The organism is Kitasatospora gansuensis, from assembly GCF_014203705.1.
In the GTDB taxonomy this organism is placed as follows: Bacteria; Actinomycetota; Actinomycetes; order Streptomycetales; family Streptomycetaceae; genus Kitasatospora; species Kitasatospora gansuensis.
Genome location: NZ_JACHJR010000001.1, coordinates 2,339,139 through 2,569,824 on the forward strand (window position 1 = coordinate 2,339,139; position 230,686 = coordinate 2,569,824).

A 230,686-nucleotide genomic window follows, 5' to 3' on the forward strand; every position below is an offset into this window, starting at 1 on the left:
GTCGGCTCCGCCGCGTCCCGGCAGAGGTAGAGCAGGACCTGCTCGGGCGGCCTGTCCCGCTGCCCGGAGAGTGTGACGAGCAGCCGGGCGGTGTCGACCGCGACCGACGGCCACTCGGCCGGGTCGGTGGGGATGTCGAGCCGGATGACCCCGCCCTGCTGGAGCATCGGCCCCTGCAGGCCAACCGCGACAACGCTGTCGTCGGGGAAGAAGCCGAGCAGGTAGGGCAGCATCTCGGCCATGTCGGCCGGGCCGCGCATCTGGAGCGGGACCTGCCCGGAGAGCGGGCCGGTGACGGACTGGATCAGGTGTTCCTCGTTGCCGTTCATGTCGAGAAGAGTCCCGCCTGATCGCCCGCCCGCCCGGAGCTCACCCCGCGCCTGTGGACAACCGAGGGGGGTCAGCATCAGTACACCCGTTCGGAGCAGCGGAAATATCGCCAAAGACCATGACAAATGACACCCATTCAGATGATCTAATGACCAACCGGCCGCACGGCTCCTCGGGGCGGAGTTCGCCGTCTGTCGCTCCCAGCCTGTATCCATGAGCCATGACCCAGCCGCTGCAGCACCCCGCCGCCCCCACTCCCGACCGCGCCGCCGTCCGGGCGCAGGCCGAGGCCGTGCTCCGTGAGCTGGCCGGCCCGGCCGCCGTCCTGCGGGAGGATCAGTGGCTGGCCATCGAGGCCCTGGTGATCGACCACCGCCGGGCCCTGGTGGTGCAGCGCACGGGGTGGGGCAAGTCCGCCGTCTACTTCATCTCCACCTCGCTGCTCCGGGCCCGGGGCGCGGGCCCCACGGTGATCGTCTCCCCGCTGCTCGCCCTGATGCGCAATCAGGTGGACTCCGCCGCCAAGGCGGGCATCCACGCCCGCACCATCAACTCGGCCAACCCCGAGGAGTGGGAGGAGATCCAGGCCGAGGTGGCGGCCGGCCGGGTGGACGTGCTGCTGGTCAGCCCGGAGCGGCTGAACAACCCCGACTTCCGCGACCAGGTGCTGCCCAAGCTGGCCGCCTCCACCGGCCTGCTGGTGGTCGACGAGGCGCACTGCATCTCCGACTGGGGCCACGACTTCCGCCCCGACTACCGCCGTCTGCGCACCATGCTGGCCGAGCTCTCCCCCGGCGTCCCGGTGCTGGCCACCACCGCGACCGCCAACGCCCGGGTCACCGCCGACGTCGCCGACCAGCTGGGCACCGGCTCGGGCGACCGCTCGGAGGGCGACGCACTGGTCCTGCGCGGCCCGCTGGACCGCGAGAGCCTGAGCCTCAGCGTGCTCCAACTGCCCGACCCGGCGCAGCGGCTGGCCTGGCTGGCCGACCACCTCGCCGAGCTGCCCGGCTCCGGCATCGTCTACACCCTCACGGTGGCCGCGGCCGACGAGGTGACCGCCTTCCTCCGCGAGCGCGGCTACCCGGTCGCCTCCTACTCGGGCCGCACCGAGGACGCCGAGCGCCGCACCGCCGAGGCCGACCTGCTGGCGAATCGGGTGAAGGCCCTGGTCGCCACCTCCGCGCTCGGCATGGGCTTCGACAAGCCCGACCTCGGTTTCGTGGTGCACCTCGGCTCGCCCGGCTCCCCGATCGCGTACTACCAGCAGGTCGGCCGCGCGGGCCGTGGGGTGGACCGGGCGGAGGTGCTGCTGCTGCCCGGCCGCGAGGACGAGGCGATCTGGCGGTACTTCGCCTCGCTCGGCTTCCCCGCCGAGGAGCAGGTCAGGCGGACTCTCGCGGCCCTCGCCGAGGCCGGCCGACCGCTCTCCACCGCCGCGCTGGAGCCGCGGGTCGACCTCCGCCGGGCCCGGCTGGAGACCATGCTCAAGGTGCTCGACGTGGACGGCGCGGTCCGCCGGGTGCGCGGCGGCTGGACGGCGACGGGGCAGCCCTGGGCGTACGACGCGGCGCGCTACGCCAAGGTGGCCGAGTCCCGGGAGGCGGAGCAGCGGGCGATGCGCGAGTACGCCGCCACCACCGGCTGCCGGATGGAGTTCCTCCGCCGCCAGCTGGACGACGAGCAGGCCGCCCCGTGCGGGCGGTGCGACAACTGCGCCGGCACCCGGCCGACCGCCGAGATCTCGGCGGAGGCCGACTCGGCGGCCCGGGCCGCACTCGGCCGACCCGGCGTCAGTTTCGAGCCGCGGCGGCTCTGGCCGACCGGCATGGAGGCGATCGGCGTCCCGCTCAAGGGCCGGATCCCTGCGGGCGAGCAGGCCGAGACCGGCCGGGCGCTCGGGCGGCTCTCCGACATCGGCTGGGGCACCCGGCTGCGTACCCTGCTCGCCGACGACGCGCCGGACACCCCGGTCCCGGCCGAGGTGCTGGACGCGATGGTCACCGTGCTGGCCGACTGGGCGCGCGGCCCGGGCGGCTGGGCCGGTCCGGAGGACGCCGACGGCAAGCGGGCGGCCCGCCCGGTCGGTGTGGTGACGATGGCCTCGGCCCGCCGCCCGCAGCTGGTCGGCAGCCTCGGCGCCCGGCTCGCCGAGGTCGGCAGGCTCCCGCTGCTCGGCCGGCTGGAGTACGTGGGCGGCCAGCCCCCGCGCGGTGCCCGGAGCAACAGCGCCCAGCGGCTGCACTCGCTGGCCGGCGCCCTGCTGGTGCCACCCGCGCTGCAGGAGGCGATCGCGGCCGCGCCCGGCCCGGTCCTGCTGGTCGACGACCTGGTCGACTCGGGCTGGACGGTCACGGTGGCGGCCCGGCTGCTCCGCCAAGCCGGCGCCGGTCCGGTGCTCCCGCTCACCCTCGCCGTCCAGGCCTGACAACCTGCACGACCCACGCCCCGGCCCCCACCTCGACCACCCCGCCGGGCGGTCCTGGCCGGCCGACCTGACACATCCGACCCTCCGTCAGCCGAATGGCAGTCCGCTCGCGGTGGAATATATCCGGCAGACCATCGGCATTCGGGCGGCGTTCGTCATTTCATCGTTGCCGCTCGCCCCCATCTGACCCGAGAATTGGGAGGTACCCAGAGCCCGGTCCGACGGACCCGGCCTTCGGCGTACGCAGACACCCGCGCGCCCTCGCACACCAAGGGCGGCGGGCCGGGAAGGAGGATCGTGATCAACGGCAGCGACCGACACCGGTTCTCCGGAAGACGCGTTCTCGACCTGGAGAGCTGGAGCGGCTCCGACATCCCCCTGCTGCGCGACCCGCGCGAGTTCGTCGCCGAGCTGCACCAACGGCACCTCCCGCAGCCGGGCACCACGGTGGTCGCGGTGCTGGACGCGCTGCACCAGGTCACCGCCTCCGCCTCGTTCGCCGCCCGCCAGCACAGTGAGGACGGCTGGCAGCACCGGCACGAGATCCTCACCCATCTGCGCCAGGTCACCCCGCACGACCTGCGGCTGGCGCAGCCCAGGCGGACGGCCGTGCTGCTGCGCTGCCGGGACGGTGCCGCGGGCTGGACCCGGCAGGACGGCGCCTGGATGTGGGCCCTGCGGGACGCGGCCGCGCTGCACGGGCTGCGCTGCGGCTCGTACATCGCGCTGACGCCCAGCGGCTGGCAGTCGCTCGGGGACGGCCGCAGCGGGCGCAACCCGCACTCGGGTTCCTGGGCCGACAGCCCGGTGCACACCGTCACCGAGCTGGCCCCGCGTCCGCCGCGCCCGCAGTCCGGGCAGCCGAGCCGGCCCGGCCAGGTGGCACCGGTCCGCCCCCTGCACCGGTTCGCCACCGGCTGACCAGGCGTCACCAGCTGACCGACCGCCACCCAAGGGGTGACGGCCGGAGCCGACCGCTGAGCCGAGCCAAGCCGGGCCGAATCAAGGCCCCGCCCGCCGCGCCGAGTTGACCCAGCCACACCAATCGGAAACTTTCCTAACCAAAGCCCTTGACCCCCTCGCACTCGCGGCTCGATTCTGAACGGTGCCCTCAAGTCCGGCGTCCCGTCCGGCACTTCCCCCGCACCAGACCCGAGAAGCGAGCAGACATGCCCAGTTCCGCTCCCCGTCGCACCGCCAGCGTGCTGCTGGCCGCCACCCTTGGCTCCACCGCCCTGCTGCTGGCCCCCACCGCTACCGCCAACTCCACGGCTGCCATCACCGCCGGTCCGGGCTCGATGGCCGCCGCCCCGTACGAGTACCTGGGCTGGGGCAACCCGCAGAAGCCCACCGACGTGATGGCGGCCACCGGGGTGAAGTGGTTCACGCTGGCGTTCATCCTCTCCGACGGCACCTGCAACCCGAAGTGGGACGGCAGCCGCCCGCTGACCGGCGGCTCCGACGAGGCGGCGATCAAGTCGATCCGGGCGGCGGGCGGGGACATCGTCATCTCGGTCGGCGGCTGGAGCGGCAACAAGCTCGGCGAGAAGTGCGGCAGCGCCACCGCGCTGGCCGGCGCGTACCAGAAGGTGATCAACGCCTACGGCCTGAAGGCACTGGACATCGACATCGAGGACACCGAGTTCGCCAACGCGACGGTCCGTCAGCGGGTGGTCGACGCACTGAAGATCGTCAAGACCAAGAACCCCGGCATCGTCACCTACGTGACCATGGGCACCACGCCGAGCGGCCCGGACGCCACCGGCAAGGACCTGATCAAGCGGGGCGCGGCGGCCGGGCTGGCGAACGACGGCTGGATCATCATGCCGTTCGACTTCGGCGGGCACAGCGGCACGATGGGCCAGGCGACCGTCAGCGCCCTGCAGGGCCTGAAGGCGGCGGTGAAGAGCGCGTACGGCTACAGCGACGACGCTGCCTACCGCCACATCGGGGTCTCCTCGATGAACGGGATCACCGACGAGCCGGGCGAGACCGTCACCACCGGCGACTTCAAGACCATCCTGGCGTACGCCCAGCAGCACCACCTCGCCCGGTTCGCCTTCTGGTCCGTCAACCGCGACCGCCCCTGCGGCAGCGGCACGGACGCCGACTCGTGCAGCGGCATCGCGCAGTCGCCGTACGCGTTCACCAAGATCGTCGTCCAGTACCAGGGCTGAGGAGAGCAACCATGCGTCCTCTCAAGGCAGTCGGCGGCCTGGCCGTCGTCGCGGCCCTGCTCCTCGGACTGGTCACCGGGCCGGCCGCCTCGGCCGCCCCGACCCGGTACGAGGCCGAGAACGCGGCCCGCTCGCTCGGCGTGGTGGAGGCCAACCACACCGGGTACTCGGGCACCGGATTCGTCAACGGCGACAACGTGGTGGGCAGTTGGGTCGAGTTCACGGTGAACGCCGCGTCGGCGGGCACCGCGGCGATCGCGATCCGGTACGCCAACGGCACCACACTGGACCGGCCGGGCGATCTGACCGTGAACGGCACGGTGGTCTCCGCCGCCCGTTCCTTCCCGTCCACCGGGACGTGGGACGACTGGGCCGTCTCCACCGTCACCGCCCCGGTCAACGCGGGGGCCAACAGGATCCGGCTGACGTCGACCAGCGCGGCCGGCCTGCCCAACCTCGACGCCCTCGACCTCGACATCACCGCGCCGACCGCCGACTACCAGGCCGAGGACGCGGCGACCGGCCAGGCCGCGGTGGCCACCAACCACACCGGCTACACCGGCACCGGCTTCGTCGACTACACCAACATCGCGGGCAGCTACGTCGAGTTCACGGTCAGCGCCGGCACGGCCGGCAGCGCCGCGCTCGCCTTCCGGTACGCCAACGCCGGGACGGCCGACCGGCCGATGGACATCGCGGTGAACGGCACCGTGGTCGCCGCCGGGGTCAGCTTCCCGCCCGGCGCCAACTGGGACACCTGGGCCACCAGGACCGTCAACGCCAACCTCACCGCCGGGACCAACCGGATCCGGGCCACCGCCACCACCGCCAACGGCGGCCCCAACCTGGACCGGCTCCAGGTCGGCACCGGCGCCGACACCAGCGCGCCCAGCAGGCCCGGGGCGCCCAGCTGTTCGGCCGTCGCGGCGAACAGCCTCACCCTGTCCTGGGGCGCCTCGACCGACAACGTCGGGGTCAGCGCCTACGACCTCTACGAGCACGGCAACAAGATCGGCGAGGCCCCCGGCGACAGCACCGCCACCCAGCTCACCGGCCTCACCCCGAACACCACCTACAACCTCACGGTGATCGCCCGGGACGCCTCCGGCAACGCCTCGGCGGCCAGCACCCCGGTCGACTGCACCACTCTGGCCAGCAGCGACCCGCTGCCCAGCAGCCCCGGCACGCCGACCGTCTCGGGCGTCAACTCCACCGGCGCGACGCTGAGCTGGGCCGCCTCGACCGACGACAAGGGCGTCGTGGCGTACGAGATCCGCAGCGGCAACGCCGTGGTGAAGACCGTGACCGGTACGCCGCCGGGCACATCGACGGCCGTGACCGGCCTGGCCTGTGACGCCCCGTTCACCCTCACCGTGGTGGCCCAGGACACCGCGGGCGGCTACTCGGCGCCGTCCGCTCCGGTGTCGTTCACCACCGGCGCCTGCTCCGCCGACGGCGGGGTGCCCGGCTCGCCCACCGCGCTCTCCTCCGGCTGGACCGTCCCCTGGGGCGTGTACTGGATGCCGGACGGCAAGACCGCGCTGGTGACCGAGCGGGACAGCTTCAAGGTCTTCAGGACCAGCACCGCCGGGGCCCGCACCCAGGTCGGCACCGTCCCCAACGCCGTCACCACCGACGGCGAGGGCGGACTGCTCGGGGTCGCCGTCGACCCCAACTGGTCCACCAACCACCGGGTCTACTTCATGCACACCGCCGCCGAGGGCAACCGGATCGTCCGGATGACCTACGACGGCACCGCGCTCAGCGGCTACACCGTGCTGCTCCAGGGCATCCAGAAGAACCGCTACCACAACGGCGGGCGGCTGGCGTTCGGTCCCGACGGCTTCCTGTACGCCACCACCGGGGACGCCCAGACCCAGGCCAACGCCCAGAACAAGAACTCGCTGAACGGCAAGATCCTGCGGCTCACCACCGACGGCAAGCCGGCCCCCGGCAACCCGTTCGGCAACTACGTCTACAGCTACGGGCACCGCAACCCGCAGGGGCTGGCCTTCGACCGCAACGGGCGGCTCTGGGAGGCGGAGTTCGGCGACTCCAAGTTCGACGAGCTCAACCTGATCAAGCCCGGCGCCAACTACGGCTGGCCGACCTGCGAAGGCGCCTGCAGCACCGCGGGGATGACCAATCCGAAGGCCAGCTGGGCGGTCAACGTCGCCTCCCCCAGCGGGATCGCGATCGTCCGCAACGTGGTCTACATGGCGGCGCTGCGCGGCGAACGGATGTGGCGGATCCCGATCAACGGCGACACCGAGACCGTCGGTACGCCGACCTCCTACTACGTCGGCAGCTACGGCCGGCTCCGCACGGTCAGCAAGGTGCCCGGCGCGGACCAGCTCTGGCTGACCACCACCAACGCCGACAACAAGGGCGGCGCGGCCGACGGGGCGGACAAGCTGTTCCGGATCACCATCGGGTAACGCACTGAGGCCTCAGCGCCCGCTCACCGCACAGCAGTTGACTGTGGCGACCCCCATCCGGGGGTCGCCACAGCGCGTTCGGTCAGGCCGGGACCGGCGTGCCGGCGCCCGGGAACAGCGGCGCCACCGTGTCGACGTCGCCGCAGACCATCAGCAGCTCCCCCGCCAGCGCGTGCGCGACCCGGGCGGCCTCGGCCAACCGGTCGGCGGACACCGGGGAGTTGACCACCAGGACGACCACCTCGCGGCCGACCGTCCGGGTCGCGGCGGCGTCCGCGTAGAAGACGTCACCACCGTCGGCGAGCTGCGCCCAGTAGCGCTCCTCGCCGAAGCCGATCTCGTGCTGCTGCCAGGGGTGCGGCTCACCGACCGTCAGGACCAGGACGGTGCCCGGACGTCGGCCGGACTCCAGCAGCCGGTCGATGGTGTCGTCGGCCCGGTCGACCGCGCCGCGCGTGGTCGACGGCACCAACTGGACCGGGGTACCGGGTCGTCGGGCCGGCGGCGGACCGGGGCGCGGCCCCGGCCGTGGTGCGGCCGGACGCGGGCCCGGCACCGGGCGGGCGGCTCCGGCGGGGACAGGTGTGCGGGGGGCTCGTGCGTCCGACTCTCGCGGGAAGGGAACGCCGGGGCCCGGGATACTCTCGTGAATCTCCGGCTCCTCGGGGAAGACAGGCATGCCCGATGTCTATCAAATGCCGGTCGAATGCGCACGGGCGCCCCACCAGTTGGAACCGACCGGCAATCATTTGCCCCCGAACGGTCACCGCACGTCCCAACACCGGGCGAACCCCGGGCCAACAGCCGACGACCGGGTCAGAAGCCCAACGAGAGCTGCTCGTCCGCCGGTTCGGTGAACCGGCTGCGCTTCAGATGGCGCCACTGCGGCAGCGCGTCCAGATAGGACCAGGAGAGCCGGTGCTGCCCGGTCGGGCCGTACTCCTCCAGCGCCGCGCGGTGCACCGGCGAGGGGTAGCCCGCGTTGTCGGCGAAGCCGAACTCCGGGTGCTCCAGGCCGATCTCGGCCATCATCGCGTCGCGCTTCACCTTGGCCAGCACCGAGGCGGCCGAGACGCAGACGCAGGACTGGTCGCCCTTGATCACGGTCCGGACCCGCCAGGGACCGCCGAGGTAGTCGTGCTTGCCATCCAGGATCACCGCGTCCGGGCGGACCGGCAGGGCCTCCAGGGCCCGGATCGCGGCCAGCCGCAGCGCGGCGGTCATGCCGAGTTCGTCGCACTCCTCCGGCGAGGCGTGGCCGAGCGCGTACGCGGTGACCCAGTCGGCCAGTACGGGGGCCAGCTCGGTCCGGCGCTTCTCGGTCAGCAGCTTGGAGTCGGTCAGCCCCTCCGGCGGCTTGCGCAGCCCGGTCACCGCGGCTCCGACCGTGACCGGACCGGCCCAGGCACCCCGGCCGACCTCGTCGAGGCCGGCCACCAGCTGGGCTCCCGCCCGGCGCAGCGAGCGCTCTACCGAGTGGGTGGGCGGCTCGTACGGCATCGGGGGTCCATTCCGGCAACGAAGGTCTGACGCCTTCAGCCTACGGCACCCCCGTGGTTGTCCCGACGGTCGCGGACGTGCCCCCCGGCACGCCCGCGACCGCCAAGTCCTTTGCGTGGCCCGATCCCTACCGGTCCCTGACCCGGGCGCAGGTCTCGCCCCGGTCGATGAAGACCGGCCGGTCCCGCAGGATCTCGGCCGCCCGGGCCTCGGCCAGGCTGGTCGCGTACCAGGGCCGGTCGGCGGAGGCCAGCGACGTGGAGATCGCCTGCAGGGCGCAGGTGCGCCGGTCGCCCTCCAGCCGGTCCAGGGCGGGCACCGCGTCGGCGGAGAGCCCGCTCAGGTAGTCGACGTCGATGGTGCCGCCGTGCTCGTAGCGGGCGACGTTCTGCTCGGCGATCAGCGCGTCCGGGCGGATCAGACCGAAGACCGCGACCCCGACCACCGCGCTGAGTACGACCGCGCGGGGCAGCCAGCGCCGGGCGCCGGCCAGGACGCCGACCAGCACCAGCAGCAGCACGACGCCGAGCCAGAGTTCGACGGCGGTGACCGAAATCCGCAGCCGGGTCAGGCCGAAGACGTCCACGTAGCGCTGCATCCGGTAGTACGCCGAGGCGACCACCACCAGGGTCAGCGCGCAGAGCAGGCCGATCAGGCTCTTGGCCAGCAGCCGGTCCTCGGCGGTCCGCCGGGGTGCCCAGTGCCGGGCGAGCGCGACCACGGCCAGGGTGAGCACGGTGACCCAGAGCAGCTGCCAGAAGCCCTGCCGGGCGTACTCTGCGGGCACCAGGCCCGGCTTGCTCATCACCGTCTCGTAGCCGCCGAAGAACACCACCGCCTGGATCGCCACGAAGCCGCCGAACAGCAGGTTGAGCGCGACCATCGGGACGGCCCACTCCAGCCGGCTGCGCTCCCGGCCCGGCTTGACGGGCAGTCGGTCCCAGCGCCGCGGGGCGGCGGCGGTGTGGGCGGCGCCGAGCGCGACCACCAGGCCGCCCCAGAAGAAGATCAGCCGGGCCGGCAGGTGGTCCACCCCCACGCTGGGGGTCAGCCCGTCGAGCAGGTCGGCGACCGCCGCGTCCGCGCTGGCGAACAGGGCTCCGAAGACCACCAGCAGCACCGCGGCGACCAGCGCCGCCTTGAGTACCGGCAGCACCTTCTCCTTGGCGGGGTACTGCCGGCCCCGGGCCGATTCGGCGGCCCAGAACAGCGAGGGCAGCAGGTGCGCCCACAGGCCGATCGGCCCGAGCAGCACCCCGGCCCACCTGGCCCCGCCGTGCAGGGCCAGCGAGGCGACGCCGAGCGCGGCCGCGACGGCCAGGAAGGTCGGCCAGCCCGCGTCGGTCCACCAAGGGACGGCGGCCAGCACCAGCGCGACCACGATCCACACCACGGTCCACGGCCGGGCCCGCCGTCCGCCGGCCCGGGCGGCGAGCGCCGCGGCGACGCCGGCCGCCAGCGCGAACAGCAGCAGGTTGACGCCGAGGCCGTGGCTCATCAGCGCCGCGGAGAACAGTCCGGCGCCCACCGCCGCGCCCACCACCCGCAGCCGGGGCGCCGCCGGCACCCGGGGCTCGGTCGCGGTGACCCAGGCGGGCTTGGGCGGCGCCACCGGCGGCCGCCAGGGACCGGCCGAGGCACCGGCACCGGCGGAGCTCCCGGGTATCGGTGGACCGGGCACGGAAGGACTGGACATGACGCCCCCTCAGAGTTCGACGAGCAGCGCGGATCCGGACGGGGATGCCGCGCCGCTCGTGACCCTAGGGGCCGGACGACTCTTCTGAACAGGTTCAAAACATCCCTGCGACCGCCTTGTCGCAGAGCTGTGACAGAACCTGACGGATCAGTAGGACCCGAACAACGAGTACGACAGCACCGTCTTGGTCGCCGTGCCGAAGCTGCTCGGCCAGGTCCCGAACGGCACCGCCGCGCCCTGGTACGCCCCATCCCCGAACACGCCGGTGCTGAAGTGCATGTTGTTCACCGTCGCGCCGGTCCCGTTGGTGTTGTAGACCAGCCAGTACGTGGTGTTGGCGGCGAGCGTCACGTTGGCCGGCAGCGCGTTCCAGGCGTTGGCGGTCAACGTGCCCGCCACCGTGCTGGTCACCAGGGTGCCCGGTGCACCGGCCACGTCGCTGTAGACCGCCAGCTGGTACTGGTTGTTCGGCGCCGGGCTGACCGCGCCGACGTGCACGCTCAGCTGATTGAGCGTCACCGCGGTGGCGCCGGTGACGATCCGACTGCCGTTCAGGTGGTTGGCGTCGTTGTCGTCGATCTGGGTGCCGATCTCGCTGTTGCCGATGGTCAGCGGCGGCGGACCGGCCGTCGTGAAGGTGAGGACGTACGGCGCGGCCAGCTGGTTGCCCGTCACGTCCCGGACCCCCTGCACGGTCGCCGTGTACCCGGTGGTCAGGGCCAGCGCCGCCGCCGGGGTGAACACCACCCCGCTGGTGGTGGAGTCGTACGAGACCGTGCCCGCCACCGCGGCGCCCCCGGCGGTGGGCCGCAGGGTGACGGCCGCGCCGTTCACGGTGGCCCCGTCCAGCGGCTCGCTGAACGAGAACCGGACCGGGTTCCCGGCCGGCGCGGCGGTCGCGCCGGCCAGCGGCGAAGTCCCGGTCACCGTGGGCGCGGTGGTGTCCTGGCCGTAGCTCGCGGTGTAGGCGCCGACCGCGCCGTCGAAGAACGCGTAGGCGACGCCCTTGACGGTCTCCACCCGGTACGGCAGCGACTGGCCGCCCCGGCTGATCCCGGTCAGCGTCCCGGTGGCGGACTGCACCGGGAGCATCGCGCGCAGCCCGTTCGTACCACCGGTGATCTTGAAGGTGAGCGAACTGCCGCTCCAGGCCAGCTCGGTGAAGGCCGAGCCGTTCCGCCCGTCCAGCCAGGTCAGCAGCTGCCGGCCCGACACCACCGGCACACCCTTGGCCTTGGCCGCCGCGATCACCTGGTCGGAGGTCTGGGAGTTGGCGAAGTCGGTGTGGATGTTGGCGGTCAGCGCGGCGTAGTAACCCTGCGGGCCGTAGGCCGCGTTCAGCAGGGTGTTGACCGTGCCCGGGTAGGACTGGCCCGACTCGTCGGTCAGCTGGGTGGTCGCCTGGTAGACGTCGATCAGGCTGCCGTCGGTGTCGGCGAACTTCATCGGCATGCCGGTGCCGTTGAAGTAGCCGGGCCGGTTCTGCACGAAGGAGGACGGGTAGAAGTAGTAGTCATGGTCCAGCCGGATGCCGTTGGCCAGCTTGGTCTTGGCCTGGGTGGCCCAGTCGTCCCACTCCACACAGTGCGTCCGGCTGCCCGAAGGCGTGGGCAGCGCCGGGTACTTGGCCTTCCAGGCGCCCAACTGGGCGGCGTACATGGACTGCAGGTCCGCCGGGGTGCCCCAGGGGCGGCAGTCGGTGGTGATGTGCACGCCCACCTCGAAGCCCTCGTCCGAGTAGGCCTGCGCCTGCGCGGGGGTCATCGGGCCACCGGTGTACAGGTACGAGGAGCCGCGCACGCACTGCCAGTCGGCGGCCACGCAGCCGGGCGGGCTCTGCGAGATGTAGTAGTCCCAGCGGCCCGAGGTGCCGCCGACGCCGTGGTCGTCACCGGTCATCACCACCACCGCCTTGACGTCCCGGGGGAAGTACCAGAACCGCGGCAGCGGGGTCTTCGCCAGGTTCATCCCGGTGACCAGGTTGGCCAGCAGCCGCTGCTGCTCGTCGGCGATCGGGATCAGCGCCTTGTCCAGGTTGTTCCAGTCCGACTGCCCGCTCAGGCCGAAGAACATCTCGCTGGCCTCGTAGCCGTCGGTGCCGTCACGCTGCTGCCCGGCCCAGGCCGCGTTGCCCTGCCGGGTCTGCACCACCGACCTGGCCAGGTCGAAGGTGAAGGCGGCGGCCTGTCCCGAACCGGCCGCGCGGACCGAGACCGCCGGGTTGGCGGTCGCGGTGGAGGCGTCGCTGTACAGGGTGGCGACCGCGGTCGCGCCGTTCAGCGTGTACCGGTCGGCGGTGCCGTGGTAGCCGATGGTCTCCCCGGTCAGCCCCGCCCCGGGCGCCGCCGAGGTGTCGATCCGCAGGTAGGCGTCGGCCTGGGTGCCCGCCGTGGCGGTCAGGCCGAGCAGCGGCGCGAGCTTCTTGTCGGGCCGCATCGCGATCAGCCGCCCGCCGCCGTTGGTCCAGTCGGTCAGCACGGTGACCTGACTGTCAGTCAGCGCGGTCTCGCCGAGCAGCACCAGGTCGTGCTGGGCCAGCAGCGCGGGGGTGACCTGCGAGAGGTCGACCGTCTGGTAGTGGTTCAGGCCCTCGGCCTTGAGGATCTCCGTGTAGTACCTGCTGTACGGGTTGCCCGCGGTGGTGACCAGCAGCACCGGACCCGAACCGCCGGGCCCGGCCCCCGGGGTGACGACGGCGCCGCCGGTCGGGGTGTACGTCGCGTAGATCGAGAACTCCAGCGAGGTGGTGGTCGAGGCACCGAAGCTCGCGGGCCAGCTGCCGTACGGCGTACCGGCGTTGCTGTACACGCCCTTGCCGCCGCCGTTGTACTTCAGGTTGTTGACCGCCGTGCTCGCGCCGTTGCTGTTGTAGGCCAGCCAGTACGCGGTGTTGGGGGCCAGGGTGGCCGCGACGGGCAGCGTGTTCCAGCTGTTCGCGGCCAGCGTGCCGGCCGCGCTGTTGGCCAGCAGGGCGCCGGGCTTGCCGCTGGCGTCCTGGTAGACCGCCAGCTGGTACTGGTTGTTGGGCGCCGCCCCGACCGGGCCGACGTACGCGCTGATGCTGCTGACCTGGCCCCCCTTGGCGCCGGTGACGAACCGGGAGGCGTTGAGGTGGTTGGAGTCGCCGGAGTCGGTGGCGGTGCCGATCGTGCTGTTGCCCAGCTTGGCCGTCTCGGCCGCGCTCGCGGGACCGGCCGAGAGCGCCGTCGCCGCGAGCAGGGCCACCATCAGCCCCGAGAGTCGTTCTCTGTACCCCACACCCATCCCCAAGTGTCTGATAACAACATCTTTGGCGGAATGCCGTTACCGGTGTACAGGTTGGGGATCGCCGCCGTACGCAGAATCCACACATTCCCAGGGCATGACACCCCGTCAGGGCGCTACCCCTTGACGGATCCCGCCAGCAGCCCCCGGACGAAGTAGCGCTGGAGCGCGAAGAAGACGATCAGCGGGATGATCAGCGACAGGAAGGCCCCGGCCGTCAGCAACTCCCAACGGCCGCCGAACGATCCGGAGAGCTGGGCCAGCCGGACGGTCATCGGCGCCACCTCGGGGGTGCCGCCCGCGAAGGTCAGCGCGACCAGCAGGTCGTTCCAGACCCAGAGGAACTCGAAGATCGCGAACGAGGCCAGCGCCGGGGTGCAGAGCGGCAGCACGATGGACCGGAAGATCTTGAAGTGCGAGGCCCCGTCCATGATCGCCGCCTCCATCAGGTCGCGCGGCAGCTGCGAGATGAAGTTGTGCAGCAGGAAGGTGGCCAGCGGCAGCGCGAACATCGTGTGCGCCAGCCAGACCGGCGCGTACGTCCCGCTCAGGTTCACCGCCGGGATGACGGTCAGCCCGCCCAGGTGGGCCCCGCCGGAGAACAGCTGGAGCAGCGGGATCAGCGCCATCTGCAGCGGCACCACCTGCAGCGCGAAGATCACGAAGAAGACCGTGTCGCTCCCCCTGAACCGCACCCAGGCCAGCGCGTACGCCGCCATCGCCGCGATCACCAGCGGGAAGACGGTGGCCGGCACGCTGATCGCCAGCGAGTTGACCAGGAACGGCATCATCCCGGCGCTGACGCCGAAGCCGCCCTCGAACAGCACCGTGTGGTAGTTGGAGAGGATCAGCTCGGGGTGGGTGAACACCTCCCACCAACCGGTGGTCGCCACCTCCTGCTTGGGCCGCAGCGAGGTGGCCAGCAGACCGAAGGTGGGGATGGTCCAGAGCACCGTCACCACGATGACGAACAGTGAGCCGAGCGGTCCGCTGAAGGACCGTCGGACGGCTTTCGCAGCGGTCATCGGGTTTCACGCTCCTTGCGCAGCTGGACGATGTTGTAGGCCACCAGCGGCAGCACCGCGAGGAAGAGGATCACCGCGAGGGTGCTCCCCCGGCCCACGTCGAACTGGGTGAAGGACTGCGCGTACATCTCGTTGGCCAGCACCTGGGTGCCGAAGTTGCCGCCGGTCATGGTGCGGACGATGTCGAAGGCCTTCAGCGTGGTGATCATGACGGTGGTCAGCACCACCACCAGCGTGGTGCGGATCATCGGCACCGTGATGAACCAGAACAGCCGCAGGCCGCGCGCGCCGTCCAGCCGGGCCGCCTCGGTCACCTCGTCCGGGATCGCCTTGATCGCGGCCGAGAGCACCACCATGGCGAAGCCGGTCTGCACCCAGACCATCACCGCGATCAGCAGGAAGTTGTTCAGCGGCTGGGTGAGGATCCAGTTCGGCGGGTCCTCCCAGCCCAGGCTGACGGCCAGTTGGCTGAGCAGGCCGATCTGCGGCTGGCCCGCGCCGCGGGACTCGTAGACGAACTTCCAGATGATGCCCGCGCCGACCAGCGAGACCGCCATCGGCAGGAAGATCAGCGACTTGTACAGCCCCTGCCAGCGCATCCGCTCCACCAGCAGCGCCAGCGCCAGGCCGAGGCCGGTCGCGGTGAGCGGCGCCACCACCAGCCAGAGCGCGGTGTTCAGCAGCACGGTGTGGATCGAGTCGGTGGTGAAGGCCCAGTCGTAGTTGCGCAGGCCCACCGAGCGGTCACTGTCGGCGTTGTAGAAGCTCAGGAAGACCGTCCGGACCAGCGGCGCGACCAGGCCGACCACCAGCAGCAGGACGGCCGGGCCGAGCATCACCAGCACCGCGAGCGGCTTGGCGAACCGGCCGGTGGCCCGGCCGGCCGCGAAGAAGATCAGCAGCAGGATGCCCAGGAAACCGGCGATCGCGCCCAGGCTGTTGCCGAACTTGATCCCGGCGTCGCTCCAGGCGGACGCGGCCACGTGAAGGGTGGCGGGCATTCGGATGTCCTTCCCGGAAGGGGAGTTGGGGCGGCGCGGGCGGGTGGACCCGCGCCGCCCGTGGCGGGCCGACTACTGCTGCGGCCAGGCCGCGTCGATGTCGGCCGCCACCTTCGGGATGGCCTGTCCCTCGGCGAACCAGGCGGTCAGCGCCTTCCACTCGGCACCCGCGCCGACGGCGGCGGGCATCAGGTCGGAGGCGTCGAACCGGAAGGTCGCGGCCGGGTCGGTCAACGCGGCGGCCGAGAGCTTGTCGATCGGGTCGGTGTAGAGGCTCTTGTCCACGCCCTGGTTGGCGGAGACCCAGCCGCTGGAGACCTTGACCCGGCTGCTCGCCCACTCCGAGCTGGACAGGTAGTTCTGCACCGCCTGCACCTCCGGGCGGCTCGCGAAGGCCGCCACGAACTCGCCGCCGCCCTCGACCGGGTTGCCCACCGAGGGGTTCACCGCCGGGAACTGGAACGCGAAGATGTCGCCGTCCGCGCCGATCTTGGTGCCCTTGGGCCACTGCGCCGCGTAGAACGAAGCCTGCTGGAGCATCGCGCACTTGTTGGTCAGGATCGGCGCCCCGGCGTCCTGGAAGGTGGTGGTGGCGATCGACTTCACGTCACCGATGCCGCCGTTCACCCAGGCCGGGTTCTGCATCCAGTCGGCCACCGTCTGCATCGCGGTGGCGATCTTCGGGTCGCCGAACTTCACCTGGTGGCTCACCCACTGGTCGTAGACCTCGCCACCGTGGGTGCCGAGCACGACCTCCTCCAGCCAGTCGGTGGCGGGCCAGCCGGTGGCGGTACCGGAGCCGATGCCGCCGCACCAGGGCTTGGTGGAGCCCGAGGCGGCGATCTTCCCGCTCAGCGTCATCAGCTCGGCCCAGGTCTTCGGCACCTCGTAGCCGGCCGCCTTGAAGGCCTTCGGCGAGTACCAGACCAGCGACTTCATGTTGGCGCTCATCGGTGCCGCGTAGAAGGTGCCGTTCACCGATCCGTAGGTCTTCCAGATCGGGCTCCACTTGGCCTGGTTGGCCTCGGTCTGGGCCGGCGGCTTCACCACCTTGCCGGTCTTCACCATCTGGGCCAGCACCCCGGGCTGCGGGATGATCGCCAGATCAGGGGCGTTGCCGCCGGTCACCCGGACCTGGATCTGGGACTCGAAGTCCGGCGAGCCCTCGTAGGAGATCTTGATCCCCGTACAAGAACTGAACTCGGCCCAGGACTTCTCCAGCGAATCCGACTCGGGGCTGCGGATCGAGGCGAACATCGTCACCGTCTTGCCGGAGTTTCCCGCGTAGGCCTGGTACTTGACGCAGTCGCCGGTCAGCGGGGCGGCCGAGCCGCCACCACCGCCGTTGCTGGACGAGGAGTTGGAACAGGCCGCCGTGAGGGCCAGAGCGAGGACGGCGGGGACGGCCAGCAGCCGGGGGCGGAGGGTCATCGGCGGCCTTCGATCACGAGCAGGACGGTGGTCAACGAGGTCCTCCTTGCCAGGGCATGACATGCCAGCAGTAAGACGGAACAACAGGCGCTGAACCAGAGAAGTGGGTTGTCCCAACCCGTCGGGCTGGCTCGAAGACGTTAACCCAGTCGTCATCCGCCGCCAAGGTGTGCGTTCGACCTTCATCCGCAAGTGCCGCAGTCGTGACCTGGCCGTGCTGCGCGGCCAGGTCACCTCCGCGACGGGTCAGAGCACGACCGGCAGCGCCTTCAGGCTGTTGACCACCATCGACGGGCTCGGGCGCAGCTCGGCGTCCGGCACCGCGAGCCGAAGCCCGGGGAAGCGCTCGAACAGCGCGGGCAGCGCGATCTGCGCCTCCATCCGCGCCAGCGACGCCCCCGGGCAGATGTGCGGGCCGTGGCCGAAGGAGAGCAGCCTGGCCGGCTCCCGGGTGACGTCGAACACCTCGGCGGTGATCCCGTGCTGAGCCGGGTCGCGGCCGATCGCGTTGTAGGAGACCAGCACCGCGTCGCCGGCCGGGATCACGGTGTCGCCGTACGGGATGGACTCGGTGGCGAACCGGAACAGGAAGTTGCTGGTCGGCGGGGTCCAGCGGAGCGACTCCTCGACCACCGCCGACCACGGCACCTCACCCTTGCGCACCAACTCCAGTTGGTCCGGGTGGGTGAGCAGGGCCCGGACGGCGTTGGTGATCAGGTTGACCGTGGTCTCGTGCCCGGCCGCGATGATCACCCGGACGGTGGCCGCCGCCTCGGCGTCGGTCAGCGCGCCGCCCTCCACGTCGGCCGCGAGCAGAGCGCTGATCAGGTCCTCGCCCGGCGCGGCCCGGCGCTTGGCGACCAGGTCGTTCACGAAGGCGTTCAAGGCCGCGATGATCGCCGGGACCTCGGCCGGGTCCTTCACGCTGCTGAAGAAGCGCTCGTACAGGTCGCGGATCCGGGCGTGGTCCTCCTCGGGCAGGCCGAGCAGGCTGCCGATCACCGTCATCGGCAGCGGGAAGGCGAAGACCGTCTTGAGGTCCACCTCGGGCCCGGCCGCCGCCACCTTGTCCAGCAGCTCGGCGGTCATCGCCTCGATCCCGGGCCGCATCGCCTCCACCCGGCGCGGGGTGAAGGCCTGCGTCACGATCGAGCGCAGCCGACGGTGCTCCGAGCCGTCCGTGGTGACCATGCTCGGCCCCGGCACCGCGAGGCCGATCAGCGGCCAGGTCTTCGGTATCTCGCCGCGCTGGAAGGCCGCCCAGTGCTGAGCGTTCTTCACCAGCCGCTCGTCGTTGAGCAGCGCCCTGGCCGCGGCGTGCCGGGTGATCGCCCAGGCCCGGACACCCCCCATCAGCTCGACCTCGACCACCGGCCCGGCCGCGCGCAGCAGCGCGCCCTCGGCGGCGTTGTCGGTGGCCAGCGGGTCCATCAGGATCGGGGCGGTCATGCGTACTCCTTCGGTCGGCTTCGGTTGACGGACCGTCAGCCCGCCAGGTAGCCAGGGGTGAAGGCCACCGGCAGCGCCATCAGCGCGCGCACCCAGGCCGAGGGGCGCCAGACCAGCGCGTGCTCGGCCACCGCGAGCCGCAGGTCGGGCAGCCGGTCCAGCAGCACCTCGATCGCCGTCGCGGCGATCACCTCGGCGGTCTCCTGGGCCGGGAACGGGCAGCTGTGCGGGCCGTACGAGTAGGACAGGTGGGCCCGGTTGCCCTCGGCCGGGGTGCCGTCCGCCTGCCGGACCGAGGGGTCGGTGTTGGCCCCGGCCAGGCCGAGCAGCAGCAGGTCCCCCGCCGCGATCCGCTGACCGCCGAGCTGGGTGTCCCTGGTCGCCCAGCGGCCCGCGAAGATCTGGGTCGGGGTGTCCTCCCAGAGCGCCTCGGAGAGCGCCTGGCCGACGCTCCGGCGGCCGCCGGAGAGCGAGGCGGCGAACCGGTCGTCGGTGAGCATCAGGCGCAGCGCGTTGGAGATCCAGTACGCACAGGGCTGGTGACCCGCGATCAGGATCACCCGCAGGTCGCGCATCACCTCCTCGTCGGTCAGCCCGGCCTGGTGGCCCAGCAGTCTGGAGGTGACGTCCGGGCCCGGCTCGGCGCGCTTGCGGTGCACCAGCCCGAGCATCACGTCCAGCAGCCGCTGCGCCCCGGCCTGGGCGTCCGGGCCACCGTCCAGCATCGCCACCAGCCCGCCGATCAGCACCGGCGCCTCGTCCTCGTCCAGACCGAACAGTCGGCACAGCACCAGCAGCGGCAGCCGGTGCGCGTAGTCGGCGACCAGCTCCGCCTCGCCCTTGCCCGCGAACTCGTCGATCAGCCGGTCGGCGACCTCCTCGCAGTGCTGCTTCAGCTCGTACTGGTCCACCCCGGCCAGCGCGTCGGTGACCGCCGCCTTGCGGCGCTGGTGCTCGGCGCCCTCGGCGTACAGGATCGACGGGACGGGGGCCATCATCGGCTTGAGCGGCCAGTCCGCCGGGATGTTCGGCCACTGGTTCCACCGGGTCGAGTCCCGGCCGAACAGCTTGGTCTGACCGGTCATCAGCTGGAGCTCGCGGTAGCCGATCACCAGCCAGGCCGGCACTCCGCCAGCCAGTTCGACCGGCGCCACCGGGCCGTGGGTGCGGCGCAGCTCCTGGTAGAGCTGGCCAGGATCGGTCTGGAACCGGGGCCCGTACAGCGGAGTGGCACCGGCGTGCGCCGGGCAGCCCGGCGGCGGGGTCATCGCGGGCTCGGTCACGGGGTCTCCTCAAGCTCTCTGACGGCCAACTGCTGGATGTGGCGGACCAGTCCGATCAGCACCTGCTTGCCGGAGTCCCGGTCCCGGGCGTCGCAGTCGATCAGCGGCACGTGCTCGGGCAGGTCCAGCGCGGCGCGCACCTCGGCCAGGCTGTGCTCGGGCTCGCCGAAGTTGTTCCTGGCCACGACGAACGGCGTGCCGTGGTGCTCCAGCCGGTCGATCGCGTACCAGGACTCGGCCAGCCGCCGGGTGTCCACCAGCACCACCGCGCCGAGCGCCCCGGCGAACAGCCGTTCCCAGAGGAACCAGAACCGCTCCTGCCCGGGCGCGCCGAACAGGTAGAGGACGTGCCGGTCGTCCAGGGTGATCCGGCCGAAGTCGAAGGCCACCGTGGTGGAGCGCTTCCCGGCGACGCCGGTCAGGTCGTCGACGCCCTCGCCCGCCTTGGTCATGGTCTCCTCGGTGTTGAGCGGACGGATCTCGCTCACCGAACCGACCAGGGTGGTCTTGCCGACCCCGAAGCCGCCCACCACCACGATCTTCAGCCCGTCCGAGGCGGTGCTGCGCAGCGGGGCGGCCGACCGCGCCAGCAGGGCGGTGTCAGAGCCGTTGGAGTCCATTCAGCACCTGCTTCAACGTGTCGAGGTCGGGCAGCCGGGCCTTGCTGGGCGCGAACCGCGGGTGCCGGGCGGTGATCCGGCCGGCCTCCAGCAGATCGCCCAGCAGGATCTTCACCACGCTGACCGGCAGGGCCAGTTCGGCCGCCAGCTCGACCACGGCGGTGGGGTCGGCGCAGATCTCCAGGATCCGGACGTGCTCGGACTGCATGCCGGGCGTCGGTTCCCGCTCGGCGACGATCAGGGTCACCAGGTCGAAGGCCTGCTCCGGCGGGCGGCTGCGGCCCTTGGTGACGGTGTAGAGCCGGTCCGGCGAATCGTCGGGCCCCGGCAAACCCCGGCCGGTGCTCATGCCGACTCGCGCGCCGGAGCGGTCAGGTACGTGCCGATCTGCTCGACCAGCCCGTACATGTTGTGGCCCACCACACCGACGTCGGCGCTCTCGTCGGTGACCACCGCGAGGTGCGCGCCCTCGCCCGCGGCGACGATGCACAGGATGCCGCCGTGGAACTCGGTCATCGACTGCCTGACCCCGCCGGTGCGGTCGCCGAACTCGATCGAGGCGCCGTGCGCCAGGCTCTGCATCCCGGAGGCGATCGCGGCCAGCTGGTCGGCCTGATCGGTGCTCAGATCGGCGGTGTGGCAGAGCTTGAGGCCGTCGGCCGACAGCACCAGGGCGTGCCGGGCGCCGGGGGTGGCGGCCAGCAGGTTCTCCAACAGCCAGTCGAGATCGCGGTCGGTGCTGCTCATCGGGAGTCGTCCTTCTGGGAAGCGTCGTCGGGGGTGGCGCCGGGCCCGGCCTGGAGCGCGCGGCGGAACGCGCCGAACCGGGCGGCGGCCACCGCCGCGTCGGTCCGGACGGGCTGCGCGGCGGGCGTGGCCTCGGGAGCGGTGCTCAGGGCCGTGCTCAGGGTCTGGCCGCGGCGGCGCTGCGGCAGGCCGTTCTCGGTGCTCTCGGTGATCTCGACCGCCGGCTGGGACACCGGCTGGGGCGCCGGCCGCTCGTGCACCGGGGCGGGCTCCTGCGGTTCGGCCCTGACCGGTGCCGGGTGGGTGATCAGCTGCTCGGGGATCAGCACCACCACGCCGGTGCCGCCCCGGGCGGACGGGCGGAACGAGATCTGCAGGCCGTGCTTGCGGGCCAGTACGCCGACCACGGCCAGGCCGAGCCGGGTACCGGCGGAGAGCGCGGTGAGGTCCAGCGGTTCGGCGGAGACGGCGGCCTCGGCTCGCTTCAGCCAGCTCTCGCCGAGGCCGAGTCCACCGTCCTCGACCGTGATCACCAGCCCGGAGTGCGCCTCTTCGACGTAGACGTGCACCTCGGCCGGCGGGGCGGAGAAGTTGGCGGCGTTGTCCAGCAGTTCGGCCAGCGCGTGCATCACGCCCTCGGCGGCGTACCCGGCCACCGCGGCCGTGCTGGCCGAGTGCAGCCGGACCCGCTGGTACGCGCCGATCCGGCCGAGCGCGCCGCGCAGGATCGACTCCACGCCGATCGGCCTGGTCCACCGACGGCCGGAGCGGGCGCCGGTGAGCACCGCGATCGAGTCCGCCATCCTGCCCGCCTGGGCGGTGGCGTGATCGAGCGTCAGCAGGTCGCCGAGTACCTCCTCGCCGTGCCGGTGCTGCATCTCGCGCAGCTCCGCGTGCATGCTGGTGGCGAGCGCCTGGACCCGGCCCGCGGCGGTCGCGCAGACCGCCAGCGCGGCGGCCCGCTGCCGCTCGCCGCGGCCGATCTCGGTGGCCACGGTGCGCAACAGCGCGGCGTGCGGCAGTGCGCGGTGCGGGGCCAGCACGGTCTCCACCGAGCTGCCGGACCGCAGTCGGCCGACCACCTCGGGCAGCACCTCGGCGGACAGCCGGTCGAGGGCCGCCCGCTCCCGGCGGTCCCGTTCGACCGACTCGCGCAGTTCCTCGGCCTCGGCCCGGGCGGCGGCCAGTCCGGCTTCGGCGGAGCGGAGGTCGGCGTGCGCCGCGTCGGCCTCGGCCCGGGTGGCGGCCAGCGCCGCGCGCAGTTCGGCGGCGGCGTAGTGCGCCGCGCTCAACTCGGCGTGCAGGGTGGCGGCGTGGCCGGTGGTGACGGTCAGTTCGGCGCGGGTGGCGTCGAGTTCCTCGGTGCTCCGGTGGGCCCGGCCGAGCTGGCGGCAGGCCAGCGCGAGCAGCCCGCACCAGAGCAGCAGCGCTCCGCCGACGGTGCCGGCCACGGCCGACTGGTGCGCGGCGGGCGCCAGCGCGACCGCGGCCGCGCCGCCACCGGCGCCGACCAGCAGGCCGACCGCGGCCCACCAGGCGGTGCTGCCGTTCGAACGGCGGACTGACGCGCCTCGGTCGGGGCGCGTGCGAGCTCTCATCAGTCTGATCCTCGGGGGCGGACGGCTGCGGGAGGGCGGACGACAGCGCACCACCCGTCACGCTCTGGGCGGTTGATCAGTACACGCGGTCAGCAGATCATATCTATTCACCTCTTGTACTCAACCCCGCATCTGACGCCCTGTCCGACTTTCGGACACCGTCCGTGACGATCCGGCAGACGGTGTCCGAACGACAGCGTCACCGTCCCGACAGCGCCTCCAGCTCCCGCCGCAGACCGTCCGGATCGATCCCCCGCTCCGTGACCAGCGTCACGGCCGGCCCCTCGCCCGCCCGGAGCAGGCCGAGCAGCAGGTGCCGGACCCCGATCTCCTTCTCCTTCAGCCGCAGCGCCTCCCGCAGCGAGAGCTCCAGCACCTTCTTGGCCTCCGCCGTGAACGGCCGGTGGTCACCCTTGAACCAGCCCCGCCGGCGCGGCTCCTCGCGCGCCCCGCTCAGCGCCCCCTCGCCGAACTCGGCCTCCACCGCCGCCCGGACGGCGTCCAGGTCCACCCCGATCGAGGCCAGCGCCTCCGCGTCACTCCCGGGATCGGGCCTCCGGGCCAGTTCGGCCCGGGCGGCCGCGTGATCCAGCCCCTTCGCCACCAGCAGCGCCGCCGCCGGATCGGACGGATCGGCCAGCACCGCGAGCAGCAGGTGCTCGGCGCCGATCCGGTCGTGCCTCAACTCCCGCGCCTCGGCCTGGGCCTGCACGACCACCTGCCGCGCCGCCGCCGTGAACCGCTCGAACATCCCTCAGCCTCCGTCCCGCTTGGCGTGCTTCTTGTGTACGGCCTGCCTGCTGACGCCCAGACAGACCGCGATCTCCTGCCAGGACCAGCCCTGGCCACGTGCGTTCCCGACCTGGAGGTCCTCCAGCCGGTCCGCCAACTCCCGCAGGGCGCGGACGGCGCGCAGGCCGACCGCCGGGTCACGACTGCTCGCGGCTGCCGCGAGCTGCTTGGTGTCGCTCATGGTGTCAACATAGGTTGACAGCTCGCGCTTGTCAACCAAAGTTGACGCCCGGCGGCACCCGCTACGGTCGTGCCATGACCACCACGTCCACCGAGACCGGCGCCGGGGCCCTGCTGCGCGACTGGCGGGAACGGCGCGGCCTCAGCCAGCTCCAGCTCGCCCTCGGCGCGGACTCCTCCGCCCGGCACATCAGCTTCATCGAGACCGGCCGTTCCCGCCCCGGCCAGGACCTGCTGCTCCGACTCGCCGAACACCTCGACATCCCGGTCCGCGAACGCAACTCCCTGCTGCTCGCCGCCGGTTACGCCCCGCACTACGCCGAGACCCCGCTCGACGACCCCGCCCTGGACGCCCTGCGCTCCGGCATGGAACAGCTGCTCGCCGCCCACGAGCCCTACCCCGCCCTGATCGTCGACGGCACCTACCGGGTGCTCGCCGCCAACCGCGGCATCGCCCTGCTGCTCGACGGCGTCGACCCCGCGCTGCTCGCCCCGCCGATGAACGCCATGCGGATCACCCTGCACCCCCAGGGCCTCGCTCCCCGGATCCGCAACCTGCGCCAGTGGCGGGCCCACCTGCTGGAGCAGATGGAGCGTCAGATCGCCCTGGTCCGCTCCGAACCGCTGCGCGCCCTCTACGAGGAGGTCCACGGCTACCCCGTACCCGCCGAGGACGAGTCGCAGGACGCCTCCGCGCTCTTCCCGTTCGCCCTCCCGCTCCGGTTCGAGCACGGCGGGCGGGTGCTGTCCTTCCTCTCCACCATCTCGACCTTCAACACCCCCATGGACGTGACCGTCTCCGAGCTGGCCATGGAGACCTTCCTCCCGGCCGACCCGGAGACCGCGTCCTACCTGCGCGAGGTGCTGCCGTGACCGTCGCCGCCGGCCTGCTAGCGCTCTGACCGCGCCACCGAGCGCAGCGCCCGCCACTGCAGCGCCGCGAACCCCGCGACGGTGGCGGCCTGCATCGGGATCCACACCAGCCCGACGGTGCTCGGCTCGAACCAGACCACCATCGCCACGACGCTCAGCACCGACCACAGCAGATTCGCGTCCACCAACACCTTCACCACCGCCGCCGACGGCACCCGCCGACTCGCCAGGAACCCCACCCCGGCACCGAACAGCAGCAGGAACGCCCCGATGTCCAGCAGCACCATCCGGTCGATCCCGAGCAACTCCCCGAGCGGCCCCGAGAACGCCAGGTAGGCGAGCCCGTTCCCGCCGGTCACCACGGCGTCCAGCGCCAGCACCTTGCGCAGCCAGCCCTGCCCTGCGTCGGTCGAACGAGCAGTACCGGCAAGCGAGTTCACAGCCATGACGAACAACCTCCGAGTGGTCGGTAGGCCCTCCCGGGGTCCTCCCCGGCGGCCTGAGACCAGCCTGCCGGGCGGGCGCGTCAGGGTCGATTACCCGTCAGGTAATGCGGGCCGAGGCGTCAGCCACGCTGGATTCCGGTGGTGTCCAGCAGCAGCCCCCTGCGCCCGTCCTGGGTCCGCACCAGGAACGCCTCTCCCCGCCGCTCGACCGCCAAGTGCCAGACCCCGACCTCCAGTTGCGCCACCTGCGCCAAGGAGCCGTCCTGCCCCAGCAGCGGACGCACCTCGGGCACCGCGAACCAGAACGGCTCGAAGTCGGGCTCGGGCTGGGCCAGCACCGCACCGGCGAGCCGCTGGACTCTGCGCAGGGTGCGCTCGACCATCTCCTCCGCCACCGTGCTGCCGGCGCGCTCGAGCTCCTCTGTGTCGCGCAGCAACCCGATGCGCCCGTCCTGGGTCCGCACCAGCAAGCCCTCCTTCCGCTGCTCGACCGCCAGATGCCAGACGCCTGGCGCGAGCACCGCCGCCGTGGTCAGCTCCCCGTTCAGTGCCAGCAGCGCACGCCGCCGGGGCACCGCGAACCAGAACGCGTCGAACACCGGCAGCGCGTCCACCGGGGCTTCCGGCGCGCTGTCCCCGCGCTGGATCCACCCGGTGTCCAACAGCAGCCCCCTGCGACCGTCCGGGATCTGGGCGAGGAAGGCCCCACCTCGCTGCTCAAGCGCCAAGTACCAGACGCCCGGTACGAGTTCCGCCAACGGCGTCAGCGATCCGTCCTGCCCCAGCAGTGGACGTTTCTCCGGCACCGCGAACCAGACCGGCTTGAAGTCCGGATCGGGCTCGGCCGCCATCGCGTTCGCGATGCCCTGCGCAGTCTGCACCATCTCCCGGACCCGGGTTTCGGTCTCCAAACGGACCTGCTCCGCCTCCTGGCGGACCTGCTCCGCGTGCTTCTCCAGCTCGGCCAGCCAGACCGCGGGCTCGCTCTGCGGTGAGAGCGGTGAGGCCAGGTCGAGCGTGGGCGACGGCCGGACCACCGGCGTCCTGGCCCGGTTGCGGGCTATCACGATCAGCCCACCGGCGTTGCGGTTGCGCTGCTGCGGCAGCGGCCGGGACTTGGCGGCCAGCACGCTGTGCAGGTGCCGGTAGAGGAAGCCCATGTCGAGCAGATCGGGACCGCCCGGCACCCCTTCGGCCAGCGTGGTGATCAACTCGCCGGTGAACGCCGTGTACTGCTCGTCGGGTGGGGACAGCGCCGGGCGGGTCTCGGCGGACGCCGTCAGCAGGCAGGTCCCCTCGACGACGGCCCGGTCCGCGATCTGCGCGCCCGCGCCCATCTTCCCGACCAGGGCCCGTCCGCTGTAGCAGCAGTCCAGGATCACCACGGTCCGCTGGGCCCGGGCCTGCGGGTCTAGCACCGCCCTGCGCAGGTACTCGTACCGCAGCGAGGTGTACTCGCGCTCGCGGTCCGAATCCGGCAACGCCAGGTACAGCTCGTCGGTGTGAGGATCCGTCAGCCCGTGCCCCGCGTAGTAGATCAACAGGGTGTCCCGGGCCTCCCGGGCCCTCTCCCGCACCGTGTCGAGCACCTGCCCGGCACTGGTCGGCTGCGAGATCACGGTGCACGCCTCGCCGGGGAGCCCCCACACCGCGGGATCGGTCAGCACTCCCTTCAGCCCCGCCAGGTTGTACGCGACCGCCGGCAGGTTCTCCAGGTTCCGGTAGCCGTGAACCCCGACGAGCACCGCCTGCGAGCGGGCCGGGTCCGACAGCTCGGTCACCGCTGCTCGGTCTCCCCACCCGCTACGGCGCCGTCGTTCCAGACCCGCAGGATCCGCTCGACCTCCTCGGGCGAGGCGTCCTGCAGGGTGACCACCACCCCGTTCCGCTCCAACCGCACCTGCGGCGGCCGCGACCGCGAGCCCCGCCAGGCAGCCACCGCAGTGACCAGACTGCCGAGGGCGATCCCGTTGGCGATCACCACATTGACGATCTCCAGCGCACCCTCGCCCATCTGACCCGGCGTCATCCCCCCGCCCCGCAGAGCCACTTCGGCCCCACCCCGCAGTTCGGACTCCGCCACCAGCCACCGGTAGAGCGACGCCGCGAAATCGGCCCGCTCGTCTTCCGAGCCGCCCTCGCCGAACGTGAGGCTGACCTCCACCCCGGTTCCCTTCCCCCGAATGCTCCCGGCCCTCATGCTAGGGGACGACAGAGACCCACGGGCCAGGAGCGAGCGCCTCGGCCTCCCCGTGCGGGCCACCGGCACGCCGAAGGGGACCGGCCGACGGCCGGTCCCCTTCGTGAGCTACTGCTCAGCTATGCCTGACGTACCGTCAGCTGCAGCCGCTGGTCGAGCCGCAGCCCTCGCAGAGGTAGCAGCTGCCCGCGCGGCGCATCTTGGTGCCGCAGGAGAAGCAGAGCGGAGCGTCGGCGTTGAGGCCGAGCTGGATCTCCATCAGTTCGGTGGAGTTGTGCGCCTGGGCCGGGGCGGCCTTCGGGGCCTCCACCGGGACGGGCTTGGGGGTGGCGATCGGGGCGGACTGCGCGAACGACTGCACGTCCACATCCGCGTCCTCGGCCTCGATCGGCTCGTAGGAGCCGGTGTCGAGGTGACGCTGACGCTCCTCGACCGAGTGGATGCCGAGCGCCGAGCGGGTCTCGAAGGGCAGGAAGTCCAGCGCGAGGCGGCGGAAGATGTAGTCCACGATCGACTGCGCCATCCGCACGTCCGGGTCGTCCGTCAGACCGGCCGGCTCGAAGCGCATGTTGGTGAACTTCGAGACGTACGTCTCCAGCGGGACGCCGTACTGCATACCCACGGACACCGCGATCGAGAAGGCGTCCATCATGCCCGCGAGGGTCGAACCCTGCTTGGACATCTTCAGGAAGACCTCGCCGAGACCGTCGTCCGGGTAGGAGTTCGCGGTCATGTAGCCCTCGGCGCCGCCCACCGTGAAGGAGGTGGTGATGCCGGGACGGCCCTTCGGGAGGCGCTTGCGGACCGGGCGGTACTCGACCACGGGGGCGGGGACGGCCACGGCCTTCTCCTCCTCCTTGGTCTTCTTCGCCGAGAGCGGCTGGCCGACCTTCGAGTTCTCGCGGTAGATGGCGAGCGCCTTCACGCCGAGCTTCCACGCCTCGAAGTAGATCTCCTCGACCTCTTCGATGGTGGCCACGGACGGCATGTTGACCGTCTTGGAGATGGCCCCGGAGATCCACGGCTGGATCGCCGCCATCATCCGCACGTGCCCCATCGCGGAGATGACCCGCTCACCCATCGCGCAGTCGAAGACCGAGTAGTGCGCGGGCTTCAGACCGGGCGCGTCCACCACGTTGCCGTGCTCGGCGATGTGGGCGACGACCGCCTCGATCTGCTCCTGCTGGTAGCCGAGGCGCTTGAGGGCGCGCGGCACGGTGTTGTTGACGATCTGCATCGAGCCGCCGCCGACCAGCTTCTTGAACTTGACCAGGGCGAGGTCGGGCTCGACGCCGGTGGTGTCGCAGTCCATCATCAGGCCGATGGTGCCGGTCGGGGCGAGCACCGAGGCCTGCGCGTTGCGGAAACCGTTCTGCGCACCGAGGGTCAGCACCTCGGCCCAGGTGGCGGTGGCCGCGGCCCAGACCGGGGCGTCCAGGTCGTCGTACGAGACGGCGGCGGCGTTGGCGTCCGCGTGCTGCCGCATGACCCGCTGGTGCGGGGCGGCGTTGCGGGCGTAGCCGTCGTACGGGCCGACCACGCCGGCGAGTTCGGCGCCGCGGCGGTAGGCGGTGCCGGTCATCAGCGAGGTGATGGAACCGGCCAGCGCGCGGCCGCCCTCGGAGTCGTACGCGTGGCCGGTGGCCATCAGCAGGGCGCCGAGGTTGGCGTAGCCGATGCCGAGCTGGCGGTACGCGCGCGTCGTCTCGCCGATCTTTTCGGTCGGGAAGTCGGCGAAGCAGATCGAGATGTCCATCGCGGTGATGACCAGCTCGACCACGGCCGCGAAGCGCCCGGCGTCGAAGGAGTCGTCGTCGCGGAGGAACTTCATCAGGTTGAGCGAGGCGAGGTTGCAGCTGGAGTTGTCCAGGTGCATGTACTCGGAGCAGGGGTTGGACGCGTTGATCCGGCCGGACTCCGGGCAGGTGTGCCAGTGGTTGATGGTGTCGTCGTACTGGATGCCCGGGTCGGCGCAGGCCCAGGCCGCCTCGGCCATCTTGCGGAACAGCTTCTTGGCGTCGACGGTCTCGATGACCTCGCCGGTCATCCGGGCCCGCAGGCCGAACTCGGTGCCGTTCTCGACCGCCGTCATGAACTCGTCGGAGACCCGGACCGAGTTGTTGGCGTTCTGGTACTGGACCGAGGTGATGTCGTCGCCACCGAGGTCCATGTCGAAGCCCGCGTCACGGAGGGCGCGGATCTTCTCCTCCTCCTTGACCTTGGTCTCGATGAAGGCCTCGACGTCCGGGTGGTCCACGTCCAGGACGACCATCTTGGCCGCGCGGCGGGTGGCGCCACCGGACTTGATGGTGCCGGCCGAGGCGTCGGCGCCGCGCATGAAGGAGACCGGGCCGCTGGCGTTGCCGCCGGAGGAGAGCAGCTCCTTGGAGGAGCGGATCCGGGAGAGGTTCAGGCCGGCGCCGGAGCCGCCCTTGAAGATCATCCCCTCTTCCTTGTACCAGTCCAGGATCGAGTCCATCGAGTCGTCGACGGCCAGGATGAAGCAGGCGGAGACCTGCTGGGGCTGCTTGGTGCCGACGTTGAACCAGACCGGCGAGTTGAAGCTGAACACCTGGTGGAGCAGGGCGTAGGTGAGCTCGTGCTCGAAGATCTCGGCGTCGTCCGCGGTGGCGAAGTAGCCGTTCTTCTCACCGGCGGCGCGGTAGGTGAGCACCACCCGGTCGATGATCTGCTTGAGGCTCCACTCGCGCTGCGGGGTGCCCACCGCGCCGCGGAAGTACTTCGAGGTGACGATGTTGACCGCGTTCACCGACCAGGAGTCGGGGAATTCGACGCCGCGCTGCTCGAAGTTGATCGAGCCGTCACGCCAGTTGGTCATCACCACATCGCGGCGTTCCCAGCTGACCTGGTCGTAGGGGTGCACGCCCGGAGTGGTGTGGATGCGTTCGATCCGCAGACCGCCCTTGGGTGCCTTGCCGGCCCCCTTGGCAGCCTTCGACCCGCGTGCAGACCCGCTCGTGGTGTCGGTCACTTCTCGCTTCTCCTCTTGGGCAAATCCCCCGATATCCCAGTATGCGTGGGAACTGAGGGCGGACGACGGTGTTCAGCGGGCCGTTTTCGGGCACGCCGGACCGCCCCGGACGACTGGCACAGGTCAGTCGGTCAGGGTGCGGTGGAGAGGACGGCGACGTCCTCGGTGGGGAGAGGACGCTCACCGCGGAGTTCCGCGATGGCGGCCTCGAAGTCTTCGAGATCGTCGAAGGCGCGGTACACCGAGGCGAACCTCAGGTACGCGACCAGATCCAGTTCCTTGAGTGGGCCGAGTATGGCCAGACCCACGTCGTGTGTCGAGAGCTCCGCGCTGCCGGAGGCCCGCACGCACTCCTCGACCCGCTGGCCGAGCTGGGCGAGGGCGTCCTCGGTGACCGGGCGGCCCTGACAGGCCTTGCGGACACCGCTGATCACCTTGGACCGGGAGAACGGCTCGGTCACCCCGCTGCGCTTGATGACCATCAGGGTGGCGGTCTCGACCGTGGTGAAACGACGGCCGCAGTCGGGGCACTGGCGGCGGCGACGGATCGAACTTCCGTCGTCGCTGGCCCGGGAGTCGACCACTCGGCTGTCCGGGTGTCGGCAGAAGGGGCAGTGCACCGGGGGACTCCCTCTCTGAACGACATCGCAACGGACTCGCACACTCTACACGGACCACTAGGGGTGGGCCCAACGGAGAACCTAGGCCCCTACATGTAGTGGTGCGCCGCCGACGCGCCGCGACGGGGTGAAATTTCTCCGACCCGTGAAATAGACTGCGCAAGTCGAACACTTAAGCGATGTACACCCAGAGTCTTGATCGAGTCAGCCGACTTCGAATAAATTCACTCGAACGTGTGTTTGGCGCAACCTTTCGATAGGGGCACCAGTTGAGCTGGGCAAAGGGAGACCTGTCGGAAGGAAGCAGCCGTGAACACCGTCGAAGCCAAGACCTCCATCCCGGTGCAGGAGCGCCCCGCGCGCACCGCTGAGCAGGAGAGCGTGGACCCCACCATGAGCCGGAGCCAGCCCATCGAGCACTCCGCCGCCCAGGACGACGTCCTCGGCCAGCCGACCCCGACGCGCTCCATGCCGGGCCGCCCGCCGGGCATCCGCACCGACGAAGCCGGCCTGACGGAGCGCCAGCGCCGGGTCATCGAGGTCATCAGGGACTCGGTGCAGCGCCGGGGTTACCCGCCGTCGATGCGGGAGATCGGCCAGGCCGTCGGCCTCAGCTCGACCTCCTCGGTCGCGCACCAGCTGATGGCGCTGGAGCGCAAGGGCTTCCTCCGGCGCGACCCGCACCGCCCGCGCGCCTACGAGGTGCGCGGCGTCGAGGTGGCCAGGCCGAACACCGCCGAGGCGGCCGGGCGTCCTTCCACCTCGTACGTGCCGCTGGTCGGCCGGATCGCCGCCGGTGGCCCGATCCTGGCCGAGCAGACGGTCGAGGACGTCTTCCCGCTGCCCCGTCAACTGGTCGGCGAGGGCGAGCTGTTCGCGCTCACCGTGCGCGGTGACTCGATGATCGAGGCCGCCATCTGCGACGGCGACTGGGTCACCGTCCGCCGCCAGCCGGTGGCCGAGAACGGCGACATCGTGGCCGCGATGATCGAGGGCGAGGCCACCGTCAAGCGTCTCAAGCGCGAGGACGGCAAGATCTGGCTGATGCCGCACAACCCGGCCTACGACCCGATCCCGGGGGACAACGCGACCATCCTGGGCAAGGTCGTCGCGGTGCTCCGCCGTCTCTGACACACCGTTCGTCGCACCACTGGGAAAGGGCCACCCCGAGGGGTGGCCCTTTCCCGTGCGGTCACGGACCGTGCGTGACGACGGCTCAGCCGCGCTTGGCCACCGGGCGCACCGGCGGCGCCGAGGCGTCGATCGCGGCCAGCGAACGGCGCACCTGGTTGCGGTCGTCGGTGTACCAGAAGTCCGGCATCGAGGAGCGGAAGAAGCTGCCGTACCGCTTGGTCGCCACCCGGGGGTCGAGCACCGCGACCACGCCCCGGTCGTCGGCCGCGCGGACCAGCCGGCCCGCGCCCTGGGCCATCAGCAGCGCGGCGTGGGTGGCCGCGACCGCCATGAAGCCGTTGCCGCCGCGCTCCTCGACGTCCTTCTGACGGGCGCTCATCAGCGGGTCGTCCGGGCGCGGGAACGGGATCCGGTCCATCACCACCAGCTGGCAGGCCGAGCCCGGCACGTCCACGCCCTGCCAGAGCGACAGGGTGCCGAACAGGCAGGTGGTGGCGTCCGAGGCGAACTCCCGGATCAGCTCGCCGAGGGTGTCCTCGCCCTGGAGCAGGATCTTGTGGTCCAGCCGCTCGCGCAGCGCCTCGGCGGCCGCCTTCGCCCCGCGCATCGAGGAGAACAGGCCGAGGGTGCGGCCGCCGGCCGCACCGATCAGCTCGGTGAGCTCGTCCAGCATCTCCGGGCGCTCCGGGTCGCGGCCCGGGTCCGGCAGGTGCCTGGCGACGTAGAGGATGCCCTGCTTGGGGTACGAGAACGGCGAGCCGACGTCGATCCCGCGCCAGTACGGCGGGGTGTCCTCGCCGTGCACCAGCTCGGGCTCCTCGGGCGAGCGCGCGTCCGGCAGCCGGCCCTCCCCCGGCAGGCCGACCGAGGCGGCCACGCCGTTGAAGTCGCCGCCGAGCTTGAGGGTGGCCGAGGTGAGCACCACCGAGCGCTCCTTGTAGAGCTTCTCCCGCAGCAGGCCCGAGACGCTCAGCGGGGCGACCCGGAGCGAGGCGGTGCCGGGGCCGAAGCGGTCGCTGCGCTCGATCCAGATCACGTCGTACGCGGAGTCGGAGAGCAGCCGGTCGGCGGTCTCGTGCAGCGACTCGGCCGAGGCCATCGCCTGCTTGCGGACCGCGTCCTCGTCGGTGAGCGCCTTGTCCCTGGTCTCGCCGAGCGAGGTGATGACCAGTCGGGCGGCGTCCCGGATCGCGGTGACCGCGTAGGCCAGGTACTCGGGCAGCTCGCCCTCGACCCGGCCGGGCTGGGCGGTCTCCATCAGGCCGTGGTAGTTCTCCGCGGCGGCCTGGAGCGAGTCCACCGCCTTCTCGTTGGCCAGCCGGGCGGCTCGCTTGACCGCCCGGTTGACCGCGCCGACGGTGAGCTCGCCGGTGGCGGCGCCGGTCACCCGGTTCACCAGCTCGTGCGCCTCGTCGACGATCAGCAGGCCGTGGTCGGGCAGCACCGGGGCGCCCTCGATCGCGTCGATCGCCAGCATCGCGTGGTTGGTCACCACCACGTCGGCGAGCTTGGCGCGCTCGCGGGCCGCCTCGGCGAAGCACTCCTGCCCGTACGTGCACTTGCTGGCACCCAGGCACTCCCGGGAGGTGACCGAGAGCTGGGCCCAGGCCTTGTCGGAGACACCGGGCGAGAGGTCGTCGCGGTCGCCGGTCTCGGTCTCGTCGGCCCACTCGCGCAGCCGGATGACGTCCTGGCCGAGCTTGCCGGTCGGGCCGCCGAGCGCGTCCACCGGGTCGAACAGGCCCTCGCCCTCCTCGCTCGGGGTGCCCTCGTGGGCGCGGTGCAGGCAGAGGTAGTTGGACCGGCCCTTGAGCATCGCGAACTGCGGGCGGCGGCGCAGCACCGGGTGCAGCGCGTCCACCGTCCGGGGCAAGTCCCGCTCCACCAGCTGGCGTTGCAGCGCCAGGGTGGCGGTGGCCACCACCACCCGGTCCCCGTGCGCGAGCGCGGGGACCAGGTAGGCGAGGGACTTGCCGGTGCCGGTGCCGGCCTGGACGAGCAGGTGCTCGCCGCTGCCGACCGCGTCGGCGACGGCCTCGGCCATCGCGACCTGCCCGGGGCGCTCGACGCCCCCGACGGCCGTCACGGCGGCGTGCAGCAGCTCGGGGAGCGCGGCGCGGGAGACGGGGGCCGGGGCCTCGGCGGCGCCGGGCAGGGCCTGGGGTTCGGAGTCGTTCGTCATGGCCCGCCCAGCCTACGACGTGGGGGTGACAATCCGGCTCTGCTGCGGGGGCAGCCCGGTCGCCCCGCCGTAGTGCAGCGGGTTGTCCACCTCGCCGTGCACGGCGGCGTGCGGGCGGTGGGGGCGGTCCCGGTAGCCGTCCAGCAGCAGCCGGTTGCGGTTCAGGCAGAGCCGGTCGATCCGGGGGGTGAAGAGGTCGAAGAGCTTGAAGCGTTCGCCGAGTTCCGGGAAGCGCCGCTGGTAGGCGGTGATCCGCTCGCGCAGCAGCTCCCAGAACTCGGCCTCGGAGACGCCGAGCTGGGCGTCGAAGAGCGGCGCCAGGTAGCGGAACACCCCGATGAACAGGCCGGAGTGCAGGAACTGACAGAGGTACTCGGGCGGCTCGCGCAGCAGCACCTCGCCCACCTCGGCCGGGAGGCCGCCGAGTTCGGGCAGGTCGCGGTCGCTGATGTTGACGTCGTCGACGAAGTCCTTGACCGCGAGCCGGGCGGGCGCGTCGTGCTGGTCGAAGACCACGATGGCGTTCTCGCCGTGCGGGGAGAAGACCGTGCCGTACCGGTAGAGGAAGTGCAGCAGCGGCGGCAGCATCACCGCGAACAGCCGGCGCAGCCAGTCCCGGGCCGGCAGGCCGGAGCGGGCGACCAGCTCGGCGACCAGCGCACGGCCGTCCGAGCCGACCTGGAGCAGCGCGGCCAGGGTACGGCCCCGCTCGTGCGGGGCGAGGTACCGGCCGAGCGGCTCGCGCCAGATCGCGCCGAGCAACTCCTTGTACTGGTACGGGACTTCCGGCAGCTCCCGGTAGACCGGGTGATCGACGGTGACCGAGGCGATCTCGCCGAGCAGGATCACCCGGCACTCGTCCCGCAGGAACGGGTCGCCGTCCCGCAGGCCGTGGATCCAGGCGGTGACGGCGGGGGCGGCCAGCGTGCGTTCGGTCGGCAGGCCGCGCCAGACCAGGGTGTTGAGCACCGAGAGCGGCAGTTTGACGGTGCAGCGCTCGGGCCGGCTGAGGTTGAAGAAGCTGCGGACGGACTGCTGCGGCAGCCGCAGGTCACCGTCGCTGGGCAGCGGGACGATCTCGCCGGAGGCGATCCAGGGGGCGAACAGCGGCAGGATCACCTCGTCCCACTGCCAGGGGTGCACCGGCAGCAGCAGGTACTCCGGGCCGACGCCGGACCGGAACTCCGGGCTCAACTCCTGCTCGTACAGGTCCGGTTGTCCCCGGAACTCGGCCAGCCGCCGGTGCACCGCCAGCCACGGCAGCCGCTGCGGGCTGCGCGCCTCGGGGGCCCAGGCGGCCAGGTCGCGGGCCGACAGGCCGAGCCGGCCCTTGTTCGGGACGATCCACGGGTGCCCGGTCTGCCGCCCCTCGAGCCCGACGTGGTCCAGCTCGGCCAGCTCGGCGGCGGTCAGCTCGGTGGCCAGCTGGCGGGCGTCGGCGAGCAGCGTGGCGGTCAGCTCGCGGATCAGGTGGCCGAGGGTGTCCCCGGGCAGCCCGAGCTCCGCCCTGGCCAGCTGGAGCAGCCGCAGCGGGTCCCCTTCGGGGTCGGCCCGGCACTCCACCGAGGCCGGGTCGACCTGCCAACTGCCGTACGCGCCACGGCGGGCGGTGAACCGGTAGACCGCCTCGGGGAGGTCGAGCCGGTAGCCGGCGCCGTCCGGTACCGGGGTGAGCAGCTGCTCGTAGGCGAACTCGCCGAGCATCTTGGCGAGCATCGCCCGGCGGGCCCGCCGCCAGTGCGCGGCCGTCAGCTGGGGTGGCAGGTGGAGCTCGGCGGGAGGCTGCTGCGGCACGGTGGCCCTCCGGAGGAGTTCAGCGGGTGACTGGGGCGGCACGGTTGCCCTCCTGCGGGCGCGGGAGGGCGGGAGCGGGAACGGGAGCGGGAACGAAAGGCGTGGGCGGGGCGAAGCTGGTCCAGGCGGTCCGGGTGGGGAGCCGGTGGACGGTCCGGCCGGTCACCGCGTTCAGGATCACGGCGGCCCGGTGCGCGCCGAGCCCGAGGTCGGGGGTGCCGACGCCGTGGGTGTGCAGTTCGGCGTTCTGCACGTACAGGCCGCCGGTCAGCTCGGGCCTGGTGGCCACCCGGTGGTCCAGGCCGACCCGGAACCGGCCCTGCTCGTCCCAGTCCACCAGCTCGGCGACCGGGTCGAGCAGGGCCGGGCGGACCGCCCGGTAGCCGGTGGCCAGCACCACCGCGTCGGTGCGGATCACCTGCTCGGCGCCCGAGTCGACCTGACGGCAGATCAGTTCGAAGCCGCCGCAGGGTCCGGCCAGCGCCTCGGTGACGGCGGTGCCGGGCCGGATCTCCACCGGGTCGGCGTCCAGCGGGCGGCCGATGGTCCGCTCGTACAGCAGGTCGTGGATCTCGGCCAGCGTCTCGGCGCTGGCCGCCTTGTGCAGCTGCCACTGCTCCCGCACCAGCCGGTCCCGGACGGTGGGGGCCAGGCCGTGGAAGTGGCGGGTGTAATCAGGGGTGAAGTGCTCCAGGCCGAGCTTGGAGTACTCCATCGGGGCCAGCGCCCTGGTCCTGGTCAGCCAGCGCAGCCGGGTGCCGTCGTCGCCCCGGGTGCGCAGCAGGTCGAGGAAGACCTCGGCGCCGGACTGCCCGGAGCCGACCACGGTGATGTCCCTGGCCCGGTCCAGGCTCGCCCGGCGGTCCAGGTACTCGGCGGAGTGCCAGACCTGCGGGTGGCCGCGCAGGCCGGCGAACGCCTCCGGGTGCACCGGGGTCGTCCCGACACCGAGCACCACGTTGCGGGCCCAGACCTCGGTGCCGCCGGCCAGCGCGCGGAACAGCCGGTGCCCCGGGTGCCAGTGCAGCTCGGTGACGGCCGCGCCGAACCGGCAGTTGACCAGCCGTTCGGCCGCCCAGCGGCAGTAGTGGTCGTACTCCCGGCGGGCCAGCTGGAAGCGCTCGGCGAAGTAGAACGGGAACAGCCGGTCCTGGTCCCGCAGATAGTTGAGGAACGACCACGGGTTGGTCGGGTCGACCAGCGAGACCAGGTCGGCCAGGAACGGCACCTGCATCCGGGCCCCGTCCACCAGCATCCCCGGGTGCCAGCGGAACTCCGGCTTCGCCTCGCAGAACAGCGCGTCGAGCCCGCCGACCCGGTCGGCCAGCGCGGCCAGCGAGAGGTTGAACGGGCCCAGGCCGACGCCCAGCAGGTCGTACGCCACGGGCTGTTCGTCGGACGCCTCGGGCTGCGGGTTGTCCATGTCGTCCTAGGGGGTGTGTTGACGGGTCATTGTTGACGCAACATCAGGGCGGCCCGCTTCTCGGGCAGCTCCAGCTCGGCCACCGGGTCGAACCCGGCCCGCCGGAAGGCCCGCAGCGACGGGGTGTTGCGCAGGTCCGGCTCGGCGACCAGCCGGTCGCAGCCGGGCTCGGCCAGCAGCCGGTCGGCCAGCGCGGTCAGCAGCAGGGCGCCGATCCCCCGGCCGCGGTGGCCGGGCGGGCCGAGCAGCAGGTGCAGCCCGAGGTCGCCCTGCCCGGCGGGGTAGTACCCGGCGAGCCGGTCCACGTCGGCCCGGTAGAGCTCCCAGTAGCTCATCGGGGTGCCGTCCAGCAGCCCGAGCAGCGGGCAGCTGTGGCTGTCGGGCCCGAGCTGCGGGGCGATGTGCCGCTCGGTGGTCTCCGGCGGCCCGGCCAGGTCCCAGTACGCCGCCACCGCCGGATCGTTCATCCACTCGGCCAGCAGCGGCAGGTCGGTGGCGAGTTCGACCTCCCGGAGCTCGAACTCGCCCACGGCGGTCCTCATCCGGCCACCACCGGGTTCGGGATGTCCACGTAGACGGACTGGGTGGCGACCGGGCCGACCAGTTCGTCCATCCCGTTCAGCCGGGTCAACAGGTTGGCCTTGCAGTGCAGTTCGGGGCTGTCCAGCAGCAGCGCGGGCAGCCCCGAGCCGGTGGCGGCGGCCGGCCGGCTGCCGAGGAAGCCGCGCAGGGCGGCCAGCAGGACGGTCTCGTCGGCCAGCCGCTGCGAGCCGAAGGCGCCGATCAGGCCGAGCACGTGGTTGATGCCGAGGTAGTAGGCGAAGTGCTTGTCGATCACCCGGTCCTCGACGAAGGTGTCACTGGCCCGGCCGACCCCCGGCAGCCGGGCGTCCAGCCGGTCGGCGAACGAACTGCGGAAGTAGTAGCCCTGGTTGTCCCGGTACCGGCCGCCGGCCGGCCAGCCCGCCTCGTCCAGCAGCACCAGGCTGTTCTGCTGGTGCGCCTCCAGGGCGATCCCGGCCCGGCCGTCCAGCCACAGCACCGGGAGCACCACCGCGTCCAGGTAGCGCAGGAACCACTCGGTGGCGACGGTGTGCACGGGGCGCCCGCACCGCTCGGCGAGCGTCCGGACGGTCCGGCCGAGCAGCGAGTCGACCCGCTCGCCGAACGGCTGCTCGGCGACCAGGCCCGCCACGCAGAACGCGCGTTCGCGCAGGCCGAACGGCTGCTGCCGGAGCACGGTGTCCAGACCGTTCGGGTCGGCGCCGCCGGGCAGGTCGACGCCGATCCAAGCCGGGTCGCGGACGATGTCGAAGCCGGGGTGGGCGGCCCGCCACTCGGCGCTCAGCCCGGCCTCCAGCAGCCGGTGCACCTCCAGGCCCCGGTGCAGCTCCTTGCGCAGGTTCTCCCGGCGGGAGTTGGTGATCCGCAGACCCAGCGAGAGCTTGAGCATCCACGGCGTACCGGGGCGGCAGACGGTACGCACCGAGGAGGTCGGGTGCCACTCCTCACCGTGCTCGCCCAGGTCGTGCAGCGCGCCGTCCGCCAGCAGCCCGGCCACCTCGGGGCGGAGCGCCAGCTCGCGGGCCTGCCAGGGGTGCAGCGGCAGTGCGGCGGTGCCGGGCGGCAGCACGAGCCGGTCGCCGAGCAGCCGGGCGGTGATCTGCTCGGCCGGGACGCCGACCGCCGAGCCCGAGGCCAGCAGCTCCCGGTCGACGGCGTACCAGTGCAGCCGGAACGAGCCGTGCAGCTCGGGCGAGTACGCGGCGCTCTGCGCCGGTCCGAGGCCGTCCCGGCTCTTCGGGGTCGGGTGCAGCGGGTGGCCCAGCAGCAGGGCCTGTTCGGCGGCCAGGAACGGCCAGTCGGGGCCAGTGCCGGTCCGGCGGCGCTCCAACACCTCGGCGGTGCGCAGCACCGAGTCGGCCACCCGGGCGGCCAGGTCGGTCAGTTGACCCGCCTCCGGCCGTTCGGCGGTGGCACCCGCGACCAGGGTGGCCACCGTCACCACGTCCACCGGCAGCCCGGCCAGGGTGACCTCGCCGAACCGGTGCCAGCCGGTCGGCGACCAGTACCGGACCACCGCGGTCAGCTCGACCGCACCGCCGAGCACCGGCACCCGGAGCGTCCCGTCCGGCCCTGGCCTGGCCCCGGTCTCCCGGGCCCAGCACCGCAACAAGCTCTCCACCCCGGCCTGTTCGGCGGCCACCGCCGGGTCGGCGTCGAGCAGTCTGTCCTGGGGCCGTGGATGGACGACGGGCGGGACTCCAGCGAGGGCGACGGTGCTCAAGGCTGCTCCTTGGGGCGAGCGTGGGTGCGGGCGCCGGGAGTTGGGGGGACGGCCGAGGCTCGCGAGACCGAGGGCGCCGACAGGCCCTAGAGAACTGGCCGCCGGCGGGTGATCACAAGATCAGCTCACTCGTTGTGGTGAATCCCCACCGATCACTCACTCGTTGGAGTGGTCCGCTCCGGAACGACACGGCCACCGTGATCGGGCCCGACCGCCCGGCGATGGGACAATCGGCCTTCGACACAGGGGGAGCTGGGAGTCATGCGGTCGATATCCAGAGGCACCACGGCGGTACTGCTCGGGCTGGCGCTGCTCACGGGGTGCAGCGGCACACCGTCCGAGGACTGGCGGCTGCCGACCGCCGTACCGACCCAGTGGCGGGGCGAACTGGCCCAGCGCTGGCAGGAGTTGAAGACCTGGCGGGACGAGGACTGGGACCGCTGGGCCCGCCAGCACCTGTTCGAGAACCCGGTGGTCCGGGACCTCTGGGGACCGGAGCGGATGGTCGACGCCCCACCCCAGCAACCGGCGCCGCCGGTCGCACCGACCGCCTCACCCTCCCCCGCCGACCCCGAGCCGGGCCCGGTACCGGCCGTCCCGGTGCCCCGCCCGTACACCCGCTACCCGGCCTCCGGGAAGGTGTTCTCCACCGCACCGGGCGGCGGCACCGGGCAGTGCTCCGCCACGGTGGTGGCCGACCCGGCCCACCCCGGGCGGAGCAACCTGGTCTGGACGGCCGGCCACTGCGTGCACGAGGGCAGCGGCGGCGGCTGGTTCAAGAACCTGATCTTCGTCCCCGCCTACAACAGCTCCGGCGCGGCCGCCGAGAAGAAGAAGGCCACCCTGGCCGAGGTCGCCCCGCTCGGCCAGTGGTGGGCCGACAACGTGATCAGCTCACCGCAGTGGATCGCCGAGGGCGGCCACAGCGGCAACGCCGCCAACCAGTACGACTTCGCCGTCCTCAAGGTGCACAACCCGGACGGCGACGGCCGCTCCCTGGAGGAGACCGTGGGCACCGCCGTCCCGGTCTGGTTCGACGCCCCGCGCGAGCAACTCGCCATCTCGGTCTGGGGCTACCCCGCCGTCAAGCCGTTCGACGGCCGCGAACTGTACCGCTGCGACAGCGGCCACCCGGCCCGGCTGTCCTTCGACGCGGCCCGGCCCCCGATGCACACGGTCGGCTGCACCATGACCGCCGGCTCCAGCGGCGGCGGCTGGTTCGCCACCATGCCGGACGGCCGCCAGGCCCTGGTCAGCAACACCTCGATCGGCAACCTGGCCCACACCGCCCTGAACGGCCCGTACCTGGAGGACGTGGCCCGGCAGACCTTCGACCACCTCTCCCGGAAAAACTAGCGCAACCACAACAGGGGCTCGGGGAACTGCGACGCCGACCTCGTACAAGGTCGCATCCCGCGTGCATGGTCAGGCACTTTCGCCTTTTGACCCGCACGCCAGATCTCGTCGCCGTTCCCCGAGCCCCTGCGGAGCTCGGGTCTCAGCCCTGCGTGACCACCGCGTACTTCTCCAGCTCAGCCGCCAGCTCCGCCGCCACCTTGGCGTGCAGCAGCGTGCCCTCACCCGTGTGCTCGGTGGAGATCGGCTCACCCTCCGCGTGCACCCGGGAGACCAGGTCACCGCGGGTGTACGGGATCAGCGCCTGCACCTCGATGGCCGGCCGCGGCAGCTCACTGTCGATCAGCTGCAGCAGCTCTTCCATGCCCTGCCCGGAACGGGCCGACACCACGATGGCGTGCGGCTCGCGCCGCAGCAGCCGCTGGAGCACCAGCGGGTCAGCTGCGTCGGCCTTGTTGATCACCACGATCTCCGGCACGTTCTGTGCCTCGACCGAGACGATCACCTCCCGGACGGCGGCCAGCTGGGTCTCCGGCTCGGGGTGCGAACCGTCCACCACGTGCAGGATGAGGTCCGCCTCGGCGACCTCCTCCATGGTCGAACGGAACGCCTCGACCAGGTGGTGCGGCAGGTGCCGGACGAAGCCGACCGTGTCGGCCAGGGTGTAGACCCGGCCGCTCGGGGTCTGCGCCCGGCGGACCGTCGGGTCCAGGGTGGCGAACAGCGAGTTCTCCACCAGGACACCGGCGCCGGTCAGGCGGTTGAGCAGCGAGGACTTGCCCGCGTTGGTGTAACCCGCGATGGCGACCGAGGGGACCTGGTTGCGACGGCGCTCCTGGCGCTTGGTGTCGCGGCCCTTCTTCATGTCGGCGATCTCCCGGCGGAGCTTCGCCATCTTCTCGCGGATCCGCCGACGGTCGGTCTCGATCTTGGTCTCACCGGGACCACGGGTGGCCATGCCACCACCGGAGGAGCCGGAGCCACCACCACCCATCTGCCGGGACAGCGACGCACCCCAGCCACGCAGTCGCGGCAGCATGTACTGCATCTGCGCGAGCGAGACCTGCGCCTTGCCCTCCCGGGACTTGGCGTGCTGGGCGAAGATGTCCAGGATCAGGGCAGTCCGGTCGACCACCTTGACCTTGACCACGTCCTCCAGCTGGATCAGCTGACCCGGGGTCAGCTCACCGTCGCAGACCACGGTGTCGGCGCCGGTGGCGGCGACGATGTCGCGCAGCTCCCGTGCCTTGCCGGAGCCGATGTAGGTCGCCGGGTCGGGCTTGTCACGGCGCTGGATCACACCGTCGAGCACCTCGGAGCCCGCGGTCTCGGCCAGGGCGGCGAGCTCGGCCATGGAGTTCTCCGCCTCCTCGACCGTGCCGTCGGTCCAGACGCCCACGAGCACCACGCGCTCCAGGCGGAGCTGGCGGTACTCGACCTCGGTGACGTCCTGCAGTTCGGTGGAGAGACCGGCGACGCGGCGCAGCGCGGCGCGCTCGCTCCGGTCGTACTGCTCCCCGTCGTATCGGTCGAAGCCCTCGTCGTTCGCCGCGAGGTCCTCGTCCATCAGGGCTTCCGCCCGGAGGTCCGACAGTCGGTTGCCTTGGCTGTCGGAATTGCTGCGGCTCTCGAACGTGGAGGTCAATCTCATCCTTAGGTAGATCGGGAAGGGCCGGTGCGCCGAGCGCACCTGGGAGTCTGCCCCGTCTGACGCCCCGATACCAGGTGGCGAGCCGAGCTACCCCTGCAGGCCGTGGCCGGCACCGGAACCACTACGTCCGGTGAACGCCACGGACCGGCCGTGAATTCCCCACGATGGTCGCACGCCCGCCGCGACCGGGTCATCCCGATTTCCCCGCTCGGGACCGGGCCGGTAGACGTCGTACACGCCGGAGACCCGGAGCATCGCCCGCATCAGCAGCGGCAGGGTGGCCGCGGCCGGCAGCTCGACGGTGTAGCTGTGCCGGACCCGCAGCTGCTGCGGCGGCTCCACCTCGGCCGCGATGATGCCGACGCCCTCGGCCGAGATCGTCGCCGTCAGGTCGGCCAGCAGCCGGGGGCGGTTCAGCGCCTCGGCCCGCAGGGTCACCCGGAAGCCGTCGGCGGGGGCCGCGCCCGGCACCCAGCGCGGGCCGACCGGCTCCCGGCCGGCCGCCCGCAGCTCCTCGCCCACGGGGCAGTCGGTCCGGTGCACGGCCACCGCCCCGCCCCGGATCAGGTAGCCGGTCAGCTCGTCCGGCGGCACCGGCGTACAGCACCGGGACAGCCGTACCACCCCGCCCGAGCGGCCCGGCACGGTCACCGGCGCCTGCCGCCGCCCGGCGGACGGGACGGCGGCGGGCGCCGGTTTGGCCGCCCCCGTGTCCGACTGCGGCTCCGGCACCCCGGCCGGGCGGTCGGCCAGCCAGCGTTCGATGGCCAGCCTGGCCCCCGGCGTACGGACGTACTCCAGCCACTCGACGGCCGGGCCCGACGCCTCGGCGGCCTGCTCGGTCAGCACCGCCAGCACGTCGCCGTCCCGGAGCGGGGTGGAGAGCGCGACCAGCCGCCCGTTCACCCGGGCCCCCAGACAGCGGTGGCCGGTCTCCTCCCCCAACAGGTACGCGGCGTCCACGCAGCTCGCCCCGGCCGGCAGGTGCAGCGTCTCGCCCTGCTCGGTGACGGCGGTGATCTCCCGGTCGTCGGACAGGTCCGAGGTGAGCGCGGACCAGAAGGTGTCCGGGTCCGGGGTCTCCTGCTGCCACTCCAGCAGCCGGCTCAGCCAGCCGGGACGGGCCGGGTCGGTCCGCTCCGGGTCCTCCGGGCCGTCCTGGTGCGGATCGCCCAGGGCGACCACGCCGAACTCGGCCACCCGGTGCATCTCCCTGGTCCTGACCAGGACTTCGACCACCTCGCCACCGGTCAGGGCGACCGCCGTGTGCAGCGACTGGTACAGGTTGAACTTGGGCGCCGCCACGAAGTCCTTGAACTCCCCCGGCAACGGCGTCCAGCAGGTGTGCAGCTCGCCGAGCACCGCGTAGCAGTCGGCGTTCTCCTCCACCACCACCAACAGCCGTCCGAAGTCGGCGGGTTGGAGATCCTGCGGCAGCCCGTCGGGCCCGGCGGCGGCGGTCCGCTTGAGCAGCACCCGGTGGACGGACACGCAGTGCCGGGGCCGCACGGTGACCGTCGCCGTCACCCCGGACTCGGCCAGCTGCCGGGTCAGCGCATCGGCGAACGGCTGCAGCAGCTCCTCCGGACGCTCGTCGTACGCGGCGATCAGCGCACCGGTGCGGGCGTACTCCTCCGGGTGCAGAGTGGCGAACACGATGTCCTCCAACTCGGCCTTCAGCACCTGGATCCCGAGCCGCTCGGCCAGCGGGATCAGCACGTCCCTGGTCACCTTGGCGATCCGGATCCGGCTGGCGGGCTTCATGTGCCGGATGGTCCGCATGTTGTGCAGCCGGTCGGCGAGCTTGATCACCATCACCCGGACGTCGTCGCCGGTGGCCACCAGCATCTTCCGGAAGGTCTCCGCCTCGGCCGCGGCGCCGAAGTCCACCTTCTCCAACTTGGTGACGCCGTCCACCAGATAGGCCACCTCGGGCCCGAACTCCTCGGCCACCTGAGCCAGCGTCACCTCGGTGTCCTCGACCGTGTCGTGCAGCAGCGACGCCACCAAGGTCGTGGTCCCGGCCCCGAGTTGAGCCAGGATCATGGTCACCGCGAGCGGATGCGTGATGAACGGCTCGCCACTCTTCCGGGTCTGCCCCCGGTGACTGGCCTCCGCCGTCCGGTACGCCCGGCCGAGCAGCGCGAGGTCCGCCTGCGGGTGGTGGCGCCGGTGCGCCTCGACGATCGGCTCGATCGCGTCCGGCAGCGGGACACGGCCGGTGGCCAGCAGGGCGGCACGGCCGGCCCGACCCAGGGAGGCTCGGTTGAGTCTGCCCCGGGAGCGCTTTCCAGCCTCGGCTTCGATGGTCATCTGCACCTCCGGCAGCGATGGTCCATGCTACCGAGCAGAGCACGTTCCGCGAGCGCGTGCTCCCACACCGTCACCAACACCACCCGAACGGGGGGATTCACTCCGCCCCCGCCAGGGAAGTGCACACGGCTCGGAAGATAGGGGCTCGGGGAACTGCGACGCCGACCTCGGAAAACGTGATCCGTACGTAAGTGGTCAGGCACCTTCGCAGTGATACCCGCCAGCCACGAACCGTCGCCGTTCCCCGAGCCCCTGGATAGTGCAACCGAGCGCCCTGCAAAAAAGCTCAGCTTCAGATGTGCAGCGTCCCCGTGGCGACGATCTCCGCCGGTCCCGCCATCTCGATCCGGGCGTCCGGGTGTTCGGTGATCAGCAGGGTGCCACCGGGCAGGTCGACGGTGTAGGTGACCGCCTGGCCGGTGACCGAGGGGTCGAGGTGGTGGCGGCGGGCGGCCGCGACCGCCACCGCGCAGGCGCCGGTCCCGCAGGAGCGGGTCTCGCCGGAACCCCGCTCGTGCACCCGCATCGCGACGTGCTGTGGTCCGCGCTCCACCACGAACTCGACGTTGACCCCCTCGGGGTACACCCCGTCGGTGACGCCGGGTGCGGTGTAGAGGTCACCGGCCTGGGCCAGGTCGTCGACGAAGGCGACCGCGTGCGGGTTGCCCATGTTGACGTTGAGCGCGGGCCAGACGAGATCGCCGACCGTGACCTCGACGCCCTCGGAACCGGGCAGCCGGACCCGGCCCATGTCGACGGTGATCAGGCCGGGGCCGTCCGCGGTGTCCTCCGCGACCCGGACGTCCAGCACGCCGGCCCGGGTGGCCACCGGGATCAGACCCGGCTTGGCCAGCCCGGCCTCGATCAGGTAGCGGGCGAAGACCCGGATCCCGTTGCCGCACATCTCGGCGATCGAGCCGTCGGAGTTGCGGTAGTCCATGAACCACTCGGCCCGGTCGGCCAGGCCGACCGCCGCCGGGTCGGCCGCCGCGCGGACCACCCGGATCAGGCCGTCGCCGCCGATGCCGGCCCGGCGGTCGCACAGGGCGGCGACCTCGGCCGGGCCGAGGTCGAGCCGGCCGTCGCCGTCCGGGATGATCACGAAGTCGTTCTGGGTGCCGTGGCCCTTGAGGAAGGGGAGGCCGAAGGTCTTGGATGCGCTCACAGAGCCGATGGTACTGAGACCGGTCGGTCAGGAGGCGAGGTGGACCACTCGCCAGACGGCGAGGCCGACCGCGACCGCCGCGGCCAGGGTGTAGAGCGCGATCGCCTTGCGGCTCGCCCGCAGGCCACTGCCCCGGCGCGGGACGCCGGGCCACTTGTACCCGGCCATCCGGGCGGCCATCGCGCCCCAGCCGACCGAGGCGGCGGTGAGCAGCAGGCCGAGCATCCCGATCATCGCGGAGGCGCCGCCGCCGGAGCCGAAGGCGAGCGGGAAGGCGAACATCAGCGCACCGGCGGCACCGACCAGCACGATCGGCAGGGTCTGCCACCAGCGCAGCCGGCGGCGGGGCCGGATCTCCCGCTCGTGCACCACACCGGGCGCGGCCAGGTCGGCGAGGACGGGCAGGGCCAGGGCGTACGAGGTGGTCATCTGAGCTTCGGCCAACACCAGTTCGGCGCTGACGCTGCTCGGCAGTTCCTCGGTTTCGGGGCCGGTACCCGTGGACACGCGGCCTCCCCTGACGGTTCGCCACGAGCCAACTGACTCGCGGGCGGTAGGGGCGGCCCTCACGGCCGACCCCTGGTTGTTTTCGATAATGGCATGTCCGGTGCCGTCGACGCGGGTCCCATCGGGCCATCGGGTGATCCGTGGCCAGGACGTGATGTGCCCGTAACCCTCAGTTGGTCGTGCACCTGCAGCTGCACCGGCCGGATGGCCGGAAACCGCTCAGATCTGACGGTCGATCAGCTCCAGGGCCCGTCCCAGCAGCTCCGTCGGGTCCGCACCGGCCGGGCGGGCCAGCCAGTGGATCCGGTCGTCCCGGCGGAACCAGGACTCCTGGCGGCGGGCGAACCGCCTGGTCGCCCGTACGGTTTCGGCCTTCGCCTCCGGCTCGGTGCAGTCGCCCGCGAAGTGGGCCAGCACCTGCTGGTAGCCGAGCGCCCGGGAGGCGGTCAGCCCGTCCCGCAGCCCCTGTGCCTCCAGCGCGCGGACCTCGGCGAGCAGACCGTCCTCCCACATCCGGTCCACCCGGAGCTCGATCCGGCGGTCCAGCTCCGGGCGCTCCACCTGGACGCCGATCTGCACGGTGTCGTACACGGCGGTGTTGGTCGGCAGGCTGGCGGTGAACGGGCGGCCGGTGATCTCGATGACCTCCAGCGCCCGGACCACCCGCCGGCCGTTGCTCGGCAGGATCGCCGCGGCGGCGGCCGGGTCGAGCTCCGCCAGCCGCCGGTGCAGCGCGCCGCTGCCGAGCTGCTCGCACTCGGCCTCCAGCCGGGCCCGGACCGCCGGGTCGGTGCCCGGGAACTCCATCTCGTCGATCGCCGCCCGGACGTACAGCCCGGAGCCGCCGACCAGCACGGGCGTCCGGCCCTCGGCGAGCAGCCGGTCCATCTCGGCCCGGGCCAGCCGCTGGTACTCGGCGACGCTGGCGGCCTCGGTGACGTCCCAGATGTCCATCAGGTGGTGCGGGATGCCGCCGCGCTCGGCCGGGGTGAGCTTCGCGGTGCCGATGTCCATGCCCCGGTAGAGCTGCATCGAGTCGGTGTTGATCACCTCGCCGCCGAGCGTGCGGGCGAGGGCGACCGCCAGGTCGGACTTGCCCGCGGCGGTCGCGCCGACCACGGAGACGACGCGGGGCTGGGTGACGGAAGAGCTGCTCACGGGCCAAGTCTCGCAAAGATCGGGAGTGGCGCCGTGTCTCAGGCCGTCACTCTGGGGAAGATATGAACGGAATGACCTATTTTCTCCGTCCGCCGGGCGGACCCAGCAGAAGGAGAGCGACGGACATGGGCCTGATGGACAACCTCAAGGGCAAGGCCGAGGAGCTCAAGGACAAGGCCAGCGAGCTCGCGGGCAAGCACAACGAGAAGATCGACCACATGGTCGAGAAGACCGGCAGCGCGGTGGACAAGGCCACCAAGGGGAAGTACAGCGACAAGATCGAGTCCGGCACCAGCAAGGCCAAGGGCGCGGTGGACCACTTCGCCGCCAAGCCCAAGGACGAGGGACAGAGCTGACCGGCAGTCAGCTCCAGGAGGCCACGAAGTAGCCCACCCCGTAGGGGGCCTCGTCGTACCGCAGCCTCCCGTTCAGCCCGGCGCCCTGTGCAGCTCCCGCGAGGACCTGCCAGGGCGCCCGTCCGTCCGCCTGCAGCTCCGCCGACACCCGGGGGTCGAGCGCAGCCAGCGCGGCCAGATCCGCCGCACCCAGCGCCCGGGCCGCCTCGGCGTCGTAGCCCTCGGCCCGGTCGTCCAGGTAGCCCGGCGCCTTGACCGAACGGCAGGCGCTGCCGCCGCCGAGCACCAGCAGGCCGACCTTGTCGGCCAGTTCGGCCAGCCCGCCGCCCAGGCCCAGCAGCCGCTCGGCCGACGCGTCGGCCGGGACAGCACACGCGTGGGTGGGGGTGGTCGCCCCCGCCTGCTCCAGCAGCCACGCCCCGACCGCCAGCGACGGCGCCAGCTCCGGGCCTTCCACCCCGCCCGACGGCAGCCGCACCACCCGGGACACGCCGTACCGGTGGAACGAACCCACCCCGCCCTCGGTCCACACCCCGGCCTCCGGGCCGCCGCCGACCAGCACGATCAGCTCCGCCCCCGAGGCGAGCAACTCCCGCACCGCCGCCAGGCAGGCGGCCCGCAGCGGCTCCAGCTCGGGCGCCGCACCCGAGGCGACCTCGGGCACCAGCAGCGGCGGACAGGGGACTACGGCAGCGGCAACGAGCATGACGATCACCTTATGCAGATGCGGAGGTTGCACTATCCAGGGGCTCGGGGAACTGCGAGGAGATCTGGCGTGCGGGTCAAACTGCAAAGTGCCTGACCACGTACGGACGGATCGCCTTGTACGAGGTCGGCGTCGCAGTTCCCCGAGCCCCTGTCTTCCGAACGTCAGTCGCCGCAGCCGGTGACTACCGGCAAAGCCGCCGGGACGCCGATGGTGGGCAGGCCGAGCATGACGCCGGCCGGCTTCGGGGCCGGGAGGCCCTGCCGCTTCTCCCAGGCGTCGCCCGCGCGGGTGCGGCGGACGGCCAGGGTGGGGCCCTCGGCGAGCAGGTGGTGCGGGGCGGCGTAGGTGATCTCGACGGTCACCGTGTCGCCGGGGCGGACGGGCTCGGTGGGGCGGGTGAAGTGCACGAGGCGGTTGTCGGGGGCACGGCCGGAGAGCCGGTCGGTCCGGTCGTCCTTCTTGCCCTCGCCCTCGGCCACCAGGATCTCCAGCACCCGGCCGACCTGCTTCTTGTTCTCCTCCCAGGAGATCTCCTCCTGAAGGGCGATCAGCCGGTTGTAGCGGTCCTGGACCACGGCCTTGGGGATCTGCCCGTCCATCTCGGCGGCGGGGGTGCCGGGCCGCTTGGAGTACTGGAAGGTGAAGGCGTTGGTGAAGCGGGCCTCGCGGACCGCGTGCATGGTCTGCTCGAAGTCCTCCTCGGTCTCACCGGGGAAGCCGACGATGATGTCGGTGGAGATCGCCGCGTCCGGCATCGCCTCGCGGACCTTGCGGATGATGCCGAGGAAGCGTTCCTGCCGGTACGAGCGCTTCATCGCCCGCAGCACGGTGTCCGAACCGGACTGCATCGGCATGTGCAGCTGGTGCATCACGTTCGGGGTCTCGGCCATCGCGGCGATCACGTCGTCGGTGAAGTCGCGCGGGTGCGGCGAGGTGAACCGGATCCGCTCCAGGCCCTCGATCTGCCCGGCCGCCCGGAGCAGCTTGGAGAACGCCTCCCGGTCGCCCAGGTCGGAGCCGTACGCGTTGACGTTCTGGCCGAGCAGGGTGACCTCGATGACACCCTCGCCGACCAGCGCCTCGATCTCGGCCAGGACGTCGCCGGGACGGCGGTCCTCCTCCTTGCCGCGCAGCGCGGGGACGATGCAGAAGGTGCAGGTGTTGTTGCAGCCGACCGAGATGGCCACCCAGGCCGCGTACGCCGACTCGCGCCGGGTCGGCAGGGTGGACGGGAAGGTCTCCAGCGACTCCAGGATCTCCACCTGGGCCTGCTGCTCGATCCGGGCCCGCTCCAGCAACGCGGGCAGGTGCCCGATGTTGTGGGTGCCGAAGACCACGTCGACCCAGGGGGCCCGCTTCACGATGGTGTCGCGGTCCTTCTGCGCCAGGCAGCCGCCGACGGCGATCTGCATGTCCTTGTTCCGGGTCTTCGCCGGAGCGAGCTGGCCGAGGTTGCCGTACAGCTTGTTGTCGGCGTTCTCGCGCACCGCGCAGGTGTTGAAGACCACCAGGTCGGGATCACCCTCCTGGTCGGCCTTCACGTACCCGGCGTCCTCGAGCAGCCCGGAGAGGCGCTCGGAGTCGTGCACGTTCATCTGGCAGCCGTACGTGACGACCTTGTAGCTCTTGGAATCCTGGCTCGTACCCACGGACCCAAGAGTACGAGAACCGGATCGGGCTCCGTGACCCTCTCCCTTTCCCGGGCCCGGCCTGGCAGTATCCAACCCCATGACCTGGAGACCCGTCGCCCTGCCGCGCACGGTGGCCCGCAGCCGGCTCGGCCGGACGGCCGCCGCGTTGCTGCTGGTCGTGGGCGGTCTCGGCGGCTGGTGGCTGGCCGCGGCCGACCGCGCGGACTACCCGCGCGGGGAGATCGGGTTCGCCACCGGGGTCCAACGAGGTGTGTACGACCGGTACGGGCAGCTGCTCCGGACCTACCTGCACACCGCGATGCCCGGGGCGGAACTCCGGCTGGACAACTCGCAGGGCTCGATCGACAACCTGGACCGGGTCGCCTCCGGACGGGACTCGTTCGCGATCGCCACCGCCGACTCGGTGGCCAGCTACCGGGGCGACGGCAAGGACCGGCTGCGCGGGATAGCCCGGCTGTACGACGACTACCTGCAACTCGTGGTGCCCGCCGACTCCAAGGTGCAGCGGGCCTCGGACCTCAAGGGTCTGCGGGTCGGGGTCGGCCAGAGCCGGTCCGGGGTCCTGCTGGTGACGAAGCGTCTGCTGGCCTCGGCCGGGCTCGATCCCGACCAGGACGTCGCCGCGGCGAACCTCGGCGTCGGCGACGCGGCCGACCAGCTGAAGAACGGTCAGCTGGACGCCTTCTTCTGGTCCGGCGGGCTGCCCACCAGCGCGCTGAGCGATCTCTCCGACCAGTTCGCGATCCGGATCGTCCCGCTCGGCGACCTGGCCGAAGCGGTCGGCCACGGCGAGGGCGGCGGCGCCGACGCCTACCGCGCCGCCACCATCCCGGCCGACGCCTACCCCAAGGCCCGCCCCGCCGCGACGGCGGTCGCCACCCTGGCCGTCCCCAACCTGCTGATCACCCGCGACGACGTCGACCCGGCCCTGGTGGAGCGGATGACCCAGGCCGTCATCGACAGCCGCGACGCGATCGGCGCAGAGGTCCACGCCGCCCAGGTGGTGGACCTCCGCACCGCGGTCTACACCGACCCGCTGGCCCTCCACGAAGGCGCCCGGCGCTACTACCTTTCGGTCAAACCTTGAGTTGCACCACCCAGGGGCTCGGGGAACTGCGAGGAGATCTGGCGTTCGGGTCACTGCGAAAGTGCCTGACCTTGTACGCAGGTTGAACGCTCCCGAGGTCGGCGCCGCCGTTCCCCGGGCCCCTGCTCTGTCTACCGTGGCCGTGGGACGGTGAGGTGCACCGCGAGGCCCGTCGGGTTGACCGGGGCGAAGTCGAGGGAGCCGCCGCCGGCCAGCAGGAGGGTGCGGGCGATGGAGAGGCCGAGGCCGGAGCCGTCGACGTTCTGGTGGCGCGGGCTGCGCCAGAAGCGGTCGCCGATCCGGGCGAGTTCCTCTTCGGTGAGGCCGGGGCCGGCGTCGGAGACGGTCAGGGTGACCTCGCGTTTGCCGCGCTGGACGTCGAGCCGGACGGTCGCGCCGCTCGGGGTGAACTTGAGCGCGTTGTCGAGCACCGCGTCGAGCGCGCTGCCGAACCCGATCGGGTCGGCCAGCCCGATCGCGGTGGCGGGCCCGTCCCAGCCGAGCCGGATGCCGCGCTGGTCGGCGACCGGCCGCCACGCGTCGATCCGGGCCATCGCGAGGTCGGCGAGGTCGACCCGCTCCGGCTCGGGGCGGGCGTGTTCGGCGGTGGCCAGGCCGAGCAGGTCGTCGAGCACCCGGGCCAGCCGGACGCCCTCCTCGCGGACGGCGCCGAGCTCCGCGTCGTGGCCTTCCGGGAGTTCGAGGCCGAGCAGTTCGACCCGCAGCAGCAGGGCGGCCAGCGGGTTGCGCAGCTGGTGCGAGGCGTCCGCGACGAAGGCCCGCTGCTGGTCCAGGGCGATCAGGACGTTGTCCGCCATGTCGTTGAACGAGCGGGCCAGTCGCCGGAGTTCGGGTGGACCGCTGCTGGGGGCGACCCGGGCGTTCATCCGGCCGGTGGCGATGTCGTGGGTGGCCCGGTCCAGGGTGCGGACCGGGCGCAGCACCCAGCCGGTCAGCCGCATCGAGAGCAGTACGGCCGCGATCATGGCCAGTGACTCGCCTGCGGCGATGCCGAGCCAGCGGTAGAGAATCCGGGACCGCAGCGGGCCGGTGGGCGATTCGGTGATCACCACCGCGATCACGTCGCCGTCCCGGACCACCGGGGCGGCCACGGTGAGCGTCCGGTCGGGGGTCCAGGGCCAGGCCTGCGGCGGGTTCTGGCTGCGGCGGCCGTCCATCGCCTCCTGGAAGGCCTGGGCCGCGGAGCCGCCGGTCGGGACCTGCCAGCCCTCGGGGGCGACCGCCACCGCGCTGCCGTCCCGGTGGAAGATGCCGACCCGGATGCCGTACAGCTCGTGGTAGCGCTGGACCTCGCCGACCAGGGCGTGCAGGCGGCTGCCGTCGCCGTCCACGGGGGTGGGGTCACCCTTGACGGCGGTGCCCGCGGTCGGGCGGCCCTGGGTGGGCAGGCTCTGGGCGAACCGGGCGGCGTCGTCCATCCGGTCGACCACCACCTTGCTCTGCTCGGCGGCGGCCATCGCGGCCCCCAGCGGTACCCCGAGGGCGGCCAGGACGGCGGTCATCAGGGAGAGCAGGATGCCGAGCAGGCGGGTGCGCACGGGGGATCAGCCGGCCGGCTGCTCGGGGATCAGGCGGTAGCCGACCCCACGGACGGCCTCGACCAGGCCGGGCAGCGCGAGCTTGGTGCGCAGCGAGCCGATGTGCACCTCCAGGGTCCGGCCGTTGCCCTCCCAGCCGGAGCGCCAGACCTCGCTGAAGATCTGCTCCCGCCGGTAGACCACGCCGGGGCTCTGCGCGAGCAGCGCCAGCAGGTCGAACTCCTTGCGGGTGAGCGGGACGTCGCGGCCCTGCACGCTGACCCGACGGCGTTCGCGGTCGATCAGGATGCCCCTGGCCTCCAGCGGCCCGGCCTGGTTGCCGACCGGCTCGGCCGGCTCGGCGGCCAGGCCGCGGCGGGCCACCGCGTGGATCCGGGCGAGCAGTTCGCCCATGTCGTACGGCTTGGTGACGTAGTCGTCGGCGCCGAGGTTGAGGCCGTGGATCCGGGACCTGATGTCGGCCCTGGCGGTCACCATGATCACCGGGACGCCGCTGTGCGCGCGGATCCGGCTGCACACCTCGAAGCCGTCCCGGTCGGGCAGGCCGAGGTCGAGCAGCACCACCCGGTACGGGTCGCTGCCGTCCGGCACCAGCGCGTCCAGCGCCTCGTGGCCGCTGCGGGCGTGCCTGACCTGGAAGCCGTGCCGGCCGAGCACCGCGACCAGCGCGGCGGCCACCCGTTCGTCGTCCTCGACGAGCAGCAGTCGCATCCCGGTCCCTCCGTTCCATGTCCGATCCCTGCGGAGTATTGTCCAGTCCGCTCCGTCTGTCACGACCGGGCCGGTCCTCGGGACAGGGTGGGGACGACCCGGGTACGACGTGGCCGGATCGTGATCCTCAAGTAATCCTCAGATCGGCTGACGTGGCATGGTCAGCGCCCTAAGGTCGGCCCAACCGGGGGCTGCGAGCTCCGCCGGCGAACAGCCCCCGGCACCAGCACCGCCCCCTGTGAGGACAAACCTCCGGGGTACGCCCACGAGGGAGCCAGGCGCGATGACCGAGACCACCGTCAGTGACTCCACCGCCGCCCCGCTGGTGGTGCTGAGCGGTGTGAACAAGCACTTCGGCGCCCTGCACGTGCTCCAGGACATCGATCTGGAGATCCGTCAGGGCGAGGTCGTGGTGCTGATCGGCCCCTCCGGTTCCGGCAAGTCGACCCTGTGCCGGACCATCAACCGGCTGGAGACCATCGACTCGGGCGAGATCTCGATCGACGGCCGCCCGCTGCCCGCCGAGGGCAAGCAGCTGGCGAAGCTCCGGGCCGAGGTCGGCATGGTGTTCCAGAGCTTCAACCTCTTCGCACACAAGACCGTGCTGGAGAACGTGGTGCTCGGCCAGGTGAAGGTGCGGAAGGTCGCGCGCCCCGAGGCCGAGAAGACCGCGCACGCACTGCTGGAGCGGGTCGGACTGGCCGCGCACGCGGCCAAGTACCCGGCCCAGCTCTCCGGTGGCCAGCAGCAGCGGGTGGCGATCGCCCGCGCGCTGGCGATGAACCCCAAGGTGATGCTCTTCGACGAGCCCACCTCGGCGCTCGACCCGGAGATGATCAACGAGGTGCTGGAGGTCATGCGCAGCCTGGCCGCCGAGGGGATGACCATGGTCGTGGTCACCCACGAGATGGGCTTCGCCCGCTCCGCCGCCAACCGCGTGCTCTTCATGGCCGACGGCCGGATCGTCGAGGAGAACACCCCGGAGGCGTTCTTCACCGCGCCCCGCAGCGACCGTGCCAAGGACTTCCTTTCGAAGATCCTGCACCACTGAGGCCCCCGCTGACCTAGCGTCAGTCTTCTGTCATGCCCTGAACTCCCCGTGCCCGGACACTCCGTGGCCACACCAGAGGAGAGCTCCTTCCATGAGGACTCGTCGTACCATCGCTGCCGCCATGTCCGTGCTGGCCCTGACCGCCGTCGCGGCCTGTGGCAAGGAGGCCCCCGTGGCCGCCTCCGACACCACCGCCAAGCTGCCGACCTACACGGTGAAGACCGACGCCAAGGTGGAGGGCTCGAAGACCTTCGACGAGGCCAAGAAGCGCGGCAAGCTGATCATCGGCGCCAAGGCCGACCAGCCGTACCTCGGCTTCGAGAACGTCACCACCGGCACCCGCGAGGGTTTCGACATCGAGATCGCCAAGATGATCGCGGCCGACCTCGGCTTCGGCCCCGACAAGATCGAGTTCAAGACGATCGTCTCGGCCAACCGCGAGACCTCGCTGATGGGCGGTCAGATCGACTACTACGTCGGCACCTACACCATCAACGACAAGCGCAAGGAGAAGGTCGGCTTCGCCGGCCCGTACTACGTGGCCGGCCAGGACCTGCTGGTGCTCAAGGACAAGGCCGAGTTCACCGGCCCTGAGTCGGTCAAGGGCAAGAAGGTCTGCTCCGCCACCGGCTCGACCTCGGTGACGAAGATCAAGGAGTACGGCCCGGTCGACCCGGTCACCCAGTACGACACCTACGCCCAGTGCGTGGACAAGCTGCTCACCAACGAGGTCGACGCGGTCACCACCGACGACGCGATCCTCAAGGGCTTCGCGGCCAAGAACGCCGGCAAGCTCCGGGTGGTCGGCAAGACCTTCTCCAAGGAGCCCTACGGCATCGGCCTCGCCAAGGAGGACGCGGCCTTCCAGAAGGCCGTCGCCGCCGCGCTGAAGGCGCACGAGGACAACGGTGACTGGAAGAAGGCGTACGACGCCACCCTCGGTCTCTCGGGCGCTGCGGCTCCGGAGATCCCGGCCCTGACCAACTGACCCGTCCAGTAACGAAAGGAGGGCCGCCGGTATGGGCAGACTGTTCGAGAACGGCAACTTGGCGCTGTTCCGGGACGGCTTCCTGCAGACGGTCGAACTCAGCGCGCTGAGTGCGCTGTTCGCCCTGCTGCTGGGCACCCTGCTGGCGGCCTTCCGGGTCTCCCCGGTCCCGGTGCTCCGGCTCTTCGGCACCGTCTGGGTGAACACCTTCCGGAACACCCCGCTGACCGTGCTGTTCTTCGCGGTGGTCTTCGGACTCCCGCGCCTGGACGTGCACTTCGACAACTTCACGTTCGCGGTGATAGCCCTGTCCGCGTACACCGCCTCGTTCGTCTGCGAGGTGCTGCGCGCGGGCATCAACACCGTGCCGGTCGGCCAGGCCGAGGCGGCCCGCAGCCTGGGGATGACGTTCGGTCAGACCCTGACCCAGGTGGTGCTGCCGCAGGCGGGCCGGACCGTGCTGGGACCGATGAGCAGCGTGTTCATCGCGCTCCCCCGGAACTCGGCGATCGCCGGCGCGTTCAGCGTCTCGGAGCTGTACCACTTCCAGCAGACCATGACCGACCTCGGGTACGGCATCTTCCTGGTCTTCTTCTGGGTGGCGCTCGCCTACCTCTTCCTGAGCACCTGCGTGGCCCTGTTCTTCCGCTTCCTCGAAACCCGACTGGCGGTGGCCCGATGAGCGGCAGCGTCCTCTACGACGTCCCCGGCCCCCGGGCCCGGGCCCGCAACCTGGCCCTCGGCGTGCTCGCCGGCGCCGGTGTGCTCGGACTGCTCTGGTACGCGTACCGGAGCCTGACCGACGCCAGTCAGTTCACCGCGGCGATGTGGGACCCGTTCCAGTACAAGAACGCCCAGCAGATGATCGTGGACGGCCTGCTGGCCACCCTCAAGGCCTTCGCCACCGCGGCCGTGCTCTCGCTGATCCTCGGCACGCTGCTCGCGGCGGGCCGGCTCTCCGACCACAAGCCGGTCCGGGCAGTGTCCACGGCGATCGTGCAGTTCTTCCGGGCGATGCCGCTGCTGATCATGATCTTCGCGCTGTACCAGTCGCTGTTCACCAAGTCCCCGTTCTGGGGCCTGGTGATCGGACTGACCCTGTACAACGGCGCGGTCCAGGCCGAGGTCATCCGCTCCGGCATCAACGCCGTGCCGCGCGGACAGGGCGAGGCGGCCTACGCGCTCGGTCTGCGCAAGACCCAGGTGATGTTCACCATCCTGGTCCCGCAGGCGGTCCGCTCGATGCTGCCGGCCATCATCGGCCAGCTGGTGGTCACCCTCAAGGACACCTCGCTCGGCCTGATCATCACCTACCCCGAGCTGCTCTACGTCGGGAAGCTGATCGCCAGCAACACCGCCACTCCGGACGGGTACCCGTACATCCCGGTCACCATCATCATCGGCGCGATCTACATCACGCTGTGCCTCCTCCTCACGGCGCTCGCCAAGTGGCTCGAGGGCCGGAGCCGCCGCGGCGCGAACCGGCGCACACCTGCCGCTGCTTGACGGACACGCAGGTGATCTGTTGCATTGCTCTTCGTGACACCACCCGGGACCTCTGAGAGCCTGACTGCATATCCGGGCCGCATGCCCGGGCCGGATATGCGGTCGGGCTCCGCCGCTCTTTCGGCACCTCCGAGCACGTGCGAGGTCCCGCCGTGGATCCGGTGATCATCGTCGGGGCCGGTCCGGTCGGCCTGGCCCTGGCGCTCGCGCTGGCCAGGCAGGACGTGCCCAGCATCGTGCTGGACGAAGGCGCGGGGGTCTGCTCCGAGGGCCCCCGCAGCGTCGTGCTCACCCACGACAGCACCGCCTTCCTGGCCCGGCTCGGCTACCAGCGGGCCGCCTCCGACGCCGCGAGCTGGGACGCCTTCACCATCTGGCGCCGCCGCACCGAGGTGCTCCGGATGCCGCTGGACGGGATCACCCACCTGCCGCAGCACCGGCTGCACCGCGGCCTGCGGGACGCGGTCACCGCCACCCCGCTGATCCAGCTCAGTCCGCTCACCCGGCTGGTCGAGCTGGAGCAGGACAAGGACGGCGTCAGCGCACGGACCGTCAACTCACAGACCAACGCCGTCACCTGGTGGCGCGGCAGTCACCTGGTCGGCTGCGACGGGGCCCGCTCGACCGTCCGCAAGCTGCTCAAGGTGCGCTTCCCCGGCCGCCCGGCCGTCGACCGGCACGCGGTGGCCACCGTCCGGGTCGACCTGCCGTTCGCGGGCGAGGCCCGGCTGCACCGCGAACCCCCGTGGCGCGGCGACCGCGAGGCCTCCGCCCGGCCGCTCCCGGACGGGCTCTGGCGGCTCGACTGGCGGCTGCCCCCCGGCCGCCCGGCCGCCACCGCCCCGGTGGACCCACACGCCACCTGGCCCGGCATCGTCACCGGCGACACCCTGCTGGCCCGGGTGAAATCCACCCTCACCGGCTGGTGCGGCGAACTCCCCCCGTACGAGCTGCTGGCCGCCGCCGACCACACCGCCCAGCAGCGGCTGGCCGCCCGGTTCCGGGTCGGCCGCTGCTTCCTGGCCGGCGACGCCGCCCACCTGCACGGCGCACTCGGCATGCAGAACCTCGCCGACGGCCTGCGGGACGCCGACAACCTGTCCTGGCGGCTCGCGCTGGCCTGGCACCTGCACTCCGGCTCCACCCTGCTGGACGGCTACGAGACCGAACGGCGCGGTGCGGTCGGCGCCCGGCTGCGCGCCGTCGACCAGGCGATGCCGCTGCTCCGCCCGCTGCGCGGCTGGCAGCAGACCCGGCGGTCGCTGCTCACCGGCTCGTTCCGCAAGCACGCCCCGCTGCTGGCGGACGGTCAGCTCGGCACCGGCCGGTTCGGCGGCGCCCCCGCCTACCCCGAGGCGCCGTCCGGCATCCCCGGCCGGGTCCCGCCGCAGCGCGGCGGCCGGGGCACCTCGCTGACCGAACAGCTCCCGCCGACCGCCCCGGGGGTGCTCGCCCCCGACCTGCCGGTGATCACCACCGACGGCTCCACCGACCGGCTGCACGCCCGGCTCGGGGCCGGCTTCCTGCTGCTGCTGGTCGCCCCCGGCACCACGGTCTGGTCCTCCCAGCACTGGCTGTCGGCCGGCCTGATGCCCCGGCTGACCACGCTGGCCGCCGCTCTGCCGATCCCCACCGAGGTGCTGGTCACCGACCAGTACCCGGCGGCCGACCCGCACACCGTCCTGCTGATCCGCCCCGACGGCCACCTGGTCGGCTCCACCCACGGCGCCGAACCCGAGGCCCTCCAGGCCCTGGCCCAGCACGCCCGCGGCGGCCCGGCCCCGATCGCCAGCCCCTGACGGGCCGTCACCGGTGACGGCCCGTCAGGGGGCTACCGGGCGAACTCCACCGCGCGGCTCTCCCGGACCACGGTGATCCGTATCTGCCCCGGGAAGGTGAGCTCCTCGGCCACCCGCTTGGCCACCTCACGGGCGATCACCTGGGCGCCGATGTCGTCGACCAGCTCCGGCTGGACCATCACCCGGACCTCGCGGCCGGCCTGCATCGCGTACACCTTGGCGACGCCCTCGAACTCCCGGGCGATCTCCTCCAGCCGCTCCAGCCGCCGGACGTGCACCTCCACCGACTCCTTCCGCGCGCCGGGCCGCCCGCCCGAGCAGGCGTCGGCGGCCTGGGTCAGCACCGCCTCCACGGTCTGCGGCTCGACCTCGCCGTGGTGCGCCGCGATGGCGTGCACCACCTCCGCCGACTCGCCCCAGCGCCGGGCGTACTCGGCGCCGACCGCCGCATGACTGCCCGTCACCTCGTGGCTGAGCGCCTTGCCCACGTCGTGCAGCAGGGCGGCCCGCCGCACCAGCGCCGCGTCCGCGCCCAGCTCGGCCGCCATCAGCCCGCCCAGGTTGGCGCTCTCCACCAGGTGCCCGAGGACGTTCTGTCCGTACGAGGTCCGGTACCGCAACTGCCCCAGCAGCCGGACCAGTTCCGGCTCCATCTCGCCCACCTTCGCCGCCAGCAGCGCGTCCTCGCCCGCCCGGACGCAGAGCCGGTCGACCTCCCGCAGGCTGCGGGCGTGCACCGTCTCGATCCGGGCCGGCTGGATCCGGCCGTCCGAGACCAGCACCTCCAGGGTGAGCCGGGCCGCCTCCCGGCGCACCGGGTCGAAGCAGGACAGCTGGACGACGCCGGGGGTCTCGTCCACCACCAGGTTGACGCCGGTGACGGCCTCGAAGGCGCGGATGTTCCGCCCTTCCTTGCCGATGATCCGGCCCTTCAACTCCTCGCCGGGCAGCCGGAACACCGAGACCGCGGTCTCCGCCGTCTGCTCGCCGGCCAGCCGCTGCACCGCGCCCGCGACGATCTCCCGGGCCCGGGCCTCGCCGTCCTCGTGGGCCCGCCGCTCGATCTCCCGGACGGTGACCGCCGCCGCCCGGCGGGCCTCGCTCTCGGCCTCCCGCAGCACCTCGGCCCTGGCCTGACCGGCCGTCAGGCCGGCCAGCCGCTCCAGCTCCCGGCGCCGCTCGGCCTCCAGCTCGGCGACGGCCGCCTCACGCCGCTCCAGCTCGGCCCGCCGCCGGCCCACCTCGGCCTCGACGAACTCCACCGCGCCGACCGCCCGTCGCTCGGTGAGCCGCACCCAGCGGAACACCGCCCAGCCCAGCAGCAGCAACGCCCCGACGCACCCCATCGCGATCCACATCGGGCACCGCTCCGTCCTGCTCAGCACACATTTCTGTGAGGCTAAGCGCGGGTCACGAAACGGTCAAGATGCGTCGATGATCCATCACATCCGGGCGCTGAAAGTCCATCAGTCCTCCTCCGCGAGCACGTCCTTCACCGCGCGGAAGGCCAGCCCCTCGGAGTAACCCCGCCGGGCCAGCATGCCGACCAGCCGCCGCGTCCTGACCTGGGGGTCGAGGGCCCGCACCGTCCGCAGCTTGCGGCGGACCAGCTCGCGCGCGGCCTCCTCCTCGTCCTCACTGTCGACCTGCTCCAGTGCTCGCTCGACCAGCTCCCCGGCCACCCCGCGCTGCCGCAGCTCCTGGGCCAGCGCCCGGCGGCCGAGACCGCGGACGGCGTGCCGGGACTCGACCCAGGCGGCCGCGAACGCCCCGTCGTCGATCAGCCCGACCTCCTCGTAGCGGTCCAGCACCTCGGCGGCCACCTCGTCGGGGATCTCCTTTTTGCGCAGCGCGTCGGCCAGCTGCTTGCGGGTCTTCGCCGTGCCGGTGAGCAGCCGCAGACAGATGTCGCGGGCCTGGGCGGCCGGGTCGGTGGGCGCGGCCGCGGCCCGCCGCTCCCGCTTGGGCCGACGCTTCGGCTCCGGCGGTTCGGCGGGCTGCTCCGAGGGCAGCGGCGCCAGCTCCGTCCGGCGCCGCCGCCGGCCGCCGGTCAGCTCGGAGGCCCGGAGCAGACCCGGAAACACCTCGGTGCCGGATTCGTCCGAACCCGGCACCTCGGCATCGCTCTCGTGCGTCAACGTCGGCTCAGCTCTTCGCCGCCGCCGTCTTCTTCGCGGCTGCGGTCTTGGCGGCCGGCTTGGCCTCCTCGTCGGTGGCGACGGCCGCGTCGGCCGCCGGGGCCTCCTCGCCCTCCACCTTCGGGCCGATACCGAGCTTCCGCTTGATCTTCAGCTCGATCTCCTCCGCCAGCTGCGGGTTGTCGCGCAGGAAGTTGCGGGCGTTCTCCTTGCCCTGGCCGAGCTGGTCGCCCTCGTAGGTGTACCAGGCGCCGGCCTTGCGGACGAAGCCGTGCTCGACACCCATGTCGATCAGGCCGCCCTCCCAGCTGATGCCGTGGCCGTAGAGGATGTCGAACTCGGCCTGCTTGAACGGGGCGGCGACCTTGTTCTTGACCACCTTGACGCGGGTGCGGTTGCCGACCGCCTCGGTGCCGTCCTTCAGGGTCTCGATCCGGCGGATGTCCAGCCGGACGGAGGCGTAGAACTTCAGCGCGCGGCCACCGGTGGTGGTCTCGGGCGAGCCGAACATCACACCGATCTTCTCGCGGAGCTGGTTGATGAAGATCGCGGTGGTGTTCGACTGGTTCAGCGCGCCGGCGATCTTCCGCAGGGCCTGGCTCATCAGACGGGCCTGCAGACCGACGTGCGAGTCGCCCATCTCACCCTCGATCTCGGCGCGCGGCACGAGCGCCGCGACCGAGTCGATGATGATCAGGTCGACCGCGCCGGAGCGGATCAGCATGTCGGTGATCTCGAGCGCCTGCTCGCCCGTGTCCGGCTGGCTGACCAGCAGGGCGTCGGTGTCCACACCGAGCTTCTTGGCGTACTCCGGGTCGAGGGCGTGCTCGGCGTCCACGAACGCCACCGTGCCGCCGAGCTTCTGGGCGCTGGCCGCCGCGTGCAGCGTCAGCGTGGTCTTGCCGGAGGACTCCGGGCCGTAGATCTCGATCACCCGGCCACGCGGCAGCCCGCCGACGCCGAGTGCGACGTCCAGCGCGGTGGAGCCGGTCGGGATCACCTCGATCGGCTCGTTGGCCTTCTCACCGAGGCGCATCACCGAGCCCTTGCCGAACTGCCGCTCGATTTGGGCGAGTGCGGTCTCAAGGGCCTTCTCGCGGTCCGTACCTGCCATGGGTTCCACCCTCGGGTTCTGTCCTGTGCGCTTCATCGTTCTCGACGCTAGCGCGTCCCACTGACAATCCACCCCGAATGGGTCGCGCCTGTGGAAAACTCGCCGTGAGCCAGTATAGGGAACATCAGTTCGATTCAAGTCAACCGACCCACCGGCCACGCCCTCAGCCGGGTGATAGCGGCCAATGGCCCGGCCCGGCCGCTACCCATGGACGCATGATCATCCGTACCGGACGGCGCCGGACCACCGCCGTCCTCCTCGCCCTGACCGCCTTCCTGCTGCCCACCGCCGCCTCGGCCACCGCCCCCGCGCCGACCCGCCGCGAGCTGCCCGAACCGCCGCCCGAGCCGGTGGTCCGGGTCGAACTGGCCGAGCTCACCGTCGCCGACCCGCACCCGATGACCGGCTACACCCGGGAGAAGTTCCCGCACTGGGTGAAGCAGTACGGCACCTGCGACACCCGCGAGGTGGTGCTCGCCCGGGACGGCGAGGACGTCACCCAGGACAGCCTCTGCCGAGCCGTCACCGGCACCTGGACCAGCCGCTACGACGGACGGCTGCTCACCGCCGCGAGCCAGGTCGACATCGACCACATGGTCCCGCTCGCCAACGCCTGGCGCTCCGGCGCCGACACCTGGGACACCCCCACCCGCCGGGCCTTCGCCAACGACCTCGACAACTCCCAGCTGATCGCGGTCTCGGCCGCCTCCAACCGGGCCAAGGCCGACAAGTCACCGGCCGACTGGCGCCCCACCGACCAGACCTACTGGTGCACCTACGCCCGGGCCTGGACCCACATCAAGAGCCTGTACAAGCTCAACGTCACCGCCCCCGAGGCGGACAGCCTGAACGAGATGCTCGACACCTGCCCGCTGTAAAACGCGAGGGCGGTCACCCCCGTCAGGGGTGACCGCCCGTCAGCTCTCGCTCTGTCAGTTGTCGTTCCGGTCGTTCCGGTCGTTCCGGTCGTCCCCGTCGCGCCGGTCCTTCGAGGACCCGCGCACCATCTGCCGCAGCCTGCGGGCCGCCTGCCGCCGGCGCTCGCGCCGCCCCTTGCGGTCCGCACCCCGGTCGATCCGAGGGTCGGTGGCCACCTCGTACCGCCGCACGTACGTCCCGACGAACCCCTGCAGGGTGGCCGCCACCGGGATCGCGATCAGCGCGCCGACCGCGCCGAGCAGCGCCGCCCCCGCGATCACCGAGCCGAACGCCACCGCCGGGTGCACGTCCACCGTCCGGGCGGTGATCCTCGGGTGCAGCAGGTAGTTCTCGATCTGCTGGTAGACGATCACGAAGACCAGCACCCAGAACGCGTCCACCGGCTCCACGGTCAGCGCCACCAGGATCGGCAGCGCACCCGCCAGGTACGTCCCGATGGTCGGCACGAACTGCGACATGACGCCGACCCAGACCGCCAGCGCCGCCGCGTACGGCAGGCCGAGGATGCTGAACATGATCCAGTGCGCCAGGGTCGAGGCGATCGCCAGCAGTGCCCGCGAGTAGAGGTAGCCGCCGGTCTTGGCCAGCGCGATCTCCCAGGCCCGGAGCACCTCGGCCTGCTTGGCCGGCGGCAGCAGCGAGCAGACGGTGCGCCGCACCCTGGGTCCGTCGGCGGTGAAGTAGAAGGTGAACAGGCCGACCGTGAAGGCCTGGAACAGCCCGCCGATCAGGGTGCTGGAGACGCCCCAGACGTTGTCGGCGGCCTGCTGGGCGTACTTCTCGATGTTGCCGGAGTCCTTGAGCAGCTTCTCCTGCAGCTGGTCCAGCGAGACGTTCTGATGGAACGTCCGGTTGAACCAGCCGAGCAGGTTCTCCACCAGGTGCGGCAGGTCACCGGCGATCTTCGCGACCTGGTCGACCAGCAGGGTGCCGAGTGCGGTGAGGAACCCGGCGATGGCGACCGCGAGCCCGATGAAGACCAGGAAGGTCCCGAGCCCCCGGCGCACCCCGCGCGCCGCCATCCGGTCCACGGCCGGCTCCATCGCCAGCGACAGGAAGAACGCCACCAGCAGCATCACCAGCAGGTCGATCAGCTGCCGGAACGCCCAGTCCACCAGCTGGAACGCCCCGACCAGCAGCAGTGCCAGCACCATCGCCCGGGGCAGCCACTTCGGCATCCCCTGCCCCCAGAGGGAGTCCCCTCTGGCCACCATTCTCTCGGTCGGGGCGGTGTGCGGTTCGGACGGGTGTTCGGGAATCTGAGGATCAGAGCTACTGGCCACCCGCCCAGTCTTACCCAAAGCTCAGCGCAGCAGCGCCGACACCCCCTGGGTCCGGCAGACCACCCGCCAGACCTCCTTCGCTTCCCAACCGGCCTCCAGCGCCTGACGGACCGTCCGCCCGCCCAGCTCGGACATCAGGTGGTCGGCGGCGAAGGACTCCGCGTACGCCTCGCCGAAGTGCTCGTACATCCGTCGCCAGAACTCGGTCAGCCTCATGCCCCCAAGTATCCCGAACCGGCGTTCAAGGCCGAAGCTCGCGCAGGGTGTACGCGGTCAGCAGCAGGGCGAGACCGTGCGCCGTGCCGACCTCCGCGCCGGTCAGCTCGGCGATCCTGGCCAGCCGGTTGTCGACGGTGTTCGGGTGCAGCCCGAGCACCCGGGCGGTCCGCCGCCGGTCCTGCCGCTCGGCCAGGTGGGCCCGCAGGGTGGCCAGCAGCTCAGGCCGCTCGTAGACCGGGTCGAGCAGCGCGGCCAGCCCGGCGCTGCTCTCGTCCGGCCGGGACAGGTGGTACTCGAGCTGGACGTCCGCCAGCCGGTGCAGGCCCGGCGGGCGGCCCAGCACCCCGGCCAGCCGCAGCACCTCGGCCGCGGTCCGGGCCGCCGCCGCGATCCCGGCCCCGCTGTCGGCGGGCTGCACCGCCACCCGCACCGGGGCACCGGCCGCCCGTTCCAGACGCTCGGTCAGCTCGCCCGGCAGCTCCGGCAGTTCGCCGGCCTCGTCCCGGGGCAGCACCAGCACGCCGCTGTCCGCCTCCAGCCACGCCAGCGGGTCCGGGCCGAACAGCCGCTCCACCACCGTGCCCAACCGCCGCGCCAGCCGCCGCCCGGCCACCGGCTCCGGCGCCCCGCCCGGCAGCTCGGCCCGCAGCCGCAGCACCAGACCACCACCCGCCACCCCGAGCTGCCGGTACCGGGCCGGAGTCAGCGGAAAGCCCTCGACCAGCGCCCGGACCAGCGCCCGGCGCTCCTCCCTGGCCTCCGACTCCAGCGCCGCCCGCTCCTCCAGATAGCTCTCCGCCACTGCCGGGACGATCCTGGCCTGCCCGAGCAGCAACCACCCGGCCAGCTCGTTCAACGCCGCCTCATCCCCCGGCTCGGCACTCTCGCAGAGCGCCTGCCAGAGCACGTGCTGCCCCAGCAGGTGCGTCCCGAGCAACAGGTGCAGCGGCACCCCCTCCTCCGCCCGCTGAGCCGCCCGCTCCCGGAAGTACCGGTACTCGAGATCCCCCTCCTCGGCCCGCCCCTCGACCCGCCGCAGAAACAGCCGGACGGCATGCCGGGCCGTCGCCGCCATCTCGACGTCCTTGACCTCCCCCGGCAACTCCTCGTACCGCGGCAGCCGCTCGAACGCCTGCCCCGTCATCCGCCGGGCCAGCTCGTTGATCCGCCCCTCACACCGCCCGGCCACCGCCAACGCCGCGGGCGACAGCTCCACCACTCCTCCTCATACGGTTCGGAAGACAGGGGCTCGGGGCTCTGCTGATGTGCGGCTCCGCCGCGCGGGCGACGCCGACCTCTAGGCAGCCGCTCAACCCTCTACGGCCAGGGGCTCGGGGAACTGCGACGCCGACCTCGAAAAAGGTCACCCGTGCGTTGTCGGTGAGGCACTTTCGCATTTTGCCCCACCAGCCACGAACCGTCGCCGTTCCCCGAGCCCCTGGCTGCGCCATGGCTGAGCGCCCTGCGAAAAGAACCTAACCGTTGCCGGGAAGTGCCAGGACCCCGGAGCCGAAGAACTGCCGTTCCACGCAGGCCCCCGCCCCGTACGGGCAGTTGCCGCCCGCTGCGTCGGCGAGCAGCGCCACCAGCCGGTCCGGCCGCCAGTCGGGATGACCCGCTGCGGCCACCGCGACCGCGCCGGTCACGTGGGCTGCGGCCATCGAGGTCCCGGCCAGCGCCGCGTACTGCCCGCCGGGCCAGTCCGAGACCACCGCCCCGAACGGCCCGCCCTCGGGTTCGCCGCCGGGCGCCGCGATGGAGATCCGGCCGCGCCCGTAGTTGCTGTAGGCGGTGGGCAGGCCGAAGCGGTCGAGCGCACTGACCGTCAGGACGCCGGGCAGTTCGCCGGGCAGCCGGATGCAGTCGGTGCCGAGCAGCCGGTTCTGCGCCGGGCCGGTGAGCCGGTCGTTGGGGCTGCGCTGGTCGCGGCGGACGGCACCGAGGTCCTGGCCGTCGTTGCCGGCCGAGGCGACCACCACCGCGCCCTGCCGCTGGGCGTAGCCGACGGCGCGGCCGACCGCCTGGATCAGCGCGGCCTGGTCGGGGTCGGTGGGGCAGTTGTACTTCCAGGGGTCGGCGAAGTAGCTGTCGTTGATCGCCTTGGCCCCGTGGTCGGCGGCCCAGAGCATGCCGCAGATGATGTTCTCGGTGTAGTACTGCCCGAGCGGTCCGAGCAGCCGGACGGCGGCGATCCGGACGCCCGGCGCCACGCCGGTGACGCCCCGGCCGTCCCTGGCCGCCCCGACGATCCCGGCGACGTGGGTGCCGTGCCCGCTCTCGGTCACCCCCCGGTCGGGGCGCCAGGCGCCGTACCGGGCGTCGGGGCGGCCGTCGGCGCAGGAGACCGAGGCCCGGGGGTCGACGGCCGCGCGGAGGTCGGGGTGGGTGTCGTCCACCCCGGAGTCCAGGACCGCGACCAGCACCTGCCGGAGCGCCTCCCCGGACGGGACCTCGCCCGCCGTACGGAGCAGCGCGGCGGGCAGCGGCCCGGGCTGCCGTCCGGCCTGGTCGGTGGCGCCGATCATCGCCAGGTTCCAGTCGGCGGACTCGGCCGGGTCGGGGGTGAGCGCCTCGGCGTCGTCCCCGCCGTCGAAGGTGTCGCCCCGGGTGTCGCGGAAGTAGCCCGCGCCGTCCAGTGCCCCCGGCGGTCCCGGGACGCCGGTGGTCCGGCTGGCGCCGACCGCCGCTATCCCGGGATGGCCGCGGAGCCGGTCGGCGAAGCTCCCGGTGGCGTAGGCCAGCACCACGCCGATCTGCGGGTACTCCTGGACCACCCGGCCTCCGGTCGCCCTGACCTGTCGCGCGGCGGTGGCGGCGCCCTCGGCGTCCTGACGCTCCGCCAGCACCAGGTAGCTCAGGTACGAACGGCTCGGCCCGGCCACGTACGGCACCGCACCGCCGATCAGCAGCGCGACCATCAGGACCCCGAACAGGATCCGGATCCGGACCTTGCGCGCTCCCGGTCGTCCCGGCCGCGCCGCGTCGCCCAGACCCATCCGCACGGCGAGACCCAGCCGTTCCATCGCGCGACCTCCACTCGTCGGTGCGCCCGCCAAGATCACGGGTCCGATACATCACCATATGAGCGGATTTTCCGGCCTGCCCGATCTGGCTAGGGCAGACGGGCAGCGGCGCTGGCAGGCCCGGTCTGTCAGCGCGGGCGGGCACCATGGGGGCATGGCGGAACGTGACCTGACGGCTTCTCTGGACAGCTTCGCTCCGGCGACCAAGGCCTGGTTCACGGGGGCGTTCAGCACGCCCACCACCGCCCAGGCCCAGGCCTGGGACGCGATCAACCGGCGGACGGACGTCCTGGTGGTCGCCCCCACCGGCTCCGGCAAGACGCTGGCCGCCTTCCTGTCCGCGCTCGACCGGCTCAGTCACACCCTGCCGCCCGCCGACCCGAAGCGCCGCTGCCGGGTGCTCTACATCTCCCCGATCAAGGCCCTGGCGGTCGACGTCGAGCGCAACCTGCGGGCCCCGCTGGCCGGGCTGCGCCAGGCGGCCGTCCGGCTCGGCCTGCCGGAGCCGGACGTCCAGGTCGGCATCCGCTCGGGCGACACCCCCGCCGCCGACCGCCGCCGGTTCGCCACCCACCCGCCGGACATCCTGATCACCACCCCCGAGTCGCTCTTCCTGCTGCTCACCTCCGCCGCCCGGGACGCGCTGCGCGGCGTCGACACGGTGATCCTGGACGAGGTGCACGCGGTCGCCGGGACGAAGCGCGGCGCCCACCTGGCGCTCAGCCTGGAGCGGCTGGACGAGCTGCTGGACCGCCCGGCCCGCCGGATCGGCCTGTCGGCCACCGTCCGCCCGGTGGACGAGGTGGCCCGCTACCTGAGCCCGCAGCGCGGCGCGGTGGTGGTCCAGCCACCCGCCGACAAGCGGTTCGACCTCTCGGTGGTGGTTCCGGTCGCCGATCTGGACGAGCTGCCGAGCGACACCGAGGACCCGGCCCGGCAGGCGTCGATCTGGCCGCACGTCGAGGAGCGGATCGTCGACCTGGTGCAGGCGCACCGCTCGACCATCGTGTTCGCCAACTCCCGCCGGCTGGCCGAGCGGCTCTGCAACCGGCTGAACGAGATCGCCCACGAGCGTGCCACCGGCGCCCAGCTGCCCGAGGCGCACTCCCCCGCCCAGCTGATGGGCGGCTCCGGCGCCGCCGCCGGTGCGCCCGCGGTGATCGCCCGGGCGCACCACGGCTCGGTCTCCAAGGAGCAGCGCGCCCTGGTCGAGGAGGAGTTGAAGGCCGGTCGGCTGCCCGCCGTGGTGGCCACCTCCAGTCTGGAGCTGGGCATCGACATGGGCGCCGTCGACCTGGTGATCCAGGTCGAGTCACCGCCCTCGGTCGCCTCCGGCCTGCAGCGGGTCGGCCGGGCCGGCCACCAGGTCGGCGCGGTCTCCACCGGCGTGGTCTTCCCCAAGTACCGGGCCGACCTGGTGCAGTCCGCCGTGGTCACCGAGCGGATGCGCTCGGGCGGCATCGAGGCGCTCCGGGTGCCGCGCAACCCACTGGACGTGCTGGCCCAGCAGCTGGTCGCGATCACCGCGCTCGACACCTGGGACGTGGACGAGCTGCTCGCCCTGGTCCGCCGGGCCGCCCCGTTCGCCACCCTCCCGCAGTCCGCCTTCGACGGCGTGCTGGACATGCTGGCGGGCCGTTACCCCTCGGACGCCTTCGCCGAGTTGCGCCCCCGCCTGGTCTGGGACCGGGTGGCCGGCACGGTCACCGGCCGCCCCGGCGCCCAGCGCCTCGCGGTCACCTCCGGCGGCACCATCCCGGACCGCGGCCTGTTCGGCGTCTTCATCGTCGGCAGCGACCCCAAGAAGGGCGGCGGGAGGGTCGGCGAGCTGGACGAGGAGATGGTCTACGAGTCCCGGGTCGGCGACGTCTTCACCCTGGGCACCACCTCCTGGCGGATCGAGGAGATCACCCACGACCGGGTGCTGGTCACCCCCGCCCCCGGCATCCCCGGGCGGCTGCCGTTCTGGAAGGGCGACAGCCTCGGCCGCCCGTTGGAGCTCGGCCGCGCGGTCGGCGCCTTCGTCCGCGAACTGGGCGCCCTGACACCCGATCAGGCGACGGTCCGGCTGAAAGCCGCCGGGCTGGACGACTGGGCGGCGGCCAACCTGCTCACGTACCTGGCCGAGCAGCGCACCGCCACCGGCCACCTGCCGGACGACCGCACCATCGTGGTCGAGCGGTTCCGGGACGAGCTGGGCGACTGGCGGATCGTCATCCACTCCCCGTTCGGCGCCCAGGTGCACGCCCCCTGGGCACTCGCCCTCGGCGCCCGGCTGCGCGAGAAGCACGGCCTGGACCCGCAGGTGATGCACGCCGACGACGGCATCGTGCTCCGCCTGCCCGACGCCGACCTCCTCGACTTCCCGTCCGACAAACCGATCACCACCGACGCGCCGGTCGGCGCCGACGCCGCCCTGTTCGACAAGGGCGAGATCGAGCAGCTGGTGACCGATCAGGTCGGCGGCTCCGCCCTGTTCGCCGCCCGGTTCCGCGAGTGCGCGGGCCGGGCATTGCTGCTGCCGCGCCGCAGCCCCGGCAAGCGCACCCCGCTCTGGCAGCAGCGCCAGCGGGCGTCCCAGCTGCTGGAGGTGGCCGGCGAGTACGGCTCGTTCCCGATCGTGCTGGAGGCGGTCCGGGAGTGCCTGCAGGACGTCTTCGACGTGCCGGGCCTGGTCGAGCTGATGGGTGATCTGGAGTCCCGCGCGGTCCGGCTGGTGGAGGTCACCACCCCCGAGCCGTCACCCTTCGCCCGCTCGCTGCTGTTCGGCTACGTCGCGCAGTTCCTGTACGAGGGCGACTCCCCGCTGGCAGAGCGGCGGGCCGCCGCGCTGGCGCTGGATTCCCGGCTGCTCTCCGAGCTGCTCGGCCAGGCCGAGCTCCGCGAGCTGCTCGACCCGGCGGTGCTGGCCGAGCTGGAGGCGGAGCTGCAGCGGCTCACCCCGGAGCGCCGGATCAAGGACGCCGAGGGCGTCGCCGACGCGCTGCGCCTGCTCGGGCCGCTCTCCACCGAGGAGCTGACGGTCCGTGGGGCCGACCCCGAGTGGGCGGCCGGGCTGCAGGCCGCTCGCCGGGTGATCCAGGTCCGGATCGGCGGCGAGCAGCGCTGGTCCGCGATCGAGGACGCCGGGCGGCTGCGGGACGCGCTCGGCACCCCGCTGCCGGTCGGCGTCCCCGAGGCGTTCACCGAGCCGGTCAAGGACCCGCTGGGCGACCTGCTGGCCCGGTACGCCCGCACCCACGGCCCGTTCACGGCGCCCGAGGCGGCGGCCCGGTTCGGCCTGGGCGGCGCCGTGGTCACCGGCGTCCTGCACCGGCTGACCGCCGACGGGCGGCTGGTGCAGGGCGAGTTCAGGCCCGGCGAGGGTCACAGCGGCCTGGTCGAGTGGTGCGACGCCGAGGTGCTGCGCCGGCTGCGCCGCCGCTCGCTGGCCGCGCTCCGCCAGGAGGTGGAGGCCGTGCCGCCCCGGGCGCTGGCCGCCTTCCTGCCGCAGTGGCAGCACCTGGGTGGCCACCGGCTGCGCGGCCCGGACGGCCTGCTCCGGGTGGTCGAGCAGCTCCAGGGGACCGCCCTGCCCGCCTCCGCGCTGGAGAAGCTGGTGCTGCCCGCCCGGCTGCTCGACTACACCCCCGCGCTGCTGGACGAGCTGATGGCCGCCGGCGAGATCGGCTGGTCCGGCGCGGGCGCGCTGCCGGGCAAGGACGGCTGGATCGGGCTGCACCTGCCCGAGTCGGCCCACCTGCTGCGCCCGGAGCCGGTGCCACCGGCCGTCACCCCCGTGCACACCGCGTTGCTGGCGGCCCTGGCTGGCGGCTACGGCCTGTTCTTCCGTCAGCTGACGGAGCGGCTGCCCGAGGTCCCGGAGGGCGAGTTGACCGAGGCGCTCTGGGACCTGGCCTGGGGCGGCTATGTGACCAATGACACACTGGCGCCGCTGCGTGCCCTGCTCGGCTCGGGCCGGACGGCCGGCGCCACCGCGCACCGGGCACCCCGGGCCGCCCCGCGTGGCCGGTACGGCGGGATGGCCAGGCCGGCCGCCCGGGCGGGTTCCCCGACGGTGGCCGGCCGCTGGTCGCTGCTGCCGGAGCCGGCCGCCGAGCCGACCCTGCGGGGCACCGCGCAGGCGCAGACCCTGCTGGACCGGCACGGCGTGCTGACCAGGGGCGCGGTGGCCGCCGAGCGGGTGCCGGGCGGCTTCGCCGGGGTCTACCGGGTGCTGAGCGCCTTCGAGGAGCGCGGCCGGGCCCGCCGGGGCTACTTCGTGGAGGGCCTGGGCGGGGCACAGTTCGCGATGGACGGCGCCGCCGACCGCCTGCGGTCGGTCAGCGGGCGGCTGGAGCGGGCGGGCGAGGCGGCCTGGGCGACCGCACCGGCCGCCGAGGCGGCCCAGACGCTGGTGCTGGCGGCGGCCGACCCGGCGAACGCGTACGGGGCCGCGCTGCCCTGGCCCGAGCTACCGCCCGCCGCCCAGCAGCACCGGCCGGGGCGGAAGGCCGGGGCGCTGGTGGTGCTGGTGGACGGCGAGCCCGCGCTGTACGTGGAGCGGGGCGGCAAGTCGCTGCTGGCCTGGTCCGAGCAGCCGGTGGCGGTGGCGGCGCTCGCCGAGGCCGTCCGGGGCGGGGCACTGGGCAGCAGCGTTACCGTCGAACGGGTCAACGGGGAAGCGGCGTTGACGGCCCCGATGGGGGCTCTGCTGGAGGAGGCGGGCTTCCATCCGACACCCCGGGGGTTCCGACTGCGCGGGTGACCGGGGCGGGGGCCCGGTGGTGGCTGCTGTGGATCGGGATCAGGCTGAGGCTCCAGCCGCCCGCCAGCAGGCCCAGCGCGGCCCGCCCGGCCCCGAGGCCGGTGCCGAGCAGCGCGGCCAGGCACAGGGCGCCGAGCAGCACGGCGGGCCACCACCGTCTGGCAGTGGCCCGCACGGACCGTACGTTCTGCATCGCGGCCTCCACTCGGAGGCCGGGGGTCAGGCTGCCACCACGTCCACGGCGGCGGCCTTGGGCGAGATGGAGCTCATCCGGTCGACACCGGGAGCCGGCAGCTGAACCGGTTCGAGTACCGGCCTCAGCAGCTCACCCTCCGAGAGAGTGGCCATCGCCGCAAGTTCGGCGAGCGACAGCTCGTCGCTGACCTCCCGCATCACCTCGGACATCCGGACGTCCAGCGCGTCGCAGATGGCGGAGAGCAACTCGGAGGAGGCCTCCTTCTGTCCCCGCTCGACCTCGGAGAGGTAACCGAGCGAAACCCTGGCGGCTGCCGACACCTCGCGAAGTGTGCGGCCCTGGCGTTGGCGCTGCCGACGCAGTACATCGCCCAGTAGGCGACGGAGCAGGATCATCGGTGCCTCCCTCCTCGGACTGCGGATCGAGATGTCACGACCCCACCGTACCGCCTTGTCCGCATCGCGTGCGGGGACCATGGTCGTGTTCACTCTGGGCTGCAATGCTGCCCCCTCCCCTGATTGTTCCCCGCCCGACTACCTGACTACTGCCCATTCGGGGTATCCGATGTAACACGATCCTGCTGCCGTACCGGGTGGTTCAACGGCTTTTCGGGAAAGCCCGGCACGGGACGGGCTCAACGCGCTACGCGATCCAGCATCAGGTGCAGGGCTGCCCGCACGGTGTCCTGCCGGATTGTTTCACGTGTTCCTGACAAGTGAAGGGACTCCGTCCCGACTCCGTCGGGTCCGGCCCAGCCGAGGTGGACGGTGCCGACCGGCCGGCCGTCCTGCTCCTCGGGGCCGGCCACACCGGTGGTGGCCAGGCCGTAGTCGGCGCCGAGCAGTTTGCGGACGCCCTCGGCCATCTGACGGGCCACCACGGGGTGGACAGGGCCCTGCACGGCGAGCAGGCCCTCGTCCACGCCCAGCAGCGCGGCCTTCAACTCGGTGGCGTACGCGACCACGCCGCCCCGGTAGGTCGCGGAGGCGCCGGGGACGTCGACCAGCGTGGCCGACAGCAGACCGCCGGTCAGCGACTCGGCGACGGCCAGGGTGGCGCCCCGGTCGCGGAGCGCCCGGTGCAGGTCGGCGGCGGGCTGCGGGTCGGCGGCGGACTGACGGTCGGTCACTTCGCGGTGGCTTCCTTCGTCCGTCCGGCCTCGCTCCGGCCGGCCCGGCGCAGCACGATCGCCTGCCGGACGTAGTCGAGACCGGTGCCGACCGTGAGCAGCACGGCCACGGCCATCAGCAGGGCCCGCGCGGTGGCCAGCCAGCCGGTCAGCTCCAGCACGTACATGCCGACCGCGATGCCCTGGGTGAGGGTCTTGAGCTTGCCGCCCCGGCTGGCCGGGATGACGCCGTAGTGGATCACCCAGAACCGCATCACGGTGATGCCGAGCTCCCGGGCCAGGATCACCGCGGTGACCCACCAGGGCAGGTCCCCGAGCACCGACAGGCCGATCAGGGCGGCGCCCATGATGGCCTTGTCGGCGATCGGGTCGGCGATCTTGCCGAAGTCGGTGACCAGGCCCTTGCGCCGGGCCAGCTCACCGTCGAACAGGTCGGTGATCATCGCGATCGCGAACGAGGCCCAGGCCACCGAGCGCCACTTGGGGTCGTGGCCCCCGTCGGCGAACAGCAGCAGCACGAAGACCGGGACCAGCAGCAGCCGGATCATGGTCAGCACGTTGGCGATGTTCCACAGGGAGGGAACGGGCGGCGTACCGGCGTCGCCCGTCGGCTGGGCCGGGGCGGAGGCGCCTGGCCCTCTGCTCATGCCTCGGCTCCCACGCGCTCCAGCGCCTCCGCCACCAGGTCGACACCCTCGGTGCCGACCACGGTGGCCCGGTAGTACTGGCCGATCTCGGCGTCGTCGGCGCCCAGCAGGGTGGTCAGACCGTCGGTCTCCGGGGCCTGGTGGGCCGACCGGCCCTCGACCACGCCGTCCTCGACCGACTCGACCAGCACCTCGACCTCGGTGCCGATCCGCTGCTCGGCGCGCTGCGCGGTCATCTCCTCGGCCAGCTTGGTGAGCCGCGCCAGGCGGTCCTCGACCACGTCCTCGGACAGCTTGCCGTCGAAGGTCGCGGCCTCGGTGCCGTCCTCGTCGGAGTAGCCGAAGACGCCGATCGCGTCCAGGCCGGCCTCGGTGACGAAGCGCTCCAGCTCGGCGAAGTCCTGCTCGCTCTCGCCGGGGAAGCCGACGATGAAGTTGGACCGGGCACCGGCCTGCGGGGCCTTGGAGCGGATGGTGGCGAGCAGCTCGAGGAACTGCTCGGTGTTGCCGAAGCGGCGCATCTTCCGCAGCACGGCCGGGGCCGAGTGCTGGAAGGACAGGTCGAAGTACGGCACCACACCGGGGGTGGTGGTCATCACGTCGATCAGGCCGGGTCGCATCTCGGCGGGCTGCAGGTAGCTGACCCGGACCCGGCGGATGCCGTCCACGGCGGCGATCTCGCTCAGCAGGGTCTCCAGCAGGCGGATGTCGCCCAGGTCCTTGCCGTACGAGGTGTTGTTCTCGCTGACCAGCACCGCCTCGGTGACGCCCTGCTCGGCCAGCCACTGGGCCTCGCCCAGCACGTCGGAGGGGCGGCGGGAGATGAACGAGCCGCGGAAGGCCGGGATCGCGCAGAACGAACATCGCCGGTCGCAGCCGGAGGCCAGCTTGACCGAGGCGACCGGGTTGTCGTCCAGCCGCTTGCGCAGGGTGCGCGGGCCGGACGCCGGGGCGACGCCCTCGGGCAGGTCCGCGGGGGCGCCGTGGCCGGGCAGCGCGACCTGGGTGGCGGCGGCCTGTCGGGCCACCGGGGTGAGCGGGAGCAGCGTGCGGCGGTCCCGGGGCTTGTGGGCCTCGATGTTGCCGCCGGACAGGATGGTCTGGAGGCGGCTGGAGATGTCGGTGTAGTCGTCGAAGCCGAGCACCCCGTCCGCCTCGGGCAGCGCGTCGGCGAGCTCCTTGCCGTAGCGCTCGGCCATGCAGCCGACCGCGACCACGGCCTGGGTCCGGCCGTGACCCTTGAGGTCGTTGGCCTCCAGCAGGGCGTCGACGGAGTCCTTCTTGGCGGCTTCGACGAACCCGCAGGTGTTGACGACGGCGACGTCGGCGTCGGCGGCGTCCTCGACCAGCAGCCAGCCGTCCGCCTCCAGTCGCCCGGCGAGTTCCTCGGAGTCCACCTCGTTGCGGGCGCATCCGAGCGTGACAAGGGCGACAGTACGGCGTTCAGGCATAGGGACAAGGTTAACGCGCGGCCCCCGGTGCCGTTCGCCCCGGAGTCCGCGCGCCCTGGATCAAGGGCGGATTGTTGTGAATCAGCCGGCCTGCGGGTCGCCGGGGGTGTAGGTCAGGTGCTTGACCTGACCGTCCTGGCCGGCCGGGCCGAGGTCCTTGCCGTTGACGAACACGTGCACGGCGCCCGCGTTGCCGATCACCAGCTTGATCTGCTTCGGGTCGGTGAAGGTCTGGGCCTCGCCCTGCTCCAGGTTGTTCTGGAACAGCGACTTCCCGGCGCCGTCCGTCGCGGTGACCCAGCTGGTGCCGCCCTCGGCGACCAGCTTCACGGTGACCTTGTCGGCCGGGGCGGCCGCGATCGCCTGGACGCTCGGCGCGGGCGCCGGGGGCTGCACCGAGGGCGAGGCGGAGGCCGAGGCACTGGGCAGCGGGGCGCTGGCGGAGCCGGCCGTGGTGACGGTCTTCTCGCCGGAGAACAGGTTGAAGCCGATCAGCGCGACCACCGCGACGATCGCGGCCACCATGGCGGCCGTCCAGTTCGGGCGGCGGTGGTCGGTGACCTTGATCGGGCCGGTGTCCAGCAGCTGGGTCGGCCGCTGCGCCGTCGGGGCGCCGCCGTGCGCGGCGTCGTACTGCGCCACCAGCGCCTCGCCGTCCACCCCGACCGCCTTGGCGAACGCCCGGATGTGGCCCCGGGCGTAGAAGTCGCCGCCGCAGCGGGAGTAGTCGTCCTCCTCGATGGCGTGCAGGATCGGCACCCGGACCCGGGTGTCGGCGCTGACCTGATCGATCGTCAGCCCGGCCTGCCGACGCGCGTCGGCGAGCGCCCGGCCGATCGCGGGCAGCTCGACGACCGGCTCCTGGGCGGCCGGGGGCACGGCCTGGGAGTCGGGGGCGGAGGACCGGCGGTTGTCGCGGGGCGAGGACTTGCCGATGGTCACTGGGCGCGCCTTTCGAGCGTTGGCCACCTGCTGAGAAGACAGTCTAGGGGCGGGCCGGGAGGCTTTCTCAAGCGGAGTAGGCCCGAACGTGCGGCACCACCCACCCGTCCTGACACCGGGTCAGCCGGATCGGAGTGCCGTGCACGGTGGGACGTACCCGTTCGGCCCATGGTTCCCCTCCTCCGAACGAGTGAGGAGGGGTCGACGTCACCCTCGCAGCGTGAGCAGTACGGCGTCGAGTTCGTCCGGCGTGACCAGGACGTCCCGGGCCTTCGAACCCTCGCTCGGGCCGACGATGCCGCGCGACTCCATCAGGTCCATCAGGCGGCCCGCCTTGGCGAAGCCGACCCGCAGCTTGCGCTGGAGCATCGAGGTGGAGCCGAACTGGGTGGAGACCACCAGCTCGGCCGCCTGGATCAGCAGATCGAGGTCGTCGCCGATCTCCTCGTCGATCTCCTTCTTCGGGCCGCCGCCGACCACCACGTCCTCGCGGTAACGGGCCGTCAACTGGTCCTTGCAGTGTTGCACCACCCGGGCGATCTCCGCCTCGGTGACGAAGGCGCCCTGCATCCGGACCGGCTTGGAGGCGCCCATCGGCAGGAACAGCGCGTCGCCCTTGCCGATCAGCTTCTCCGCGCCGGGCTGGTCCAGGATGACCCGGGAGTCCATCATCGCGGAGGTCGCGAAGGCCAGCCGGGACGGCACGTTGGCCTTGATCAGACCGGTCACCACGTCCACCGAGGGCCGCTGGGTGGCCAGCACCAGGTGGATGCCGGCCGCCCGGGCCAGCTGGGTGATCCGGACCACCGAGTCCTCGACGTCGCGCGGCGCGACCATCATCAGGTCGGCCAGCTCGTCGACGATCACCAGCAGGTACGGATACGGCGTCAGTTCCCGCTCGCTGCCCAGCGGCGGCTTCAGGGTGCCGGCCCGGACGGCCGCATTGAAGTCGTCCACGTGCCGGAAGCCGAACGCCGCCAGGTCGTCGTAGCGCATGTCCATCTCGCGCACGACCCACTGCAGCGCCTCGGCCGCCTTCTTCGGGTTGGTGATGATCGGGGTGATCAGGTGCGGGATGCCCTCGTACGCGGTCAGCTCGACCCGCTTCGGGTCGACCAGCACCATCCGCACCTCGTCCGGGGTGGAGCGCACCAGCACCGAGGTGATCAGGCAGTTGATGCAGGAGGACTTGCCCGCGCCGGTGGCACCGGCGACCAGGATGTGCGGCATCTTCGCCAGGTTGGCCATCACGGTGTGACCCTCGACGTCCTTGCCCATGCCGACCATCAGCGGGTGCATGTCCTCGGCGGCGGTGCGCGAGCGCAGCAGGTCGCCCAGGTTGACCATCTCGCGGTCCCGGTTCGGGATCTCCACGCCGACCGCGGACTTGCCGGGGATCGGGCTGATGATCCGGACGTCCGCGCTGGCCACCGCGTAGGCGATGTTCTTGGCCAGCGCGGTGATCCGCTCCACCTTCACGGCCGGGCCGAGCTCGACCTCGTACCGGGTGACCGTCGGGCCCCGGGTGAAACCGGTGACCTTGGCGTCCACCTTGAACTCGGTGAACACACCGCTGAGCTGGGCCACCACCTCGTCGTTCAGCGCACTGCGGGCCTTGCCGGGGGCGCCGCGCTCCAGCAGGTCCAGCGAGGGCAGCGCGTAGCCGCCGGACCCGCCGAGCTGGAGCTGCTCCATCCGTGCCGGGGCCTCGCCGTGGCCGTCCGGGGCGTCGGAGGCGCGGGCGGCCGGGACGGCCGGCTCCTCCGGCGGGGCGGTGTTGTCCTTGACCTGGTGCAGCATGCTCGCCACCGCCGGGGAGGCGGGCACGCCGTAGAGCAGCGCCCCGTCCAGGTCGGCGGCCACCCCGGCCGCGATGTCCCTGGTCTGGTACGGGTCTTCGGCCTGTTCCGGTGCGGGTTCCGGTTCGAGCTTCTTGCGCCGACGGCGGCGCCGGGCGCCGATCTCGTCCTCGGGGGTCTCCACGGTGTACGGCAGCGCGTCCGGGTCGGCGTCCTCGGGCGGCGCGGTGGAGTACTCGCGCTCGTGCTCCGGGGCGTCCAGGTCCTCCGGGCCCTCGACCACGCCGAGCTTCTGGCCGAGACCGCGCAGCCGCTCCGGGATCTTGTTGACCGGGGTCGCGGTCACCACCAGCAGACCGAAGAAGGCGACCAGCAGCAGCAGCGGCACCGCCAGCGGCGGCCCGGCGGCGGCCATCATCGGCGTGGACGCGGCCCACCCGACGATCCCGCCGGCCGACCGTATCCGGGTCGCCCCACTGCCCATCGCGGGCGCACCGCAGCCGATGTGCACCAGCCCGAGCACCCCGACCACCAGCGCGCTCAGCCCGACCGCGATCCGGCCGTTCGCCTCCGGGAGCCCGGGGTGCCGCATCAGCCGGACGGCGATCGCCGCCAGCAGGAACGGCACCAGCACGTCGACCCGCCCGAACAGCCCCGACACCACGGCGGTGGCCGCCTCGCCGAGCCACCCCTGCGGGCTGAACCACGTCCCCGCGGCGGTCACCAGCGCGAGCGCGAGCAGCAGGAGTGCGACCCCGTCCTTGCGGTGCGCCGGGGGCAGGTTCTTCGCGCCGTCGCCGAAACCGCGGAAGGTGGCGCCGACGGCGTGCGCGAGGCCCAGCCAGACGGCGCGTACGGCGCGGAAGAGTATCGGCCTCGGCGGGGGCGGCGGAGCGGCGGCCGGCCTGGCCGCAGCCTTCTTCGCGGCGGGGACCGCCGCCTTCTTGGCGACTGCCTTCTTCGCGGGCGCCTTCTTGGCCGGGGCCTTCTTGGCCGGCCCGGGCTTCGGGTTGCGCGCCGCGGCGCCGGGCGTACGAGTGGCCATGGGACAGCACCCTACCGGGGCCCTGGCTCACCGGGCATGTGACGCACACTCAGGGCGCATAACCTTTTGCGCACTCCCCTTCAGCAGGGGCAGCGCACGTTACGCAGAGCCGGGACGCAGCGCGTCAAGTGCCTTGCGCAGCCCCGCGAGCTTGCGTTCCAGGTGTGCCGCCGTGGTGGCGGCCGCGGTGTCGGCTGAGCCGTCGAGCTGCTTGACCAGTGCCTCGGCCTGCTCCTCCACCGCCGCGAGCCGGGCGGAGAGTTCGCCGAGCACCGGCGTCTCGCCCGCCTCCAGCTGGAGGCGGAGCAGCGCGGCCTGCTCCTTGAGCTGACAGTTCTTCACGTACAGGTCGACGAAGACCGAGACCTTCGCCCGCAGCACCCACGGGTCGAAGGGCTTGGAGATGTAGTCGACCGCGCCGGCCGCGTAGCCGCGGAAGGTGTGGTGCGGCCCGTGGTTGATCGCGGTCAGGAAGATGATCGGGATGTCCCGCGTCCGCTCCCGCCGCTTGATGTGCGAGGCGGTCTCGAAGCCGTCCATGCCGGGCATCTGGACGTCCAGCAGGATCACCGCGAAGTCGTCGGTGAGCAGCGCCTTGAGCGCCTCCTCACCGGACGCGGCCCGGACCAGCGTCTGGTCGAGCGCGGAGAGGATGGCCTCCAGCGCGAGCAGGTTCTCCGGCCGGTCGTCGACCAGGAGGATCTTCGCTTTCTGCACCACGACCCGCCCTCCTGCCGGTTGTCTGCCGATGGCGGCCGCCTTCGCGCCGCCCACCACTGCCCCGGTCATGCTAGCCGCACCCCCTCGCCCGCCACGTCGCTCCCGGCGATCGGCAGCGCGACAGTGCCGAAGCACACAGCGGCGCCGGAGCACCACGTCACCATTCGGTCACTGTTCGCAACGTTGCGCGACCTTACCCGGTTCCCGTCCGAACCCGCCAGTGCGGCGGGAGAGCGCGCCCCCGGCGGTTACCTGCCCTTGGCGGCTGGCAGCCAGTGGCGCATCACCGCCAGCAGGTGATCGGCCTCGACCGGCTTGGTGACGTGGTCGGTCGCGCCCGCCTCCAGACTCTTCTCCTTGTCGCCCTTCATCGCCTTGGCGGTGAGCGCGATGATCGGCAGGCCGGCGTACTGCGGCATCCGGCGGATCGCCTCGGTGGTCGCGTAGCCGTCCATCTCCGGCATCATGATGTCCATCAGCACCAGTGCAACGTCCTCGTGCTGCTCCAGCACCTCGATGCCCTCGCGGCCGTTCTCCGCGTACAGCACCGTCAGGCCGTACTGCTCCAGCACGCTGGTGAGCGCGAAGACGTTCCGGATGTCGTCGTCCACGATCAGCACCTGCTCACCGGCAAACCGGCCCTGGAACTGCGCGGGCACGGTGCCGGCCAGCTCCTGATGGGGCGTCGGCTCGGGCTCCTGGGCAGCGGCCCGGCGGCGTTCGGCCGCGCCCCGGCGGCGGACCTCGGCCAGCTCGCGGACCTCCTGGGCCCAGTGCTCGGCCGGGTTCTCACCGATCGGGACGGGCGTGCCGACCGGGGTGACCGCGATGGTGGCGCGGACCGGCAGCAGCTGCCGGTCCTGGCCGGGGGCGTCCGGCGCCTCGCTGCGCAGCGGCAGGTAGAGGGTGAAGGTGGAACCCTCGCCGAGCTCGCTCTCGGCGTGGATCTCGCCGCCGAGCAGCCGGGCGATCTCCCGGCTGATCGAGAGCCCGAGACCGGTGCCGGCGTACTTGCGGCTGATGCCGCCGTCGGCCTGCTTGAACGCCTCGAAGATCTCCCGGAGCTTGTTGCCGGGGATGCCGATCCCGGTGTCGGAGACCGAGAAGGCGATCAACGGCTCGTCCGGATCGCTGATCACCCCGTTCTCCAGCAGCTGTTCCCGGACGTGCTGCGGGACGGCGCCGTCGGCCCGGCGGATCCGCAGCTCGACCGCGCCGCTGTCGGTGAACTTGACCGCGTTCGAGAGCAGGTTGCGCAGCACCTGCTGGAGCCGCTGCTCGTCGGTGTGCAGGGTGACCGGCAAGTCCGGCGAGACCACCACCGCGAAGTCCAGGTTCTTGTCCGCGGTGAGCGGGCGGAACGCCGCCTCGACGTAGTCGACCAGCTGGACCAGCGCGATCTTGGCCGGGCGGACGTCCATCTTGCCCGCCTCGACCTTGGAGAGGTCGAGGATGTCGTTGATCAGCTGGAGCAGGTCGGAACCGGCGCCGTGGATGGTCTCGGCGAACTCGACCTGCTTGGAGGAGAGGTTGCCCTCGTTGTTGTCGGAGAGCAGCTTGGCCAGGATCAGCAGCGAGTTGAGCGGGGTGCGCAGCTCGTGCGACATGTTGGCGAGGAACTCGCTCTTGTAGCGCGAGGCCAGCGCGAGCTGCTCGGCGCGCTCCTCCAGGACCTGCCGGGCCTCCTCGATCTCGCTGTTCTTGATCTCGATGTCCCGGTTCTGCTGGGCGAGCTGCTCGGCCTTCTCCTGGAGCTCCTCGTTGGTCCGCTCCAGCTCCTCCTGGCGGGCCTCCAACTCGGCCGAACGCATCGAGAGTTCGGCGGTGAGCCGCTGGGACTCCAGCAGCAGGCCCTCGGTCTTGGTGTTGACGCTGATGGTGTTGACGGTGACGCCGATCAGGTCGGCGATCTGGTTCAGGAAGTCGATGGCGACGGTGGTGAAGGAGGAGAAGGTGGCCAGCTCGATCACGCCGAGCAGCCGGCCCTCGAACAGCACCGGCAGCACCACCACGTGCGCCGGGCTGGCCTCGCCCAGGCCGGAGGCGATCTTCAGGTAGCCGGGCGGGGTCTCCTTGAGCATGATCGAGCGCTTCTCCACCGCGGCTTGGCCGACCAGGCCCTCGCCGGGGCGGAAGGTGGTCGGCATCGAGCGGCGCTGGTAGCCGTAACTGCCGATCAGGCGCAGCACGGTGTCGTTCTCGTCGTCGTCCTCGGTGATCAGCTCGGCGGTCCGGCCGGCCGGCTGGGCCAGGAAGAAGGCGCCGTGCTGGGCCGAGACCACCGGGGTGAGCTCGGTCATGATCAGCGCGGCGACCGCCTCCAGGTCGCGGCGGCCCTGGAGCAGACCGGAGATCCGGGCCAGGTTGGTCTTCAGCCAGTCCTGTTCCTGGTTGGTCCTGGTGGTCTCGCGCAGGTTGGCGATCATCTGGTTGATGTTGTCCTTGAGCTCGTCGAGCTCTCCGGACGCGTCCACGTCGATCCGCAGGCTGAGGTCGCCGCGGGTCACCGCGGTGGCCACCTGGGCGATCGCGCGGACCTGGCGGGTCAGGTTGTCGGCGAGTTCGTTCACCGACACGGTGAGGTCCTGCCAGGTGCCGTCCACGCCGGGCACCCTGGCCTGGCCGCCGAGCCGGCCGTCGGTGCCGACCTCGCGGGCGACGCGGGTGACCTCGTCGGCGAAGGCGCCGAGCTGGTCGACCATGATGTTGATGCTGGTCTTGAGTTCGAGGATCTCGCCGCGGGCGTCCACGTCGATCTTCTGCGACAGGTCGCCGCGGGCGACGGCGGTGATGACCAGGGCGATGTTCCGGACCTGCCCGGTCAGGTTGTTGGCCATCTGGTTGACGTTGTCGGTCAGGTCCTTCCAGATCCCGGCCACGCCCGGTACGCCGGCCTGCCCGCCCAGGATGCCGTCGGTGCCCACCTCGCGGGCCACCCGGGTCACCTCGACGGCGAACGCGGACAGTTGGTCCACCATGGTATTCAAGGTGCCCGCCAGCGCGGCGACTTCGCCCTGCGCCTCGATGGTGATCTTCTTGGAGAGGTCACCGCGGGCCACCGCCGTGGCCACCTCGGCGATGTTCCGGACCTGTGAAGTCAGGTTGGAGGCCATGAAGTTGACGTTGTCGGTCAGGTCCCGCCAGATTCCGGAGACCCCGCTCACCCGGGCCTGGCCGCCGAGGATGCCCTCGGTACCGACCTCGCGGGCCACTCGGGTCACCTCGTCCGCGAAGGCGGACAGCTGGTCGACCATGGTGTTGACGGTGAGCACCAGTTCGCGGATCTCGCCGCGGGCGTCGACGGTGATCTTCTTGGAGACGTCGCCGCGGGCCACCGCGGTGGTCACCTCGGCGATGTTCCGTACCTGCGAAGTCAGGTTGTTGGCCATCAGGTTGACGCTGTTGGTCAGGTCCTTCCAGGTGCCGGAGACCCCGGGCACGCTGGCCTGACCGCCGAGGATTCCCTCGGTGCCGACGTCCCGGGCGACCCGGGTCACCTCGTCCGCGAAAGCGCCGAGCTGGTCGACCATCGTGTTGATGGTGTTCTTCAGCTCCAGGATCTCGCCGCGTGCGTCGACCTTGATCTTCTGCGACAGGTCGCCCTTGGCCACCGCCGTGGTGACCTGGGCGATGTTCCGCACCTGACTGGTCAGGTTGTTGGCCATCGAGTTGACGTTCTCGGTCAGGTCCTTCCAGACCCCGGCCACGCCGGGCACCTGGGCCTGACCACCGAGGATGCCTTCGGTACCGACCGCGCGGGCCACCCGGGTGACCTGCTCGGCGAAGCCGGAGAGCTGGTCCACCATCGTGTTGATGGTGTTCTTCAGCTCCAGGATCTCGCCCCGGGCGTCCACCTCGATCTTGCGCGAGAGGTCGCCCTTGGCCACCGCGGTGGTCACCTCGGCGATGTTGCGGACCTGGGCGGTCAGGTTGTTGGCCATGAAGTTCACCGAGTCGGTGAGGTCGCGCCAGACCCCGGCCACGCCCGGCACCTTCGCCTGCCCGCCGAGCCGGCCCTCGGTGCCCACCTCGCGGGCCACCCGGGTCACCTGGGCGGAGAAGCCGTTGAGCTGGTCCACCATCGTGTTGACGGTGTTCTTCAGCTCCAGCATCTCGCCGGCCACGTCCACCGTGACCTTGTGCGAGAGGTCGCCCTTGGCGACCGCGGTGGTCACCTCGGCGATGTTGCGCACCTGGGCGGTCAGCCGACCGGCCATGGTGTTGACCGAGTCGGCCAGGTCCTTCCAACTGCCGGTCGCACCACGCACCCTGGCCTGACCGCCGAGCTTGCCCTCGGTGCCCACCTCGATGGCCACCCTGGTCACCTCGTCGGTGAACTCGGAGAGCTGGTCCACCAGCCCGTTCACCGTCCGGCCGACCTTCAGGAACTCGCCGCGCAGCGGGTGGCTGGCCCCGTTGGTGTGGACCGAGCGCAGCTCCATCCGCTGGTCCAGGTCACCCTCGGAGATCGAGGTGAGCACCCGGCCGACCTCGGCCATCGGGCGGGCCAGGTCGTCGATCAGCGCGTTGCAGTTGTCGACCGCCGCCATCCAGGCGCCCTCGCCGACCCCGCTCTCCAGCCGCTCGGAGAGCCGCCCCTCCCGGCCCACCGCCCGGCGGACCCGGGCCAGCTCACCGGTCAGGTGCTGGTTGCGCTCGGCCACCTCGTTGAAGACCGCCGCGATCTCGGCCAGCGGCCCGTCGCCGGGCACCGTCAGCCGCCGCCGGAAGTTGCCGTCCCGCATCGCGGTCAGCGCGCCGAGCAGCTTGCGCAGATCGGCGGGCTCGGCCCCCCGGTTGTGGTTCGGGCGCCGCCCCGAGGCGGCCCGCACCGTCGGACGGCCGCCCGGGCGGGCGGTCGTCGTGCTGGTACCGGGTACGTCCTTGGTGGCCGAACTCAACGAGGCCCTCCCACATTGTGACCGTCTCCACGCCACCCCCTTCGGGGTGACCACCGGCCCGCCGCACTCGGGGCGGACGCCGGCGCACCTCGACCGTAACCCTTCGGCCGGGTGCTGCGGACCCCCCAGTCTGGCAGCACCGCCGCCGGGTGTCCGTCCCCTTGCACAGGCTCTGCACCCCGACAGCGCAAACCCGCGCCCCCGTACCGGGCCCGCCCCCGGTCCGCCGGGTGGTCAGAATCACCCGCAGGTGCTGCATTCCACCCAGCGGGCCCACGGAAGTGCCGCCGGAAAGTAGGGTGGGACGCTGCACCGACCCCGGGACGCCCGACCCAAGGGCAGATCTGACCGGGCCTTCGATCTGATGGGAGACGTGGCACGTGGTCACCGCGCGCGCAGCCGCCACCTTCGAGCCGGTCGACCGGTCGGCCGCCGCGGCGCGCGGCTTCGTCCGCGACGCCCTGCTCGGCTGGGGGCTGCCCGAGGTGGTCGACGACGCCGTGGTGCTGGTCAGCGAGCTGGTCACGAACGCCGTGGTGCACGCCGGTACGGCCGCCGAGGTGTGCGTCCTGCGCGAGGAGGAGACGATCCGGATCGAGGTGACGGACCGTCACCCCGAGCGCGGCCTGCCCTCGTTCGCCAACGTCCCCGCGCAGAGCTCCGAGCGCTACGGCGACCCGGACGGCGAGGGCGGCCGGGGTCTGCTGATGTGTTCGGCCATCTCCAGCTGTTGGGGCGTCGAGTACTCCGCCGGGCAGAAGACGGTCTGGTTCCGCCTCGCCCTCCCCGAGCACATCATCGGCACCCGGTACGCGCTGCCCGCCCTGCCAGGCGGCGAACTCCCGGGCGCCGAGGGCCCGGTCCTGGTGGCCGTGGTCCAGGTCGACGAGCAGGGCCTGGTCAGCTCCTGGAACCAGGACGCCGAGGCGCTCCTCCGGCTCCCCGCCGAGCAGGCGGTCGGCCGGCCCTGGTCCACCCACGTGCTCTGGCCGCCGGACGGCCCCGAGCTGGCCGAGACGCTCCGGCTGGCCCGCTGGGAGGGCGGCTTCTCGCTCCGGCTGGACGGCCAACCCGAGGTGTACGCCGTGCAGGTCCGGGTCCGGGACACCCACGGCGTCCCGTCCACGCTCTGCCTGCTGGTGCACGAGAGCGACCGGGCGGTGCTCCGCTCCCCCGCGACCGGCAGCGACGCTCCGGCCGGCGTCGAGCCGTTCGACCTGCTGGTCGGGCACATCGGCCCGGACGACCTGGGCGGCCTGCTGCAGCGGATCGTCGAGCGGGCCCGCGACCTGCTGGACTCGGACGCCGCGTACCTGCTGCTCACCACCGACGACGAGACCGAGTTCGAGCTGCGGGCCGCCACCGGCCTGCCCGGCGCGGGCCGTCGGCACCCGCCGATCCCGGTCGACTCCGGGGCCGGCCGGTACGACTCGGCCCGGCTGCCCGCCGTGCACGAGGACCTCGCGATCCGGCCCAACGTCGCACCGCTGCTGGCCGGTTCGGGGCTGCGCTCGCTGATCACCGTCCCGCTCAAGGTGGACGGCCGGCTCACCGGTTCGCTCGGGGTGGCCGCTTTCGGCCCCGGCCGGTACGACAACGAGGACGCGCTGCGGCTGCAGTTCGCCGCGGACCGGGTCGCGCTGGCCCTGGAGAGCGCCCGGCTGACCGAGCTGGAGCGGCTCCGGCGCGGCTCGCTCTCCTTCCTGGTGGAGGCCTCCGACCTGCTCGCGGGCACCCTCGAACACGGCCAGACGCTGGCCCTGATGGCGCAGATGGCAGTGCCCACGCTGGCGTCCTGGTGCGCCGTCTACACCACCCACGACGCCGGCGCCGACCTCGCCTTCGTGCTGCACCAGGACGAGGACCGGATCGACCAGCTGCGCGCGCTGCTCGACAAGACCCCGCCGCCGGAGGCCGGCCCCGACAACGGCGTCCGGTTCTGGACCGCCCCGGTCGAGGCGGCCCGGCTGGCCGGGCTGACGGACAGTCCGGAACTGGCCGGGCTGCTCGGCGAGATCGTGGTGCTCCCGCTGGCCGCCCGGAACCGGGTGATCGGCCTGCTGGTGCTCGGCGTCTCCACCGGCCTGCGGTTCCGGCAGGAGATGCTCGAGCTGGCCGAGGACCTGTCCCGCCGGGCCGCCCTGGCGCTGGACAACTCCCGGCTCTACTCCGAGCGCACCGCCACCAGTCAGGCGTTCCAACGGGCGCTGCTGCCACCGGAGTTGCCGAAGATCCCGGGCGTCGAGGTGGAGGTCTTCTACCAGGCCGCGGGCGAGGGCAACGAGGTCGGCGGCGACTTCTACGACATCTTCCCGATCCGCGAGGGCACCTACGGCTTCGCGATCGGCGACGTCTGCGGCACCGGCCCGGAGGCCGCCGCGGTCACCGGCCTGGCCCGGCACGCGCTGCGGCTGCTGGCCCGGGAGGGCCTGGACGGCCCGCAGCTGCTCGGCCGGCTGAACACCGCGATCCTGGACGAGGGCAGCCGCAGCCGCTTCCTGACCCTGCTCTACGGCGAGTTGACACCCCGTCCGGACGGCAGCACCGACCTCTCGCTGGTCTGCGCCGGGCACCCGCTGCCGCTCCGGCTGACCACCGACGGCCGGGTGGACGCGGCCGCCACCCCGCAGCCACTGCTCGGCGTACTGGACGAACTCGAGCTGGTGGCCGAGCAGTTCACGCTCCACCCCGGCGAGGTCCTGCTCTGCGTCACCGACGGCGTCACCGAACGCCGGGAGGGCCAGCGGATGTTGGGCGACGACGGGCTGGCCGCCGTACTCAGCGGCTGCACCGGCCTGACCGCCGGGGCGGTCGCCGCCCGGGTGCAGCGGGCGGTCGAGCGGTTCGCCGCCGAGCCGCCGTCGGACGACATGGCCATCCTCACCCTGCGGATTCCGGAGCAGCGGAAGGGCTGATCCGCTCACCCTCGCTCACACTCGTTCAGCAGTCGTCACATGACATCTGACGACCGGACAAATTGTGGGATTCACAAGGGTACAAGCCCGCTCGGGCCGGGTACACCGATCTCACCGGGGAACACCCCGGAGGGGACCGACCGGCAGCTCCGACCTGCCGGTTCATCATTCAGCCGCAGCCGCCCGCACCGTGGGACCATCCCTGGTTCCGTGCGCCCACGGCCGGCACGCGCACCCACCTTCACGCACACTCCTGCCGCGTCTGCGGCGCCCAGAGTGAAAGGAGCCTCCGGTGAGCAACGAAGCTACCGGGGCGAACGCCCGATCCGCCGATGCCGGCAACCTCGGCTACCTGGCTCTCGGTCTGACCCTTCTCGCGTACGGCATCCTCGGCACCGGGGTCTTCTCCGGCACCGGCCTCAAGGACGCCGCCTCAGTCGCCCACCTGGTCGGCGGGCTGACCCTGTTCATCGCCGGCCTCTGGCAGCTGCGCAGCGGCGACGGCTTCACCGGCACCGCCTTCACCGGCCTCGGCGCCTTCTGGGCGACCTGGTCGACAGCAGGCGGCGCGAGCAAGAACGCCGCCGGGCTGTTCCTGCTGCTCTGGGCCCTGCTCGCACTGAGCCTGACCCTGGCCGCCTGGAACTCCGGCCTGTTCAGCCGGCTCATCTACGGCCTGTTCACCCTCTCCCTGGTGCTCAGCGCGCTCGGCGTGCTGAACAGCAGCTCGGGCCTCGGCAAGGCAGGCGCCTGGCTGGCCGCCGTCGCCGGCCTGGCCGCCTGGTACTCGGCCACCGCCGCGCTCACCGAGAGCGGCTGGGGCCGGGCGGTGCTGCCGACCAAGTAAGCCTCCACGGAGGTCGGTTCACCACCTGAGTGCCGCAGCCGGGCCGCCCGCCCCACCGGGCGGCCCGGCTGCGGGCTCTGTTGTGCTCAGAGCACCACCGCACCGAGCGGCAGCCGGCCCGCCGCGAGCTTCCTGGCCTGACCGGTCGTCAGGTCCACTACGGTGAGCCCGTCCCAGCCACCCGGCCGGCTGAACCCGCCGGTGACGTACGCGGTCCGGCCGTCCCGGGAGACCGTGACGTCCTCGTGCGGACCGTCCAGCGGGATCAGCCGCTCGGCGCCACCCGGGCTACGGACCGTCAGCGAAGGCCCGTGGTCCGTCGCACCGATCGGCCCGGTGCCGACCACCAGCAGCGTGCCGTCCGGGGCCAGCGCGGTGCCGTGCTGATGGGTGTCGGCGGTCATCCGCTCGACCGTCACCGCCCCGGTAGCCGGATCGAGCACTGCCAGCCGCTCCCCCTCGAAGGGCAGCAACAGCCGTCCGTCGTCCCGGACTTCGGCGTAGTGCGGCTTCAGCCACGAACCGAGGCCGCCCTCGGTCCCGTACGGCGCCACCTCCATCCGGCGTGGGCGCAGCCCGTCCACCGGCACCGCCGTCACGTCGAAGGAGTCGTGCCCGACCGCGTACACCTCCCGGCCGTCCCGCGACACCAGCACGTCGAACGGCCGGCGCCCGACCGGCACCACATCGGTGACCCGCTGCTGCGCCGCGTCGAGCACCTCCAACACCCCTGACTTCCCAGGCACGTTGACGCCCACGTAGACCTGCCGCCCGTCCGGCGAGAGCGCGATGCCCATACCGCCGCCCCGGTACTCGCCGGTGGTCACCGGGCCGGTCGCGGTCCGGTACGGGACCAGTGCGAGCAGCCGCCGCTCCCGGGTGTCCAGCACGGCCACCCCTTCGGCCGTCGCCACCCAGGCCCGGCCGTCCGGGCCGAGCGCCACTCCCCACGGCGCGGTGCCGACCCGAAGCGAGCCGGTCGGGCCGGTGGCCGGGTCGACGAAGGTCACGGTGTCGGCGCCGAAATCGGTCACCAGCAAGGTTCCCGATGCCACGGCCGACGTCGACGTTGGCGCCTGCGTCGGCGTCTGCGGTCCACCGCACGCCGCCAGTGCCAGCACCAACGCCCCGAGTCCGATCAGCGGCCGCCAGCTGCCCATGCCTGTCACCCCTCTCCGTCGCCCTACCGCCATCCTCCGGCGGCCGCCGCGCGCCGGAGTCCGCGATCGGCCGACAGCCGGGTCATCCGATCGGCTGTTGCGACCAATCGGAAGAGTGCATTCCGCTCCGGCACAATCGGGAGATGCGCTTCGTACCGTTGCTGCCCGCCGACCGCCCGGCCACTTCCGCGCCCGGACGCTGGCTGCTGGAGGCGGCGCTCGGCGGCGTGGTGTTGCTGGTCACCTACGCGGCGCTGCGCAGCGTCGGCCTCTCCGGCACCTTCGACCGCAGCACCCTGCTGATCCTCGGCGCGACGGCGCTCGCCCTCGCGCTGGCCCGGCACCGGTTCCCCGACGCCGCGCTGCTCGGCCTGGCCGTCCTGGTCGGCGTGCTGCCCAGCGCCGCGATGCTGACCGCGATCGTCAGCTACACCACCTCCCGCCGGGCCGGCCGGGCCTGGCGGCGCGACCTGCTGCTGGTCACCGCCGCGCTGATCCCGCTGCTGGTCAGCGAAGTCCGGCTGGACTACTGGCAGGGCGGGCGCTGGCAGTACGCCCTCGCCCAGGGCGGCGTGCTGGCGGTCGTCGCGGTGCTGATCCCCGGCCTGGTCGGCACCGCCGCCGGGCAGCAGGACCAACTGGTCGGCGCCCTGCGCGAACGCACGGCGGCCGCCGAGCGGGCCAAACGCTCCGCCGAGAGCGAGTCCCGGATCCAGGAGCGGTCCAGGATCGCCGCCGAGATGCACGATCTGGTCGGCCATCGCCTCAGCCTGATCTCCCTGCACGCCGGCGGCCTGGAACTCGCCCTCGACCGCCAGGCCCCCCAGCTGAGCGGTGAGGCCGAACAGCTCCGGCAGGCCAGCCGGGACGCGATGGACGAGCTCCGCCAGGTGCTCGGCGTGCTCGGCCCGCTCGGCCGGGACACCGGTACGGACGCGCTCACCGACGCCACCGGGACCAGGGCCGACATCCTGGCCCTGGTCGAGGAGTCCCGCGCGGCGGGCGTCCCGGTCTCGTTCGACTGGCAGGGCGAGGACCTGGCCGAAGTCCGGCCGCAGGTCAGACGAGCCGTCAACCGGGTGGTCCGGGAGGCGCTCACCAACGTGCACCGGTACGCGGTCGGCGCCGCCGTCGAGGTGACGGTGGCCCAGCTGCCCGGCAGCGTCGAGGTCCTGGTGGTCAACGGCGCACCCCCCATCCCGCCGACCGTCACCACCGGGCTGGGCAGCGGCCGCGGGCTCGACGGTCTGCGCGAGCGGGTCGCGGTCCTGGGCGGCCGGCTCATCGTCGGCCCGGTCCCGGGCGGCGAGTTCGAGGTCCGGGCCGTCCTGCCCACCGCCCCGCCCGCCGCCGGAACCCGCGCCGAACAGGCCACGGGGGCGGGCCCCGCCCCGCTCGCCCTCCCGCCGGAGGCGGGCGGACGGGTCCGCCGCCAGCTCGCCAGCACCGTGTCGGCCGCCCTCGGGCTGGCCGGGCTCGGGGTGATCCTGCTGCTCGGCCTCGGCCTGGTCCAGCAGACCCGCCCGTACGACGGCCCGCCGCCGGTCAGCGCCGTGCACACCGGCATGACCATGAGTCAGGTCACCTCGGTGGTCGGCCCCGACAGCGCCCCCGTCCGCTCCGCCGCCGCCGGCCGCGAACCGGCCCGGCCCAGCGGCAGCACCAGCTGCCTGTACCCGTACACCACCTGGACCACGGAGAGCGACCGGCTGCAGGTCACCCGGTACTGTTTCAAAAGTGACGTTCTGACCGAAATCTCCAGTTTCACCACCCCCCTGGCGCCCTGACCACCGATCGACCGGGAGCTGCGCATGACCGACGACAGCGCTGAGCGGACCACCCCGATCCGGGTCCTGCTGGCCGACGACGAGCCCGGCATCCGGGCCGGTCTGCGGCTGGTCCTCCAGCACGCCGAGGACATCGCGGTGGTCGCCGAGGCCGCCAACGGCGCCGAAGCCGTGGCCGAAGCCGCCCGCACCCCGGTCGACGTGGCCCTGGTCGACATCCGGATGCCCGTCCTCGACGGCCTGGCCGCGATCGACCAGCTGATCCGGCTCGACCCGAAGCCCGCCGTCGTCATGCTGACCACCTTCGGCGAGGAGGAGAACGTCACCCGCGCGCTGCGCTCCGGCGCCAGCGGCTTCCTGCTCAAGGACGACGGCCCGCACGAACTGATCAGCGCCGTACGCGCCGCGGCCGCCGGAGACGCCGTGCTCTCCCCCGGCGTCACCGGACTGGTCGTCAAACGCATGCTCGAAGGCGACCCCGCCGACCCGGAGGACCCCGGCACCGAGGCCGCCCGCCGGATCGCCGCCCTCGCCCCACCCGAGCGCGAGGCCCTCGCCCTGCTCGGCGTCGGCATGCCCAACCTGGAGATCGCCCTCCGCCTCGGCATCAGCCCCGACTCGGTCAAGACGGTCATCGACACCATCCTCGACCGCACCGGCGCCGACACCCGCGTCCAGGCCGCCCTCCTGGCCACCCGCGCCGGGCTCACCCCGGAGACCGCCTGACGGCACCGGCGCCTACGGCGTGAGCACGACCTTGCCCGCCACCGTGCCGGACTCCGCCAGCCGGACGGCCTCGGCGATCCGGGCCAGCGGCAGCTCGGCCGCGATCAGGGCGGTCAGCTCACCGCGCCGCAGCGCGTCGAAGACCTGCGTGAGGTCGGCCCGCAGCCGGGCCCGGAAGCCGGCCCGGCCGGTCGCCCGGCCCGCCCAGACGTTGTAGAAGTACGCGTGCCGGCCGTTGGGGAGGATGTTCCAGCTCCAGATCCGGCCGAGGATCTTCAGCACCGGCCAGTACCGGGAACCGGTGTCGTCCCGGGTGGCGGCGCTGCCGTACGAGACCAGCGTGCCGCCCGGCGCAAGCAGACCCCAGGAGTCGACCACGCTGCGGCCGCCGATGTGGTCGAAGACCGCGTCCACCCCGCCGGGGGCGAGCTCGCGCACCCGGGCCGGGACGTCCTCGGTCCGATAGTCGACCGGGGTCACCCCCATCGCCCGCAGGGCGTCGTGGTGCCGGGCCGAGGCGGTGCCGATCACCCGGGCCCCGGCGAGGGCGGCGAGCTGGACCAGCAGCGAACCCACCCCGCCGTTCGCGCCGTGCACCAGCACGGTCTGCCCGGCCCGGACCCGGGCCTTGCCGTGCAGCATCTGCCATGCCGTCAGACCGTTGAGCACCGCACCCTCGGCCTGCGTCGCCGACACCCCGTCCGGGACGTCGACCAGGTCGGCCGCGTCCACCAGCACGTGGCTGGCCCAGCCACCGACCTTGGTCAGCGCCGCCACCCGGCGGCCGCGCAGGTCGACGGGCACCCCGGGGCCGGTGGTCAGCACGGTGCCGACCAGGTCGTAGCCCGGGACGAACGGGTAGGCGGGCTGGTCGAAGTAGCGGCCCCGGCGCATCTGCTGCTCGGCGAACGAGACACCGGTCGCCTCCATCGCCACCACCACCTGCCCGGCTCCGGGCGCCGGCACCGCACCTCGGCGCAGTTCGAAGCCCTCGGGCTCGACCGTGCCGGGCAGAACGACCTCGACGAGTTCCTCGACCTGCATGACGACCTCCACGTTGGTGAGTGCTGCTTTGCTTCGTTACAAGTTATAACTGTCGCTAGAGGGGGTCGTCAATAGCTTCAGTGATAGGGTCTCACCAAGTTGTCAGCTTCTATCGTTAGGGTGGCCGATGGCCGGGACCGAGACGAGCACCCCCCGCGAGCGCTACCGCGAGCAGGTCCGGTCCGAGGTCAAGGAACGGGCCCGGGAGCAGATCGCCGCCGCCGGCTCGTCCGCCCTGTCGCTCAACGCGATCGCCAAGCAGCTGGGCATGAGCGGCCCGGCGCTGTACCGGTACTTCGCCAGCCGGGACGAGCTGATCACCGAGCTGATCACGGACGCCTACCGCAGCCTGGCGGACACCATCAAGGCCGCGGCCGCCGACGGGCCCGAGCTCGGCGTGGTCGCCCACGCACTGCGCGACTGGGGGCTGGCGGATCCGCACCGCTACTTCCTGATCTACGGCACGCCGATCCCCGGGTACCACGCCCCGGCGGACGTCACCCTGATCGCGGCCGAGATCATGCAGGTGCTGCTGGACGCCTGCGCGGCGATTCCGGCGGACGCCGCCGACACCCCGTTCGACACCCACCTGGCAGCCCACCGTGCGTGGGACGGCGGCCACAGCGCGCCGCCGCAGGTGCTGCACCTGGCCCTGACCACCTGGACCAGGCTGCACGGGGCACTCTCACTGGAACTGACCGGCCACTTCGGCGGCATGGGGTTCGACCCCGCCCTGCTCTACCAGGCCGAGGTGGACGCGCTGCTGGGCCGGCCCCGAGGGCACTGACCCGGTCAGCTGCTCGTGCCCGCCCGGTCCCGGACCGGGGTGGGCTCGGCGTCCGGCTGCTCCGTACGCCGCCAGCCGGAGGCCGCGTGCTGGACCAGGTAGACGACCAGCAACAGGCCCACGGCCACCAGGCCGTCGGCCCAGAAGTGGTTGGCCGTCACCACGACCACGTAGACGGTGATCACCGGGTGCAGGAGCACGAGCCACCGCCAGGGGCCGCGTGCGATGACAGCCACCGCGACCGCGACGATCACGCACCAGGCCACGTGCACGGACGGCATCGCGGACAGTTGGTCCGCCACCACCCCACCGACCGCGCCGCCGTAGACCGACTGGCCGTACTCCGCCGCCACGTCGACGAAGCCGTTCCCCGGCAGCATCCGCGGCGGTGCCACCGGGAGGAACTGGATCAGCAGACAGGCCGCCGTGGTCAGCACCACCGTGTTCCGCAGCCACGCGTACCGCGCCCGGTGCCGGACGAACACCCATGCCAGCAGCACGAGCATCACCCCGAAGTGCATCACGGCGTAGTAGTAGTTGGCCGCGGAGATCAGCCAGGAATGCTCCCGCGCCGACCGCTGCAGGGCCGCCTCGTCGGGCAGCCCCCAGGCCAGTTCGGTGCGATGGATCCAGTCCGCCCGGTCGAGCGCGTGGTCCGTGCTCAGCACCGAGAGGTGCCCGACCAACTGCCAGAGCGTGAAGAGCGCCAGCAGCGTCCCCGCCTCCCGGCACACCACCGCCACTCCCGGCCGGGCCACCCGCTTGGCCGCGTACGCGGCGCCGAGCAGGGCAACGGCGGTACCGCCGGCCGTCTGCCAGGTCAGGGTCAGGTTCTGCATTCGCGAAGATTAACGCAAAGAAGCCCCCTCCCGAATGGGAGGGGGCTTCTTTGGAATGATTGTTCGGCGGCGTCCTACTCTCCCACAGGGTCCCCCCTGCAGTACCATCGGCGCTATGAGGCTTAGCTTCCGGGTTCGGAATGTAACCGGGCGTTTCCCTCACGCTATGACCACCGAAACACTATGAAACTGTATGACCGCACCACACCCGTGACCAAACGGTGTGGGGTCGTTGTTTCAGAACAACACAGTGGACGCGAGCAACTGAGGACAAGCCCTCGGCCTATTAGTACCGGTCAGCTCCACCCCTTACAGGGCTTCCACATCCGGCCTATCAACCCAGTCGTCTACTGGGAGCCTTACCCTCTCAAGGAGGTGGGAATATTCATCTCGAAGCAGGCTTCCCGCTTAGATGCTTTCAGCGGTTATCCCTCCCGAACGTAGCCAACCAGCCATGCCCTTGGCAGAACAACTGGCACACCAGAGGTTCGTCCGTCCCGGTCCTCTCGTACTAGGGACAGCCCTTCTCAATATTCCTACGCGCACAGCGGATAGGGACCGAACTGTCTCACGACGTTCTAAACCCAGCTCGCGTACCGCTTTAATGGGCGAACAGCCCAACCCTTGGGACCTACTCCAGCCCCAGGATGCGACGAGCCGACATCGAGGTGCCAAACCATCCCGTCGATATGGACTCTTGGGGAAGATCAGCCTGTTATCCCCGGGGTACCTTTTATCCGTTGAGCGACGGCGCTTCCACAAGCCACCGCCGGATCACTAGTCCCGACTTTCGTCCCTGCTCGACCCGTCGGTCTCACAGTCAAGCTCCCTTGTGCACTTACACTCAACACCTGATTGCCAACCAGGCTGAGGGAACCTTTGGGCGCCTCCGTTACTCTTTAGGAGGCAACCGCCCCAGTTAAACTACCCACCAGACACTGTCCCTGATCCGGATCACGGACCCAGGTTAGACATCCAGCACGACCAGAGTGGTATTTCAACGACGACTCCACAACAACTGGCGTTGCTGCTTCAAAGTCTCCCACCTATCCTACACAAGCCGAACCGAACACCAATATCAAGCTATAGTAAAGGTCCCGGGGTCTTTCCGTCCTGCTGCGCGAAACGAGCATCTTTACTCGTAATGCAATTTCACCGGGCCTATGGTTGAGACAGTCGAGAAGTCGTTACGCCATTCGTGCAGGTCGGAACTTACCCGACAAGGAATTTCGCTACCTTAGGATGGTTATAGTTACCACCGCCGTTTACTGGCGCTTAAGTTCTCAGCTTCGCCATGACGAATCATGACTAACCGGTCCCCTTAACGTTCCAGCACCGGGCAGGCGTCAGTCCGTATACATCGCCTTACGGCTTCGCACGGACCTGTGTTTTTAGTAAACAGTCGCTTCTCGCTGGTCTCTGCGGCCGGCCCCAGCTCAGAGTGCAAGACTCATCACCAGTTCCGGCCCCCCTTCTCCCGAAGTTACGGGGGCATTTTGCCGAGTTCCTTAACCATAGTTCACCCGAACGCCTCGGTATTCTCTACCTGACCACCTGAGTCGGTTTGGGGTACGGGCCGCCATGAAACTCGCTAGAGGCTTTTCTCGACAGCATAGGATCATCCACTTCACCACAATCGGCTCGGCATCAGGTCTCAGCCTTAATGAGTGACGGATTTGCCTATCACTCGGCCTACACCCTTACCCCGGGACAACCACCGCCCGGGCTGGACTACCTTCCTGCGTCACCCCATCGCTCACCTACTACCCTGTTGGTTCAGCGGCTCCACCACGTCCCATTGTCCGAAGACTCCGGGCCGGCTTCGCGGCTTTAGCATTCAGAGGTTCGACGTTGGCGCTTCAAAGCGGGTACGGGAATATCAACCCGTTGTCCATCGACTACGCCTGTCGGCCTCGCCTTAGGTCCCGACTTACCCTGGGCAGATCAGCTTGACCCAGGAACCCTTGGTCAATCGGCGCAAGAGTTTCCCACTCTTGTATCGCTACTCATGCCTGCATTCTCACTCGTGAACCGTCCACAACTGGATTCCTCCGCTGCTTCACCCGGCACACGACGCTCCCCTACCCATCACAGCGGGCGTTGGCCCTATAGCTGCAATGACACGACTTCGGTGGTGTACTTGAGCCCCGCTACATTGTCGGCGCGGAATCACTTGACCAGTGAGCTATTACGCACTCTTTCAAGGGTGGCTGCTTCTAAGCCAACCTCCTGGTTGTCTCTGCGACTCCACATCCTTTCCCACTTAGCACACGCTTAGGGACCTTAGTCGGTGTTCTGGGCTGTTTCCCTCTCGACCATGGAGCTTATCCCCCACAGTCTCACTGCCACGCTCTCACTTACCGGCATTCGGAGTTTGGCTAAGGTCAGTAACCCGGTGAGGCCCATCGCCTATCCAGTGCTCTACCTCCGGCAAGAAACACGTGACGCTGCACCTAAATGCATTTCGGGGAGAACCAGCTATCACGGAGTTTGATTGGCCTTTCACCCCTAACCACAGGTCATCCCCCAGGTTTTCAACCCTGGTGGGTTCGGTCCTCCACGAAGTCTTACCTCCGCTTCAACCTGCCCATGGCTAGATCACTCCGCTTCGGGTCTTGGGCATGCAACTCAGACGCCCTATTCGGACTCGCTTTCGCTACGGCTACCCCACACGGGTTAACCTCGCTACACACCGCAAACTCGCAGGCTCATTCTTCAAAAGGCACGCAGTCACGAGACACACAGCAAGCTGCGCATCCGACGCTCCCACGGCTTGTAGGCACACGGTTTCAGGTACTATTTCACTCCGCTCCCGCGGTACTTTTCACCATTCCCTCACGGTACTATCCGCTATCGGTCACTAGGGAATATTTAGGCTTAGCGGGTGGTCCCGCCAGATTCACACGGAATTTCTCGGGCTCCGTGCTACTTGGGAGAAGCTCAAGTGAGCCGCACAGATTTCGTCTACGGGGGTCTTACCCTCTACGCCGGACCTTTCGCATGTCCTTCGACTATCCATACGGTTTCTGACTCACCGACCGGCCGGCAGACCAATCAAGAACTTTCCCACGACCCCGCTCTGGCAACCCCTGCCGGGTCTCACACCAAAACGGTTTAGCCTCATCCGGTTTCGCTCGCCACTACTCCCGGAATCACGGTTGTTTTCTCTTCCTGAGGGTACTGAGATGTTTCACTTCCCCTCGTTCCCTCCACACACCCTATGTGTTCAGGTGCGGGTGACAGCCCATGACGACTGCCGGGTTTCCCCATTCGGAAACCCCCGGATCAAAGCCTGGTTGACGGCTCCCCGGGGACTATCGTGGCCTCCCACGTCCTTCATCGGTTCCTAGTGCCAAGGCATCCACCGTGCGCCCTTAAAAACTTGGCCACAGATGCTCGCGTCCACTGTGCAGTTCTCAAACAACGACCAGACACCCACCCTCGCAGCGCTTTGACGCACCACTCAAGTAGGACCGGCACTGAAGCAACGACCATACGGCCGTTCCCTCAGGACCCAACAACGTGCCCGACACACCCAAACCCAGACCCTTTTCCACGCCGAAGCAGTACTAAGAGACGCGTCTGTGTGTGCCGAATAGTCAACGTTCCACCCATGAGCAACCGTGTGAGACATTCGCTCACATCCGGCTATGTGCTCCTTAGAAAGGAGGTGATCCAGCCGCACCTTCCGGTACGGCTACCTTGTTACGACTTCGTCCCAATCGCTGGTCCCACCTTCGACGGCTCCTCCCCTTACGGGTTAGGCCACCGGCTTCGGGTGTTACCGACTTTCGTGACGTGACGGGCGGTGTGTACAAGGCCCGGGAACGTATTCACCGCAGCATGCTGATCTGCGATTACTAGCAACTCCAACTTCATGGGGTCGAGTTGCAGACCCCAATCCGAACTGAGGCCGGCTTTTTGGGATTCGCTCCGCCTCGCGGCATCGCAGCCCTTTGTACCGACCATTGTAGCACGTGTGCAGCCCAAGACATAAGGGGCATGATGATTTGACGTCGTCCCCACCTTCCTCCGAGTTGACCCCGGCAGTCTCCTGTGAGTCCCCATCACCCCGAAAGGCATGCTGGCAACACAGAACAAGGGTTGCGCTCGTTGCGGGACTTAACCCAACATCTCACGACACGAGCTGACGACAACCATGCACCACCTGTATACCGACCACAAGGGGGCGACTATCTCTAGCCGTTTCCGGTATATGTCAAGCCTTGGTAAGGTTCTTCGCGTTGCGTCGAATTAAGCCACATGCTCCGCTGCTTGTGCGGGCCCCCGTCAATTCCTTTGAGTTTTAGCCTTGCGGCCGTACTCCCCAGGCGGGGAACTTAATGCGTTAGCTGCGGCACCGACGACGTGGAATGTCGCCAACACCTAGTTCCCAACGTTTACGGCGTGGACTACCAGGGTATCTAATCCTGTTCGCTCCCCACGCTTTCGCTCCTCAGCGTCAGTAATGGCCCAGAGATCCGCCTTCGCCACCGGTGTTCCTCCTGATATCTGCGCATTTCACCGCTACACCAGGAATTCCGATCTCCCCTACCACACTCAAGCCTGCCCGTATCGAATGCAGACCCGGGGTTAAGCCCCGGGCTTTCACAACCGACGCGACAAGCCGCCTACGAGCTCTTTACGCCCAATAATTCCGGACAACGCTCGCACCCTACGTATTACCGCGGCTGCTGGCACGTAGTTAGCCGGTGCTTCTTCTGCAGGTACCGTCACTTGCGCTTCTTCCCTGCTGAAAGAGGTTTACAACCCGAAGGCCGTCATCCCTCACGCGGCGTCGCTGCATCAGGCTTTCGCCCATTGTGCAATATTCCCCACTGCTGCCTCCCGTAGGAGTCTGGGCCGTGTCTCAGTCCCAGTGTGGCCGGTCGCCCTCTCAGGCCGGCTACCCGTCGTCGCCTTGGTAGGCCATTACCCCACCAACAAGCTGATAGGCCGCGGGATCATCCTGCACCGCCGGAGCTTTCCACCAACCCCCATGCAGAGGAAGGTCATATCCGGTATTAGACCTCGTTTCCAAGGCTTGTCCCAGAGTGCAGGGCAGATTTCCCACGTGTTACTCACCCGTTCGCCACTAATCCACTCCGAAGAGCTTCATCGTTCGACTTGCATGTGTTAAGCACGCCGCCAGCGTTCGTCCTGAGCCAGGATCAAACTCTCCGTGAATGTCTGCAGGTAATCCTGCAACCACTCGCGTTGAGCGGCACGGCAACCACCGGAATAGGCGGCCCCGCGCACTGCGTCCTCGCTAGTGTTTTACTTCATAAAGGAATCTCCAACCCCACCAAACGGTGAGGCCGGGGATGTCAACATATCTGGCGTTGACTTTTGGCACGCTGTTGAGTTCTCAAGGAACGGACACTTCCTTCGAGCCGCTTATCAGGCGGACCCTCCGGGCGTTTCGTTCTTTCGTGTTTCAAGCTTATCAGATGTTCTCCGCTCCGTTTTCCGGAGTTTCATTTCATCTTTCGGCTTTTTGCCTTTCGGCGCTCCCGAACTCTATCAGAGTTTCTCGGGCCACTTTCCCTTCCCGAATTCACTCGGAGAAGTTTCGGCAGCCGCTTGGGGCAACCCGGAGAACATTACGCACCGGGTTGCCCCAAGTCAAATCAGACCTCGACCACGACCGGGAGGATCATCGGCCGGCGGCGGTAGTTGTCCGCCACCCACTTGCCGATGGTCCGGCGGACCAGCTGCTGGATCTGCCGGACCTCCAGGACACCGTCGCTCGCCGAGCGGTCCAGGGCCTCCTGGAGCTTGGCCACCACGGGGCCGAAGGCACCGTCGTCGATGCCGGAGCCGCGGGCCTGGATGCTCGGGCCGCTCACGATCTTGCCGCTGGTGGAGTCGACCACCACGAAGACCGAGATGAAGCCCTCCTCGCCGAGGATCCGGCGGTCCTTCAGGGTGGGCTCGGTGATGTCGCCAACGGACGAGCCGTCGACGTACACGTAGCCGGCCTGGACCTTGCCGACGATCTTCGCGACGCCCTTCTCCAGGTCGACGACGACGCCGTCCTCGGCGATGACCGTGCGGTTCTTCGGGATGCCGGTCTTGATGCCGAGGTCGGCGCAGGCCCGCAGGTGGCGCCACTCGCCGTGCACCGGCATCAGGTTCTTCGGCTTGCAGATGTTGAAGAAGTACAGCAGCTCGCCGGCCGAGGCGTGGCCCGAGACGTGCACCTTGGCGTTGCCCTTGTGGACGACGTTGGCGCCCCAGCGGGTCAGGCCGTTGATGACGCGGTAGATCGCGGTCTCGTTACCGGGGATCAGCGACGAGGCCATGATGACCGTGTCGCCCTCGACGATCCGGATCTGGTGGTCGCGGTTGGCCATCCGGGACAGCGCGGCCATCGGCTCGCCCTGCGAACCGGTGCAGACCAGGACGACGTCCTTGTCCGGCAGGTCGTCCAGGGTCTTGACGTCGACGATCATGTTGCCCGGCACCTTGAGGTAGCCGAGGTCACGGGCGATGCCCATGTTGCGGACCATCGAGCGGCCGACGAAGGCGACCTTGCGCTTGTGCTCGTGCGCGGCGTCCAGCACCTGCTGGATGCGGTGCACGTGGCTGGCGAAGGAGGCCACGATGATGCGCTTGTCCGCGTTGGAGAAGACGGTGCGCAGCGCGGCGGAGATGTCCCGCTCGTGCGGGATGAAGCCGGGGACCTCGGCGTTGGTGGAGTCCACCAGCAGCAGGTCGATGCCCTCCTCGGCCAGCTTGGCGAAGGCGGGGAGGTCGGTCAGCCGGCCGTCCAGCGGGAGCTGGTCCATCTTGAAGTCACCGGTGGCGACGACCATGCCGCCCGAGGTGCGGACGGCGACCGCGAGGGCGTCCGGGATGGAGTGGTTGACCGCGATGAACTCGCAGTCGAAGGGGCCGATGCGCTCGCGCTCGCCCTCCTTGACCTCCAGCACGTACGGCCGGATCCGGTGCTCGGCGAGCTTGGCCTCGATCAGCGCGAGGGTCAGCTTGGAGCCGATCAGCGGGATGTCCGGGTTCTCCCGGAGCAGGTACGGGACGGCCCCGATGTGGTCCTCGTGACCGTGCGTCAGGACGATGCCGTCGATCTTGTCGAGCCGGTCCCGGATGGACGAGAAGTCCGGCAGGATCAGGTCGATGCCGGGCTGCTCGTCCTCGGGGAACAGCACGCCGCAGTCGATGATGAGCAGGCGGCCGGCGTGCTCGAGGACGGTCATGTTGCGACCGATCTCGCCGAGCCCGCCGAGCGGGGTGATGCGTACGGCGCCCGGCTTGAGAGCGGGGGCTGCGCCGAGTTCGGGGTGCGGGTGACTCAAAAGACTCTCCTTACGACGCACGCCATATGCCGAGGGGTTCGCGCCCTGGGGACATATGGCGTACGTGCTCGATGGTTTCCTACTTGCCAGGTCTTGGTGCTTCGTGCCGTCGTTCCGGTTCAGCGGCAGACCTCGGGAGGTCCGGCGAGCCGGGGGCACGCACGTCTTGTCTTCCTACAGGTGTACCCCGCCGGCGGCGAGATCCTCCCTCAGTTGGGCGATCTCCTCCGGCGTGGCGGAGACCAGCGGCAGCCGGAGCGGTCCGGCCGGGTGGCCCTGGAGGGTCAGCGCGGCCTTGGTGAGGATCACGCCCTGGGTCCGGAACATACCGCTGAACACCGGCAGCAGACCCTGGTGGATCGCGGTGGCCTTGGCCACGTCGCCCGCCTGGTAGGCGTCGAGCAGGGCCCGCAGCTCGGCGGCGACCAGGTGGCCGACCACGCTGACCACGCCGACCGCACCGACCGACAGCAGCGGCAGGTTGAGGATGTCGTCGCCGGAGTACCAGGCCAGGCCGCTGCGGGCGATCGCCCAGGAGGCCGCGCCGAGGTCGCCCTTGGCGTCCTTGTTGGCGACGATCCGCGGGTGCTCGCCGAGCCGGACCAGGGTCTCGGTGGCGAGCGCGACGCCGCTGCGGCCGGGGATGTCGTAGAGCATCACCGGGAGCTCGGTGGCGTCCGCGATGGTGACGCTGTGCCGGTACAGGCCCTCCTGCGGGGGCTTGCTGTAGTACGGCGTGACCACCAGCAGGCCGTGGGCTCCGGCGGCCTCGGCCTGCCGGGCCAGCTCGACGCTGTGGTGGGTGTCGTTGGTGCCGACCCCGGCGACGATGTGCGCGCGGTCCCCTACCGCCTCCACCACCGCGCGGACCAGCTGGGCCTTCTCGGCGTCGCTGGTGGTCGGGGACTCGCCGGTGGTGCCGTTCAGCACCAGGCCGTCGTTGCCGGAGTCCACGAGGTGGGTGGCGAGGCGCTGGGCGCCGTCGAGGTCGAGGCCGCCGTCGGCGGTGAACGGGGTGACCATCGCGGTCAGGACCCGGCCGAAGGGCGTCTGGGAGGTGGAGGTCGGAGCCATGCGTCCAAAACTACTCGTAGGCGGCCGGGGGGTACCCAGGCCGGTCCAGGGTTCGGACAGGTGAGAGGGGTCGCCGAGCTGCCGTCAGCTCTTCCGACATGGGATTCCGGTGCTGCATGCTCGGGGGTTCAAGCAGCACCGGAATCCGTGACCTGAGCCTAGGGAGCGCCCCGGGGGGTCGCAATCCAGGCGTGCCGAACAGGCCACTCAAATGCCCGTCGGGCCAGGTCAGGGGGCTACTCGGCCGTGCTTCTCGAAAGCCGCATGGGTGAGCGGCATGAGCTTGGCCCACTCCGCCTCCATCGCCTCGGCGACCATCTCGATCTCGCGCTGCGGGAAGGACGGCACGGTGGCGTTCTCCTTCTTGGTCCGCAGCGAGAGGAAGTGCATCAGCGAGCGCGCGTTGCAGGTCGCGTACATCGAGGAGAACAGGCCGACCGGCAGCACGGCCCGGGCCACCTCGCGGGCGACACCGGCGTCCAGCATCTCCTGGTACGCGGTGTAGGAGGCCAGGTAGGACGCCTCCATCGCCTCGGCGGTGACCTTGGCCTGCTCCGGGGTGCCGTCGACGAACTCGTAGCGGCCGGGGCGGCCCTGCTGGACCAGCTTGCGGTCCTCGCCGGGCACGTAGAAGACCGGCTGCAGGTTGCGGTAGCGGCCGGACTCCTCGTTGTAGGACCAGCCGCTGCGGTGCCGGTGGAACTCGCGGAACACGAAGATCGGCGCGCTGATGAAGAAGGTCATCGAGTTGTGCTCGAACGGGGTGCCGTGCCGGTCGCGCATCAGGTAGTTGATCAGACCGGCGGACTTCTCCGGGTCCTGCTGGAGCGCCTCCAGGGACTGCTCGCCCGCGGTGGAGACCCGGGCGGCCCAGATCACGTCCGAGTCCTGGGCCGCGCTGCGGACCAGCTCGACGGTCACGTCACTGCGGAAGACAGGTCCTGCTGCGTCGCTCACGCGTTGCTCCTTGCGTCGGTGCTGCCGTGCAGCTTGATGGCGTGCTGCATGGTCTTTCGGGCCCGCGGCGTGTCACCGGCGTCGGCGTACGCCACGGCGAGGCGGAAGTACACCCGCCAGTCCCCCGGGCTCTGTTCGGCCTCGGCCTGCCGGCGGGCGAAGACCTGGTCGGCCGAGGCGCGGTCGATCCTGCCCCCGTTGGTGCGGCGCAGCTCGTCCACCGGCAGGCCGCCCTCGGCCTCCAGTTCGCGGGCCAGCTGCTCGCTGGCCCGGCCGAAGCGCACGGTCTGCCGGAGGAACCAGACGCCGACGCCGGGGATGACGAAGGCGCAGACCCCCAGGCCGATGCCGAGCGGCTTGCCGGTGGCGATCAGCTGGACGCCCTCGCCGACGCAGATCACCGAGACCAGCAGCAGGGCGGCCGAGAGCAGGAAGAAGCCGGTACGGGAGGTCATCTCAGAGGTCCAGGAAGTGTTCGAGGCCGAAGGTCAGCCCCGGGGTCTCGACCACCTTGCGGACGCCGAGCAGGATGCCCGGCATGAAGCAGCTGTGGTGCAGCGAGTCGTGACGGATCGTCAGGGTCTCGCCGGTGTCGCCGAGCAGCACCTCCTGGTGCGCCAGCAGGCCGCGCAGCCGGACCGAGTGCACCGGCACGCCGTCCACGTCGGCGCCGCGGGCGCCGGGCAGGCCGTGCGTGGTCGGGTCGCTCTGCCGGGGCAGGCCGGCCGCGTCGCGGGCGGCGGCGATCAGCTGGGCGGTGCGGGCGGCGGTGCCGCTGGGGGCGTCCGCCTTGTTGTTGTGGTGCAGTTCGACGACCTCGACGGTCTCGAAGTACTTCGCGGCCTGCTGGGCGAACTTCATCGAGAGCACGGCGCCGATCGAGAAGTTCGGCGCGATCAGCACGCCCACGCCCGGCGAGGAAGCGAGCCAGCCGCGCAGGGTGGCGAGCCGCTCCTCGGTCCAGCCGGTGGTGCCGGTGACCACGTGGATGCCGTTGCGGACGCAGTACTCCAGGTTGGCCATCACCGCGTCGGGGTGGGTGAGTTCGACCGCGACCCGGGTGCCCTTCAGCTCCTCCAGTGAGGAGTTCCGGTTCAGGGTGGCGGTCAGCTCCAGGTCGGCGGCGGCCGAGACGGCCTTGACCGCCTCGGACCCGATCCGGCCGGTGGCGCCGATCACGGCGACGGGCAACGACATCTCAGTAGTCCTCTCAGGCCAAAAGGTCCGCGAGCGCGTCGGCCCGCTTCTTGGTGATCGGGCCGATCAGCGCGAGCGACGGCTTGTGCGCGCCGAGCACGTCCCTGGCCACCGCGTGCACGTCGGCCAGGGTGACCGAGGCGATCTTCTCCAGCATCTCGTCCACCGACAGGTGGTGGCCGTAGCTGAGTTCGGCCTTGCCGATCCGGTTCATCAGCGAGCCGGTGTCCTCCATGCCGAGCACGGTGGAGCCGGAGATCTGCCCGATCGCCCGGGTCAGCTCCTCCTCGGTGATGCCGTCGGCGACCACCTTGGCGAGCTCCTCGCGGCAGATGTCGAGCACCTGCTCGACCCGCTTGGGCTGGCAGCCGGCGTAGATGCCGAACAGGCCGCTGTCGGCGTAGGAGGAGGAGTACGAGTAGACCGAGTAGGCCAGCCCGCGCTTCTCCCTGACCTCCTGGAACAGCCGGGAGCTCATCCCGCCGCCGAGCGCGGCGTTCAGCACGCCGAGCGCCCAGCGGCGTTCGTCGTGCCGCGGCACGCCGGGGACGCCGAGCACCAGGTGGGCCTGCTCGGTGGAGCGGTTGAGCACCTCGACCCGGCCGGCCGTACGGACCGCGCGGACGCCCTTGCGGACCTCGGCGGGGTGGCCCTTCGACTTCTCCAGCACCGGCGCGAAGGCCTTCTGGACCATCTTGACCACCCGGGCGTGGTCCAGGTTCCCCGCTGCCGCGACGACCAGCTGCTCGGGCTTGTACCGGCGGTGGAAGAAGCCCGCGATCTGATCCCGGGTCAGGCCGGTGACGGTCTCCTGGGTGCCCAGGATCGGGCGGCCGAGCGGCGAGTCGCCGTAGATCACCTTGGCGAACAGGTCGTGCACCACGTCGCCCGGGTCGTCCTCGGCCATCGCCATCTCCTCGAGGATGACGCCGCGCTCGGCCTCCACGTCCTCGGGGCGGATCAGCGAGCCGGTGAGCATGTCGCAGACCACGTCGATGGCCAGCGGCAGGTCGGTGTCGAGCACCCGCGCGTAGTAGCAGGTGTTCTCCTTGGCGGTGAAAGCGTTCATCTCACCGCCGACCGCGTCCAGCGCGGCCGAGATCTCCAGGGCGTTGCGCCGGGCGGTGCCCTTGAAGAGCAGGTGCTCCAGGTAGTGCGTGGCGCCGTTCAGCGCCGGGGTCTCGTCCCGGGAGCCGACGCCGACCCAGATGCCGAAGGTCGCGGAACGGACCGTCGGGAGGGTCTCGGTGACGACCCGCAGACCGCCGGGCAGGACGGTACGGCGTACCGTGCCGGCCCCGTCGACGCCCTTGAGCAGGGTCCGGGTTGAGCCGGGGCGCTGCTGCGCCGCGGAGGCCTGAGCCACGGGCCTTCCTTCCAGAACTTCAAGAATCACAGGGAGAACAGGGTGCGGCCCGCGCACTCCGGGGAGTGCGCGGGCCGCGGGGTACTAACGGTGCGTCACTCGGAGGCCGGAGCGGCGTCCTCGACGCCGTCCTCGCCCTCGACGACCGGGATCAGCGAGAGCTTGCCGCGCGGGTCGATCTCGGCGATCTCGACCTGGACCTTGGCACCGACGGCCAGCACGTCCTCGACGTTCTCCACGCGCTTGCCACCGGCGAGCTTGCGGATCTGCGAGATGTGCAGCAGGCCGTCCTTGCCCGGCATGAGCGAAACGAACGCGCCGAACGTCGTGGTCTTCACCACGGTGCCCAGGTAGCGCTCGCCGACCTCCGGCATGGTCGGGTTGGCGATCTGGTTGATCGTCGTACGGGCAGCCTCCGCCGAGGGACCGTCGACCGCACCGATGTAGATGGTGCCGTCGTCCTCGATGGTGATGTCCGCGCCGGTGTCCTCCTGGATCTGGTTGATCATCTTGCCCTTCGGGCCGATGACCTCACCGATCTTGTCCACCGGGATCTTGATGGTGATGATGCGCGGGGCGTTCGGCGACATCTCGTCCGGAGTGTCGATCGCCTCGTTCATCACGTCCAGGATGTGCAGACGCGCGTCCTTGGCCTGCTTCAGCGCGGCGGCCAGCACCGAGGCCGGGATGCCGTTCAGCTTGGTGTCGAGCTGCAGCGCGGTGATGAAGTTGCGGGTACCGGCGACCTTGAAGTCCATGTCACCGAACGCGTCCTCGGCACCGAGGATGTCGGTCAGCGTGACGTAGTGCGTCTCGCCGTCGATCTCCTGCGAGATCAGGCCCATCGCGATACCGGCGACGGCGGCCTTGAGCGGCACACCGGCGTTCAGCAGCGACATGGTCGAGGCGCAGACCGAGCCCATCGAGGTGGAGCCGTTGGAGCTCAGCGCCTCGGAGACCTGGCGGATCGCGTAGGGGAACTCCTCGCGGGTCGGCAGCACGGGCAGGATCGCCCGCTCGGCCAGCGCGCCGTGACCGATCTCGCGGCGCTTCGGCGAACCGACGCGGCCGGTCTCGCCGACCGAGTACGGCGGGAAGTTGTAGTTGTGCATGTAGCGGCGACGCGTCTCCGGGGAGAGCGTGTCGAGCTGCTGCTCCATCCGGAGCATGTTGAGGGTGGTGACGCCCAGGATCTGGGTCTCGCCACGCTCGAACAGCGCCGAGCCGTGCACGCGCGGGATCGCCTCGACCTCGGCGGCCAGCGTACGGATATCCGTGACGCCACGGCCGTCGATGCGCACCTTGTCGGTGATGACGCGCTCGCGGACGATCTTCTTGGTCAGCGCGTTGTACGCGGCGCTGATCTCCTTCTCGCGGCCCTCGAACTTCGGGAGCAGCTTGTCGGCCGCGACGGCCTTGATGCGGTCGATCTCGTTGTTGCGCTCGACCTTGCCCGGGATGGTGAGGGCCTTCGCCAGGTCGCTCTTGACGGCGTCCGAGAGGGCGGCCAGCACGTCGTCCTGGTAGTCCAGGAAGACCGGGAACTCACCGGTCGGCTTGGCAGCCTGGGCGGCCAGCTTCGACTGGGCGGCGCAGAGCACCTTGATGAACGGCTTGGCGGCCTCGAGACCGGCGGCGACGATCTCCTCGGTCGGGGCCTCGGCGCCGTCGGCGACCAGCTTGATGGTCTTCGCGGTGGCCTCGGCCTCGACCATCATGATCGCGACGTCACCGTCGGGCAGCGCGCGGCCGGCCACGACCATGTCGAAGACGGCGTCCTCGAGCTCGGTGTGGGTCGGGAAGGCCACCCACTGACCCTTGATCAGCGCGACGCGGACGCCGCCGATCGGGCCGGAGAACGGCAGGCCGGCCAGCTGGGTGGACGCCGAGGCGGCGTTGATGGCCACCACGTCGTACAGGTGGTCGGGGTTGAGCGCCATGATCGTGCAGACGACCTGGATCTCGTTGCGCAGGCCCTTGACGAAGGACGGGCGCAGCGGGCGGTCGATCAGACGGCAGGTGAGGATGGCGTCCTCGGACGGCCGGCCCTCACGACGGAAGAACGAGCCGGGGATGCGGCCCGCGGCGTACATCCGCTCCTCGACGTCGACCGTCAGCGGGAAGAAGTCGAAGTGCTCCTTCGGCTGCTTGGAGGCGCTGGTGGCCGACAGCACCATGGTGTCGTCGTCCAGGTAGGCCACGGCCGAGCCGGCGGCCTGACGGGCCAGCCGGCCGGTCTCGAAACGGATGGTACGGGTACCGAAGCTGCCGTTGTCGATGACGGCCTCGGCGTAGAACACGTTCTCTTCCACCTGGAAGATCTCCTCTTTCGTACGTTTCCCGAGGAGCGCCCCTGCGCTTGCCTTCCGGCGGGCCCTGGGCAGTTCGGGCCGGTCTTCGATCGAAGCCTCCGGGCTGTCCCCCGATTGGGGACTCCCGACGGCCACTACCGAGGACCGGCGCCTCTCGGCTGCCTGGTCGGCGGTCGCGTGTGGACGCTCCTTGGGACGCGGGCGGCTTCCGTTTGAAGCCTTCGGCCCGCTCGGTGATGTCTCTGCTGCCACGGTTCGGCCGACTCGCTGTCGGCGTCATGACCGGGCATGCCCCTCACCTTACAAATTCACACCCTACTCAGCCTGCCATTACCACGCGTGTGGTGCGGCGGACCGAGCAGGACAATGCAGCGAGGGGCGGCTCCCCGGTGACGGGGAGCCGCCCCTGACGCGGCGGTCTTAGCGGGCGCCACCGGCGGCACCGCGGCGGATGCCGAGGCGGTCCACCAGGGTACGGAAGCGCTCGATGTCCTTCTTGGCCAGGTACTGGAGCAGCCGGCGGCGCTGGCCGACCAGGATCAGCAGGCCACGACGCGAGTGGTGGTCGTGCTTGTGGAACTTGAGGTGCTCGGTCAGGTCCGAGATCCGGCGGGAGAGCATGGCGACCTGGACCTCGGGGGAGCCGGTGTCGCCCTCCTTCTGGCCGAACTCGGCGATGATCTGCTTCTTGACGTCAGCGGCGAGAGCCACGGCATCTCCTTCAAGGTTTCCGAGTGACCCTGGTAGACGGCACAGGGATCTGACTGAACTCGGACTGCCCAAGAGTACCAGCGCCCGCCGTCCCCCCATTCCGCGGGGTGACGGCGGGCGCCGTGTGAGGTGTTCCGGGATCAGCTGGTGGCGCCGCGCACCAGGCCGTAGATGTCGAGGACGGCCAGCGTGAGCGGGACCAGCGCGATCAGCATCAGGCTGTCGATCATGTCCAGGATGCGGCCCCAGAACGGGGACACCCCGGACTTCGGGACGACCAGCGCGATGCCGGTCAGGATGGCCGCGCCGGCCGCGATCGAGGCGGCCAGCCAGACCGTCCGCAGGTCCACCGCGGTGTCGCTGGTGGCGGTCAGGATGAAGTGCGGAGTGTGCAGCGAGAGGCCGATCACCAGCAGCGCCAGGCCGGCCAGGCCGGCGATGGTGAGTGCGAAGACCTGACCGGTGTAGCGGAACAGCCGGGCCCGCAGCATGGTCGTCATGCCGACCGCGAGGGCCAGCAGCTCGGCCCAGGTCCGGTCGCTGAAGCCGAGCACGGCGCAGGAGCCGACCAGCACCGCGGCGCAGCCGCCGACCAGTCCGACCAGCACCTCGTGGCCGCGGCGGGCTTGGTGGGCGATCCGCTCGTACTGGACGGCCTCCGAACGGCTGGCCTCCTCGGCGTAGCCGGCGCTGCGGGTGCTGGTCTGGCCGGGGGCGTTGAAGCCGACCGGGAGACGGGCGAAGCGGGCCGAGAGGGAGGGCAGGAAGCCGATCGCGGCGACCGCGGCCACGGCGGTGACGGCCGCGATGTCGGTGGCCGAGGTGTCGGACATCAGCACGGCGGCGAACGAGGCCAGGGTGCCCGCGACGGCCAGGAAGGCGGAGGCCACGAAGACCGAGTCCTTCTCCGGCAGCAGGCCGACCAGCAGCACCGAGACCACCAGCATGGCGACGCAGCCGACCAGCAGCTGGACCCGGCCGGGGCCGTCGCCCACGGTGGAGACCGCGATGATGCCGGACCCGGCGATCAGGGCGTGCGGCAGCGAGCCGAGGCCGAGCGCGAGGGCCGCGTCGTGGTCCTGGTAGACCCGGGCCCGGACACCGGCGAAGGCGACCAGCACGACCGCGATCACACCGGACAGGATGCCGGGCAGGCCGTTCATGTCGTGCCGCAGGTCGGCGAACCAGAGCGCGAAGCCGAGCAGGCCGAGCAGCACCCCCGCGCCGACCAGACCGAAGGCGCGCATCAGTTCCGGGCCCCAGAACCGGCGGTCGGCGGCGACCGCGCTGGCGATCGCGTCGGCCACGTCGTCGTAGACGGCCGGCGGCAGCGACTCGGCGAACGGACGCAGGCTGAGCAGGTCGCCGTCCCGGATCTGCTGGGCGGCCAGCGGCAGTCCGCTGTCCAGCACGGTGCCGTCCCGGCGGACCAGGTGGAATCCGGTCGGTGCGCCGTCCACCTGGGTCTGGCCGGAGAGGCGCAGTACCTCGGGGTAGATGTCCGCGAGCGGCACATCCTCCGGTAGTGCGACGTCGATCCGGCTGTCCGGTGCCACGACGGTGACCCGGCAGAATCCGGTCGTAGCGTTTGAGCTCACCGGCGCTTCCCCCTGTTGCTGTGTCCGTTGGTCAGCTTGACGCCCTTGGCAGACCGGAACGCTCCCCCGTCTTCTTCAATGAGGGCGATCCGACCAAGAGTTGGCGCGGCGACACCCTACCGCCAGATGGGGCACGGAGCGCTACCGGGTCCCGGACGGGCCGTCAAGCCGTGACCCGGCGCCCGGCGGCCGCCGTGTGCGAGAAGTGAAGGTGATATGGCGTCAACCGGGCTGGTCGGGCCCCGCCTTGACCGGTTTGACCCCTTCCTGCCGATCCTCCGGCCGGTCGAACGGTAACGGTCCGGATGCGGGCGCCCCCGTGCTCGAACCGAACAGGGCCGACCAGTAGGATCGGCCCCTGCGCGAGGCGTACGGGGGCGAGACGCGCGACCCGTGAGTGCCTGCGATCGGCGGAGCGGGGGCGGCGTCATCACACGGGGCGCCCTCATCCCGTACGTATCCCAGTTGCGTGAGGGTTGATGCCAGTGAGTGTGATTACGGTCAAGCGTCCGGCTCGGGCATATCCGCCCCCGGTGCCGGACGAGCCGGTGGAGCTGGTGCCTCCGCCCGAGTTGCCGCGAGGCGGTGGCGAGGACTGGATGATGTCCCTGCTGCCGCTGCTCGGCATGGGCGGTTCGGCGGCCTTCCTCTTCGGCGGCCAGGGGCCGATGAAGATGATGGGTGTCCTGATGGTCGCCTCCACCGCCGGTATGGCGGTGGCTCAGATCGTCAAGGCCCGCAAGGGCGGCAGTGCGGGGACCGCGGACGAGCGCCGCGACTACCTCAAGTACCTCCAGCAGATGCGCCGTCAGGTCCGCAGGACCGCGGACCGGCAGCGCGGTGCGCAGCTCTTCCTGCACCCGGAGCCGGACCAGCTCTGGTCGATCGTCACCGAGGGCCGTCGGCTCTGGGAACGGCGGCCGAGCGACCCGGACTTCGCGCAGATCAGGCTGGGACGCGGACCGCAGCAGCTCTCCACGCCGCTGAAGGCGCCGGAGACGGCGCCGCTGGACGAGCTGGAGCCGCTCTCGGCGGCCGCCATGAAGGACTTCCTGACCGCCCACGGCACCCTGCACGACCTGCCGTTGGCGATCTCGCTGCGCGCCTTCTACCACATCACGGTCTGCGGTGACCCGGACACCGTCTACGGCAACGTCCGGGCGATGCTGGCCCAGTTGACCACCCTGCACTCCCCCGACGACCTGGTGGTCGGCGTGGCCGCCGCGCCCGGCGCGGTGGACGAGTGGGAGTGGGCGAAGTGGCTGCCGCACACCCAGCACCGCAAGGAGAGCGACGGTGCCGGTTCGCGCCGGCTGATCGCCACCGGTCTGGGTGAGCTGGAGGTGCTGCTCGCGGACGAGTTGGCCGGGCGCAAGGGCTTCGCCCGGGACGCCGTGGCCTCGCCGGACCAGCCGCACCTGGTGATCGTGATGGACGGCGCCGCGGTGCCGCACGACTCGGTGCTGGCCGGCGCGGAGGGCGTCGAGGGCGTCACCATCATCGAGGTCGTCCCCGGTGACCTGGACGAGCCCAGCGGCCACCTGGTGATCACGCTGGCCAAGGACGAGCTGCTGCTGGAGTCCGCCTCCGGTGCCTCGTACTCCGGCAAGCCGGACAGCCTGTCCTCCTGGCAGTCCGAGGCGCTGGCCCGTCAGCTGGCCCCGTTCCGGGCCTCGGCGGGCGGCGACGACGGCGACCCCTCGCTGGTCTCGATGGACTTCACCGAGATGATGGACACCGGCGACCCGGGCTCCTTCGACCCGGCCCGGATGTGGCGTCCGCGCCCGATGCGGGAGAAGCTCCGGGTCCCGCTCGGGGTCGGCACCAACGGCGAGTACGTCTGGCTGGACATCAAGGAAGCCTCGCTGGAGGGCATGGGCCCGCACGGCATGTGCGTCGGCGCGACCGGTTCCGGTAAGTCCGAGGTGCTCCGCACCCTGGTGCTGGCGCTGGCCGTGACGCACTCCTCCGAGGTGCTCAACTTCGTCCTCGCCGACTTCAAGGGTGGCGCCACCTTCGCGGGTATGGCGGAGATGCCGCACACCGCGGCCGTCATCACCAACCTGGAGGGCGAGCTCACCCTGGTCGACCGCATGCGCGACTCGATCGAGGGCGAGATGAACCGCCGTCAGGAGCTGCTGCGGACGGCGGGCAACTACGCGAACATCAACGAGTACGAGCGGGCCCGCGCCGCCGGTGCCGCGCTCGACCCGCTGCCCTCGCTGGTCATGATCATCGATGAGTTCTCCGAACTCCTCAGCGCCAAGCCGGACTTCATCGACCTGTTCATCCAGATCGGCCGGATCGGCCGTTCGCTGGGTATGCACATGCTGCTCGCCTCCCAGCGACTGGAAGAGGGCAAGCTGCGCGGTCTGGACACCTTCCTGTCCTACCGGCTCGGTCTGCGCACCTTCTCGGCCGCCGAGTCGCGGGCCGCGATCGGTGTGCCGGACGCCTACCACCTGCCGCCCGTCCCCGGTGTCGGCTACCTCAAGTTCGGCTCCGACGTGATGGAGCGGTTCCGGGCGGCGTACGTCTCCGGTGCCTACCGTCCGCCGGGCGCGGTCCGGGTGACCGGTGGCCGGGCGGCCACCGCGCTGCCGGTGCTGTTCACCGCGGCCGAGGTCGCGGTGATCGAGCCGGTGGTGGAGGAGGTGGTCGAGGAGGTCGCCGAGATCGACGACTCGCTGCTCGACACCATGCTGGACGTCTTCGTGGCCCGCATGATCGGCCAGGGCCCGCCGGCCCACCAGGTCTGGCTGCCCCCGCTGGAGGCCGCGCCGACCGTCGACCAGCTCGTCCCGCCGCTCCAGGTGACGGCCGAACGCGGGCTCACCTCACCGGAGTTCGGTGCGCTCGGCCGGCTCGTGGTGCCGGTCGGCATCGTCGACAAGCCGCGCGACCAGCGCCGCGACGTGCTCTACCAGGACTACTCCGGCGCGGCCGGTCACGGTCTGATCGTCGGTGGTCCGCGCTCCGGCAAGTCCACGCTGATCCGCACCATGGTGGCGGGCTTCGCGGTCACCCACACCCCGGTCGAGACGCAGTTCTACCTGCTCGACTTCGGCGGTGGCGGTTTCCAGGGCCTGCAGGGCCTGCCGCACGTCGGTGGGGTGGCCGGGCGACTGGACGTGGAGAAGGTCCGACGGACCATCAGCGAGGTGCACGGCGTGCTCAACCGCCGTGAGGAGCTGTTCCGCGCGACCGGCATCGACACCATCGCCACGTTCCGGACCAAGCGGGCCAACGGCCAGCTCCCGGACGAGCAGTTCGGTGACGTCTTCCTGATCATCGACGGCTGGCTCACCTTCAAGCAGGAGTTCGAGTCCCTCGAGCCGGTCATCGCCGACATCGCCCAGCGCGGTCTCGGCTACGGCGTGCACATCGTGCTGACCGCGGCGCGGTACGCCGAGGTCCGCCCGGCGCTCAAGGACCTGCTGCAGAACCGCACCGAGCTCCGGCTCGGTGACGCGATGGAGTCCGAGATCGACCGCAAGGTCGCGCAGAACGTGCCGGCCGGGCAGCCGGGCCGCGGTCTCACCGCAGACAAGCTGCACTTCCTCTCGGGTCTGCCCCGACTGGACGGCACCTCGGAGACCGACGACCTGGTGGACGGTGTCACCGACCTGGTCGAGCAGATCGCCTCGGCCTGGACCGGACCGCGCGCCCCGCAGGTCCGGATGCTGCCCCAGGTGCTGGACGGCAACTCGCTGCCCAAGGGCTTCGAGCGGCCCGAGCTGGGTGTCGCGTTCGCCGTCGACGAGGTCGAACTCGCGCCGGTGTTCCTCAACTTCGAGAGCGACCCGCTCTTCGTGGTGTTCGGTGAGAGCGAGTCCGGCAAGTCCGCGGTCCTGCGGATGCTGATCAAGCAGATCACCGAGCGGTACACCCCGGACCAGGCCGGCATCGTGGTCGGCGACTTCCGCCGCTCGCTGCTCGGCGTGGTGCCGCCGGAGTACCTGGTGGAGTACGCGGCGGCGGCCCCCGCCATGACGGCGATCGTGGAGATGCTCCGCGGCGCCTGCGGGCGACGCCTGCCGGGCCCGGACGTCACGCCGGAGCAGCTGCGCAACCGCAGTTGGTACACCGGCAAGGACATGTTCGTGATCGTGGACGACTACGAGCTGGTCGCCACCTCCTCGGGCAACCCGATGGCGCCGCTGGCCGAGTTCCTGCCGTTCGCCCGCGACATCGGCCTGCGCATCATCATCGCGCGCAACTCCGGTGGTGCCGGACGCTCGCTGTTCGAGCCGATCATGCAGCGCATGAAGGAGCTCGGCGGTCAGGGTCTGATCCTGTCCGGCGACAAGAACGAGGGTGCACTGCTGGGCACCGTCAAGCCGCAGCCGCTGCCCCCGGGCCGCGGCCAGCTGGTGACCCGCCGTCAGGCGGCCGGCCACACCGTCCAGACGGGCTGGCTCCCGGCCCCGTAACGGGCCACCACGCAACGGGCCGTGGCCCCTCCTCCGGGAGGGGCCACGGCCTTTTCGTAGCTTGTCGCAGTGGCAGCAGAAGGCCCCCGCAGCGGCGCTGCGGGGGCCTTCGTATGTGCGTGCGTGGTGTTGCTAGCCGTCGGTCCGGCGCCTGCGATCCCGCAGCACCACCGCGGCACCGGCCAGACCGCCGACCAGCAGGCCGCCGACGCCGAGCGCGTAGGTGGCGGTACGAGCGTCCCGGTCCTGCTGGGTCTCGGCCAGGCCGAGCGGCTGGGCCTGCAGCCTGGTCTTGCCGGCCAGGTTCAGCGGCGGGTCCTCGACCGGCATGTCGGACGGCGGGGTGTTGCTGGTGACCGCCTTCACCGGGTCGACCACGCCCCAGCCGATGAAGCGGTTCTCCTTGCGCTCCACCCGCTGCGCGGTCTGCATGATCCGGGTCCGGATCTGCTTCGCGGTCCAGCCCGGGTACTTCTGCTTGAGCAGGGCGGCCACGCCGGCCACGTACGGGGTGGAGAAACTGGTGCCGTTGTCCACGCAGTGGCCGCCGCCGGGCACCGTGGAGAGCATCTCCACGCCGGGCGCGACCACGTCGACGAACTCGCCGTACTGGGAGAACGAGGCCCGCTCGTTGTTCCGGTCCGAGGCGCCGACCGCGAGCACGGTCTTGATGGCGGCCGGGTAGGTGTCGGCCTCCAGGCCGTCGTTGCCGGCCGAGGCGACCACCACGACGTTGGCGTCCTCGGCCATCTTGAGGGCGGCCTCCAGCTCGGGCCGGCCCGGGAAGGAGCCGCCTTCGCCGGTGGCGCGGACATCCTGCGAGATGTTGATGACGCCGACCTTACGGCCCACCGCGTTCTTGATGTCGTCCACCAGCGTGAACACGTCGCCGTTGCCCTGGCTGTCGTTCTGCCGGTACGCCACGATGGTCGCCTCGGGCGCGATCCCGGAGAAGCCGATGCCCGGGACCTTCTTGGCCGCGATGATGCCGGCCACCTTGGTGCCGTGGCCGACCAGGTCGTTCACGCCGGAGCCGAGGACCTGCTGGTTGTTGTTGGACTTGTCCTTCAGGGTGGAGCCGGCGTCCTCGACCTTGCCCTGCAACTGCTGGTTGGCCGCGTCCACACCGGTGTCGATCACCGCGACCTTGACGCCCTTGCCGTCGATCGGCACCTTGTCGGGGCCCGCGGCCCAGAGCTGGTCCAGCACCACCTTCTGCAACGACCAGGGCATGCTGGGCACGTTGTTGGAGGGGAACTTGCACTCCGCCGAGGCGGAGATCCCCAGCGGCGGGTACACCACGCCGGCCGAGGGTGAGGGGGTCGGCGCGGCCAGCGCGGGTCCGGCGGTCAGCGCGCCGATCACCCCCAGCGCGACGGACACGGCGGCGACCCTGCGGTACGTACCGAACGACACCTGACTTCCCCTCATGTTCCCACCCTGCGCCGTACCCCCGTGGAACGGCCTTGCCGGACGGTCGGGTCGACCCGCCCGTGATACACGCCTGGGGCGGGCGCCCGGTCGGACGCCCGCCCCACAGTCCTACTGTCCTCCGCCGTCAGGGACGGCGACCGGATCAGGTCCAGACACCCGCGTTACGGGACTCGGTCGCCTGGTAGCTCTGCGCCGCGTTGTCCAGCGAGGTGGCGATCTGGGTCAGCGCCTGCTGCAGGTCGGCCGCGCTCGAGTCCCAGGTGGCCTGACGGGCCTGGTAACCCTCGCGAGCGGTGCCCTCCCAGCTGTTGGCGATCCGCGCCACGCCGGCCTTCAGCTCGTCCAGCTGGGTCTGGATGCGCTGGGCACCCTGACGGACCTCGGAGCTGGCGTTCTGGATGGTAGCGAAATTAACCTTAATGTGCTGGTCGCCCATGGTTTCCCCTGTTCCGATGGAGTCGAATCGGTCCTATGCCGGACCTTGGTTGGTGACTGAACGCGAGCCCGGGGCTCAGAAGGAGGACGCCTGCTCCTGCTCGGTCTGCGAGTAGAGCTTCGTCGTCGACTCGATGGCCTGACGGATCTCGTCGAGAACCTGGTTCAGCTTGGTGGCGTCCTCGTTGAACCGGGTCTGCAGCTGCTGGTACGCAGCGGCAGCCTGGCCCTGCCAGCCCTGCTTGATCTCGTCGACGAGGGCGTTGAGCCTCTGAATCTCGCCCTGCACCGAAGCGTTCACGTCACCGATACGGTTCGCGAAAGCGGTCATTTCCTCAGCGGTAGTCGTGAACTGACCAGACATGATCCACCGTCCCCCATGAGACAGACTTCCCCACGGACCGTCCTGGCACGGACGGCCGTCGAACACCACGGTGTGGTGCACTCCAGAACTGTAGCCGCCGACCGCAAGTCACCCAACACCGGGAGCCAGGTAGTTACCAAGCCATGACACTGGGGCGCGGTCGGCCAACTGACGACCCATCAGGCGAGTTGGGGCTGCAGCGCGTCGCTCTTGCTGAGCACGGGACCGGCCGGCACCAGCTTGGCCCACAGCATCGGCACCGGCACCGGCGTCACCTTGTCGAAGCCGAGCCTGGCCTGGTTCTCGTTCGCCTGCTCCTGACCGGGCTGCTGCTCCTGGGCCGGATCCTTCGGAGCTGCCGAAGCAGAAGCACCGGCCTTGCCACCGTCGTTGTTGGCCGGCACGAGGTAGCGCAGACCGGTCTCGGTGATCAGGAAGTTCCGGCCGGAGCCGCCCTGGTCGTTCGAGTCCAGGGCACGGAACAGCAGCCCGTGGCCGGGCGAGACCCGGGCGCTGGCGGCACCGGGATCGATCTTCGTCGGGTACTCGGTGTCGGCCCAGACGGACCGCTTGATCTTGTTGCCGTCCATCCCCTCGAAGGTGCTGCACAACCGGTTCCGGCCCTCGTGGTTGACGGCCTTTCCGGTCGGCGTCTCGTTCGGGAGGTCGTCCGGGTCCTTCATGGAGTTTTCGTCCATCACGCTCTTGAGCGCCGCGTACTCGTTGGCCGACAGCGTGTACAGCTTCGCCGGCGCACCGTCGTAGGTCTTCCCCAAATCCGGGTTGCTGAGCGCCAGTTTGGCCTGGAACGGCGAGACCTCGTAGAGCTTGTCGACGCCCACCATGAAGAAGCTCTTGTCGTAGTTGAGCACCCGGCCGACCCGGCGCTCCTCCGCCTTGCTGAGCTGCTTCAGCTGGGACTGCGTCACCTGGTTCGCCTTGAACTGCGGCGGCGTCTGGAACTCGATCGCGTGGCCCACCTCCAGGGTCCGCAGCCAGTCCTCGGTCACCCGCTGCGGCTTGTCCGCCGCGTCGCTGCCGTACAGGCTGCCCGCGATGATGTCGTTCGCGGTGTCACTGGAGGTCGCCGATCCGATCAGGTGCCGGGTACCGGTCCGGTCCACCATGAACCGCCCGGCCAGGCCCGCCGTGTCGAGCGGGGCCTGCACGAACATCGACTCCCCGGGACCGAGCACCAGCTTGGGGTCGGCGAGCCGCGTGGCGTCCTTGTCGGCGGCCACGAAGACGGCCTGGTTCGGCGGCGCCTTCTCCTCCGTGCCGGGGCTGTTGCAGACCGACCACTTCTTGTTGGTCTGGCCGGCCACATCGGACTTCGGCAGCTTGTCCGGGGCGTACGGGATGCCGATGGTGGCGCCGTGGTTCGGGTACGCGTCCAGCACCTTGTCCTCGACGATCACCACCTTGGCGTTGGCCGGCAGCACCAGCCGGGCCGAGGACATGTTGAGCACCTGGTGCAGGACCCTGGTGCCCTTGTCGCCCGGCAGGACCACGTACCGGGTGGTCGACTGCTTGCCCTGGATGATGTTCGTGCCGCTGTCCCAACCCTTGGGCGCGGCGGGCTTGATGACGCCCCACATGGCGAAGCCCGCCACGATCACGACCCCGATCACCACGCTGGGCAGCACGGCCTTCACCGGCCGGGGCGCGTCCTCGTCGTTCCCGCCGCCGGAAGGCAGCAGGAAGGCACCGACCGTGCGCTTTCGCGCCGCGGTGTACGCGTTCAGCTCGTCGCGGCGTGATGCCATGCTCGTCGTCTCCCCTGTTCGACAACTGTGGGTACGTCAACCCGACCGGCTCGCAACCGAGTCCGGGCGTGAAGGCCGTGCGTGAGTCTGCCACCCGCCGGGTGCGAGTCGTAGTCCACCCTCTACGATGCGGCAGCAGACGGTGAGTACGGTACGGGTACGGTTTGCCGACCGGTCAACCGGGCCGTGATATCTGATCAGAGAGGGCCACTCGGGGGATGCCAAGCCAGACCGCTCCAGGGCGACGCAGCACTTCGCACGGCGGGGGGAGCCGCGGTCGCCGGGCACAGCCCGCGCAGACCCGCCCCACCGCACCGGTGCCGGTCAAGGTGCACCCACGGCCCGGCCTGCTCGGCACCCGCCTGCGGCTCCAGCAGATCGTGCTGCTGGAGGTCGCGGTGGCGCTGGTGGCCGTCGGCTGGACCATCAGCAAGGCGATGGCCGGGGCGTTCGCCGTACCGGCCGTGCTGCTGGTGGTGCTCGCGCTGGTGCCGCTGAACGGCCGGACGCTGTCCGAGGGCCTGCAGGTCCGCTCCGCGCTGAACGCCCGCCGTCGGCAGGCCCAGCTCAACGTGCCGCCGCCGGGCACCGATCCGGCGCTGGCGCCCGCGCTCGAACTCGAGCCCGCGCTGCGCACCTGCACCCACGCCACCGAGGCCGACCTCGGCGGCGGCCGCCCGGTCCGCCGGGAGACCGGCATGGTCGGTGACGGCACCTTCCTCACCTCGATCCTGCTGGTGCAGGCCAAGGACCAGCCGCTGCGGCCGCACCGCACCGCGCTGCCGCTGCCGCTCGACGTGATCTGCTCGGCCCTCCAGGTGGACGACATCTCCCTGGAGTCCGTCCAGTTGGTGCAGCACACCCAGCCCGCCCCGGCCCCGCACCTGCCGGACCAGTCGCTGGCCGCCCGCGCCTACCACCAGCTCCCGGACGGCCTGGCCACGCCCGGCCTGCGGCTCACCTGGGTCGCGCTCAAGCTCAGCCCCGAGCTGACCAGCAGCGCGGTCGAGGCCCGCGGCGGCGGCGAGGAGGGCGCCCGCAAGGCGCTCCAGCGGGTCACCGACCAGCTGGCCGGACGGCTCAACAGCGCGGGGTTCACCGCGACCGTGCTGGACGAGCGCGAGCTGATCGCGGCGCTGGCCATCTCGGTCTGCGCCAACCCGATGGCGGTGGCGGGTCGTCAGGGCACCGGCGGCGGTGGCGGAAACGGCCGCCGGACCCAGGAGAGCCGGAAGTTCTGGCGGATCGACGACCGCTGGCACGCCACCTACTGGATCTCCAAGTGGCCCCAGCTCAGCCGCCCCGGCGGCGCCCCGGGCCGGATCGCCGCGCCCGACCTGGTCAACCTGGTCACCAGCACGCCCGCCCTGGCCAGCACCTTCAGCCTGACCGCGAGCCGCGGCACCGGCGACTCGGTGGCGATCAGCGGACACGTCCGGATCACCGGCCGCAGCGAGAGCGAGATCGCCCAGGTCGGCCGCCTGGTCGAGTCCCGCGCGCAGACCACCGGGATCGGCCTCACCCGGCTCGACCTGGAGCAGGCGCCCGGCCTGCTCGCCACGCTGCCCCTGGGAGGGACTTCCTGATGGCCTATCAGACCTACCCGAACCAGGCACCGGCCGAGCCCGCCGCCCGTACGGTCCGGCTGCGCCCCGGCTTCGGCCTGCGCGGACCGCGCCGCGAGCGGCACGTGCTCTCCCCCGAGGACCTCGGCGCACTGGCCTTCCCGGTCGGCGACGACGGCGTGGTGATCGGCGTCGACCCGCAGCAACAGCCCGCCGTGCTCGGCCTGTTCCGGCCCACCTCGTACGAGCTGGTGCTGGTCGGCGGTCTGTGGACCGCCCAGGTGATCGCGCTCAGGGCGGCCGCCACCGGCGCCCGGATCGCGGTCGAGACCGGCCGCCCGCAGGCCTGGTCGTCGATGGCCCAGGCGGCCGGCGGCGGCCAGCCGTGCGTGACGGTGCACCAGGTCGGCCGGCTCGGCGCCCAGGGCGCCTCGGTGGCCTCGCCCGTGCTGGTGGTCCGCGACCTCGGCGCCCGGCCGCCGCGCAGCCGGCTCTCCGCCTCGCCCTGGCAGACCACCCTCACCCTGCTTCCGTACCTCGGTCCGAACGCGACCCGGGTGCTGAACGCGGCCGACCTGGTCGGCATCCAGCGGGTCTCCCCGCAGGAGGCCGAGCTGCTGGCCCGGCTGCTCTCGCTCGGCGACCAGGAGGTCGCGGCGCTGCCCACCCTCGGCGACAACATCACGCTGTGGGCGACCCGGATGCGGCGTCAGTTCGTGATGACCAACCCCGGCGAGGCCGAGGGCCAAGTGCTCGGCGGCCCGCGCCGGATGGACTGAGCGATTCGATCCCGGAGGGGTCCGCATACTGGGTTGATCCGGTGTGCGGGCCTCTCCTTTCGTCCACGATGGTGTGAGTTCCGGCACCGCCTGTGAGCGGTCGGGAAACACGTCCTAGTCTTGTGCCGACGGCACCGCGAACAGCGGCGGCGAACACGAGGGAGCCCAAGTGAGCAGCGATCGGGACGGCGTCTACGTCGGCGACAACGCGGCGGAGGACGACGACGACTGGTCGGACGTTCCTGACTACTCCCCGCCGTCCTGGTACACCCAGAGCGACACCCCTGCCGCAGCTGCTCCCGCCCCGGCCCCTGTCCAGGCCCAGCCCGCTCCCGTGGCGCCGGTTGCCCCGGTGCCGCCGGCGCCCGTGCCGGTGGCCGAGGCACCCGCGCCGAACCCGGTGCCGGTGACCCCGCCCGCGCCGACGCCGGTCGCCCCGGTGCCGCCGACGCCCACGCCGACGCCGACGCCCTCGCCCGAGCTGACCGAGACCGCGCTGCTGCCCCCGGTCACCGACGGGCCCGCACCGGTCGAGCTGCAGTCGGCGCCCGCGCCGGGCCCGGCGCCGGTCCCGCCCGCCCCGGTCCCGCCGGTGGCCGAGGCTCCGCCGACGCCCGCGCCGCAGACGTACCCGCCGGCCGTCCCGCAGCCGCAGCCCCAGCAGCAACAGCCGTACCCCCAGCAGCCGCCGCAGCAGCCCTACCCGCAGCAGGCCCCGCCGCCGCCCGTGGACCCGCGCCAGGGCGGCTGGCCGCAGCCCCAGCAGCAGCAGCCGTACCCGCAGCACCAGCAGCAGGGGCAGCCGCAGCAGCAGCCCCACCAGCCGCAGCAGTACCCGCAGCAGGCCGTCCCGCAGGCTCCGGTCGCCTTCCAGGGCCAGGGCGGGCAGCAGGCGATGTCGCACGGGGCGGCGCTCGGCTACACCGCCGCGGTCGAGCTCTCCTCGGACCGGCTGCTGCGCGGCCAGCCGAAGCAGCAGAAGGAGTCCCGCTTCAAGTTCGGCGGCAAGCAGGCGGAGGCCGACCGGGCCCGCCGCCTCGAGGTGATCCGGACGCCGGTGCTGAGCTGCTACCGGATCGCGGTGATCAGCCTCAAGGGCGGCGTCGGCAAGACCACGACCACCACCTCGCTCGGCGCCACGCTGGCCACCGAGCGCCAGGACAAGGTGATCGCGATCGACGCCAACCCGGACGCCGGCACCCTCGGCCGCCGGGTGAAGCGGCAGACCGGCGCGACCATCCGCGACCTGGTGACGGCCATCCCGCACCTGCGCAGCTACATGGACGTCCGTCAGTTCACCTCGCAGGACCTGCACTCGGGCCTGGAGATCCTGGCCAACGACGTCGACCCGGCCGTCTCGACCACCTTCAACGACTCGGACTACCGCTCGGTGATCCAGGTGCTCGGGCAGCACTACCCGATCATCCTGACCGACTCCGGCACCGGTCTGCTGTACAGCGCGATGCGCGGGGTGCTCGACCTGGCCGACCAGCTGATCATCGTCTCCACCCCGAGCGTGGACGGCGCCAGCTCGGCCTCCACCACGCTGGACTGGCTCTCCGCGCACGGCTACGCCGACCTGGTGCAGCGCTCCATCACGGTGGTCTCCGGGGTCCGCGAGACCAGCAAGATGATCAGGGTCGAGGACATCGTCGCGCACTTCCAGACCCGCTGCCGCGGCGTCGTGGTGGTGCCCTTCGACGAGAGCCTGGCGGCCGGCGCCGAGGTCAACCTGGCGATGATGCGGCCCAAGGTCAGGGACGCCTACTTCGAACTCGCCACCATGGTCGGCGAGGACATCATGCGGGCCCAGCACGCGGCCGGCGGCTGGGGCCAGCCCCAGCAGGGCGGCTACCCCGGCCAGCCGCCGCAGCAGGGCTACCCCGGGTACCCCCAGCAGGGCGGCTACCCGCAGCAGCAGCCGGGCTACCCGCCGCAGCAGGGCGGCTACCCCCAGCAGGGCGCGCCGTGGGCCCCGCAGCCCGGGTACGGGCAGCAGCCGCCGCCCCCGCCCGGCGCCCAGCCGCTCCCGCAGGAGTGGTCCCAGCAGGGGCAGCAGAACCAGCAAGGGCAGCAGGGCCAGCAGCAGCCCGGCTACGGCTACCCGCCGCCCCCGCAGCAGCCCGACGGCCAGCAGCAGCCGCCGCCCCCGCAGGGGTACGGCTACCCGCCGCCGCAGCAGCAGTAGCGACGAAAGGAGGAGGGGCGCGGAGTTCCGCGCCCCTCCTCCTTTCCGTTCTCCCCGGCCGGATCAGGCCGGTGACGACTCGTCGGTCAGCTCCCGGGCCCGCTTGACGTCGTCGGCCATCCGCTCCAGCAGCGCGTCGATCGAGTCGAACTTCTCCATCCCGCGCAGGTACGCCAGGAAGTCGACCGCCACGTGCAGGCCGTACAGGTCGAGACCGACCCGGTCGATGGCGTACGCCTCGACCGTCCGGCTGGTGCCGTCGAAGGTCGGGTTGGTGCCCACCGAGATCGCCGCGGGCATCCGCTCACCGGCCGCCGTCAGCCACCCCGCGTACACCCCGTCGGCCGGGATCGCGCTGTGCGGCACGGTGTCCACGTTGGCCGTCGGGAAGCCCAACTCCCGCCCGCGCTGGGCGCCCTGGACCACCACGCCCTCGACCCGGTGCGGCCGGCCGAGCACCTCGGCGGCCGCCGTCAGGTCGCCCTCGGCGACCAGCCGCCGGGCCAGCGTGGACGAGAACGGCACGCCCGCCGCGCCGCGCACCTGGAGGTCGAGCACCTCCACCTCGAAGTCGTCGTCCTGGCCCAGCCGGGCGAGCAACTCGACGTTCCCGGCGGCCCGGTGGCCGAACCGGAAGTTCGGGCCCTCGATCACCACCTTGGCGTGCAGCGCGTCCACCAGCACCTGCTGGACGAAGGTCTCCGGCGACTCCTTCGAGAACTCCGCGGTGAACGGCAGCACCAGCACCGCGTCCACCCCCAGCGCCTCGATCAGCTCGGCCCGGCGCGGCTGCGGCGCCAGCAGCGCCGGGTGGCTGCCGGGGCGGACCACCTCGCTCGGGTGCGGGTCGAAGGTGACCACGACGGCCTTCGCCGCCAGCTCACGGGCCCGCTTCACCGCCCGACTGATGATCAGTTGGTGGCCGCGGTGCACACCGTCGAACGATCCGATGGTGACGACGCTGCGCCCCCAGTCCCCGGGGATCTCCTCCAGGCCACGCCAGCGCTGCACCCTGACCGCTCCTCGTTCCGAACCGGCGTACGTCGTCCGCACGCTCTCGCTTCCTACCGAACCCCTATAGCGTGCCATGCGCCCGAAGCTGTGTCGGCACCAGCGTCACCCAACTCGGCCCACCGGACGCACCGACCGGACCACGGCACCCCGCTCGGCCTCCGCCGCGGCGTACTGCGGATCGCGGCCGCCCGCCACCAGCAGCCGCATCCGGGCCAGCAGCGGGCCGCCGCGCGGGCCCGGTTCACCACTCGGCCAGTGCGCCAGCAGCCGGGCGAATCCGGCCGACCGACCCGCGCCGCGGACCAGTGCGGCGTCCACCTCGGGACCTCCGGCCGCCGCCACCAGCCGGATCAACTGCCGTACGGCGGGCGCCCGTTCGTCCTGGAAGTGGTCGGCCAGCCGCTCCACCACCGGCACCAGCACGGCCGGGTCCTGCTCCACCCCGAGCAAGGTCTCCAGCAGCCGGGGCGGGTACTCCGGGTCGGTCAGCAGCACCGCCAGCACCCGGCGCAGGGCCGGCGGCCGGGCGGCCGCCTCGGCGAGCAGCAGGTCGAGCTCGGGCCCGGGCCGGCCGTCCATCAGCACGGCCAGGTACTCGGCCACCTGGCCGGACCGCTCGGGCCGCTGGTGCAGCAGCTCGGCGGCCAGCTCCAGGCCGGGACCGAGCAGCTCCGGGGCCTCCTGCCGGGCCAGCACCCGGAGCGCCTCGGCCACCGCTCCGCCCGGCGCGGCCAGCCGCTGCCGGAACGCCGCCAGCACCGGCTCCGGATCGCTGACCAGCGCCGGGGCCAGTGCCTCGGCGGTGAGGAAGGGGTCGTCCGCGAGATAGCCGGCCAGCGCGGCGGGCAGCTGCTGCCGTCCGGTCGCCGGATCGCGGATCAGCAGGGCCAGCGCCGCACCGTGCAGTGCCGGTTCCTCCTCCCGGGCCAGCAGCGTGCGGGCCGCGTGCCGTAGCAGGTCGGCGCCGGTGCCGGTGGCGTACGGGGCCGCCCGCAGCGCGTGCACGGCCGCCGCCACGTGCCACTCCGGGCGGGGGTCGTGACTCCAGCGGTCCACCGCCCGGCAGAGCGCGGACGGCTCCGCCACCGCCAGCTCGGCGAGCAGCGCGTCCGCTCTCGGGTGGGCCGCGATTGCCAACGACTCCGTCAGGTCGTCCACCGCCAGCCGACGGTGTGCCCAGAGCAGATCGTGCGCGAGATCGGCGGCGGCACCGCCCCGGGTCTCCCCGAACCACCGGCAGAGCAGCGGCACCACACCGCGCGGATCGGCCCGCAGCAGCTCGGCCACCGCCGCCCTGGCCTCCTGATCGGTCGTCACCAGCGGCCGCAGCAGCTCGAGCCGGTCCGCCGGCGGGAGCGGCAGCCCGGCCCAGAAGCCCGCGTCCAGACCGCCGCCCCCGCGCTCCGCGACGGCCGCCAACAGCGGTCGGTGCACGGCGAGTTCGGGGCTGATCGCCAGCCCGTCCAGCAGCAGCCGGCGGGCCCACCAGCCCTGTTCGGGCCCGGGCGCCGTCTCCACCCCGCGCCACAGCCGCCACAGCCACGGGTCGAGCCCCGCCGCCCCGTGCCGCTCCCCGACCTCGCGCAGCGCCCACAGCACCACCCCGGCCCGGTGCCTCGGGACGCCGCCGGCGGGCAGCGCCGCCCCCTCCGCGGGCGCCGTCGCCGTACCCTCCAGCAGCAGGCGGAGCGCGGCGTCCAGGTCCAGCCGGCCGCCCTGCAGCCAGTCCGCGAGGTCCTCGTGGGCGAACCGGTACCCCGGCCCCGCCGGCACGAACAGCCGCTCGGCCAGCACCGCCCCGGCCCAGCCGCCCTCGGCCGGGAACAGGGCCGCGAAGGCGGCCCGTTCCAGCGTGCCGTGACCGGTGCCGAGCATCAGGCGGGCCGCCTCCCGCACCCGCTCGCCGAGGGCCGTGACGAGACCGTGCAGCGACTCCGGGCCCTCCGGCGCGGGCGGGGCCGCCTGGCCGCCCCGGCGATGCGCACCGGCCCGCCTGGGCCCGGTCTCCGCCGACAGCCGCCGCGCGGCCCTGGTGCAGCACAGCTCCAGGTACGCCGCGTACAGCCGCCCGCGCTCGGCCGTCTCGCCCAGCTCCCCGGCCAGCCGCAACGACAGCGGGTGCTCCCCCGGCTCCGGCGCCCCGTACCGCCGCGCCACCCGTACACCCGCCTCGGCGGGCAGCGGCCCGAGCCCGTGCACCACCGCCCCCGGCAGTCCGTCGCCCCAGGTCTCCGGCCGACAGGCCGTCAGCAACCGCACCCCCGCCGCCTCCAGCCACCGGACGCTCGCCGCCAGCCACTCCCCCGGCACCGCGAACGGCGCCTCCTCCGGCGCGTCCAGCACCACCAGCAGCGGACGGCCGGCCTCGCCGCAGAGCCGCGCCGGCTCGTCCCGGCCCGGCGCAGTCACCTCCAACAGGGCTGCGGCGCGGGCCAGTTGGCGATCGACCGCGTCGGCCAGGGTGGAGTCCTCCGGTGCCAGGTCGGCACCCCGCAGCCAGACCGTGGGCAGCGCCTGCGCCCCGCCCGCCCGCCGGACGGCCAGGGCGGCCAGTTCGGTGCTGCGCCCGCTGCCCGCCGAACCGACCAGCACGCTGACGGTGGCCTGCGGCTCCTCACCGGTCAGCCCGTCCGGCCGGTCCACCCGGTCGGCGGCCAGATCCGCGATCCGCCCGGGCCCGGCACTCGCCGAACCGAGCTGGACCGAACAGAGCGTCAGCACTCCACCGAGGTTCAGCGCCCGGCCGTACGCGGGCACCGCCTCGGCGTTCCGGCCGCGCAGCTCCGCCAGCGCCGGACCGGCCGGCGGCAACGCCCGGGGGCCGTCAGGCCCGGCCGCCAGGACACCCAGCACGGCTCCGCTCTCGGCGTCCAGTACGGGCGCCCCGGGGGTCAGCGGGCCACGCAGCTGAGGCAGGTCGAGCAGCAGCGCACCGTCGGGGTCGATGCCCCGTACGCCACCCTGGATCCGGGTCAACTCCCATACCCCGGCGGCCAGTTGCGAGACGGAGACCAGGCCGCTGCCGATCCCGTCCGCGATCGCCTGCGGGGCCGGCGGGAGGCCGCCGACCGACTCCGTGCGCAGCACCGCGAGCCCCGGGCCCGGCAGCAGCTCCACACAGTCCGCCCCGAGCACCTGGGTCTGACCGCCCGGCAGATGCAGCACCAGGTACTCCAGCCCCTCGACGGCCTGCCGGGCCGTCAGCACCGTGCCCCGCCGGTCGGCCACGAAGCCCAGCCCACGGACCAGCCCGTCCGGCCCACAGATCCGCAGCAGCCCCTCGGCCATCCCGCGCCCGCCCCTCCGCAGCCCGCCACCGCCCGGAGCCTGCCCGGACAGCCGCGTACGCCACCCCATCGGGGCCGGCGCTCACCCCTTCGGGTGACTTTCTGCACAAGGTTCGGAAGGTAGGGGCTCGGGGAACTGCGACGACGACCTCAGAAAAGGTCACCCGTACGTAGATGGTCAGGCACTTTCGCAGTGACCCGAGCGCCAGACCTCCTCGCAGTTCCCCGAGCCCCTGACCGTAGATGCCGAAGCACCTGCGAAAGGCTCAGCCGACGAAGACGGCGACCGGCTTCGCGTGCCCGCCCTTCTCCTCGATCAGCGCGAGGAAGCGCCCGTCCGGGTCGAAGACCGCGATCGGCCCGTCCACGTCCATGCCGGGAGCCTTGAGCTTCATGCCGTGCGCCAGCAGCCGCGCCTGCTCCGCGTCCACGTCCCAGCGGGGGAACGCCGCGGCCGCCGCCTCGGCGATCGGCAGCACCTCGAGCTTCTCCTCCAGCTGCTCCAGCGTCCGCGCCGACTCCAGCCCGTAAGGCCCGACCTTGGTCCGCCGCAGCGCCGTGAGGTGCCCGCCGACGCCGAGCCCGGCGCCGAGGTCCCGGGCCAGCGCCCGGATGTACGTTCCCGAGGAGCACTCCACCGTGACGTCCAGGTCGATCACCGGGGTGCCGTCCTCGGCGACCGCCGCGCGCTGCTCGTGCACCACGAAGGAGTGGATGGTGGTCGGCCGGGCCGCGATCTCGAAGTCCTCGCCCTCGCGGACCCGGGCGTACGAGCGCTTGCCGTCGATCTTGATGGCGCTGACCTTCGACGGCACCTGCATGATCGCGCCGGTCAGCTCGGCGATCCCGGCGTCGATGGCGGAGCGCTCGACGCCGGAGGCGTCCGCCGAGGAGGTGACGTCGCCCTCCCGGTCGTCGGTCACGGTGTTCTGCCCGAGCCGGATGGTGGCCTCGTACGTCTTGGCGGTGAGCATCAGGTGCCCGAGCAGGCGGGTGGCCCGCTCGATCCCGATCACCAGGACGCCGGTGGCCATCGGGTCCAGCGTGCCCGCGTGCCCGACCTTCCTGGTCCCGGCCAGCCAGCGGAGCTTGGCCACCACGCCGTGCGAGGTGAGACCCTCCGGCTTGTCGACAATGACCAGGCCGTCGGGGCCGGTGCCTTTACGCTTCATCAGCTCTTTTTCTCGTACGGAAAGAAGTCAGGACGTCGGCAGGGCGGCCCGGAACCGGGCGACCGTGGTGTCCACGTCCTCGCGGGCGGTGAATCCCGCCGCGAACCGGTGCCCGCCGCCGCCCAGGTCGGCGCAGACGGCGGCCACGTCGACCGCGCCCTTGGCCCGGCAGGAGCCGCGCAGGGTGCCGTCCGGGTCCTGCTTGAGCACCAGCGCCACCTCGGCCTCGGCCGGGCGGCGCAGCACGTCGATCAGGCCCTCGATCTCCTCGACCGTGACGCCGAACAGCGCCAGGTCCTGGTACGGCACCCAGGTCCACACCAGGCCGAGGCCGCCCGCCGCGTCGGGCTCGTAGACGGCCCGGTCCAGCGCGCCGGCCAGCACCTTGAGGTAGCCGAAGGAGGAGGTGTCCCAGAGCTGACGGGAGATCAGGTCGTGCCGGATGCCGGTGGCCAGCAGCCGCCCGGCCAGCTCGTGGGTGGCGGGTGTGGTGGCCGCGTACCGGAACGAGCCGGTGTCGGTCGCCACGCCGGTGTAGAGGCAGGTGGCCAGGTCCTGGTCGAGCGGCACGCCGAGCCGCCGGAGCAGCTCGTCCACCAGCACGGCGGTGGCCGGGGCGGTGGGGTCGATCAGGCGGTGGGTGCCGAAGCCGGGGTTGGAGGCGTGGTGGTCGATGACCACCAGCGCGGGGGCGGCGAACGCCTTGGCGTGCAGCAGCCCGAGGCGGCTCTCGGCCGCCACGTCGAAGCAGAGCACCAGCTCGGGGACGTCCGGCACCTCGGCGGCCGGGACCAGCAGCTCCTGGCCGGGCAGGAAGCTCAGCGACTCCGGGACGATCTGCGGGTCGTCGCCGAACGAGACCCGCACCCGGTAGCCGAGCGAACGCAGCGCCAGACCGGCCGCCAGGGCCGAGCCGAGCGCGTCGCCGTCCGGGTTGATGTGGCAGATCAGGTCGACCGTGCCGGCCCGCCCGATCAGCTCGACCACCCGCTGCCACTCGGCCGCCAGGGCTGACGCCCCGGAAGCGGCCGGCGACTCGCTGCGAGGCCCGGGAAGCACCGCGAGGGCACCATCCACCGTGTCGGTGGACGATGCCCTCTGGCCGGGTTCGACCGGCTCGGCGGTCATGGTTACTCGTCCTCGTCGTCGCGCTCGGCGGCCGGCACCCGGTAGGGGTCGGCGTCCCCGGCGAAGGTGGCCCCGGCGGCGGCGGTACGGACCGCCGCGTCGGAGACCCGCGCCTTGTCGAGCAGCTCGTCGATGTTCTTCGCGTTCTCCGGCAGGGCGTCCGCGATGAAGGTCAGCGACGGGGTGAAGCGCACCCCGGTCTGCTTGCCGACCTCGGAGCGGAGCACGCCCTTGGCGCTCTCCAGCGCGGCCGCGCTGGCCTCGCGCTCGGCCTCGTCACCGTAGACGGTGTAGAAGACGGTGGCCTCGCGCAGGTCCCCGGTGACCCGGGTGTCGGTGATGGTCACGTAGCCCAGCCGCGGGTCCTTGATCCGGCGTTGCAGGGTCTCGGCCACCACCACCTGAATGCGGTCGGCGAGCTTGCGCGCCCTTGCGGTGTCGGTCACGTTGCCTCCTCGTGCAGTGAGCGCGGTACCCGGGTCACGGACGCACCCGGTGCGGCCCTGGCCCCAAAGTACCTGCCCGCGCCCAGCCTTGTGGGCGCTCTCGGTCCTCGTCGGTGTGACGGTGCTGACGTCGCACCACCGCGCACACCCTCAGTCATCGTCGTCGTTGTGAAGGCGCCTCCTGACGGAGAGCAGCATCACCTCGGGGCGGCCGACGACCAGCCGCTCACAGCTGTCCAGGATCTCGGTGACGTACCCGGCGTCGCCGGACACCACCGCCAGGCCGATCTCGGCCCTCCGGTGCAGATCCTGGTTCCCGACTTCTGCGGCGCACACGCTGTACTTGCGCGCCAGTTCGGCCACGATGGGCCGCACGATCGAACGCTTCTCCTTGAGCGAATGGACATCGCCCAGCAGCAGGTCGAACGTCAGTGTTCCCACGAACATGTGTGACAGGCCAAGCCGGCCTGGGGGCCTCGAAGGAGTTGCCCGAAGGGGCGTACCAGGAGGCTAACAGCGAGACCGGGGCCGGTCGACGGGTTAACGAACACCCGCCGACCGGCCCCGGCAGCCACTGCTAGGACCGCGGCTTCTCGCGCATCTCGTAGGTCTCGATGACGTCGTCGACCTTGATGTCGTTGAACGACCCCAGGGTCACACCGGCCTCGAAGCCCTCGCGCACCTCGGTCGCGTCGTCCTTGAAACGACGCAGACCCTCGATGGTGAGGTTCTCGGTGATGAGCTTGCCGTCGCGGATGAGACGGGCCTTGGCGTTGCGGCGCAGCAGACCCTCGCGGACGATGACACCCGCGATGTTGCCGAACTTGGAGGAACGGAACACCTCGCGGATCTCCGCGGAGCCGAGGCGCACCTCCTCGTACTCGGGCTTGAGCAGGCCCTTGAGCGCGTTCTCGATCTCCTCGATGGCCTGGTAGATGACCGAGTAGTACCGGACATCCACGCCTTCCTTCTCGGCAGCCGTACGGGCGCGGCCTTCGGCGCGCACGTTGAAGCCGATGATGATGGCGTCCGAGCCCATCGCGAGGTCGACGTCCGACTCGGTGATCGCACCGACGCCGCGGTGCAGCACCCGGAGCTCCACCTCCTCGCCCACGTCGAGCTTGACGAGCGCGTCCTCGAGGGCTTCGACGGAACCGGAGACGTCACCCTTGATGATGAGGTTGAGCTGCTCGATGGAGCCCGCTGCGATGGCCTTGTCCAGGTCCTCGAGCGAGATCCGGACCCGACGCTGCGCGAACGCGGCGTTGCGGTCACGGGCCGAGCGCTTCTCGGCGATCTGACGGGCGGTGCGGTCCTCGTCGACGACGATGAAGCTGTCGCCGGCGCGGGGCACCGAGGTCAGACCGAGCAGCAGCACCGGACGGGACGGGCCCGCCTCGGCGAGGCTGTTGCCGTTCTCGTCCAGCATGGCGCGGACGCGGCCGTAGGCGTCGCCGACCACGATCGAGTCACCGACGCGGAGGGTACCGCGCTGGACCAGGACGGTCGCCATGGCGCCGCGGCCCTTGTCGAGGTGGGCTTCGATCGCAATACCCTGCGCGTCCTGCTCCGGGTTGGCCCGCAGGTCGAGCGAGGCGTCCGCGGTCAGGACCACGGCCTCGAGCAGCTGGTCGATGTTCAGACCCTGGCGCGCGGAGATGTCGACGAACATGGTGTCGCCGCCGTACTCCTCGGCCACCAGACCGAACTCGGTCAGCTGACCGCGGACCTTGGTCGGGTCGGCACCCTCGACGTCGATCTTGTTGACCGCGACCACGATCGGCACACCGGCGGCCTTGGCGTGGTTCAACGCCTCGACCGTCTGCGGCATGACACCGTCGTTGGCCGCGACCACCAGGATCGCGATGTCGGTGGACTTGGCACCACGGGCACGCATGGCGGAGAACGCCTCGTGACCCGGGGTGTCGAGGAAGGTGATCGGACGCTCTTCGCCGTTCACCACGGTGGCGACCTGGTAGGCACCGATGTGCTGGGTGATGCCACCGGCCTCGCCGGCCACCACGTTGGACTTGCGGATCGCGTCCAGCAGGCGGGTCTTACCGTGGTCGACGTGACCCATGACGGTGACGACCGGCGGGCGCGCGGCCAGCATGTCCTCGTCGCCCTCGTTGACACCGAAGTCGATGTCGAACGACTCGAGCAGCTCACGGTCCTCGTCGTCGCGGCTGACGATCTCGAGCTGGAAGCCCATCTCGTCGGCCAGCAGCTGGAGCGTGTCGTCCGAGACCGACTGGGTCGCGGTGACCATCTCACCGAGGTTGAACATCACCGAGACGAGCGCGGCCGGGTTGGCGTTGATCTTCTCGGCGAAGTCCGTCAGGGACGAGCCCCGGGACAGGCGAACGGTGGAACCGTTGCCACGCGGCAGCATGACACCGCCGACGGACGGGGCCTGCATGGCCTCGTACTCCTGGCGCTTCGCCCGCTTCGACTTACGGCCACGCGCCGGGCGACCGCCCGGACCACGACCGAAGGCACCCTGCGTGCCACCACGGGCACCCGGGCCACCCGGACGGCCACCGAAGCCACCGGGACGCGGGCCGAAGCCACCGCCGCCACCGGGGGCACCGCCACCGGGACGGGGGCCGCCGAAGCCGCCACCGGCCGGACGCGAGCCCGGACCGGCCGCACGGCCGGCGAAGCCGGGACGAGCGCCACCGGCGCCGGCACCCGGAGCACCCGGACGGCCACCGGGGCCACCCGGACCACGGCCACCAGGGCCACCGGGACGCGCGGCACCCGGAGCGGGACGCTGCGGCATCATGCCGGGGTTCGGACGCGGCATACCGGACGGGCTGGGCCCACCCGGACGCGGACCGGCCGGACGGGGCATCCCGTCGGGACGCGGCGCACCGGCGCCACCCGGACGCGGAGCGCCACCGGGACCGGCGGCGGGACGCGGACGGTCGCCACCGGGACGCGGGGCGCCACGGTCGGCGCCCGGCGCACCAGCGGGACGCGGACGGTCGCCACCCGGGCGCGGGGCGCCACGGTCGGCACCCGGCGCACCGGCCGGACGGGCCGGACGGTCGCCGCCCGGACGGGCCGGACGCTCGCCGGCGGGGGCACCGGCACCCGGACGCGCGGCACCGGGAGCAGCCGGACGGCGCTCGCCGGGGCGGCCCATGCCGGTCGCGCTGCCGGAGGTGAACGGGTTGTTGCCCGGACGGGGACCGGCCGGACGCGGGCCCGGACGGGCCGACGGGTTGGCCGCGGCCGGACGGGCGGCCGGAGCGGCGGCGGCCGGACGGGCCGGCGCCTCCGCAGCGGCGTCACCGGCGGGAGCAGGCGAGGAGAACTCGGCCGCCGGAGCAGCCGGGGCCGCAGCGGCCGGGGCGGGACGCGCGGCGGCCGGGCGCGGGCCCGGGGCAGCGGCGGCCGGCTTCGGCGCGGCGGGGGCGGCCGGGGCGGCGGGAGCCGCGGCGGCCGGGGTCGGACGGGGACCGGGGGTCGCGGCGGGCCGCGGTCCCGGGGTGGGGGCACCCGGCTTCGGTGCTGCTGCACCGGCGGGCTTGGGCGCCGCAGGCTTCTGCGGGCCAGGCTTGGCGGCGCCACCACCGGTGGGCGGCACCCCCAAAGCGTCAGTCAACTTGCGCACGACCGGCGCCTCGATGGTCGAGGACGCCGAACGGACGAACTCACCGAGCTCGGTGAGCTTGGCCATGACGGCCTTGCTCTCCAAGCCAAGCTCCTTGGCGAGTTCATATACCCGGACCTTAGCCACTTCGCTCCTGTCTACGTGTCCGGGGTATTCGTCCGCCGGACCATCGCTACTTCATGGGCGTACTCATCGCGTACTCATCGAGTGCTCATCGCAATCTCGACCTACTTCCAACTCGCGAGGTACCTGACGTGTGCGCGCCGCACGGGGCTCTTACCAGCTCTGCGCGGTGCTTGTTGCGGTGGTTCTTCAGCCTGCCGGGGTGTCACCGGCCCGCTGCTCGACGTACTCACGCAGTGCCGTGGTGTCGAGATTTCCCTGGAGTCGGAAGGCCCTGGGGAAAGCTCGGCGGCGGACCGCGAGGTCGAGGCAGGTCGGGTCGGGGTGCAGATGTGCACCCCGGCCCGGCAGTGCGCCGCGGGAATCGGGGACACAGACGCCCTCGACCGCCACGACACGCAACAGCTGGTGCTTGGCCGCTCGCTTGCGGCAGCCCACGCAGGTGCGTTCCGGGCATGCTCGGACATGCGTCCGGCCAGACAACCTCAAGTCTACCCCTCCGGAGGGACATGGCGCCGCCCCGCCGATTCGGCGCAGGACAGCGACAACGTGACTACGCGTCGCGGGATTCCCCGCGGTCGCTTCCGGCAGGGGCTTCGGTGTCCGGCCGGATGTCGATCCGCCAGCCGGTCAGGCGGGCCGCGAGGCGGGCGTTCTGGCCCTCCTTGCCGATCGCCAGCGACAGCTGGTAGTCCGGCACGATCACCCGGGCGGAGCGCTGGGCGTAGTCCACGATCTCCACGCTCGTCACCCGCGCGGGGGACAGCGCGGCCGCGACCATGTCCGCCGGGTCCTCCGACCAGTCGACGATGTCGATCTTCTCGCCGTGCAGCTCGGCCATCACGTTGCGCACCCGGGCGCCCATCGGGCCGATGCAGGCGCCCTTGGCGTTCAGGCCCTGGCGGCGCGACCAGACGGCGATCTTGGTGCGGTGGCCGGCCTCGCGGGCGATCGCGGCGATCTCGACGCTGCCGTCGGCGATCTCCGGGACCTCCAGCGCGAACAGCTTCTTCACCAGGCTGGGGTGGGTCCGCGAGAGCGTCACGGACGGGCCGCGGACACCTCGGCGGACGGCCACCACGTAGCACTTCAGCCGGGTGCCGTGCTTGTAGTCCTCGCCCGGCACCTGCTCCTGCGGCGGGAGGATGGCCTCCAGCTTGCCGATGTCGACCAGGATGTTCTTGGGGTCGTTGCCCTGCTGGACGACACCGGTGACGATGTCGCCCTCCTTGCCCGCGTACTCACCGAAGGTCTGGTCGTCCGCGGCGTCCCGGAGGCGCTGCAGGATGACCTGCTTGGCGGTCGAGGCGGCGATCCGGCCGAAGCCGCTCGGGGTGTCGTCGAACTCCTTGGGCTCGACGCCCTCGTCCAGCTCGTCCGCGTCCTCCAGCGCCCAGACCGTCACGTGCCCGGTCTTGCGGTTCAGCTCGACCCGGGCCTTGCGGCGGGACCCCTCGGTGCGGTGGTACGCGATGAGGAGGGCCGATTCGATCGATCCGACCAGCAGTTCGAACGGGATGTTCTTCTCGGTAACCAGCCCACGCAGGGCGCTCATGTCGATGTCCACGGCTACGCCTCCTCTTCCCTCTTTTTTACGTTCACGATCATGTGTGGTGCGGTGCTCACTCGTCGTCTTCGGTGCTGTCGTCGTCGGTGTCCTCGATCTCCGACTCGTCGAGCAGCCCCTCGTCTTCCTTGCGGTTGAACTCGACCTGGACCCGGGCGCGGGCGATCTCGGCGAACTCCAGGCGGCGCTCCTTGGGGCGGCCGCGGCCCTTCACCGGCTGCACCTCGACCAGGGCGCCGTCCTCGTCGCTCTCCAGTACCCGGGCGACGATCTCCCCGCCGTCCACCAGGTGGATCTTGGCGAGCCGCCCCTCGGCCCGGCGCCAGTGGCGGGGCTCGTTCAGCGGACGCTCGGCCCCGGGGGAGCCGACCTCCAGCACGTACGGGGCGGTGCCCATGACGTCCTCGGCGGCGTCCAGCCGCTCGCTGACCACCCGGCTGAACTCGGCGATCGCGTCCAGGTCCACGCCGCCGTCGGCGTCCACGTCGATCTGCACCTGACGGCGGCTGCCCGCCTGGGTCACCGTGACCTCTTCGAGGTCGAGACCTGCCTCGGCGGCCAGCGGCTCGAGCAACGCACGCAACCGGTCGGTGGGGGTGGTGCTCATCCGGGTGACTCCTCGGCCGCGTCTGCTGTTGTCGGTAGGTGCTAGCTGAGCGGCAAGCCTATCCGGTCGGACCCCAAACCACCGATTCCGCGAGGCGCGCGGGGCACCGGTGAGCACCGCGTGCGAGCAAGGTCACAACGGGCCGGATGGTGATTCTGTAATGATGCACGGCAGCGGGGGCTGCGCGGGCTCCCCCATGACCTCTTCGGGAGCACCCCCCATGCTGTCCCTCACTCGGCGGAGCCTGCTCCTCCTCGGCGTGCTGAGCGGCGCCCCGCTGCTGCTCTGCGGGTGCACCGACGAGGACGGACCGGCGGAAGCCGAACGGAAGAAGGCCGACGCCGACCTGCCGCTGCGCCACCGCGCCGTCGCCGACACCGACCGGCTGCTGGCCGGGTACGACGCCGTGCTGGCCGGACCGGGAGCGGCCCAGGCCGACCGGCTCAAGGCGCTGCGCGCGGAGGTGGCCGAACACCGGGCCGCCCTGGCCACCGGACTGCCACCGGGCAGCCCCGCCGCCACCACCCCCACCGCAGCCCCCAGCCCGGCTGCCACCCCGGCGGCGGTCCGTTCGGTGGCCGAACTCGCCGCCGCCGAACGGACCACCGCCGGGGCCCGGCTGGCCGACCTGACCGCCGCCTCGCCCGAGCTGGCGAAGCTGCTGGCCGCCGTCTCCGCCTCCGGCGCGCTGCACGCGGTGACGCTCGGCGACAGCGGCCCGGTCACCGGCCCGGCCGCCGCGCCCTCCCCCTCGCCTTCGCCGTCCCCCTCAGCCTCCGCGTCGGCCACCCCACGGCCCGCCGCCGAGACCACCGCGCTGCAGAACACGCTGGCCGCCGAGCACGCCGCCGTGTACGGCTACGGCGTGGTCGGCGCCCGGCAGCCCGTCGGACCGCTGCGAGCCGAGGCGCAGACCTGCTACCTCGCCCACCAGGCCAAGCGGGACACCTGGCAGCGCCTGCTGCACAGCGCCGGCGCCACCCCGGCGGCCGCCGCGCCCGGCTACCAACTGCCGTTCCCGGTCAGCGACCCGGCCACCGCCAAGCAGCTCGCGGCGCACATCGAGGTCCAGCTCACCGGGGTGTACGCCGCCCTGGTGGCGGCCGGCTCCGGTGAGCTCCGGCAGAGCGCCGCCGGCGCACTGCGCGAGGCCGCCCTGCACGCCCGGCAGTGGGGCGCCGACCAGAGCGCGCTGCCCGGCCTGCCCGCCCCGGACCGCGCCACGAGCAGCCCCTCCCCGAGCGCCTGACCAGCAGTTTCCTCCCGATGGCCGACAATGGGCAGGCAGCAGGACCGCGACAGCACGATGGGGCGGCACCAACCGAGAGGCCAGCATGTCGGCAGCAGCAGGGCAGCAGATCACCGTCCCGGCCCGCCTCACGGACACCGTCCGGGCCCGCGCGGACGAAGCCGAACTGGCCTGGCTGGCCGCCCTGCCGGACACCGTCGCCGCCCAACTCGCCCACTGGGACCTGACCTTGGAGCGGGTGGTGCAGCCGGGCGGCCGGCTCAGCCTGGTCTGCACGGTGCTGCGCGCCGACGGCACCAAGGCGGTGCTGAAGACCGGCCCGGACACCGCCGCCACCGCGCGGGAGGCCGCCGCGCTCGCGCACTGGGCCGGTCGCGGCGCCGTCCTGCTGCTCGCCGAGGCGCCGGGCGCCCTGCTGCTGGAACGCCTGTACGGCGACATCCCGCTCCGCTCGCTCGCCGAGGCGAAGGCGATGCTGGAGGCGGTCGGCCTGCTCCAGCGGCTCTGGGTCCCGCCCGCCGACGACCATCCGTTCCGCACCGTCGCCGAGCAGGTCGCCGAGCTCTCCGCCGGGCTGCGCCGACGCCGTGAACTCTCGCCCGACGCCCAGCCGTTGGTGGACCAGGCGCTGGAGGTCTCGGCCGCGCTGCTCGCCGACGACACCGAACACCTGTTGCTGCACGGCGACTTCGACCACGGCAAGGTACTGGCCGCCGACCGCGCCCCCTGGCTGGCCGTCGCGCCCCGGCCGCTGGTCGGCGAACGTGCCTGGGACCTGGCCTGGTTGGCCCAGGACCGGCTGGACACCCTGGCCGGCTCCCCCGGCCCGCGCGGCGCCGCCCGGCGCCGCCTGCGCCAGCTCGCCGACGCGGTCGAGGTGGACCACGACCGGCTGCGCGGCTGGGCGCTGTTCCGCGCCGTCGAGGCCGGTCTGCGACAGCTGGCCGACGGATCGACCGACAACGCCGAGCTCTACCTCGAATTCGCCGACTGGCTCTGACGCAACGGCAGCTGAGCCCCCATCACCGCGTACGGGCGGATCGTGTTGGGGAACCGCACCGCCCGGGCCAGGTCCCGGTAGCCCAGCGACCGGTACAGCCGCCGGGCGGGCGTCTCGGCGTCGATCGCGGACAGGATGCTGCGCGGCTGCCCCGACCGCTCGCACAGGGTGCGGATCAGCGTGCTGCCCACCCCCCGGCCCTGGTACTCCGGCAGCACGTGCAGCTCGGTCACCGCGAACACGTCGTCCAGCCAGTCCCCGAACCCCCGCGCCTCCAGGTGCGGCTCGATCACCGTGCTCCACCAGTGCTCCCGCCGGTTCGGCATCCCGTACCCGAACCCGACCAGCCTGCTGTCGGCGAACGCCCCGAACGCCAGCACCCCGGGCTGCTCCGCGTGGCGCGCCACGATCTGCAGCCGGACCGCCACCTCTTCGTCGCTCAGCCCGAACGCGACCGCCTGCACCTCCAGGGCGTCGGCGGCCCACGCCGCCAGGTCCACGGCTTCGATCGTCACCTCGGTGAGCTGCTCCATGCCCCGGACGTTACTACTCCGACGGGCGGTGATCACTCAGAACAGCACGCTCATGAAGGCGCCGACCTCACGGAAGCCGACCCGGGCGTACGCGGCCCTGGCCCGCACGTTGTAGTCGTTGACGTAGAGCGAGACGACCGGGGCGACGTCGCGCAGCGCGTACCCCATCACGGCGGCCATGCCGGTCTCGGAGCGGCCCTGGCCGCGGTGCTCCGGGGCCACCCAGACGCCCTGGATCTGGCAGGCACCGGCGGTGACGGCGCCGATCTCGGCCTTGAAGACCACCGAGCCGTCCTCGGCGAAGTGGGCGAACGAGCGGCCGCCCGCGACCAGTTCGGCCACCCGGGCCTGGTAGAGCAGGCCGCCGTCACCGGCCAGCGGGGAGATGCCGACCTCCTCGGTGAACATCGCCACGCAGGCGGGCATCAGGGCGTCGATCTCGTTGCGCCGGACCCGGCGCACCAGTGGGTCGGGGGTGATGCCGGCGGCGGGCTCGGCGGTGGCCATCAGCGGCTGGTGGGCGCGGACCTCGCGGGCCGGGCCCCAGCTGCGTTCGAGGCTGGCCCAGAGCGCGGCGGTCGGGCCGGCCGGGCCGACGATGGAGGAGCAGCGGCGCCCCTGCCGGCGGGCCCGTTCGGCGAAGGCGCGGACGGCGTCGGGGCCGGCGTTCACCAGGACCAGGTTGGCCCCGGCGTAGCAGAGCGAGCTGAGCCGGCCGTCGGTGTCGAACCAGCCCCACATCTCACCGCCGAGCCGCCACGGGTCGAGGCCGACCGCTTCCACCCGGGTGGCCACGAAGGCGTTGGCGACCGGGTCGAGGTGCAGGATCTCCAGGGCGTCGTCGAGATCCTGGGGGTCGAGTACCCGCGTGGTCGCCAGGGCCCGGGCCACCTGGAAGGGGCCGGGGAGCATCACACCTCGATCGAGCACAGGCACCTCACAGTAGGAACGCTGGTCGCACCCTACTCCGCCGCCCCACCGGAGCAGGGCTGCGGGCCGTCCGTGAGCGGACGGCCCGCAGCGACCCTGAGAATCACTCGGCGGCGGTGACCACCGGAGCGCCGGACTCGACGCCGTCGGCCTGCATCTGCTCGGCCAGCTTGAGGGCCTCCTCGATCAGGGTCTCGACGATCTTCGACTCGGGGACGGTCTTGATGACCTCGCCCTTGACGAAGATCTGGCCCTTGCCGTTGCCGGAGGCGACCCCGAGGTCGGCCTCGCGGGCCTCGCCCGGGCCGTTCACGACGCAGCCCATGACCGCGACCCGGAGCGGCACCTCCATGCCCTCCAGGCCGGCGGTGACCTCCTCGGCGAGCTTGTAGACGTCCACCTGGGCGCGGCCGCAGGACGGGCAGGAGACGATCTCCAGGCCGCGCTGACGGAGGTTCAGCGACTCCAGGATCTGGTTGCCGACCTTGACCTCCTCGGCGGGCGGCGCGGAGAGCGAGACCCGGATGGTGTCACCGATGCCCTCGGCCAGCAGCGCGCCGAAGGCGACCGCCGACTTGATGGTGCCCTGGAAGGACGGACCGGCCTCGGTGACGCCGAGGTGCAGCGGGTAGTCGCAGGCGGCCGCGAGCTGCCGGTAGGCGTTGATCATCACGACCGGGTCGTTGTGCTTGACCGAGATCTTGATGTCGCGGAAGTCGTGCTCCTCGAACAGCGAGCACTCCCAGAGCGCGGACTCGACCAGCGCCTCCGGGGTGGCCCGGCCGTACTTCTCCAGCAGCCGCTTGTCGAGCGAACCGGCGTTGACGCCGATCCGGATCGGCACGCCCGCGTCCTTGGCGGCCTTGGCGATCTCGCCGACCTTGTCGTCGAACTGCTTGATGTTGCCCGGGTTCACCCGGACCGCCGCACAGCCGGCCTCGATCGCCGCGAAGACGTACTTCGGCTGGAAGTGGATGTCCGCGATCACCGGGATGTTCGCCTTCTTGGCGATGATCGGCAGCGCGTCCGCGTCGTCCTGGGTGGGCACCGCGACCCGGACGATCTGGCAGCCCGAGGCGGTCAGCTCGGCGATCTGCTGGAGGGTGGCGTTGATGTCGGCCGTGACCGTGGTGGTCATCGACTGGACGGAGACGGGAGCGTCACCGCCGACCGGGACGTTACCGACCATGATCTGCCGGGAGACGCGGCGGGTCGCCAGCGGCTTGAGCGGCAGGGCAGGAATTCCGAGCGAGATCGCGGTCATGTGCGCAGGGTTCCCCAAGTCGAGGTGGTGAGATCCGGCCGGGCGCTCCGGTCAACGGGCGCCCGGCGTCCAACGGTACGGCACCGGCATACGGCCAGGCACACGCACCTGACCGAATCGGGGTCAGTTCAGGCGGATGGGGTTGACAACGTCGGCCACCATCACCAGCCCGGTGAAGCAGATGAAGACGGCGGCCACCACGTACGCCGCGGGCATCAGCCCGGCCACGTCGAACGGGCCCGGGTCGGGGCGGCGGAACAGCGCGGCGAACCGGCGGCGAACCGACTCCCAGACCGCGCCCGCGATGTGGCCGCCGTCCAGCGGGAGCAGCGGGAGCATGTTGAAGAGGAAGAGCGAGAGGTTGATCATCGCGAGCAGGCCGACCATGAAGGTCAGCTGCTGGGAGAGCGGGCGGTCCTGGGAGAACACCTCGCCGCCGAGCCGGGCCGCACCGACCATGCCCATCGGGGAGTCCGCCGGGCGCGGGTCGTCGCTGACGATGGCGTGCCAGAGGCCGGGGATCTTGCCGGGCAGAGCGATCAGCGCGGAGACTCCGTGCTTGGCGTTGACGGCCATCTCGTCGATGCTCTCGCCGAGGCTGAGATGGTCCACGCCCACGGCCGGGGCGAAGCCCAGGAAGCCCGCCGTGACGGTCTCGCCCTTGACCGGGTAGCCGTCCTTGTCGACCTTCGTGACGGTGTTGCTGGTCAGCGTCGCGCTCAGGGTCAGCTGCTGCCCGCCGCGCTCGACCACGATCGGCACGGTCTGGCCGGGCGACTTCCGGATGTCCGCCTGCAGCTGGGCGTAACTGCTGATCTGGTCGCCGCCGAAGGACAGGATGGTGTCACCAGCCCGCAGCCCGGCTGCGGCGGCCGGGCTCGCCGGGGCGTCGGCCGGGCAGCTGTCGGTCGGCTTGCCCGCCGCCACCACGCACTGGCTCACCGAGCCGATGGTGGGCACCGCGATCTGGAGGCCGATCACCATGAACAGCACCAGGTAGAGCCCGAACGACAGGATCAGGTTCATGAACGGGCCCGCGAACATCACGATGACGCGCTTCCACGGCTTCCGGGTGTAGAACATCCGGTCCTCGTCGCCGGGCCTGACCTCCTCGTACGAGGCCTCCCGGGCGTCCTCGATCATCGTGCGCCACGGTGAGGTGGAGCGCTGGGTGATCCGCCCGTCCGCCCCCGGCGGGAACATCCCGATCATCCGGATGTACCCGCCCAGTGGGATGGCCTTGAGCCCGTACTCGGTCTCGCCCTTCTTCCGCGACCAGATGGTGCGGCCGAAGCCGACCATGTACTGCGGGACCCGGATGCCGAACAGCTTGGCCGTCGAGAGGTGGCCGAGCTCGTGCCAGGCGATCGAGAACAGCAACCCGAGCACGAAGAGCAGGATGCCGAGCACCCACATCACCGTCGTCACTGCTGATCCTCCGTCATGCCGCTCCTACCGTCCGCCGCTAGCCCGCTGCCAGCTCGCGGGCCCGGGCGCGGGCCCAGGTCTCCGCGTGGAGTACGTCCTCGACCACGAGGGAAGTTCCCACCGTGTGTTCGGACACCACCTTCGCCACAGTGTCCACGATCCCGGTGAAAGGCAGCCGGCCGGTCAGGAACGCCTCGACGCACTCCTCGTTGGCGGCGTTGAAGACGGCCGGGGCCGTCCCGCCGAGCGTACCCACCTCGCGGGCCAGGTCCACGGCGGGGAAAGCCTCGTTGTCGAGCGGGAAGAACTCCCAGGTGGCGGCCTTGGTCCAGTCGCAGCCGGGGGCGGCGTCCGGCACCCGGTCCGGCCAGCCGAGGCCGAGCGCGATCGGCATCCGCATGTCCGGCGGGCTGGCCTGGGCCAGCGTGGAGCCGTCGGTGAACTCCACCATCGAGTGCACGACGGACTGCGGATGGACCACCACCTCGATCCGGTCGAACGGCACGTCGTACAGCAGGTGGGCCTCGATCACCTCGAGGCCCTTGTTCACCAGGGTGGCGGAGTTGATGGTGACGACCGGGCCCATCGCCCAGGTGGGGTGGGCCAGCGCCTCGTCGCGGGTGACGCCGGCCAGCTGCTCCCTGGTCCGGTTGCGGAACGGGCCGCCACTGGCGGTGACCACCAGCTTGCGGACCTCGGCCCGGGTGCCGCCCGCCAGCGCCTGGAACAGCGCGGCGTGCTCGGAGTCCACCGGCACGATCTGGCCGGGCTGCGCGACCGCCTTGACCAGCGGGCCGCCGACGATCAGCGACTCCTTGTTGGCCAGCACCAGCACCCGCCCGGCCCGCAGCGCGGCCAGCGTCGGGCGCAGGCCGATCGATCCGGTGATGCCGTTGAGCACCGAGTGGCACTCGATCCCGGCCAGCTCGGTGGCGGCGTCCGGGCCCGCCAGGATGTCCGGCAGCGGCCGCCCCGCGGCCTGCGCGGAGAGCGCCTCCCGCAGCGCCGGGACGGCGGCCGGATCGGCCACCGCCACGGTGTGCACGCCCAGTTGGAGCGCCTGCTCGGCGAGCAGCCCGACCCGGCCGCCGGCCGCCGACAGGGCGACCACCTTGAACCGGCCGGGATTGCGCAGCACCACGTCGATGGCCTGGGTGCCGATCGAACCGGTGGACCCGAGGATCACCAGCTCCCGCGGGCCGGTGGGGTCCTTGACGGTCGGTGAGAAGCGCAGCTGCGGGTGGGCGAGCGAGTTCATGCGCCCCATTGTGTCCTGTCGGGCGCGGTTACTACTTCCAGGCCCAGAGTTTGCCCTCGGCCTTCCCGCTCGCGTCCACCTCCCACTCGAACACACCGGCGACGCCGCGCAGATCCGCGAACTCGGGCGAGCCGCTGGAGTAGACGATCGCGCCCCGGTAGCTGGTACCGCCGCTCGCGGTGAACGTGCCGACGCCCTGACCGCGCCAGGTCGCGCTCGCGCCGGTCGGGCTCATCAGCACCCCTTGGCCCTCGCCCTGCAAGGTCCCGTCCGGGCGCACCCGCGACTCGTACGTCCCCAGGTCGTTCACCTCGACGCCGAGCAGTGTCCCGCTCGCGGCGAACGACACCTCCACCGCGGGTGGCAGACCGTGCTCCCCCGCCAGCACCCGCTGCACCGTGATCTGTCCGGATTCCTGTCCGATGAGGTCGCCGAGCATGACGGTCTCCCTTCCTCCCTTCCGGACTACGCCTGCTCCGAGGGGGTGTCAAGACAGGCCGATGCCCCGTCACCGGCGGTCGGTGACGGGGCATCAGAGGGTCACTCAGAGATCGAGACCGGTCAGCACCAGGACCTTCTCGTACGTGAAGTCGCCCATCGCGTACTTGACGCCCTCGCGGCCGACGCCGGAGTCCTTGACGCCGCCGTACGGCATCTGGTCGGCCCGGTACGACGGGGCGTCACCGATCACCACGCCGCCGACCTCCAGCACCTGGTGGGCCTTGAAGGCGCTCTGCAGGTCGTGCGTGAAGACGCCGGCCTGCAGGCCGAACTTGGAGTCGTTGACCGCGGCGAACGCCTCCTCGGTGGAGTCCACCTTGTGCAGCGAGAGCACCGGGCCGAACACCTCGGCGGTGGCCAGGATCGCGTCGTCCGGCAGCTCGGCGAGCACGGTCGGGGCGTAGGCCGCGCCGTCCCGGGTGCCGCCGACCAGCACCTTGGCGCCCTTGGCGACGGCGTCGTCGACCCAGGACTCGACGCGCTTGGCGGCGTTCTCGTCCACCAGCGGGCCGACGTCGGTGGCGTCCGCGCTCGGGTCGCCGGTCACCTGGGCCCGCACCTTGGCGACCACCTTCTCCACCAGCGCGTCGTAGACCGTCGCGTCGGCGATCACCCGCTGCACCGAGATGCAGGACTGGCCGCCCTGGTAGTTGGCGAACATCGCGATCCGGGTCGCCGCCCAGTCGAGGTCGGCCTCGGAGGACCAGTCGGCCAGCACCACCGCGGCGGCGTTGCCGCCGAGCTCCAGGGTGACGTGCTTGCGCGGCACCGAGTCCATGATCTGGTAGCCGACCTTGTCCGAACCGGTGAACGAGATCACCGGCAGGCGCGGGTCCTGGACCAGGGCGGGCATCTTCTCGTTCGGCACCGGGAGCACGCTCCAGGAACCGGCCGGCAGCTCGGTCTCGGCCAGGATCTCGCCGAGCACCAGCGCGGAGAGCGGGGTGGCCGGGGCCGGCTTGAGGATGATCGGGGCGCCGACCGCGATCGCCGGGGCGACCTTGTGGGCCACCAGGTTCAGCGGGAAGTTGAACGGGGCGATGCCCAGCACCACACCGCGCGGGAAGCGGCGGACCACCGCGAAGCGGCCGACGCCACCCGGGTCGGTGTCCAGTCGCATGGTCTCGCCGTTGGTCCGGCGTGCCTCCTCGGCGGCCCAGCGGAACACCGAGGCGGCCCGGCCGACCTCACCGCGCGCCCACTTGATCGGCTTGCCGTTCTCGGCCGTGATCAGCCGGGCGATCTCCTCCGTACGCTCCGTCAGCCGACGGGCGACGTGGTCGAGCGCGGTGGCCCGCAGGTGCGCGGGGCTCGCGGCGAGGGCCGGGGCGACGGCGACGGCGGCGTCCAGCGCCTCCTCCACCTGGGCGTCGGTCGGCACGCTGACCTTGCCGACCAGGCTGCCGTCGTACGAGTGGTGAACCTCGAACTCCGCGTCGCCGGTCGCCCGGCGCCCGGCCAGCCAGAACTCATGGGTGGTGGTCACGGTCGTACCGACCCTTCTGTCGTGGGAGAGCTACGAACCCACGGTAGAGCCGGGCACCCGCGCAGCGGATTGGACACGACGGCGCATCAGACCACCGGGTTGCTCCAGCGTGTCGGGTGAACCTTCAGGGGCTCGGGGAACTGCGACGCCGACCTCTTGCGCGTGATCGCTGCGTAAATGGTCAGGCACCTTCGCAGTGACCCGAACGCCAGATCTCCTCGCAGTTCCCCGAGCCCCTGGATAGTGCAACTTTCGCGTGTGCCTAGTCCTCGCCGGAGCGGAGCGCCAGCCAGAGCTCCATCCGGACGTCGGTGTCGTCCAGCGAGCGTCCGAGGAGTTCCTCCACCCGGCGCATCCGGTACCGCAGGGTGTGCCGGTGCACGCCCAGGTCGGCGGCGGCCGCGTCCCACTGGCCGTGCCGGGAGAGCCAGGCCCGCAGCGAGGCGACCAGGTCACCCCGGGCGGTGCGGTCGTGGTCGCGCAGCGGGCGGAGCAGGCCCTCGGCGAAGGCGGTGACCGCCTCCTCGCCGAGCAGTGGCAGCAGGGATCCGGCGCCGACCTCCTCGTGGTCGACCGCCCGCTTGCCGCCCCGGAGGGCGACCGCCAGGGCCCGTTCGGCCTGAGCGAAGGCCGTGCCGGCCTCCTCCACCGAAGCGGCCGCCGAGATGCCGAGCGCCAGGCCCTCGTGCTCCTCGACCGCGCCCAGGCAGGCCCGGTGGGCCGCTCCGTTGTCGGGGGCGAGCACGATCAGCCGGGGGCCGCTCGGCCCGTCCTCGCGGGAGATCAGCAGCTTCTCACCGACCCGGGTGCCGGCCTGTTCGGCGCGGTCGCCGAGCTCGCCGAGCGCCTCCGGGTCAGCGGTCGGCCCGGCCCCGCCGACCAGCACCCGGACGGTGCCCTCGGGCAGCCCGCCGAACAGCCCGGCGGCGACCTGGCGGGCCGTCACGATCTCGCCCGCGAGCACCATGCCGAGCAGCGCGGCGCCCATCCGTTCCTCGGCCTGGCGCAGCTCGCGCGAGCGCTCCAGGGTCAGGGTGAGCAGCGCGACGGCGGCGTTCAGCACGTACCGCTCGGTGGGGGTGATCCGGTCCTCGGTGCCGACCGCGAGGAAGCCGCGCGGGCGGCGGTCCGCGCCGAGCGACTGGACCACCACGTAGTCCTCGTCGGCGGTGTCGATGCCCGGGGCCCGGCCCTGCAGCGCGGCCGAGGACGGCGCGGGGCGGCGGCGCAGCCGGTCCACCTCGGCGGCCAGCCGGCCCGCGCGGCGGGCGGCCCAGTCGGGGGCGACGGCGGAGAGCGCGCCGGAACCGTCGTACAGCGCGGCCCAGCCGCCGAGCCGGGCGGCCAGCCGGCGGACCACCGCGGTGGTGCCGTCCTTGCCGAGCGCGGCCCGGGTCAGCTCCTCCTGGGCCTCGAAGCTGGTGGTGACCGCCTCGTACTGCTCGGCCGCCAGCGCGGCCGAGACGGTCTTGCTGATCGCGATGAACGGGGTCGCCTCGGGCACCCGGATCAGCGGCAGCCCGCGCTGGGCGGCAGCGTCCACCAGCGCCTGCGGCACCTCGGTGTGCGAGAGCCCGACCCCGAGACCGAGGCCGACCACGCCCGCGTCGGCCAGCCGGTGCACGTACGCCTGCAGCTTGGCGGCGGCCTTGCCCAGCTTGATCCCGGTGGTGAGCAGCAGCTCCCCGCCCTCCAGGAAGGGCGTGGGGTCGTCCAGCTCACTGGTGTGCACCCAGCGGACGGGCCGTTCCAGCTGGTCCGCACCGGCCAGCACGGTCAGGTGGAGCGAGCTGCTGCGGACGACGGAGGCAAGTGTGGGGGGCATGGCACCTTCGGATGTTCGACCAGGCTGCGCCGTTGCGGCCGGGCGAGGAGGGCTTCTGCCCCCATTATGTACGCCTCGGCCAACCCGCCGGACCGAATCATCCGCTCCGTAGTCAGCCGGTGGCCGACCGCCGCCGGGCTCAGCCGCGCAGGTCCACCAGCACCGGCGGGATCTGATCCCCCGTCACCGTGGTCAGCGAGATCACCGCGTGCCCGGTGGGCAGCGCGTGCGCCAGGTCGGACGGTGACCAGCGGTGCCGCTCGACGTCCCGGACGGTGACGCTCTCGGTCTGCGCGGTGGTCCCGGAGAGGGCCTTGCGGGCCAGCCGCCCGGCCCGGCGGAACGCGCCGCCCGAGGTGTCCGGCGCGTGGGTGACGGCGGTCTCCCGGATCAGGTGGGTGCCCCAGGCCTCGGAGAACAGCCGGCCGTCCCAGGGCGCGATGCCGGGGAAGGCCATCCGGCAGCCGACCGCGCCGAACAGCGCGGTGCGCAGGTTCTCCGGCAGGTCGACCAGGGTGCGCAGCAGCAGGACGGCACCGGCGTTCGCCCCGCGCATCCGTTGCAGCCCGCGCACCACGTGCGCGTCGAGCGCCGCCGAGGCGTCGTCCACCACCAGACCGGCGAACAGCGCACGCTCCCGGCGCGCGCCGGCGGCCTGCACGAACTGGCCGGTGACCAGCCGGGACAGCATCCGGGCCGCCTCCGGGTGGCTGAGCTCGGGCAGCTTGACCCGGACCCTGAGCGGGTGGTCCAGCGCCCGCATCGCGAAGGCGGGCTTGCCGGGGGCGTCCCCCGGGAAGCACCCGGCGAAGGCCGGGCGGTCCAGCAGCGCCAGCCGGTCGGCGAGCAGCGCGCCCGGGTCGTCGGCCCGGCCGTGCTGGCGCTCGCGGTGCTGGAGGTCGGCCTGGTGGGCCGTCAGTTCACCGGCGTCGGCCAGCGCCTGACGCAGCGTCGCCCAGTTCTCCGGCTCGCCGCCGAGCAGCTCGCGCAGCTCCCGGACGCCGGGGTAGCGGCCGTACGCGGCGTGGAAGGGGCCGACCGTCTGCTGGAGCGCGGCCCGGGCGCTCTCGGCGCGCAGCGAGAGCTCGTCCGGCAGCAGCGCGTCGGCCAGCCGGGCGGCCGCCTCGTCCACCTCGGCGGCGGCGCCGAACAGGTCGAGGCCGTAGGGCGAGGTGAGGTCGCCGGGGGCGATCACCACGTCGTACCAGTCGTCCGGCCCGAGGTCGGCCTCGGCGGCGCCGATCACCACCGCGCAGGCGGTGCCCGCGAGGGCCTGCAGGCAGAGCGCCTCGGCCAGCGGCCGGGCCAGCCCGGCGGTCTTGCCGGTGCCGGCCGGGCCGACCGCGAGCAGCGAGGTGCCGAGCAGCGCCGGGTCGAGGGCGAAGCCGGTGGCGCGGTGGGTGGGCGGGTTCTTCAGCACGTCCTGGGCGGTGCCGAGTCTGACCTGACGGGTCAGCAGGTCGTGCCGGTGGCTGCGTCCTGCCAGGTCGCGGGCCTCCGAGGGGTGGGCGCAGGCGGCGGCGCCCCGGGCAGCGATCTGTTCGGTGAAGGCGGCCAGCAGGTCCGGCTCGCCGAGCACGGTCTCCCAGGCGCGCTGGATCCGGACGTAGTCGACGTCGGTGACCGGCTGCCGGTCCAGCAGCTGGGCGGCCAGCGGCGCACCGCCCTGGCGCAGCCGCTCCCAGGGGTCGGCGGGCCCGGTCGGCACGGCGGCACCCTCGGGCGGCTCCTCCTGGGTGACGGTGCGGGCCAGCAGCGGGCCGATCCAGCGACGCCAGACCTCGGGCCAGCGGCCCATCCGGCCGAACAGCTTGATCACCCCGGTCGCCACCGCGATGTTCACCGCCAGCAGCGCGATCACTGCGGTGGTCGAGTTGAGCCCGTCGAGCAGGCCGAACAGACCGGCTACCCAGAAGATCAGCTGGACGCCGTACAGATAGGCGAGCCAGGCCACCGCCAGGTTGAGCCCGGCCCGCAGCAGCAGCGGGGCGGCCGGGACGGCGGCGGCCTCGCGGTCCACCACGGCACTCTGACGGTGGTTCAGCCGGTAGACGCCCGGTTCGAGTTCGGGGCGCGGCTCCCCGGCCCAGGCGACGAGGTCGAACGGGACCGGCCGCTGCGGCGGTACCCCCGGCGCCTTCCCGAGTTCGACCGCACGCTGCCCGTACGTACCGTCCAGTCCCATCGAGGCCCGCTCCCCGCTCCCTGTGCCCACCCGGCCGAATGACTACCCGGGACGCCGCCGGGCGACCCGTCCGCGCTCAATGTAGTGGAGCGGACGCGGCCGTTAGCCGATACCGCGCGCTGGCCGCGCAGGACAAGTCGGACGGTGGACTGCTACCGAGTGGCGCATGCTCGGGCGAGTTCGGCGGCCGTAGCCTGCGAGGACCGCGCCTTGAGATTTGGAGAACACACCATGAGCGCTGCAACTCCGCTCCCGCAGGAGCGTCGCCTGGTCACCGCGATCCCCGGCCCGAAGTCGCAGGAGCTGCAGGCCCGCAAGCTCGGCGCGGTGGCCGCCGGTGTCGGCACCACCCTGCCGGTGTACGTCGCGCGGGCCGGCGGCGGCGTGCTGGAGGACGTGGACGGCAACTCGCTGATCGACTTCGGCTCCGGCATCGCCGTGACGAACGTCGGCAACAGCGCCGCCGCCGTGGTCGCCAAGGCCACCGCGCAGCTGGAGGCGTTCACCCACACCTGCTTCATGGTGACCCCGTACGAGGGTTACGTGGCGGTGGCCGAGCAGCTCAACGAGCTGACCCCGGGCGACCACGAGAAGCGCACCGCGCTCTTCAACTCGGGCGCCGAGGCGGTGGAGAACGCGGTGAAGATCGCCCGCGTCTACACCAAGCGCACCGCCGTCGTGGTCTTCGACCACGGCTACCACGGCCGCACCAACCTCACCATGGGCCTGACGGCGAAGAACATGCCGTACAAGCAGGGCTTCGGCCCGTTCGCGCCGGAGATCTACCGCGTCCCGGTCGCGTACCCCTACCGCTGGCTGACCGGTGCCGAGAACTGCGCCGCCGAGGCCGCCGCGCAGGCGATCGACATCATCAACAAGCAGATCGGCGCCGACAACGTCGCGGCGATCATCATCGAGCCGATCCAGGGCGAGGGCGGCTTCATCGAGCCGGCCAAGGGCTTCCTGCCGGCCATCGTCGAGTACGCCAAGGCGAACGGCATCGTCTTCGTCGCGGACGAGATCCAGACCGGCTTCTGCCGCACCGGCCAGTGGTTCGCCTGTGACGACGAGGGCATCGTCCCGGACCTGATCACCACCGCCAAGGGCATCGCCGGCGGTCTGCCGCTGGCCGCCGTGACCGGCCGCGCCGAGATCATGGACGCCGCGCACGGCGGTGGCCTGGGCGGTACCTACGGTGGCAACCCGGTCGCCTGCGCCGCCGCGCTGGGCGCCATCGAGACCATGAAGTCCGAGGACCTGAACGGCAAGGCCAAGCGCATCGAGGAGGTCATGAAGGCCCGCCTGGCCACCATGGCCGAGAAGTTCGACGTGATCGGCGAGATCCGCGGCCGCGGCGCGATGATCGCGGTCGAGCTGGTCAAGCCGGGCTCCAAGGAGCCGAACCCGGAGTTCACCGCCGCCGTGGCCAAGGCGTGCCACGCCGAGGGCCTGGTGGTGCTGACCGCCGGCACCTACGGCAACGTGCTGCGCTTCCTGCCGCCGCTGGTGATGCCGGAGCACCTGCTCGTCGAGGGCCTGGACATCATCGAGGGCGCGTTCGCCGCCGTCTGATCCAGCCTCACCACGAGGGGCCCGGTCCACGCGGACCGGGCCCTTCCGTTTGCGTCCGCCGAATGCCGACGCTGGCTGCACGCGCACTGGTGAAGATGCTGTGCGAAACCGTCCCGGCCGGTCTCCGGAGTGCGGGTCTGACGTACTGTCATGACAGATGGACAGCGAGCCACACTTCTTACCGACAGCCTCCGCGGCTCCAGCCGGAGCGGCGGCAGCCGAGAACCGATCGACCGACCGTCCGGCCCACACCCCCCGGGGCGCACGGAACGGCGATCTCCCCAGCCGCCCTGGAGCTCTCCCCCCTGCTCCGGGGCGGCTCTCGCATGCCCGGAAGCATGCCTGGCTCCCGCTGCTCCTGCTGGCCGCGCTGCTCCTGATCTCCTGGCAGGTCGCCGTCGACGGCCCGCTGCTGGAGCTCGACGAACTCACCCGGAGCACCGTCCACACCGTCCGCCGGGCGCTGGGCAGCACGCTGCTCAACCACCTCGGCGCCGGGCTCTCCGACCTCGGCGGCCCCGTCCCGGCGATGCCGGTCCTGCTGCTGGCGGGGGCGGTCGCGGCCTGGCGCGAGCACCGGGCCGGGCGGGCCCGCTGGTGGTACCCGGTGCCGGTCGCGGTCCTGGCCGGGGTGCTGGTGCCGCTGCTGATCGTGCCCAGCAAGACCTGGTTCGCCCGGCCGGGCCCGTTCGGCTTCCCGCTCTCCCCCGAGCAGCTCGGCTGGTACCCGTCCGGGCACACCGCCACCTCGGCGATCGCGTACGGGACGGCGGCTCTGCTGCTCGGCCGGACGCTCGGCCGGACGGCCCGGGAGCGGCTGTACGGGCTGACCGCGCTGGTCTGCCTGGGGGTCGGGGCCGGGCTGGTGTGGAGCGACTACCACTGGCTGCTGGACGTGCTGGCCAGCTGGTGCCTGGCCGGGGTGCTGCTCTGGGGCCTGCGGCTGCTGCTCACTCGCCTCACTCGCCGCTAGCGGGGTCCTCCTCGTTGCGGTGCACCAGACCGGCTTCGCCGCTGTCCCGGTGCCACTCGACCACTAGCTCGTCGCGGGCGCCGAAGCGGACCAGATGGCGGCCGACCACGTCCTCCAGCTGGGGCAGGTCGGCCTCCTCGCCCTCGACCACCAGCAGCAGCGCGGCGGGCTCGGCGGTCAGGGTGGCGGTGCCGGCGCTGAAGACCAGTTCGCCCCGGCCGGTCTCCTCGGACCAGTCGGTCTGCACCTTGCGGCTCATGTGGGCGGCCAGCTGCTTGGCGTAGCGGGCCGGACGGTCGGTGGCGACGCGCGCCTGAGAACGGGACATCTGGTGCCTCTTGATCTCTGCTCGACTTCGTTAATTTAGGTGAGCCTAATAGCATAATGAGCTTGGCTCAAGGTGTTATCTGGGCGACATCTCGACCGGCCCCGATACCCTGGAGCCACCTACTGCCCGGGGAGCCTGCCCATGTCCACGCCGTCCGAGCCTGCCGCACCGTCAGCGCCGCCCGCCGACACCGCCGCGGAACTCGCCGACGCGCTGACCCGGGCGATGAAGCGGATCCGCCGGCAGACCATGGCGCGACTGGAGCCGTACGGGCTCACGCCCGGCCAGGCCCGCGCCCTGCGCACCCTGGCGCACGCCCCCGGCTGCGAGGGCCGGGAGACCATGCGGCTGAGCGAACTGGCCGAGCGCCTGCATATCGCCCCCCGCTCCGCGACCACCGTGGTGGACGCGCTGGAGGAGGCCGGACTGGTGGAGCGGGTGCCCGACCCGGCGGACCGACGGGCCGTCAGGGTCGTGCTGACCCCGGCCGGCCACGGTGCGCTGGAGCGGCTCGGCCAGGTCCGCCAGGAGGTCGCACAGGAGTACTTCGGACCGGTCAGCCAGCCGGACCAGGCCGCACTGCTGCAAGCGCTGCGGACCGCCGAGCTCGCCTTCGAGCAGCACCGGGCAGCTGGTCCGGGCCCAGCGCGGTGAGCCCGATCCCGAGCACCACCAGCACCGTCGCCCCGACCGCGAGCGGGCCGAACCGCTCGCCGAGCAGCAGCCAGGACGAGGACATCCCGAAGACCGGCACCAGCAGCGAGTAGGGCGCCACCGCCGAGGCGTCGTACCGGCCGAGCAGGTACGTCCAGGCCATGAAGCCGAACAGGGTGGACCCCAGGCCGACGTAGAGCACCGCGCCGATCCCGGCCGGGGTGAGACCGGTCAGTGCCGCGCCGATCGCCGAGGGCCCCTCGAACAGCAGCGACAGGGCGAGCAGCGGCAGCACCGGCACGGCGCTCATCCAGACCATCCAGCGCAGCGCGTCCGGCGGCGCGGCCTTCCGGGTCAGCACGTTGGACAGCCCCCAGAACGCGGCCGCCACGATCACGATCACGAACGCCCCGACCGGGCCGTGCAGACCCCGGTCCACCGCGGCCAGCGCGATCCCGCCGAACGCGATGGCCAGCCCGGCGATCCGCTGCGCGGGCGGGTGTTCGCGCAGCAGCACGGCCGCGAACACCGCCGTGAACACGGCCTGGCTCTGCAGCACCAGCGAGGACAGCCCGGCCGGCATCCCGGCGTGCATGCCGAAGAACAGCAGCCCGAACTTCACCACCCCCAGCGTCACCCCGACCGCCACCACCCAGCGCCAGGCGACCTTCGGCGGCCCGACGAAGAAGATCGCGGGGACCGCCACCACGGCGAACCGCAGCGCGCCGAACAGGAACGGCGGGAAGTGCTCGAGGCCGATGTGGATGACGACGAAGTTGACACCCCAGACGGCGGCGACCAGCACGGCGAGGGCGATGTGACGGGGGGTCATCTGCATGGGTCGAGCATCACCGAGATGACTGTGTAGCACCAGCAAATAGTTCTACATCGGATGCTTTAGCATCACTGCATGATGGATCTGGGCAGGCTCCGCGCGCTGCACGCGGTCGCGGTACACGGTTCGGTCGGCGGGGCGGCGGCCGCGCTCGGCTTCACCCCGTCCGCGATCTCCCAGCAGATCGCCAAGCTGGAGCGGGAGACCCGCACCGTCCTGTTGGAACGTCAGGGCCGCGGCGTGGCATTGACCGACGCCGCCCGCGCGCTGGCCGACACCGCGCAGCAGGTCCTCGCGCTGGTCGAACAGGCCGAAGTGACCCTGGAGGAGCAGCGCGGCGAGGCCGTCGGCCGGCTCGTGGTGGCCGCCTTCGCCACCGGCGCGCGCGGCATCCTGCCCGGGGCGCTCGCCGAGCTGCGCGAGCGCTGCCCGGAGCTGGACGTCCGACTGCTGGAGGTGGACCCGTACCTGGCCGCCGAACTGGTGGCCCGGGGCGAGGTCGACCTCGCCCTGGTCCAGGACTGGCCGACCGTACCGCTGCCGATCCAGGACGGCCTGTCCCGGCTCGACCTCGGCCTCGACCCGGTGGACCTGCTGCTGCCCGCCGGGCACCCGCTGGCCGCACTCGCCGTGGTGCCGGTCGGGCGGCTGCTCGGGCAGCGCTGGATCAGCGTGCCGCCCGGCAACATCTGCCACGACTGGCTGGTGCGCACCCTGCGGGAGGCCGGCGAGGAACCGGACGTGATCTACCAGGTGGGCGAGTTCGAGACCCAGATCGCGCTGATCGGCGCCGGCCTCGGGATCGGCCTGGTGCCCCGGCTTGGCCGCGCGGTGCTGCCACCCGGGGTGGTCGCCAGGCCGGTGGTGCCCGAGCCGACACGCCGGGTGTTCGTGCTCTGGCGGACCAGGACCAGCCGCCGGCCCGCCATCACGGCGACGCTGCACGCGCTCCAGCGGCAGTGGGGGTGAGGTGAGGTGACTCGTGCTGAGTGGACGTCAGTCCGCGAAGCCGATCACGACCCACATGAAGCCCACCCCGAGCAGCGTGCAGAGCAGCGTGGACCGGGACGGGTGCGGGCTGTGCGCCTCCGGCAGGATGTCGGAGGTCGCCAGGTAGAGCAGGAAGCCCGCGAAGAAGCCGAGGTACAGCCCGAGCAGGTGCTCCGGGATGCTGAACAGCAGCGTGATCGCCGCCCCGGTCACCGGCGCCAGCGCGTCCGCACCGAGCAGGGCGAGGGCGCGGCGACGGTTGTTCCCGTACATCCGGGTGATGGTGTAGGTGTTGAAACCGTCCGCGAAGTCGTGGGCGACCACCGCGATGGCCACCACCGTGCCGACCGTGCTGCCCGCCTGGAAGGCCGCGCCGATCGCGAACCCGTCCATCAGGCTGTGCCCCACCAGCGCGCCCGCGGCGGTCAGGCCGACACCCTGTTTGCCGCCCGGCGCGTGGCTGTGCGCATGGGCGTGCGAGTGGGCGGCGTACTCCCCCTCGTGACTGCGGTGGATGGCCACCGACCGTTCGACGATGTGGATCGCCAGGAAGCCGGCGGCGAACATCAGCAGCGCCTGCGGCACCCCGTGCACCTCGTCCGGCGCGGCGTTGATCGCCTCGGGCAGCAGGTCGAACGCCACCACCCCGAGCATCAGACCGGCCGCGAAGCCGAGCACCAGATGGCGACGGTCACCGGTGCGCTGAGCAACGTAACCGCCGAGCAGCGTCATCAGGAACGCACCGGCGGAGACGAGCACCGCGGTCATCGAGGGCCTCCCGCGCTCGCTCGTCGGATGTCCGACACCTTGCGGCCTCCGCCCCTGGACGTCAACCACCTGAACGTCGGTGACCTGGCGTCAGGTTGTTTGGCATCAGCTCTCCGGGCATCAGCCCGCCTGGGGCCGGGCGGCTGCGCGGTCCGCTGCCCACGGGCGCAGACGCCCGGCCCGGGTCGTGGCTCGCGCCACGGCCCTAGCGGCCAGCCTGCTGGGCGCCCGGGCGCCCTGCCCGCCGGGCGGGGCCGTCAGGGTGACGGCGGGTCAGAGCGGCGGGCCCGGGCGCCCGTACCGTGCCGGTGAGCGTTGCCGGTGGGCGCGCTGCCGGGCGCTGCGGGACGCCGCCGGACGCGCTGCCGGGGCGGTCAGCTGGCAGGCTGGGGCCATGGGCCACGGATTCCTGAGCAGCTGGCGAGGCACCCGCTCCACCACCGGAACGCCGGAACCGGCGCTGGCGGACCTGCTGGCCGAGTGCGGGCTGCTGCGCGAGCTGGCCGAGTCCAGCGGGGTACGGCTGGACGACACCGAGCGCTCGCTGACCGCGCTGGACCAGCTGCTCCCCCGCTGGCGGGACGACCCCGAGGTCTCCGACTGGCTCGGCAACGACGCCGGTCTCTACCTGGGCACCGTGCTGCGCCGCACCGTCCCCGGCACCAGCTGGCGGCTGGACCGGCACGACCGCCCGCAGATCGTGCTGCCCGGCGGCCGCGAACTCGACGTCACCGCGCTCGGCCACTCCTGGGCCGACCAGGGTTCGCCCCAGCTCGGCACCGCCTACCTCACCGCGACCGACGGCTGACCTTCCCGGTCGGCCTGTCAGTCGCTGGTTCGTCGGCCCGCCGGCCCGCCTCGCCCGTCAGCCCCCGGCGCCGAGGCGGAGCCCGAGGTGAGTGGCCGTCAGCTCGCGTACGCCGTCGCCGTCCACCAGGTGGATCTGCGTCAGCTCTCCGGCCAGGTCGAGCGCCCGCTCGGAGAACCGGCCCGTGGTCAGCCGCAACCCCCGGTCCGCCCCTTCCTCCCGGACCGCCTCGGCGAGCGTGCGCAGTTCGACGTCCTCCACCTGATCACCAGGCCCGCCCGCCTCACCGGGGCGCGACGCCCAGACCACCCAACGCCCGGGCAGCGCGCTCCCCGGCTCCCCCGCCCCGGTGGCGACCAGCCCGGACGGCCCGCGCAGCCGGACGCTCCACTCCGTCAGCCCGCCCCTGGTCAGCAGCTCCCGGACCAGATGGACGAACTCGTTCGCCGACAGGTCGGCCGCCGACGGCACCGTACGACCCGCCTCCGCGCTCGGCTCGACCGGCACCACCCCGTACGGGTCGGGCGTCACCACGGCCGCCAGCTCGCGCAGCCGCAGCAGGGCCTCGTCCTGCTCGGCGTCGGCGTAGACGCCCTTGCCACGCTCCGGCCCGTCCTCGGGACTGCCGGCTGCGGTCGCTTCGCTCTCCGGCGGCAGCAGCCGGGTGCGGGCCAACGCGTCCCGGTCCGCGTCCACGCTGAGCAGGCAGACCGGGTCGGCTGACGGAGTGTCGGGGCTGCGCAGCCAGCCGTTCAGCACCACGCCGGTCAGTATGTCCTCGGTGTCCACCGCGTCCGCCGCCTGCAGCGCGCGCAGGGCGAGCCGGGCCGCCAGCCGCAGGTAGTCGGCGGCGCGGTCGGCCGTCGGTCGCGGCACCGGCTCCACCTCGCCGTCGGCGCCCAGCCGGTAGCCGGCCAGCGAGGGCACCACCTCCAGCGCAGGCAGGTCGAGGTCGAGCACGGCGGTGCGGGTCAGCGGGCGGAACACCGCGCGGCAGGGGGCAGGCAGATCCTGGGTCGCGCCCTCCGCCGCCGCCAACGCGCGCTCCAGCAGCGACTCGACCGCCGCCGGCTCGGCCAGCCGATAGGCCCGGCGGCACTCCTCCAGGCTGTCGTTGTACTCCTGGACCGCCCGCGCCCGGGCCTGCTCCGCCGCCTCGTGCGCACGCCGAGCCGCTGCTCCCTCGCCGTCCGCCATCGCCGCCGCCCGCCGGCCGCGCCACTCGCGCAGGGCGCGCTGATGCGCCAGCCGGGCCTCGGCCAGCCCGCGCTGGTACCCCGAGTCGAGCAGCAGCCGGCCCGTGACCTGCGGCTCGGCCGGGGCGTAGTCCGCCCAACGCGGCTCGGGGCCGTCCTCGGCCGCCCCGGCCCCCGTGCCGTCCCCGGCCTCCGCTCCCGCCGCCGGGAAGGGGCGGGGCTCGTAACTCAGCAGCTGGCTCTCGAAGTCCATCGCGGAGACCGGCAGCGCGGCGCGGCGCAGCAGATCGGCGAGCTGCTCGTGCTCGGCCAGCACGGCCAGCGTCCGCTGGTGGGTGAGGGCGGCCGCCCTGCCGTGAGCGGCGACCTCGTCCTCGGTGGCCGTGGCGGTGCCGCCGCCCCGGGGCGCGGGCACCTCCTCGCCGCCGAGGTCACGGAAGAGCGAGGCCAGAAAGCCGGGTTGGAGGGTGGTCGCGGTGCCGTCCGGCTGCCCCTCTGGTGCGTTCTGCATCGGTGGTCGTTCCCCCATGCTCGTCCGGTGTGCCGCTCGGCTGCTGCTGAGCATTCTCCACCGTCCGGCCCACGCCGGTGGCCAAGACCCGTGACCCCGCCGTCAGTTGGTCCTGGTGTTGGTGAGGTGCAGACCGATGTACCCGACGTAGATCCGGCCGCTGCCGGAACAGTCGTCCAGGTAGTGCAGCCGGGGTGCCGTCCGCCCGCCGCCGATCCGCAGGTGCGCGCCCATGAACGCGCGCCGGGAGGAGTCCACACACTCCGGCACCGGGAGCATCCGCTCGCGCTTCCACTTGGTGTGGCTCTCCACCGTCCTGGACTCGCCGCGCACCGCCTTGCGCGGCGGGAACCGGTGGCAGCCAGGCGGGGTGTGCTCGCACCACTGCTTGAAGTCGCCGCCCGCCTCCCCGCGCACGGCGGCCGACGCGTACTCCTGAAGCGCCGTCAGACCCTCCCAGGTCAGCCGGGCCCAGCCGGTGCCGGCGTACTGGCCATCGAGTGCCAGCGCCTCCTTCTGGTCGCCGGTGAACTCCAGCAGCGGGAACTCGGCGAACCGGCCGACCAGTTCACCGAAGCTGCCCGGGCTCCCGTCGCACGGCCGGACGGTGCAGAGCCGCCCGGGCAGGCTCAGCCCCGACGGGTGCCGCAGGCCGGCCCGGTCCTCGTTGGCCGCGCTCAGGAAGCGCTCGCGGCGCCGGGAGCGGTGCAGCGAGTGCCGGACCCGCTGCAGCTCGTCGGCCCTGGCCTGCCGCTCGGCGGCGTCCACCTCCTGGTCCGTCCGCTGCTCGGGCACCGGGCTGCCCGCGCCGCGCAGCTCGGCCGGTGCGCGGAAGACCGGCACGGCGGCCAGCAGTGCGGGCAGCGGCAGGTCGGTGGCGAGCCTGCGGGGCTCCCTGGCCAGCAGCGCGGCGGCCCGCCGGACGTCCTCCTCGATCCGGTGCCTGGGCAGCACCGGGTGCCGCGCACCGTCGGCCCGGCAGGCCGGGTCGACCTCGGGCAGATAGGTGCGCACCGCGCCGCCGTAGACCTTGTGGTACTCCAGCGCGACGTTGAACAGCGGCAGCGCCTCGTGGTCCAGCAGGTGCAGCGCGGCCAGACCGGTCAGCTGCCGGGTGAGCGGCAACAGGGCCTCGGTCAGCCAGGATGCGGGCGCGGTGGACGGCGGGAGGCTGGCCACCAGCACCGGCAACCGGCGCTCCGGATCACAGAGTTCGTCGATCAGCGCCTCCACCTCCGCCGGGCGGACCAGCCGTGGGGCCACCCCGATCTGGGCCGGGCCGTCGGTCGCGTCCAGCAGCGGCAGCAGTGCGCGGGCCAGATCCGGGACGGGCACCCGGCCGCCCGATCTGAGCGCCGAGCCTGCGGCCAGGTACTCGGCCTCCAGCCGGACCTCGGTGGGGCCGTCCGCAGATGCGGAGGCGAGGGTCAGAGTCAGCTGGTCGGTGCCGTGCGGGGCGGGCGTCCGCAGTCTGCGGCGGACGTAGCCGGCGCCGCTCGCGGGCCCGGCCAGGCTGCTGGGGAGGTCACCGAAGTCGCGGTCCAGCAGGACCCGTTCGCCGAGGCGCAGGCGCTCGGCCGGGAGGGTCTGGGTGTCCGGCGGGGGCTCGTCGTGGCCCTCCCGCTTGAGCCAGGCGGCCAGCAGCTGATCCGCCAGGGCGGCCACCTCGGCCCGGGGCCGCGGCGTACCGACCGTCATCCGATAGGGCGTCGGCTGGCCGAACCGGCCTGCCGCCTCAGCTGGTTGGCCGGCGGCGGGCGCGGGACGCCGGGGCGGGGTTCGATCCGGTACGGCGCGCTGCGACAAGCTGTGCTGCGGAGTCATGCGAGGTACCTCCCGTGGTGCGGCGGTTGGGGTCTGACGTCCTCCATCTACGGGGTGGTCGGTCGGCTCCGCACCGCCCGTTACCGGTGCGGGTCCTTGCTCCAGGAAACGCCGATGCCCGGAGCGGAAGTTCCAACACCGGGCATGGTTAATTCGTTCGAGTGTCACTAGGTTTTCGCTCGGCCCTGCTGCGCAGCGGTCCTGGCAGCCTCAGGAGCGACGTTCAGGCGTCCCCCACCGGCACCTCGACGAAGTCCCGGCCGGTGGCCTCCGCGACCGCCGAACCACCGGTGGCCTCGGCCAGCCAGGTGTGAAACGCCGTCACCTCCGGCGCCGGAACGCCGACTTCGATCCGCACCCCGGCCGCCTGATAGGCCAGGTCCCGCACCACGTACCCGGCGGCCCGCAGGTCGTTGTCCAGCCGCCCCGCCCTGGTGTGGTCGACCGCGACGGTGAGCAGCGCGACCGGCCGACGCTCCAGCAGACCGACCGCGTCCACCGCCTCGGAGACCGCGCTCCCGTACGCCCGCACCAGGCCGCCCGCGCCGAGCTTGATCCCGCCGAAGTACCGGGTCACCACCGCGACGGTGTCGGTCAGCCCGCGCCGCCGCAGCACCTCCAGCATCGGCACTCCGGCCGTGCCGCCCGGCTCGCCGTCGTCGCTGGAACGCTCGCGCGGCTGCTCACCGCCGACCACGAAGGCGGTGCAGTTGTGCCTGGCGTCCCAGTACTGCTTGCGGATGCCGGTGATGAACGCCTGCGCCTCCGCCTCGTCGGTCACCCTGGCCAGGTGGCAGATGAAGCGGGACTTCTTGATCTCCAGCTCGTGCACACCGGAACCCCGAATGGTCAGGTAGGGCTTGGGGGTCGGCTCCGGCATGGTGCGGGGGTTCTCCAGACACGCGAAAAGCTGGCAGGGACTGGGCGGTCCCTGCCAGCTTAACGAGCGTTCCGGGCCGGGCCCGACGGACGTTCCGGTGCGGTCAGCGACCGGCGAGCGCGTCCAGCTGCTTGCGGTCCAGGCCGGTCAGCCCGGTCACCTCGGCCGGGTCGACGGCGCCGCAGTCCAGGCCGCGCAGCAGGTAACCGCTGAGCGCGCGGGCGGTGGCGGGCTCGTCCATCACGTCGCCGCCGGCCTTGGCGACGTACGCGGCCAGTCGGGCCGAGGCGGCCGCCAGGCCCTCGCGGTAGAAGGAGTAGACCGCGACGTAGCGGGTCGGCAGGTGCGCCGGGTGCATGTCCCAGCCCTGGTAGTAGGCGCGGGCCAGCGAACGGCGGACCAGGTCGTGGTGCAGCTTCCAGGCCGCGTGCACCTGCTCGGTCGGGCCGGTCGGGATGACGTTGGTCGAACCGTCCGACAGCCGCACCCCGGTACCGGCCGCCGCCACCTGCATGACCGCCTTCGCGTGGTCGGCGACCGGGTGGTCCATGCTCTGGTACGCGGCACTGACGCCGCAGGAGGCGCTGTAGTCGAAGGTGCCGTAGTGCAGACCGGTGGCCCGGCCCTCGGCGGCCTCGATCATCCGGGCCACGGTGGCCCGGCCGTCCGCGCCGAGGATCGCCTGGGTGGTCTCGATCTGGATCTCGAACCCGATCCGCCCGGCCGGCAGCCCGGCCCGCTGCTCGAAGTCGGCCAGCAGCCGGACCAGCGCGGTGACCTGCTCGGCGTACGTCACCTTCGGCAGCGTGAGCACCAGGCCGTCGGGCAGCCCGCCCTCGGCCAGCAGGGTGGACAGGAAGAGCTCCAGGGTGCGGATGCCGCGGTCGCGGACCGCCGCCTCCATGCACTTGATCCGGATGCCGATGTACGGCGGGGCGGTACCGTCCGCCACCGCGGCGGCGACCAGGCGGGCGGAACGGATCGCGGCCGCGTCCTCCTCGGCGTCGGGGCGCGGGCCGTAGCCGTCCTCGAAGTCGATCCGCAGGTCCTCGACCGGCTCGCGCTCCAGCTTGGCGCGGACCCGGGCGTGCACGTCGGCCAGCAGTTCGTCGTCGGCCACGCCGAGCGCCTGCGCCAGCTGGGCCGGGGTGGCGGCGTGCGCGTCGAAGGCGGCCAGCGCCTGGGCGCCCCAGCTGCGTACGGTGTCGGCCTCGAAGGCGTCGGCCGGTACGTAGACGGTGTGCACCGGCTGGCGGCTGCCGTCGTCGCCCGGGTAACGCTGGGTCAACTCGGCGTCGACCGGGGCGAGCAGCGCCTCCACGGCGGCCCGGGCGGCCTCGGAGAACGAGGCGCCGCCGCCCTCGGACTTGCTACCGTCCAGCTTGGCCTGCGACATGCCGAATCCTCCACGCCTTCAACAGATTGTTGATGCGAAGGTAACGGCGTCGCACTCGGGCCGTCAATGGCCGATCCTCCGGCGAACCTCAGTCCCGGCCCGCCGCGATGTAACGTTCCTCCAGCTGGGACCACAGCCGCTCGACGTCCTTCGGGCTCACCGAACCATCCGGACGGCTGCCCACCACGCCGTACTCCCGAGTCAGGAACTCCGCGAGCCGCTGCGCGTCCGGCTGGTGCTCGAACCGGTCCATGTACGCGGTCAGCGCCTCGTAGCAGAGCTCCGGATCGAGCGGCTCTGGCACCGGGCGACGATCCGGCTCCACCGAACCGGCCGACTCGGTATCCGCCACATCGTCCACATCGTCGAAGGTCAGCGGCTCCACGACCGGCGACCGCTCAGCCGACGGGGCCTGCGGGGCCAGCTGCTCCAGCCGGACCGGACGCGCCACCGGCGACGGCGGCTGCTGCTCCTGCGGCCGCTGCTGCTGCGACTGCTGCCCAGGCGACCGGAACTGACGGGGCGCCGGCTGCTCGACCGGCTCGTCCCCCGGACGGGTCGGCCGAGGCGCCTTGAACCACGGCGACGGCTGCCCGGGCACCCGCGCCGTGTGCACCGGCTCGGTCGGCTGCGCGTGCGACCGGACCGCGCGCGCCGTCCAGACGTTCAGCTCGGACTGACTCGGCGCCGGCCGCTCCTCGGCCACCCCCTGCTCCTGAGCATCCCGCAACCGGACCGCCGCCAGCTTGGCCAGCGTCGGACCGGCCAGCGCGGCCGCCACCGCAACCGGCGCCTCAACCTGAGCCTGAGTCTGAACCTGAGCCTGCGTCGGCTGCTGCACCTCGGTCACACCGGTCACCTGCGCACGGGGCTGGGCCGCCATCGGGGCACGGCCGTCCGCCTGCGCCGCCGGCACCACCGCCGGCTCGGCGGCGAGCGGCACGGGCTCCAAGCGCGCGACCGGGACAGTCTCCAACGGCCCGTCGATCCGGTCCAGAATCGACGGGTCGAGCGGCACACCGTACTTGGCCAGCTTCAAGGGCAACAGCGCCTGGAACGGCGCGGAACGCCGCCAGCCCCGCCCGTACCGGAACCGCAGCTGCGCCCGGTACACCAGCCGGTTCTGCTCAAGCCGGACGGTCTCGTCGTACGACCGCAGCTCCCAGAGCTTCATCCGCCGCCAGAGCCGGAAGGTCGGCACCGGCGACAGCACCCAGCGCATCAACCGGACCGACTCCATGTGCCGGTCGGCGGTGATCGCCGCGATCCGGCCGACCGCGTGCCGGGACGCCTCCACCACCACGACGAACAGCACCGGGATGACCGCGTGCATCGCCATGCCGAGCGCGTCACCCCAGGACGCGGCGGCGTTGAACGCGATGGTGGCGGCCGTCAGCAGCCAGGCCGTCTGCCGCAGCAGCGGGAACGGTATCCGCAGCCAGGTCAGCACCAGGTCCAGCGCGAGCAGCACCACGATGCCCGCGTCCACGCCGATCGGGAAGGCGTACGAGAAGGACCCGAAGCCCTTCTCCATCGCCAGCTCACGCACCGCGTTGTAGGACCCGGCGAAACCGATGCCCGAGATCAGGCAGGCTCCGGCGGCCACCACACCGAGCAGGATCCGGTGGGCGCGGGTGAGAGTGGGACGTGCCATTAGATGATCAACCCCTGGGGCTGGGAGTCGGCGGCTGCCGTACGCGACCGTTGCTGCCGGATCGACCCTTGCCGAGGAGCGGAACCACCGCACCAACGACCGTCACGGCCCACCGGATACTACTCGCACGGGCGTTCCACTGCCGAAGCCCCCTGGGCTATGAGACGTCCGCCGGGGTGCCGTTGAGGTGTGCCAACACCGCCTGAACCCGGCGATTGGCGTCCTCGGCCGGGGCAAGCTCCAACTTCGTGAAGATATTGGCAATGTGTTTGGCCACCGCACCATCACTGACGACCAGTCGGCTGGCGATCGCCGAATTCGAGCAGCCCTCCGCCATCAGCTCCAGCACCGCCCGCTCGCGCGGCGACAGACACTGCAGCGGCTGCGAACTCGACCGGCTGGCGAGCAACTTGGCGATCACGTCCGGGTCCATCGCCGTACCGCCGGCCGCCACCCGGCGGACCGCGTCGATGAACTGGTCCGCGTTGAACACCCGGTCCTTGAGCAGGTAGCCCACCCCGCCCGTACCGTCCGCGAGCAACTCCCGGGCGTACAGCTGCTGCACGTGCTGCGAGAGGACGAGCACCGGCAGGCCCGGGATCTCCCGACGGGCCGCCAACGCCGCCTGGAGCCCCTCGTCCGTCAGCGTCGGCGGCAGCCGGACGTCGACCACCGCGACGTCCGGCCGGTGCTCGAGCAGCGCGGCCAGCAGCTCGGGCCCGGTCTCCACCGCCGCGGCGATGGTGAACCCATGTGCCTCGAGAAGTCGGATCAGCCCTTCTCGAAGGAGGTAGAGGTCCTCGGCGAGGACAACGCGCACGGCAACTCCATGGTGATGGTGGTCGGACCGCCCTGCGGACTGCTGAGCGAGAGGACACCGTCGAAGGTACCCAACCTCCGCTCGATCCCGCGCAGTCCACTGCCTCGCTCCGGCGCGACACCTCCCCTGCCGTCATCCGTCACGGTGACGCGGAGCCGCTCGGCGCGGTACAGGATGTCCACCCAGACGTGCTGGGCGCCCGAGTGCTTCGCCGCGTTGGCCATCAACTCGCTGATCGAGAAGTAGACCGCCGCCTCCACCGGGGCGTCCGGGCGCGCGGGCAGACTCACCGTCACCTCGGTGTCCTGCGCGCTGTCCAGGGCGAGGGCACGGACGGCGTCACCGAGACCGCGCTCCGCCAGCACCGGCGGGTGAATGCCCCGCACCAGGTCACGCAGCTCCTGGAGTGCCTTCGCCGAGGACTGCCGGGCATCGGCGAGGAGTTGGCGCGCCGCCGCCGGGTCGCTGTCCAACAGGTGCTCGATCGTGCCGAGGGTCATCCCGATCGCCACCAGTCGGGCCTGTGCCCCGTCGTGCAGATCCCGCTCGATCCGCCGCAGCTCGGCCGCCTGCTCGCCGACCGCCTCCGCCCGGGTCACCGTCAGCTCGGCCACCCGGCGGGTCAGTTGGATGTTCGACGCCCTCCCCTGCGGATCCAGCACCCGGCGCGCCAGGTCGGCGTGGGTGTGCAACGCGTACGGCAGGATCGCCACCGCGACCAGCACCATCACGGCGCTGAGCAGGAACGAGACCAGCACCGAAGCGCCCCCGGAGCCGACGCCCACATACGTCCGGCTGTCGGACAGGGCGGTGATCCCGAACCCCGCGCCACCGACCAACAACCCCAGCACCGGGCAGATCAGGGCCAGCACGGTCACCGGATTCACCACCAGCCAGACCATCTCCGCCCGGGTGGTCCGATCCCGCAGCGACCAGTGCAGCAGCTGAGCGAACCGCGCGACACTCCGGCTCCGGTGGTACGAGTAGCCCGTCCACCAGTACCCGCGCGAATCCACCTCCAGCCGCGGCCGGGGGCTGTACGACACCGCCATCCGCACCCGGCACCAGCGCTCCACCTGCGACCGCGTCCACCCGGCGTTGAGCCGCACCGCCGGCGCCGCCAGCCCCAGCCCCGTCAGGCCGGCCAGGCCGACCGCGATCGGCATCGCCGCGTCGCTGGCCTCCAGCGTGACCGCCGTCGCCGCACCGACCAGCATCGCTGCGAAGAAGGGCATCACCACACCTGGTGCACAACTGACGACCACCGCAAGCGCCCAGCCGAGCGACTGGAACCCAGACCTGAACACCGCCCTGACCGGCTCCGTCCTCGGGGCGACGCTCTTCGGGGGGCTGGCGGTTGTCACCGTGGACTCCTGTAGGGCTGAGGCTGCTGGTTCGACTGACGGTCACCAGTGTTGCCGGATGAGGCCTGCTCCGGCACTGGCCATCTCTCCCGACTTCGAGGTGGACCTATCACCACCCCCGGGCGGGTGTTCTCTCACCGGCGCCACTCTCCTGCCGGCGGCGGCCCGGGTCGTCCGTCTGGGTCCGGAAATGCAGAAAGCCCCTCCGGGAGACCCGGAGGGGCTTTCTGACTAAAGATTGTTCGGCGGCGTCCTACTCTCCCACAGGGTCCCCCCTGCAGTACCATCGGCGCTATGAGGCTTAGCTTCCGGGTTCGGAATGTAACCGGGCGTTTCCCTCACGCTATGACCACCGAAACACTATGAAACTGTATGACCGCACCACACCCGTGACCAAACGGTGTGGGGTCGTTGTTTCAGAACAACACAGTGGACGCGAGCAACTGAGGACAAGCCCTCGGCCTATTAGTACCGGTCAGCTCCACCCCTTACAGGGCTTCCACATCCGGCCTATCAACCCAGTCGTCTACTGGGAGCCTTACCCTCTCAAGGAGGTGGGAATATTCATCTCGAAGCAGGCTTCCCGCTTAGATGCTTTCAGCGGTTATCCCTCCCGAACGTAGCCAACCAGCCATGCCCTTGGCAGAACAACTGGCACACCAGAGGTTCGTCCGTCCCGGTCCTCTCGTACTAGGGACAGCCCTTCTCAATATTCCTACGCGCACAGCGGATAGGGACCGAACTGTCTCACGACGTTCTAAACCCAGCTCGCGTACCGCTTTAATGGGCGAACAGCCCAACCCTTGGGACCTACTCCAGCCCCAGGATGCGACGAGCCGACATCGAGGTGCCAAACCATCCCGTCGATATGGACTCTTGGGGAAGATCAGCCTGTTATCCCCGGGGTACCTTTTATCCGTTGAGCGACGGCGCTTCCACAAGCCACCGCCGGATCACTAGTCCCGACTTTCGTCCCTGCTCGACCCGTCGGTCTCACAGTCAAGCTCCCTTGTGCACTTACACTCAACACCTGATTGCCAACCAGGCTGAGGGAACCTTTGGGCGCCTCCGTTACTCTTTAGGAGGCAACCGCCCCAGTTAAACTACCCACCAGACACTGTCCCTGATCCGGATCACGGACCCAGGTTAGACATCCAGCACGACCAGAGTGGTATTTCAACGACGACTCCACAACAACTGGCGTTGCTGCTTCAAAGTCTCCCACCTATCCTACACAAGCCGAACCGAACACCAATATCAAGCTATAGTAAAGGTCCCGGGGTCTTTCCGTCCTGCTGCGCGAAACGAGCATCTTTACTCGTAATGCAATTTCACCGGGCCTATGGTTGAGACAGTCGAGAAGTCGTTACGCCATTCGTGCAGGTCGGAACTTACCCGACAAGGAATTTCGCTACCTTAGGATGGTTATAGTTACCACCGCCGTTTACTGGCGCTTAAGTTCTCAGCTTCGCCAACCCGAAGATTGACTAACCGGTCCCCTTAACGTTCCAGCACCGGGCAGGCGTCAGTCCGTATACATCGCCTTACGGCTTCGCACGGACCTGTGTTTTTAGTAAACAGTCGCTTCTCGCTGGTCTCTGCGGCCGGCCCCAGCTCAGAGTGCAAGACTCATCACCAGTTCCGGCCCCCCTTCTCCCGAAGTTACGGGGGCATTTTGCCGAGTTCCTTAACCATAGTTCACCCGAACGCCTCGGTATTCTCTACCTGACCACCTGAGTCGGTTTGGGGTACGGGCCGCCATGAAACTCGCTAGAGGCTTTTCTCGACAGCATAGGATCATCCACTTCACCACAATCGGCTCGGCATCAGGTCTCAGCCTTAATGAGTGACGGATTTGCCTATCACTCGGCCTACACCCTTACCCCGGGACAACCACCGCCCGGGCTGGACTACCTTCCTGCGTCACCCCATCGCTCACCTACTACCCTGTTGGTTCAGCGGCTCCACCACGTCCCATTGTCCGAAGACTCCGGGCCGGCTTCGCGGCTTTAGCATTCAGAGGTTCGACGTTGGCGCTTCAAAGCGGGTACGGGAATATCAACCCGTTGTCCATCGACTACGCCTGTCGGCCTCGCCTTAGGTCCCGACTTACCCTGGGCAGATCAGCTTGACCCAGGAACCCTTGGTCAATCGGCGCAAGAGTTTCCCACTCTTGTATCGCTACTCATGCCTGCATTCTCACTCGTGAACCGTCCACAACTGGATTCCTCCGCTGCTTCACCCGGCACACGACGCTCCCCTACCCATCACAGCGGGCGTTGGCCCTATAGCTGCAATGACACGACTTCGGTGGTGTACTTGAGCCCCGCTACATTGTCGGCGCGGAATCACTTGACCAGTGAGCTATTACGCACTCTTTCAAGGGTGGCTGCTTCTAAGCCAACCTCCTGGTTGTCTCTGCGACTCCACATCCTTTCCCACTTAGCACACGCTTAGGGACCTTAGTCGGTGTTCTGGGCTGTTTCCCTCTCGACCATGGAGCTTATCCCCCACAGTCTCACTGCCACGCTCTCACTTACCGGCATTCGGAGTTTGGCTAAGGTCAGTAACCCGGTGAGGCCCATCGCCTATCCAGTGCTCTACCTCCGGCAAGAAACACGTGACGCTGCACCTAAATGCATTTCGGGGAGAACCAGCTATCACGGAGTTTGATTGGCCTTTCACCCCTAACCACAGGTCATCCCCCAGGTTTTCAACCCTGGTGGGTTCGGTCCTCCACGAAGTCTTACCTCCGCTTCAACCTGCCCATGGCTAGATCACTCCGCTTCGGGTCTTGGGCATGCAACTCAGACGCCCTATTCGGACTCGCTTTCGCTACGGCTACCCCACACGGGTTAACCTCGCTACACACCGCAAACTCGCAGGCTCATTCTTCAAAAGGCACGCAGTCACGAGACACACAGCAAGCTGCGCATCCGACGCTCCCACGGCTTGTAGGCACACGGTTTCAGGTACTATTTCACTCCGCTCCCGCGGTACTTTTCACCATTCCCTCACGGTACTATCCGCTATCGGTCACTAGGGAATATTTAGGCTTAGCGGGTGGTCCCGCCAGATTCACACGGAATTTCTCGGGCTCCGTGCTACTTGGGAGAAGCTCAAGTGAGCCGCACAGATTTCGTCTACGGGGGTCTTACCCTCTACGCCGGACCTTTCGCATGTCCTTCGACTATCCATACGGTTTCTGACTCACCGACCGGCCGGCAGACCAATCAAGAACTTTCCCACGACCCCGCTCTGGCAACCCCTGCCGGGTCTCACACCAAAACGGTTTAGCCTCATCCGGTTTCGCTCGCCACTACTCCCGGAATCACGGTTGTTTTCTCTTCCTGAGGGTACTGAGATGTTTCACTTCCCCTCGTTCCCTCCACACACCCTATGTGTTCAGGTGCGGGTGACAGCCCATGACGACTGCCGGGTTTCCCCATTCGGAAACCCCCGGATCAAAGCCTGGTTGACGGCTCCCCGGGGACTATCGTGGCCTCCCACGTCCTTCATCGGTTCCTAGTGCCAAGGCATCCACCGTGCGCCCTTAAAAACTTGGCCACAGATGCTCGCGTCCACTGTGCAGTTCTCAAACAACGACCAGACACCCACCCTCGCAGCGCTTTGACGCACCACTCAAGTAGGACCGGCACTGAAGCAACGACCATACGGCCGTTCCCTCAGGACCCAACAACGTGCCCGACACACCCAAACCCAGACCCTTTTCCACGCCGAAGCAGTACTAAGAGACGCGTCTGTGTGTGCCGAATAGTCAACGTTCCACCCATGAGCAACCGTGTGAGACATTCGCTCACATCCGGCTATGTGCTCCTTAGAAAGGAGGTGATCCAGCCGCACCTTCCGGTACGGCTACCTTGTTACGACTTCGTCCCAATCGCTGGTCCCACCTTCGACGGCTCCTCCCCTTACGGGTTAGGCCACCGGCTTCGGGTGTTACCGACTTTCGTGACGTGACGGGCGGTGTGTACAAGGCCCGGGAACGTATTCACCGCAGCATGCTGATCTGCGATTACTAGCAACTCCAACTTCATGGGGTCGAGTTGCAGACCCCAATCCGAACTGAGGCCGGCTTTTTGGGATTCGCTCCGCCTCGCGGCATCGCAGCCCTTTGTACCGACCATTGTAGCACGTGTGCAGCCCAAGACATAAGGGGCATGATGATTTGACGTCGTCCCCACCTTCCTCCGAGTTGACCCCGGCAGTCTCCTGTGAGTCCCCATCACCCCGAAAGGCATGCTGGCAACACAGAACAAGGGTTGCGCTCGTTGCGGGACTTAACCCAACATCTCACGACACGAGCTGACGACAACCATGCACCACCTGTATACCGACCACAAGGGGGCGACTATCTCTAGCCGTTTCCGGTATATGTCAAGCCTTGGTAAGGTTCTTCGCGTTGCGTCGAATTAAGCCACATGCTCCGCTGCTTGTGCGGGCCCCCGTCAATTCCTTTGAGTTTTAGCCTTGCGGCCGTACTCCCCAGGCGGGGAACTTAATGCGTTAGCTGCGGCACCGACGACGTGGAATGTCGCCAACACCTAGTTCCCAACGTTTACGGCGTGGACTACCAGGGTATCTAATCCTGTTCGCTCCCCACGCTTTCGCTCCTCAGCGTCAGTAATGGCCCAGAGATCCGCCTTCGCCACCGGTGTTCCTCCTGATATCTGCGCATTTCACCGCTACACCAGGAATTCCGATCTCCCCTACCACACTCAAGCCTGCCCGTATCGAATGCAGACCCGGGGTTAAGCCCCGGGCTTTCACAACCGACGCGACAAGCCGCCTACGAGCTCTTTACGCCCAATAATTCCGGACAACGCTCGCACCCTACGTATTACCGCGGCTGCTGGCACGTAGTTAGCCGGTGCTTCTTCTGCAGGTACCGTCACTTGCGCTTCTTCCCTGCTGAAAGAGGTTTACAACCCGAAGGCCGTCATCCCTCACGCGGCGTCGCTGCATCAGGCTTTCGCCCATTGTGCAATATTCCCCACTGCTGCCTCCCGTAGGAGTCTGGGCCGTGTCTCAGTCCCAGTGTGGCCGGTCGCCCTCTCAGGCCGGCTACCCGTCGTCGCCTTGGTAGGCCATTACCCCACCAACAAGCTGATAGGCCGCGGGATCATCCTGCACCGCCGGAGCTTTCCACCAACCCCCATGCAGAGGAAGGTCATATCCGGTATTAGACCTCGTTTCCAAGGCTTGTCCCAGAGTGCAGGGCAGATTTCCCACGTGTTACTCACCCGTTCGCCACTAATCCACTCCGAAGAGCTTCATCGTTCGACTTGCATGTGTTAAGCACGCCGCCAGCGTTCGTCCTGAGCCAGGATCAAACTCTCCGTGAATGTCTGCAGGTAATCCTGCAACCACTTCGGAAGAGCGGCGCGGCAACCAACCGGAATAGGGCGGCCCCGCGCACTGCGTCCTCGCTAGTGTTTTACTTCATAAAGGAATCTCCAACCCCACCAAAGGTGAGGCCGGGGATGTCAACATATCTGGCGTTGACTTTTGGCACGCTGTTGAGTTCTCAAGGAACGGACACTTCCTTCGAGCCGCTTATCAGGCGGACCCTCCGGGCGCTTCGTTCTTTCGTGTTCCGAGCTTATCATGTTCGCCGTTCAGCGTTTCCGACTCGCTCTTTCCTTCGGCCTTTCGGCGCTTCCGACTCTATCAGGTTTCCCTGACCGGCCGTTCCGCGCTTCCGGATCCTCAAGAAGCTTGTGCCGTAACCGACCTGACGGCCTGTCCGACGTTTCAAACCTTAGCCGATCCCCGCTTCACAAAGCGAATCCGGCCGCAATCCATATAAACGCACACGACAAAAAGACCCGACCCGCAAAAGCGCGCGAATCGGCTCGATCAGAAGATGTGTTCAGAGGATTGGCCACTCCGGGACCGTCCGCGCCGATGCGTGTCCGGTGCTCCCTGCCGAGCGACTAGGGAACACTACCCCCGCTCGACTCCAGGTGCAAACGCTGCCTGCGCACCCCCGCCTGACCACCTCACCGACACCGCTCTTGAGCACCCGAGAACGCCCCCGCGCCGGGCACGCCCGTCCGCTTCCACTACCGACTCGGGCTCGGTCGCACCGGCCCGGCTGCTCTGACCGGCAGTGGCACCACCACTGCCGAACGGCACCGCCCCGACGGCACCCGGATCAGCGCACTGCGGTTCGCCTCCGACTCGCGACTGTCACCGCTCCGGGAGGGCAGCGGCTACTGGCGCTACGTACCGACCCCTTCCCCTGCCGAGCAGGTCCGCTTCCTCACCGGCTACGACTACCGCACCTGGACCTGGCCGGGCCCGTTCGCAGAAGGGCTCGACCGGTACGTGCTCCGCCCATGGATCGGGTGGCTGACCGCCTGGTCCTTCGATCGGCTCCGGCTCTGGGCCGAGCGCGAGATCACGCCGGAACGGTCCCGGCGCAGTGCCTGGGCCGAAGTGGCGGTCAGGGCAGGCGCGGTGGTGCTGGCCGTCGCCGGGCCGCTCGGCGCGGCGCTCACCGCTCTGCCGGCCGTACTGGTGCCGCCCCGGGCCGGCACACCCGCCGCTCGACGGTGTGTCAGGAAGCCACCGGACCGAACCTCCGCCCGCGCCCCGCAAGCACTCGCCCACCTGACCGCGCCAACAGCCGCGCCCACACCCGCACCCTGACATCGGAGACCCGCCAGCCGTCCGACTCGCCGACACCGGCACCACCACGCAGCACACCCCCGGCCCCGCCAGCCACCCCGCCCCGGCCTCGATCTTCCGAAACGCGCTCGGCTCCGAATTCGAACGCCTGCACCCACAGCTCCAGCGCCGCTTCGGTTTCTCCAGTCAGGACCAGATCGCCTGCATCGGCACCGGCCGAATGGGCCAGATCTGGCACGGCTCCCCGCTGGTCACGCCATTCCTCCGGTTGGGGAGCAGCCGCAACATCCTGTTCCCGGAGCGCGGCCGCGACGTGGCGTTCACCATCGCCAACTACGCCTATCAGGACGGTTTCGGCCGGGAGACGGTCACATTCGTGCGGACCTTCCAGTTCACCCGGCCGCGGCGGTTCGACGCGACGATGATCGCCTCGGACCGGCCGGGCACGGTGATCGACTATCTCGGGGCTCACCAGCACCTCGCGGTGGACCTGGATTTCCGGGTCAGCCCGGCCGGTGGGCTGGTAATCACGTCCGGGGACCAGCGGGTCTCCGCGCTGCCGGGCTCGCCGCGTTGCCCTTCCGCGCTGACCGGGCGGGCCACGGTGCACGAGTGGTACGACGACAGCGTCGACCGGTTCCGGATCGAGGTCCGGGTGACCAATCCGGTGCTGGGGCCGGTGATCGGGTATCAGGGGTCGTTCACCGCCGAGTACGTCTCCACGGCGGGCGACGGCGGTGTGCCCCGGCATGTCCGCCCGGTTCGCGAGAGTGCGCGGACCTGAGGCGGCAGCGAAGGGCGGGAACGAAGGGGGAACGTGGCGCTGCTCGGCCAGTTCCTGGCGGGGGCGTCGAGCTATCCGGCCCTCGGGGTGGCGACGGGCGATGCGCTGCGGCTGTGGAGCGGTGAGATCGAGCGGGTGCTGGAGCGGCTCTTCCTCGGGCATCCGCTGGCCGAGTTGCTGGACGTGCCGGGGCTGGCCCGGGCGGTGTCGGCGTCGTTCGTCGGGTTGGAGCTGTACGAGGGGGTGGATCCTGACGGTGCGTCGGCGGCGTTCGACGCGCTGGACCGGATGGGCGCCCTGGTCGAGGTGGTGGACGGTCTGGGTCCGGTCGCGACCAAGGCGCTCCGGCTGAAGCTCCGGCGGAGCGGGAACGCCTGACGGCGGCCCGTCGCCGGACCGCCGTCAGTCGGAAGCAAAAGCAGAAGCCGCGAGCTCAGGAGTTGGTCGGGAACCCGAGGTTGATCCCACCGTGCGAGGGGTCCAGCCAGCGCGAGGTGACCGCCTTGCCGCGGGTGAAGAACTGGACGCCGTCCGGGCCGTAGGCGTGGGTGTCGCCGAAGAGCGAGGCCTTCCAGCCGCCGAAGGAGTAGTAGGCGACCGGCACCGGGATCGGCACGTTGATGCCGACCATGCCGACCTCCACCTCGTGCTGGAAGCGCCGGGCGGCGCCACCGTCGTTGGTGAAGATGGCGGTGCCGTTGCCGTACGGGTTGCTGTTGATCAGCTCCAGGCCCTCCTGGTAGGAGGCGACCCGGACGACCGACAGCACCGGGCCGAAGATCTCGTCGTTGTAGACCGACATGCCGGGCTTGACGTGGTCGAAGAGGGTGGGGCCGAGCCAGAAGCCGTCGGCCGTGGGGGTGCCGGCGGTGTCCTCACCCGCGATCGTGTGCTTCCGGCCGTCGACGGCCAGCTCGGCGCCGTCGGCGAGGCCGGACTCGACGTACGAGGTGACCTTGTCGCGGTGCTGGCCGGTGACCAGCGGGCCCATCTCGCTCTCGCCGTTGCAGCCGGGGCCGACCTTGAGGGTGGCCATCCGCTGCTTGATCTTGTCGACCAGCTCGTCGCCGATCGGGTCGACCGCGACCAGGACGGAGACCGCCATGCAGCGCTCGCCGGCCGCGCCGAAGCCGGCGTTGATGGCGGCGTCGGCGCTCAGGTCGAGGTCGGCGTCCGGGAGCACCAGCATGTGGTTCTTCGCGCCGCCGAGCGCCTGCACGCGCTTGCCGTACCGGGTGCCGGTCTCGTAGACGTAGCGGGCGATCGGGGTGGAGCCGACGAAGCTGACGGCCTTGATGTCGGGGTGCTCCAGCAGACGGTCGACGGCCACCTTGTCACCGTGCACGACGTTGAAGACGCCGTCCGGCAGCCCGGCCTCCTTCCACAGCTCGGCCATGAAGATCGCGGCCGAGGGGTCCTTCTCCGAGGGCTTGAGCACGACGGTGTTCCCCGCCGCGATGGCGATCGGGAAGAACCACATCGGGACCATCGCCGGGAAGTTGAACGGCGAGATGATCGCGACCGGGCCGAGCGCCTGACGGATCGAGTAGACGTCGATGCCGGTCGAGGCCTGCTCGGTGAAGCCGCCCTTCACCAACTGCGGGATGCCGCAGGCGTACTCGATGACCTCCTGGCCACGGGCCAGCTCGCCGAGGGCGTCGGAGTGCACCTTGCCGTGCTCGGAGACGATGATCGAGGCCAGCTCGTCCTTGCGGGCGTTGAACAGCTCGCGGAACGCGAAGAGCACCTGGGTGCGCTTGGCGATCGAGGCGTGCCGCCACTCGCCGAAGGCCGCGGCGGCCGCGGCCACGGCCTGGTCGACCTCGGCGATCGAGGCGAAGTCCACCTGCCCGGTGACCTGGCCGGTGGCCGGGTCGAAGATGTCGCCGCGACGCGGGGCGGAGCCGGCGGTGGCGACGGCGGCGCCGTCGATCCAGTGGGTGATGTGCTTGCTCAAGGTCGTCTGCCTCCGAAGTCCGTTCGGCGCCTCGGCCGACGGTCCCTGTACGGCGCCGCCGGCATCGGCCGGGCGGCGGGATCACGGGCTACCGCGCTCGTTCTCCAGTCTGCTCACCCGCGCGCCCCGGCTCAACGAACAGGCTGACGGGGAATGAAGATTCAGCCTTACAGGTCGTCGCCAAGCCGCCCCGGGCAGGGACGTTTCTGCTGTCCGCACCCACCGACCGGGCCGGTCACATCAGCCGGGACGCCACCTCGTGCAGCGCCAGCTCCAGCACCGCCGGATCCGTCAGCCGCCCCGAGCCGTCCGGCGCGGCCAGCCAGCGCAGCCCCCGCCCGGCCCCGCCCGCGTGCGCCCCGGCCGGGTGCGGCAGCGCCACCCAGCTGCCGCTGCCCGCGCTCCGTACGCCGGTGCCGACCCAGCGCCCGGCTGTGCCGAGCGGCACCAGGAAGCCGAGCTGCCCGTCCGCGAAGTCCGCGTACACCGGCCCGGTCCCGGCCCCCCGCCGGGCGAGCACCTCGAAGGCGAGGTGCCCTAACCGTCCGGGGACCAGCAGCACGTCCCAGAGCCGGCCGGCCGGGAGCAGCATGACGCCCCGTCCGCTCCGCTCCCAGTCCGCGCGGCAGGCCTGCGGATCGGGTGCGGCGGCGGCCAGCCAGTCCACCGCACGGTCACCAGGGGTGCTCTCCATCGGTCCTCCTACTCGGGTACCCGTCAGGAGGGAGAGGAGCGGAGCACCGGTCTCTTACACGTAAACACCAAAAAGGTGGGGCGCCCCGTCGAAACGGAACGCCCCACCCTTCAACTCCGGAGTCAGCTGTCGAAGCCCAGCCCCATCCGGTCCAGCGTGCGCAGCCACAGGTTGCGCTGCCCGCCGCGCCGGTCGGAGCGGTCCAGCGACCACTTGGTCATCTCGATCCCGGCCCAGCGCACCGGCTCGGGCGGGAACGGCAGCGGCTTGCTGCGCACCATCTCCAGCGCCGTACGCTCCGTCAGCTCGCCGGCCAGCAGGTCGAGCATCACCTCGGCGCCGTAGCGGGTGGCGCCGACGCCGAGGCCGGTGAAGCCGGCCGCGTAGGCGACCCGGCCCTTGTAGGCGGTGTCGAAGAACGCCGAGAACCGGGTGCAGGTGTCGATCGCCCCGCCCCAGGCGTTGGTGAAGCGGACGCCGTCCAGCTGCGGGAAGGTCTGGAAGAACTGCCGCGCCAGGGTGCGGAAGGTCTCCGGCCGCTGGTCGTGCTCGGCCTGCACCTTGCTGCCGAAGTGGTAGATGGTGTCGTAGCCGCCCCAGAGGATCCGGTTGTCGGCGGAGAGCCGGAAGTAGTGGAACTTGTTGGCGCTGTCGCTCAGCCCCTGCCGTCCGGTCCAGCCGATCGAGGCGAGCTGCTCGTCCGTCAGCGGTTCGGTCATCAGGGCGTAGTCGTACACCGGGACGATGTACGGCCGGACCCGCTTGACCAGCGAGGGGAAGACGTTGGTGCCGAGCGCGACCCTGCGGGCGAAGACCCGGCCGTACGGCGTGCGGACGGCCATCCCGCTGCCGTGTTCGGCGAGCGCGAGGCCCTTGGTCCGTTCGAAGATCCGGACGCCCTGGGCGAGGCAGGCGTCCCGCAGGCCCCAGGCGAGCTTGGCGGGGTGCAGCATGGCCACCCCTTCCTTGTCCCAGATGCCGCCCAGGAAGGTGGGCGAGTCGACCTGCTCGCGGAGCTGGTCGGCGTCCAGGAAGGTGAGCTCGCCGCCGTACTCGCCGACCGCCTCCGCGACCTCGCGCAGTTCGGCCAGCTGGTGCGGCTGGGTGGCGATGTCGATCTCGCCGGTGCGCTCCCACTCGCAGTCGATGCCGTACCGCTTGACCGTGTCCTCGATCGCGTTCAGGTTGGCCAGGCCCTGGCGCTCCAGCTCGGCCAGTTCGCCCGGCCAGCGCTGGAGGCCGTTGCCGAAGCCGTGGGTGAGGCTGGAGGCGCAGAAGCCGCCGTTGCGCCCGGACGCCGCCCAGCCGATCTCGTTCCCCTCGATCAGGACCACGTCCAGCGAGGGGTCGCGCTCCTTGGCGATCAGTGCCGTCCAGAGTCCGGAGTAGCCGCCCCCGACCACCAGCAGGTCGCACCTGGTGTCACCCACCAGCGCGGCCAGGGCCTCCGGGCGACCCGGGTCCTCCAGCCAGAAGGGGGTCGGTCGGGCATCACTGAGCGCACGGGCGGAGTCCATGCCTATCAGCTACTTTCTACGGATTGACGGTATTTCAGACAGTACGTACAGATTGTCAGGCGCTGGCCTTCCGACGGTTGCCGACCCACTGGCCGACCACCGTCAGCACCACGGCGGCGAGGAACATCGCGGTGCCGATCACGTTGACCTGCACCGGGATGCCGCGCTGCGAGGCACCCCAGACGAACATCGGGAAGGTGACCGTGGTCGGTCCCGAGTTGAACTGGGTGATGATGAAGTCGTCGAAGGAGAGCGCGAAGCTGAGCAGCGCGCCGGCCGCGATGCCGGGGGCGGCGAGCGGCAGGGTCACCTTCAGGAAGGTCTGCACCGGGGTGGCGTAGAGGTCCTGGGCGGCCTGTTCCAGCCGCGGGTCCATGCTCATCACGCGGGCCTTGACCGCCGTCACCACGAAGCTCAGGCAGAACATGATGTGCGCGATCAGGATCGTGGTGAAGCCGAACGGGATCCGCATGTTGAGGAACAGGGTGCCGAGCGAGGCGGCCATCACCACCTCGGGCATCGCCATCGGCAGGAAGATCAGGCCGGTCGCCCCGCCCCGTCCCCGGAACCGGTAGCGGGCCAGCGCGAAGGCGACCATGGTGCCGAGCACGGTGGCGCCGACGGTGGCCAGCACCGCGATCTGCAGGCTGAGCGAGAGCGAGCCGCACATGTCGGCGACGCCGCACGGGTCGGTCCAGGCATCGGTGGAGAACTGGTTCCACTCGTAGTTGAACTTGCCGCTGGGCTTGTTGAACGAGAACGCCAGCACCACCAGGTTGGGCAGCACCAGGTAGGCCAGGGCGAGCAGCCCGGCCAGCACCACGAGGTGGGCGCGGACCCACTTGAGCAGACGAGACATCAGACCAGCTCCTCCGTCCCGGCCTTGCGCATGTAGACCGTCACCATGCCCAGGATCAGGGCCATCAGAATGAAGCTCAGCGCGGCGGCCGTCGGGTAGTCGAGCACGTTCAGGAACTGCTTCTGGATCGCGTTGCCGATCATCTGCTCGCTCGGCGAGCCGAGCAGCTGGGCGTTGATGTAGTCGCCCGAGGCCGGGATGAAGGTGAGCAGCGTGCCCGCCACCACACCCGGCAGCGAGATCGGGAAGGTGACCTTGCGGAAGGTGGTGAACGGCCGCGCGTACAGGTCACCGGCGGCCTCGTGCAGCCGGGGGTCGATCCGCTCCAGCGAGGTGTAGAGCGGCAGGATCATGAACGGCAGGAAGTTGTACGTCAGGCCGCAGATCACCGCGAGCGGGGTGGCCAGCAGCCGCTGACCGGTGGTCAGGCCCAGCGCGTCGGTGAGGCTCAGCAGGTGCAGCGCGTTCAGCGTCTCCACCACCGGGCCGCTGTCCGACAGGATGGTCTTCCAGGCCAGCGTGCGGATCAGGAAGCTGGTGAAGAACGGCGCGATCACCAGGATCAGGATGACGTTCCGCCACCGCTTGCTCGCCTTGAAGGCGATCGTGTACGCCAGCGGGTAGCCGATCGCCAGGCAGAGCAGAGTGGCGACCGCGGAGAAGCCGAACGAGCGGACGAAGTGCCACTTGTACTCGCTGAGCGCGTCCCAGTACGTCGAGAAGTGCCAGGTCAGCTGGAAGCCCTGCTCCAGCGAGCCGGTCTGCAGCGAGGTGGAGGCCTGGTAGACCATCGGCACCACGAAGAAGACCACCAGCCAGGCGAGGCCGGGCAGCAGCAGCCAGTACGGCGTCAGCCTGCGGCGCGGCGGCCGTTCCTGAGGAGGTATCACCTGGGTCGGTGCCGCCTCGGTGGTCGCGGTCACGCGGCGGCCTCCCCGGTGCCGGCGTCGATCGCCTGGGCGGCGTCGAGGCCGAAGGAGTGCGCCGGGTTCCAGTGCAGGACGACCGGGGCGCCGGGGGTGAGCCGGGTGTCGCGGTCCATGTTCTGTTCGAAGACCGCGAGTTCCTGGCCGGTCTCGGCGCGCACCACGTACTGGGTGGAGACGCCGATGAAGCTGGAGTCGACCACGGTGCCGGTGAGCCGGTTGCGGCCCTCGGCCACCTCGCTGTCGGCGCCCGCGATGGTGATCTTCTCCGGGCGGACGCCCAGGTAGACGCTGCTCGCCTCGGTGGCGCACCGCGCCCGGGGCACGGCCAGCCGGGTGCCGCCGGCGCTGAGCAGCAGCGAGCCGTCGGCGCTGCCGGTGACCTCGGCCGGGATCAGGTTGGACTGGCCGAGGAAGTTGGCCACGAAGGTGCTGCCCGGGTTCTCGTACAGGTCGGCGGGGGCGCCGAGCTGCTCGACCCGGCCGCCGTTCATCACCGCGATGGTGTCGGCCATGGTCATGGCCTCCTCCTGGTCGTGGGTGACGTGCACGAAGGTGATGCCGACCTCGGTCTGGATCCGCTTGAGCTCCAGCTGCATCTGCCGGCGCAGCTTGAGGTCGAGGGCGCCGAGCGGCTCGTCGAGCAGCAGCACCTGCGGGTGGTTGATCAGCGCGCGGGCGACCGCGACCCGCTGCTGCTGGCCGCCGGAGAGCTGGTGCGGCTTGCGGCGGGCGTACGGGCCGAGCTCGACCAGCTCGAGCATCTCCTCGACCTGCTTCTTGACGTCCTTCTTCCCCCGGCGGCGCAGGCCGAAGGCGACGTTCTCGAAGATGTCCAGGTGCGGGAAGAGCGCGTAGCTCTGGAAAACCGTGTTCACCGGCCGCTTGTACGGCGGCAGCGCGGTGACGTCCTGACCCCCGATCAGGACGGTGCCACTGGTGGGCTCCTCCAGGCCGGCGATCATCCGCAGCGTGGTGGTCTTGCCACAGCCGGAGGCGCCGAGCAGGGCGAAGAAGGAGCCCTGGGGCACGGTCAGGTCGAGCGGGTGGACGGCGGTGAAGGCGCCGTAGGTCTTGCCGATACCGGTGAGGCGTACGTCGCCACCGGCCGTCGCCGCCTCGCGCAGCTGCTCAGTCATGGGGGTGTCTCTCTGTCTGGTGGTGCTCGAAGCCGAGCCGTGGTGGGGGTCAGGCGCCGATCAACTTGGAGAACTTGCCCTCGAAGTCGGTCTCCTCGGCCTCGGTCAGGCTGCGGAAGAGGTGCGTCTTGGCGGCCATCTCCCGGGTCGGGACCACCAGCGGGTTCTCCGCCACCGCGGGCGCGATCTTCGCGAGGTCCGGCTCCATGCCCGCCACCGGGGAGACGTAGCTGATGCCCGCCGTGAGCTGCGCCGCGATCTCGTGCTGGTAGTAGAAGTTGATCAGCAGTTCGGCGTTCTTCTTGTGCTGGGCCTTGGCCGGGACCAGCATGTTGTCGGTGGAGGAGAGGTAGCCCTCCGCCGGGATGACGAACTCGATGTCCGGGTTGTCCGCCCTCAGCTGGATCAGGTCGCCACCCCAGGCGATGCAGGCCGCGATGTCCCCGGAGGACAGCTCCTGGCCGTAGTCGTTGCCGGTGAACTTGCGGATCTGCTTGTTGTCCACGGCCTTCTGCACCCGGGCGATCGCGGCGTCGAAGTCGTCCGCGGTGAACTTCCCGGGCTCCTTGCCCATCGAGAGCAGCACCATGCCGACGGTGTCGCGCATCTCGGAGAGGAAGGTGACCCGCCCCTTCAGCGCCGGGTCGTCCAGCAGCTGGGCGACGCTGGTGACCGCCTTCCCCTTGGTGGCCTTCTTGTTGTAGGCGATCACGGTCTGGATGCTGGTCCAGGGGTACGAGTACTGGCGGCCCGGGTCCCAGTCGGGGGCCCGGAAGCGGGCCTCCAGGTTGGTGAGCGCGTTGGTCAGGTTGGCCGGGTTCAGCTTCTGCGCCCAGCCGAGCCGGATCAGCCGGCCGGCCATCCAGTCGGTCAGCACCACCAGGTCCCGGCCGGTGTCCTGACCGGCCGCCAGCTGCGGCTTGACCTTGCCGAAGAACTCGACGTTGTCGTTGACGTCCTCGGTGTACTTGACCTTGATCCCGGTGGCGGCGGTGAAGGCGTCCAGCGTGGGGCGCTTGGTCTCGTCCTTGGCGTCCACGTCGATGTAGAGCGGCCAGTTGGAGAAGTTGAGCGTCTTGTCGGTGTCCGAGCTGTCCGGCCCGGCGGCCGGCGCGCTCTCGGTGGAGCCGGACTTGGCCGCGGGTATGCCGCAGGCCGCGAGGGTGCCGGTACCGGCCAGCAGGGCGGTGACCTGTACCAAGCGCCGCCGGGTCATCGCGGCCCGGCCGTTGGTCAGACTGCGTTCCCATGCCTTGCGGACGGGAGCTGACATACCGTCGGCGATCTCGTTGAACTCCATGCTGGGGACACCCTTCGGGGGAAGAAGGTGGCGGAGCAGACGGGGGTTATCTGTCTCCGAAGACCGTGCGGTGCCAGTCCTTCCTGGCGACCGCGGTGGTGTCGAACATGACGTGCTTGAGCTGGGTGTACTCGTCCAGCGAGTACTGGGACATGTCCTTGCCGTAGCCGGAGGCCTTGTAGCCGCCGTGCGGCATCTCGCTGATGATCGGGATGTGGTCGTTGACCCAGACGCAGCCGGCCTGGATCTCCCGGGTCGCGCGCAGCGAGCGGTGGATGTCCCGGGTCCACGCGGAGGCGGCCAGGCCGTACGGGGTGTCGTTGGCCAGCCGCAGACCCTCCTCGTCGGAGTCGAAGGGCAGCACGACCAGCACCGGGCCGAAGATCTCGCCCTGCACCACCTCGCTGTCCTGCGGGGCCCCGGTGATCAGGGTGGGGAGGTAGTACGCACCAGGGTTGAGGTCGGTGCCGTCGTGGCCGAGGCCCAGGGCCTGACCACCCGTCACCACCGTGGCGTACGAGCGGGCCCGCTCGACGAAGCCGGCCACCCGGTCCCGGTGGGTGTACGAGACCAGCGGGCCGAGGTCGGTCGCGGGGTTCAGCGGGTGGCCGATCCTGACCTGGCCGTACAGCTCGGCGACCCCCGCCACGAAGGCGTCGTACAGCGGGCGCTGCACGTAGGCGCGGGTCGCGGCGGTGCAGTCCTGGCCGCCGTTGATCAGCGAGGCGGCCACCGCGCCGTGCACGGCGGCGTCCAGGTCGGCGTCGTCGAAGACCACGAACGGGGCCTTGCCGCCGAGCTCCAGGTGGGTGCGCTTGACGCTCGCGGTGGCGAGCTCGGCGACCCGCCGGCCGACCGGGGTGGAGCCGGTGAAGGAGACCATCGCGACGTCCGGGTGCGAGACCAGGTGCTCGCCCGCGCCGCGACCGGCGCCGGTGACCACGTTGACCACACCGTCCGGGATGCCCGCCTCGGTGCAGGCCCGGGCGAACATCAGCGAGGTGAGCGGGGTCAGCTCGGCCGGCTTGAGCACGATGGTGTTGCCCGCCGCGATCGCCGGGAGGATCTTCCAGGCGGCCATCTGCAGCGGGTAGTTCCACGGCGAGATCGAGCCGACCACGCCGATCGCCTCGCGGCGGACGTACGAGGTGTGGTCGCCGGAGTACTCCCCCGCGGCCTTGCCCTCCAGGTTGCGGGCGGCCCCGGCGAAGAACGAGGTGTTGTCGACCGTGCCCGGCACGTCGAACTCGGTGGAGAGCTTGATCGGCTTGCCGGTCTGCGCGGTCTCCACCCGGGCGAAGTCCTCGGCGTGCCCGGCCAGCACGGCGGCCAGCCTGAGCAGCGCCTCCGAGCGGGCGCCCGGGGTGGCCGAGGACCAGGCGGGCAGCGCGGCCTTCGCGGCCGCCACGGCGGTGTCCACGTCGCCGGTCGAGGCGAGCGTGACGTGCTGGACGACGCTGCCGTCGGCCGGGTTGACGACCTGGAAGGGCTCCGTCCCGGTGCCCTCGGTCAGCCGGCCCGCGATGTACTGCGCGCCCGTGCTGAAGTCGGTCAGGTCCATCAGGTTCCTCCAGGGTGCCCGGTGAGTCGGCCAGGGATCCTCGGGGTCCGGTGATCCTGACACCCGGGGGTTGCCTCTACAAGGGATTCCGCTGTTGCGTTCTCGTTACGCGACGGATTTCGGGGGCAACACGGTATTCATCCCACGGCCCGTGGTCCGGGCCGGTATGCCGACCCGCTGACGATGCCTGCTCACTCCTCGGGGTGACAAGGGTCACTCCGACAGCCTCGGCCACAAGGGCCTTACAGGGTGGAAAGGCAACAGTTCGTCTGGTCGATGCATGATTCACCTGACACCCTGCTGCCCATGGAAGGTCCTCCCGTGCTGCCCACCGTCGCCCGCGTGCTCGACCTCGACGTGATGCGACGCGGCCTGCCCCAAGTGGTGGCCGGCGCCGAGCACCTGGAACGTCCGGTCCGCTGGGTGCACGTCAGCGAGCTCCCCGACGTGGCGGGCATGCTGCAGGGCGGCGAGCTGGTGCTCACCACCGGCATCGCACTGCCCGAGGACCGCGAAGGACTGGCCAGGTACGTCCGCGAGCTGGCCGAGATCGGCGCCGCCGGCCTGGTGGTCGAGTTCGGCCGCCGCTACTTCGACACCCTGCCGCGCGCCCTGGTGCACGCCGCCGAGCAGCGCGGACTGCCGCTGATCGCGCTCCGCCGCGAACTGCGCTTCGTCGCCGTCACCGAGGCCGTGCACGCGCTGGTGGTGAACGCCCAGCTGGAGCAGCTGCGGATCTCCGAAGCCGTCCACCAGGTCTTCAACGAGCTCGCCGTCGAAGGCGCCGAGCCCGCCGAGGTGGTCCGCCAGGTCGCCCGGATGGCCGGCGCCCCGGTGGTGCTGGAGAACCTCGCCCACCAGGTGCTCGCGCACGAGACGGCCGGCCGCCCCGAGACCGAACTGCTGGAGGGCTGGGAACGCCGCTCCCGCGGGGTCCGCCCGCCCGGCCGGACGGGGTACGACCCGCGCAGCGGCTGGCTGGTCACCGCCGTCGGCGCCCGCGGCCAGGACTGGGGCCGGCTGATCCTGGTCGACGACCCCCGCCCGCTGCCCGCCGACGTCCCGCACCCGCACGCCATGCTGCTGGAACGCGGCGCCGCCACCCTCGCCCTCAACCGGCTGGTGGTCCGCGACCGCGAATCGCTGGAGCGGCAGACCCACCGCACCCTGCTCTCCGGCATCCTCACCCACGCCCTGACGGTCAGTGAGGTCGCCCTGCGGGCCGCCGCCCTGGGCGTCCCGCTGGACAGCCGCCGCCTGGTCGGCGTCGTACTCCGCCAGCGCCGCGGCCCGATCCCCGCCGCCCTGGAGGCCCAGGCCCGGCTGCGCGACTTCACCGAACTGGCCGCCACCGCGATCCGCAGCTGCCGGCTCTCCGCCCTGGTCGGCGCCCTCGACGACGAGGGCGTGGGCGTCCTGATCGCCCTCGGCTCGCAGCAGGACGAGCACGCCGCGCTGGAGGGTTTCGCCGCAGCGCTGCGCAAGCTGGTCGCGGACGGGGCACGTGACGGCGCGTCACCCGTCTTCGAGCCGGTGATCGCGGTCGGCTCCTCGGTCGGCTCGGTCCGCGACGCCCGCCGAACCCTGCTGGAGGCCACCCAGGTCGCCGACGCCGCCCTGCACGACTCCCCCGGCGGCCGGGCCGCCTCCTACTACCGCCTGCCCGACGTCCGGCTGCGCGGCCTGCTCCACCTGCTCCGCGACGACGCCCGCCTGCAGACCTACGTGGAACGCGAGCTGGGCCCCCTGCTGGCGTACGACGCCGAGCACGGCGGCCAACTGGTCCAACTCCTGCGGATCTACCTCGAACAGGGCCGCAACAAGTCGGCCGCCGCCGACGCCGCCCACCTCTCCCGCCCGTCCTTCTACGACCGCCTCCACAAGGTCGAACGCATCCTCGCCGTCGACCTCGACCAGGTCGAGTCCTGCCTCTCCCTGCACGTCGCCCTGCTCGCCCTCGACGCGGTTCGCAGGTAGTCGAGGCGCGAACCGTTCGTCAGAGTCAGACCCCGGCGACCTTGCCCCAGATCCGGTGGAAGTCCGGCCGCTCCGCAGCCGTGACGTCCCGCATGGAGTGCAGCCGCGCCCGCATCTCGTCCGTCGGAAACATCAACGCCTCCTCCGCCAGCGCAGCGGTCTCCGCGTCCGCGCTGTTCGCCAGCACGTCCCGCGCCGCCGGCACCGGACAGATGTACTGCACCGCCGCCGCCAACTCCGCCGCCACCTCGGGCCGGTAGTAGTAGTCGATCAGCAGCTCGGCGTTCTGCTTGTGCGCGGCCCGGTTCGGCACCAGCAGGCTCTCCGCCCACAGCTCGCCGCCCTCCTCGGGCACCACGAACTCGATGTCCGGGTTCTCCGCCTTGAGCTGGATCGCGTCGCCGGAGTACGCCTGGCAGGCGACCGCCGCCCCCGAGGCGAGGTCGCTGGTGTAGTCGTTGCCGGTGAACCGCCGGATGTGCCGGGTGTCCACCAGCTGCTGCACCTGGGCCATCGCCCGATGCGCGTCGTCCGCCGTGAACTTCGAGATGTCCGCGCCCTGAGCCAGCATCAGCAGCCCGAGCGCCTCGTCCATCCCGGCGAACAGCGTGACCCGCCCCTTGAGATCGGGCGCCCACAGATCGGCCGTCGACCGGAGCTCCCGGCCGAGCGCCTTCCGGTTGTACGCGATGCCGGTGATCCCGGACTGCCACGGCACGCTGTGCCTGCGCCCCGGGTCGAAGGCCGGCGAGGCGAGCTGCGGGTCCAGGTGCTTGGCGACGTTCGGCATGTTGGCCGCGTCGAACTCCTGCACCCAGCCGAGCGCCACGTACCGTCCGGCCATCCAGTCGCTGACCACCATCAGGTCGCGGCCGGGGTCGCCGCCCTGGGCCAGTACCGGGCTGAGCTTCCCGAAGAACTCGTCGTTGTCGTTGATGTCCTCGGTGTACGCGACCTCGATCCCGGCGTCCTGCGCGAAGGCGTCCAGGGTCGGCCGCCCGCCCTTGTCGTCGGTGTCGATGTACTGCGTCCAGTTGGAGAAGGTCAGCGCCTTGTCCCGCTCCGAGCGGTCGGCGGCGGCCCGCCGCTCCTCGGGCACGTAGGCGGCGGGGATCCCGCAGGCGGAGAGGCCGAGCAGGCTCGCGGCGCCGAACAGGGCGCGACGGGTGAAGGTCATGGGTGACTGGTCTCCGGACAAGGGGCGGCCCCGGGCTGCACGAAAGAAGCCCGGGGCCGCGACGGACGGTGCGTCAGCTGGTGTGCGCGTCGGTGAGGGTGAGCACCTCGTCGAGGATCGCCAGGCCGCTCTTGGCCTCCTCCTCGCTGACCGTGCACGGCGGGACCACGTGGAAGCGGTTCATGTTGACGAACGGCCAGAGCCCGCGCTGCTTGCAGGCGGCGGCCAGCTCGGCCATCGGCGCGTTGGCGGCACCGGCGGCGTTGTACGGCACCATCGGCTCCCGGGTCTCCCGGTTCTTCACCAGGTCGAGCGCCCAGAACACGCCGAGCCCGCGCACCTCGCCGATCGAGGGGTGCCGCTCGGCCAGCTCGCGCAGGCCGGGGCCGAGCACCGTCTCGCCGATGTGCTTGGCGTTCGCCACGATGCCCTCGTCGGCCATCGCGTTGATGGTGGCCACCGCCGAGGCGCAGGCCAGCGGGTGGCCCGAGTAGGTGAGCCCGCCGGGGAACGGACGCTCCGCGAAGGTGGCCGCGATCTCGGCCGAGATCGCCACGCCGCCGAGCGGGACGTAGCCGGAGTTGACGCCCTTGGCGAAGGTCAGCAGGTCGGGGACGACGCCCCAGTGGTCGGCGGCGAACCACTCACCGGTCCGGCCGAAGCCCGCCATCACCTCGTCCAGGATGAAGACGATGCCGTACCGGTCGCAGATCTCCCGAACCCCGGCCAGGTAGCCCGGCGGCGGGACCAGGATGCCCGCCGTGCCGACCACGGTCTCCAGGATGATCGCCGCGATGGTGCCGGGGCCCTCGAAGGCCACCACCTGCTCCAGGTGCTCCAGCGCGCGCTCGCACTCCTGCGCCTCGTTCTCGGCGTGGAAGTTGGAGCGGTAGGCGTACGGGCCCCAGAAGTGCACCACGCCGGAGACGCCGGTCTCGTTGGCCCAGCGGCGCGGGTCGCCGGTCAGTGCGATCGCGTTGGCGGTGGCGCCGTGGTAGGAGCGATAAGTCGACATGACCTTCTGCCGGCCGGTGTGCAGCCGGGCCATCCGGATGGCGTTCTCGACCGCCTCGGCACCGCCGTTGGTGAAGAAGATCTTGTCGAGGTCCCCCGGCGTGCGCTCGGCGATCAGCCGGGCCGCCTCGCTGCGCGACTCCTGGGCGAAGCCCGGGGCGATCGTGCACAGCTTGGCGGCCTGCTCCTGGATCGCGGCGACCACCTTGGGGTGCTGGTGACCGATGTTGGTGTTCACCAGCTGCGAGGAGAAGTCGAGGTAGCGGTTGCCGTCGTAGTCCCAGAAGTACGAACCCTCGGCACCGGCCACCGCGAGGGGGTCGATCAGCGCCTGGGCGGACCACGAGTGGAAGACGTGCGCGCGGTCGGCGGCCTTGACAGCCTGCCCGGCGGCCGAGTCAGCAGTGGGGGTGCTCATGCCGGTAAGCGTAGGGAACCGTGCGGCCGAGGTGCAGTTGCATCCTGTCAGGCGGTCCGCGTCTCACCCGACAGCCTGACAAGCAGAGGGGGGCGCACCCACCCGGATGCGCCCCCCTCTTACATGACTTCGCGTCAGATCGCGGTCATCACGTGCTTGACCCGGGTGTAGTCCTCGAAGCCGTACGACGACAGGTCCTTGCCATAGCCGGACTTCTTGAAGCCACCGTGCGGCATCTCGGCGACCAGCGGGATGTGGGTGTTGATCCAGACGCAGCCGAAGTCCAGCCGGCGCGACATCCGCATCGCCCGGGCGTGGTCCTTGGTCCACACCGAGGACGCGAGCGCGAACTCGACGCCGTTCGCGTAGTCCACCGCCTGGTCCTCGTCGGTGAACTTCTGCACGGTGATGACCGGGCCGAAGACCTCGTTCTGGATGATCTCGTCGTCCTGGTTCAGGCCGGAGACCACGGTGGGCGCGTAGAAGTAGCCGACCTCGCCGACTCGGTGGCCACCGGCCTCGACCTTGGCGTGCGCGGGCAGGCGCTCGATGAAGCCGGCCACCTGCTTGAGCTGGTTGGCGTTGTTCAGCGGGCCGTAGAGCACGTCCTCCTCGTCCACCCCGCCGGTCTTGGTGTCGGCGGCGGCCTTGGCCAGCGCGGTCACGAAGTCGTCATGGATGGACTCGTGCACCAGCACCCGGGTGGCGGCGGTGCAGTCCTGGCCGGCGTTGAAGAAGCCCGCGACCGAGATGCCCTCGACGGCCTCGGCGATGTCGGCGTCCTCGAAGACCACGACCGGGGCCTTGCCGCCGAGCTCCAGGTGCACCCGCTTGACGTCCTTGGACGCCGACTCGGCGACCTGGATGCCGGCCCGCACCGAGCCGGTGATCGAGGCCATCGCGGGGGTGCGGTGCTCGACCATCAGGCGGCCGGTCTCGCGGTCACCGCAGATCACGTTGAAGACACCGGCCGGGAGCTCCAGCTCCTTCAGCACGCCGCCGATGATCTCGGCCAGCAGCAGGGTGGAGGCCGGGGTGGTGTCGGACGGCTTGAGCACGACCGCGTTGCCCGCCGCGATGGCCGGGGCGAACTTCCACACGGCCATCATCATCGGGTAGTTCCACGGCGCGACCTGGGCACAGACGCCGACCGGCTCGCGGCGGACGATCGAGGTCATCCCGTCCATGTACTCGCCCGCGGCCTTGCCCTCCAGCAGGCGGGCGGCGCCGGCGAAGAAGCGGATCTGGTCCACCATCGGACCGATCTCCTCCGACAGCGTCAGCGAGCGCGGCTTGCCGGTGTTGCGACACTCGGTGTCCACGATCTCGTCGGCCCGCGCCTCGACCGCGTCCGCGATCTTGAGCAGCAGCTTCTGCCGAACGGACGGCGTGGAGTCACGCCAGAGGGGGAACGCCACGGCGGCCGAGGCCATCGCCGCGTCCACGTCCGCCGGGCCGGACAGCGGCGACGTCGCGTACACCTCGCCGGTGGTCGGGTCGATCACGTCCAGCGTGCGGCCGTCCGCCGCATCGACGAACTCACCGTTGACGTAGTTGCGCAGCGTACGAAGCTCGCTCACGGGTCTCTCCTCGGTCGGGGCCTGCCACGTTGCAGGAACCGGCGCCAGGGTACTCCGGCGCCGAGTGGCCGGGCTGTGGGAGCCGCGGTCCACTGAGTGGGGTGTGCACGCCTCCGCGTGTACCTGACCAGCCTAACCGGTCGACTTCGGTTCTCGGCAGTACTCCTGGACAAGTGCCACGTAATCCGCATGCAATTTTCGAAACGACGACGAAATCAGCAGCAGACGTGGTTGCGCACGACGAAACGATCAGGCACAGTGGCGACGTGGCCAACCGCGACCGGAACGCGAGCGTTCCCCTCGATGCCGCCTCCAAGGCGATCATCGAGCAGCTCCAGGAGGACGGGCGTCGCCCGTACGCCGCCATCGGCAAGGCCGTCGGCCTGTCCGAGGCGGCGGTACGTCAGCGGGTCCAGAAGCTGCTCGACCAAGGCGTGATGCAGATCGTCGCCGTCACCGATCCCCTCACCGTCGGCTTCACCCGGCAGGCGATGGTCGGGATCAACGTCGAAGGCGACATCGAACCCGTCGCCGACGCGCTGGCCGCCCTCGACGAGGTCGACTACGTGGTCTGCACCGCAGGCTCGTTCGACCTGCTGGCCGAACTGGTCTGCGAGGACGACGAGCACCTGCTCGAACTGATCAACAAGCGCATCCGCGCGCTTCCCGGCGTGCGGAGCACCGAGAGTTTCGTTTACCTGAAGCTCCGGAAACAGACCTACACCTGGGGCACCAGATGACTGCCGACCCGGCGCAGAAGGACCTTTCCAAGACCGCCTACGACCACCTGTGGATGCACTTCACCCGCATGTCGTCGTACGAGAACTCCCCCGTGCCGACGATCGTCAAGGGCCAGGGCACCTACGTCTGGGACGACAAGGGCAAGAAGTACCTGGACGGCCTGGCCGGCCTGTTCGTCGTGCAGGCCGGCCACGGCCGCGAGGAGCTCGCCGAGGCCGCCGCCAAGCAGGCCAAGGAGCTCGCCTTCTTCCCGGTGTGGAGCTACGCCCACCCGAAGGCGATCGAGCTGGCCGAGCGGCTGGCCAACTACGCCCCGGGCGACCTGAACAAGGTCTTCTTCTCCACCGGTGGCGGCGAGGCCGTCGAGACCGCCTGGAAGCTGGCGAAGCAGTACTTCAAGCTGACCGGCAAGCCGACCAAGCACAAGGTCATCTCGCGCGCCGTCGCCTACCACGGCACCCCGCAGGGCGCCCTGTCGATCACCGGCCTGCCGGGCCTGAAGGCCCCGTTCGAGCCGCTGGTCCCGGGCACCCACAAGGCGCCGAACACCAACATCTACCGCGCCCCCGCCTTCCTGGAGCGCGACGGCAAGATCGACCCCGAGGCGTACGGCCGCTGGGCCGCCGACGAGATCGAGGTGGCGATCCTCAACGAGGGCGCCGACACCGTCGCCGCCGTCTTCGTCGAGCCGGTGCAGAACGCCGGTGGCTGCTTCCCGCCGCCGCCCGGGTACTTCCAGCGCCTGCGCGAGATCTGCGACCGCCACGACGTGCTGCTCGTGTCGGACGAGGTCATCTGCGCCTTCGGCCGGCTCGGCACCATGTTCGGCGCCGACAAGTTCGGCTACCAGCCCGACATGATCACCTGCGCCAAGGGCATGACCTCGGGCTACAGCCCGATCGGCGCCACGATCATCTCGGACCGTCTGGCCGAGCCGTTCTACAAGGGTGACAACACCTTCCTGCACGGCTACACCTTCGGTGGCCACCCGGTCTCCTCCGCGGTGGCGCTGGCCAACCTCGACATCTTCGAGCGCGAGGGCCTGAACCAGCACGTGCTGGACAACGAGGCGAACTTCCTCGGCACCCTGAACAAGCTCCGCGACCTGCCGATCGTCGGCGACGTCCGTGGCAACGGGTTCTTCTACGGCATCGAGCTGGTGAAGGACAAGGTCACCAAGGAGTCGTTCAACGACGACGAGGTCGAGCGCGTGCTCTACGGCTTCCTGTCGAAGGCGCTCTACGACAACGGCCTGTACTGCCGCGCCGACGACCGTGGCGACCCGGTCATCCAGCTGGCCCCGCCGCTGATCTCCGACCAGTCGACCTTCGACGAGATCGAGCAGATCCTGCGGGTCAGCCTCACCGACGCGTGGGCCAAGATCTGATTCAGGCTTTCCGACCCACCCTCCGCCGAAGGCGGCCCTGCTCTCCGGGGCCGCCTTCGGGCGTTCCGGGCCGTACCGGAGGGGATTTCTTGCGGCCAACACGCCGGATTCGCCGCCATTTCGACCTGATTGGGTCAGTGTGCCGCATCCTCGACCCGCCCCGGTCGTTCTAATCTGACGACTGTCATATCCCCGTCGGCACCAGGATGGACCTCATGTCAGCGGCCCCGCCCGACAACGACGTGCTGTGGGCCCGAGGGATCGTCAAGTCCCACCACGGCACCCCCGCCCTGCGCGGGATCTCGATCGGCGTCCGGGAGGGCGAGGTCCTCGCCGTCACCGGCCCGCGCGGCTCCGGCAAGAGCACCCTGCTCGGCTGCCTCTCCGCGCTGCTCCCGGTGGACGAGGGCGAGGTCTGGTTCAACAGCGCCCCCGTGCACACCCTGAACCGGACCGGCCGGGAACGGCTGCGCCGGGACCGCTTCGGCTTCGTCGGCTCCGAACCGCACCTGGTCCCCGAGCTGACGGCCCGGGAGAACGTGGCCCTGCCACTGCTGCTCTCCGGCGCCGGCCACAAGGCCGCGTACACCGCCGCCGCCGAGTGGCTGGAGCGGCTGGACGTGGCCGACCACGCCAAGCGCCGCCCCGCCGAGCTGATCCAGAGTCAGCGCCAGCGGATCGCGGTCGCCCGCGCGCTCGCCCCGCTCCCCTCGGTGGTCTTCGCCGACGACCCGACCGCCCCGCTGCACCGCGAGGCCAAGGACCAGGTGCTGCGGATACTGGCCAGCGCCGCCCGCTCGCACCAGCTCACCCTGGTGCTGGCCACCCACGACCCCGAGCTGGTCAAGTACGCGGACCGCACCGTCGCCCTGCTGGACGGCCGGCTGACCGGACCGGTCGCCCCCGTCCCGCGCGGCGCCGCCGCGCTCACCGCGGGGCGCTGACCATGCTGTACTTCCGCCTGGCCCGCGGCTACCGGCCCGCCGACCTCGGCCGCTGGCTGCTCACCGCGACCGCCGCCGCCCTGGTCGCCGCCCTGCTGCTGCGCGCGCTCGGCCGCGCCCTCGGCGAACCTTCCGTCAGCTCGCTGCCCCGGCTGCTCTGGTGCCTGCCGCCGCTGGCCGCCGTCGGCTGGTTCGCCGCCGTCGCGGCCCGCGCCGTACCCGCCGCCCGCCCCGAACGGATCAACGGCCTGACCGCCGCCGGAGCCGGTCCGGTCCGGATCCGGCTGCTGGTCGCCGGGGAGATCGCGCTCGCCTGCACCCTCGGCAGCGCCCTCGCCCTGCTGCTCTTCCTGGTCCTGCGCAACGACATCGCCGACCCCTCGCTGGCGGCCGACCTCGGCATGGGCAGCCCACTGCCCGCCGCCGCCCCGATCACCCTGCTGGTCCTGGTCCCGCTGGTGGCCGGCGTCTCGGCGGCCTGCGCCGTCCCGCTCGGCGACCCGCTGCCCACCGGCCGGGAACACCCCGCCCCGACCGGCTTCGGCCCCCTCCGGCTCGCCCTGCCCACCGGCCTGCTGGTGACCGGGACCGCCCTGGAGCTGTACGGCCTGCGGCCCGGCGCCTCGGTGGACGGCCGCCCGGTCAGCCTGCCCGGCGGCCTCGGCGACACCGGTGTGGCGGCCCTGGTCGGCTGGGCGCTCGCCGCGCTCGGCCTGGCCCTGCTCACCGCCCCGCTGCTGGCGCTGACCGGCCGGCTGCTGGCACTCGGCCGCCCCACCCCGCTCCGGCTGCTGGCCGGCCGCGGCCTGACCGCCGAGGCCAGCCGGATCGGCACCCCGCTGGCCGTGCTCGGGCTGACCGGCGCCGCCGTACTGGCCGCGTTCCGCTACTGGATCGGCCGCCCCGGCAGCTCCGAGACGCTGACCAGCGTCGAGGGCCTGCTGGTGGTCGCCTGCGCGCTGGCCGCCCTGCTGGTCCGGGCCGCCGAGGTGCGCAGCGCCCGACGGGACGTCAGCTCCACGCTGCTCCGGCTGGGCGCCGCCCCCGGGCTGCTGATCGGCGCGGCCGCCCTGCGGGTGCTCGCGGCGGGCACGGTCCTGCTGCTCACCGGCGGCCTGACCGCGGTGCTCGCGGCGGGCGCGCTCGCCTGACGGTATGACAGTGGGGCCCCGGACGATGTCCGGGGCCCCACTGTCATACCGTCAGATCATCCTGCGGCGGCCAGCTGGCCGCAGGCGCCGTCGATCTCCTGGCCCCGGGTGTCCCGGACCGTGGTCGGCACACCGTGCGACTGCAGCCGCCGGACGAACTCCCGCTCGTCCTCGGGACGGGAGGCGGTCCACTTCGACCCCGGCGTCGGGTTCAGCGGGATCAGGTTGACGTGCACCCGGTGGTTCTTGATCAGGCGGCCGAGCAGGTCGGCCCGCCAGGCCTGGTCGTTGATGTCCTTGATCAGCGCGTACTCGATGGAGATCCGTCGGCCGGACTGCTCCGCGTAGTTCCACGCGGCGTCCAGCACCTCGGCCACCTTCCACCGGGTGTTCACCGGCACCAGCTCGTCCCGGAGCTCGTCGTCCGGGGCGTGCAGGGAGAGCGCCAGGCGGCAGGACAGGCCCTCGTCCGCGAGCCGGTTCATCGCCGGGACCAGGCCGACGGTGGAGACCGTGATGCCGCGCTGGGAGAGGCCGAAGCCGTCCGGCGCCGGGTCGGTCAGGCGGCGGATCGAGGCCAGCACCCGGTTGTAGTTGGCCAGCGGCTCGCCCATGCCCATGAAGACCACGTTGGACAGCCGCGCCTCGCCGCCCGGGATCTCGCCGGCCTTCAGCGCGCGCATCCCGGCCGCGATCTGCTCGACGATCTCGGCGGTCGACAGGTTCCGGGTCAGCCCGGCCTGGCCGGTGGCGCAGAACGGGCAGTTCATCCCGCAGCCCGCCTGCGAGCTGATGCACATGGTCACCCGGTCGGGGTAGCGCATCAGCACCGACTCGACCAGGGTGCCGTCGAACAGCTTCCACAGCGTCTTGCGGGTGGTGTCCTCGTCGCAGGAGACGTGCCGGACCACCGACATCAGCTCGGGCAGCAGCGCCTCGGTCAGCTTCTCCCGGCTGCCCGCCGGGATGTCCGTCCACTCGGCCGGGTCGCTCGACAGCCGGCCGAAGTAGTGGTTCGACAGCTGCTTGGCGCGGAACGGCTGCTCGCCGAGCTCCGCGACGGCCGCCTTGCGATCGGCGGGGGCGAGGTCGGCAAGGTGTCGCGGGGGCTTGGCGCCACGCGGCGCGACAAAGGTCAGTTCTCCGGGCTTAGGCATGGTTCATCCAGTGTCGCAGATCGCCAAAGCCCCGGATGCCGTGGCATCCGGGGCTCCGTCGGAGGGGCCGTTACGAGGAAGTCAGCTGCCGACGAAGGCGGCCAGCAGCAGCCAGACCACCGGAGCGGTCGGCAGCAGCGAGTCGAGCCGGTCCATGATGCCGCCGTGGCCGGGCAGCAGCGTCCCCATGTCCTTGATGCCCAGGTCACGCTTGATCATCGACTCGGCCAGGTCGCCCAGCGTCGCCGTGACCGCCGCGCAGCCACCGAGGATCAGGCCCTGCCACCAGGTGCCGTCGTCGATCACGTACTGCATCAGCAGCGCGCCCGCGATCATCGAGAGCCCGATGCCGCCGGCCAGCCCCTCCCGGGTCTTGCCGGGGCTGATCGTCGGGGCCAGCTTGTTCTTCCCGAACTTGTAGCCGACCGCGTAGGCGCCGGTGTCACTGCAGATGGTGACGATCAGGAAGAGCAGGATCCGCTGCGGGCCGTCGTCGGCCGCCAGCATCATCACCACGAAGGTGGCCAGGAACGGCACGTAGAACGCGGTGAAGATGCCTGCCGTTATGTCGCGCAGGTAGTTCTCCGGCGGCTCGCTCATCCGCCAGATCATCACCGCGAGCCCGGTCAGCGCCAGCGCCGCCGCCGCCCACTGCGGGCCGGCCCAGTACCCCGTGCCCAGCATCGCCAGGCTGCCCACCAGCAGCGGGACCAGCGGCGTGCTGATCTCCTTGCGCTCGGCCAGCCGGCTGGTCAGCTCCCAGACGCCGACCAGCACCGCGGCGGCCACCACGAAGAGGAAGAGCACCTTCACCACGAACAGCGAGGCGACGATCACCGCGCCGAGACCGACCCCCACCCCTATCGCGGCCTGGAGGTTGCGGCCACCGCGCTGCTTGCGGGGCTGCTGGTCGGGCTGGGCCACGGCTGTCTCCTGCCCTGGGGCGGACGTCGGGGTCGGATGGTGCGGCATGACAGGAGTCTGTGCCGAGGGGCCGGGTCGGTACACCGGGAGCTGCTGCGAGTGACCCGTTTGGGGTCCAAGGTCACCCGCAGCAGAGGAGTCGGGCGCCGGAGACCGGCGCCCGGAAGCGTCGTGCATCAGACCTCGAGCAGCTCGGCTTCCTTGTGCTTCAGCAGCTCGTCGATCTGCGCCACGTACTTCGCCGTGGTGTCGTCGAGCTCCTTCTCGGCGCGGCGGCCGTCGTCCTCGCCGATCTCGCTGTCCTTGACCAGCTTGTCGATCGCGTCCTTGGCCTTGCGGCGGATCGCCCGGATCGAGATCTTGGCGTCCTCGCCCTTGCCGCGGGCCTGCTTGATGTACTCGCGGCGGCGCTCCTCGGTGAGGACCGGCAGCACCACGCGGATGATCGAGCCGTCGTTGGACGGGTTGACGCCGAGGTCGGAGTCGCGGATCGCGGTCTCGATGGTCTTCAGCGCGGTCTTGTCGAACGGCGAGACCACCGCCATCCGGGGCTCCGGCACCGAGAACGAGGCGAGCTGGTTGATCGGCGTCAGCGCGCCGTAGTAGTCCGCGAAGATCTTGGCGAACATGGCCGGGTGCGCCCGGCCGGTACGGATCGCCGCGAAGTCGTCCTTGGCGACCGCGACGGCCTTCTCCATCTTCTCCTCGGCCTCGAGGAGGATCTCGTCGGTCACTGTCTGCTCCCTGTCCCGTTCATCTGCTGTGGTCCCGGCCGGTGCATGCCCCGGTCGGCTGATTGCTGCTCAGGTGACGACTGCTCAGGCCCGGGCGGAATCCTGGCTGATGAGTGTGCCGATCTTCTCACTGTTCACCGCGCGGGCGATATTGCCCTCCGCCAGCAGCTCGAAGACCAGCATCGGCAGGTCGTTGTCCTTGCACAGCGTGATCGCGGTCAGGTCGGCCACCTTGAGGTCCCGCGCGATGACCTCGCTGTAGTCGAGGGAGTCGAACTTGACCGCCTCGGGGTTGGTGCGCGGGTCCGAGTCGTACACCCCGTCGACGCCGTTCTTGCCCATCAGCAGCACCTCGGCGTGGATCTCCAGGGCGCGCTGCACGGCGGTGGTGTCGGTGGAGAAGTACGGCATACCCATTCCGGCGCCGAAGATGACCACGCGGCCCTTCTCCAGGTGCCGGACGGCCCGCAGCGGCAGGTACGGCTCCGCGACCTGGCCCATCGTGATGGCGGTCTGGACCCGGGTCTCGATGCCTTCCTTGATCAGGAAGTCCTGCAGCGCCAGGCAGTTCATCACGGTGCCGAGCATGCCCATGTAGTCGGAGCGGGCCCGGTCCATGCCGCGGACCTGCAGTTCGGCGCCGCGGAAGAAGTTGCCGCCGCCGATCACCACGGCCACCTCGGTACCGCCGCGGACCACCGTGGCGATCTCGCGGGCGATCTTGTGCACGACGTCCGGGTCGACGCCGAGGCCGCCACCACCGGCGAACGCCTCACCGGACAGCTTGAGCAGAACCCGCCGACGGTTGCTCTCCTGCACGGTCTCCTGCGTCTCCGTCATGGACATCTCCTTCTCCACCTACTGGTTCACAGGCGGGGCCACCGGCGGGCAGTGCCGGGCCCCTGACCTGCGCGTACACGCAAGGAGGCCACTGCCGCGGGAACCGGTACGGTGTCCTGCACGGCAATGGCCTCCTCGTCGTTCATGGTGCCGACGTGGCCCGCCCGTTGACTTCCTGGCGCTGGTCGAGCCCGATCGGCGCGTTCCTGGCCGCTCCGGTGAGCGGCCGGGCGATTCCTACCTTAGGCGGGAAGCGCTGCGGAACGTGGGTCAGGCGCCGACGCGGAAGCGGACGAAGCGCTTGAGCGCGACGCCGTTCTCCTCGAGGACCTTGGCGACGGTCTTCTTGTTGTCCTTCGCGAAGGCCTGCTCCAGAACGGAGTTCTCCTTGACGAAGCCGGTGACGCGACCCTCGACGATCTTCGGCAGGGCAGCCTCGGGCTTGCCCTCCTCGCGCGCGGTGGCCTCGGCGACCCGACGCTCGTTCTCGATGTCCTCGGCCGGGATGTCCTCGCGGGACAGGTACTTCGGCGCGAAGGCGGCGATGTGCTGCGCGACGTCCTTGGCGACCTCGGCGTTCTCCTTGTCGAGCTCGACGAGGACACCGATGGTCGGCGGGAGGTCCGGGTCCGACTTGTGCATGTAGACGCCGACGAAGCCGTCACCGTCGAACTGCGCGAAGCGGCGGAACACGATCTTCTCGCCCAGGGTCGCGTTGGCCTCGTCCACGAACTGCTGGACGGTCTGGCCGGCGGCGATCTCGGAGGCCAGCGCGGTCTCCAGGTCGGCCGGGGCGGTGGCGGCCACGTGGGCGGCGATCGCGTTGGCGACCTCGACGAACTTGCCGCCCTTGGCGACGAAGTCGGTCTCGCAGTTCAGCTCGACCAGGACGCCGGACTTGGCACCCTCGGCGATGAGCGCGGCAACGGCGCCGTTGGAGGCGTCGCGGCCCTCGCGCTTGGCAACGCCCTTCTGGCCCTTGATACGAAGCAGCTCGACGGCCTTCTGGACGTCGCCCTCGGCCTCGTCCAGCGCCTTCTTGCAGTCCATCATGCCGGCGCCGGTGAGCTCACGGAGCTTCTTGACGTCCGCGGCGGAGATGTTCGCCATGGTGTGAATCTCTTCTCGCGTCTCGCGTGTCTGCGTGGGGAGGTGCCTGGCGGGCTGGGTTCAGCCCCCGGCACGGGAGAGAGGGGCACTTACCGGTGTCGTACCGGCGAGTGCCCCTCACCCTTGGTACGTCAGGCCTGCTCGGCCTCGGCGGCCGGAGCCTCGACCTCGGCGGCCGGGGCCTCCACGGTCTCGGCAGCAGCCTCGGTGACCTCGGCGGCGGGGGCCTCGACGGTCTCGTCGGCCTTCTTCTCGCCCTCGAGGATGTCCTTCTCCCAGTCGGCCAGCGGCTGGTCGGCACCCGGCTCGGCCTTGACGTCGCCCTTGGCGACACCGGCGCGGGACTTCAGGCCCTCGGCGACGGCGTCGGCGATGACCCGGGTCAGCAGGGTGACGGAGCGGATCGCGTCGTCGTTGCCGGGGATCTTGTAGTCGACCTCGTCGGGGTCGCAGTTGGTGTCCAGGATCGCGACGACCGGGATGTGAAGCTTGCGGGCCTCACCAACCGCGATGTGCTCCTTCTTGGTGTCCACGATCCAGACGGCGCTGGGCACGCGCTGCATGTCGCGGATACCGCCGAGGGTCTTCTCCAGCTTGTCGTGCTCGCGCTGGAGGACCAGGAGCTCCTTCTTGGTGAGGCCGGAACCGGCCACATCCGTGAAGTCGATCTCGCCGAGCTCCTTGAGGCGCTGCAGGCGCTTGTAGACGGTCGAGAAGTTGGTCAGCATGCCGCCGAGCCAGCGCTGGTTCACGTAGGGCATGCCCACGCGGGTGGCCTGCTCGGCGATGGCCTCCTGGGCCTGCTTCTTGGTACCGACGAAGAGGACGCTGCCGCCGTGGGCAACCGTCTCCTTGACGAACTCGAAAGCGCGGTCGATGTAGTTCAGCGACTGCAGGAGGTCGATGATGTAGATGCCGTTGCGCTCCGTGAAGATGAAGCGCTTCATCTTCGGGTTCCAACGACGGGTCTGGTGACCGAAGTGGACGCCGCTCTCAAGCAGCTCCCGCATCGTGACGACGGCCATGGCCGTGCTCCTCGGTGTTCTGCCCGGCGCGCCTGGCCCGTACGTACTTTCGTCCGTAGAGGCCCGGGGTGCCGGGTGTTCTCGGTTGTTCCGTGCCGGTCGGGCGACCGTCACGCCTGACGCCCCGACGTGCCGAGCCACCTGTGCCTGTGCGGTGACTTGACCGCGCCAGGCTCGGCGGACCGAGCGACACTCGCACCGAACGGGCCTCGGCACCCCTCGCGGAGTGACCTCTGCCGCCGGTGGCGGGGCGTGCGAAGTCGACCCGGGCAGACCGGGTCGCGTGTGAAGTGTACGGGAAGCCCCGAGCGGGGAGCGACCCCGACCGTTCGGGGTGGGGTGGACGCGGTCGGTCGGGGGTGGGGCGGGCTCGGTTTGGGCGTGTGGCGGGCTTTGCCTTGGGCTTGCCGTGGGCTCGCGGTGATGGTTCGTCCACTGCCTGGGGAAGGGGGGACCGCCTGGCGGATTCACCCTCGCGAGGGAACGCCGATGTCCCCAGGAGCGGGTTGTCCACAGGGTCGACCGGGGTGCTGGCCGCTGTCGACGGCGGTCGGAAGCCTGCTCGGCATGGGCACTCCTCTCTTCCCGCTGTCGCTGCCACTGCCGGCCGTCGCCCCCGCTCTGAGCGCCGGGCCGAACGCCGGGCCGCCGCCGCATCCGCCGGACCGGCGGGTGGTGGTGCTGCTGGTGGCGCTGCTCACCGCGCTGCTGTTGGTCGGACTGCCGCAACCGCCGGCCTCCGGGGCGCGCGGCTTGCACGGGGTGGCGGGGCCGCCCGGCGCCCCTGTAGTCGGGCCGGGGCCTGGCCGCGCCTGGCCGGTGGGCGGGCCCGGCGGACTGCTCCAGCGCTTCGACCCGCCACCGGAGCGCTGGGCGGCGGGGCACCGGGGCGTGGACCTGGCGGCCTCGGTGGGGGCGACGGTACGGGCCGCCGCACCCGGGGTCGTCTCGTTCACCGGGATGGTCGCGGGCCGGCCGGTGGTGACGGTGACTCACCCCGCCTCGGGGAACCCCCCGTTGCGCACCACCTACCTGCCGGTCACCGGCAGCCTCCCGGTCGGCACGGCCGTCGCGGGCGGCGAGCCGATCGGGGTGCTGGCGACCGGCGTCGGGCACTGCGCGACGGGCTGCCTGCACTGGGGGCTGCTCCGGGGGAAGCGCTACCTGGACCCGCTGGCCCTGCTGGGGACCGGCCAGGCGAGGCTGCTGCCGCTGGACGGCGGGTGACGCGAGCTCAGGCTGCGGCTCGGGCTGTGACGGTGGATCGGGTTGGGACGGTGACTCGGCCCGGCTCGGGACTCAGGTGGCGGTGACCGTCGGGGCCGTCTCGTCGGCGCCGAGCTGGTGGGCGGGACAGAGCCCGTGCAGCACCATCGACACTGCGGAGTCGGAGACCGAACCGGCCCCCTCCGCGCCGGCCCGCTCGACCTGGCGCACGGCTGCCTCGACCACCCCTTGGAGCAGCGCGGCCGCCACCCGGGGCTGCTCGTGCCCGATCTCCTGCAGGGCCTGGACCACCAGATCCACCAAGGAGTGGTGCGCGGTCCTGATCCGGTCCCGCGCGGCCTCGTCGAGTTCCAGCGCCGAGATCGCGACGACGGCGCGGTGCCGAGGGTCGGCGGCGAGCGCGAGCTGGCCGCGCACGTAGGCCTCGACCTTGGCGTGCGGGGTGTCGCAGGCCGCCATCCCCGCCTCGATCTCCGCCGCCCAGAGCGGGAAGTCGACCGCGCACAGCTCCTCGATCACGGCGGCGCGCGAACGGAAGTACTCGTACACCGAGGAGCGCGCCAGCCCGGCCCGCGCGGCGAGCGCGGGGAAGGTCATCGCCTCCATGCCGCCCTCGGTGAGCAGCGTGCGGGCAGCATCGAGCAACGCTGCGCGCTGCAGCTGACGATGCTCGGCCACCGTGGCCGCCCGGATCTTCGGCACGCTCCTACTGTACGGAGCCCGACGGTCTTCCGGGACGGCGCCATGGGAATCGCCGGGCGTGTGGTGCAACACCCCGGCGCATTCACCTCGACGTACGCCCTACCCCCGGCCGCGCGCTTGGCCGAACGGCGGTCAGCAGACCTCGGAGAGCTTGGCGCGGAGCTGGATCACCGATTTGGTGTGGATCTGGCTGACCCTGCTCTCGGTGACGCCGAGCACCTGGCCGATCTCGGCGAGCGTGAGGCCCTCGTAGTAGTAGAGGGTCACCACGGTCTTCTCGCGTTCAGGCAGGGTGTTGACCGCGGTGGCGAGCAGGCGGCGCAGCTCCCGGTCCTCCGCCACCTCGACGGGGTTGTCGGCGCCGGTGTCCTCCAGGGTGTCCATCAGGCTGAGCCGGTCACCACCCTCCCCGGCCGGGTGCAGCAACTCGTCCAACGCCACCACGTTGGCGAGCGAGAGCTGACTGAAGATCGCGTGCAGCTCCTCGATCGCGATCCCCATCTCCGCCGCGACCTCGGGCTCGTGCGGCGTGCGGCGCAGCCTGGCTTCCAGGGTCGCGTACGTGCGCTCGACCGCCTTCGCCTTCTGCCGGACGGAGCGTGGGATCCAGTCCAGCGCGCGGAGTTCGTCGATGATCGCACCGCGAATCCGGCTGATGGCATAGGTCTCGAACTTGATCGCGCGCTCGATGTCGAACTTCTCGATCGCGTCAATCAGACCGAACACCCCGGAGGAGACGAAGTCCGCCTGCTCCACGTTGGCCGGCAGACCGACTCCGACCCGGCCTGCCACATATTTGACCAGCGGTGAGTAATGCAGGATCAGTTGCTCCCGCAGTCTGGCGTCCCCGGTCTCCTTGTACGAGCGCCATAGCAGCTCCAGAGCTGACCGGTCGTCAACAACGGGCTTTGCCGCACTTGACGCCGACGGCTTGGCCGCCTCGGCTTCGCGACGAGCGGCCGGGGTGCGGGAAGGCGCCTGGACCGGAGCGTCCTCCGCCGCACTTCGGGACCGCACCCGACCGGCTTGCCTGGTCACCCCCATCACCCCCGGCGCTCTGCTCTGCGCCTCGGCGGCGGGTCGTGCCTCGGCCCCCGGCCCTGGCCCTCCCGAGGACCGGAGGGCGCCGGTCACCCTGTGTCCGGGAATGTGTGTGGGCATACGTTGGTCTGCGCCGTTCTGCCGAGTCATGTGCTGATAGGGAAGGCACTGCGAGCGTAGCGTGACCAAGTCGCTGCGCAGTGCTACCGCCACTCGGTCGTCCCCCGAACCGGTGGTGCACACGGCGTGGCGCTCTCCGCGCCGACCCCTCGGCGTCACTCCTTCCGAGCTCGACTGCTGCGCACCAGCCGCCAGTGCGCGCCACATCTCTCGACGAAGCCGAGCGAGCCCAACTCGTAGAGCCGCTGCAGGACTTCGTCCGGCGAGAGCCCCGCCTGCCGGGCCAGCCGATCCACCGGCGCGCCCTCCGCCGAGGCGGGCACGGCCTCCAGCACCCGGGCCACCGGCGGGGGCAGCAGGTCTCTGGGGAGTACCGGACCGGACCGGCGTGGCGCCAGGTCGTCCCCGATCGCGCCGACCAGCTCACCGATCTCGGCCGCGTCGGTTACCAACGTGGCGCCACCACTGCGGATCAGCGCGTGGACCCCGGCCGACAGCTCGGAGGTCACCGGGCCGGCCACACCCATGGTGTGGCGATTCAGGTCCCGGGCCCGCCGGGCGGTACTCAGCGCCCCGCTGCGCATGGCGGCTTCGACCACCACGGTGCCCCGGGTGAGAGCTGCTATCACTCGATTGCGGAGCACGAAGCGGAACCGGTTCGGGTGCTCACCGGGTGGCAGCTCACTGAGCAGCAGGCCCTGGGCGGCGATCCGGGCGATCAGTTCCGAGTTGCCGGCCGGGTAGGCCACGTCCACCCCGCAGGCCAGCACGCCGAGGGTGACTCCGCCGACCGCGAGCGCGCCCCGGTGGGCTGCCGCGTCGATGCCGTATGCGGCGCCGGAGACCACCACCCAGCCCCGCTCGGCCAGTTGGGCCGAGAGCTCGCCCGCGACGTGTGCGCCGTAGGCGGTACAGGCCCGGGCGCCCACCATGGCCACCGAGCGCAGGGCGAGCATCCGCAGCGAACCGGTGCCACGGACCCAGAGGCCGATCGGGCGGCCGTCGCCCAGGTCATCGAGCTGGGACGGCCACTCGATGTCGCCCGGAATGATGAACCGGCCACCGGCGGCACCCACCCGTTCCAGGTCCGCGTCGATGTCGACCAGCGGGAGCCTGGCGCGGTAGGCGCCGAGCCGGTCGGCGTCCAGGTCGAGGTAACCCGGGACGGTGCGGCGGTGAATCGCCTCGATCAGGGTGGGCGCACCGACCTGGCTGAGCCACCGGCCGATCACAGCGTCACCGGGCTCGATCAGCCTGGTGAGGGCGGCCCGGGCACGGCGCTCGGCATCGGCCGCCGGGTGGGCTGTCGACTCCGCCGCCGCTGGTGCGGACGGGCGTGTCCTCGGTGTGGCCCGCGAGTTGGCGGGGGCTGTCGGGGTCGGGTTACTGCGGTTCACCTGCGCCTCCACGGTTACGACAGGTTGGACGGGCTGGGCTGGGCGGCAGATCGGACGGCCGACGCTCGGAGAAGCGGCACAGGCTCCTCGCTCGACGACCGAACCCTGCGGTCAGAACTCGCCGCCGACGTCCGCGTCCGACTCCTCGTCAGGGTGGACGGCAGTGTCCCGGGTCGGCAGACCGCGCTGCACGCCCGTGCGCAGCACCAGAGCCGTACGGACATCGACCCGGGTGGGCTGCGGACGCCCGGCCAGGTCGGCCACCGTCCAGGCGACACGCAGCACTCGGTCCAGGCCGCGCGCGGTCAACAGGCCGCGCTCCAGATCCCGTTCGGCGTCAGCCAGCGCGCCCGGAGCCAACTGCCAACGCGTACGCAACGTGTGGCCCGGTACCTCCGCGTTGGTTCGCCATGGTGTGTCGGCCAGCCGCTCGGCAGCTCGCTCGCGGGCCGCCAGCACCCTGCCCGCGACCTCCCGGGTGCCCTCGGCCCGGGTCGCCTGCCCCATCAGCTCTGCTCTGGTCACCGGCTCCACCTGGACCTGGAGGTCGACCCGGTCCAACAGGGGCCCGGAGAGCCTGCTCTGATAGCGGCTCACCATCGTCGGGGTGCATTCACAGCCCTCACCCCGGCGGGAATGGCGTCCGCAAGGGCACGGATTGGCCGCCAGGCAGAGCTGGAAGCGGGCCGGCAGCCGCACCGAACCGGCTGAGCGGGCGATGGTCACCTCGCCCGACTCCAGTGGCTGGCGCAGGGCGTCGAGCACCCGTACCGGAAACTCGGGCGCTTCATCGAGGAACAGAATGCCTCGGTGCGCCAACGACACCGCTCCCGGCCGGGGCAGGCCACTGCCACCTCCGACGATCGCCGGCATGGTGGTCGAGTGGTGCGGCGCGTAGTACGGAGGGCTGTCGATCAGTGGGCGATCGGTCGGAAGCAGCCCTGCGACCGAGTGGACGGCCGTCACTTCCAAGGACTCGGCCTGGGTCAGCGGCGGGAGCAGCGCCGGGAGCCGCTCGGCCAGCATGGTCTTGCCGGCACCGGGCGGGCCTTTCAGGAACAGGTGGTGACCACCCGCGGCCGCGATCTCCAGGGCCCGGCGCGCCTGGTGCTGGCCCGCCACGTCGGCCAGGTCGAGTTCGGCGGCCCGCTCTGCGGAGAGCCCTCTGACTCCGGCGCCAGGCAGCATCAGCCCGGCCAGCGCCGGGTCCCTGCGGCCCGTGCCGCGGTCGGGCGGCTCGTCGGGCTCGGGGGCGCCGGTGAGGATCGCGATCAGCTGGCGCAGACTGCGGACGCCCCGCACCGAGACGTCCGGGACCAGTGCGGCCTCTGGCGCGGTCTGCTCGGCGACGATGACCTGCCGGTACCCGGCGTCGGCCGCCGCGAGCACCGAGGGCAGCACGCCCCGGACCGGCCGGACCCTACCGTCCAGCCCCAGCTCACCGATGATCAGGAGGTCGGCGATGGCGGCCGGATCGAGCCGCTCGGCGGCCGCCAGTACGGCGCAGGCGACGGCGAGGTCGAAGCCACTGCCGCCTTTGGGGACCGAGGCCGGGCTCAGACCGACCGTCAGTTTCCGTTGCGGCCATGGCTCTCCGCTGTTCACGACAGCGGCTCGAACGCGGTCCTTGGCCTCGGAGAGTGCCTTGTCGGGGAGACCGACCAGAGCGAAGGTCGCGAGGCCAGGCTCAAGATCCGCCTGCACCTCCACCACCACTCCGTCCACCCCGACCAGGGCGACTGAACAGGTGCGCGCGAAGGCCATCTCAGACCGCCCCGCGCAGGTGCTCCACCAAGGCGGCACCCTTCAGGCGGTTGACCACGGCGACGAGGTCGATCCGCACGCCTCCGGGCGGCAACGGCACCGGAAGGACAGCCGGTGTGGGCTCAACGACCTGCTTGCCGCTCCTCGTGCTCCTGCCCGAGCGGGCTTTCCCGCGATCGGGCTCAGCTGCCTGCTCCTGCGGGAGCGGCACGGGGAGCCCGCCCGTTGCCTGGACCGAGTCGGCGAGCCGGGCGAAGTGCTCGGGCCAGCGCTCACCGAGCCAGCGCTCGGCCAGGTGGCGCAGCCGCACGGCCTTGGTCTGGTCGATGCCTTCGCTCGGCTGCTGGAACCCTCGCTCGGAGCGGGTCTTCACCTCGCAGACGGCGATCGTGTCCCCGTCCAGCGCGATGATGTCCAGCTCGCCTTCGGCGCAACGCCAGTTGCGCTCCAGGATTCGCAGCCCGCCCTCGGTGAGCCAGCGGGCCGCGACTTCTTCGCCGTAGCGGCCGAGGCCGTTGTTGGAACTCTGCACGGCAATCACCTCCGTGCCAGGAGGCTGTCGTATCAGTCCGAAAACGGGCCGGAGTTCGTGATTTCTGTGGATAACTCAGGCGTTGTGGATAACCGAATCACCCTTGCGGGAGGTTTTTTCAGCAACCTCTGGACATCGGAGCAGCAGCTGGTAGAGCGTCTCCTCGCGAGGACGGCTCAGCTGCCCCTGCCCGCTCAGTTACCGAAGGAGGCGTCGTCCGAGGGCAGCTCGAGATCGCTCTTGGCCAGCTCCTCGATATTGACGTCCTTGAAGGTCAGCACCCGCACCTTACGGACAAACCGGGCCGGCCGGTACATGTCCCAGACCCACGCGTCCGCCATCGACACCTCGAAGAAGACCTCCCCCTGCACCGAGTGCACCTGGAGCTCGTAGTCGTTCGTGAGGTAGAAACGCCGCTCGGTCTCGATCACGTATTTGAACAGGCCGACGACATCCCGGTACTCCCGATAGAGCTTGAGCTCCATCTCGGTCTCGTACTTCTCGAGGTCTTCGGCACTCATCCAGGCGTCCCCTCAACTCGATACGTCCACCCCATTGTGGACCACCCGGCCCTTCCGCAGAGCCGTACCGGCCGTACTGGCGGACCGTCCGTCAGTAGCAGCCCGACCAGATCCGCCAGCTCGACCGGGTAGACGGTCTCGTCGGTCTCCCGAAGTTCCGCCACCGTCCACCATCGCGCCGTCAGCAGTTGGGCATGCTCATCGGCTGCGGCTTCCTCCGGCACGCTCAGTTCGGTCTCACGGGTACGCGCCAGATGGAACCACTGGTCCTGCTCGAACCGCTGCTCCAGATAGGAGAAGGACACCGTGTCGTACGCCACCACCGGCCCGAGTTCCACCCCGGTCAGCCCGGTCTCCTCGGCCAGCTCACGCAACGCCGCGGCACGCAGCCCCTCGCCCGGCTCCGCTCCTCCGCCAGGGGTGAACCACCAGAACACCCCTGGCACCGCCGGATCCGTGCCCCGGAAGAGCAGCAACCGGTCCGCCTCGTCCAACAGCAGAACCCGCGCCGCCCGGCGCCGCTCCACCGCCATCGCCGACTCCCTCGCTCAACCGCCCGGATCGCGCCGACGTTCCTGCCGCGGCTGTTGTTGCTGCTGCCACCGCCGGTCAGCTCCGCCGGAACCGTCGGACCAGCGAGGCAAGCCCGCCCACCGCCGAGGCCAGCACGATCATCGCCGCGCCGGCGGCCATCGTGATCACGGCGGGCCCCAGCAGTCCGGGCTTCGCGGCCGTCGGGCCGGCCAGGCCGTCGAAGGCCACCGTACGCCCGCTCAGCCCGGCCCGACCGGCAGGCCAGGCCGTCCCCTCGACCCGGCCGAGCACCTCGGTGGTCGCCACCGTGCCGCCCGCCAGGTCGAGGTGGCTCCGGGAGTCGAGCGAGGCATCCCGGTTGTCTCCCATCAGGAAGAGCCGCCCCGGCGGCACGACGGTGGTGAACAGCTTGTCGTTGAGCTGCTGCTTTGCCAGGTATGGCTCGTCGATCGGGTGGTCGTTCACCATCAGCCGGTGCTGCGCGTCGCAGCAGACCACGGTGTCACCACCGACCGCGACCACCCGCTTGACCATCTGGGCGTTGCCCCAGAGCTGGTCCTGGAAGACCACGACGTCCCCTCGGCCCACGGAGTCACCGCTGACCGACCGGGCCAGCACCGTGTCACCCATGGTCAGGGTCGGAGCCATCGACTGGGTCGGGATCCGGTAGGGGCGGTACTGCACGGCGAGCACGCCGAACGCGCCCACCAGGAGCACGAAGCCGAGCCCGATCACCAGCCCCTGGGCCAGCGCCCCGACGCTTCGTCGGGCCTTCGCCGGACGCGGCGGGGCAGCCCTCGGGGTCATCACGTCGCTCACAACCGCCACCTCCAGGTCGACCCGCGACCCGCACGGGTGGGCCACGGCGGGTCCGGGAAAGCCGGCGGGCCGTGGCACGTGCGAGCAGATTACTCGCCAGTACCACGGCCCGCGCAAGACCCTGCGCCACCTCAACAGCAGCAGCCGGGGAGGTCAGCGGCGGTAGCGCCGCAGCCACCAGACCGCAGGCAGTGCGATCGCCGCACCAGCCGCAGGCGGCGCGTAGGGCAGTGCAGCGGCCGCGAGACCCTTCTGGTCGAAGGTGTCAGGCACCGGCAGCGTCGCCCAGTTGCTGATCGGCCAGGCCACCACGAAGGCCCGTCCGACCACGTTGTCCACGGGCACGGTGCCGCCACCGGGCTGGTCCTGGTGGAAACGCGAGTCGAGCGAGTCGGCCCGGTGGTCACCCATTACCCAGATCCGGTTGTCCGGCACCTGGACCGGCCCGAACGGCTTGTCGCCGCACGGGGTGTTGCCGGGGAAGATGTACGGCTCGTCGAGCGCGTTCCCGTTCACCTTGACCGGCCCCGTGCCCTGGCATTCGACCGTGTCTCCGCCGACCGCGATGACCCGCTTGATCAGGTCCTTCTCGTTCGCCGAAGGCATCAGTCCGACAAAGCTGAGTACGTCCTGCACACCGCGGACGAACGCGTTGTCGCTCTGCTGGGCCGGCTCGTCGCTCAGCCAGCCGCCCGGGTCGTGGAAGACCACGACCTCGCCGCGCTCCGGCTCGGCGCCGAACCACGGTGTCAGCTTGTCGACCAGCACCCGGTCGCCGATCTGCAGGGTGTTCTGCATCGATCCCGAGGGGATGGAAAACGCCTGGACGAAGAAGGTCTTGATCACCAGAGCCAGAATCAGCGCGATTCCGACCAGGATCGGAAGTTCCTTCCAGAAGGAACGCTGCTTTGGCTTCTTCTTGGGACTCCCTGTCGTCTCGTCGGCCGAGGCCGCCGAAGCGGCGTCCGCGGACCCGTCGGAGCCGTCCAGCTGCTCGGCACCTTCGCCCTCGGGCTCAGGACCCCCGGAACGGGCACCGATCACCAGATCCCCCACAACATCTCCTCCCTGCTGTGCGGACGCCCGCGCGTCCGCGCTCACAGTGCCGCACAGCGGGCACCACGCTCTGTGACCGACCGTCAGCCCACATCAGCTCTGCCCGTCACGGGGCGATCTGACGCCGGCACACCAGCACAGCCTCCGGAGGCGATCGGACCGTACACCGAGCACTCCAGCACTTCTCTACCACTCCAGGCCAGGACGCCCGCGCTCCCACACGGCGGGACGGGCGAATCAACCAGCGGGCGGCGCGCGCCGCACCCGCGCGCGCCTGGGCCGCACGAGGAGCGGGATGACGCCCAACACACCCATAACGAGCGGAGGTTCCGCAAGATCCGGTTGAGTGCCAGGCGATTTAGCCCGATCAGGCTCGCTCGGGTATCCACTCGCCCCCGGAACGCTACGCCCGAACGCCTCGCTCCGCACGGGAAGCGCCGACAGGGCCGCGGGAACATCGAGTTGACCGATCCGCTGCACCGGCCAGGCGATCAGGAAGGCCCGGCCGACCACATTGTCCATCGGGATGGTGCCCTGGCCGGCCTCGGTCAGGTGGTAGCGGGAGTCGGCGGAGAGGTCTCGGTGATCCCCCATCACCCACAACCGCCCTGCGGGGACAGTGACTTTGAACGGCTGCTTGGACGGCACGTTCCCCGGTGCGAGGTAAGGCTCATCCAGCGGCTTGCCGTTGACCATCAGTCGGCCGTTGGCGTCACAGCACTCGATGGTGTCGCCAGGCACACCGATCACGCGCTTGATCAGGTCCTGCTCGTCATCCGACGGCATCAGCCCGACGTAGGAGAGTGCCTGCTTGGCGCCTCGCAGCACGAAGTTGTCCTGCTCGGACTTGTGGACGGGCTCAAGCCAGCCGCCCGGATCCTTGAAGACCACGATCTCGCCCCGGCTCGGCTGACTTCCGAACCACGGCGTCAGCTTGTCCACCAGCACCCGGTCGCCGATCAGGATGGTCTGCTCCATCGAGGGCGAGGGGATCACGAAGACCTGCACCGCGAAAGTCTTGAGCACCAGGGCTATCAGCAATGCGGCCACGGCGATGAGCGGGATCTCGCGCAACAGCGACCGGCGTCTGCGCCGAGCGGCCCGGCGAGCGGATCTCCGCCGCTCCGCCCGACCTCGGGCAGGAGGCGCCGTCGCTCTCGACCTCGTCCCGCCGGCCGGCGTCACGAGGACAGCGGCCGCGTCGTCGACGGTCACCGGGGCGGTAACGGTCCTGGCTCTACCTCTGTCCCCCATGGCCACCCGTCCCCTCCACCGCAGCGAAGCTCGCAGGCCGGTCCACCGACGTCCAGTGACCGATCGGGAAAACGATCCAGTCGGCCCGCCCGATCACCCTCTTCTCGGGGACAAAGCCACCGCCCGGCTCCCCCAGGTGATCCCGCGAGTCCCGGGAGTCGCTCCGGTGATCCCCCATCACCCAGAGCTTCCCGGCCGGGACCACCACATCGAACGACACCGTCGATGGAGCGTCACCCGGGTGAAGGTAGGCCGACTCGTCCAACGGCACCCCGTTGACCTTGAGCCGCCCGTCCACCCCACAGCACGTCACCCGGTCACCCCCGACGCCGACCACACGCTTCACGTACACCGAGCCGTTCCCGGAGCCGAGCCCCACGGCCGACAGGAAGCGTCGCACAGGCGGCGTCTCCTCGGCGTAAGGCAGGAAGGAGCCCGTTCCGTCGAATACCACCACCTCGCCCCGGCGGATGTGGCCGCCGAACGAGTAGGCGAGTTGGTTCACCACCAACCGGTCTCCCGGTCGCAGCGTGTTCTCCATGGAGGCGGACGGCACCGCGAACGGGCGGGCAACGAACGCATTGACGAGCATCAGCATCAGGACGCAGACCGCGACGATCCGTAGGAGGTCACGTGCGGACCACCGGCTCGGAGGCTCGGCGTCGCCCTCGTCGGCCTGCTCAGCCGCTCCTGCTCCCCCAGCCCGCTCGGCCTTCTCTGCGGACCGGTCTGGTTCACCGAGTTCAGCAGAGGCTCCGTCTTCGTATGCCGGGGCCGCGCTGGTGGGCACCCCGTCGGCACCTGGACCGGAAACGACCGCGGACCGCGACGGCGAGTCCGCACCCGGAGGTGCGGCACTGCCGTCGCGGTCCGCGACTGGTTCTTGCGTGCTCATCGGGGCAGAGCCTATCCCGAAGGGACTCCGACCGACCCGAGCGTACTGAACCCCTGGCCAGGCCGGGGTCAGTGGATCAGCGGTCGCGCTTCTCCTTGATCTTCGCGGCCTTGCCGCGGAGGTCACGCAGGTAGTACAGCTTGGCGCGGCGAACCGCACCGCGGGTCACGACCTCGATCTTCTCGACGACCGGGGTGTGCACCGGGAAGGTGCGCTCCACGCCGACGTTGAAGGACACCTTGCGAACGGTGAAGGTCTCACCGATGCCGGCGCCGTGGCGACGGATGACGACGCCCTGGAAGACCTGGACACGGGAGCGGTTGCCCTCGATGACCCGGACGTGAACCTTCAGGGTGTCACCAGCGCGGAAGGCCGGAATGTCGTCGCGCAGCGAAGCCGCGTCGACAGCAGCGAGCTTGTTGCTCATGTTGCTCTCCATCGCAGGCGCCACGGGCCGCCCACGGAAGTTCGTCACAATAGGGTGTGCTGCGGGCCGCTTCGGTTCGCGATGATCCCCCCGTGGCGGGGGCAACGCTCCACCGACCTCCGCGAGGAAGGTCCGACGGCAGACAACAGTCGCCTATTCTTCCACAGCTTCCGCCACAGACCGAAATCGGCCGAGGCTCTGGTCCCAGGCGAGCCCCAGAATGCTGAGCGCCTCGCGCTCCTTCTTGTCGAAGGCGCCGAGCTCCCAGCGCTCGACCAGGTCCGGCCGGTTGGCCAGGGTCCGGGCGAACGCCTGCTCCCGCCGCCAGCGGGCGATCTTGCCGTGGTGGCCGCTGAGCAGCACCTCCGGCACCTCACGCCCACGCCACTCGGCGGGCTTGGTGTAGACGGGACCCTCCAGCAGGTCAGCCATCGCGCCGGGAGCGAAGGAGTCGTCCCGATGCGACTCGGCGTTGCCGAGGACACCAGGCAACAGTCGGGCGATCGCCTCGACCATCACCAGCACCGCGACCTCGCCGCCGGCCAGCACGTAGTCACCGATCGAAGCCTCGACCACCGGCATCCGGGTGGCAGCCTCCTCGATCACCCGGCGGTCGATCCCCTCGTACCGCGCGGGAGCGAAGGCCAGCCACGGCCGTCCGGCCAGCTCCTGGGCCAGCTCCTGGGTGAACGGCCGCCCGCTCGGTGTCGGCACCACCAGGGTCGGCACCTCGCCCTCCGGCCCCTCGGCGAGCACCGCGTCCAGCGCCGCCCCCCACGGCTCCGGCTTCATCACCATGCCGGGCCCTCCGCCGTACGGGGTGTCGTCGACCGTGCGGTGGATGTCCGTGGTCCACGACCGCAGGTCGTGCAGGTGCACGTCGAGCTGCCCGCGCGCCCGCGCCTTGCCGACCAGCGAAACGTTCAGCGGCTCCAGGTACTCCGGAAAGATCGTGACGACGTCGATCCGCATCTCACTCACCCGCGCGCACCGCCCTCGGAGCCACCCTCGTCGTCAGCGTCCTCGGCGTCAGCGTCATCGTCCGCGTCGTCCGAGCGGACCACCACCGCCTCCGCCGGGTCGATCAGCCCGGGCGGCGGGTCGATGATCGCCCGCTGGTTCTCCAGGTCGATGGTCGGCACGATCCGGGTGACGAACGGCACCAGCACCTCGGTCCCGTCCGGCCGGGTGACGGTCAGCAGGTCCTGGTACGGCAGGTGAACCACCTCGGAGAGCTCGCCGACCAGGGTGCCGTCGAGCAGCACCACGTCCAGGCCGATCAGCTGGTGGTCGTAGAACTCCTCGGGGTCCTCCGGCCGGTCCTCCGGGTCGATCTCCGCGATCAGCATGGTGCCGCGCAGCGCCTCGGCGGCGTTGCGGTCGTTCACCCCCGCGAAGCGCAGCAGCAGCCGACCGCTGTGCACCTTGCCCGATTCGATGGTCAGCGGGCCGGCCGAGGCCGGGTCGGTGAGCAGGACCGCGCCGGGCCCGAGCCGCAGTTCGGGCTCGTCGGTACGGACCTCGACGCTGACGTCCCCCTTGATGCCGTGGGCACGGCCGATCTTGCCGACGACGAGCTGCACGGTGATCGTTCTCCTGAATCTGTACTGGCGGTCCGTTGGGTCCGGTGGGCCGAAAGACCGGTGACTGGCGGGAAGCCGAGCGGAAGTCTCGGGAAAGCAGAAGGACCGGCCGGGACGACATGCGTCCCGGCCGGTCCCAGAAACCTGACGGTCGAGCGTCAGCGAATGCTGTCCACGTCGACCAGGTCGACCCGGACGTTGCGACCGCCGAGGGCGCCGACCACGGTGCGCAGAGCGCGGGCCGTGCGGCCGCCCCGGCCGATCACCTTGCCGAGGTCATCGGGGTGCACGCGCACCTCGATGGTGTTGCCCCGACGCAGGTTGCGCGAACGCACCTGCACCTCGTCGGGGTGCTCGACGATGCCCTTGACCAAGTGGTCGAGGGCGTCCTCGATCACGCTCAGGCCTCGGTGGAAGCGGCGTCGGCCTCAGCCTCGGCCTTGTCCGCCTTCTTGGCCTTCGGGGTGATGGCAACACCGGTGGTGCTGTCCTCGAAGCCGGCGACGGCCTTCGCGAAGAGGTGCGAGAAGTCCTCGACCTTGGGCTCGGCCACCAGCAGCGGCGCCGGGGCCGGGAGGCCCTTGAACTTCTGCCAGTCGCCGGTGAGCTTCAGGATGGCGAGGACCGGCTCGGTCGGCTGGGCGCCGACGGACAGCCAGTACTGGGCGCGGTCGGTGTCGACCTCGATCTTCGAGGGGTTGTAGGTCGGCTGGTAGATGCCGATCTCCTCGATGGCGCGACCGTCACGCTTGGTGCGCGAGTCCGCGACGACGATGCGGTAGTGCGGGGAGCGAATCTTGCCGAGACGCTTGAGCTTGATCTTGACTGCCACGGGAGTGGGTTCTCCTGGTGTTGACGTGGGTGAGCGGCCGCTGCCACCGCGTGGGGTTGCGGGGGCGGCCGTTCAAGGGACACGCCAGCCGTAGGAGAGAGGGGTCCTGCTCGGCTGCCGAGTACTCAGCTGTCCATTCTGCCACACCGCGCCGGTCGGCCCGACCGAGGGCCCCCGCCCTCGGTTGAGCCGAGTCTCAGCACTACAGGTGGTGCGGAACGTGCGACACAGCCCGCTGGCAACGGACGGCAGGTTCGGACAGAACAGCAAGCACAACAGCAACAGCAGGAGAGCAGAACGGAGCTGCCGTCACGCGATCCGGAACGGCTGCTGGCAGGCACCGCAGACGATCGACGCCTGGGCGAGCACCGACGGCACCACCCGGACGTTGCGCCCGCAGCCGCAGATCGCCTTGACCCGGACCCCGCCACCGGAGGAGCCGTGCCGGGCCGCCGGGCCGCGGAACGCGCGGTGCCCACCCTCGCCGTTGACGGCGAGGTGGTGTGCGCCGAGCGCGCGGTCGAGCCGCTCGATCGTGCCCGAGTAGCGCTCCTGAGTCTCCGTCAGCATGGTCACCTGGGAGAAGCCGCTGCTGGCGTGCGGTTCGACCGGGTGGGCCAGCCCGAGCTCGGAGGCGAGCAGCAGGAAGCGCCGGTTGTGGTAGCGCCCGGCCCGTGAGGTGTCACGGATGTCGCGGGCCGCGGCCAGGCCGTGGGCGGCTTCGTGCAGCAGTCGCTCGAAGCCGAGCCGACTGCCGCAGGCGGAGGAGGACTCGCCGATCAGGGCCTCTGGCGAGGCGAGGTCGGGGAGGTCCTGGTGGTGGGCCTGGATGTCACTCCAGGCGGCGGCCAGTTCGGCCGCGAGGACGAGAGGCTGTGTCGTGCTCACGCTAGACCAACGATGCAGTGAGCGCCGATGTTCCGCGAGTTCCGGTTCTCCGGGAATTCCCAGCGAACTCCCAGGAATGCGCTGTCGCGCGTGAATTGCGCTGCCCGTATCTGACGCAAGACCAACCCCCTGCAACTTTGGGCCCGGCGAACCTCGCCCGGCTCTCGGCAATCGCCTCGGAGGCGGTTGCCCCCTTACGGCGAACGGCCCGTGGCGGTGTCGAAATTGACAGGGCCACGGGCCGTACACCGTACCGCTAGTTCAGCACGACCGGGAGTTGACCGGTCAGTAGTCTCACCAGACAGTCAGTCAGCGGTACAACAATCACACCGCATTAGTCGTGCTCGATGACTCACAAAGCCCGAACCGAGCCCGAACCGATCGCGAATGCTCCCGATCAAGCCGGGACCGCGATCACGTCCGGCCACGATCAGTAGGCGCGAGCCACGATCGCGATGTTGCCCTCCTGATCGTCCGTCAGCGGCACCGAGCCGTCGGCGGCGACGATGCAGCGGACCGACACGCCCTGCTCGGCCAGCTTGGCCTCGCCGGCCGGGCCGAGCTCGGCCCAGGAGATCCGGCCCCAGCCGGTGGCGGCGGCCTCGACGGCCTCGTCCAGGTTCTTGACCTCGACGGTGCGGGAGATCCGACGCTCGCGGGACTGACGGAGCAGCAGCTCCTGGTCCTCCTCGAGGATGCCGGGCAGCAGCGCGGCCAGGCCGTCGATCGAGACCGGCTCCTTGCCGCCGGGGATGCGGCGGGCCAGCATCGCGGTGCCGTTCTCCAGGTCGCGCGGGCCGACCTCGATGCGCAGCGGTACGCCCTTGAGCTCCCAGTCCACGGCGCGGCGGCCGAACGGGGTGTCGGTCTTGTCGTCGACCACGACCCGGATGCCGGCCGCCTCGAGCTGGGCGCCGATCTCGCGGACCTTGGCCAGCACCGCGTCGTCACCCTTGATGGCGAGCACCACGGCCTGCACGGCGGCCAGCCGCGGCGGCACCCGCAGCCCGTTGTCGTCGCCGTGCGACATGATCAGGCCGCCGACCATCCGGGTGGAGACGCCCCAGGAGGTCTGCCAGACGTACTCGCGCTCGGCGCCCTGCAGCTGGTACGTGGTGTTGAAGGCCTTGGCGAAGTTCTGGCCCAGCTCGTGGCTGGTGCCCATCTGCAGCGCCTTGCCGTCGCCCATCATGGCCTCGAGGGTGAGGGTGTTGATGGCGCCCGCGAAGCGCTCCTTCGCGGTCTTGCGGCCGAGCACCACGTCGATGCCCAGCACGTTGGTCATGAAGTCGCCGTAGACGGCGGTGTGGATCATCGAGGCGTACGCGCGGGCGTCCTCGTAGGTGGCGTGGGCCGTGTGGCCCTCCTGCCAGAGGAACTCGGTGGTGCGGAGGAAGACCCGGGGGCGCAGCTCCCAGCGGACCACGTTGGCCCACTGGTTGATCAGCAGGGGCAGGTCGCGGTGGCTCTGCACCCACTTGGAGAAGTACTCGTTGATGATCGTCTCGGAGGTCGGCCGGACCACGACGGGCTCGTCGAGCTCCTTGCCGCCGCCGTGGGTGACCACGGCGAGCTCGGGGGCGAAGCCCTCGACGTGCTCCGCCTCCTTGGTCAGGTAGGACTGCGGGATGAACATCGGGAAGTAGGCGTTCTGCGCGCCTGCCTTCTTGATCCGCGCGTCCATCTCCTGCTGCATCCGCTCCCACAGGCCGTAGCCGTACGGTCGGATGACCATGGTGCCGCGCACCGGACCGTTGTCGGCCAGCTCGGCCTTGTTGATGAGGTCCTGGTACCAGCGCGGGAAGTCGTCCGCCTGAGGAGTGAGAACGGGTGCCTTAGCCATGGGGCAGATGGTACGGGGCCGAGGGCCCTGACTGTGAATCCGTTTCGGTGCGCGAGCGGTGGGGGGAGCGCCGGGGGCGCACCGACCCGGCGCGCGGACACCGCCCGGCACACCTCTGGACGCCGGAGCCCGGGCGCTGTTCGCTGGTCTCGGGGCGGGACTCTGGGGGGCGCATTGGCATACGAGCACCCAAGGACCGGATGGAGGCCGCGATGGCTTCGGCGCAGGTGACCGGCACGACCTCGGAGCGATCACACACACCCGCATGTACCGGCCCGCACAGTCGGGCCAGGGACTGGGCGGAGATCCAGGAGCGGATGCTCGTCCCGCTCTACCAGGCCGTCTACGAGCGGTTGGAGGTCGGTCCGGCGACGTCTCTGCTGGGCTTCGGCTGCCGGTCCGGACTGGCCCTGCTGCTGGCCGCCGAGCGGGGTGCCCAGGTGGCCGGGACGGAGTCGGACACCGAGCTGCGCGAGCTGGCCCAGGGCCGTCGGTTGCAGGTCCAGGAGGATCCCCGGACGGCGCAGTCCGTCGCCCGGTCGGCCCACTCCCTGGTCACGGTTTTCGAGCAGTTGCAGACCACCCCCTCCCCCGGCCGACTCGTGGCCGCCGCCGCCCGGCGGACCCTGACGGGCGGTCAGCTGGTGCTGGCCTCCTGGGGGCCGCCGGAGCGATGCGAGAGCGCCGCCGTGCTGGAGGTCGCCCAGCGGCAGGCGGGGCGTACGCCAGGACGTGACCCGTTCGCGCTCGGCGCGCCCGGGCGGCTGGAGGGGCTGCTCGCCGCCGCCGGGCTGCGGCCGGCCGGGGGCGGCCGGGTGACCTGTCCGTTCGCCTACCCCGATCTGGACAGCGCGGTCCGCGGGATGCTCTCGACCGGGCTGTTCGACCCGGCGGTGGCGGCGGCGGGGTCGGCGCTGGTGGTGAAGGAGCTGGAGGAGGCGCTGCACCCGTTCGTCCGTCCGGACGCCTCGGTCCGGATGGTCAACGTGTTCCGCTACGTGGTCGGCGAACGGGTGAACTGAGCGCGATCCGACGACGAAGGGGCGCGCCCGGCAGCGGACGCGCCCCCTCGCTCCTCTGCCTCAGGCCAGGTCGAGCGCCTTCCGGTCGACCCCCGCCGCCCGGTACGCGGCCTCCTCGTCCAGCGTCTCCGCCTCCAGCAGCGCGGCGGCCAGCGCGTCCAGCTGCGGCCGGTGCTCCTTCAGCAGCCGGAGCGCGTCCTCGTAGCACTCGGCGACGATCCGCCGGGTCTCCTCGTCCACCGCGTCCAGCGTGGTGGGGGCGGCCGAGAGCCCGTACGCGCCCTGGGTGTCGTTGGGTACGGCGGTGAGCCTGCCCACCCGTTCGCTCATGCCCCAGCGTCCTGCCATGCCGCGGGCGATGTTGGTGACCTGCTCCAAGTCGCTCTCCGCGCCGGTGGTGATCACGCCGTAGACCACCTGCTCGGCGGCCATCCCGCCGAGCGCGCCGATGATCCGGCCGCGCAGGTAGGGCTCGGTATACGAGTACCGGTCGGTGTCCGGGGTGGAGAGCGTGACGCCCAGGGCCCGGCCGCGCGGCACGATGGTGATCTTGCGGACCGGGTCGGCGCCCGGCTGCAGCATGCCGAGCAGCGCGTGCCCGCTCTCGTGGTACGCGGTCCGCTCGCGCTCCTGTTGCGGCATCACCAGCGGGCGGACGGCACCCAGTTGGACCTTCTCCAGGGCGTCCGAGAGGTCGGTCGGGTTGACCTGGTCCTGCTTGCGCTTGACCGCGAGCAGGGCGGCCTCGTTGACCAGGTTGGCCAGGTCGGCGCCGGTCATCCCGGGGGTGATCCTGGCGACCTGGCGCAGGTCCACCTCCGGCGTGAGCGGGACGGTCCGGCTGTGGATCGCCAGGATGGCGGCCCGGCCCTCCCGGTCCGGCGGGCTGACGGTGATCCGGCGGTCGAAGCGGCCGGGGCGCAGCAGCGCCTGGTCGAGCACCTCGGCCCGGTTGGTGGCCGCGATCACGATCACGCCCTCGGAGCCGGAGAAGCCGTCCATCTCGGTGAGGATCTGATTGAGCGTCTGCTCCCGCTCGTCGTGGCCGCCCATCCCCCCGCCACCGCCGCGCTGGCGGCCGATGGTGTCGATCTCGTCGATGAAGATGATCGCGGGCGCCACCTTCCGGGCCTCGGCGAAGAGTTCGCGGACCCGGCTGGCGCCGACGCCGACGATCATCTCGATGAACTCGGAGGCGGAGGCGGAGAAGAACGGCACATCGGCCTCACCGGCCACGGCCCGCGCCAGCAGGGTCTTGCCGGTGCCGGGCGGCCCGGCCAGCAGGACGCCACGCGGCATCTTGGCGCCGAGCTTCCGGTACTCCTGCGGGTTCTTCAGGAAGTCGACCACCTCGGTGAGTTCGGCCTCGACCTCGTCGATGCCGGCCACGTCGGCGAAGGTGGTGCGCTTGCCGTCCTCGGGGGTGACCGGCTTCGGCGGGGCCTTCCGGCCGAAGCCGGCACCGCCCATCCCGCCGGCCATCTTCCGGGCCACCAGCACCCAGATCAGCACCAGCAGCAGCATCGGGGCGAGCGAGAGCAGCAGGTTGGCCAGGAAGCTGCGTTGCTGGACCACGGGCTCGGCGGTGACGGTGACGTTCTGCTGCTGGAGGGTGGTCCAGAGCTGGTCGTCGGCGAAGGCCGGGCGCTGGGTGGTGAACTGGGTGTAGTCCCCGCGGCCGCCGTCCGGCTTGGGGGCGGCGGCCTTCAGGGTGCCCTCGATCGCGTCGCCCTTGGAGTAGATCTTGGTGATGTTGCCCTTGCCGAGCTGGCTGTTGAACTCGGTGTAGGACACCGTGGTGCCGCCCTTGCCGCCGAAGTAGTTCAGCAGCAGTTCGGCGAGCAGAAAGACGGCCAGCGCGGTGAGCAGCAGCCGGATCCAGCCGCCGGGCATCTTCCGGCGCGGCGGTGGCGGTGGTGGCGCTCCCTCGGACCGCCAGGGCTGGTCGGGGTTCTGACGGGGCGGTACGGGATTACTCACCCATCGGACAATACGGACATACCGTCAGGCCGACCAAGCCGCAACGCCGCCATCCGACCGCCGGCGCCGCCCACCGCCCTCAGCGAGCGGACGTGATCCCCGGCCACTCCTCCGCCGTCAGGGCGAACCGCTCGTGGTCGCGCCAGGCGCCGTCCAGGAACAGCATCCGGGGCGTGAAGCCCTCGTGCCGGAAGCCCAGGCGGCGGGCCAGCGCGATGGAGCGCTCGTTCGAGGGCTGGACGTTGATCTCCAGCCGGTGCAGGCCGAGGCCGCCGTCGGTCAGCGGCCCGAAGCAGCGGTCCACCACCAGCCGCATGCCCTCGGTCATCCGCCCGGTGCCCGCGTACGGCAGGTAGGAGTCGTAGCCGAGCGCGGCGTTGCAGAACCGGCCCATCACGATGTTGGCCACGTTGCACTTGCCGACCAGGTCACCGGTGGCCAGGTCGACGATCAGGAAGGTCCGCAGCCCGGGGCCCTGACGCTCCAGCAGTTCGGGCAGGCCGTCCGGTTCCACCGGGTTCCACCGCCCGACGTGCTCGGCGGAGCGGCGCACCGCCACGGCGTACGGACCGGCGTCGGCTGTCATCGGGGGTCGAATCGTCACTCGCACCCCTCCATCATCGAACATGCCGCCAACAGCGCGACGGCCCGCCACCCCCGACCGGGGTGACGGGCCGTCGGCCGTGGACCGCTCAGAGCAGGTCCTTGAACTCCTTGGGCAGCTGGAAGTCGGCCGGGCCCTTGCCCGCGCCGAGGCCGAACGCGCCGCCGTCGGCGGGCGCGGCCGGGGCACCGGGGCCGAGCGCCTTGCGCTCGGCGGCCGCCGCCTCCTCCTGGGCCCGCTTCAGCGGGTTGCCGGACTTCTTGCGGCCCTTGGCGGGCTGCGCCTTCTTCAGCGCCTTCTTGCCGCCGCCACCCATGCCCGGGATGCCCGGCATGCCGGGGATGCCCTTGCCGGAGGCCATCGCGGACATCATCTTGCGGGCCTCGAAGAACCGCTCGACCAGGTTGCTGACCTCGCCGACCTGGACACCCGAGCCCTTGGCGATCCGCAGCCGGCGCGAGCCGTTGATGATCTTCGGCTCGGTCCGCTCGGCGGGCGTCATCGACTTGATGATCGCGCCGACCCGGTTGACGTCCTTGTCGTCGATGTTGTTGATCTGGTCCCGGATCTGGCCCATGCCCGGCAGCATGCCGAGCAGCTTGGAGATCGAGCCCATCTTCTGGACCTGCTCCAGCTGGGACAGGAAGTCGTCCAGCGTGAAGTCCTTGCCGCCACCCTGCAGCTTGGAGGCCATCTTCTCGGCCTCGGCCTGCGAGAAGGTCTGCTCGGCCTTCTCGATCAGCGACAGCATGTCGCCCATGCCGAGGATCCGGGAGGCCATCCGGTCCGGATGGAAGGCGTCGAAGTCGTCGACCTTCTCGCCGTTGGAGGCGAACATGATCTGACGGCCGGTCACGTGCGCGACCGACAGCGCGGCACCACCGCGGGCGTCACCGTCCAGCTTGGACAGCACCACACCGGTGAAGTCGACGCCCTCGAGGAAGGCCTGCGCGGTGGTCACCGCGTCCTGGCCGACCATCGCGTCGACCACGAACAGGACCTCGTCCGGGTCGACCGCGGCGCGGATGTCCGCGGCCTGCTGCATCAGCTCGGCGTCGATGCCCAGGCGGCCCGCGGTGTCGACGATGACCACGTCGTACTGCTTCTGCTTGGCGTACTCGATCGAGTCGCGGGCGACCTGCACCGGGTCGCCGACGCCGTTGCCCGGCTGCGGGCCGTAGAACGCGACGCCCGCGCGCTCGGCCACCACGCCGAGCTGGGTCACCGCGTTCGGGCGCTGGAGGTCGCAGGCGACCAGCAGCGGGGTGTGCTTCTGGCTCTTCAGCCAGTGACCGAGCTTGCCCGCCAGGGTGGTCTTACCGGCACCCTGCAGACCCGCCAGCATGATGACGGTCGGGCCGGTCTTGGCGTAGCGGAGGCGTCGGGTCTCGCCACCGAGGATGTTGATGAGCTCCTCGTTGACGATCTTGACGACCTGCTGCGCCGGGTTCAGCGCGCCGGTGACCTCGACGCCGAGCGCGCGGTCCTTGACCTGCTTGATGAAGGCCCGGACCACCGGGAGGGCGACATCCGCCTCCAGCAGGGCGATCCGGATCTCGCGGGCGGTGGCGTCGATGTCCGCCTCGCTGAGGCGGCCCTTGCCCCGGAGGTTCTTGAACGTCGCTGCGAGGCGATCGGAAAGAGTGTCGAACACGTCGGTCGCGGGTCCCTTGCGGCATCGGTACGGGTACGGTCGTCGCCCCCAGGGTATCCGGCCGCTTCACCAACGGTCCCCACCCCGGTCGAAACCCGGCTACCCCAGCGCCGCCTGCACCGCCACGGCCACCTCGCGGGCCCGTTCGGCGGTCAGCGGACGGCCCGCCGGATCGGTCACGTAGAAGGCGTCCACCGCGTCCGCGCCGAGGGTGGAGACGTGCGCGGTACGGACCCGGACGCCCGCCGCGTCCAGCGCCCGGCCGATCCGGTGCAGCAGGCCGGGGGCGTCGTGCGCCCTGACCTCCAACACGGTGGCGCTGCTGGACGCGCCGCCGGGCGCGACCGAGACCACCGGCGGCGGGGTGGCGATCCCCCGGCGGCGCGGCGCGGCCGCGTCCCGCTCGGCCAGCTTGCGGGCCACGTCCAGCGAACCGTCCAGCGCCCGGCGCAGGTCGGCCCGCAGCCTGGCTCCCTCCGGGAGCTCGCCGTACTCGGCCGCCACCGTCCAGGACAGCAGCAGCACCGGACCGGCCCCGACCGGGTCGAGCTCGCGCAGCCCGGCCGAACGGACCGTCAGCCGGTGCAGTGCCAGCACCCCGGCCACCGTGCCGAGCAGTCCGGGCTGGTCGGGCAGCGCCAGGGTCAGTTCGACGCCCATCGGCTCGGTGGCGAACGAGTCCTGCTGGGTCTGCGCGAGCAGGGTCAGCGCCGGGCCGCCGGTCCGGCCCGCCTCGACCGCGAGCCGCTCCTCCTCGGCGGTCGGCTCGGCGTCCGCCGGGTACGAGCTGCCGCCCGCCAGCCGCTCGGCCGCCCGCTCGGCCAGGCCGCGTACCAGCGAGGCCCGCCAGCCACTCCAGGCGGCCGGTCCGGTGGCGGTGGCGTCCGCCTCGGTCAGCGCGTGCAGCAGCTCCAGGTGCGGCAGGGTGCCGACCACCTTGGTGATCAGGTCGACGGTGGCCGGGTCGTCCGGGTCCCGCCGGGTCGCGGTGTCCACCAGGGTCAGGTGGTGCCGCACCAGCAGCGCCAGGGTGTCGGTGTCGGTCTTGTCGAAGCCCATCCGGGCCGCCACGTCCCGGACGATCACCTCACCCGCCTCCGAGTGGTCGCCCGGCCAGCCCTTGCCGATGTCGTGCAGCAGCGCGGCCACCAGCAGCAGGTCGGGCCTGGCCACCCGGCGGGTCATCGCGGCGGCCTTCACCGCCGTCTCGATCAGGTGCCGGTCCACCGTCCAGCGGTGCACCGCGTTGCGCTGCGGGCGGCAGCGGACCCGCTCCCAGTCCGGCAGCAGACGGGTGATCAGTCCCTCCGCCTCGTACGCCTCCCAGACCGGGATGGCCGCCTCCCCCGCGCCCAACAGGGTGATCAGCTGCTCCCTGGCCTCGTCCGGCCAGGGCACCGGCAGCGGCCTGGCCTCGGCGGCCAGCCGGCGCACCGTGGCGTAACCGACCGTCAGACCGGCCTGCGCGGCGGCGGCCGCCGCGCGCAGTGCCAGCACCGGGTCCTGCCCGGGGCGGGCGCCCTGGGCGAGCACCGCCTCGCCGTCCTGCTCGACCACGCCCTCGGCCAGCGGCCTGCGGTCCACCACGCCGCGGGCCACCGCGCCGCTGCCCCGGCCGACGCCGGTGAACGGGAAGGCCAGCCGGGAGACCCGCCGGCCCCGCCCGCTGCGGGCGGCCAGCACGCGTTCGACGGACCGCCAGGTGACGTCCCCGGCGTAGCTGATGGTGCGGGCGGCCTCGTAGACCTGCCGGAGCAGGATGTCGGCGTCCAGCACGCCGAGCCGGGCGGCCACCTGGTCCTGCTCCTGCAGGGCGAGCCGTTCGGTGGCCCGGCCGGTGGTCAGGTGCAGCGCGTCCCGGACGTCGGCGAGCCGGGCGGCGGCCGCCTCCAGGCCGTCCCTGGGGGCGTCGGCCAGCCAGCTGGCGGCGATCGCGTTGAGGGCCACCACGTCCCGCAGGCCGCCCCTGGCCTCCTTCAGGTCGGGCTCCAGCAGGAACGACAACTCGCCGTGCCGCTCTGCCCGTTCGAGACAGGACCGGCGCAGTTCGGGGAGCCGCTTCGGCGCGGTGGCCCGCCAGTCCGCCAGGACCTGCGAGCGCAGCCCAGCGGTCAGTTCCGGGTCACCGGCCAGGTGCCTGGCGTCCAGCAGGCCGAGCTGGGCCTTGAGGTCCTCGGCGGCCACCGCGCGGGCCTCGGCGGGGGTGCGGACCGCGTGGTCCAGCGCGGCGCCGCCGTCCCAGACGGGGTACCAGATCCGCTCCGGCAGCGCGGGGTCGATCGGGCCCGAGTGCAGCAGCACCACGTCCAGGTCGCTGCGCGGGGAGAGCTCGCCGCGGCCGTAGCCGCCGACCGCCACCAGCGCGGTTCCTGACGGGGCGCCGGCCGCCGCGTACAGGCTCGCGAGCCAGTCGTCGGCCAGCCGGGACAGTGCCGTGCGGCGGGCCACCCCGCCCAGGCCCGGCTCCGCCAGCAGGCGGGCCCGGGCGGCGGCGTACTCGGAGGGCTGGTCGGTGCTGGTCACTGCGAGTTCCCCGTCCGTCGATGCTGCGGGACATACGCGTCCGGCGGACCGGCCGCCCCGAGGGGTGGCCGGCCCGCCAAGGGCCTTGCGTGAAATGCTAGATCGCGTCGGGGCCGCGCTCGCCGGTCCGGACCCGGACGACGGTCTCGACCGGGACGCTCCAGACCTTGCCGTCACCGATCTTGCCGGTGCGGGCGGCCTGCACCAGGACGTCGATGACCTCGTCGGCCGTCTCGTCCTCGACCAGGATCTCGACCCGGACCTTGGGCACCAGGTCGACGGTGTACTCCGCGCCCCGGTAGACCTCGGTGTGGCCGCGCTGCCGGCCGTAGCCGCTGGCCTCGGTGACGGTCAGGCCGTGCACCCCCTGCTCCTGGAGCGCGGTCTTGACCTCGTCCAGCCGGTGCGGCTTGATGACTGCGGTGATGAGCTTCATCAGGCGTCGACCTTCTTCTCGGCGGTGGGAGCGGCGGCGGCACGGCCCAGGCTGGCGCCGACGGCGCTGAAGTCGTAGGCGGACTCGGCGTGTTCGGCCTGGTCGATGCCGGCCACCTCGACGTCCTCGGAGACCCGGAAGCCGATCGTCTTGTCGATCGCCTGGCCGAGCAGCCAGGAGACGACGAAGGAGTAGGCACCGACCACGGCGACGCCCATCGCCTGCTTGCCGAGCTGCTCGAACCCGCCGCCGTAGAAGAGGCCCTGCGCGGTCTGGCCGACGTGGCCGGTGGCGAACAGGCCGATCAGCAGCGAGCCGATCACACCGCCGACCAGGTGCACGCCGACCACGTCGAGCGAGTCGTCGAAGCCCCAGCGGTACTTCAGGCTGATCGCCGCGGCGCAGGCCGCACCGGCGATCAGGCCGATCGCGATGGCACCGAGCGGGCTGACCGAACCACAGGCCGGGGTGATCGCGACCAGACCGGCGACCGCACCGGAGGCGGCGCCCAGCGTGGTGAACGCGCCGTGCTTGATCTTCTCGTAGGCGAGCCAGCCGAGTACCGCGGCGGCGGTGGCCACCTGGGTGTTGATGAAGGCCATGCCCGCGACACCGTTGGCGGCCAGCGCCGAGCCGGCGTTGAAGCCGAACCAGCCGAACCAGAGCAGACCGGAACCGAGCATCACCAGCGGGAGGCTGTGCGGACGCATCGGGTCCTTCTTGAAGCCGATCCGCTTGCCGAGCACCAGGCAGAGCGCCAGGCCCGCCGCACCGGCGTTGATGTGCACCGCGGTACCACCGGCGAAGTCGATCACGCCGTTGCGGTCACCGAGCCAGCCGCCGTTGCCGCCGTCGAAGAAGAACACCCAGTGCGCGACCGGGAAGTAGACCACCGTCACCCAGAGCCCGATGAACAGGCCCCAGGCGGCGAACTTGGCGCGGTCCGCGACGGCACCGCTGATCAGCGCCGGGGTGATGATCGCGAACATCAGCTGGAAGGCGGAGAACGCGGTGACCGGAATGGTGCCGGTGATGTCGTTCAGGCCGATGCCCCGCATGCCCAGGAAGTCGAGGTTGCCGATCAGACCGGCACCCGCGTCCGGGCCGAAGGCGAGCGAGTAGCCGTAGAGAACCCAGAGCACGCTGACGATCGCGAGCGAGATGAAGCTCATGACCAGCATGTTGAGCGTGCTCTTGACCCTGACCATTCCGCCGTAGAAGAAGGCCAGGCCAGGGGTCATCACCATGACCAGGGCCGCACAGATGAATACAAAGGCGGTATCGCCCGCGCTGAAGCCGTCCGGCATCGGCGTCTCCTCGTGAATGAATGCCGCTCCACCCGCAGGATCCCTGTCCCGTGCCACCCGGGGTGTCGGCGATGAAGAGGAGAGTGCCGAAGGCTGATTTCGGACGATGCGGCTCGGTGTTTCGCGGCCGTGACGGGCCACACCACGACGTTACGAGGAGATGAACTACGGCCGCGCCATGACACGCCATGAGTTACCGTACGGCCGCGACGTACGGCCCGTGCCCGGACGATCACCGACCGTGGGGCCACCGGGGCTGCGGGGGCGGGGGAGCCCAGTCGCGTGCGAACCTGTGGTGACCCCACGGCCGGGGCACGGGGGCGGAGTTGGCCGAAACCGAACCGTGATGGCGGCCGGCCCCACGGCTCAGCCGGTCGGTACGAACTCGGGGATGTCCTGCACCACCAGGTCGGCCAGCTGACCCACCTCGGCGACGTCCTTGAAGTTCCGGGTGGCGGCGGCGGAGGTCTTCCTGATCCGGGTGTTCAGGCGCTCGGAGCGGACCCGGGTGGCGATGTCCACCGCCTGCTTGGCCATCACCACGGCCTGCTCCGGCTCGTTCTGCAGCAGGTGCACGCTGGACATGCCGATCAGGTTGAACGCGTAGCTGCGGATGTGGTCCGGGTCCTCCCGGAACAGGTCCACCGCGCGCTCCATCACCGGCGCGGACATCGAGGCGTACAGCGGGCTGCGGGTGGTGTGGTACGCCAGGTCGCGGAAGGAGTGGGCGTTCTCCGCGTTCAGCTCGGCCAGCGAGAAGAACTTCAGCCAGTCCGGGTCGTTGTCGCCCCGGCCGCAGTCGCTGAAGGTGTCCTCGGCCAGCCGGGCCGCCCGGGCGCAGCGGTTGACCTCGCCGATGGTGGAGTAGGCCCGGGCCTCCATCGCGAACAGCAGCGACTGCTGGCGCGGGCTGGCGCTGTCCCGGCTGCCGTACTGGGCCAGGTGGATCAGCTCCAGGGCGTCCTCGCCACGGTTCAGGTGGATCATCTGGCGGCTCATGTCGGTCAGGATCTGCGCGCCGAACGGCCGGTCCCCCGCCTCCTTGGCCGCGTGCAGCGCCAGTACGTAGTACTTCTGCGCGCTCGGGTGCATGCCGACGTCGTACGACATCCAGCCCGCCAGGTGGGCGAGTTCGGCGGTGAGCCGGAACAGCCGCTTGGTGGTCTGTTCGGGGTAGCTCTCCTGCAGCAGGTCGGTGACCTCGTGCAGCTGGCCGACCACGGCCTTGCGGCGCAGGCCGCCGCCGTTCTGCGCGTCCCACTGACGGAACATCACCGTGGTCTGCTCCAGCAGCTGGAGCTCGGGCTCGGAGAGCCGGCCGGAGAACTGCTCGCCACCGGAGGCCGCCGCCAGGATCGGGGTCGGGGTGCCGCCCTGGTTCGGCGCCAGCCAGCGCTGCATCGGCTCGATCAGCGCGGCGCCCGCCGTCAGCGCCAGCGAAGTGCCCAGGAAGCCACGGCGGTTGAGCATCAGGTCGCTGCGCGAGTACTCGCTGATCAGCTGCACCGTCTGCGGCGCGCTCCACGGCAGGTCGACGCCGCTCTCCACGGTGCTCACCGGGACGGCGGTGCGCAGCCCGAGGTCCTCGA

The 230,686-nt window shown here is 71.2% G+C and carries 177 protein-coding genes, 6 rRNA genes and 2 pseudogenes (2 of these 185 only partly in view); 42 read left to right on the forward strand and 143 right to left on the reverse strand.

Going from position 1 to position 230,686, the window contains the following annotated elements; translation table 11 throughout:
• Positions 1–329 carry the 5' end (the start) of a DUF4192 domain-containing protein gene (locus F4556_RS10250; RefSeq protein WP_184913587.1) on the reverse strand. 1,252 nt of this gene lie to the left of the window's left edge, so only the first 329 of its 1,581 coding nucleotides appear in the window; its start codon is at positions 327–329; its stop codon lies off the left edge, out of view.
• 221 nt (positions 330–550) lie between these two features.
• On the opposite strand from F4556_RS10250, the gene F4556_RS10255 reads away from it, so the two are divergent.
• From F4556_RS10255 to F4556_RS10270, 4 genes are all read left to right on the forward strand, one after another.
• A complete protein-coding gene (locus F4556_RS10255) occupies positions 551–2,758 on the forward strand; it encodes a DEAD/DEAH box helicase (protein WP_184913589.1) in 2,208 nt (735 codons plus the stop codon).
• Between the two features lie 297 nt (positions 2,759–3,055).
• Positions 3,056–3,679 carry a hypothetical protein gene (locus tag F4556_RS10260; protein WP_184913591.1) on the forward strand — a complete coding sequence of 208 codons (624 nt, stop codon included), beginning with the start codon at positions 3,056–3,058 and terminating at the stop codon, positions 3,677–3,679.
• A 248-nt stretch (positions 3,680–3,927) separates the two neighbouring features.
• Positions 3,928–4,935 carry a chitinase gene (locus tag F4556_RS10265; RefSeq protein ID WP_184913593.1) on the forward strand — a complete coding sequence of 336 codons (1,008 nt, stop codon included), beginning with the start codon at positions 3,928–3,930 and terminating at the stop codon, positions 4,933–4,935.
• Between the two features lie 11 nt (positions 4,936–4,946).
• Positions 4,947–7,373 carry a PQQ-dependent sugar dehydrogenase gene (locus tag F4556_RS10270; protein WP_184913595.1) on the forward strand — a complete coding sequence of 809 codons (2,427 nt, stop codon included), beginning with the start codon at positions 4,947–4,949 and terminating at the stop codon, positions 7,371–7,373.
• 82 nt (positions 7,374–7,455) lie between these two features.
• On the opposite strand, the gene F4556_RS39405 is transcribed toward F4556_RS10270, so the two are convergent.
• From F4556_RS39405 to F4556_RS10345, 15 genes are all read right to left on the reverse strand, one after another.
• Positions 7,456–7,842 carry a hypothetical protein gene (locus tag F4556_RS39405; protein ID WP_313068240.1) on the reverse strand — a complete coding sequence of 129 codons (387 nt, stop codon included), beginning with the start codon at positions 7,840–7,842 and terminating at the stop codon, positions 7,456–7,458.
• A 347-nt stretch (positions 7,843–8,189) separates the two neighbouring features.
• Entirely contained in the window at positions 8,190–8,873 is a 684-nt protein-coding gene (gene rnhB / locus F4556_RS10280) for a ribonuclease HII (protein WP_184913599.1), read from the reverse strand.
• A 127-nt stretch (positions 8,874–9,000) separates the two neighbouring features.
• Complete coding sequence (locus F4556_RS10285) at positions 9,001–10,569, reverse strand: DUF4153 domain-containing protein (protein ID WP_184913601.1); 1,569 nt, start codon at positions 10,567–10,569, stop codon at positions 9,001–9,003.
• A gap of 147 nt (positions 10,570–10,716) precedes the next feature.
• Positions 10,717–13,797: an Ig-like domain-containing domain gene (locus F4556_RS10290; RefSeq protein ID WP_184913603.1), complete on the reverse strand. Its 3,081-nt coding sequence runs from the start codon at positions 13,795–13,797 to the stop codon at positions 10,717–10,719.
• A 152-nt stretch (positions 13,798–13,949) separates the two neighbouring features.
• Entirely contained in the window at positions 13,950–14,858 is a 909-nt protein-coding gene (locus tag F4556_RS10295; RefSeq protein WP_184913605.1) for a carbohydrate ABC transporter permease, read from the reverse strand.
• Positions 14,855–15,859 carry a carbohydrate ABC transporter permease gene (locus F4556_RS10300; RefSeq protein WP_184913607.1) on the reverse strand — a complete coding sequence of 335 codons (1,005 nt, stop codon included), beginning with the start codon at positions 15,857–15,859 and terminating at the stop codon, positions 14,855–14,857. Before F4556_RS10300 ends, F4556_RS10295 begins: the two co-directional genes overlap by 4 nt.
• Before the next feature lie 72 nt (positions 15,860–15,931).
• The gene (locus F4556_RS10305) at positions 15,932–17,290 is read right to left on the reverse strand and encodes an ABC transporter substrate-binding protein (RefSeq protein ID WP_184913609.1); all 1,359 of its coding nucleotides are present in this window, start codon (positions 17,288–17,290) and stop codon (positions 15,932–15,934) included.
• 246 nt (positions 17,291–17,536) lie between these two features.
• On the reverse strand, positions 17,537–18,739 hold the full coding sequence (locus F4556_RS10310) for a cytochrome P450 family protein (protein ID WP_184913611.1): 1,203 nt from the start codon (positions 18,737–18,739) through the stop codon (positions 17,537–17,539).
• Between the two features lie 35 nt (positions 18,740–18,774).
• The gene (locus F4556_RS10315; RefSeq protein ID WP_313068241.1) at positions 18,775–20,022 is read right to left on the reverse strand and encodes a cytochrome P450; all 1,248 of its coding nucleotides are present in this window, start codon (positions 20,020–20,022) and stop codon (positions 18,775–18,777) included.
• Entirely contained in the window at positions 20,019–20,642 is a 624-nt protein-coding gene (locus tag F4556_RS10320; RefSeq protein WP_184913614.1) for a GTP-binding protein, read from the reverse strand. The genes F4556_RS10315 and F4556_RS10320 overlap by 4 nt, the downstream gene beginning before the upstream one ends.
• Positions 20,623–20,991 carry a DUF742 domain-containing protein gene (locus F4556_RS10325; RefSeq protein ID WP_184913615.1) on the reverse strand — a complete coding sequence of 123 codons (369 nt, stop codon included), beginning with the start codon at positions 20,989–20,991 and terminating at the stop codon, positions 20,623–20,625. The genes F4556_RS10320 and F4556_RS10325 overlap by 20 nt, the downstream gene beginning before the upstream one ends.
• Positions 20,988–21,389, reverse strand: coding sequence for a roadblock/LC7 domain-containing protein (locus tag F4556_RS10330; protein WP_184913617.1), 402 nt, complete (start codon positions 21,387–21,389; stop codon positions 20,988–20,990). The genes F4556_RS10325 and F4556_RS10330 overlap by 4 nt, the downstream gene beginning before the upstream one ends.
• Entirely contained in the window at positions 21,386–22,987 is a 1,602-nt protein-coding gene (locus F4556_RS10335) for a sensor histidine kinase (protein WP_184913619.1), read from the reverse strand. Before F4556_RS10335 ends, F4556_RS10330 begins: the two co-directional genes overlap by 4 nt.
• A 199-nt stretch (positions 22,988–23,186) precedes the next feature.
• Positions 23,187–23,738, reverse strand: a complete 552-nt coding sequence (locus F4556_RS10340; RefSeq protein WP_184913621.1) for a Clp protease N-terminal domain-containing protein — start codon at positions 23,736–23,738, stop codon at positions 23,187–23,189.
• Between the two features lie 3 nt (positions 23,739–23,741).
• On the reverse strand, positions 23,742–23,960 hold the full coding sequence (locus F4556_RS10345) for an RNA polymerase subunit sigma-70 (protein WP_184913623.1): 219 nt from the start codon (positions 23,958–23,960) through the stop codon (positions 23,742–23,744).
• Positions 23,961–24,034: 74 nt separating this feature from the next.
• On the opposite strand from F4556_RS10345, the gene F4556_RS10350 reads away from it, so the two are divergent.
• Positions 24,035–24,832 (forward strand): helix-turn-helix domain-containing protein, encoded by a 798-nt coding sequence (locus tag F4556_RS10350; RefSeq protein ID WP_184913625.1) that lies wholly within the window; start codon positions 24,035–24,037, stop codon positions 24,830–24,832.
• Between the two features lie 17 nt (positions 24,833–24,849).
• Here F4556_RS10350 and F4556_RS10355 read toward each other — a convergent pair whose 3' ends face one another.
• The 5 genes from F4556_RS10355 to nrdR form a co-directional block, all read right to left on the reverse strand.
• The gene (locus F4556_RS10355; RefSeq protein ID WP_184913627.1) at positions 24,850–25,278 is read right to left on the reverse strand and encodes a hypothetical protein; all 429 of its coding nucleotides are present in this window, start codon (positions 25,276–25,278) and stop codon (positions 24,850–24,852) included.
• 119 nt (positions 25,279–25,397) lie between these two features.
• Positions 25,398–27,059, reverse strand: a complete 1,662-nt coding sequence (locus F4556_RS39705) for a caspase family protein (RefSeq protein ID WP_184913629.1) — start codon at positions 27,057–27,059, stop codon at positions 25,398–25,400.
• Positions 27,056–27,442 (reverse strand): effector-associated constant component EACC1, encoded by a 387-nt coding sequence (locus F4556_RS10365; protein WP_184913631.1) that lies wholly within the window; start codon positions 27,440–27,442, stop codon positions 27,056–27,058. The genes F4556_RS39705 and F4556_RS10365 overlap by 4 nt, the downstream gene beginning before the upstream one ends.
• A gap of 172 nt (positions 27,443–27,614) precedes the next feature.
• On the reverse strand, positions 27,615–30,470 hold the full coding sequence (locus F4556_RS10370) for a vitamin B12-dependent ribonucleotide reductase (RefSeq protein ID WP_184913633.1): 2,856 nt from the start codon (positions 30,468–30,470) through the stop codon (positions 27,615–27,617).
• Between the two features lie 131 nt (positions 30,471–30,601).
• Positions 30,602–31,090, reverse strand: coding sequence for a transcriptional regulator NrdR (gene nrdR / locus F4556_RS10375; RefSeq protein ID WP_184913635.1), 489 nt, complete (start codon positions 31,088–31,090; stop codon positions 30,602–30,604).
• A 456-nt stretch (positions 31,091–31,546) separates the two neighbouring features.
• On the opposite strand from nrdR, the pseudogene lexA reads away from it, so the two are divergent.
• Positions 31,547–32,221, forward strand: a pseudogene (gene lexA / locus F4556_RS10380) (transcriptional repressor LexA); the annotation flags it as partial.
• A gap of 85 nt (positions 32,222–32,306) precedes the next feature.
• Here the strand turns inward: lexA and F4556_RS10385 are convergent.
• From F4556_RS10385 to F4556_RS10405, 5 genes are read right to left on the reverse strand one after another with little or no spacing between them, the layout of a single operon-like run.
• On the reverse strand, positions 32,307–34,406 hold the full coding sequence (locus tag F4556_RS10385) for an ATP-dependent DNA helicase (protein ID WP_184913637.1): 2,100 nt from the start codon (positions 34,404–34,406) through the stop codon (positions 32,307–32,309).
• A gap of 12 nt (positions 34,407–34,418) precedes the next feature.
• Positions 34,419–36,200, reverse strand: a complete 1,782-nt coding sequence (locus F4556_RS10390) for an IucA/IucC family protein (protein WP_376775679.1) — start codon at positions 36,198–36,200, stop codon at positions 34,419–34,421.
• A 19-nt stretch (positions 36,201–36,219) separates the two neighbouring features.
• The gene (locus F4556_RS10395; RefSeq protein WP_184913639.1) at positions 36,220–37,623 is read right to left on the reverse strand and encodes a lysine N(6)-hydroxylase/L-ornithine N(5)-oxygenase family protein; all 1,404 of its coding nucleotides are present in this window, start codon (positions 37,621–37,623) and stop codon (positions 36,220–36,222) included.
• 26 nt (positions 37,624–37,649) lie between these two features.
• The gene (locus tag F4556_RS10400) at positions 37,650–38,165 is read right to left on the reverse strand and encodes a GNAT family N-acetyltransferase (RefSeq protein ID WP_184913641.1); all 516 of its coding nucleotides are present in this window, start codon (positions 38,163–38,165) and stop codon (positions 37,650–37,652) included.
• A complete protein-coding gene (locus F4556_RS10405) occupies positions 38,162–39,910 on the reverse strand; it encodes an IucA/IucC family protein (RefSeq protein ID WP_184913643.1) in 1,749 nt (582 codons plus the stop codon). The genes F4556_RS10400 and F4556_RS10405 overlap by 4 nt, the downstream gene beginning before the upstream one ends.
• A gap of 261 nt (positions 39,911–40,171) precedes the next feature.
• Between F4556_RS10405 and F4556_RS10410 the strand changes: the two genes are divergently transcribed.
• A complete protein-coding gene (locus F4556_RS10410) occupies positions 40,172–41,266 on the forward strand; it encodes a trypsin-like serine peptidase (protein ID WP_184913645.1) in 1,095 nt (364 codons plus the stop codon).
• A 142-nt stretch (positions 41,267–41,408) separates the two neighbouring features.
• On the opposite strand, the gene hflX is transcribed toward F4556_RS10410, so the two are convergent.
• From hflX to miaA, 5 genes are all read right to left on the reverse strand, one after another.
• Entirely contained in the window at positions 41,409–42,917 is a 1,509-nt protein-coding gene (hflX, locus tag F4556_RS10415) for a GTPase HflX (RefSeq protein WP_184913647.1), read from the reverse strand.
• 87 nt (positions 42,918–43,004) lie between these two features.
• A complete protein-coding gene (locus F4556_RS10420) occupies positions 43,005–45,230 on the reverse strand; it encodes a RelA/SpoT family protein (RefSeq protein WP_184913649.1) in 2,226 nt (741 codons plus the stop codon).
• Positions 45,231–45,522: 292 nt separating this feature from the next.
• On the reverse strand, positions 45,523–46,395 hold the full coding sequence (gene dapF, locus F4556_RS10425; RefSeq protein WP_184913651.1) for a diaminopimelate epimerase: 873 nt from the start codon (positions 46,393–46,395) through the stop codon (positions 45,523–45,525).
• Between the two features lie 27 nt (positions 46,396–46,422).
• Entirely contained in the window at positions 46,423–46,902 is a 480-nt protein-coding gene (locus tag F4556_RS10430; protein ID WP_184913653.1) for a hypothetical protein, read from the reverse strand.
• Positions 46,903–47,121: 219 nt separating this feature from the next.
• Positions 47,122–48,060: a tRNA (adenosine(37)-N6)-dimethylallyltransferase MiaA gene (miaA, locus tag F4556_RS10435; RefSeq protein WP_184913656.1), complete on the reverse strand. Its 939-nt coding sequence runs from the start codon at positions 48,058–48,060 to the stop codon at positions 47,122–47,124.
• A 125-nt stretch (positions 48,061–48,185) separates the two neighbouring features.
• Between miaA and F4556_RS10440 the strand changes: the two genes are divergently transcribed.
• On the forward strand, positions 48,186–48,416 hold the full coding sequence (locus F4556_RS10440; RefSeq protein ID WP_184913658.1) for an antitoxin: 231 nt from the start codon (positions 48,186–48,188) through the stop codon (positions 48,414–48,416).
• A 7-nt stretch (positions 48,417–48,423) separates the two neighbouring features.
• Here the strand turns inward: F4556_RS10440 and F4556_RS10445 are convergent, their stop codons facing one another.
• Positions 48,424–49,122, reverse strand: a complete 699-nt coding sequence (locus F4556_RS10445) for a class III extradiol dioxygenase subunit B-like domain-containing protein (protein ID WP_184913660.1) — start codon at positions 49,120–49,122, stop codon at positions 48,424–48,426.
• A 164-nt stretch (positions 49,123–49,286) separates the two neighbouring features.
• Complete coding sequence (gene miaB, locus F4556_RS10450; RefSeq protein ID WP_313068242.1) at positions 49,287–50,774, reverse strand: tRNA (N6-isopentenyl adenosine(37)-C2)-methylthiotransferase MiaB; 1,488 nt, start codon at positions 50,772–50,774, stop codon at positions 49,287–49,289.
• A 79-nt stretch (positions 50,775–50,853) separates the two neighbouring features.
• On the opposite strand from miaB, the gene F4556_RS10455 reads away from it, so the two are divergent.
• Positions 50,854–51,864 (forward strand): TAXI family TRAP transporter solute-binding subunit, encoded by a 1,011-nt coding sequence (locus F4556_RS10455; RefSeq protein ID WP_184913664.1) that lies wholly within the window; start codon positions 50,854–50,856, stop codon positions 51,862–51,864.
• 131 nt (positions 51,865–51,995) lie between these two features.
• Here the strand turns inward: F4556_RS10455 and F4556_RS10460 are convergent, their stop codons facing one another.
• Positions 51,996–53,423 (reverse strand): sensor histidine kinase, encoded by a 1,428-nt coding sequence (locus F4556_RS10460; protein WP_184913666.1) that lies wholly within the window; start codon positions 53,421–53,423, stop codon positions 51,996–51,998.
• Positions 53,424–53,429: 6 nt separating this feature from the next.
• A complete protein-coding gene (locus F4556_RS10465) occupies positions 53,430–54,134 on the reverse strand; it encodes a response regulator transcription factor (protein WP_184913668.1) in 705 nt (234 codons plus the stop codon).
• A gap of 283 nt (positions 54,135–54,417) precedes the next feature.
• Between F4556_RS10465 and F4556_RS10470 the strand changes: the two genes are divergently transcribed.
• The 5 genes from F4556_RS10470 (at position 54,418) to F4556_RS10490 (ending at position 59,478) form a co-directional block, all read left to right on the forward strand.
• Positions 54,418–55,185, forward strand: a complete 768-nt coding sequence (locus F4556_RS10470; RefSeq protein ID WP_184913670.1) for an amino acid ABC transporter ATP-binding protein — start codon at positions 54,418–54,420, stop codon at positions 55,183–55,185.
• A 91-nt stretch (positions 55,186–55,276) separates the two neighbouring features.
• Positions 55,277–56,173, forward strand: coding sequence for a glutamate ABC transporter substrate-binding protein (locus F4556_RS10475; protein WP_184913672.1), 897 nt, complete (start codon positions 55,277–55,279; stop codon positions 56,171–56,173).
• Between the two features lie 31 nt (positions 56,174–56,204).
• A complete protein-coding gene (locus tag F4556_RS10480; RefSeq protein WP_184913674.1) occupies positions 56,205–56,855 on the forward strand; it encodes an amino acid ABC transporter permease in 651 nt (216 codons plus the stop codon).
• Positions 56,852–57,679 carry an amino acid ABC transporter permease gene (locus F4556_RS10485; protein ID WP_184913675.1) on the forward strand — a complete coding sequence of 276 codons (828 nt, stop codon included), beginning with the start codon at positions 56,852–56,854 and terminating at the stop codon, positions 57,677–57,679. The genes F4556_RS10480 and F4556_RS10485 overlap by 4 nt, the downstream gene beginning before the upstream one ends.
• Before the next feature lie 152 nt (positions 57,680–57,831).
• Positions 57,832–59,478 carry an FAD-dependent monooxygenase gene (locus tag F4556_RS10490; protein ID WP_184913677.1) on the forward strand — a complete coding sequence of 549 codons (1,647 nt, stop codon included), beginning with the start codon at positions 57,832–57,834 and terminating at the stop codon, positions 59,476–59,478.
• Positions 59,479–59,510: 32 nt separating this feature from the next.
• Here the strand turns inward: F4556_RS10490 and rny are convergent, their stop codons facing one another.
• From rny to recA, 3 genes are all read right to left on the reverse strand, one after another.
• Positions 59,511–60,836 (reverse strand): ribonuclease Y, encoded by a 1,326-nt coding sequence (gene rny, locus F4556_RS10495; RefSeq protein WP_184913679.1) that lies wholly within the window; start codon positions 60,834–60,836, stop codon positions 59,511–59,513.
• A gap of 108 nt (positions 60,837–60,944) precedes the next feature.
• Positions 60,945–61,616, reverse strand: a complete 672-nt coding sequence (locus tag F4556_RS10500) for a regulatory protein RecX (RefSeq protein WP_221503580.1) — start codon at positions 61,614–61,616, stop codon at positions 60,945–60,947.
• A 7-nt stretch (positions 61,617–61,623) separates the two neighbouring features.
• On the reverse strand, positions 61,624–62,730 hold the full coding sequence (gene recA / locus F4556_RS10505; RefSeq protein ID WP_184913681.1) for a recombinase RecA: 1,107 nt from the start codon (positions 62,728–62,730) through the stop codon (positions 61,624–61,626).
• A 215-nt stretch (positions 62,731–62,945) separates the two neighbouring features.
• Here recA and F4556_RS10510 point away from each other — a divergent pair, with 215 nt between their 5' ends.
• Complete coding sequence (locus F4556_RS10510; RefSeq protein WP_184913682.1) at positions 62,946–63,608, forward strand: HNH endonuclease family protein; 663 nt, start codon at positions 62,946–62,948, stop codon at positions 63,606–63,608.
• Between the two features lie 54 nt (positions 63,609–63,662).
• Here F4556_RS10510 and F4556_RS10515 read toward each other — a convergent pair whose 3' ends face one another.
• The 4 genes from F4556_RS10515 to F4556_RS10530 all read right to left on the reverse strand — a co-directional run bounded on the left by F4556_RS10515 (position 63,663) and on the right by F4556_RS10530 (position 68,194).
• A complete protein-coding gene (locus F4556_RS10515; protein WP_376775680.1) occupies positions 63,663–64,847 on the reverse strand; it encodes an AI-2E family transporter in 1,185 nt (394 codons plus the stop codon).
• A 126-nt stretch (positions 64,848–64,973) separates the two neighbouring features.
• Positions 64,974–65,168, reverse strand: coding sequence for a DUF3046 domain-containing protein (locus F4556_RS10520; RefSeq protein ID WP_184913687.1), 195 nt, complete (start codon positions 65,166–65,168; stop codon positions 64,974–64,976).
• A 25-nt stretch (positions 65,169–65,193) separates the two neighbouring features.
• Positions 65,194–66,387, reverse strand: coding sequence for a PucR family transcriptional regulator (locus F4556_RS10525; protein ID WP_313068243.1), 1,194 nt, complete (start codon positions 66,385–66,387; stop codon positions 65,194–65,196).
• 259 nt (positions 66,388–66,646) lie between these two features.
• Positions 66,647–68,194, reverse strand: a complete 1,548-nt coding sequence (locus F4556_RS10530; RefSeq protein WP_281403644.1) for a S8 family peptidase — start codon at positions 68,192–68,194, stop codon at positions 66,647–66,649.
• A 154-nt stretch (positions 68,195–68,348) separates the two neighbouring features.
• On the opposite strand from F4556_RS10530, the gene F4556_RS10535 reads away from it, so the two are divergent.
• A complete protein-coding gene (locus F4556_RS10535) occupies positions 68,349–72,941 on the forward strand; it encodes an ATP-dependent helicase (protein ID WP_184913689.1) in 4,593 nt (1,530 codons plus the stop codon).
• Positions 72,942–73,160: 219 nt separating this feature from the next.
• Here F4556_RS10535 and F4556_RS10540 read toward each other — a convergent pair whose 3' ends face one another.
• The 8 genes from F4556_RS10540 to F4556_RS10575 all read right to left on the reverse strand — a co-directional run bounded on the left by F4556_RS10540 (position 73,161) and on the right by F4556_RS10575 (position 85,615).
• Positions 73,161–73,532 (reverse strand): helix-turn-helix domain-containing protein, encoded by a 372-nt coding sequence (locus F4556_RS10540; protein ID WP_057229461.1) that lies wholly within the window; start codon positions 73,530–73,532, stop codon positions 73,161–73,163.
• A gap of 239 nt (positions 73,533–73,771) precedes the next feature.
• The gene (locus F4556_RS10545; protein WP_184913691.1) at positions 73,772–74,266 is read right to left on the reverse strand and encodes a CinA family protein; all 495 of its coding nucleotides are present in this window, start codon (positions 74,264–74,266) and stop codon (positions 73,772–73,774) included.
• Positions 74,263–74,913 (reverse strand): CDP-diacylglycerol--glycerol-3-phosphate 3-phosphatidyltransferase, encoded by a 651-nt coding sequence (gene pgsA, locus F4556_RS10550; protein WP_184913692.1) that lies wholly within the window; start codon positions 74,911–74,913, stop codon positions 74,263–74,265. The genes F4556_RS10545 and pgsA overlap by 4 nt, the downstream gene beginning before the upstream one ends.
• Entirely contained in the window at positions 74,910–76,364 is a 1,455-nt protein-coding gene (gene rimO, locus F4556_RS10555) for a 30S ribosomal protein S12 methylthiotransferase RimO (RefSeq protein WP_184913694.1), read from the reverse strand. Before rimO ends, pgsA begins: the two co-directional genes overlap by 4 nt.
• A gap of 81 nt (positions 76,365–76,445) precedes the next feature.
• Complete coding sequence (locus F4556_RS10560; protein ID WP_313068245.1) at positions 76,446–77,306, reverse strand: helix-turn-helix domain-containing protein; 861 nt, start codon at positions 77,304–77,306, stop codon at positions 76,446–76,448.
• 207 nt (positions 77,307–77,513) lie between these two features.
• Positions 77,514–80,150, reverse strand: a complete 2,637-nt coding sequence (locus F4556_RS10565; protein ID WP_184913698.1) for a DNA translocase FtsK — start codon at positions 80,148–80,150, stop codon at positions 77,514–77,516.
• Between the two features lie 99 nt (positions 80,151–80,249).
• A complete protein-coding gene (locus F4556_RS10570) occupies positions 80,250–80,870 on the reverse strand; it encodes a response regulator (RefSeq protein WP_184913700.1) in 621 nt (206 codons plus the stop codon).
• A 248-nt stretch (positions 80,871–81,118) separates the two neighbouring features.
• Positions 81,119–85,615, reverse strand: coding sequence for a HAMP domain-containing protein (locus tag F4556_RS10575; RefSeq protein ID WP_246511452.1), 4,497 nt, complete (start codon positions 85,613–85,615; stop codon positions 81,119–81,121).
• Positions 85,616–86,151: 536 nt separating this feature from the next.
• Between F4556_RS10575 and F4556_RS10580 the strand changes: the two genes are divergently transcribed.
• Positions 86,152–88,686, forward strand: coding sequence for a SpoIIE family protein phosphatase (locus tag F4556_RS10580; RefSeq protein WP_184913704.1), 2,535 nt, complete (start codon positions 86,152–86,154; stop codon positions 88,684–88,686).
• 292 nt (positions 88,687–88,978) lie between these two features.
• On the forward strand, positions 88,979–89,533 hold the full coding sequence (locus tag F4556_RS10585) for a GPR1/FUN34/YaaH family transporter (protein WP_184913706.1): 555 nt from the start codon (positions 88,979–88,981) through the stop codon (positions 89,531–89,533).
• An 86-nt stretch (positions 89,534–89,619) separates the two neighbouring features.
• Here the strand turns inward: F4556_RS10585 and F4556_RS10590 are convergent, their stop codons facing one another.
• On the reverse strand, positions 89,620–90,693 hold the full coding sequence (locus tag F4556_RS10590; protein ID WP_184913707.1) for an NHL repeat-containing protein: 1,074 nt from the start codon (positions 90,691–90,693) through the stop codon (positions 89,620–89,622).
• Positions 90,694–90,836: 143 nt separating this feature from the next.
• On the opposite strand from F4556_RS10590, the gene F4556_RS39035 reads away from it, so the two are divergent.
• Complete coding sequence (locus F4556_RS39035; protein ID WP_184913709.1) at positions 90,837–92,480, forward strand: sensor histidine kinase; 1,644 nt, start codon at positions 90,837–90,839, stop codon at positions 92,478–92,480.
• Positions 92,481–92,504: 24 nt separating this feature from the next.
• Positions 92,505–93,206 carry a response regulator transcription factor gene (locus F4556_RS10600; RefSeq protein WP_184913711.1) on the forward strand — a complete coding sequence of 234 codons (702 nt, stop codon included), beginning with the start codon at positions 92,505–92,507 and terminating at the stop codon, positions 93,204–93,206.
• 12 nt (positions 93,207–93,218) lie between these two features.
• Here F4556_RS10600 and F4556_RS10605 read toward each other — a convergent pair whose 3' ends face one another.
• Positions 93,219–94,250, reverse strand: a complete 1,032-nt coding sequence (locus F4556_RS10605) for a medium chain dehydrogenase/reductase family protein (protein WP_184913713.1) — start codon at positions 94,248–94,250, stop codon at positions 93,219–93,221.
• A gap of 127 nt (positions 94,251–94,377) precedes the next feature.
• On the opposite strand from F4556_RS10605, the gene F4556_RS10610 reads away from it, so the two are divergent.
• On the forward strand, positions 94,378–95,037 hold the full coding sequence (locus F4556_RS10610; RefSeq protein ID WP_184913715.1) for a TetR/AcrR family transcriptional regulator: 660 nt from the start codon (positions 94,378–94,380) through the stop codon (positions 95,035–95,037).
• A gap of 5 nt (positions 95,038–95,042) precedes the next feature.
• Here F4556_RS10610 and F4556_RS10615 read toward each other — a convergent pair whose 3' ends face one another.
• The 13 genes from F4556_RS10615 to eccD form a co-directional block, all read right to left on the reverse strand.
• Positions 95,043–95,876: a phosphatase PAP2 family protein gene (locus F4556_RS10615; RefSeq protein WP_184913717.1), complete on the reverse strand. Its 834-nt coding sequence runs from the start codon at positions 95,874–95,876 to the stop codon at positions 95,043–95,045.
• 61 nt (positions 95,877–95,937) lie between these two features.
• Positions 95,938–96,054: ribosomal RNA gene (gene rrf / locus F4556_RS10620) — 5S ribosomal RNA — on the reverse strand.
• Positions 96,055–96,142: 88 nt separating this feature from the next.
• Positions 96,143–99,264: ribosomal RNA gene (locus F4556_RS10625) — 23S ribosomal RNA — on the reverse strand.
• 275 nt (positions 99,265–99,539) lie between these two features.
• Positions 99,540–101,063 (reverse strand): 16S ribosomal RNA (locus tag F4556_RS10630).
• The 16S, 23S and 5S rRNA genes sit together here, the layout of an rRNA operon.
• A 443-nt stretch (positions 101,064–101,506) precedes the next feature.
• Complete coding sequence (locus tag F4556_RS10635; protein ID WP_184913719.1) at positions 101,507–103,192, reverse strand: ribonuclease J; 1,686 nt, start codon at positions 103,190–103,192, stop codon at positions 101,507–101,509.
• A 174-nt stretch (positions 103,193–103,366) separates the two neighbouring features.
• Positions 103,367–104,266 (reverse strand): 4-hydroxy-tetrahydrodipicolinate synthase, encoded by a 900-nt coding sequence (dapA, locus tag F4556_RS10640; protein WP_184913721.1) that lies wholly within the window; start codon positions 104,264–104,266, stop codon positions 103,367–103,369.
• Positions 104,267–104,494: 228 nt separating this feature from the next.
• Positions 104,495–105,223 (reverse strand): FAD-dependent thymidylate synthase, encoded by a 729-nt coding sequence (thyX, locus tag F4556_RS10645; RefSeq protein ID WP_184913723.1) that lies wholly within the window; start codon positions 105,221–105,223, stop codon positions 104,495–104,497.
• Entirely contained in the window at positions 105,220–105,678 is a 459-nt protein-coding gene (locus F4556_RS10650; protein ID WP_184913725.1) for a hypothetical protein, read from the reverse strand. The genes thyX and F4556_RS10650 overlap by 4 nt, the downstream gene beginning before the upstream one ends.
• A 1-nt stretch (position 105,679) precedes the next feature.
• Complete coding sequence (gene dapB, locus F4556_RS10655; protein WP_184913727.1) at positions 105,680–106,420, reverse strand: 4-hydroxy-tetrahydrodipicolinate reductase; 741 nt, start codon at positions 106,418–106,420, stop codon at positions 105,680–105,682.
• 13 nt (positions 106,421–106,433) lie between these two features.
• Positions 106,434–107,813, reverse strand: a complete 1,380-nt coding sequence (locus F4556_RS10660) for a M16 family metallopeptidase (RefSeq protein ID WP_184924482.1) — start codon at positions 107,811–107,813, stop codon at positions 106,434–106,436.
• A 68-nt stretch (positions 107,814–107,881) separates the two neighbouring features.
• The gene (locus F4556_RS10665; RefSeq protein WP_184913729.1) at positions 107,882–110,098 is read right to left on the reverse strand and encodes a polyribonucleotide nucleotidyltransferase; all 2,217 of its coding nucleotides are present in this window, start codon (positions 110,096–110,098) and stop codon (positions 107,882–107,884) included.
• Between the two features lie 420 nt (positions 110,099–110,518).
• Positions 110,519–110,809: a 30S ribosomal protein S15 gene (rpsO, locus tag F4556_RS10670; RefSeq protein WP_030462697.1), complete on the reverse strand. Its 291-nt coding sequence runs from the start codon at positions 110,807–110,809 to the stop codon at positions 110,519–110,521.
• Positions 110,810–110,949: 140 nt separating this feature from the next.
• On the reverse strand, positions 110,950–112,407 hold the full coding sequence (gene eccD, locus F4556_RS10675) for a type VII secretion integral membrane protein EccD (protein WP_184913732.1): 1,458 nt from the start codon (positions 112,405–112,407) through the stop codon (positions 110,950–110,952).
• A gap of 485 nt (positions 112,408–112,892) precedes the next feature.
• On the opposite strand from eccD, the gene eccCa reads away from it, so the two are divergent.
• Entirely contained in the window at positions 112,893–116,840 is a 3,948-nt protein-coding gene (gene eccCa / locus F4556_RS10680) for a type VII secretion protein EccCa (RefSeq protein ID WP_184913734.1), read from the forward strand.
• A 132-nt stretch (positions 116,841–116,972) separates the two neighbouring features.
• On the opposite strand, the gene mycP is transcribed toward eccCa, so the two are convergent.
• From mycP to F4556_RS10700, 4 genes are all read right to left on the reverse strand, one after another.
• Positions 116,973–118,271 (reverse strand): type VII secretion-associated serine protease mycosin, encoded by a 1,299-nt coding sequence (gene mycP, locus F4556_RS10685; RefSeq protein ID WP_184913736.1) that lies wholly within the window; start codon positions 118,269–118,271, stop codon positions 116,973–116,975.
• Positions 118,272–118,416: 145 nt separating this feature from the next.
• Entirely contained in the window at positions 118,417–118,710 is a 294-nt protein-coding gene (locus F4556_RS10690) for a WXG100 family type VII secretion target (protein WP_184913738.1), read from the reverse strand.
• A gap of 75 nt (positions 118,711–118,785) precedes the next feature.
• Positions 118,786–119,073, reverse strand: a complete 288-nt coding sequence (locus F4556_RS10695; RefSeq protein ID WP_184924484.1) for a WXG100 family type VII secretion target — start codon at positions 119,071–119,073, stop codon at positions 118,786–118,788.
• A gap of 179 nt (positions 119,074–119,252) precedes the next feature.
• Complete coding sequence (locus F4556_RS10700) at positions 119,253–120,839, reverse strand: type VII secretion protein EccB (protein ID WP_184913740.1); 1,587 nt, start codon at positions 120,837–120,839, stop codon at positions 119,253–119,255.
• Positions 120,840–121,168: 329 nt separating this feature from the next.
• Between F4556_RS10700 and eccE the strand changes: the two genes are divergently transcribed.
• The 3 genes and pseudogenes from eccE to F4556_RS10715 all read left to right on the forward strand — a co-directional run.
• Positions 121,169–122,425 carry a type VII secretion protein EccE gene (eccE, locus tag F4556_RS10705; protein ID WP_313068250.1) on the forward strand — a complete coding sequence of 419 codons (1,257 nt, stop codon included), beginning with the start codon at positions 121,169–121,171 and terminating at the stop codon, positions 122,423–122,425.
• The gene (locus tag F4556_RS10710; RefSeq protein ID WP_184913752.1) at positions 122,425–123,183 is read left to right on the forward strand and encodes a hypothetical protein; all 759 of its coding nucleotides are present in this window, start codon (positions 122,425–122,427) and stop codon (positions 123,181–123,183) included. The genes eccE and F4556_RS10710 overlap by 1 nt, the downstream gene beginning before the upstream one ends.
• Before the next feature lie 418 nt (positions 123,184–123,601).
• Positions 123,602–125,371 (forward strand): annotated as a pseudogene (locus tag F4556_RS10715) (MinD/ParA family ATP-binding protein); the annotation flags it as partial.
• A gap of 63 nt (positions 125,372–125,434) precedes the next feature.
• Here F4556_RS10715 and F4556_RS10720 read toward each other — a convergent pair.
• The 10 genes from F4556_RS10720 to rimP form a co-directional block, all read right to left on the reverse strand.
• Positions 125,435–126,382 carry a bifunctional riboflavin kinase/FAD synthetase gene (locus F4556_RS10720; RefSeq protein ID WP_184913754.1) on the reverse strand — a complete coding sequence of 316 codons (948 nt, stop codon included), beginning with the start codon at positions 126,380–126,382 and terminating at the stop codon, positions 125,435–125,437.
• A 105-nt stretch (positions 126,383–126,487) separates the two neighbouring features.
• Positions 126,488–129,673, reverse strand: coding sequence for a S1C family serine protease (locus tag F4556_RS10725; protein ID WP_184913755.1), 3,186 nt, complete (start codon positions 129,671–129,673; stop codon positions 126,488–126,490).
• A 265-nt stretch (positions 129,674–129,938) separates the two neighbouring features.
• On the reverse strand, positions 129,939–130,844 hold the full coding sequence (truB, locus tag F4556_RS10730) for a tRNA pseudouridine(55) synthase TruB (protein ID WP_184913756.1): 906 nt from the start codon (positions 130,842–130,844) through the stop codon (positions 129,939–129,941).
• 27 nt (positions 130,845–130,871) lie between these two features.
• The gene (locus tag F4556_RS10735; protein ID WP_184913757.1) at positions 130,872–131,972 is read right to left on the reverse strand and encodes a DHH family phosphoesterase; all 1,101 of its coding nucleotides are present in this window, start codon (positions 131,970–131,972) and stop codon (positions 130,872–130,874) included.
• A 2-nt stretch (positions 131,973–131,974) separates the two neighbouring features.
• Positions 131,975–132,418 (reverse strand): 30S ribosome-binding factor RbfA, encoded by a 444-nt coding sequence (gene rbfA, locus F4556_RS10740; RefSeq protein ID WP_184913758.1) that lies wholly within the window; start codon positions 132,416–132,418, stop codon positions 131,975–131,977.
• 150 nt (positions 132,419–132,568) lie between these two features.
• On the reverse strand, positions 132,569–132,865 hold the full coding sequence (locus tag F4556_RS10745) for a DUF503 domain-containing protein (protein WP_184913759.1): 297 nt from the start codon (positions 132,863–132,865) through the stop codon (positions 132,569–132,571).
• Positions 132,866–132,995: 130 nt separating this feature from the next.
• Positions 132,996–136,163 (reverse strand): translation initiation factor IF-2, encoded by a 3,168-nt coding sequence (infB, locus tag F4556_RS10750; protein ID WP_184913761.1) that lies wholly within the window; start codon positions 136,161–136,163, stop codon positions 132,996–132,998.
• A gap of 186 nt (positions 136,164–136,349) precedes the next feature.
• Positions 136,350–136,643 carry a YlxR family protein gene (locus F4556_RS10755; RefSeq protein ID WP_184913763.1) on the reverse strand — a complete coding sequence of 98 codons (294 nt, stop codon included), beginning with the start codon at positions 136,641–136,643 and terminating at the stop codon, positions 136,350–136,352.
• A 70-nt stretch (positions 136,644–136,713) separates the two neighbouring features.
• Complete coding sequence (gene nusA, locus F4556_RS10760; RefSeq protein WP_184913765.1) at positions 136,714–137,727, reverse strand: transcription termination factor NusA; 1,014 nt, start codon at positions 137,725–137,727, stop codon at positions 136,714–136,716.
• Between the two features lie 55 nt (positions 137,728–137,782).
• Positions 137,783–138,334, reverse strand: coding sequence for a ribosome maturation factor RimP (rimP, locus tag F4556_RS10765; protein ID WP_184913767.1), 552 nt, complete (start codon positions 138,332–138,334; stop codon positions 137,783–137,785).
• 220 nt (positions 138,335–138,554) lie between these two features.
• On the opposite strand from rimP, the gene F4556_RS38090 reads away from it, so the two are divergent.
• A complete protein-coding gene (locus F4556_RS38090; protein ID WP_184913769.1) occupies positions 138,555–139,583 on the forward strand; it encodes a ferritin-like domain-containing protein in 1,029 nt (342 codons plus the stop codon).
• An 85-nt stretch (positions 139,584–139,668) separates the two neighbouring features.
• A complete protein-coding gene (locus tag F4556_RS10775; protein ID WP_184913770.1) occupies positions 139,669–140,583 on the forward strand; it encodes an aminoglycoside phosphotransferase family protein in 915 nt (304 codons plus the stop codon).
• On the opposite strand, the gene F4556_RS10780 is transcribed toward F4556_RS10775, so the two are convergent.
• The 9 genes from F4556_RS10780 to F4556_RS10820 form a co-directional block, all read right to left on the reverse strand.
• Positions 140,556–141,116: a GNAT family N-acetyltransferase gene (locus F4556_RS10780; protein WP_184913772.1), complete on the reverse strand. Its 561-nt coding sequence runs from the start codon at positions 141,114–141,116 to the stop codon at positions 140,556–140,558. The genes F4556_RS10775 and F4556_RS10780 overlap by 28 nt on opposite strands.
• A gap of 36 nt (positions 141,117–141,152) precedes the next feature.
• Positions 141,153–142,028: a GNAT family N-acetyltransferase gene (locus F4556_RS10785; RefSeq protein WP_184913774.1), complete on the reverse strand. Its 876-nt coding sequence runs from the start codon at positions 142,026–142,028 to the stop codon at positions 141,153–141,155.
• 121 nt (positions 142,029–142,149) lie between these two features.
• Entirely contained in the window at positions 142,150–143,310 is a 1,161-nt protein-coding gene (gene ispG / locus F4556_RS10790; protein WP_184913776.1) for a flavodoxin-dependent (E)-4-hydroxy-3-methylbut-2-enyl-diphosphate synthase, read from the reverse strand.
• Between the two features lie 123 nt (positions 143,311–143,433).
• Entirely contained in the window at positions 143,434–144,738 is a 1,305-nt protein-coding gene (locus tag F4556_RS10795) for a M50 family metallopeptidase (RefSeq protein ID WP_512699290.1), read from the reverse strand.
• Between the two features lie 37 nt (positions 144,739–144,775).
• Positions 144,776–145,996, reverse strand: coding sequence for a 1-deoxy-D-xylulose-5-phosphate reductoisomerase (dxr, locus tag F4556_RS10800; protein WP_184913777.1), 1,221 nt, complete (start codon positions 145,994–145,996; stop codon positions 144,776–144,778).
• A gap of 31 nt (positions 145,997–146,027) precedes the next feature.
• Complete coding sequence (locus F4556_RS10805) at positions 146,028–146,435, reverse strand: hypothetical protein (RefSeq protein WP_184913779.1); 408 nt, start codon at positions 146,433–146,435, stop codon at positions 146,028–146,030.
• Positions 146,436–146,540: 105 nt separating this feature from the next.
• A complete protein-coding gene (locus F4556_RS10810) occupies positions 146,541–147,983 on the reverse strand; it encodes an aldehyde dehydrogenase family protein (RefSeq protein ID WP_184913781.1) in 1,443 nt (480 codons plus the stop codon).
• Between the two features lie 262 nt (positions 147,984–148,245).
• Positions 148,246–149,808, reverse strand: coding sequence for a PucR family transcriptional regulator (locus F4556_RS10815; RefSeq protein WP_184913782.1), 1,563 nt, complete (start codon positions 149,806–149,808; stop codon positions 148,246–148,248).
• Between the two features lie 139 nt (positions 149,809–149,947).
• Positions 149,948–151,993 carry an ATP-binding protein gene (locus tag F4556_RS10820; protein ID WP_184913784.1) on the reverse strand — a complete coding sequence of 682 codons (2,046 nt, stop codon included), beginning with the start codon at positions 151,991–151,993 and terminating at the stop codon, positions 149,948–149,950.
• A 231-nt stretch (positions 151,994–152,224) separates the two neighbouring features.
• On the opposite strand from F4556_RS10820, the gene gabT reads away from it, so the two are divergent.
• Both gabT and F4556_RS10830 read left to right on the forward strand, forming a co-directional pair.
• Positions 152,225–153,565: a 4-aminobutyrate--2-oxoglutarate transaminase gene (gene gabT / locus F4556_RS10825; RefSeq protein WP_184913786.1), complete on the forward strand. Its 1,341-nt coding sequence runs from the start codon at positions 152,225–152,227 to the stop codon at positions 153,563–153,565.
• A gap of 157 nt (positions 153,566–153,722) precedes the next feature.
• On the forward strand, positions 153,723–154,538 hold the full coding sequence (locus tag F4556_RS10830; protein WP_184913788.1) for a phosphatase PAP2 family protein: 816 nt from the start codon (positions 153,723–153,725) through the stop codon (positions 154,536–154,538).
• Here the strand turns inward: F4556_RS10830 and F4556_RS10835 are convergent.
• Positions 154,525–154,866, reverse strand: a complete 342-nt coding sequence (locus F4556_RS10835; RefSeq protein ID WP_184913789.1) for a DUF2218 domain-containing protein — start codon at positions 154,864–154,866, stop codon at positions 154,525–154,527. The two genes, F4556_RS10830 and F4556_RS10835, sit on opposite strands and share 14 nt — an antisense overlap.
• A gap of 141 nt (positions 154,867–155,007) precedes the next feature.
• Between F4556_RS10835 and F4556_RS10840 the strand changes: the two genes are divergently transcribed.
• Positions 155,008–155,520 (forward strand): MarR family winged helix-turn-helix transcriptional regulator, encoded by a 513-nt coding sequence (locus F4556_RS10840; protein WP_184913791.1) that lies wholly within the window; start codon positions 155,008–155,010, stop codon positions 155,518–155,520.
• Here the strand turns inward: F4556_RS10840 and F4556_RS10845 are convergent.
• Positions 155,423–156,352 carry an EamA family transporter gene (locus tag F4556_RS10845; RefSeq protein WP_184924488.1) on the reverse strand — a complete coding sequence of 310 codons (930 nt, stop codon included), beginning with the start codon at positions 156,350–156,352 and terminating at the stop codon, positions 155,423–155,425. The two genes, F4556_RS10840 and F4556_RS10845, sit on opposite strands and share 98 nt — an antisense overlap.
• 78 nt (positions 156,353–156,430) lie before the next feature.
• Here F4556_RS10845 and F4556_RS10850 point away from each other — a divergent pair, with 78 nt between their 5' ends.
• Positions 156,431–157,324 carry a LysR family transcriptional regulator gene (locus F4556_RS10850; RefSeq protein ID WP_184913793.1) on the forward strand — a complete coding sequence of 298 codons (894 nt, stop codon included), beginning with the start codon at positions 156,431–156,433 and terminating at the stop codon, positions 157,322–157,324.
• Between the two features lie 27 nt (positions 157,325–157,351).
• On the opposite strand, the gene F4556_RS10855 is transcribed toward F4556_RS10850, so the two are convergent.
• Positions 157,352–158,113, reverse strand: a complete 762-nt coding sequence (locus F4556_RS10855; RefSeq protein ID WP_184913802.1) for a ZIP family metal transporter — start codon at positions 158,111–158,113, stop codon at positions 157,352–157,354.
• A gap of 394 nt (positions 158,114–158,507) precedes the next feature.
• Here F4556_RS10855 and F4556_RS10860 point away from each other — a divergent pair, with 394 nt between their 5' ends.
• On the forward strand, positions 158,508–158,921 hold the full coding sequence (locus F4556_RS10860; protein ID WP_184913804.1) for a DUF6278 family protein: 414 nt from the start codon (positions 158,508–158,510) through the stop codon (positions 158,919–158,921).
• Between the two features lie 57 nt (positions 158,922–158,978).
• On the opposite strand, the gene F4556_RS10865 is transcribed toward F4556_RS10860, so the two are convergent.
• The 10 genes from F4556_RS10865 to F4556_RS10910 all read right to left on the reverse strand — a co-directional run bounded on the left by F4556_RS10865 (position 158,979) and on the right by F4556_RS10910 (position 173,932).
• The gene (locus tag F4556_RS10865) at positions 158,979–160,628 is read right to left on the reverse strand and encodes a restriction endonuclease (protein ID WP_184913806.1); all 1,650 of its coding nucleotides are present in this window, start codon (positions 160,626–160,628) and stop codon (positions 158,979–158,981) included.
• A 102-nt stretch (positions 160,629–160,730) separates the two neighbouring features.
• Positions 160,731–162,326: a hypothetical protein gene (locus F4556_RS10870; RefSeq protein ID WP_184913808.1), complete on the reverse strand. Its 1,596-nt coding sequence runs from the start codon at positions 162,324–162,326 to the stop codon at positions 160,731–160,733.
• Positions 162,327–162,675: 349 nt separating this feature from the next.
• Positions 162,676–163,332, reverse strand: a complete 657-nt coding sequence (locus F4556_RS10875; protein ID WP_184913809.1) for a YigZ family protein — start codon at positions 163,330–163,332, stop codon at positions 162,676–162,678.
• 103 nt (positions 163,333–163,435) lie between these two features.
• Positions 163,436–164,728, reverse strand: coding sequence for a DUF6986 family protein (locus tag F4556_RS10880; RefSeq protein WP_184913811.1), 1,293 nt, complete (start codon positions 164,726–164,728; stop codon positions 163,436–163,438).
• An 88-nt stretch (positions 164,729–164,816) separates the two neighbouring features.
• Positions 164,817–166,382: a DUF2637 domain-containing protein gene (locus F4556_RS10885; RefSeq protein ID WP_184913813.1), complete on the reverse strand. Its 1,566-nt coding sequence runs from the start codon at positions 166,380–166,382 to the stop codon at positions 164,817–164,819.
• 157 nt (positions 166,383–166,539) lie between these two features.
• On the reverse strand, positions 166,540–167,202 hold the full coding sequence (locus F4556_RS10890; protein ID WP_057233446.1) for a response regulator transcription factor: 663 nt from the start codon (positions 167,200–167,202) through the stop codon (positions 166,540–166,542).
• On the reverse strand, positions 167,154–168,437 hold the full coding sequence (locus tag F4556_RS10895; protein WP_184913815.1) for a sensor histidine kinase: 1,284 nt from the start codon (positions 168,435–168,437) through the stop codon (positions 167,154–167,156). Before F4556_RS10895 ends, F4556_RS10890 begins: the two co-directional genes overlap by 49 nt.
• A gap of 369 nt (positions 168,438–168,806) precedes the next feature.
• A 5S ribosomal RNA gene (gene rrf / locus F4556_RS10900) occupies positions 168,807–168,923 on the reverse strand.
• An 88-nt stretch (positions 168,924–169,011) separates the two neighbouring features.
• Positions 169,012–172,133, reverse strand: a 23S ribosomal RNA gene (locus F4556_RS10905).
• Positions 172,134–172,408: 275 nt separating this feature from the next.
• A 16S ribosomal RNA gene (locus F4556_RS10910) occupies positions 172,409–173,932 on the reverse strand.
• Positions 173,933–174,917: 985 nt separating this feature from the next.
• Here F4556_RS10910 and F4556_RS39410 point away from each other — a divergent pair.
• The 3 genes from F4556_RS39410 to F4556_RS10925 all read left to right on the forward strand — a co-directional run bounded on the left by F4556_RS39410 (position 174,918) and on the right by F4556_RS10925 (position 176,382).
• Positions 174,918–175,241: a hypothetical protein gene (locus tag F4556_RS39410; RefSeq protein WP_184913817.1), complete on the forward strand. Its 324-nt coding sequence runs from the start codon at positions 174,918–174,920 to the stop codon at positions 175,239–175,241.
• Between the two features lie 127 nt (positions 175,242–175,368).
• On the forward strand, positions 175,369–176,004 hold the full coding sequence (locus F4556_RS10920; protein ID WP_221504086.1) for a DUF4166 domain-containing protein: 636 nt from the start codon (positions 175,369–175,371) through the stop codon (positions 176,002–176,004).
• Between the two features lie 33 nt (positions 176,005–176,037).
• Entirely contained in the window at positions 176,038–176,382 is a 345-nt protein-coding gene (locus tag F4556_RS10925) for a hypothetical protein (RefSeq protein ID WP_184913819.1), read from the forward strand.
• Between the two features lie 55 nt (positions 176,383–176,437).
• Here the strand turns inward: F4556_RS10925 and F4556_RS10930 are convergent, their stop codons facing one another.
• From F4556_RS10930 to F4556_RS10965, 8 genes are all read right to left on the reverse strand, one after another.
• Positions 176,438–177,961: a CoA-acylating methylmalonate-semialdehyde dehydrogenase gene (locus F4556_RS10930; RefSeq protein ID WP_184913821.1), complete on the reverse strand. Its 1,524-nt coding sequence runs from the start codon at positions 177,959–177,961 to the stop codon at positions 176,438–176,440.
• Between the two features lie 235 nt (positions 177,962–178,196).
• Positions 178,197–178,655, reverse strand: coding sequence for a hypothetical protein (locus F4556_RS10935; protein WP_184913822.1), 459 nt, complete (start codon positions 178,653–178,655; stop codon positions 178,197–178,199).
• 122 nt (positions 178,656–178,777) lie between these two features.
• The gene (locus tag F4556_RS10940) at positions 178,778–180,172 is read right to left on the reverse strand and encodes an NAD(P)/FAD-dependent oxidoreductase (protein WP_184913824.1); all 1,395 of its coding nucleotides are present in this window, start codon (positions 180,170–180,172) and stop codon (positions 178,778–178,780) included.
• Between the two features lie 55 nt (positions 180,173–180,227).
• Positions 180,228–181,031 (reverse strand): ABC transporter permease, encoded by an 804-nt coding sequence (locus F4556_RS10945; protein WP_184913826.1) that lies wholly within the window; start codon positions 181,029–181,031, stop codon positions 180,228–180,230.
• Positions 181,031–181,954, reverse strand: coding sequence for an ABC transporter permease (locus tag F4556_RS10950; RefSeq protein WP_313068252.1), 924 nt, complete (start codon positions 181,952–181,954; stop codon positions 181,031–181,033). Before F4556_RS10950 ends, F4556_RS10945 begins: the two co-directional genes overlap by 1 nt.
• Entirely contained in the window at positions 181,951–183,096 is a 1,146-nt protein-coding gene (locus F4556_RS10955) for an ABC transporter ATP-binding protein (RefSeq protein WP_184913828.1), read from the reverse strand. The genes F4556_RS10950 and F4556_RS10955 overlap by 4 nt, the downstream gene beginning before the upstream one ends.
• A 49-nt stretch (positions 183,097–183,145) precedes the next feature.
• Positions 183,146–184,396: a polyamine ABC transporter substrate-binding protein gene (locus F4556_RS10960; RefSeq protein ID WP_184913830.1), complete on the reverse strand. Its 1,251-nt coding sequence runs from the start codon at positions 184,394–184,396 to the stop codon at positions 183,146–183,148.
• A 46-nt stretch (positions 184,397–184,442) separates the two neighbouring features.
• Entirely contained in the window at positions 184,443–185,957 is a 1,515-nt protein-coding gene (locus tag F4556_RS10965) for a gamma-aminobutyraldehyde dehydrogenase (RefSeq protein WP_184913832.1), read from the reverse strand.
• A gap of 321 nt (positions 185,958–186,278) precedes the next feature.
• On the opposite strand from F4556_RS10965, the gene F4556_RS10970 reads away from it, so the two are divergent.
• Positions 186,279–187,934 carry a PucR family transcriptional regulator gene (locus tag F4556_RS10970; RefSeq protein WP_184924494.1) on the forward strand — a complete coding sequence of 552 codons (1,656 nt, stop codon included), beginning with the start codon at positions 186,279–186,281 and terminating at the stop codon, positions 187,932–187,934.
• Positions 187,935–187,959: 25 nt separating this feature from the next.
• On the opposite strand, the gene F4556_RS10975 is transcribed toward F4556_RS10970, so the two are convergent.
• From F4556_RS10975 to F4556_RS10985, 3 genes are all read right to left on the reverse strand, one after another.
• Positions 187,960–189,111 (reverse strand): polyamine ABC transporter substrate-binding protein, encoded by a 1,152-nt coding sequence (locus F4556_RS10975; RefSeq protein ID WP_184913834.1) that lies wholly within the window; start codon positions 189,109–189,111, stop codon positions 187,960–187,962.
• 73 nt (positions 189,112–189,184) lie between these two features.
• Entirely contained in the window at positions 189,185–190,543 is a 1,359-nt protein-coding gene (locus tag F4556_RS10980) for an aspartate aminotransferase family protein (RefSeq protein ID WP_184913835.1), read from the reverse strand.
• Between the two features lie 134 nt (positions 190,544–190,677).
• Positions 190,678–192,123, reverse strand: a complete 1,446-nt coding sequence (locus F4556_RS10985) for a gamma-aminobutyraldehyde dehydrogenase (RefSeq protein WP_184913837.1) — start codon at positions 192,121–192,123, stop codon at positions 190,678–190,680.
• Positions 192,124–192,389: 266 nt separating this feature from the next.
• Between F4556_RS10985 and F4556_RS10990 the strand changes: the two genes are divergently transcribed.
• The 4 genes from F4556_RS10990 (at position 192,390) to F4556_RS11005 (ending at position 196,346) form a co-directional block, all read left to right on the forward strand.
• On the forward strand, positions 192,390–192,863 hold the full coding sequence (locus F4556_RS10990) for an Lrp/AsnC family transcriptional regulator (RefSeq protein ID WP_057232352.1): 474 nt from the start codon (positions 192,390–192,392) through the stop codon (positions 192,861–192,863).
• On the forward strand, positions 192,860–194,251 hold the full coding sequence (locus F4556_RS10995; protein WP_184913839.1) for an aspartate aminotransferase family protein: 1,392 nt from the start codon (positions 192,860–192,862) through the stop codon (positions 194,249–194,251). The genes F4556_RS10990 and F4556_RS10995 overlap by 4 nt, the downstream gene beginning before the upstream one ends.
• Before the next feature lie 215 nt (positions 194,252–194,466).
• Positions 194,467–195,195, forward strand: coding sequence for an ABC transporter ATP-binding protein (locus F4556_RS11000; protein ID WP_184913841.1), 729 nt, complete (start codon positions 194,467–194,469; stop codon positions 195,193–195,195).
• A gap of 2 nt (positions 195,196–195,197) precedes the next feature.
• Positions 195,198–196,346 carry a hypothetical protein gene (locus tag F4556_RS11005; RefSeq protein ID WP_184913842.1) on the forward strand — a complete coding sequence of 383 codons (1,149 nt, stop codon included), beginning with the start codon at positions 195,198–195,200 and terminating at the stop codon, positions 196,344–196,346.
• A gap of 56 nt (positions 196,347–196,402) precedes the next feature.
• Here F4556_RS11005 and rlmN read toward each other — a convergent pair whose 3' ends face one another.
• The 6 genes from rlmN to rpsB form a co-directional block, all read right to left on the reverse strand.
• On the reverse strand, positions 196,403–197,503 hold the full coding sequence (rlmN, locus tag F4556_RS11010; protein ID WP_184913844.1) for a dual-specificity RNA methyltransferase RlmN: 1,101 nt from the start codon (positions 197,501–197,503) through the stop codon (positions 196,403–196,405).
• Positions 197,504–197,584: 81 nt separating this feature from the next.
• Positions 197,585–198,604, reverse strand: a complete 1,020-nt coding sequence (locus F4556_RS11015; RefSeq protein ID WP_376775681.1) for a phosphatidate cytidylyltransferase — start codon at positions 198,602–198,604, stop codon at positions 197,585–197,587.
• Complete coding sequence (gene frr, locus F4556_RS11020) at positions 198,604–199,161, reverse strand: ribosome recycling factor (protein ID WP_184913848.1); 558 nt, start codon at positions 199,159–199,161, stop codon at positions 198,604–198,606. Before frr ends, F4556_RS11015 begins: the two co-directional genes overlap by 1 nt.
• A gap of 84 nt (positions 199,162–199,245) precedes the next feature.
• Positions 199,246–200,001, reverse strand: a complete 756-nt coding sequence (gene pyrH / locus F4556_RS11025) for a UMP kinase (protein ID WP_184913850.1) — start codon at positions 199,999–200,001, stop codon at positions 199,246–199,248.
• A 270-nt stretch (positions 200,002–200,271) separates the two neighbouring features.
• The gene (tsf, locus tag F4556_RS11030; RefSeq protein WP_184913852.1) at positions 200,272–201,111 is read right to left on the reverse strand and encodes a translation elongation factor Ts; all 840 of its coding nucleotides are present in this window, start codon (positions 201,109–201,111) and stop codon (positions 200,272–200,274) included.
• Positions 201,112–201,242: 131 nt separating this feature from the next.
• Complete coding sequence (gene rpsB / locus F4556_RS11035) at positions 201,243–202,136, reverse strand: 30S ribosomal protein S2 (RefSeq protein WP_184913854.1); 894 nt, start codon at positions 202,134–202,136, stop codon at positions 201,243–201,245.
• Between the two features lie 567 nt (positions 202,137–202,703).
• On the opposite strand from rpsB, the gene F4556_RS11040 reads away from it, so the two are divergent.
• On the forward strand, positions 202,704–203,363 hold the full coding sequence (locus F4556_RS11040) for a murein hydrolase activator EnvC family protein (RefSeq protein ID WP_184913856.1): 660 nt from the start codon (positions 202,704–202,706) through the stop codon (positions 203,361–203,363).
• Positions 203,364–203,435: 72 nt separating this feature from the next.
• On the opposite strand, the gene F4556_RS11045 is transcribed toward F4556_RS11040, so the two are convergent.
• The 18 genes from F4556_RS11045 to proS all read right to left on the reverse strand — a co-directional run bounded on the left by F4556_RS11045 (position 203,436) and on the right by proS (position 219,571).
• Entirely contained in the window at positions 203,436–204,065 is a 630-nt protein-coding gene (locus F4556_RS11045; RefSeq protein WP_313068253.1) for a TetR/AcrR family transcriptional regulator, read from the reverse strand.
• A gap of 132 nt (positions 204,066–204,197) precedes the next feature.
• Complete coding sequence (gene whiG / locus F4556_RS11050) at positions 204,198–205,109, reverse strand: RNA polymerase sigma factor WhiG (RefSeq protein WP_376775786.1); 912 nt, start codon at positions 205,107–205,109, stop codon at positions 204,198–204,200.
• 272 nt (positions 205,110–205,381) lie between these two features.
• A complete protein-coding gene (dprA, locus tag F4556_RS11055; RefSeq protein ID WP_376775682.1) occupies positions 205,382–206,623 on the reverse strand; it encodes a DNA-processing protein DprA in 1,242 nt (413 codons plus the stop codon).
• Positions 206,624–206,734: 111 nt separating this feature from the next.
• Positions 206,735–208,387 (reverse strand): YifB family Mg chelatase-like AAA ATPase, encoded by a 1,653-nt coding sequence (locus F4556_RS11060; protein WP_184913860.1) that lies wholly within the window; start codon positions 208,385–208,387, stop codon positions 206,735–206,737.
• Between the two features lies 1 nt (position 208,388).
• Positions 208,389–208,919, reverse strand: a complete 531-nt coding sequence (locus F4556_RS11065; protein WP_313068254.1) for a YraN family protein — start codon at positions 208,917–208,919, stop codon at positions 208,389–208,391.
• A gap of 194 nt (positions 208,920–209,113) precedes the next feature.
• A complete protein-coding gene (locus F4556_RS11070; RefSeq protein ID WP_057232326.1) occupies positions 209,114–209,440 on the reverse strand; it encodes a DUF2469 domain-containing protein in 327 nt (108 codons plus the stop codon).
• Entirely contained in the window at positions 209,437–209,973 is a 537-nt protein-coding gene (locus tag F4556_RS11075; RefSeq protein ID WP_184913864.1) for an NUDIX hydrolase, read from the reverse strand. Before F4556_RS11075 ends, F4556_RS11070 begins: the two co-directional genes overlap by 4 nt.
• 76 nt (positions 209,974–210,049) lie before the next feature.
• Positions 210,050–210,793: a signal peptidase I gene (gene lepB, locus F4556_RS11080; protein WP_313068255.1), complete on the reverse strand. Its 744-nt coding sequence runs from the start codon at positions 210,791–210,793 to the stop codon at positions 210,050–210,052.
• A 153-nt stretch (positions 210,794–210,946) separates the two neighbouring features.
• The gene (gene lepB, locus F4556_RS11085; protein ID WP_184924501.1) at positions 210,947–211,849 is read right to left on the reverse strand and encodes a signal peptidase I; all 903 of its coding nucleotides are present in this window, start codon (positions 211,847–211,849) and stop codon (positions 210,947–210,949) included.
• Positions 211,850–212,086: 237 nt separating this feature from the next.
• Positions 212,087–212,923 (reverse strand): signal peptidase I, encoded by an 837-nt coding sequence (lepB, locus tag F4556_RS11090; RefSeq protein WP_313068256.1) that lies wholly within the window; start codon positions 212,921–212,923, stop codon positions 212,087–212,089.
• Positions 212,924–213,086: 163 nt separating this feature from the next.
• Complete coding sequence (gene lepB, locus F4556_RS11095) at positions 213,087–213,893, reverse strand: signal peptidase I (RefSeq protein WP_313068257.1); 807 nt, start codon at positions 213,891–213,893, stop codon at positions 213,087–213,089.
• Positions 213,894–214,074: 181 nt separating this feature from the next.
• Positions 214,075–214,425, reverse strand: a complete 351-nt coding sequence (rplS, locus tag F4556_RS11100; RefSeq protein ID WP_184913868.1) for a 50S ribosomal protein L19 — start codon at positions 214,423–214,425, stop codon at positions 214,075–214,077.
• 153 nt (positions 214,426–214,578) lie between these two features.
• On the reverse strand, positions 214,579–215,397 hold the full coding sequence (gene trmD / locus F4556_RS11105) for a tRNA (guanosine(37)-N1)-methyltransferase TrmD (RefSeq protein ID WP_184913869.1): 819 nt from the start codon (positions 215,395–215,397) through the stop codon (positions 214,579–214,581).
• 5 nt (positions 215,398–215,402) lie between these two features.
• Positions 215,403–216,008 carry a ribosome maturation factor RimM gene (rimM, locus tag F4556_RS11110; protein ID WP_184913871.1) on the reverse strand — a complete coding sequence of 202 codons (606 nt, stop codon included), beginning with the start codon at positions 216,006–216,008 and terminating at the stop codon, positions 215,403–215,405.
• A 158-nt stretch (positions 216,009–216,166) separates the two neighbouring features.
• Positions 216,167–216,406, reverse strand: a complete 240-nt coding sequence (locus F4556_RS11115) for an RNA-binding protein (protein WP_030306741.1) — start codon at positions 216,404–216,406, stop codon at positions 216,167–216,169.
• 2 nt (positions 216,407–216,408) lie between these two features.
• Positions 216,409–216,840 carry a 30S ribosomal protein S16 gene (rpsP, locus tag F4556_RS11120; protein WP_184913873.1) on the reverse strand — a complete coding sequence of 144 codons (432 nt, stop codon included), beginning with the start codon at positions 216,838–216,840 and terminating at the stop codon, positions 216,409–216,411.
• A 309-nt stretch (positions 216,841–217,149) separates the two neighbouring features.
• Entirely contained in the window at positions 217,150–217,728 is a 579-nt protein-coding gene (locus tag F4556_RS11125) for a hypothetical protein (protein ID WP_184913875.1), read from the reverse strand.
• A 430-nt stretch (positions 217,729–218,158) separates the two neighbouring features.
• The gene (gene proS, locus F4556_RS11130; protein WP_184913877.1) at positions 218,159–219,571 is read right to left on the reverse strand and encodes a proline--tRNA ligase; all 1,413 of its coding nucleotides are present in this window, start codon (positions 219,569–219,571) and stop codon (positions 218,159–218,161) included.
• Positions 219,572–219,783: 212 nt separating this feature from the next.
• Between proS and F4556_RS11135 the strand changes: the two genes are divergently transcribed.
• Positions 219,784–220,593: a class I SAM-dependent methyltransferase gene (locus F4556_RS11135; RefSeq protein ID WP_246510996.1), complete on the forward strand. Its 810-nt coding sequence runs from the start codon at positions 219,784–219,786 to the stop codon at positions 220,591–220,593.
• 60 nt (positions 220,594–220,653) lie between these two features.
• Here the strand turns inward: F4556_RS11135 and ftsH are convergent, their stop codons facing one another.
• The 7 genes from ftsH to nsdA form a co-directional block, all read right to left on the reverse strand.
• Positions 220,654–222,573 carry an ATP-dependent zinc metalloprotease FtsH gene (gene ftsH, locus F4556_RS11140; RefSeq protein WP_184913879.1) on the reverse strand — a complete coding sequence of 640 codons (1,920 nt, stop codon included), beginning with the start codon at positions 222,571–222,573 and terminating at the stop codon, positions 220,654–220,656.
• 79 nt (positions 222,574–222,652) lie between these two features.
• On the reverse strand, positions 222,653–223,201 hold the full coding sequence (locus F4556_RS11145; protein WP_184913881.1) for a GNAT family N-acetyltransferase: 549 nt from the start codon (positions 223,199–223,201) through the stop codon (positions 222,653–222,655).
• 64 nt (positions 223,202–223,265) lie between these two features.
• Positions 223,266–224,831 carry a signal recognition particle protein gene (gene ffh / locus F4556_RS11150; protein WP_184913883.1) on the reverse strand — a complete coding sequence of 522 codons (1,566 nt, stop codon included), beginning with the start codon at positions 224,829–224,831 and terminating at the stop codon, positions 223,266–223,268.
• Between the two features lie 99 nt (positions 224,832–224,930).
• Complete coding sequence (locus F4556_RS11155; protein ID WP_184913885.1) at positions 224,931–227,354, reverse strand: [protein-PII] uridylyltransferase; 2,424 nt, start codon at positions 227,352–227,354, stop codon at positions 224,931–224,933.
• Between the two features lie 97 nt (positions 227,355–227,451).
• Positions 227,452–227,790 (reverse strand): P-II family nitrogen regulator, encoded by a 339-nt coding sequence (locus tag F4556_RS11160; RefSeq protein ID WP_184913887.1) that lies wholly within the window; start codon positions 227,788–227,790, stop codon positions 227,452–227,454.
• Positions 227,790–229,097 carry an ammonium transporter gene (locus F4556_RS11165; RefSeq protein WP_184913890.1) on the reverse strand — a complete coding sequence of 436 codons (1,308 nt, stop codon included), beginning with the start codon at positions 229,095–229,097 and terminating at the stop codon, positions 227,790–227,792. Before F4556_RS11165 ends, F4556_RS11160 begins: the two co-directional genes overlap by 1 nt.
• A 366-nt stretch (positions 229,098–229,463) precedes the next feature.
• On the reverse strand, positions 229,464–230,686 hold the 3' portion of the coding sequence (nsdA, locus tag F4556_RS11170; RefSeq protein ID WP_184913891.1) for a transcriptional repressor NsdA. It continues 232 nt past the right edge of the window; only the last 1,223 of its 1,455 coding nucleotides appear in the window; the start codon falls outside the window, past its right edge; its stop codon occupies positions 229,464–229,466.

Excerpts from the sequence above, each read along its gene's own strand:
- F4556_RS10255 (WP_184913589.1), top strand. The coding sequence starts at position 551 with ATGACCCAGCCGCTGCAGCACCCCGCCGCCCCCACTCCCGACCGCGCC.
- F4556_RS10265 (WP_184913593.1), top strand. The coding sequence starts at position 3,928 with ATGCCCAGTTCCGCTCCCCGTCGCACCGCCAGCGTGCTGCTGGCCGCC.
- F4556_RS10270 (WP_184913595.1), top strand. The coding sequence starts at position 4,947 with ATGCGTCCTCTCAAGGCAGTCGGCGGCCTGGCCGTCGTCGCGGCCCTG.
- rnhB (WP_184913599.1), bottom strand. The coding sequence starts at position 8,873 with ATGCCGTACGAGCCGCCCACCCACTCGGTAGAGCGCTCGCTGCGCCGG.
- F4556_RS10285 (WP_184913601.1), bottom strand. The coding sequence starts at position 10,569 with ATGTCCAGTCCTTCCGTGCCCGGTCCACCGATACCCGGGAGCTCCGCC.
- F4556_RS10290 (WP_184913603.1), bottom strand. The coding sequence starts at position 13,797 with ATGGTGGCCCTGCTCGCGGCGACGGCGCTCTCGGCCGGTCCCGCGAGC.
- F4556_RS10295 (WP_184913605.1), bottom strand. The coding sequence starts at position 14,858 with ATGACCGCTGCGAAAGCCGTCCGACGGTCCTTCAGCGGACCGCTCGGC.
- F4556_RS10300 (WP_184913607.1), bottom strand. The coding sequence starts at position 15,859 with ATGCCCGCCACCCTTCACGTGGCCGCGTCCGCCTGGAGCGACGCCGGG.
- F4556_RS10305 (WP_184913609.1), bottom strand. The coding sequence starts at position 17,290 with ATGACCCTCCGCCCCCGGCTGCTGGCCGTCCCCGCCGTCCTCGCTCTG.
- F4556_RS10310 (WP_184913611.1), bottom strand. The coding sequence starts at position 18,739 with ATGACCGCCCCGATCCTGATGGACCCGCTGGCCACCGACAACGCCGCC.
- F4556_RS10320 (WP_184913614.1), bottom strand. The coding sequence starts at position 20,642 with ATGGACTCCAACGGCTCTGACACCGCCCTGCTGGCGCGGTCGGCCGCC.
- F4556_RS10325 (WP_184913615.1), bottom strand. The coding sequence starts at position 20,991 with ATGAGCACCGGCCGGGGTTTGCCGGGGCCCGACGATTCGCCGGACCGG.
- F4556_RS10330 (WP_184913617.1), bottom strand. The coding sequence starts at position 21,389 with ATGAGCAGCACCGACCGCGATCTCGACTGGCTGTTGGAGAACCTGCTG.
- F4556_RS10335 (WP_184913619.1), bottom strand. The coding sequence starts at position 22,987 with ATGAGAGCTCGCACGCGCCCCGACCGAGGCGCGTCAGTCCGCCGTTCG.
- F4556_RS10340 (WP_184913621.1), bottom strand. The coding sequence starts at position 23,738 with ATGTTCGAGCGGTTCACGGCGGCGGCGCGGCAGGTGGTCGTGCAGGCC.
- F4556_RS10345 (WP_184913623.1), bottom strand. The coding sequence starts at position 23,960 with ATGAGCGACACCAAGCAGCTCGCGGCAGCCGCGAGCAGTCGTGACCCG.
- F4556_RS10350 (WP_184913625.1), top strand. The coding sequence starts at position 24,035 with ATGACCACCACGTCCACCGAGACCGGCGCCGGGGCCCTGCTGCGCGAC.
- F4556_RS10355 (WP_184913627.1), bottom strand. The coding sequence starts at position 25,278 with ATGGCTGTGAACTCGCTTGCCGGTACTGCTCGTTCGACCGACGCAGGG.
- F4556_RS10385 (WP_184913637.1), bottom strand. The coding sequence starts at position 34,406 with ATGACGAACGACTCCGAACCCCAGGCCCTGCCCGGCGCCGCCGAGGCC.
- F4556_RS10395 (WP_184913639.1), bottom strand. The coding sequence starts at position 37,623 with ATGGACAACCCGCAGCCCGAGGCGTCCGACGAACAGCCCGTGGCGTAC.
- F4556_RS10400 (WP_184913641.1), bottom strand. The coding sequence starts at position 38,165 with ATGAGGACCGCCGTGGGCGAGTTCGAGCTCCGGGAGGTCGAACTCGCC.
- F4556_RS10410 (WP_184913645.1), top strand. The coding sequence starts at position 40,172 with ATGCGGTCGATATCCAGAGGCACCACGGCGGTACTGCTCGGGCTGGCG.
- hflX (WP_184913647.1), bottom strand. The coding sequence starts at position 42,917 with ATGAGATTGACCTCCACGTTCGAGAGCCGCAGCAATTCCGACAGCCAA.
- F4556_RS10420 (WP_184913649.1), bottom strand. The coding sequence starts at position 45,230 with ATGACCATCGAAGCCGAGGCTGGAAAGCGCTCCCGGGGCAGACTCAAC.
- F4556_RS10440 (WP_184913658.1), top strand. The coding sequence starts at position 48,186 with ATGGGCCTGATGGACAACCTCAAGGGCAAGGCCGAGGAGCTCAAGGAC.
- F4556_RS10445 (WP_184913660.1), bottom strand. The coding sequence starts at position 49,122 with ATGCTCGTTGCCGCTGCCGTAGTCCCCTGTCCGCCGCTGCTGGTGCCC.
- F4556_RS10455 (WP_184913664.1), top strand. The coding sequence starts at position 50,854 with ATGACCTGGAGACCCGTCGCCCTGCCGCGCACGGTGGCCCGCAGCCGG.
- F4556_RS10465 (WP_184913668.1), bottom strand. The coding sequence starts at position 54,134 with ATGCGACTGCTGCTCGTCGAGGACGACGAACGGGTGGCCGCCGCGCTG.
- F4556_RS10470 (WP_184913670.1), top strand. The coding sequence starts at position 54,418 with ATGACCGAGACCACCGTCAGTGACTCCACCGCCGCCCCGCTGGTGGTG.
- F4556_RS10475 (WP_184913672.1), top strand. The coding sequence starts at position 55,277 with ATGAGGACTCGTCGTACCATCGCTGCCGCCATGTCCGTGCTGGCCCTG.
- F4556_RS10480 (WP_184913674.1), top strand. The coding sequence starts at position 56,205 with ATGGGCAGACTGTTCGAGAACGGCAACTTGGCGCTGTTCCGGGACGGC.
- F4556_RS10485 (WP_184913675.1), top strand. The coding sequence starts at position 56,852 with ATGAGCGGCAGCGTCCTCTACGACGTCCCCGGCCCCCGGGCCCGGGCC.
- rny (WP_184913679.1), bottom strand. The coding sequence starts at position 60,836 with ATGTGGATCGCGATGGGGTGCGTCGGGGCGTTGCTGCTGCTGGGCTGG.
- recA (WP_184913681.1), bottom strand. The coding sequence starts at position 62,730 with ATGGCAGGTACGGACCGCGAGAAGGCCCTTGAGACCGCACTCGCCCAA.
- F4556_RS10510 (WP_184913682.1), top strand. The coding sequence starts at position 62,946 with ATGATCATCCGTACCGGACGGCGCCGGACCACCGCCGTCCTCCTCGCC.
- F4556_RS10515 (WP_376775680.1), bottom strand. The coding sequence starts at position 64,847 with ATGCCGAAGTGGCTGCCCCGGGCGATGGTGCTGGCACTGCTGCTGGTC.
- F4556_RS10520 (WP_184913687.1), bottom strand. The coding sequence starts at position 65,168 with ATGAGGCTGACCGAGTTCTGGCGACGGATGTACGAGCACTTCGGCGAG.
- F4556_RS10530 (WP_281403644.1), bottom strand. The coding sequence starts at position 68,194 with ATGGAACGGCTGGGTCTCGCCGTGCGGATGGGTCTGGGCGACGCGGCG.
- F4556_RS10535 (WP_184913689.1), top strand. The coding sequence starts at position 68,349 with ATGGCGGAACGTGACCTGACGGCTTCTCTGGACAGCTTCGCTCCGGCG.
- F4556_RS10540 (WP_057229461.1), bottom strand. The coding sequence starts at position 73,532 with ATGATCCTGCTCCGTCGCCTACTGGGCGATGTACTGCGTCGGCAGCGC.
- pgsA (WP_184913692.1), bottom strand. The coding sequence starts at position 74,913 with ATGAGCAGAGGGCCAGGCGCCTCCGCCCCGGCCCAGCCGACGGGCGAC.
- rimO (WP_184913694.1), bottom strand. The coding sequence starts at position 76,364 with ATGCCTGAACGCCGTACTGTCGCCCTTGTCACGCTCGGATGCGCCCGC.
- F4556_RS10565 (WP_184913698.1), bottom strand. The coding sequence starts at position 80,150 with ATGGCCACTCGTACGCCCGGCGCCGCGGCGCGCAACCCGAAGCCCGGG.
- F4556_RS10575 (WP_246511452.1), bottom strand. The coding sequence starts at position 85,615 with ATGCGGGACGGCAACTTCCGGCGGCGGCTGACGGTGCCCGGCGACGGG.
- F4556_RS10590 (WP_184913707.1), bottom strand. The coding sequence starts at position 90,693 with ATGGGCAGCTGGCGGCCGCTGATCGGACTCGGGGCGTTGGTGCTGGCA.
- F4556_RS39035 (WP_184913709.1), top strand. The coding sequence starts at position 90,837 with ATGCGCTTCGTACCGTTGCTGCCCGCCGACCGCCCGGCCACTTCCGCG.
- F4556_RS10600 (WP_184913711.1), top strand. The coding sequence starts at position 92,505 with ATGACCGACGACAGCGCTGAGCGGACCACCCCGATCCGGGTCCTGCTG.
- F4556_RS10605 (WP_184913713.1), bottom strand. The coding sequence starts at position 94,250 with ATGCAGGTCGAGGAACTCGTCGAGGTCGTTCTGCCCGGCACGGTCGAG.
- F4556_RS10610 (WP_184913715.1), top strand. The coding sequence starts at position 94,378 with ATGGCCGGGACCGAGACGAGCACCCCCCGCGAGCGCTACCGCGAGCAG.
- F4556_RS10615 (WP_184913717.1), bottom strand. The coding sequence starts at position 95,876 with ATGCAGAACCTGACCCTGACCTGGCAGACGGCCGGCGGTACCGCCGTT.
- dapA (WP_184913721.1), bottom strand. The coding sequence starts at position 104,266 with ATGGCTCCGACCTCCACCTCCCAGACGCCCTTCGGCCGGGTCCTGACC.
- F4556_RS10650 (WP_184913725.1), bottom strand. The coding sequence starts at position 105,678 with ATGACCTCCCGTACCGGCTTCTTCCTGCTCTCGGCCGCCCTGCTGCTG.
- dapB (WP_184913727.1), bottom strand. The coding sequence starts at position 106,420 with ATGTCGTTGCCCGTCGCCGTGATCGGCGCCACCGGCCGGATCGGGTCC.
- mycP (WP_184913736.1), bottom strand. The coding sequence starts at position 118,271 with ATGAGGGGAAGTCAGGTGTCGTTCGGTACGTACCGCAGGGTCGCCGCC.
- F4556_RS10690 (WP_184913738.1), bottom strand. The coding sequence starts at position 118,710 with ATGGGCGACCAGCACATTAAGGTTAATTTCGCTACCATCCAGAACGCC.
- F4556_RS10695 (WP_184924484.1), bottom strand. The coding sequence starts at position 119,073 with ATGTCTGGTCAGTTCACGACTACCGCTGAGGAAATGACCGCTTTCGCG.
- F4556_RS10700 (WP_184913740.1), bottom strand. The coding sequence starts at position 120,839 with ATGGCATCACGCCGCGACGAGCTGAACGCGTACACCGCGGCGCGAAAG.
- F4556_RS10710 (WP_184913752.1), top strand. The coding sequence starts at position 122,425 with ATGGCCTATCAGACCTACCCGAACCAGGCACCGGCCGAGCCCGCCGCC.
- F4556_RS10725 (WP_184913755.1), bottom strand. The coding sequence starts at position 129,673 with ATGGCCGAGGGGCTGCTGCGGATCTGTGGGCCGGACGGGCTGGTCCGT.
- truB (WP_184913756.1), bottom strand. The coding sequence starts at position 130,844 with ATGAAGCGTAAAGGCACCGGCCCCGACGGCCTGGTCATTGTCGACAAG.
- F4556_RS10735 (WP_184913757.1), bottom strand. The coding sequence starts at position 131,972 with ATGACCGCCGAGCCGGTCGAACCCGGCCAGAGGGCATCGTCCACCGAC.
- F4556_RS10745 (WP_184913759.1), bottom strand. The coding sequence starts at position 132,865 with ATGTTCGTGGGAACACTGACGTTCGACCTGCTGCTGGGCGATGTCCAT.
- rimP (WP_184913767.1), bottom strand. The coding sequence starts at position 138,334 with ATGAGCACCACCCCCACCGACCGGTTGCGTGCGTTGCTCGAGCCGCTG.
- F4556_RS38090 (WP_184913769.1), top strand. The coding sequence starts at position 138,555 with ATGCTGTCCCTCACTCGGCGGAGCCTGCTCCTCCTCGGCGTGCTGAGC.
- F4556_RS10775 (WP_184913770.1), top strand. The coding sequence starts at position 139,669 with ATGTCGGCAGCAGCAGGGCAGCAGATCACCGTCCCGGCCCGCCTCACG.
- F4556_RS10780 (WP_184913772.1), bottom strand. The coding sequence starts at position 141,116 with ATGGAGCAGCTCACCGAGGTGACGATCGAAGCCGTGGACCTGGCGGCG.
- F4556_RS10785 (WP_184913774.1), bottom strand. The coding sequence starts at position 142,028 with ATGCTCCCCGGCCCCTTCCAGGTGGCCCGGGCCCTGGCGACCACGCGG.
- ispG (WP_184913776.1), bottom strand. The coding sequence starts at position 143,310 with ATGACCGCGATCTCGCTCGGAATTCCTGCCCTGCCGCTCAAGCCGCTG.
- dxr (WP_184913777.1), bottom strand. The coding sequence starts at position 145,996 with ATGAACTCGCTCGCCCACCCGCAGCTGCGCTTCTCACCGACCGTCAAG.
- F4556_RS10805 (WP_184913779.1), bottom strand. The coding sequence starts at position 146,435 with ATGCTCGGCGACCTCATCGGACAGGAATCCGGACAGATCACGGTGCAG.
- F4556_RS10815 (WP_184913782.1), bottom strand. The coding sequence starts at position 149,808 with ATGCCCCCCACACTTGCCTCCGTCGTCCGCAGCAGCTCGCTCCACCTG.
- F4556_RS10820 (WP_184913784.1), bottom strand. The coding sequence starts at position 151,993 with ATGGGACTGGACGGTACGTACGGGCAGCGTGCGGTCGAACTCGGGAAG.
- gabT (WP_184913786.1), top strand. The coding sequence starts at position 152,225 with ATGAGCGCTGCAACTCCGCTCCCGCAGGAGCGTCGCCTGGTCACCGCG.
- F4556_RS10830 (WP_184913788.1), top strand. The coding sequence starts at position 153,723 with ATGGACAGCGAGCCACACTTCTTACCGACAGCCTCCGCGGCTCCAGCC.
- F4556_RS10835 (WP_184913789.1), bottom strand. The coding sequence starts at position 154,866 with ATGTCCCGTTCTCAGGCGCGCGTCGCCACCGACCGTCCGGCCCGCTAC.
- F4556_RS10840 (WP_184913791.1), top strand. The coding sequence starts at position 155,008 with ATGTCCACGCCGTCCGAGCCTGCCGCACCGTCAGCGCCGCCCGCCGAC.
- F4556_RS10845 (WP_184924488.1), bottom strand. The coding sequence starts at position 156,352 with ATGACCCCCCGTCACATCGCCCTCGCCGTGCTGGTCGCCGCCGTCTGG.
- F4556_RS10850 (WP_184913793.1), top strand. The coding sequence starts at position 156,431 with ATGATGGATCTGGGCAGGCTCCGCGCGCTGCACGCGGTCGCGGTACAC.
- F4556_RS10855 (WP_184913802.1), bottom strand. The coding sequence starts at position 158,113 with ATGACCGCGGTGCTCGTCTCCGCCGGTGCGTTCCTGATGACGCTGCTC.
- F4556_RS10860 (WP_184913804.1), top strand. The coding sequence starts at position 158,508 with ATGGGCCACGGATTCCTGAGCAGCTGGCGAGGCACCCGCTCCACCACC.
- F4556_RS10865 (WP_184913806.1), bottom strand. The coding sequence starts at position 160,628 with ATGCAGAACGCACCAGAGGGGCAGCCGGACGGCACCGCGACCACCCTC.
- F4556_RS10870 (WP_184913808.1), bottom strand. The coding sequence starts at position 162,326 with ATGACGGTCGGTACGCCGCGGCCCCGGGCCGAGGTGGCCGCCCTGGCG.
- F4556_RS10875 (WP_184913809.1), bottom strand. The coding sequence starts at position 163,332 with ATGCCGGAGCCGACCCCCAAGCCCTACCTGACCATTCGGGGTTCCGGT.
- F4556_RS10880 (WP_184913811.1), bottom strand. The coding sequence starts at position 164,728 with ATGTCGCAGGCCAAGCTGGACGGTAGCAAGTCCGAGGGCGGCGGCGCC.
- F4556_RS10885 (WP_184913813.1), bottom strand. The coding sequence starts at position 166,382 with ATGGCACGTCCCACTCTCACCCGCGCCCACCGGATCCTGCTCGGTGTG.
- F4556_RS10895 (WP_184913815.1), bottom strand. The coding sequence starts at position 168,437 with ATGCCCTTCTTCGCAGCGATGCTGGTCGGTGCGGCGACGGCGGTCACG.
- F4556_RS10935 (WP_184913822.1), bottom strand. The coding sequence starts at position 178,655 with ATGGAGAGCACCCCTGGTGACCGTGCGGTGGACTGGCTGGCCGCCGCC.
- F4556_RS10940 (WP_184913824.1), bottom strand. The coding sequence starts at position 180,172 with ATGGACTCCGCCCGTGCGCTCAGTGATGCCCGACCGACCCCCTTCTGG.
- F4556_RS10945 (WP_184913826.1), bottom strand. The coding sequence starts at position 181,031 with ATGTCTCGTCTGCTCAAGTGGGTCCGCGCCCACCTCGTGGTGCTGGCC.
- F4556_RS10955 (WP_184913828.1), bottom strand. The coding sequence starts at position 183,096 with ATGACTGAGCAGCTGCGCGAGGCGGCGACGGCCGGTGGCGACGTACGC.
- F4556_RS10960 (WP_184913830.1), bottom strand. The coding sequence starts at position 184,396 with ATGGAGTTCAACGAGATCGCCGACGGTATGTCAGCTCCCGTCCGCAAG.
- F4556_RS10965 (WP_184913832.1), bottom strand. The coding sequence starts at position 185,957 with ATGGACCTGACCGACTTCAGCACGGGCGCGCAGTACATCGCGGGCCGG.
- F4556_RS10975 (WP_184913834.1), bottom strand. The coding sequence starts at position 189,111 with ATGACCTTCACCCGTCGCGCCCTGTTCGGCGCCGCGAGCCTGCTCGGC.
- F4556_RS10980 (WP_184913835.1), bottom strand. The coding sequence starts at position 190,543 with ATGAGCACCCCCACTGCTGACTCGGCCGCCGGGCAGGCTGTCAAGGCC.
- F4556_RS10995 (WP_184913839.1), top strand. The coding sequence starts at position 192,860 with ATGACTGCCGACCCGGCGCAGAAGGACCTTTCCAAGACCGCCTACGAC.
- F4556_RS11000 (WP_184913841.1), top strand. The coding sequence starts at position 194,467 with ATGTCAGCGGCCCCGCCCGACAACGACGTGCTGTGGGCCCGAGGGATC.
- F4556_RS11005 (WP_184913842.1), top strand. The coding sequence starts at position 195,198 with ATGCTGTACTTCCGCCTGGCCCGCGGCTACCGGCCCGCCGACCTCGGC.
- rlmN (WP_184913844.1), bottom strand. The coding sequence starts at position 197,503 with ATGCCTAAGCCCGGAGAACTGACCTTTGTCGCGCCGCGTGGCGCCAAG.
- F4556_RS11015 (WP_376775681.1), bottom strand. The coding sequence starts at position 198,604 with ATGCACGACGCTTCCGGGCGCCGGTCTCCGGCGCCCGACTCCTCTGCT.
- pyrH (WP_184913850.1), bottom strand. The coding sequence starts at position 200,001 with ATGACGGAGACGCAGGAGACCGTGCAGGAGAGCAACCGTCGGCGGGTT.
- tsf (WP_184913852.1), bottom strand. The coding sequence starts at position 201,111 with ATGGCGAACATCTCCGCCGCGGACGTCAAGAAGCTCCGTGAGCTCACC.
- rpsB (WP_184913854.1), bottom strand. The coding sequence starts at position 202,136 with ATGGCCGTCGTCACGATGCGGGAGCTGCTTGAGAGCGGCGTCCACTTC.
- F4556_RS11040 (WP_184913856.1), top strand. The coding sequence starts at position 202,704 with ATGGGCACTCCTCTCTTCCCGCTGTCGCTGCCACTGCCGGCCGTCGCC.
- whiG (WP_376775786.1), bottom strand. The coding sequence starts at position 205,109 with ATGGGGGTGACCAGGCAAGCCGGTCGGGTGCGGTCCCGAAGTGCGGCG.
- F4556_RS11060 (WP_184913860.1), bottom strand. The coding sequence starts at position 208,387 with ATGGCCTTCGCGCGCACCTGTTCAGTCGCCCTGGTCGGGGTGGACGGA.
- F4556_RS11070 (WP_057232326.1), bottom strand. The coding sequence starts at position 209,440 with ATGAGTGCCGAAGACCTCGAGAAGTACGAGACCGAGATGGAGCTCAAG.
- F4556_RS11075 (WP_184913864.1), bottom strand. The coding sequence starts at position 209,973 with ATGGCGGTGGAGCGGCGCCGGGCGGCGCGGGTTCTGCTGTTGGACGAG.
- rplS (WP_184913868.1), bottom strand. The coding sequence starts at position 214,425 with ATGAGCAACAAGCTCGCTGCTGTCGACGCGGCTTCGCTGCGCGACGAC.
- trmD (WP_184913869.1), bottom strand. The coding sequence starts at position 215,397 with ATGCGGATCGACGTCGTCACGATCTTTCCGGAGTACCTGGAGCCGCTG.
- proS (WP_184913877.1), bottom strand. The coding sequence starts at position 219,571 with ATGGCTAAGGCACCCGTTCTCACTCCTCAGGCGGACGACTTCCCGCGC.
- F4556_RS11135 (WP_246510996.1), top strand. The coding sequence starts at position 219,784 with ATGGCTTCGGCGCAGGTGACCGGCACGACCTCGGAGCGATCACACACA.
- F4556_RS11145 (WP_184913881.1), bottom strand. The coding sequence starts at position 223,201 with ATGTTCGATGATGGAGGGGTGCGAGTGACGATTCGACCCCCGATGACA.
- F4556_RS11160 (WP_184913887.1), bottom strand. The coding sequence starts at position 227,790 with ATGAAGCTCATCACCGCAGTCATCAAGCCGCACCGGCTGGACGAGGTC.
- F4556_RS11165 (WP_184913890.1), bottom strand. The coding sequence starts at position 229,097 with ATGCCGGACGGCTTCAGCGCGGGCGATACCGCCTTTGTATTCATCTGT.